Source organism: Rossellomorea sp. H136, assembly GCF_056838065.1.
In genome coordinates, this window is record NZ_CM166371.1 from 2785894 (window position 1) to 3014495 (window position 228602).

260 protein-coding genes, 1 other RNA gene, 6 pseudogenes, 1 riboswitch and 3 other annotated features (2 of these 271 only partly in view) are annotated in these 228602 nt (G+C 39.4%); of the genes and pseudogenes, 66 read left to right on the top strand and 201 right to left on the bottom strand.

Annotation, left to right across the window (positions count from 1 at the left end):
• On the top strand, positions 1–775 hold the 3' portion of the coding sequence (locus ACYH0O_RS14055) for a Ger(x)C family spore germination protein (protein ID WP_482629216.1). Its footprint begins 365 nt before the window's first position; only the last 775 of its 1140 coding nucleotides appear in the window; the start codon falls outside the window, past its left edge; it ends in the stop codon at positions 773–775.
• Between the two features lie 33 nt (positions 776–808).
• On the opposite strand, the gene ACYH0O_RS14060 is transcribed toward ACYH0O_RS14055, so the two are convergent.
• Positions 809–1159: a DUF1033 family protein gene (locus ACYH0O_RS14060; protein ID WP_482629217.1), complete on the bottom strand. Its 351-nt coding sequence runs from the start codon at positions 1157–1159 to the stop codon at positions 809–811.
• Positions 1160–1329: 170 nt separating this feature from the next.
• Between ACYH0O_RS14060 and ACYH0O_RS14065 the strand changes: the two genes are divergently transcribed.
• The gene (locus ACYH0O_RS14065; RefSeq protein ID WP_149156733.1) at positions 1330–1785 is read left to right on the top strand and encodes a cupredoxin domain-containing protein; all 456 of its coding nucleotides are present in this window, start codon (positions 1330–1332) and stop codon (positions 1783–1785) included.
• 71 nt (positions 1786–1856) lie between these two features.
• Here the strand turns inward: ACYH0O_RS14065 and ACYH0O_RS14070 are convergent, their stop codons facing one another.
• Together ACYH0O_RS14070 and ACYH0O_RS14075 are read right to left on the bottom strand one after the other, a co-directional pair.
• On the bottom strand, positions 1857–2216 hold the full coding sequence (locus ACYH0O_RS14070) for a fluoride efflux transporter FluC (RefSeq protein ID WP_482629218.1): 360 nt from the start codon (positions 2214–2216) through the stop codon (positions 1857–1859).
• On the bottom strand, positions 2206–2583 hold the full coding sequence (locus tag ACYH0O_RS14075; protein ID WP_482629219.1) for a fluoride efflux transporter FluC: 378 nt from the start codon (positions 2581–2583) through the stop codon (positions 2206–2208). Before ACYH0O_RS14075 ends, ACYH0O_RS14070 begins: the two co-directional genes overlap by 11 nt.
• A gap of 487 nt (positions 2584–3070) precedes the next feature.
• Between ACYH0O_RS14075 and yidC the strand changes: the two genes are divergently transcribed.
• Positions 3071–3832, top strand: a complete 762-nt coding sequence (gene yidC, locus ACYH0O_RS14080; RefSeq protein WP_482629220.1) for a membrane protein insertase YidC — start codon at positions 3071–3073, stop codon at positions 3830–3832.
• A 46-nt stretch (positions 3833–3878) separates the two neighbouring features.
• Here the strand turns inward: yidC and ACYH0O_RS14085 are convergent.
• Positions 3879–5129, bottom strand: a pseudogene (locus tag ACYH0O_RS14085) (D-alanyl-D-alanine carboxypeptidase family protein).
• Positions 5130–5317: 188 nt separating this feature from the next.
• On the opposite strand from ACYH0O_RS14085, the gene ACYH0O_RS14090 reads away from it, so the two are divergent.
• Both ACYH0O_RS14090 and ACYH0O_RS14095 read left to right on the top strand, forming a co-directional pair.
• The gene (locus ACYH0O_RS14090) at positions 5318–5947 is read left to right on the top strand and encodes a 5-bromo-4-chloroindolyl phosphate hydrolysis family protein (protein WP_482629221.1); all 630 of its coding nucleotides are present in this window, start codon (positions 5318–5320) and stop codon (positions 5945–5947) included.
• Between the two features lie 14 nt (positions 5948–5961).
• Positions 5962–7104 carry a toxic anion resistance protein gene (locus tag ACYH0O_RS14095; protein WP_482629222.1) on the top strand — a complete coding sequence of 381 codons (1143 nt, stop codon included), beginning with the start codon at positions 5962–5964 and terminating at the stop codon, positions 7102–7104.
• Between the two features lie 27 nt (positions 7105–7131).
• Here ACYH0O_RS14095 and ACYH0O_RS14100 read toward each other — a convergent pair whose 3' ends face one another.
• The 5 genes from ACYH0O_RS14100 to ACYH0O_RS14120 all read right to left on the bottom strand — a co-directional run bounded on the left by ACYH0O_RS14100 (position 7132) and on the right by ACYH0O_RS14120 (position 12861).
• The gene (locus tag ACYH0O_RS14100; RefSeq protein WP_482629223.1) at positions 7132–8706 is read right to left on the bottom strand and encodes a cation:proton antiporter; all 1575 of its coding nucleotides are present in this window, start codon (positions 8704–8706) and stop codon (positions 7132–7134) included.
• 200 nt (positions 8707–8906) lie between these two features.
• Positions 8907–9044: a hypothetical protein gene (locus ACYH0O_RS14105; RefSeq protein ID WP_482629224.1), complete on the bottom strand. Its 138-nt coding sequence runs from the start codon at positions 9042–9044 to the stop codon at positions 8907–8909.
• Between the two features lie 162 nt (positions 9045–9206).
• Entirely contained in the window at positions 9207–11126 is a 1920-nt protein-coding gene (locus ACYH0O_RS14110; protein ID WP_482629225.1) for a vWA domain-containing protein, read from the bottom strand.
• Between the two features lie 10 nt (positions 11127–11136).
• Positions 11137–12018, bottom strand: a complete 882-nt coding sequence (locus ACYH0O_RS14115) for an ATP-binding protein (RefSeq protein ID WP_482629226.1) — start codon at positions 12016–12018, stop codon at positions 11137–11139.
• A 639-nt stretch (positions 12019–12657) separates the two neighbouring features.
• Positions 12658–12861 (bottom strand): DUF6501 family protein, encoded by a 204-nt coding sequence (locus tag ACYH0O_RS14120; RefSeq protein ID WP_149156741.1) that lies wholly within the window; start codon positions 12859–12861, stop codon positions 12658–12660.
• Positions 12862–13023: 162 nt separating this feature from the next.
• On the opposite strand from ACYH0O_RS14120, the gene ACYH0O_RS14125 reads away from it, so the two are divergent.
• A complete protein-coding gene (locus ACYH0O_RS14125; RefSeq protein ID WP_482629227.1) occupies positions 13024–13353 on the top strand; it encodes a hypothetical protein in 330 nt (109 codons plus the stop codon).
• A 26-nt stretch (positions 13354–13379) separates the two neighbouring features.
• On the opposite strand, the gene ACYH0O_RS14130 is transcribed toward ACYH0O_RS14125, so the two are convergent.
• The 4 genes from ACYH0O_RS14130 to ACYH0O_RS14145 all read right to left on the bottom strand — a co-directional run bounded on the left by ACYH0O_RS14130 (position 13380) and on the right by ACYH0O_RS14145 (position 17612).
• Positions 13380–14018, bottom strand: coding sequence for a DedA family protein (locus ACYH0O_RS14130; protein ID WP_482629228.1), 639 nt, complete (start codon positions 14016–14018; stop codon positions 13380–13382).
• A gap of 27 nt (positions 14019–14045) precedes the next feature.
• On the bottom strand, positions 14046–14876 hold the full coding sequence (locus ACYH0O_RS14135) for a GNAT family N-acetyltransferase (protein ID WP_482629229.1): 831 nt from the start codon (positions 14874–14876) through the stop codon (positions 14046–14048).
• Positions 14877–14907: 31 nt separating this feature from the next.
• A complete protein-coding gene (locus tag ACYH0O_RS14140) occupies positions 14908–15786 on the bottom strand; it encodes a gamma-glutamylcyclotransferase family protein (protein WP_482629230.1) in 879 nt (292 codons plus the stop codon).
• A 188-nt stretch (positions 15787–15974) separates the two neighbouring features.
• On the bottom strand, positions 15975–17612 hold the full coding sequence (locus ACYH0O_RS14145; protein WP_482632574.1) for an AMP-binding protein: 1638 nt from the start codon (positions 17610–17612) through the stop codon (positions 15975–15977).
• 403 nt (positions 17613–18015) lie between these two features.
• Here ACYH0O_RS14145 and sda point away from each other — a divergent pair, with 403 nt between their 5' ends.
• A complete protein-coding gene (gene sda / locus ACYH0O_RS14150) occupies positions 18016–18150 on the top strand; it encodes a sporulation histidine kinase inhibitor Sda (protein WP_044336757.1) in 135 nt (44 codons plus the stop codon).
• Between the two features lie 199 nt (positions 18151–18349).
• Here the strand turns inward: sda and ACYH0O_RS14155 are convergent, their stop codons facing one another.
• The 3 genes from ACYH0O_RS14155 to ACYH0O_RS14165 all read right to left on the bottom strand — a co-directional run bounded on the left by ACYH0O_RS14155 (position 18350) and on the right by ACYH0O_RS14165 (position 22751).
• On the bottom strand, positions 18350–18481 hold the full coding sequence (locus ACYH0O_RS14155; protein WP_426892062.1) for a hypothetical protein: 132 nt from the start codon (positions 18479–18481) through the stop codon (positions 18350–18352).
• A 168-nt stretch (positions 18482–18649) separates the two neighbouring features.
• Positions 18650–19885, bottom strand: a complete 1236-nt coding sequence (gene odhB / locus ACYH0O_RS14160; protein ID WP_149156746.1) for a 2-oxoglutarate dehydrogenase complex dihydrolipoyllysine-residue succinyltransferase — start codon at positions 19883–19885, stop codon at positions 18650–18652.
• Positions 19886–19904: 19 nt separating this feature from the next.
• The gene (locus ACYH0O_RS14165; RefSeq protein WP_482629231.1) at positions 19905–22751 is read right to left on the bottom strand and encodes a 2-oxoglutarate dehydrogenase E1 component; all 2847 of its coding nucleotides are present in this window, start codon (positions 22749–22751) and stop codon (positions 19905–19907) included.
• Positions 22752–23291: 540 nt separating this feature from the next.
• On the opposite strand from ACYH0O_RS14165, the gene ACYH0O_RS14170 reads away from it, so the two are divergent.
• A complete protein-coding gene (locus ACYH0O_RS14170; RefSeq protein ID WP_482629232.1) occupies positions 23292–23804 on the top strand; it encodes an Hsp20/alpha crystallin family protein in 513 nt (170 codons plus the stop codon).
• Positions 23805–23828: 24 nt separating this feature from the next.
• Here ACYH0O_RS14170 and ACYH0O_RS14175 read toward each other — a convergent pair whose 3' ends face one another.
• Complete coding sequence (locus ACYH0O_RS14175) at positions 23829–25238, bottom strand: HAMP domain-containing sensor histidine kinase (RefSeq protein ID WP_482629233.1); 1410 nt, start codon at positions 25236–25238, stop codon at positions 23829–23831.
• Complete coding sequence (locus ACYH0O_RS14180; RefSeq protein ID WP_482629234.1) at positions 25235–25915, bottom strand: response regulator transcription factor; 681 nt, start codon at positions 25913–25915, stop codon at positions 25235–25237. The genes ACYH0O_RS14175 and ACYH0O_RS14180 overlap by 4 nt, the downstream gene beginning before the upstream one ends.
• Before the next feature lie 357 nt (positions 25916–26272).
• Between ACYH0O_RS14180 and ACYH0O_RS14185 the strand changes: the two genes are divergently transcribed.
• Both ACYH0O_RS14185 and ACYH0O_RS14190 read left to right on the top strand, forming a co-directional pair.
• On the top strand, positions 26273–27493 hold the full coding sequence (locus ACYH0O_RS14185; RefSeq protein WP_482629235.1) for an MFS transporter: 1221 nt from the start codon (positions 26273–26275) through the stop codon (positions 27491–27493).
• Between the two features lie 189 nt (positions 27494–27682).
• Positions 27683–27859, top strand: coding sequence for a hypothetical protein (locus ACYH0O_RS14190; protein ID WP_426892057.1), 177 nt, complete (start codon positions 27683–27685; stop codon positions 27857–27859).
• Positions 27860–27912: 53 nt separating this feature from the next.
• Here ACYH0O_RS14190 and ACYH0O_RS14195 read toward each other — a convergent pair whose 3' ends face one another.
• Positions 27913–28155 carry a hypothetical protein gene (locus ACYH0O_RS14195; protein WP_426892056.1) on the bottom strand — a complete coding sequence of 81 codons (243 nt, stop codon included), beginning with the start codon at positions 28153–28155 and terminating at the stop codon, positions 27913–27915.
• 187 nt (positions 28156–28342) lie between these two features.
• On the opposite strand from ACYH0O_RS14195, the gene ACYH0O_RS14200 reads away from it, so the two are divergent.
• The 3 genes from ACYH0O_RS14200 to ACYH0O_RS14210 all read left to right on the top strand — a co-directional run bounded on the left by ACYH0O_RS14200 (position 28343) and on the right by ACYH0O_RS14210 (position 30083).
• On the top strand, positions 28343–29068 hold the full coding sequence (locus ACYH0O_RS14200; RefSeq protein ID WP_482629236.1) for a LamB/YcsF family protein: 726 nt from the start codon (positions 28343–28345) through the stop codon (positions 29066–29068).
• 83 nt (positions 29069–29151) lie between these two features.
• Positions 29152–29445 (top strand): hypothetical protein, encoded by a 294-nt coding sequence (locus tag ACYH0O_RS14205; RefSeq protein ID WP_482629237.1) that lies wholly within the window; start codon positions 29152–29154, stop codon positions 29443–29445.
• 230 nt (positions 29446–29675) lie between these two features.
• Positions 29676–30083 carry a secondary thiamine-phosphate synthase enzyme YjbQ gene (locus tag ACYH0O_RS14210; protein WP_149156753.1) on the top strand — a complete coding sequence of 136 codons (408 nt, stop codon included), beginning with the start codon at positions 29676–29678 and terminating at the stop codon, positions 30081–30083.
• Positions 30084–30120: 37 nt separating this feature from the next.
• Here ACYH0O_RS14210 and ACYH0O_RS14215 read toward each other — a convergent pair whose 3' ends face one another.
• Both ACYH0O_RS14215 and ACYH0O_RS14220 read right to left on the bottom strand, forming a co-directional pair.
• The gene (locus ACYH0O_RS14215) at positions 30121–30510 is read right to left on the bottom strand and encodes a thiol-disulfide oxidoreductase DCC family protein (protein ID WP_482629238.1); all 390 of its coding nucleotides are present in this window, start codon (positions 30508–30510) and stop codon (positions 30121–30123) included.
• An 85-nt stretch (positions 30511–30595) separates the two neighbouring features.
• Positions 30596–31180 (bottom strand): histidine phosphatase family protein, encoded by a 585-nt coding sequence (locus tag ACYH0O_RS14220; RefSeq protein WP_149156999.1) that lies wholly within the window; start codon positions 31178–31180, stop codon positions 30596–30598.
• 165 nt (positions 31181–31345) lie between these two features.
• Here ACYH0O_RS14220 and ACYH0O_RS14225 point away from each other — a divergent pair, with 165 nt between their 5' ends.
• Positions 31346–32197: an STAS domain-containing protein gene (locus tag ACYH0O_RS14225; RefSeq protein ID WP_482629239.1), complete on the top strand. Its 852-nt coding sequence runs from the start codon at positions 31346–31348 to the stop codon at positions 32195–32197.
• Between the two features lie 59 nt (positions 32198–32256).
• Here ACYH0O_RS14225 and ACYH0O_RS14230 read toward each other — a convergent pair whose 3' ends face one another.
• The gene (locus ACYH0O_RS14230) at positions 32257–32745 is read right to left on the bottom strand and encodes a hypothetical protein (RefSeq protein WP_482629240.1); all 489 of its coding nucleotides are present in this window, start codon (positions 32743–32745) and stop codon (positions 32257–32259) included.
• Positions 32729–33214, bottom strand: coding sequence for a hypothetical protein (locus ACYH0O_RS14235; protein ID WP_482629241.1), 486 nt, complete (start codon positions 33212–33214; stop codon positions 32729–32731). The genes ACYH0O_RS14230 and ACYH0O_RS14235 overlap by 17 nt, the downstream gene beginning before the upstream one ends.
• A 138-nt stretch (positions 33215–33352) precedes the next feature.
• Between ACYH0O_RS14235 and ACYH0O_RS14240 the strand changes: the two genes are divergently transcribed.
• Positions 33353–33547: a hypothetical protein gene (locus ACYH0O_RS14240; protein ID WP_482629242.1), complete on the top strand. Its 195-nt coding sequence runs from the start codon at positions 33353–33355 to the stop codon at positions 33545–33547.
• Positions 33548–34158: 611 nt separating this feature from the next.
• Positions 34159–34350: a hypothetical protein gene (locus ACYH0O_RS14245; protein WP_149156759.1), complete on the top strand. Its 192-nt coding sequence runs from the start codon at positions 34159–34161 to the stop codon at positions 34348–34350.
• A 167-nt stretch (positions 34351–34517) separates the two neighbouring features.
• Here ACYH0O_RS14245 and ACYH0O_RS14250 read toward each other — a convergent pair whose 3' ends face one another.
• From ACYH0O_RS14250 to ACYH0O_RS14265, 4 genes are all read right to left on the bottom strand, one after another.
• Positions 34518–34979: an NUDIX hydrolase gene (locus tag ACYH0O_RS14250; protein WP_149156760.1), complete on the bottom strand. Its 462-nt coding sequence runs from the start codon at positions 34977–34979 to the stop codon at positions 34518–34520.
• 49 nt (positions 34980–35028) lie between these two features.
• Positions 35029–35373: a VOC family protein gene (locus ACYH0O_RS14255; protein WP_482629243.1), complete on the bottom strand. Its 345-nt coding sequence runs from the start codon at positions 35371–35373 to the stop codon at positions 35029–35031.
• A gap of 22 nt (positions 35374–35395) precedes the next feature.
• A complete protein-coding gene (locus ACYH0O_RS14260) occupies positions 35396–35761 on the bottom strand; it encodes an aminoacyl-tRNA hydrolase (RefSeq protein ID WP_482629244.1) in 366 nt (121 codons plus the stop codon).
• Positions 35762–35834: 73 nt separating this feature from the next.
• Positions 35835–36164 carry a hypothetical protein gene (locus ACYH0O_RS14265; RefSeq protein ID WP_482629245.1) on the bottom strand — a complete coding sequence of 110 codons (330 nt, stop codon included), beginning with the start codon at positions 36162–36164 and terminating at the stop codon, positions 35835–35837.
• Positions 36165–36339: 175 nt separating this feature from the next.
• Between ACYH0O_RS14265 and ACYH0O_RS14270 the strand changes: the two genes are divergently transcribed.
• Genes ACYH0O_RS14270 through ACYH0O_RS14280 form a run of 3 tightly spaced genes read left to right on the top strand, consistent with a single transcriptional unit; the run spans position 36340 to position 37599 of the window.
• Entirely contained in the window at positions 36340–36936 is a 597-nt protein-coding gene (locus ACYH0O_RS14270; RefSeq protein WP_482629246.1) for a TetR/AcrR family transcriptional regulator, read from the top strand.
• 4 nt (positions 36937–36940) lie between these two features.
• Positions 36941–37285: a DMT family transporter gene (locus ACYH0O_RS14275; RefSeq protein ID WP_482629247.1), complete on the top strand. Its 345-nt coding sequence runs from the start codon at positions 36941–36943 to the stop codon at positions 37283–37285.
• Positions 37285–37599, top strand: a complete 315-nt coding sequence (locus ACYH0O_RS14280) for a DMT family transporter (RefSeq protein WP_149156766.1) — start codon at positions 37285–37287, stop codon at positions 37597–37599. The genes ACYH0O_RS14275 and ACYH0O_RS14280 overlap by 1 nt, the downstream gene beginning before the upstream one ends.
• Before the next feature lie 101 nt (positions 37600–37700).
• Here ACYH0O_RS14280 and ACYH0O_RS14285 read toward each other — a convergent pair whose 3' ends face one another.
• Positions 37701–38489, bottom strand: coding sequence for a nucleotidyltransferase domain-containing protein (locus ACYH0O_RS14285; protein WP_482629248.1), 789 nt, complete (start codon positions 38487–38489; stop codon positions 37701–37703).
• Positions 38490–38588: 99 nt separating this feature from the next.
• Between ACYH0O_RS14285 and ACYH0O_RS14290 the strand changes: the two genes are divergently transcribed.
• Positions 38589–39680: an AI-2E family transporter gene (locus ACYH0O_RS14290; protein ID WP_482629249.1), complete on the top strand. Its 1092-nt coding sequence runs from the start codon at positions 38589–38591 to the stop codon at positions 39678–39680.
• Between the two features lie 126 nt (positions 39681–39806).
• Here ACYH0O_RS14290 and ACYH0O_RS14295 read toward each other — a convergent pair whose 3' ends face one another.
• From ACYH0O_RS14295 to ACYH0O_RS14310, 4 genes are all read right to left on the bottom strand, one after another.
• Entirely contained in the window at positions 39807–40244 is a 438-nt protein-coding gene (locus ACYH0O_RS14295; protein ID WP_482629250.1) for a GNAT family N-acetyltransferase, read from the bottom strand.
• A 121-nt stretch (positions 40245–40365) separates the two neighbouring features.
• The gene (locus ACYH0O_RS14300) at positions 40366–40635 is read right to left on the bottom strand and encodes a hypothetical protein (protein WP_149156770.1); all 270 of its coding nucleotides are present in this window, start codon (positions 40633–40635) and stop codon (positions 40366–40368) included.
• Between the two features lie 74 nt (positions 40636–40709).
• Positions 40710–41417 (bottom strand): Type 1 glutamine amidotransferase-like domain-containing protein, encoded by a 708-nt coding sequence (locus tag ACYH0O_RS14305; RefSeq protein WP_482629251.1) that lies wholly within the window; start codon positions 41415–41417, stop codon positions 40710–40712.
• 387 nt (positions 41418–41804) lie between these two features.
• The gene (locus tag ACYH0O_RS14310) at positions 41805–43292 is read right to left on the bottom strand and encodes a glycine betaine uptake BCCT transporter (RefSeq protein WP_482632575.1); all 1488 of its coding nucleotides are present in this window, start codon (positions 43290–43292) and stop codon (positions 41805–41807) included.
• A 273-nt stretch (positions 43293–43565) separates the two neighbouring features.
• On the opposite strand from ACYH0O_RS14310, the gene ACYH0O_RS14315 reads away from it, so the two are divergent.
• The gene (locus ACYH0O_RS14315; protein ID WP_426892042.1) at positions 43566–43694 is read left to right on the top strand and encodes a hypothetical protein; all 129 of its coding nucleotides are present in this window, start codon (positions 43566–43568) and stop codon (positions 43692–43694) included.
• A 318-nt stretch (positions 43695–44012) separates the two neighbouring features.
• Here the strand turns inward: ACYH0O_RS14315 and ACYH0O_RS14320 are convergent, their stop codons facing one another.
• The 4 genes from ACYH0O_RS14320 to mscL form a co-directional block, all read right to left on the bottom strand.
• On the bottom strand, positions 44013–44228 hold the full coding sequence (locus tag ACYH0O_RS14320; protein ID WP_482629252.1) for a hypothetical protein: 216 nt from the start codon (positions 44226–44228) through the stop codon (positions 44013–44015).
• A 170-nt stretch (positions 44229–44398) separates the two neighbouring features.
• Complete coding sequence (gene cspD / locus ACYH0O_RS14325) at positions 44399–44596, bottom strand: cold-shock protein CspD (RefSeq protein WP_032088076.1); 198 nt, start codon at positions 44594–44596, stop codon at positions 44399–44401.
• Positions 44597–44782: 186 nt separating this feature from the next.
• Positions 44783–45337, bottom strand: coding sequence for a DinB family protein (locus tag ACYH0O_RS14330; RefSeq protein ID WP_482629253.1), 555 nt, complete (start codon positions 45335–45337; stop codon positions 44783–44785).
• An 83-nt stretch (positions 45338–45420) separates the two neighbouring features.
• Positions 45421–45804: a large conductance mechanosensitive channel protein MscL gene (mscL, locus tag ACYH0O_RS14335; protein ID WP_482629254.1), complete on the bottom strand. Its 384-nt coding sequence runs from the start codon at positions 45802–45804 to the stop codon at positions 45421–45423.
• 245 nt (positions 45805–46049) lie between these two features.
• Between mscL and ACYH0O_RS14340 the strand changes: the two genes are divergently transcribed.
• Positions 46050–46298, top strand: a complete 249-nt coding sequence (locus tag ACYH0O_RS14340) for a DUF2164 domain-containing protein (RefSeq protein WP_482629255.1) — start codon at positions 46050–46052, stop codon at positions 46296–46298.
• A gap of 33 nt (positions 46299–46331) precedes the next feature.
• On the opposite strand, the gene ACYH0O_RS14345 is transcribed toward ACYH0O_RS14340, so the two are convergent.
• From ACYH0O_RS14345 to ACYH0O_RS14355, 3 genes are all read right to left on the bottom strand, one after another.
• Positions 46332–46781: a hypothetical protein gene (locus ACYH0O_RS14345; protein ID WP_482629256.1), complete on the bottom strand. Its 450-nt coding sequence runs from the start codon at positions 46779–46781 to the stop codon at positions 46332–46334.
• Positions 46782–48260: 1479 nt separating this feature from the next.
• Positions 48261–48878, bottom strand: a complete 618-nt coding sequence (locus ACYH0O_RS14350; RefSeq protein WP_482629257.1) for an NUDIX hydrolase — start codon at positions 48876–48878, stop codon at positions 48261–48263.
• A 253-nt stretch (positions 48879–49131) separates the two neighbouring features.
• On the bottom strand, positions 49132–50112 hold the full coding sequence (locus ACYH0O_RS14355; RefSeq protein ID WP_482629258.1) for a cation diffusion facilitator family transporter: 981 nt from the start codon (positions 50110–50112) through the stop codon (positions 49132–49134).
• Positions 50113–50270: 158 nt separating this feature from the next.
• Between ACYH0O_RS14355 and ACYH0O_RS14360 the strand changes: the two genes are divergently transcribed.
• Entirely contained in the window at positions 50271–51332 is a 1062-nt protein-coding gene (locus tag ACYH0O_RS14360; RefSeq protein WP_482629259.1) for a DUF3900 domain-containing protein, read from the top strand.
• Positions 51333–52406: 1074 nt separating this feature from the next.
• On the opposite strand, the gene ACYH0O_RS14365 is transcribed toward ACYH0O_RS14360, so the two are convergent.
• A complete protein-coding gene (locus tag ACYH0O_RS14365; protein ID WP_482629260.1) occupies positions 52407–53687 on the bottom strand; it encodes an IS110 family RNA-guided transposase in 1281 nt (426 codons plus the stop codon).
• A gap of 335 nt (positions 53688–54022) precedes the next feature.
• On the opposite strand from ACYH0O_RS14365, the gene ACYH0O_RS14370 reads away from it, so the two are divergent.
• Positions 54023–54844, top strand: coding sequence for a GNAT family N-acetyltransferase (locus ACYH0O_RS14370; protein ID WP_482629261.1), 822 nt, complete (start codon positions 54023–54025; stop codon positions 54842–54844).
• A gap of 53 nt (positions 54845–54897) precedes the next feature.
• On the opposite strand, the gene ACYH0O_RS14375 is transcribed toward ACYH0O_RS14370, so the two are convergent.
• Both ACYH0O_RS14375 and metG read right to left on the bottom strand, forming a co-directional pair.
• Positions 54898–55386, bottom strand: coding sequence for a metallophosphoesterase family protein (locus ACYH0O_RS14375; RefSeq protein ID WP_482629262.1), 489 nt, complete (start codon positions 55384–55386; stop codon positions 54898–54900).
• An 18-nt stretch (positions 55387–55404) separates the two neighbouring features.
• Positions 55405–57038, bottom strand: a pseudogene (gene metG, locus ACYH0O_RS14380) (methionine--tRNA ligase).
• 60 nt (positions 57039–57098) lie between these two features.
• Positions 57099–57363 (bottom strand) — a binding site (T-box leader).
• A gap of 136 nt (positions 57364–57499) precedes the next feature.
• Between metG and ACYH0O_RS14385 the strand changes: the two are divergent.
• Positions 57500–58096, top strand: a complete 597-nt coding sequence (locus tag ACYH0O_RS14385) for a class I SAM-dependent methyltransferase (protein WP_482629263.1) — start codon at positions 57500–57502, stop codon at positions 58094–58096.
• Positions 58097–58180: 84 nt separating this feature from the next.
• Here ACYH0O_RS14385 and ACYH0O_RS14390 read toward each other — a convergent pair whose 3' ends face one another.
• The 14 genes from ACYH0O_RS14390 to ACYH0O_RS14455 all read right to left on the bottom strand — a co-directional run bounded on the left by ACYH0O_RS14390 (position 58181) and on the right by ACYH0O_RS14455 (position 69828).
• Complete coding sequence (locus ACYH0O_RS14390) at positions 58181–58546, bottom strand: VOC family protein (RefSeq protein WP_482629264.1); 366 nt, start codon at positions 58544–58546, stop codon at positions 58181–58183.
• A gap of 15 nt (positions 58547–58561) precedes the next feature.
• Positions 58562–58723: a peptidase U61 gene (locus ACYH0O_RS14395; RefSeq protein ID WP_482632576.1), complete on the bottom strand. Its 162-nt coding sequence runs from the start codon at positions 58721–58723 to the stop codon at positions 58562–58564.
• Positions 58724–58728: 5 nt separating this feature from the next.
• Positions 58729–59565 carry a S66 family peptidase gene (locus ACYH0O_RS14400; protein WP_482629265.1) on the bottom strand — a complete coding sequence of 279 codons (837 nt, stop codon included), beginning with the start codon at positions 59563–59565 and terminating at the stop codon, positions 58729–58731.
• 133 nt (positions 59566–59698) lie between these two features.
• Complete coding sequence (locus ACYH0O_RS14405) at positions 59699–59860, bottom strand: hypothetical protein (RefSeq protein ID WP_188048576.1); 162 nt, start codon at positions 59858–59860, stop codon at positions 59699–59701.
• 150 nt (positions 59861–60010) lie between these two features.
• Entirely contained in the window at positions 60011–60802 is a 792-nt protein-coding gene (trpA, locus tag ACYH0O_RS14410; protein WP_482629266.1) for a tryptophan synthase subunit alpha, read from the bottom strand.
• Entirely contained in the window at positions 60795–61997 is a 1203-nt protein-coding gene (gene trpB / locus ACYH0O_RS14415; RefSeq protein WP_482629267.1) for a tryptophan synthase subunit beta, read from the bottom strand. Before trpB ends, trpA begins: the two co-directional genes overlap by 8 nt.
• A gap of 33 nt (positions 61998–62030) precedes the next feature.
• The gene (locus ACYH0O_RS14420) at positions 62031–62636 is read right to left on the bottom strand and encodes a phosphoribosylanthranilate isomerase (protein ID WP_482629268.1); all 606 of its coding nucleotides are present in this window, start codon (positions 62634–62636) and stop codon (positions 62031–62033) included.
• A complete protein-coding gene (trpC, locus tag ACYH0O_RS14425) occupies positions 62633–63421 on the bottom strand; it encodes an indole-3-glycerol phosphate synthase TrpC (protein ID WP_482629269.1) in 789 nt (262 codons plus the stop codon). The genes ACYH0O_RS14420 and trpC overlap by 4 nt, the downstream gene beginning before the upstream one ends.
• Positions 63422–64447 carry an anthranilate phosphoribosyltransferase gene (trpD, locus tag ACYH0O_RS14430; protein ID WP_482629270.1) on the bottom strand — a complete coding sequence of 342 codons (1026 nt, stop codon included), beginning with the start codon at positions 64445–64447 and terminating at the stop codon, positions 63422–63424.
• A complete protein-coding gene (locus ACYH0O_RS14435; protein ID WP_482629271.1) occupies positions 64419–65030 on the bottom strand; it encodes an anthranilate synthase component II in 612 nt (203 codons plus the stop codon). The genes trpD and ACYH0O_RS14435 overlap by 29 nt, the downstream gene beginning before the upstream one ends.
• Positions 65027–66424, bottom strand: a complete 1398-nt coding sequence (gene trpE, locus ACYH0O_RS14440) for an anthranilate synthase component I (RefSeq protein WP_482629272.1) — start codon at positions 66422–66424, stop codon at positions 65027–65029. Before trpE ends, ACYH0O_RS14435 begins: the two co-directional genes overlap by 4 nt.
• A gap of 72 nt (positions 66425–66496) precedes the next feature.
• Positions 66497–66746: a binding site (T-box leader), on the bottom strand.
• Positions 66747–66791: 45 nt separating this feature from the next.
• Positions 66792–67037, bottom strand: a binding site (T-box leader).
• A 94-nt stretch (positions 67038–67131) separates the two neighbouring features.
• Positions 67132–67989, bottom strand: a complete 858-nt coding sequence (locus ACYH0O_RS14445) for a GNAT family N-acetyltransferase (RefSeq protein WP_482629273.1) — start codon at positions 67987–67989, stop codon at positions 67132–67134.
• Between the two features lie 128 nt (positions 67990–68117).
• A complete protein-coding gene (panF, locus tag ACYH0O_RS14450) occupies positions 68118–69560 on the bottom strand; it encodes a sodium/pantothenate symporter (RefSeq protein WP_482629274.1) in 1443 nt (480 codons plus the stop codon).
• Positions 69553–69828, bottom strand: coding sequence for a YhdT family protein (locus tag ACYH0O_RS14455; protein WP_482629275.1), 276 nt, complete (start codon positions 69826–69828; stop codon positions 69553–69555). Before ACYH0O_RS14455 ends, panF begins: the two co-directional genes overlap by 8 nt.
• A gap of 338 nt (positions 69829–70166) precedes the next feature.
• On the opposite strand from ACYH0O_RS14455, the gene ACYH0O_RS14460 reads away from it, so the two are divergent.
• On the top strand, positions 70167–71717 hold the full coding sequence (locus ACYH0O_RS14460; RefSeq protein ID WP_482629276.1) for a hypothetical protein: 1551 nt from the start codon (positions 70167–70169) through the stop codon (positions 71715–71717).
• Positions 71718–71767: 50 nt separating this feature from the next.
• Here the strand turns inward: ACYH0O_RS14460 and ACYH0O_RS14465 are convergent, their stop codons facing one another.
• Positions 71768–72436, bottom strand: a complete 669-nt coding sequence (locus tag ACYH0O_RS14465) for a phosphatase PAP2 family protein (RefSeq protein WP_482629277.1) — start codon at positions 72434–72436, stop codon at positions 71768–71770.
• A 33-nt stretch (positions 72437–72469) separates the two neighbouring features.
• Positions 72470–73300, bottom strand: a complete 831-nt coding sequence (ku, locus tag ACYH0O_RS14470; protein ID WP_482629278.1) for a non-homologous end joining protein Ku — start codon at positions 73298–73300, stop codon at positions 72470–72472.
• 137 nt (positions 73301–73437) lie between these two features.
• Between ku and ACYH0O_RS14475 the strand changes: the two genes are divergently transcribed.
• The gene (locus ACYH0O_RS14475) at positions 73438–75294 is read left to right on the top strand and encodes a DNA ligase D (protein WP_482629279.1); all 1857 of its coding nucleotides are present in this window, start codon (positions 73438–73440) and stop codon (positions 75292–75294) included.
• A 52-nt stretch (positions 75295–75346) separates the two neighbouring features.
• Here ACYH0O_RS14475 and dapF read toward each other — a convergent pair whose 3' ends face one another.
• Entirely contained in the window at positions 75347–76342 is a 996-nt protein-coding gene (gene dapF, locus ACYH0O_RS14480) for a diaminopimelate epimerase (protein WP_482629280.1), read from the bottom strand.
• A 183-nt stretch (positions 76343–76525) separates the two neighbouring features.
• Here dapF and ACYH0O_RS14485 point away from each other — a divergent pair, with 183 nt between their 5' ends.
• Positions 76526–76822, top strand: coding sequence for a hypothetical protein (locus ACYH0O_RS14485; RefSeq protein WP_482629281.1), 297 nt, complete (start codon positions 76526–76528; stop codon positions 76820–76822).
• Here ACYH0O_RS14485 and ACYH0O_RS14490 read toward each other — a convergent pair whose 3' ends face one another.
• The 8 genes from ACYH0O_RS14490 to ACYH0O_RS14525 all read right to left on the bottom strand — a co-directional run bounded on the left by ACYH0O_RS14490 (position 76823) and on the right by ACYH0O_RS14525 (position 84901).
• The gene (locus ACYH0O_RS14490) at positions 76823–77167 is read right to left on the bottom strand and encodes a hypothetical protein (RefSeq protein ID WP_482629282.1); all 345 of its coding nucleotides are present in this window, start codon (positions 77165–77167) and stop codon (positions 76823–76825) included.
• 180 nt (positions 77168–77347) lie between these two features.
• On the bottom strand, positions 77348–77671 hold the full coding sequence (locus ACYH0O_RS14495; protein WP_482629283.1) for a hypothetical protein: 324 nt from the start codon (positions 77669–77671) through the stop codon (positions 77348–77350).
• Positions 77672–77960: 289 nt separating this feature from the next.
• Positions 77961–79250: an NCS2 family permease gene (locus tag ACYH0O_RS14500; RefSeq protein WP_482629284.1), complete on the bottom strand. Its 1290-nt coding sequence runs from the start codon at positions 79248–79250 to the stop codon at positions 77961–77963.
• Between the two features lie 288 nt (positions 79251–79538).
• Positions 79539–80009 (bottom strand): 6,7-dimethyl-8-ribityllumazine synthase, encoded by a 471-nt coding sequence (gene ribH / locus ACYH0O_RS14505; protein WP_149156799.1) that lies wholly within the window; start codon positions 80007–80009, stop codon positions 79539–79541.
• Positions 80010–80021: 12 nt separating this feature from the next.
• Positions 80022–81215 (bottom strand): bifunctional 3,4-dihydroxy-2-butanone-4-phosphate synthase/GTP cyclohydrolase II, encoded by a 1194-nt coding sequence (locus ACYH0O_RS14510; protein ID WP_149156800.1) that lies wholly within the window; start codon positions 81213–81215, stop codon positions 80022–80024.
• Positions 81216–81232: 17 nt separating this feature from the next.
• Entirely contained in the window at positions 81233–81889 is a 657-nt protein-coding gene (gene ribE, locus ACYH0O_RS14515) for a riboflavin synthase (protein ID WP_482629285.1), read from the bottom strand.
• A gap of 24 nt (positions 81890–81913) precedes the next feature.
• Positions 81914–82981 (bottom strand): bifunctional diaminohydroxyphosphoribosylaminopyrimidine deaminase/5-amino-6-(5-phosphoribosylamino)uracil reductase RibD, encoded by a 1068-nt coding sequence (gene ribD, locus ACYH0O_RS14520; RefSeq protein WP_482632577.1) that lies wholly within the window; start codon positions 82979–82981, stop codon positions 81914–81916.
• 193 nt (positions 82982–83174) lie between these two features.
• Positions 83175–83318: riboswitch (FMN riboswitch) on the bottom strand.
• A gap of 314 nt (positions 83319–83632) precedes the next feature.
• Positions 83633–84901 carry a hypothetical protein gene (locus ACYH0O_RS14525; RefSeq protein WP_482629286.1) on the bottom strand — a complete coding sequence of 423 codons (1269 nt, stop codon included), beginning with the start codon at positions 84899–84901 and terminating at the stop codon, positions 83633–83635.
• 339 nt (positions 84902–85240) lie between these two features.
• Here ACYH0O_RS14525 and ACYH0O_RS14530 point away from each other — a divergent pair, with 339 nt between their 5' ends.
• Positions 85241–85423, top strand: coding sequence for a hypothetical protein (locus ACYH0O_RS14530; RefSeq protein ID WP_482629287.1), 183 nt, complete (start codon positions 85241–85243; stop codon positions 85421–85423).
• Positions 85420–85632 carry a hypothetical protein gene (locus ACYH0O_RS14535; RefSeq protein WP_482629288.1) on the top strand — a complete coding sequence of 71 codons (213 nt, stop codon included), beginning with the start codon at positions 85420–85422 and terminating at the stop codon, positions 85630–85632. The genes ACYH0O_RS14530 and ACYH0O_RS14535 overlap by 4 nt, the downstream gene beginning before the upstream one ends.
• A 657-nt stretch (positions 85633–86289) precedes the next feature.
• Here ACYH0O_RS14535 and ACYH0O_RS14540 read toward each other — a convergent pair.
• The 43 genes and pseudogenes from ACYH0O_RS14540 to ACYH0O_RS14750 form a co-directional block, all read right to left on the bottom strand.
• A complete protein-coding gene (locus tag ACYH0O_RS14540; RefSeq protein ID WP_482629289.1) occupies positions 86290–87027 on the bottom strand; it encodes a hypothetical protein in 738 nt (245 codons plus the stop codon).
• An 87-nt stretch (positions 87028–87114) separates the two neighbouring features.
• Entirely contained in the window at positions 87115–88281 is a 1167-nt protein-coding gene (locus ACYH0O_RS14545; protein ID WP_482629290.1) for an N-acetylmuramoyl-L-alanine amidase family protein, read from the bottom strand.
• 1 nt (position 88282) lies between these two features.
• Positions 88283–88447 (bottom strand): hypothetical protein, encoded by a 165-nt coding sequence (locus ACYH0O_RS14550; protein ID WP_482629291.1) that lies wholly within the window; start codon positions 88445–88447, stop codon positions 88283–88285.
• Between the two features lie 46 nt (positions 88448–88493).
• Complete coding sequence (locus ACYH0O_RS14555; protein ID WP_482629292.1) at positions 88494–88892, bottom strand: phage holin family protein; 399 nt, start codon at positions 88890–88892, stop codon at positions 88494–88496.
• Positions 88893–88928: 36 nt separating this feature from the next.
• Positions 88929–89234, bottom strand: coding sequence for a hypothetical protein (locus ACYH0O_RS14560; RefSeq protein WP_482629293.1), 306 nt, complete (start codon positions 89232–89234; stop codon positions 88929–88931).
• Complete coding sequence (locus tag ACYH0O_RS14565; protein WP_482629294.1) at positions 89234–92023, bottom strand: phage tail spike protein; 2790 nt, start codon at positions 92021–92023, stop codon at positions 89234–89236. The genes ACYH0O_RS14560 and ACYH0O_RS14565 overlap by 1 nt, the downstream gene beginning before the upstream one ends.
• Positions 92024–92027: 4 nt before the next feature.
• Positions 92028–93509: a distal tail protein Dit gene (locus tag ACYH0O_RS14570; RefSeq protein WP_482629295.1), complete on the bottom strand. Its 1482-nt coding sequence runs from the start codon at positions 93507–93509 to the stop codon at positions 92028–92030.
• Complete coding sequence (locus tag ACYH0O_RS14575) at positions 93506–95785, bottom strand: phage tail tape measure protein (RefSeq protein WP_482629296.1); 2280 nt, start codon at positions 95783–95785, stop codon at positions 93506–93508. Before ACYH0O_RS14575 ends, ACYH0O_RS14570 begins: the two co-directional genes overlap by 4 nt.
• Before the next feature lie 9 nt (positions 95786–95794).
• On the bottom strand, positions 95795–96424 hold the full coding sequence (locus ACYH0O_RS14580) for a Gp15 family bacteriophage protein (RefSeq protein WP_482629297.1): 630 nt from the start codon (positions 96422–96424) through the stop codon (positions 95795–95797).
• A 5-nt stretch (positions 96425–96429) separates the two neighbouring features.
• A complete protein-coding gene (locus tag ACYH0O_RS14585; protein ID WP_482629298.1) occupies positions 96430–96813 on the bottom strand; it encodes a hypothetical protein in 384 nt (127 codons plus the stop codon).
• Positions 96814–96837: 24 nt separating this feature from the next.
• Entirely contained in the window at positions 96838–97170 is a 333-nt protein-coding gene (locus tag ACYH0O_RS14590; protein ID WP_482629299.1) for a fibronectin type III domain-containing protein, read from the bottom strand.
• Positions 97100–97546 carry a phage tail tube protein gene (locus tag ACYH0O_RS14595; protein ID WP_482629300.1) on the bottom strand — a complete coding sequence of 149 codons (447 nt, stop codon included), beginning with the start codon at positions 97544–97546 and terminating at the stop codon, positions 97100–97102. Before ACYH0O_RS14595 ends, ACYH0O_RS14590 begins: the two co-directional genes overlap by 71 nt.
• Positions 97547–97561: 15 nt before the next feature.
• Entirely contained in the window at positions 97562–97960 is a 399-nt protein-coding gene (locus ACYH0O_RS14600) for a phage tail terminator protein (RefSeq protein ID WP_482629301.1), read from the bottom strand.
• A gap of 11 nt (positions 97961–97971) precedes the next feature.
• On the bottom strand, positions 97972–98319 hold the full coding sequence (locus ACYH0O_RS14605; RefSeq protein WP_482629302.1) for a minor capsid protein: 348 nt from the start codon (positions 98317–98319) through the stop codon (positions 97972–97974).
• Positions 98316–98648, bottom strand: coding sequence for a putative minor capsid protein (locus ACYH0O_RS14610; RefSeq protein ID WP_482629303.1), 333 nt, complete (start codon positions 98646–98648; stop codon positions 98316–98318). The genes ACYH0O_RS14605 and ACYH0O_RS14610 overlap by 4 nt, the downstream gene beginning before the upstream one ends.
• Positions 98642–99025, bottom strand: coding sequence for a head-tail connector protein (locus tag ACYH0O_RS14615; protein ID WP_482629304.1), 384 nt, complete (start codon positions 99023–99025; stop codon positions 98642–98644). The genes ACYH0O_RS14610 and ACYH0O_RS14615 overlap by 7 nt, the downstream gene beginning before the upstream one ends.
• Positions 99026–99082: 57 nt before the next feature.
• Positions 99083–99286 carry a hypothetical protein gene (locus ACYH0O_RS14620; RefSeq protein WP_482629305.1) on the bottom strand — a complete coding sequence of 68 codons (204 nt, stop codon included), beginning with the start codon at positions 99284–99286 and terminating at the stop codon, positions 99083–99085.
• 38 nt (positions 99287–99324) lie between these two features.
• On the bottom strand, positions 99325–100206 hold the full coding sequence (locus tag ACYH0O_RS14625) for a hypothetical protein (protein ID WP_482629306.1): 882 nt from the start codon (positions 100204–100206) through the stop codon (positions 99325–99327).
• Positions 100207–100272: 66 nt separating this feature from the next.
• Positions 100273–100842: a phage scaffolding protein gene (locus tag ACYH0O_RS14630; protein ID WP_482629307.1), complete on the bottom strand. Its 570-nt coding sequence runs from the start codon at positions 100840–100842 to the stop codon at positions 100273–100275.
• Positions 100843–100987: 145 nt separating this feature from the next.
• Positions 100988–102103 (bottom strand): phage minor capsid protein, encoded by a 1116-nt coding sequence (locus ACYH0O_RS14635; protein WP_482629308.1) that lies wholly within the window; start codon positions 102101–102103, stop codon positions 100988–100990.
• A gap of 2 nt (positions 102104–102105) precedes the next feature.
• On the bottom strand, positions 102106–103599 hold the full coding sequence (locus ACYH0O_RS14640) for a phage portal protein (RefSeq protein ID WP_482629309.1): 1494 nt from the start codon (positions 103597–103599) through the stop codon (positions 102106–102108).
• A gap of 15 nt (positions 103600–103614) precedes the next feature.
• Positions 103615–104898 carry a PBSX family phage terminase large subunit gene (locus ACYH0O_RS14645; RefSeq protein WP_482629310.1) on the bottom strand — a complete coding sequence of 428 codons (1284 nt, stop codon included), beginning with the start codon at positions 104896–104898 and terminating at the stop codon, positions 103615–103617.
• The gene (terS, locus tag ACYH0O_RS14650; RefSeq protein WP_482629311.1) at positions 104891–105703 is read right to left on the bottom strand and encodes a phage terminase small subunit; all 813 of its coding nucleotides are present in this window, start codon (positions 105701–105703) and stop codon (positions 104891–104893) included. The genes ACYH0O_RS14645 and terS overlap by 8 nt, the downstream gene beginning before the upstream one ends.
• A gap of 69 nt (positions 105704–105772) precedes the next feature.
• Positions 105773–106324, bottom strand: coding sequence for a hypothetical protein (locus ACYH0O_RS14655; protein ID WP_482629312.1), 552 nt, complete (start codon positions 106322–106324; stop codon positions 105773–105775).
• A 96-nt stretch (positions 106325–106420) separates the two neighbouring features.
• A complete protein-coding gene (locus ACYH0O_RS14660) occupies positions 106421–106888 on the bottom strand; it encodes a sigma-70 family RNA polymerase sigma factor (RefSeq protein WP_482629313.1) in 468 nt (155 codons plus the stop codon).
• Positions 106885–107175, bottom strand: a complete 291-nt coding sequence (locus ACYH0O_RS14665; protein ID WP_482629314.1) for a hypothetical protein — start codon at positions 107173–107175, stop codon at positions 106885–106887. The genes ACYH0O_RS14660 and ACYH0O_RS14665 overlap by 4 nt, the downstream gene beginning before the upstream one ends.
• Positions 107176–107189: 14 nt before the next feature.
• On the bottom strand, positions 107190–107375 hold the full coding sequence (locus tag ACYH0O_RS14670) for a hypothetical protein (RefSeq protein ID WP_482629315.1): 186 nt from the start codon (positions 107373–107375) through the stop codon (positions 107190–107192).
• A 96-nt stretch (positions 107376–107471) separates the two neighbouring features.
• Positions 107472–107999, bottom strand: a complete 528-nt coding sequence (locus ACYH0O_RS14675; protein ID WP_482629316.1) for a hypothetical protein — start codon at positions 107997–107999, stop codon at positions 107472–107474.
• 123 nt (positions 108000–108122) lie between these two features.
• Complete coding sequence (locus ACYH0O_RS14680) at positions 108123–108323, bottom strand: XtrA/YqaO family protein (RefSeq protein ID WP_482629317.1); 201 nt, start codon at positions 108321–108323, stop codon at positions 108123–108125.
• 463 nt (positions 108324–108786) lie between these two features.
• Positions 108787–109494 (bottom strand): hypothetical protein, encoded by a 708-nt coding sequence (locus ACYH0O_RS14685; protein ID WP_482629318.1) that lies wholly within the window; start codon positions 109492–109494, stop codon positions 108787–108789.
• The gene (locus tag ACYH0O_RS14690) at positions 109494–109877 is read right to left on the bottom strand and encodes a replication terminator protein (protein WP_482632578.1); all 384 of its coding nucleotides are present in this window, start codon (positions 109875–109877) and stop codon (positions 109494–109496) included. The genes ACYH0O_RS14685 and ACYH0O_RS14690 overlap by 1 nt, the downstream gene beginning before the upstream one ends.
• Before the next feature lie 32 nt (positions 109878–109909).
• Positions 109910–110833, bottom strand: coding sequence for a DnaD domain-containing protein (locus ACYH0O_RS14695; protein WP_482629319.1), 924 nt, complete (start codon positions 110831–110833; stop codon positions 109910–109912).
• A 36-nt stretch (positions 110834–110869) separates the two neighbouring features.
• Positions 110870–111034, bottom strand: a complete 165-nt coding sequence (locus ACYH0O_RS14700) for a hypothetical protein (RefSeq protein ID WP_482629320.1) — start codon at positions 111032–111034, stop codon at positions 110870–110872.
• 9 nt (positions 111035–111043) lie between these two features.
• Positions 111044–111133, bottom strand: a pseudogene (locus ACYH0O_RS14705) (stage V sporulation protein T); the annotation flags it as partial.
• A gap of 20 nt (positions 111134–111153) precedes the next feature.
• Complete coding sequence (locus ACYH0O_RS14710) at positions 111154–111855, bottom strand: MBL fold metallo-hydrolase (RefSeq protein WP_482629321.1); 702 nt, start codon at positions 111853–111855, stop codon at positions 111154–111156.
• A complete protein-coding gene (locus tag ACYH0O_RS14715; protein ID WP_482629322.1) occupies positions 111852–112799 on the bottom strand; it encodes a recombinase RecT in 948 nt (315 codons plus the stop codon). The genes ACYH0O_RS14710 and ACYH0O_RS14715 overlap by 4 nt, the downstream gene beginning before the upstream one ends.
• Positions 112800–114764, bottom strand: coding sequence for an AAA family ATPase (locus ACYH0O_RS14720; protein ID WP_482629323.1), 1965 nt, complete (start codon positions 114762–114764; stop codon positions 112800–112802).
• 63 nt (positions 114765–114827) lie between these two features.
• Positions 114828–115025 carry a hypothetical protein gene (locus tag ACYH0O_RS14725; protein WP_482629324.1) on the bottom strand — a complete coding sequence of 66 codons (198 nt, stop codon included), beginning with the start codon at positions 115023–115025 and terminating at the stop codon, positions 114828–114830.
• A gap of 284 nt (positions 115026–115309) precedes the next feature.
• Entirely contained in the window at positions 115310–115579 is a 270-nt protein-coding gene (locus tag ACYH0O_RS14730) for a hypothetical protein (RefSeq protein WP_482629325.1), read from the bottom strand.
• On the bottom strand, positions 115576–116091 hold the full coding sequence (locus ACYH0O_RS14735; RefSeq protein ID WP_482629326.1) for a helix-turn-helix domain-containing protein: 516 nt from the start codon (positions 116089–116091) through the stop codon (positions 115576–115578). Before ACYH0O_RS14735 ends, ACYH0O_RS14730 begins: the two co-directional genes overlap by 4 nt.
• Positions 116092–116103: 12 nt before the next feature.
• Complete coding sequence (locus tag ACYH0O_RS14740; protein WP_482629327.1) at positions 116104–116253, bottom strand: hypothetical protein; 150 nt, start codon at positions 116251–116253, stop codon at positions 116104–116106.
• Positions 116254–116322: 69 nt separating this feature from the next.
• Positions 116323–117003, bottom strand: coding sequence for a BRO family protein (locus ACYH0O_RS14745; RefSeq protein ID WP_482629328.1), 681 nt, complete (start codon positions 117001–117003; stop codon positions 116323–116325).
• The gene (locus tag ACYH0O_RS14750) at positions 117000–117191 is read right to left on the bottom strand and encodes a helix-turn-helix domain-containing protein (protein WP_482629329.1); all 192 of its coding nucleotides are present in this window, start codon (positions 117189–117191) and stop codon (positions 117000–117002) included. The genes ACYH0O_RS14745 and ACYH0O_RS14750 overlap by 4 nt, the downstream gene beginning before the upstream one ends.
• A gap of 85 nt (positions 117192–117276) precedes the next feature.
• Here ACYH0O_RS14750 and ACYH0O_RS14755 point away from each other — a divergent pair, with 85 nt between their 5' ends.
• Positions 117277–117486, top strand: a complete 210-nt coding sequence (locus ACYH0O_RS14755; RefSeq protein WP_482629330.1) for a KTSC domain-containing protein — start codon at positions 117277–117279, stop codon at positions 117484–117486.
• Here ACYH0O_RS14755 and ACYH0O_RS14760 read toward each other — a convergent pair.
• Together ACYH0O_RS14760 and ACYH0O_RS14765 are read right to left on the bottom strand one after the other, a co-directional pair.
• A complete protein-coding gene (locus ACYH0O_RS14760; RefSeq protein ID WP_482629331.1) occupies positions 117483–117647 on the bottom strand; it encodes a BC1881 family protein in 165 nt (54 codons plus the stop codon). The two genes, ACYH0O_RS14755 and ACYH0O_RS14760, sit on opposite strands and share 4 nt — an antisense overlap.
• A 145-nt stretch (positions 117648–117792) precedes the next feature.
• Complete coding sequence (locus ACYH0O_RS14765) at positions 117793–118017, bottom strand: helix-turn-helix transcriptional regulator (RefSeq protein WP_482629332.1); 225 nt, start codon at positions 118015–118017, stop codon at positions 117793–117795.
• Positions 118018–118173: 156 nt separating this feature from the next.
• On the opposite strand from ACYH0O_RS14765, the gene ACYH0O_RS14770 reads away from it, so the two are divergent.
• The 5 genes from ACYH0O_RS14770 (at position 118174) to ACYH0O_RS14790 (ending at position 121513) form a co-directional block, all read left to right on the top strand.
• Positions 118174–118515, top strand: a complete 342-nt coding sequence (locus ACYH0O_RS14770) for a helix-turn-helix domain-containing protein (RefSeq protein WP_482629333.1) — start codon at positions 118174–118176, stop codon at positions 118513–118515.
• Between the two features lie 89 nt (positions 118516–118604).
• Positions 118605–119255 carry a ribonuclease gene (locus tag ACYH0O_RS14775; RefSeq protein ID WP_482629334.1) on the top strand — a complete coding sequence of 217 codons (651 nt, stop codon included), beginning with the start codon at positions 118605–118607 and terminating at the stop codon, positions 119253–119255.
• 65 nt (positions 119256–119320) lie between these two features.
• Complete coding sequence (locus tag ACYH0O_RS14780) at positions 119321–119917, top strand: ImmA/IrrE family metallo-endopeptidase (RefSeq protein WP_482629335.1); 597 nt, start codon at positions 119321–119323, stop codon at positions 119915–119917.
• Positions 119917–120297, top strand: coding sequence for a hypothetical protein (locus ACYH0O_RS14785; protein ID WP_482629336.1), 381 nt, complete (start codon positions 119917–119919; stop codon positions 120295–120297). Before ACYH0O_RS14780 ends, ACYH0O_RS14785 begins: the two co-directional genes overlap by 1 nt.
• 4 nt (positions 120298–120301) lie before the next feature.
• Complete coding sequence (locus tag ACYH0O_RS14790) at positions 120302–121513, top strand: tyrosine-type recombinase/integrase (RefSeq protein WP_482629337.1); 1212 nt, start codon at positions 120302–120304, stop codon at positions 121511–121513.
• Between the two features lie 290 nt (positions 121514–121803).
• Here ACYH0O_RS14790 and ACYH0O_RS14795 read toward each other — a convergent pair whose 3' ends face one another.
• From ACYH0O_RS14795 to ACYH0O_RS14820, 6 genes are all read right to left on the bottom strand, one after another.
• Positions 121804–122127, bottom strand: coding sequence for a four-helix bundle copper-binding protein (locus ACYH0O_RS14795; RefSeq protein WP_482629338.1), 324 nt, complete (start codon positions 122125–122127; stop codon positions 121804–121806).
• A 53-nt stretch (positions 122128–122180) separates the two neighbouring features.
• On the bottom strand, positions 122181–122876 hold the full coding sequence (locus tag ACYH0O_RS14800; protein ID WP_482629339.1) for a hypothetical protein: 696 nt from the start codon (positions 122874–122876) through the stop codon (positions 122181–122183).
• A 142-nt stretch (positions 122877–123018) separates the two neighbouring features.
• Entirely contained in the window at positions 123019–123894 is an 876-nt protein-coding gene (locus ACYH0O_RS14805) for a patatin-like phospholipase family protein (RefSeq protein WP_482632579.1), read from the bottom strand.
• 156 nt (positions 123895–124050) lie between these two features.
• A complete protein-coding gene (locus tag ACYH0O_RS14810) occupies positions 124051–124929 on the bottom strand; it encodes a GNAT family N-acetyltransferase (protein ID WP_482629340.1) in 879 nt (292 codons plus the stop codon).
• 102 nt (positions 124930–125031) lie between these two features.
• On the bottom strand, positions 125032–126027 hold the full coding sequence (locus tag ACYH0O_RS14815) for a helix-turn-helix transcriptional regulator (protein WP_482629341.1): 996 nt from the start codon (positions 126025–126027) through the stop codon (positions 125032–125034).
• 155 nt (positions 126028–126182) lie between these two features.
• A complete protein-coding gene (locus tag ACYH0O_RS14820; protein ID WP_426892023.1) occupies positions 126183–126506 on the bottom strand; it encodes a DUF4870 domain-containing protein in 324 nt (107 codons plus the stop codon).
• Positions 126507–126746: 240 nt separating this feature from the next.
• On the opposite strand from ACYH0O_RS14820, the gene ACYH0O_RS14825 reads away from it, so the two are divergent.
• From ACYH0O_RS14825 to ACYH0O_RS14840, 4 genes are all read left to right on the top strand, one after another.
• Positions 126747–127526 carry an undecaprenyl-diphosphate phosphatase gene (locus tag ACYH0O_RS14825; RefSeq protein WP_482629342.1) on the top strand — a complete coding sequence of 260 codons (780 nt, stop codon included), beginning with the start codon at positions 126747–126749 and terminating at the stop codon, positions 127524–127526.
• A 10-nt stretch (positions 127527–127536) separates the two neighbouring features.
• The gene (gene uptA, locus ACYH0O_RS14830) at positions 127537–128136 is read left to right on the top strand and encodes an undecaprenyl phosphate transporter UptA (protein WP_482629343.1); all 600 of its coding nucleotides are present in this window, start codon (positions 127537–127539) and stop codon (positions 128134–128136) included.
• A 63-nt stretch (positions 128137–128199) separates the two neighbouring features.
• Entirely contained in the window at positions 128200–129330 is a 1131-nt protein-coding gene (locus tag ACYH0O_RS14835; RefSeq protein WP_482629344.1) for an amidohydrolase, read from the top strand.
• Between the two features lie 285 nt (positions 129331–129615).
• Positions 129616–130173, top strand: coding sequence for a GNAT family N-acetyltransferase (locus ACYH0O_RS14840; protein ID WP_149156809.1), 558 nt, complete (start codon positions 129616–129618; stop codon positions 130171–130173).
• A gap of 183 nt (positions 130174–130356) precedes the next feature.
• On the opposite strand, the gene ACYH0O_RS14845 is transcribed toward ACYH0O_RS14840, so the two are convergent.
• Positions 130357–130506, bottom strand: a complete 150-nt coding sequence (locus tag ACYH0O_RS14845) for a DUF2639 domain-containing protein (RefSeq protein ID WP_149156810.1) — start codon at positions 130504–130506, stop codon at positions 130357–130359.
• 60 nt (positions 130507–130566) lie between these two features.
• Complete coding sequence (locus ACYH0O_RS14850; protein ID WP_482629345.1) at positions 130567–131637, bottom strand: undecaprenyldiphospho-muramoylpentapeptide beta-N-acetylglucosaminyltransferase; 1071 nt, start codon at positions 131635–131637, stop codon at positions 130567–130569.
• 403 nt (positions 131638–132040) lie between these two features.
• Here ACYH0O_RS14850 and ACYH0O_RS14855 point away from each other — a divergent pair.
• A pseudogene (locus ACYH0O_RS14855) lies at positions 132041–133409 on the top strand (MATE family efflux transporter).
• Positions 133410–133468: 59 nt separating this feature from the next.
• Here the strand turns inward: ACYH0O_RS14855 and ACYH0O_RS14860 are convergent.
• From ACYH0O_RS14860 to ACYH0O_RS14875, 4 genes are all read right to left on the bottom strand, one after another.
• Entirely contained in the window at positions 133469–134242 is a 774-nt protein-coding gene (locus ACYH0O_RS14860; RefSeq protein WP_482629346.1) for an SDR family oxidoreductase, read from the bottom strand.
• A 264-nt stretch (positions 134243–134506) separates the two neighbouring features.
• Positions 134507–135319, bottom strand: a complete 813-nt coding sequence (locus ACYH0O_RS14865) for a CAP domain-containing protein (protein WP_482629347.1) — start codon at positions 135317–135319, stop codon at positions 134507–134509.
• Between the two features lie 320 nt (positions 135320–135639).
• Positions 135640–135957, bottom strand: a complete 318-nt coding sequence (locus ACYH0O_RS14870; protein WP_482629348.1) for a hypothetical protein — start codon at positions 135955–135957, stop codon at positions 135640–135642.
• Between the two features lie 70 nt (positions 135958–136027).
• The gene (locus ACYH0O_RS14875; RefSeq protein WP_482629349.1) at positions 136028–136309 is read right to left on the bottom strand and encodes a hypothetical protein; all 282 of its coding nucleotides are present in this window, start codon (positions 136307–136309) and stop codon (positions 136028–136030) included.
• A 69-nt stretch (positions 136310–136378) separates the two neighbouring features.
• On the opposite strand from ACYH0O_RS14875, the gene ACYH0O_RS14880 reads away from it, so the two are divergent.
• Positions 136379–136624, top strand: a complete 246-nt coding sequence (locus ACYH0O_RS14880; protein WP_149156817.1) for a DNA alkylation repair protein — start codon at positions 136379–136381, stop codon at positions 136622–136624.
• An 89-nt stretch (positions 136625–136713) separates the two neighbouring features.
• Here the strand turns inward: ACYH0O_RS14880 and ACYH0O_RS14885 are convergent, their stop codons facing one another.
• The 5 genes from ACYH0O_RS14885 to ACYH0O_RS14905 all read right to left on the bottom strand — a co-directional run bounded on the left by ACYH0O_RS14885 (position 136714) and on the right by ACYH0O_RS14905 (position 140556).
• Positions 136714–138333, bottom strand: a complete 1620-nt coding sequence (locus ACYH0O_RS14885; protein WP_482629350.1) for an MDR family MFS transporter — start codon at positions 138331–138333, stop codon at positions 136714–136716.
• Between the two features lie 114 nt (positions 138334–138447).
• Positions 138448–138870, bottom strand: a complete 423-nt coding sequence (locus ACYH0O_RS14890) for a MarR family winged helix-turn-helix transcriptional regulator (RefSeq protein WP_426890731.1) — start codon at positions 138868–138870, stop codon at positions 138448–138450.
• Between the two features lie 92 nt (positions 138871–138962).
• Positions 138963–139325: a DUF2085 domain-containing protein gene (locus ACYH0O_RS14895; RefSeq protein WP_482629351.1), complete on the bottom strand. Its 363-nt coding sequence runs from the start codon at positions 139323–139325 to the stop codon at positions 138963–138965.
• A gap of 11 nt (positions 139326–139336) precedes the next feature.
• Positions 139337–139612 (bottom strand): hypothetical protein, encoded by a 276-nt coding sequence (locus ACYH0O_RS14900; protein WP_482629352.1) that lies wholly within the window; start codon positions 139610–139612, stop codon positions 139337–139339.
• Between the two features lie 23 nt (positions 139613–139635).
• On the bottom strand, positions 139636–140556 hold the full coding sequence (locus ACYH0O_RS14905; protein ID WP_482629353.1) for a CobW family GTP-binding protein: 921 nt from the start codon (positions 140554–140556) through the stop codon (positions 139636–139638).
• A gap of 985 nt (positions 140557–141541) precedes the next feature.
• On the opposite strand from ACYH0O_RS14905, the gene ACYH0O_RS14910 reads away from it, so the two are divergent.
• Complete coding sequence (locus ACYH0O_RS14910) at positions 141542–142267, top strand: AlbA family DNA-binding domain-containing protein (protein ID WP_149156822.1); 726 nt, start codon at positions 141542–141544, stop codon at positions 142265–142267.
• A 1-nt stretch (position 142268) separates the two neighbouring features.
• Here the strand turns inward: ACYH0O_RS14910 and ACYH0O_RS14915 are convergent, their stop codons facing one another.
• The 5 genes from ACYH0O_RS14915 to deoD form a co-directional block, all read right to left on the bottom strand.
• Positions 142269–143204: an LCP family protein gene (locus ACYH0O_RS14915; RefSeq protein ID WP_482629354.1), complete on the bottom strand. Its 936-nt coding sequence runs from the start codon at positions 143202–143204 to the stop codon at positions 142269–142271.
• A gap of 113 nt (positions 143205–143317) precedes the next feature.
• Entirely contained in the window at positions 143318–144778 is a 1461-nt protein-coding gene (locus ACYH0O_RS14920) for a lmo1851 family serine protease (protein WP_482629355.1), read from the bottom strand.
• Positions 144779–144898: 120 nt separating this feature from the next.
• Complete coding sequence (locus ACYH0O_RS14925) at positions 144899–145486, bottom strand: YitT family protein (RefSeq protein ID WP_482629356.1); 588 nt, start codon at positions 145484–145486, stop codon at positions 144899–144901.
• 172 nt (positions 145487–145658) lie between these two features.
• Positions 145659–146498 (bottom strand): M15 family metallopeptidase, encoded by an 840-nt coding sequence (locus ACYH0O_RS14930; RefSeq protein ID WP_482629357.1) that lies wholly within the window; start codon positions 146496–146498, stop codon positions 145659–145661.
• Between the two features lie 149 nt (positions 146499–146647).
• Positions 146648–147352 carry a purine-nucleoside phosphorylase gene (gene deoD / locus ACYH0O_RS14935; protein ID WP_149156826.1) on the bottom strand — a complete coding sequence of 235 codons (705 nt, stop codon included), beginning with the start codon at positions 147350–147352 and terminating at the stop codon, positions 146648–146650.
• Between the two features lie 130 nt (positions 147353–147482).
• On the opposite strand from deoD, the gene ACYH0O_RS14940 reads away from it, so the two are divergent.
• Both ACYH0O_RS14940 and ACYH0O_RS14945 read left to right on the top strand, forming a co-directional pair.
• Entirely contained in the window at positions 147483–147605 is a 123-nt protein-coding gene (locus ACYH0O_RS14940) for a hypothetical protein (RefSeq protein WP_262371772.1), read from the top strand.
• Positions 147606–147622: 17 nt separating this feature from the next.
• Positions 147623–147766 carry a hypothetical protein gene (locus tag ACYH0O_RS14945; protein ID WP_187443262.1) on the top strand — a complete coding sequence of 48 codons (144 nt, stop codon included), beginning with the start codon at positions 147623–147625 and terminating at the stop codon, positions 147764–147766.
• Between the two features lie 73 nt (positions 147767–147839).
• Here ACYH0O_RS14945 and ACYH0O_RS14950 read toward each other — a convergent pair whose 3' ends face one another.
• The 3 genes from ACYH0O_RS14950 to ACYH0O_RS14960 all read right to left on the bottom strand — a co-directional run bounded on the left by ACYH0O_RS14950 (position 147840) and on the right by ACYH0O_RS14960 (position 149848).
• Positions 147840–148160, bottom strand: a complete 321-nt coding sequence (locus tag ACYH0O_RS14950) for a hypothetical protein (RefSeq protein ID WP_482629358.1) — start codon at positions 148158–148160, stop codon at positions 147840–147842.
• 96 nt (positions 148161–148256) lie between these two features.
• Complete coding sequence (locus tag ACYH0O_RS14955) at positions 148257–149027, bottom strand: sporulation protein (protein ID WP_149156828.1); 771 nt, start codon at positions 149025–149027, stop codon at positions 148257–148259.
• Positions 149028–149044: 17 nt separating this feature from the next.
• Positions 149045–149848 carry a serine/threonine protein kinase gene (locus tag ACYH0O_RS14960; RefSeq protein ID WP_482629359.1) on the bottom strand — a complete coding sequence of 268 codons (804 nt, stop codon included), beginning with the start codon at positions 149846–149848 and terminating at the stop codon, positions 149045–149047.
• A gap of 327 nt (positions 149849–150175) precedes the next feature.
• Here ACYH0O_RS14960 and ACYH0O_RS14965 point away from each other — a divergent pair, with 327 nt between their 5' ends.
• Complete coding sequence (locus ACYH0O_RS14965; protein ID WP_482629360.1) at positions 150176–150481, top strand: hypothetical protein; 306 nt, start codon at positions 150176–150178, stop codon at positions 150479–150481.
• Between the two features lie 127 nt (positions 150482–150608).
• On the opposite strand, the gene ACYH0O_RS14970 is transcribed toward ACYH0O_RS14965, so the two are convergent.
• The gene (locus tag ACYH0O_RS14970; protein ID WP_148969368.1) at positions 150609–150785 is read right to left on the bottom strand and encodes a YozD family protein; all 177 of its coding nucleotides are present in this window, start codon (positions 150783–150785) and stop codon (positions 150609–150611) included.
• A 123-nt stretch (positions 150786–150908) separates the two neighbouring features.
• Here ACYH0O_RS14970 and ACYH0O_RS14975 point away from each other — a divergent pair, with 123 nt between their 5' ends.
• On the top strand, positions 150909–151079 hold the full coding sequence (locus ACYH0O_RS14975; RefSeq protein ID WP_482629361.1) for a hypothetical protein: 171 nt from the start codon (positions 150909–150911) through the stop codon (positions 151077–151079).
• On the opposite strand, the gene ACYH0O_RS14980 is transcribed toward ACYH0O_RS14975, so the two are convergent.
• From ACYH0O_RS14980 to ACYH0O_RS15020, 9 genes are all read right to left on the bottom strand, one after another.
• The gene (locus ACYH0O_RS14980) at positions 151063–151722 is read right to left on the bottom strand and encodes a hypothetical protein (protein WP_482629362.1); all 660 of its coding nucleotides are present in this window, start codon (positions 151720–151722) and stop codon (positions 151063–151065) included. The genes ACYH0O_RS14975 and ACYH0O_RS14980 overlap by 17 nt on opposite strands.
• Positions 151723–151859: 137 nt before the next feature.
• Entirely contained in the window at positions 151860–152084 is a 225-nt protein-coding gene (locus ACYH0O_RS14985; protein WP_148969370.1) for a YozE family protein, read from the bottom strand.
• Between the two features lie 92 nt (positions 152085–152176).
• Positions 152177–152467, bottom strand: coding sequence for a YokU family protein (locus ACYH0O_RS14990; protein ID WP_149156831.1), 291 nt, complete (start codon positions 152465–152467; stop codon positions 152177–152179).
• Positions 152460–153887 carry a lysine 2,3-aminomutase gene (gene kamA / locus ACYH0O_RS14995; RefSeq protein WP_149156832.1) on the bottom strand — a complete coding sequence of 476 codons (1428 nt, stop codon included), beginning with the start codon at positions 153885–153887 and terminating at the stop codon, positions 152460–152462. Before kamA ends, ACYH0O_RS14990 begins: the two co-directional genes overlap by 8 nt.
• 92 nt (positions 153888–153979) lie before the next feature.
• A complete protein-coding gene (gene ablB, locus ACYH0O_RS15000) occupies positions 153980–154813 on the bottom strand; it encodes a putative beta-lysine N-acetyltransferase (protein WP_482629363.1) in 834 nt (277 codons plus the stop codon).
• A 205-nt stretch (positions 154814–155018) separates the two neighbouring features.
• Positions 155019–156284: a peptidase gene (locus ACYH0O_RS15005; RefSeq protein WP_482629364.1), complete on the bottom strand. Its 1266-nt coding sequence runs from the start codon at positions 156282–156284 to the stop codon at positions 155019–155021.
• Positions 156285–156295: 11 nt separating this feature from the next.
• Positions 156296–156958 carry a 3-oxoacid CoA-transferase subunit B gene (locus tag ACYH0O_RS15010; protein WP_482629365.1) on the bottom strand — a complete coding sequence of 221 codons (663 nt, stop codon included), beginning with the start codon at positions 156956–156958 and terminating at the stop codon, positions 156296–156298.
• On the bottom strand, positions 156937–157635 hold the full coding sequence (locus tag ACYH0O_RS15015; RefSeq protein ID WP_482629366.1) for a 3-oxoacid CoA-transferase subunit A: 699 nt from the start codon (positions 157633–157635) through the stop codon (positions 156937–156939). Before ACYH0O_RS15015 ends, ACYH0O_RS15010 begins: the two co-directional genes overlap by 22 nt.
• A gap of 2 nt (positions 157636–157637) precedes the next feature.
• Positions 157638–158945, bottom strand: a complete 1308-nt coding sequence (locus ACYH0O_RS15020) for an aspartate aminotransferase family protein (RefSeq protein ID WP_482629367.1) — start codon at positions 158943–158945, stop codon at positions 157638–157640.
• 340 nt (positions 158946–159285) lie between these two features.
• On the opposite strand from ACYH0O_RS15020, the gene ACYH0O_RS15025 reads away from it, so the two are divergent.
• Positions 159286–161082 (top strand): methyl-accepting chemotaxis protein, encoded by a 1797-nt coding sequence (locus ACYH0O_RS15025; RefSeq protein ID WP_482629368.1) that lies wholly within the window; start codon positions 159286–159288, stop codon positions 161080–161082.
• Between the two features lie 62 nt (positions 161083–161144).
• Here the strand turns inward: ACYH0O_RS15025 and ACYH0O_RS15030 are convergent, their stop codons facing one another.
• Complete coding sequence (locus ACYH0O_RS15030) at positions 161145–161285, bottom strand: YjcZ family sporulation protein (RefSeq protein ID WP_113970745.1); 141 nt, start codon at positions 161283–161285, stop codon at positions 161145–161147.
• Between the two features lie 164 nt (positions 161286–161449).
• Between ACYH0O_RS15030 and ACYH0O_RS15035 the strand changes: the two genes are divergently transcribed.
• The gene (locus ACYH0O_RS15035) at positions 161450–162031 is read left to right on the top strand and encodes a DUF502 domain-containing protein (RefSeq protein ID WP_149156839.1); all 582 of its coding nucleotides are present in this window, start codon (positions 161450–161452) and stop codon (positions 162029–162031) included.
• Between the two features lie 96 nt (positions 162032–162127).
• On the opposite strand, the gene ACYH0O_RS15040 is transcribed toward ACYH0O_RS15035, so the two are convergent.
• The 4 genes from ACYH0O_RS15040 to rsgA all read right to left on the bottom strand — a co-directional run bounded on the left by ACYH0O_RS15040 (position 162128) and on the right by rsgA (position 164883).
• Complete coding sequence (locus tag ACYH0O_RS15040) at positions 162128–162628, bottom strand: PTS sugar transporter subunit IIA (RefSeq protein ID WP_482629369.1); 501 nt, start codon at positions 162626–162628, stop codon at positions 162128–162130.
• 109 nt (positions 162629–162737) lie between these two features.
• Complete coding sequence (gene msrB, locus ACYH0O_RS15045; protein WP_482629370.1) at positions 162738–163160, bottom strand: peptide-methionine (R)-S-oxide reductase MsrB; 423 nt, start codon at positions 163158–163160, stop codon at positions 162738–162740.
• Positions 163157–163699 carry a peptide-methionine (S)-S-oxide reductase MsrA gene (msrA, locus tag ACYH0O_RS15050; protein ID WP_482629371.1) on the bottom strand — a complete coding sequence of 181 codons (543 nt, stop codon included), beginning with the start codon at positions 163697–163699 and terminating at the stop codon, positions 163157–163159. The genes msrB and msrA overlap by 4 nt, the downstream gene beginning before the upstream one ends.
• Before the next feature lie 158 nt (positions 163700–163857).
• On the bottom strand, positions 163858–164883 hold the full coding sequence (gene rsgA / locus ACYH0O_RS15055) for a ribosome small subunit-dependent GTPase A (protein WP_482629372.1): 1026 nt from the start codon (positions 164881–164883) through the stop codon (positions 163858–163860).
• 328 nt (positions 164884–165211) lie between these two features.
• On the opposite strand from rsgA, the gene ACYH0O_RS15060 reads away from it, so the two are divergent.
• Complete coding sequence (locus ACYH0O_RS15060) at positions 165212–165952, top strand: DUF4397 domain-containing protein (protein WP_482629373.1); 741 nt, start codon at positions 165212–165214, stop codon at positions 165950–165952.
• Positions 165953–166031: 79 nt separating this feature from the next.
• Here the strand turns inward: ACYH0O_RS15060 and ACYH0O_RS15065 are convergent, their stop codons facing one another.
• Positions 166032–166619: a YpmS family protein gene (locus ACYH0O_RS15065; protein ID WP_482629374.1), complete on the bottom strand. Its 588-nt coding sequence runs from the start codon at positions 166617–166619 to the stop codon at positions 166032–166034.
• On the bottom strand, positions 166616–167446 hold the full coding sequence (locus tag ACYH0O_RS15070; protein ID WP_482629375.1) for an SGNH/GDSL hydrolase family protein: 831 nt from the start codon (positions 167444–167446) through the stop codon (positions 166616–166618). The genes ACYH0O_RS15065 and ACYH0O_RS15070 overlap by 4 nt, the downstream gene beginning before the upstream one ends.
• Before the next feature lie 569 nt (positions 167447–168015).
• Here ACYH0O_RS15070 and ACYH0O_RS15075 point away from each other — a divergent pair.
• Complete coding sequence (locus ACYH0O_RS15075; RefSeq protein ID WP_482629376.1) at positions 168016–168501, top strand: PCYCGC motif-containing (lipo)protein; 486 nt, start codon at positions 168016–168018, stop codon at positions 168499–168501.
• Positions 168502–169248: 747 nt separating this feature from the next.
• Here the strand turns inward: ACYH0O_RS15075 and ACYH0O_RS15080 are convergent.
• The 3 genes from ACYH0O_RS15080 to ACYH0O_RS15090 all read right to left on the bottom strand — a co-directional run bounded on the left by ACYH0O_RS15080 (position 169249) and on the right by ACYH0O_RS15090 (position 171315).
• The gene (locus ACYH0O_RS15080) at positions 169249–170091 is read right to left on the bottom strand and encodes a DegV family protein (RefSeq protein WP_482629377.1); all 843 of its coding nucleotides are present in this window, start codon (positions 170089–170091) and stop codon (positions 169249–169251) included.
• 211 nt (positions 170092–170302) lie between these two features.
• The gene (locus ACYH0O_RS15085; protein ID WP_482629378.1) at positions 170303–170554 is read right to left on the bottom strand and encodes a DUF2535 family protein; all 252 of its coding nucleotides are present in this window, start codon (positions 170552–170554) and stop codon (positions 170303–170305) included.
• Positions 170555–170661: 107 nt separating this feature from the next.
• A complete protein-coding gene (locus ACYH0O_RS15090) occupies positions 170662–171315 on the bottom strand; it encodes an SOS response-associated peptidase (RefSeq protein WP_482629379.1) in 654 nt (217 codons plus the stop codon).
• Positions 171316–171508: 193 nt separating this feature from the next.
• Between ACYH0O_RS15090 and trhA the strand changes: the two genes are divergently transcribed.
• Complete coding sequence (trhA, locus tag ACYH0O_RS15095) at positions 171509–172147, top strand: PAQR family membrane homeostasis protein TrhA (RefSeq protein WP_149156850.1); 639 nt, start codon at positions 171509–171511, stop codon at positions 172145–172147.
• A 71-nt stretch (positions 172148–172218) separates the two neighbouring features.
• Here the strand turns inward: trhA and ACYH0O_RS15100 are convergent, their stop codons facing one another.
• The 12 genes from ACYH0O_RS15100 to ACYH0O_RS15155 form a co-directional block, all read right to left on the bottom strand.
• Positions 172219–172704, bottom strand: coding sequence for a dihydrofolate reductase (locus tag ACYH0O_RS15100; protein WP_482629380.1), 486 nt, complete (start codon positions 172702–172704; stop codon positions 172219–172221).
• Entirely contained in the window at positions 172701–173495 is a 795-nt protein-coding gene (locus ACYH0O_RS15105) for a thymidylate synthase (protein ID WP_482629381.1), read from the bottom strand. Before ACYH0O_RS15105 ends, ACYH0O_RS15100 begins: the two co-directional genes overlap by 4 nt.
• A gap of 22 nt (positions 173496–173517) precedes the next feature.
• Entirely contained in the window at positions 173518–174207 is a 690-nt protein-coding gene (locus ACYH0O_RS15110) for an anthrax toxin lethal factor-related metalloendopeptidase (RefSeq protein ID WP_482629382.1), read from the bottom strand.
• A gap of 220 nt (positions 174208–174427) precedes the next feature.
• Positions 174428–175018, bottom strand: coding sequence for a YpjP family protein (locus ACYH0O_RS15115; protein WP_482629383.1), 591 nt, complete (start codon positions 175016–175018; stop codon positions 174428–174430).
• Between the two features lie 922 nt (positions 175019–175940).
• The gene (locus tag ACYH0O_RS15120) at positions 175941–176717 is read right to left on the bottom strand and encodes a class I SAM-dependent methyltransferase (RefSeq protein WP_482629384.1); all 777 of its coding nucleotides are present in this window, start codon (positions 176715–176717) and stop codon (positions 175941–175943) included.
• Between the two features lie 111 nt (positions 176718–176828).
• Positions 176829–177263 (bottom strand): BrxA/BrxB family bacilliredoxin, encoded by a 435-nt coding sequence (locus ACYH0O_RS15125; RefSeq protein ID WP_482629385.1) that lies wholly within the window; start codon positions 177261–177263, stop codon positions 176829–176831.
• A 23-nt stretch (positions 177264–177286) separates the two neighbouring features.
• Entirely contained in the window at positions 177287–178414 is a 1128-nt protein-coding gene (locus ACYH0O_RS15130) for a conserved virulence factor C family protein (protein ID WP_482629386.1), read from the bottom strand.
• Positions 178415–178492: 78 nt separating this feature from the next.
• Positions 178493–180373, bottom strand: a complete 1881-nt coding sequence (locus ACYH0O_RS15135; RefSeq protein ID WP_482629387.1) for an ABC-F family ATP-binding cassette domain-containing protein — start codon at positions 180371–180373, stop codon at positions 178493–178495.
• Positions 180370–181014, bottom strand: coding sequence for an HD domain-containing protein (locus ACYH0O_RS15140; RefSeq protein WP_482629388.1), 645 nt, complete (start codon positions 181012–181014; stop codon positions 180370–180372). The genes ACYH0O_RS15135 and ACYH0O_RS15140 overlap by 4 nt, the downstream gene beginning before the upstream one ends.
• 91 nt (positions 181015–181105) lie before the next feature.
• On the bottom strand, positions 181106–181969 hold the full coding sequence (locus ACYH0O_RS15145; protein ID WP_482629389.1) for a DegV family protein: 864 nt from the start codon (positions 181967–181969) through the stop codon (positions 181106–181108).
• A gap of 58 nt (positions 181970–182027) precedes the next feature.
• Entirely contained in the window at positions 182028–182510 is a 483-nt protein-coding gene (locus ACYH0O_RS15150; RefSeq protein ID WP_482629390.1) for a hypothetical protein, read from the bottom strand.
• Between the two features lie 28 nt (positions 182511–182538).
• Positions 182539–184230 carry a formate--tetrahydrofolate ligase gene (locus ACYH0O_RS15155; protein WP_482629391.1) on the bottom strand — a complete coding sequence of 564 codons (1692 nt, stop codon included), beginning with the start codon at positions 184228–184230 and terminating at the stop codon, positions 182539–182541.
• A gap of 187 nt (positions 184231–184417) precedes the next feature.
• On the opposite strand from ACYH0O_RS15155, the gene ACYH0O_RS15160 reads away from it, so the two are divergent.
• A complete protein-coding gene (locus ACYH0O_RS15160; RefSeq protein ID WP_482629392.1) occupies positions 184418–185545 on the top strand; it encodes an MGDG synthase family glycosyltransferase in 1128 nt (375 codons plus the stop codon).
• A 395-nt stretch (positions 185546–185940) separates the two neighbouring features.
• Here the strand turns inward: ACYH0O_RS15160 and ACYH0O_RS15165 are convergent, their stop codons facing one another.
• Positions 185941–186615, bottom strand: a complete 675-nt coding sequence (locus ACYH0O_RS15165) for a class I SAM-dependent methyltransferase (protein WP_149156863.1) — start codon at positions 186613–186615, stop codon at positions 185941–185943.
• Positions 186616–186810: 195 nt separating this feature from the next.
• Here ACYH0O_RS15165 and ACYH0O_RS15170 point away from each other — a divergent pair, with 195 nt between their 5' ends.
• Positions 186811–187029: a DUF3892 domain-containing protein gene (locus ACYH0O_RS15170; protein WP_149156864.1), complete on the top strand. Its 219-nt coding sequence runs from the start codon at positions 186811–186813 to the stop codon at positions 187027–187029.
• Between the two features lie 116 nt (positions 187030–187145).
• Here the strand turns inward: ACYH0O_RS15170 and mntR are convergent, their stop codons facing one another.
• From mntR to ACYH0O_RS15195, 5 genes are all read right to left on the bottom strand, one after another.
• Entirely contained in the window at positions 187146–187562 is a 417-nt protein-coding gene (gene mntR, locus ACYH0O_RS15175) for a transcriptional regulator MntR (protein WP_482629393.1), read from the bottom strand.
• A 79-nt stretch (positions 187563–187641) separates the two neighbouring features.
• Positions 187642–188517 (bottom strand): metal ABC transporter permease, encoded by an 876-nt coding sequence (locus ACYH0O_RS15180; RefSeq protein ID WP_149156866.1) that lies wholly within the window; start codon positions 188515–188517, stop codon positions 187642–187644.
• On the bottom strand, positions 188507–189808 hold the full coding sequence (locus ACYH0O_RS15185; protein ID WP_482629394.1) for a metal ABC transporter permease: 1302 nt from the start codon (positions 189806–189808) through the stop codon (positions 188507–188509). The genes ACYH0O_RS15180 and ACYH0O_RS15185 overlap by 11 nt, the downstream gene beginning before the upstream one ends.
• Before the next feature lie 12 nt (positions 189809–189820).
• Positions 189821–190567 carry a metal ABC transporter ATP-binding protein gene (locus ACYH0O_RS15190; protein WP_149156868.1) on the bottom strand — a complete coding sequence of 249 codons (747 nt, stop codon included), beginning with the start codon at positions 190565–190567 and terminating at the stop codon, positions 189821–189823.
• Positions 190568–190585: 18 nt separating this feature from the next.
• Positions 190586–191521, bottom strand: coding sequence for a metal ABC transporter solute-binding protein, Zn/Mn family (locus tag ACYH0O_RS15195; RefSeq protein ID WP_482629395.1), 936 nt, complete (start codon positions 191519–191521; stop codon positions 190586–190588).
• Positions 191522–191902: 381 nt separating this feature from the next.
• Between ACYH0O_RS15195 and cspD (ACYH0O_RS15200) the strand changes: the two genes are divergently transcribed.
• Positions 191903–192103, top strand: a complete 201-nt coding sequence (cspD, locus tag ACYH0O_RS15200; RefSeq protein ID WP_034758543.1) for a cold-shock protein CspD — start codon at positions 191903–191905, stop codon at positions 192101–192103.
• Positions 192104–192175: 72 nt separating this feature from the next.
• Here the strand turns inward: cspD (ACYH0O_RS15200) and ACYH0O_RS15205 are convergent, their stop codons facing one another.
• The gene (locus ACYH0O_RS15205) at positions 192176–192352 is read right to left on the bottom strand and encodes a zinc-finger domain-containing protein (protein ID WP_482629396.1); all 177 of its coding nucleotides are present in this window, start codon (positions 192350–192352) and stop codon (positions 192176–192178) included.
• 72 nt (positions 192353–192424) lie between these two features.
• Positions 192425–193081 (bottom strand): reverse transcriptase-like protein, encoded by a 657-nt coding sequence (locus ACYH0O_RS15210; RefSeq protein WP_482629397.1) that lies wholly within the window; start codon positions 193079–193081, stop codon positions 192425–192427.
• Positions 193082–193181: 100 nt separating this feature from the next.
• Between ACYH0O_RS15210 and ACYH0O_RS15215 the strand changes: the two genes are divergently transcribed.
• The 3 genes from ACYH0O_RS15215 to ACYH0O_RS15225 all read left to right on the top strand — a co-directional run bounded on the left by ACYH0O_RS15215 (position 193182) and on the right by ACYH0O_RS15225 (position 195308).
• Entirely contained in the window at positions 193182–193862 is a 681-nt protein-coding gene (locus ACYH0O_RS15215; RefSeq protein ID WP_482629398.1) for a queuosine precursor transporter, read from the top strand.
• Positions 193863–193997: 135 nt separating this feature from the next.
• A complete protein-coding gene (locus tag ACYH0O_RS15220) occupies positions 193998–194384 on the top strand; it encodes a reverse transcriptase-like protein (protein ID WP_482629399.1) in 387 nt (128 codons plus the stop codon).
• Positions 194385–194396: 12 nt separating this feature from the next.
• Positions 194397–195308 carry a DMT family transporter gene (locus ACYH0O_RS15225; protein WP_482629400.1) on the top strand — a complete coding sequence of 304 codons (912 nt, stop codon included), beginning with the start codon at positions 194397–194399 and terminating at the stop codon, positions 195306–195308.
• 88 nt (positions 195309–195396) lie between these two features.
• Here ACYH0O_RS15225 and ACYH0O_RS15230 read toward each other — a convergent pair whose 3' ends face one another.
• Positions 195397–195663 (bottom strand): DUF6123 family protein, encoded by a 267-nt coding sequence (locus ACYH0O_RS15230; RefSeq protein WP_482629401.1) that lies wholly within the window; start codon positions 195661–195663, stop codon positions 195397–195399.
• A 34-nt stretch (positions 195664–195697) separates the two neighbouring features.
• Complete coding sequence (locus tag ACYH0O_RS15235) at positions 195698–196186, bottom strand: divergent PAP2 family protein (protein WP_482629402.1); 489 nt, start codon at positions 196184–196186, stop codon at positions 195698–195700.
• Between the two features lie 107 nt (positions 196187–196293).
• Between ACYH0O_RS15235 and sspL the strand changes: the two genes are divergently transcribed.
• A complete protein-coding gene (sspL, locus tag ACYH0O_RS15240; RefSeq protein WP_427596752.1) occupies positions 196294–196431 on the top strand; it encodes a small, acid-soluble spore protein L in 138 nt (45 codons plus the stop codon).
• A 59-nt stretch (positions 196432–196490) separates the two neighbouring features.
• Here sspL and ACYH0O_RS15245 read toward each other — a convergent pair whose 3' ends face one another.
• The 5 genes from ACYH0O_RS15245 to ACYH0O_RS15265 all read right to left on the bottom strand — a co-directional run bounded on the left by ACYH0O_RS15245 (position 196491) and on the right by ACYH0O_RS15265 (position 204235).
• Positions 196491–197390: a 5'-3' exonuclease gene (locus ACYH0O_RS15245; RefSeq protein ID WP_482629403.1), complete on the bottom strand. Its 900-nt coding sequence runs from the start codon at positions 197388–197390 to the stop codon at positions 196491–196493.
• Between the two features lie 114 nt (positions 197391–197504).
• The gene (locus ACYH0O_RS15250) at positions 197505–198335 is read right to left on the bottom strand and encodes a sulfurtransferase (protein ID WP_482629404.1); all 831 of its coding nucleotides are present in this window, start codon (positions 198333–198335) and stop codon (positions 197505–197507) included.
• Positions 198336–198534: 199 nt separating this feature from the next.
• Complete coding sequence (locus ACYH0O_RS15255) at positions 198535–202152, bottom strand: dynamin family protein (protein ID WP_482629405.1); 3618 nt, start codon at positions 202150–202152, stop codon at positions 198535–198537.
• A gap of 446 nt (positions 202153–202598) precedes the next feature.
• Positions 202599–203168, bottom strand: coding sequence for an isoprenylcysteine carboxyl methyltransferase family protein (locus ACYH0O_RS15260; protein WP_482629406.1), 570 nt, complete (start codon positions 203166–203168; stop codon positions 202599–202601).
• Positions 203165–204235 (bottom strand): type III polyketide synthase, encoded by a 1071-nt coding sequence (locus ACYH0O_RS15265; protein ID WP_482629407.1) that lies wholly within the window; start codon positions 204233–204235, stop codon positions 203165–203167. Before ACYH0O_RS15265 ends, ACYH0O_RS15260 begins: the two co-directional genes overlap by 4 nt.
• A gap of 202 nt (positions 204236–204437) precedes the next feature.
• Here ACYH0O_RS15265 and ACYH0O_RS15270 point away from each other — a divergent pair, with 202 nt between their 5' ends.
• Entirely contained in the window at positions 204438–204887 is a 450-nt protein-coding gene (locus ACYH0O_RS15270) for a chemotaxis protein CheX (RefSeq protein ID WP_482629408.1), read from the top strand.
• Positions 204888–204943: 56 nt separating this feature from the next.
• On the opposite strand, the pseudogene ACYH0O_RS15275 reads toward ACYH0O_RS15270, so the two are convergent.
• Together ACYH0O_RS15275 and ACYH0O_RS15280 are read right to left on the bottom strand one after the other, a co-directional pair.
• Positions 204944–205712, bottom strand: a pseudogene (locus ACYH0O_RS15275) (SDR family NAD(P)-dependent oxidoreductase).
• 67 nt (positions 205713–205779) lie between these two features.
• Positions 205780–205914 carry a hypothetical protein gene (locus ACYH0O_RS15280; RefSeq protein ID WP_482629409.1) on the bottom strand — a complete coding sequence of 45 codons (135 nt, stop codon included), beginning with the start codon at positions 205912–205914 and terminating at the stop codon, positions 205780–205782.
• Positions 205915–206294: 380 nt separating this feature from the next.
• Between ACYH0O_RS15280 and ACYH0O_RS15285 the strand changes: the two genes are divergently transcribed.
• Entirely contained in the window at positions 206295–206771 is a 477-nt protein-coding gene (locus ACYH0O_RS15285) for a cupredoxin domain-containing protein (RefSeq protein WP_482629410.1), read from the top strand.
• Position 206772: 1 nt separating this feature from the next.
• On the top strand, positions 206773–208419 hold the full coding sequence (locus tag ACYH0O_RS15290; protein ID WP_482629411.1) for a b(o/a)3-type cytochrome-c oxidase subunit 1: 1647 nt from the start codon (positions 206773–206775) through the stop codon (positions 208417–208419).
• Between the two features lie 210 nt (positions 208420–208629).
• Here ACYH0O_RS15290 and ACYH0O_RS15295 read toward each other — a convergent pair.
• From ACYH0O_RS15295 to ACYH0O_RS15345, 11 genes and pseudogenes are all read right to left on the bottom strand, one after another.
• A pseudogene (locus ACYH0O_RS15295) lies at positions 208630–209097 on the bottom strand (GyrI-like domain-containing protein).
• Between the two features lie 22 nt (positions 209098–209119).
• Positions 209120–210634, bottom strand: coding sequence for a carboxypeptidase M32 (locus tag ACYH0O_RS15300; protein WP_482629412.1), 1515 nt, complete (start codon positions 210632–210634; stop codon positions 209120–209122).
• A 228-nt stretch (positions 210635–210862) separates the two neighbouring features.
• Positions 210863–212788, bottom strand: a complete 1926-nt coding sequence (locus ACYH0O_RS15305; protein ID WP_482629413.1) for an ATP-dependent DNA helicase — start codon at positions 212786–212788, stop codon at positions 210863–210865.
• 829 nt (positions 212789–213617) lie between these two features.
• Positions 213618–213791: a hypothetical protein gene (locus ACYH0O_RS15310; protein WP_187443267.1), complete on the bottom strand. Its 174-nt coding sequence runs from the start codon at positions 213789–213791 to the stop codon at positions 213618–213620.
• Between the two features lie 96 nt (positions 213792–213887).
• Positions 213888–215027, bottom strand: a complete 1140-nt coding sequence (locus ACYH0O_RS15315) for a THUMP domain-containing class I SAM-dependent RNA methyltransferase (RefSeq protein ID WP_482629414.1) — start codon at positions 215025–215027, stop codon at positions 213888–213890.
• 152 nt (positions 215028–215179) lie between these two features.
• An RNA gene (rnpB, locus tag ACYH0O_RS15320) (RNase P RNA component class B) lies at positions 215180–215565 on the bottom strand.
• Between the two features lie 60 nt (positions 215566–215625).
• Positions 215626–215934: a cell division regulator GpsB gene (gene gpsB, locus ACYH0O_RS15325; protein WP_113970666.1), complete on the bottom strand. Its 309-nt coding sequence runs from the start codon at positions 215932–215934 to the stop codon at positions 215626–215628.
• A gap of 116 nt (positions 215935–216050) precedes the next feature.
• Positions 216051–216608, bottom strand: a complete 558-nt coding sequence (locus ACYH0O_RS15330) for an SLOG family protein (RefSeq protein ID WP_482629415.1) — start codon at positions 216606–216608, stop codon at positions 216051–216053.
• Between the two features lie 257 nt (positions 216609–216865).
• Positions 216866–217195 carry a CotD family spore coat protein gene (locus ACYH0O_RS15335; protein WP_482629416.1) on the bottom strand — a complete coding sequence of 110 codons (330 nt, stop codon included), beginning with the start codon at positions 217193–217195 and terminating at the stop codon, positions 216866–216868.
• A gap of 335 nt (positions 217196–217530) precedes the next feature.
• Positions 217531–218814: a ribonuclease H-like domain-containing protein gene (locus ACYH0O_RS15340; protein ID WP_482629417.1), complete on the bottom strand. Its 1284-nt coding sequence runs from the start codon at positions 218812–218814 to the stop codon at positions 217531–217533.
• Between the two features lie 18 nt (positions 218815–218832).
• Entirely contained in the window at positions 218833–221070 is a 2238-nt protein-coding gene (locus ACYH0O_RS15345) for a DEAD/DEAH box helicase (RefSeq protein ID WP_482632580.1), read from the bottom strand.
• 260 nt (positions 221071–221330) lie between these two features.
• Between ACYH0O_RS15345 and ACYH0O_RS15350 the strand changes: the two genes are divergently transcribed.
• A complete protein-coding gene (locus ACYH0O_RS15350; protein WP_482629418.1) occupies positions 221331–221774 on the top strand; it encodes an Hsp20/alpha crystallin family protein in 444 nt (147 codons plus the stop codon).
• Between the two features lie 56 nt (positions 221775–221830).
• On the opposite strand, the gene ACYH0O_RS15355 is transcribed toward ACYH0O_RS15350, so the two are convergent.
• Complete coding sequence (locus ACYH0O_RS15355) at positions 221831–222322, bottom strand: YppG family protein (RefSeq protein ID WP_482629419.1); 492 nt, start codon at positions 222320–222322, stop codon at positions 221831–221833.
• Positions 222323–222523: 201 nt separating this feature from the next.
• Between ACYH0O_RS15355 and yppF the strand changes: the two genes are divergently transcribed.
• Positions 222524–222706, top strand: a complete 183-nt coding sequence (gene yppF, locus ACYH0O_RS15360; protein WP_148969432.1) for a YppF family protein — start codon at positions 222524–222526, stop codon at positions 222704–222706.
• A 28-nt stretch (positions 222707–222734) separates the two neighbouring features.
• Here yppF and ACYH0O_RS15365 read toward each other — a convergent pair whose 3' ends face one another.
• The 3 genes from ACYH0O_RS15365 to ACYH0O_RS15375 form a co-directional block, all read right to left on the bottom strand.
• Positions 222735–223091 (bottom strand): YppE family protein, encoded by a 357-nt coding sequence (locus tag ACYH0O_RS15365; RefSeq protein WP_482629420.1) that lies wholly within the window; start codon positions 223089–223091, stop codon positions 222735–222737.
• A 69-nt stretch (positions 223092–223160) separates the two neighbouring features.
• Positions 223161–223412 (bottom strand): hypothetical protein, encoded by a 252-nt coding sequence (locus ACYH0O_RS15370; protein ID WP_149156896.1) that lies wholly within the window; start codon positions 223410–223412, stop codon positions 223161–223163.
• 738 nt (positions 223413–224150) lie between these two features.
• Positions 224151–225188, bottom strand: coding sequence for a DUF2515 family protein (locus ACYH0O_RS15375; protein WP_482629421.1), 1038 nt, complete (start codon positions 225186–225188; stop codon positions 224151–224153).
• 115 nt (positions 225189–225303) lie between these two features.
• On the opposite strand from ACYH0O_RS15375, the gene recU reads away from it, so the two are divergent.
• Both recU and ACYH0O_RS15385 read left to right on the top strand, forming a co-directional pair.
• Entirely contained in the window at positions 225304–225912 is a 609-nt protein-coding gene (gene recU, locus ACYH0O_RS15380; protein WP_482629422.1) for a Holliday junction resolvase RecU, read from the top strand.
• A 103-nt stretch (positions 225913–226015) separates the two neighbouring features.
• Positions 226016–228602 carry the 5' portion of a transglycosylase domain-containing protein gene (locus tag ACYH0O_RS15385; RefSeq protein ID WP_482629423.1) on the top strand. 113 nt of this gene lie beyond the right edge of the window, so only the first 2587 of its 2700 coding nucleotides appear in the window; it begins with the start codon at positions 226016–226018; its stop codon lies off the right edge, out of view.

Sequence of the window (228602 nt, forward strand, 5' to 3'; positions counted from 1 at the left end):
GGTGTACTTAACAATTGCTGATACGACTGCCGAACAAATCTTGAATTATCAAATGACGGAAAGAACATCGAATATGGGGACTTACTTATATAATTTGGTCAGGCAAAATGTTGAATCAGAGCTGCTTGTTTCTCCAACACTACAAGAATTCATCACCGATTACGGAAGTGTAGGCAAAGACCCTCTCCTGCCGTTGCTAAAGGCATCAGACGGGAAGGTTGGAGTGGCTGGGTTCGCATTGTTTACAAGGGATAAATTCATTAAAGAGATAAAAAAAGACAAGATTTTTTTTATTCGATCTCTTATGGAAGATTACAATGCCGGCAGCGTCGAAGTGGAACTACCATTAGAAAAGTTCAAACCTTACTTATCAAGTCCTCATCTTGGTCAAGAAGACGATAAGGTTTATATAATGATCGATAGTATCAAATCATCTCATAAGATAAAAACAGAGAAAAAAGCAACACCATCCTTTAATGTGAAATTGAAAATCGAATCACGTATACTTGAAATGTCTGAAGAAATGAAGTTGTCAGATCCGAAAGCGTTAAGCTTACTCGAAGATGAAATCAGCGATTATATCGAAGAGAACATTAAAGAAATGATTTTGATGCTTCAAGACGAAGGCACGGATCCGATTGGATTTGGCATGGAATATAAGAGTATAAGGGGAAACGAAGATTTGTCGAGGGAAAAGTGGGATAAACTGTACAAAGATGCTTCTTTTCATGTGAAAGTAGAGAATAAGATCATTCGGACAGGAGTGATTGATTAAACAGGGTCCATCCAGTAAAGATGGACCTATTTTTTATTTTTGTTGAATTCGATCTGTGATTTCATTGATGACGGACTCATCCTTGATTTCCATTGGTCGGTCATTTTCAAAAATGATCAATCCGTAATAGACCTGCAGATCATCGTCACACGCTTCGCAAAAAAACACTTCCCCTGGGTCCCAAAAAGCAATAGAGTGCAACTTCTTACTTTTTGACTTACTATAGCTTTCACTCAGTCGTCTCATTTCCTCAAGAAACCTTCCGAATGCATCATCCCTGTTATTAAACGTCCACTCTTGAACAATATCCTTTTCCCAGCCTTCAAAAAACCACCAAGGCTCTGCATCACTTTTTGTTGTCATGACTCTCCATGTATAATTCAATGCTTCACCCTCCTTTTTTCCATGTCCAAATTGTACATAAAATACGAACGAAAGAAAAATATTTAAATTATACTACTCTAAATTATTGACAAGTTCCCTCCAGTACAAGCATAGGTTTATTAGAAAAGACCTATGTTGTTCAAAGCTAGAATAAAAGGGAGGAAAAACATTTGAATTTTATTGTTTTGAAGAAAGGTTCTATCATCGCCATATTAGTTACCATTATGATCATTACTGTCGGCACGATATGGGCATTATCTTCTAAAAACTCCTATCCTACCGTTTCATTATCAGATAAATCGGGAGAGAAACAAGTCATTCAGCTTGTCACAGGGGAATTCAAATCAGAAACACCTGCAGGAAAAGAAATAGAAGCCTATCGATGGGATCCGGGTACGATTGTAGTTGAAAAAGATAACCCTGTGGAATTGCGCATTTATGGTGTTAACGGTATGGAACATCCGTTCTATATCGAGGGGACCGATATTAAAGGTACAGTGAAAAAAGGGGAAGAAACCGTTGTAAATGTGTCGTTTTCAAAAGAGGGTACGTATAGACTGATTTGCGAAACACATGAAACCATTGATCGTAACGGTCCCATGATTGCGTATATAGTAGTTGATTAATGATTGAATTGTGGGATCTCTAACGGGTAACTAGCCACTTGAGGATCTTTATAAATGGGTATGACATCATATTAAAATGCCATGCCCACTGCATACCCTGCCGCTCCAAATACGATTCCAGCGAAATAACTTCCGAAGAAATAAAATAGACCCATCTTTATATTTTCCTGGAGAAGCCTCAATACCTCCCAGTTTAAGGTTGAAAAGGTAGTAAATGCTCCACACACTCCGATCCCGAAAAAAAACATAACAGTCTCCTCAGCACCAACTCCAATCAGAACCCCCAATAGTAATGAGCCAAAACCATTAACCAACAGGGTCGCTTTCGGAAAACGCGAACTACTGAACCGCTTAACGACGTTCGCAACTAAAAACCGTCCGATTGCACCAACACTCCCCCCTAGTGCAATCAACAATATGCTAACTCCCATGACCGATCACCCTCCCCTTCCTTCCAGAGACAAAGCCCAACCATGCAAAAAGCATCCCCCCAAAAGAAGTTATGGTAATATACAAGAAAAGCATGCCCCATTGTTTCTGCAATAAAAAGGTAACCAACTCGATACTAACTGTCGAAAAAGTTGTAAAAGAGCCCAGGAACCCTGTTGCAATAAGTAAATACGACTTTTCATATTTAGAAGACCATCGACTATAGAAATAGGCTAATAAAAAACTTCCTAGGAGATTTGCCGTTAGTGTCGCGAACGGCAACCCATTTTGAACTGTCCAGAGATAACTGATTCCCCACCTGCAAAAACTACCCAACGCTCCACCGATCCCGACTAATAGATATTTCATCCTGTATAACATCCCTATTTAATAAGATTATATTTTTGTGAAACCATTGGTTCACATATTCGTATGTACAATTACCATAGTTTCTTTTTCCATTTAGCAGTATACTTTAACTGGAATAGAGTTTATGCTTTAACAATTAATTTGATCAGTAAATTGAAGGAGTCTTCTCCATTGACATTTATCATTATACAAGACTTATTAGATTTTTACTTAAGTCCATTACATTTTAGTATAGTATTTCTATTTATAATAGCTTTGATTTTGAATCACTTCCCTGGCACATTTCATCTTTTTGTACGACCCTATGATAAGAGGATTGAAGGAACTAATATCATTGTAAAGTGCGTTGCAGTTAATGAGATTTTACCTATAGGGTTCAGGTTCATTGCATGCATGAAATTTCAATTCTATCATACCGATAATGATGAAGAATCCTCTTCTGTTTGCTTTTAACCAACAAGCATTTATACAGAGGAGGAATTATACATTGAGAAAAATTTCATTCATCATTCTACTGGCACTATTCACTCTATCAGGGTGTCAAAGTGCAACAACTGAAGGAGCGTTCTTTCACGACTATCTTGTTAACCCATTTTCGTTTCTCATCCATGAAATAGGTACCTTTCTAGATGGAAACTTTGGTCTTGCGATCATTGTCATTACTATTCTTATTCGTCTCGTTCTATTTCCTTTTATGCTTAAAACGTATAAGAATCAACAGGATATGAAAGGGAAAATGGCGTTAATAAAGCCGGAGATGACGGAAATGCAAAAAAAGATAAAAGAAGCGAAAGACAAAGATGAACAGAAGAAACTGCAGCAAGAAATGATGATGCTTTACCAAAAACATGGGGTGAATCCTCTTAATATGGGATGTTTACCTTTGTTAATTCAAACACCCATATTGATTGGGTTATACTATGCGATTCGGTCATCATCTGAAATCGCAAGCCACTCCTTTCTATGGTTTAATTTGGGACAGCCCGACTATATAATGGCCATTATCGCTGGATTGGTCTATTTAGCCCAAGCTCGGGTATCTTTGATGAATATTCCTGCAGAACAGCAGGCCCAAATGAAAATATTGAGCTTTCTTTCGCCCATTATGATCTTTATTTTTTCATTTAATGCGCCGGCCGCCTTACCCCTATATTGGACAGTAGGAGGGGCATTTCTCATCTTACAAACGCTGATTGGTAAGACTCTTTATCATCATCAACCATCTTTAGAAAAACAAGAAAGTCATTGAAAAAAGGGAGCCCGCAAGCTCCCTTTTTTACATTTAAATTTTATTTTTAGGATTTTTTTTTGACAGATCCTATTCGAAAAATGGAAATTCCCATAATGAAAAGCAGGATCATGTAAATAAAAAACGGATAAAAAAGGATTTGTTGTCTTAATTCATCTCCGAAAAATAATCCTGTGCTTTCACTCGAAGCAACTGCGTTTTTATGTTTTACGGGAGATTTCATCACAGGACTGAGCTTTGTTGTAGCCATTTCTTCCTGATCTTCGTTATATAGTGTTAATACTCCATTTCGATCCAGGCTCTCGGTGAACTTTCCATTCGTAGGTTGAGTATATTGGAAATCCTGATTAAGCTCAAAAGAAGTATCCTCATATTGAAAGACCGTATCCTTTGGAATGTGGCTTCTAGTGAAACCGTTCAAGCCATAATCCAGTAGTTTTCTGGTATCTGAATAAGTAGCTCTCTTCGACTGAGCCTTCATGGTAACAATGACCAGAGAAAGATTTTTATTTTCAGCGGAAGTCACAAGCGTATGTTTGGATTCATCTATGAACCCATTCTTCCCTCCGGTCACTTCCGGATAAGGAAGTTCTCCTTTCACCATTTTATGATGATTATAAAGAGTAGTCTTCCATCCCTCAGTCGACCAATCAATTGATTTCAAACTAAAAAGCTCTTGAAATTGTTTGTTCTCTAAAGCATAGCTAGTAATCAATGCCATATCATAAGCCGTTGTATAGTGATTCTTACCGAACAGTCCATGAGGGTTTTCAAAATTAGTTTTCTCTACGCCAATTTCGTTTTTTAGAAAGACGTTTAATTTTTCAACGAATTACTGAACGGAACCCTCGGTGTGTTCAGCAATGGCAACTGCTGCATCATTACCGGAGTTGACCATCAGCCCTTGAAGTAACTGCTCCAAAGAAATCCTTTCTCCGGCTTCCAAATAAACGGTGGAGCCTTCTGTATTACTTGCTTTCTCACTAATTACCACCTTTTCATCCAGGTTGGCATGCTCGATCGCATAAATAGCTGTAGCAATTTTTGTAATGCTTGCAGGGTTCATCCGTTTAGTCGAATTTTTTGAATACAATATACTCTTTGTTTTAGAATCTATAATGATAGCCGAATCACTTATAATATTTTTAGGTTTTTTTACATTATTTTCTTGAGCTGATACGATAGTGGCAGTAAAGCAGAATAAGATCAGAACAATGAACCATTTTTTCATATATCCACACACCTGTCTTGTCAATGTACTATCCCATTCTATCAAAAATGTAATTTCTTTAATCATGAATCTGAGAAATGTTAAGAAATTGAAAGAATGGTGTCAAATCCTGACAACGATTTCAGTCTGTATAATAAATGGTGTCTATATTTCCATTTCACCTTCATTTACAATAAAATAAGAGTATGAATATGAAACCTTTTTGCACATTAAATCGTATTTAACGTAAGCATCTTTAATAAGGGGTAGATGAAATGAATACATTTCTTCAATTTTTAGTAAGAACAGTCATCTCATTCAGCATAGGGACCAGTAGTTTTATCGCATACTTACTCCTGTTTGACTTAGGATTTCCTCTTACATTCTTGTCGAGTCTCGGTACGGGTATTCTCCTTTTCTTCGTTGTAAAGGGACTGCAAAAGAGATGGTGGCTGAAAAAAAATGGACTTTCCTCACAGGAATTTCGATATATCAACAAGAATTTAAAAGAAGCGAAAGAAAAAGTAAAACGCCTTCAAAAACAACAATTGAGAGTAAGGTCACTTGGTGCCTTCAAGCAAATCCTTGAATTGAACAGACTAAGCAGAAGGATTTATCAACTTGTAAAGAAAGAGCCTAAAAGATTTTTTTCTGCACAGTCATTTTTCTTCTACCATCTGGATTCAGTTGTTGAAATTACTGAAAAATATACGTTTCTTGCTGCCCAACCCGGTAAAAACAAAGAAGCATTCTTATCACTTCAACAAACCCGTACAACACTTGATGACCTGACAGATTCATTGGAAAAAGATCTGCAAAGAGTATTGGCAAATGATATGGATACACTACAGTTTGAACTGAATTTCGCCAATCAACATTTATCTAATAAAAAAGACTTAAAATAGTTATCGGAGGTTTTATGATGGAGCAACGAAATGAACAATCTGAACTGGACCTGCTGCTTTCCAACCCGTTTGGAGATGAAATGCCTGCTGTAAGTGAACAGACAAAATCTCCTTTGCTACTCGACCGCTTACCAAAAGAACAGCAGGAAAAGGCAAAACAATTGGCCGCGCAGATCGACTATAAGGACTATGAAGCAATTTTAAAATATGGAACTGCCGCTCAGACCCAGCTTTCTACTTTCTCCCACTCCATGCTCGATCATGTACAAAAAAGGGACATCGGTCCAATTGGCGATGTGTTAGGAGATTTAATGAAAAAGCTTGAGCAAATGAATCCGGATGAACTTAACACCAAGCAAAAAGGTGTTTTCAAAAAGCTATTCCGTAAAGTCTCTTCCTCCCTGCAGGAGGTCCTTTCCAAATACCAAAAGATTGGTTCACAGATCGATCGCATTTCAGTCAGACTCGAACATTCAAAAAAGACCCTGCTTGATGATAATCGACTATTGGAAACTTTGTATGAAAAAAATAAAGACTATTTTCAAGCCCTGAATATGTACATTGCAGCAGCTGAAATTAAACGTGAAGAGATTCAACATACACTGCTTCCTTCATTACGAAAGAAGGCGGAAGAAACTGATGACGAGCTAATTTACCAGGAAATCAATGATACGATGCAGTTTCTAGATCGATTGGATAAACGTATTCATGATTTAAAGCTAAGTAGACAAATGACCATTCAGTCTGCCCCTCAAATACGCCTAATTCAAAATACGAACCAGGCACTGGCAGAAAAAATACAGGCATCAGTACTCACAGCCATTCCTCTTTGGAAGAATCAAATTGCCATTGCGCTGACTCTTCTGAATCAGCAAAAGGCTGTAGCCGCTCAGAAACAGGTTTCGCGCACCACCAATGAGCTCCTTCTGAAAAATTCAGAGATGCTTAAAACAAATAGTATTGAAACTGCGAAAGAAAATGAACGTGGAATCATTGATATTGAAACTTTGAAGAAAACTCAAGAAAACCTTATTTCCACCATTGAAGAAACATTGGCCATACAAGCAGAAGGACGCCAGAAACGTCAGCAGGCAGAACAGGAAATGGTCACGATGGAAAACGACTTAAAACAAAAACTCATTGAAATCAGAAAGTAAAGAGGAGCCGATTCGGCCCCTCTTTTGCTATTTTTCTTCATTGTGAACAAGGCTATCTGTTATAGCATCATATTCCTTTTCAGCGATAGAGCTTGTGATGATTTCTTCCTTTTCCAGTTTTGCAACGGCCTCATATTCTGCGTATAATGCGTGTTTTCTCAGTGTCGTAAGCTGGTCTGATTTGATAACTGGATTTCTTTTGAATAAATCATCCAATTGAGCTTTTAACATATCAATTCTTTTTGTATACGTATCGATAAGCTCATTTGATACAGGGTCTGTAATATAGAGCTTTTGTTTTACCCGATGGATTTCACTAATGGCTCTTTCATATCTGTGGAGTTGACTGAGCAATTTTTCAAATTCTGCATGTCCTTCCTCCTTTGGTTTAATCCCTAATAAATTGATCAGTGGTTTGATCGTTAATCCTTGAATGACAAGGCTGAATAATACCACACTAAATCCAAGAATCAGGACGTCTTCTCTACCTGGAAAGTCTCTTGGCAAGCTAAGTACCAAGGCAATGGATAACGACCCTTTCAAACCTCCCCAATTCAAAATATGCTTCCATTTATGAGGAAAGTTCCCAATGAGAGATAAACTTGTATAGACGGCAATACTTCGTGCCAAGAGTACCAAGACAATGGCTGCGAAAATATACGGCCATTTTTCAACTAGGTCAATCCTTGTTATTTCAAGCCCGACCATTAAGAAAACGAGGGAATTGGCCAGTAATGCAGCTACGTCCCAAAAGCTATTAATGTTCAATTTTGTCGTAGGACTCATACCAATTTTCCCGCCATAGTTTCCGAATATAAGAGCCGCAATGACGACTGCGATTACACCTGAAGCATGGACACTCTCGGTTAGAAGGAATGAACCATAGAACAAAATCACGCTAAAAATAATTTCCAACGGATAGTCATCGAAGTACTTCGTTAAAACGGAAAATGCATAACCGAGAGAACTTCCAATAATGACTCCAAGGGATACTACCCGGATGAACTCCCAAATCCCACTACCAAGTCCGGCCCAGCCTGCATCGATATAGGATAGTAAATAGTAAGCGGAAATATTGAACAATACCACGGCTAAACCGTCATTAAATAAGCTTTCCCCTTCAATGACAACAGCCAATCTCTTCTTTACGCCTACACTTTTAAATATGGATAATACACTTACAGGGTCAGTCGCACTCATCAATGCCCCAAAAACAAAGGCTGCTGGAATGGGAAAGTCAAAGAAGTAATACGATGAAAATCCTATTATCAAGAAAGAAATGAATGTTCCACCAAAAGCCAAGGCTATAATCGGCTCCTTGTTAGCACGCAAATGGGTAAAAGGCAGCTTCAAAGCTGCTTCTCCCAAAAGCGCTGGTAAAAATAATGTGATAATGACAAAATTAAATACTTCCCCTTCTGTTATAAAATCCTTGAGGGGCTCAAGGACTGGTATATTGAATAACCCGATAAGGGCACCTACAATGACAAGGGCAATTGGATATGGCTGTTTGAATTTCTTGGCAATCGCCGTTATGCCTGCTGCGATCATCACTAAAATAAGTCCCAGTTCAAAAATATGGTGCATATCTAACTCATGCATAATCACCGTGACCTCCCTTTCTTAATAAATTTTTTCTCATCTTATTATTTATTAACCTTCCCTTCGTCATGGATACGACTCGCATTTATATGATTGATTTTTCATCATACAAAAAGGAATGACCTCCTACGATAAATTGAGAATAGTCATTCCTTTATTATACATTTTTTCCTCTTTTTTGAACTTAACGAATTCTCCACTTACAGATTTTTACCAAACCATGGAGAGAAATATGGTTTCTTAATGGTTCTCTCTTGCCTCCACCCTTTTAGATTCAAGATGTGATTAATTCTGTGATATTCATGAATCGCGGCATTCATATCAGAAATATTGTTCATCCTATCCATCCCCTTAAATTTTATTACTTTCAGTATATTGCAGGTAAAGGGGATCCGAATGAGATGGATGATTGATTTTGTTTCAGCCTAAGGACTGATATGAATTCCTCCCCCTAAAAAAGACGACTACATGTTTCCCATGTAATCGTCTTGGTTCTTCATCTATATACTTTTGTAAAGAAGCTTCCGTAATAAAGGGAACAAAACCTCAGGGAGTTCTTCTACATCTGAAACAAGAATGCTGTAATTCCCATATATATTCTGAATGGTTTTTCTTTGCCCCTCATCTATTTCGCCGTTCGCTAAAAAGACGTTGATGACTTCTATCCCTTGTTTTCTTGCGTCTAATACAGCCTCATGAGTATCAACAATCCCGTTTTGCTCATAATCCATGGCTGCTGGCTCACCATCTGAAAAGACAAGAAGAAATTTCTGTTTTTCGTTCCGTCTAAGAATCCGTTCTGTCATTAACCGAATGGCAAAGCCGTCCCGATTATCTTCTTCAGGCTGGAGCTGCATGATTTCTGAACCACTGTTAGGTTTTAAGGAAGAATAGAAGTCCAGTACAGGATTCATGTAATTTGGTTGACTGGTCTTTGTCGCCCGGTTCGTATCTTCCCAGAAGCCGACAATCTCATGTGGCACCCGAACGGACTTTAACGATTCATGAAATAACGTAATTCCCAGCTTGGTTTGATCCATTTTATCATACATCGAACCTGAACAGTCTACTAATAATGAGAAAACAGCATCTATTTCAGATGAAGGGTTTTGCTTTTTATAGAAAAGTCTTGGGTTATCGTCTGTGATAAAGCGCAATAACTTTTTGTTCAACCTGCCGAAGTGCAAATCACTTCTAGGCTGGATTCGCTTATGCTCCAATGTTTTCTCGATCATTTTCTGAAGTTTCTTTTGATAAGGAGCAATTAACCCTTTGTTAAGGTTATACAAGTGCTTGTCTTCTGAAGTAGGGATGGTTGGCGAAATAAAGTGAGGTACAGCAAAACGATTGTCCTTTCCATACTCGCCTTCCCCTCCACCAAGTTCAGTCCTTTCTTGCTCTTGCGCCCTTACATTTTGGTACTGCTCCTGCTCAGTTTCTTTAGCTGAGCCCTGTACCATAGCCATTGCCTGGTCCCCATCATCTCCTTCACGGACACCTTCGCCCATAAGATCGGATTGAGACCCTTGATCTAAGTCAAACTGAAGGAATGACTCCCCTTTGTCACTCGTTTCCCGGTGCCAAGTACGGAATTCTTCATCTAAGACTTCTTCCTCCCCTGTGCTTTCTTCTTCCAACACATCCTGATTTGCAAGGGGATCTTTTCTCTTTAAATCGTCAAATGTTTCTGTAACCATTTCCTCCGTGTTATACACATCTTCAGGTAAATGGAAGTATTCATTTAACATATCTTTTCTAACAATCTCATCTATTACTTCTACCATTTCCAAGCATATTCTTACCACATCTTTTGTGTTTCGGGTTTCAAAGAAGCGGGTGATTTGCCGATGCAAAAAGGGCATTGCTAAATCAATCTCCTCATTTACCCGAACGGGTTCTTCTAATGGAGATTGTGCATGGAGCAGAAGGAATATTGAATTAAATAATGCATCTGTAAAAACACTTTTCGTTATGTTTACTTTAAGTTGTGCTTCGAAGTGCTGGCGATATAATTTTCTTCTCGTTTCAAATGACTTCTTTGTTCCGGGACGCTTGGATTTACAAATTTCCTCTAAGCGAGCTTCTTCACCAATGACAAATAGCTGCTTGGCAAATCGGGGAACAGACGTTGCTTTCACCTTCTCAATATAATTGAGAACATCATCGTTCTTGGTTTCATGAAGATTACCGATCGTCCTTAAATAAATATCACTTTTTAATCCATGTATTTCTTCTTCTTTTTTTCGGTGATCCCAAAAGTGACTGACATAAACCGTTCCTTCTTTATAATCGAGATAAGAAAACGGTCCGTATTTCAAGTTCATATCGGCATTTTTGGAAAGTGTTTTCGTCAAATCAGCCATTTCCATCACTAAAAAAGAGTCTATGGTTTCATCATTAAATTGGATAAATCGATGCATTACATGTCCCTCATTCAAATAAGGTTTCAGCTATATTTTGAATAGCCGCTTTTTCTCGTTCGTCTTCCAGTTTATCAACGATTCCTCGTTGTATAGCCCTTTTTGCCGGCAAGTACACGGCTAAATCACAGGCATCCAATAGGGCGCGTATGGAAGCCGCTTCCTCTGAAATTTGGCCATTTTTCACTTGAACCAATAAATCCGAAGACAGGGCTACAAATTGAGTAATAAGCTTAGAATCGGACAGCTTGCTTTGACTTTCAATCACACTTTTTAACGTTTCCCCTTCGATATACGGTACATCGATTACAACAAAACGATTTTTTAACGCTTCATTTAACGGAACTGTGCCAACATATCCTTCATTAATTGCCGCTATTACACCGAATGTAGGTGCGGCTTTGACTATTTCACCTGTAAATGGATTAGTTATACTTCTGCGGTAGTCCAACACACCATTTAAGATCGGCAGCGTTTCAGGCTTAGCCATATTGATTTCATCAATATAAAGGAGATGCCCATTTTTCATCGCTTGAATAACAGGTCCCTCAATGAATTCAATGGTGTTTTTACCTTCTCTTTCGCTGATTGTTTTATAACCCAGTAAGGCTTCTGCATCTAAGTCAACCGAGCAATTTATACTGTGCATCGGTTGAGAGAAGATGGATGACAAGGTATCAGATAGTTTCGTTTTCCCTGAACCAGTGGGCCCCTTAAGAAGAAGATTTTTCCCTAATGACAGAGAGATGATACTATCTTCAATAATATAGTCTTCACTTGCGGTATACCCCCCTTCTCCAATTAATGAAGAATGCTCAGGAGAAGAAAATAATTGTTTTCTCTCGTTTATTATATAAGTAACCGATTCTGGTAATAACCGTTCAACATTCATTTAATGACATCCTTTCCATTTCACATACTAGACATTCTACATGTAATAACGCTTTCACTGCAAAGGCTCTGCCTAATTTTGTTTCAAAGCATTTATTTTAGTTCTGGATTAGGAACCAATTAATATACCAAAATGTAAAAAAACACCCTTGATTGGATGTTTTTTTAGCTTCTAAAATTCTAAATCATATCGAGTGAACCCTCGATATACGTACATTCCAGCTGCTTTTTGATAAACAATGGTTGCGTCTGCATAGCTATCACTGTCGACTGAAAGAACTGCTGCAGTCATACCTTCATCTTTCAATTTTGAAAAAGCATGAGAAAGCAAATAATGGGCAAGCCCATTGCGACGCCACTTTTTGCAAATTCCCCTTCATCCCAAAGCCCATATCGGTCAGCTTCAGGAATAGATTCAATCATATCTTGAATATCAGCTTCACTCGTTTGAACCTCTCCATATACTTCCGATCCATAACTCTTAAATAGGTTAAGTAGAGATACTTGGTCCCTCCATAGAAATGATTAGCTTACTAAATGAGTGATGCATTCTCTTCTCCCCATTTGCACCACTTTTTAGTAGCCATCAAAAAAAAGGCGGTTTCTCCCCATTTGGAGAAACCAGCCAGAAAGGGGTGGCTTACACCTCTTCAAAATACTCTTTGTAGAAGCCTCCCATTTTCCCGCTTTCATCTATGACGAAGTAATACTCTTCAGATTCGTTTTTTACTTCGTATTCTTTTCCAATGGTTAAAACATTTTCTACTGTATATTTCTTCGCATCCGTATGTACGCATTTCACCTTTTTTCCGGTATTGTTTTCCGTCCAAGTTTTGTGAATCAATTCAATAACCTCCTATATGACTGTACTATGCTAATAGTATATTCTTACAGAGCTATAAGTTCAACTACTATCTCATTTGTCAGTTTTTTTTGTGAAACTATCACTTTCAATAAGAATATATGGTATATTATAGGAGGAATTTGCAGGAGAGGTTCGATTATCGTGAGAAACGGATTAAAAAGAATAGGTATGTTCACTTTGGTTTTGATAGTTTTTTACATGAGCACCCACAGACCTAATGAAGAACAATTTTATTTATGGCTTTTAGATGAATACAATATTGAATGCCATGAATCTATAACATGTACGAAGAAACTTGAAGGAAATTCTTATTCAACCCTGATTGAAACAGGCTCAAATGTTAAAAACGGCTACTTGTTATTTAACACTATCGGTAAAATATATGAGGATGAAAATGGCTCAAGAACCACAATTAAAGCATTGGGTGTATTCGAGAAGTATTTTACTATTATTAAGGATGAACAGGATTGACTGATTAAAGGAGAAGGCATCTTTGATCAGTCTTTTCTTACTTTTCGATAACGTACCTTTTTCCATTTCGAGGTATTAGGTTTTTTTTTCAAGGTAAAGACAATACTGTACACGATAACCCCGATGAATAAAATGGTGAAAATGATTCCTACCTTCACGCTCACTTCTTCCAGTAATCCCTGAAAACTCTTTGGAAAATACCTCCCAATCTGAAAATACACATATCCCCAAACGAAAGCAGACGGAAGAGCAAATAAGAGAAACTTCATGAAAGAAATCCCTTTTGAAGTACCTGCAATATAAGGCATGAATAATCGGATGCCTGGTATAAAATAGCTAAACGAAATGGCAAATGGACCATACTTGTTTATCCATTTTTCACCATTATCAATGAGTTTCCTTGATTTATTTCCCTTCATAAAACGGGAAATTAATTTTGTCCCGAAATATCGGCCATTTAAAAAGGCGAAGATTCCATAAGAGATTAATCCACTATACATAAAGAAAAAGGAGGTATACGGGTCGAAATTTCTCCATTCAGATAAATATCCCGATAGTGCAGCAGCGAGTTCGTTAGGTACCGGTAATCCTAAAAAAACAATCCAGCTAAAAAGAAACATGGCGATATATCCAAATTGATCGACCAATTGTAGTAAAACATCCATCGCATCACCCCATTTCACACAAAGCGACTATTTTTTCGTGCTTTTCAAACCTGCCTGCGCTTTTCTATTCACTACCCAATATTGATAGGTTGAAAACGCTCGGAAGCCCAACCTCTTGAGAATCGGTGCAGAGTGCCCGACTCTGGCCTGACAGGTTACAAACCGACATTGCGCTCGTTGTGCCATTTCCAATCGATGGGCAACTATTGAAGAATATACTCCTCCATGCCTTGCTTCTTGGAGCACCCCTCCTCCATTGAGGTAAAGGACTTCATGATCACGGCTAAACCGATAATTTCCGTATCCAACGGCATCACCCTCTTTATTGTAAGCTAGTGTGAACCCACCATCCGGTCCCCAATTCCTCATAAACTCTCTTCTTTGATTAAAGATGACCGGCTTATCTTCCTCCCGATATCCCCATAAGCAGGAACTGATTTCTACAAGATCATGGATGTGAAGGTCACTTTCAACTGTAATGACTCTATGAGCAGGTGAAGGGATGAAATGACTCTGGTTTAGATCAAAAAACAGCCCCTCATAACGCTCTTCCAGAATACCATCATGTGATTGGAGGAATTCCTCTCCCTGATCAATAAGTGGCTCCCTGATCCACATACTAAAGGATTCCTTTCCATAGAATCCTTCAACCACCTTCCATTTTTCATGCAGTTCATTCATATTGTTCACAATGAATTTAGGTACCTTATTAGCAAATACGTTTTTCAACTGTTTATTTTTAATTGCAACGATTCCATCACTGTGTAAACTATCCACTTCACTCGGAATCAATCGACCTGGATAGTCCCAGTGATGTGATTCTATTGCAGTAAATAATTGATCATCACTTATCTTCATGACTTCACCTCCCGGATCTCATTTCGTACATCTATTCTTCTTCGTTAAGAAGATCCTGCACCTGATCTTCTGTCATCCCTATTCCAACTAATTGTTGCTGTAGCTTTTCATGATAGGACTTGCTTACATGTGGCCGACTACCACGTAGAATCTCTTTTGCATAATGATCTGGGGGACAAGTTTCCAGACACTTCCCTTTCACAATAAAGGTTAATACGTCCTTGAAAAGCTTGCCGCCAATCTGTATGTCGATGAAAGCTGCTCTATACCATCCAGGGTCTACCCCTTCTCTTGTGAACAAGTATTCTACTGCTTGTTGAGGGAGATCATATACTACTCCTTCCATTGTCCCTCCATCCTCAATGATGTCTCCCCTGCCACCATCATGTACTTTAAAGAGATACTTCATAGAATATCCTTCTAGAACGCCTGCACCAAGACAGTTTTTAAAATGGTGATCTACTTGCGCTAATTTAAAACGCTCATCATCCATGCACGAACCATACGCAAAATAAAGTATTCTATCAGGCTTTTCATGTAGAAACTGATGTACTTTCCAATCTCCTGAAAGAATTTCTTCTTGGAACAATTCTTCGTTTTCAGAATAATACACAAAAGCTTCCTGCGGTCCATTATCTGTGTTGACCAGTTTAAGCTTTCGTATATAAAGGTTGTCTTCACGTTCTTCGATGAAATCCTCCAACTCATCTAACGGTGATAATATACCGGAGTTGATTTTATATAATTCGCCATAAGTGGTCCCATTGCCTTCTTTTAGTGCAGGATATCCTCTTTTTGTATCGTAAAGAACACCTTCCACCCAAGCTTGTTCCCTCATCAATATGGCTTCCTTTAATAAAAAATGATTGCTTTCGTGTTTTCTTAACGTCCCATAAACAAAAACGTACACAGATAATCCCCTTTCTTTTGTTTACATAATTAAATTATAGTTAATAATATAATACGGCTTTCCTTTATTTTAGCAAATAGTCTCTGAAATTTCAGTTATCTAATATTCTATTATACTCTTATATCCGTATGAAAAGGACATTCCCGATGAATTGGGAATGTCCTTTTCAAGGAAGCGTTTTCAATTTGTTAATTACTTTTAGGCAGGGCTGCTTCTTTCGCCTGCTCTCTTAAACGAAACTTTTGAATTTTCCCTGAGGCTGTCATTGGGTAGGAATCAGTAAACTCGATATACCTTGGAATCTTATGACGGGATATCTTCCCTGTGCAATATTCTCTAATCTCTTCTGGTGTTGCGGTTAGACCTTCCTTCAAAATAATCCAGGCCATAACTTCTTCACCATAAACTTCATCAGGAATTCCAATGACTTGAACATCTAATACCTTTGGATGGGAATAAAGAAATTCTTCGATTTCTCTCGGATAAATATTCTCACCGCCTCGAATGATCATGTCTTTTAATCTTCCTGTAATTCTACAATAGCCATGTTCATCCATGACCGCTAAGTCACCAGTATGCAACCAACCTTCATGATCTATGGCTAACCTGGTAGCCTCTTCATTCTTGTAGTACCCTTTCATGACGTGATACCCACGAGTACACAACTCTCCCTGTACCCCATGGGGAACTTCCCGGTTCGATCCAGGCTCCACAATCTTTACCTCTACATTTGGCAAGGATTTTCCAACCGTTTCCACCTTTAATTCAATCGGGTCATGGGTACGTGTCTGCGTAATGACAGGGGAAGATTCTGTCTGACCATAGGCAATGGTTATCTCATCTGCTCCCATTTTGTCCATGACGCCCTTCATTACTTCGATCGGACAGTTACTTCCGGCCATAATTCCAGTACGCAAATGGGAAAGATTGTATTGATCAAAGTCTGGAAGGTTTAACTCGGAAATAAACATGGTTGGCACCCCATGAAGTCCGGTACATTTTTCATCCTGCACCGTTTGGAGTACCTGTTTAGGATCGAATTCCTGTAATGGAACCATAGTAGCCCCAACAGATACACATGCAAGTGTTCCCAATACACATCCGAAGCAATGGAAGAATGGAACAGGAATACATAAACGGTCTTCGTTCGTCAATCTCATGCACCCGGCAATATTATAACCATTGTTTACGATATTCGAGTGGGTAAGCATGACTCCTTTAGGAAATCCTGTCGTTCCTGACGTGTATTGCATATTGATGGCATCATGGGGGGAAAGGCTCGAAAGTCTTTCATCCAGCTCACCTTCCTCAACATCATCCCCTCTATCCATAATATCCTGCCAGCTATATGTACCTGGATATGCCTTCTCCCCTAAGACAATTACATTTTTTAAATAAGGAAGTTTTGAACTCTCCAATTCTCCTGGCTTAGACGTTCTCAATTCAGGACAAATTTCATACAACATGTCTATATAGGAAGCTCCTCTGAACTCTTCCATCAAAATAATCGTTTTACTGTCAGATTGCTTTAATAAATATTCTAATTCAGCAGTACGATAATTAGTATTTACGGTTACCAGTACAGCTCCCATTTTGCCCGTCGAAAACTGACTAACTAACCACTCAGGAGTGTTAGAAGCCCATATGGCGATATGGTCCCCTTTATTGATCCCGAGATTCATAAACCCCTTTGCAGCTTGCCTGCACTGTTGATTAAATTCATGATAAGACCATCTTAAACCTCTGTCTGCGTAAACGACCGCTTCAACCTCAGGCTGTATACGAGCTTTTTCTTCGAGTAATTCACCTACAGTTGCATGTAAAATCTCCGACAAATGAATATCCCCCTTTACCTGTATTTATGTTAAGCCTGGAACCTTTCAGTTTATGTAGTCCAAGAGGTTAAAATTTTAGTTCCTTATGCGTGTAATATTATCACAAAAATTAAAATTTTCAAACTAATTAATAAGAACTTTCTCTTGTCTTTTATTTCTCTAAGGTGAAGAGCTATTGACAGGAGTTAGATGGCAAGTTTCTACATGAACCCGATGATTCTAACTTTTTAATTTAGACAAAAAACGTCTTCTCTAAACCTTTTTCTACATAATAACTAAAAATACTACTTTAGACATAATTTATAAAAAAACCTTTTCAAATGAGTAATTTCTATGTAGAATATATAGAAAATATAGAAAATTCTATATTTTATACATTCCTGGGAGGTTGGTCATGAAAATCTTAAGTAATGAACAGTTGGTGGCAGCTTATCGTGATGCTGAGAAACAAGGGAATGATCAAGACTGGATTTTGCTTCTTAAGAAAGAAATTCGTAACCGAGGATTAAAGCCTTTTAGGAAATCTTGACAATTAAAAAAGAATACTAGCTTTTATCTCACCCCCTGAGATGAAATTTTCACGACAGACTCATTTTCACTTGAGCCTGTCTTTTTTCATTCTAACTCATTTAAACTGTGCGATTGATTTCAGCACCATGCTCTCCAATCAAATGACCGTGAAAAATCGACACCACATGTTGAAAGCCCATTCATTTTAGAACCATGCCTTAACTGTGTTTCTTAATTTTGGATCCATGGTATTCCTCAATTTGTTTGAATTGCTCATTATCCAATATTCCCATTTTATGAAATAGATACGAATACTTAATTACTTTTTTTGAATTGAAATTCTTCATCATTAAACCTTCCCCCTTTATCTGTCCAAGAGTTTCCTTTGGTAAACTTTATTTTAGTTATCCATATTTTATTCTCTTAGTAAAAAAACGTGAAAAAAGGCTGATCCACAATCCACTAATGGATGTATGAATCAGCCAAACATTCATCTATTCTTATTCAATCAGGACTACTTAGCCTTCAAGTAGTAAATCTTCTGGATTCTCAAGTAAATCTTTCACCATTGCCAGGAATCCAACAGCTTCTTTCCCATCAATAATTCTATGATCATACGATAAAGCAATGTACATCATAGGGCGATTTTCCATTGTATCTTTATCAATGGCCACTGGACGAAGCTGAATTTTATGCATTCCTAAAATCCCAACTTGCGGTCCGTTTAAGATTGGAGTTGATAGTAATGAACCGAATACTCCACCATTTGTTATAGTGAATGAACCACCTTGCAGATCCCCAAGAGATAATTTGTTGTTTCTAGCCTTTGTAGCCAGTTCCATAATTTCCCCTTCGATTTCTGCAAAGTTCTTGCGTTCACAATCACGTACAACAGGTACTACCAGTCCATCATCCGTAGATACAGCTACCCCAACGTCATAGAATTTCTTAAGAACGATTTCATCCCCATCGATTTCTGCGTTCACGTACGGGAACTTCTTAAGAGCTGCTACAACTGCTTTTGTAAAGAAACTCATGAAACCAAGTCTTACATCGTGGTCATCAAAGAATTTATCCTTTTTACGTTTACGTAGCTCCATTACTTTACTCATATCAATCTCATTAAACGTTGTAAGCATGGCAGCTGTTTGCTGAACCTCTACTAAGCGTTTCGCAATCGTTTGACGACGGCGTGACATCTTCTCACGAACAACCGGCTTTCCATCATCTTTTTTGGCAGGTGCTTTCTTCTCTTGAACAGAAGGTTTAGATGGAGCTTCAGCCGGCTTATTGCTATAGGCTTCAATGTCCTGCTTACGAACACGGCCTAGAGGATCCGTTGGCACATCGGAAAGATCGATACCTTTTTCGCGTGCCAACTTACGAGCAGCAGGAGAAGCGATTGGACGATTCTTTTTGTCCTCTTTCGCTGGTGCTACTTCAGTTGCCTCTTCTTTCTTCTCTTCCTGTTTAGGGGCAGGTGCTTCTTCTTTTGTTTCAGAAGTTGCTGGAGCTTCTCCACCTGCACCGACTATGGCAATAACTTGACCGACTTCGACCGTATCGCCTTCATCAGCTTTAAGTTCTTGAATCGTACCTGCTTCTTCTGAAATCACTTCAACATTCACTTTATCTGTTTCCAGTTCAACGATGTATTCGCCCTTTTCCACATAATCCCCTGGTTGTTTCAACCATTGGGCGATTGTACCTTCTGTAATTGATTCTGCTAATTCTGGAACTTTAATTTCTGCCACTGTGATGTCCTCCTCTTTCTTATCGAGTTAACGCTTCGTTAATAATTCGTGATTGTTCCTTTTTGTGTACTGTTGGTTCACCTTCTGATGGACTGGAACGTCTGCGACGACCGACATAATGCACTTCAACACCCTCAGGTGCAATGGCACGAAGTCGTGATTCTGCAAATGTCCACGCGCCCATATTCTTAGGTTCTTCTTGAATCCATACAATTTCTTTAAGGTTTGAATATCTTTCCAGTATTCCCGATATATCACCTTTAGGGAATGGATAAATTTCTTCTACCCTAAGAATGTGTAACCAATCTTTATCATCGATATTTTGAAGGTGCTCTTCTAAATCAATCGCAATTTTCCCGCTGCACAATACAACCCGTTCAACAGCAGCCTGGTTCTCACCAAGACCCTTTTGCTCCAGAACTGAATGGAATTCTCCATGAGCTAATTCCTCAGCAGTGACAGCTGCAAATTGATTTCGCAGCAAGCTTTTCGGCGTCATGATTACAAGTGGTCTTACTTCTTCTTTTTGTAAAATGGCAGCCTGACGTCTAAGAATATGGAAGTATTGACCAGCTGTAGAACAGTTGGCAACCGTCCAGTTATATTCTCCACCCAGTTGCAGGAATCGTTCTAAGCGGGCACTTGAGTGTTCCGGCCCTTGACCTTCGTATCCATGCGGTAACAGCATAACCAGACCGGTTTTTTGACCCCATTTTGCACGGCCAGCTGAAATAAATTGATCGAACATTACCTGTGCCATATTGGAGAAATCACCAAATTGAGCTTCCCAAAGAACCAATGTCTCAGGTGCAAATACATTGTACCCATACTCATATCCAACAACAGCTGTTTCAGTAAGAGGACTATTAAGAACAACAAACGAAGCATGACTGTCCTTTAGATTGTGTAAAGGAATGTATTCTTCACCGGTTTTTTCATCATGAAGAACCAGGTGGCGTTGAGCAAATGTACCACGCTCTGAATCCTGTCCTGTTAATCGAATCGGCGTACCATCCTTCAAGATTGAAGCAAACGCCAAAGTCTCAGCATGGGCCCAGTCAATTTTCCCTTTACCTTCAAACACCTGGCTGCGTCGCTTTAAAATGCGATCCAATTTCTTGAACACATTAAAGCCCTCCGGCCATTGAAGCAGTTCATTGTTTAAACCTTCAAGCTTATTAAAATCAACACTCGTATTAATTTCCGGTAAGCCATTTGCTACGTACTCAGGTGGAGCAAGCACGGTATCGGGATCATCGTCTTTAGCCGGTACTTTATCGTAAGCCCCTTTTAATTCTTCTTCGATGTCGGTATCCATTTTCTCTACATCTGATTCTGTGACGATTCCTTCTGAAATTAATTTTTCAGCATATAGTTTCTTAACATTTGGATGGTTTTGAATGACTGAGTACATTAATGGATTCGTCACCATCGGTTCATCCATTTCGTTATGACCAAAACGACGGTAGCCAATCAAATCAATGACAAAGTCTTTTCCAAAGGTTTTACGATATTCATAGGCGAGCACCGCTACAGCAAGACAAGCTTCAGGATCATCTGCATTGACATGGACAATCGGAACTTCAAAGCCTTTGGCAGTATCAGATGCATATTTCGTAGAGCGGGAATCGCGGCTTTCAGTCGTGAAGCCGATCATATTGTTCGCAATCAGGTGAATGGATCCACCAGTGTTATATCCACGTAATTGACTCATATTTAATGTTTCAGCTACAACACCTTGTCCAGGGAAGGCAGCATCTCCGTGAATCATGATGGCATAGGAAGATTCCGGTGATTGCCCTGGATAACCCTTATCTTCCCGAACTTCTTGTGCAGCACGTGTGTAACCAGCCACAATCGGGCTCACAACCTCTAAGTGACTTGGGTTATTCGCCAGAGTGACACGTGCTCTCGCTGTTGACGACTGTAGAGGAGAGATTTCGCGATCAGCACCTAAATGATACTTAACATCACCTGTCCATCCATATGTAATCCCAATTGATCCTTCTGAAGGAATCAGATCCTTGCTTGGGGCATGTTGGAATTCAGCAAAAATCATTTCATACGGTTTACCAATGACATGGGCCAACACGTTTAAGCGCCCTCGGTGTGCCATCCCGATATTGACTGTTTTAGCACCTGATTCAACTGAATAACGAACCATTTCGTCCAGTAAAGGTACCATAGAATCCAGTCCTTCAATGGAAAAACGCTTCTGACCAACAAATGTACGGTGAATATATTTTTCAAATCCATCCACTTCGGCAAGGCGTTTTAATAACGCCAGTTTCTTTTCCTTAGAAAGAGGAGTGAAATAGGATTCTGATTCAATCTTTTCTCTTAACCAATTCTTTTCTTCAAGCTCATGAACATGAGCATATTCAAATGCCAGTTTTTTGGTGTAGACCTGTTTTAAATGATTGATTGCCTGCAAGCCATCCTTTATGTGAGAAGGTGCATTCGGGCATAAGAAATCAACAGGAATCTGCTTTAAATCTTCTTCAGATAAATTAAACTCCGATAGTTCAATTCTTCTTGTGTCTTTATTTCGGTCATTAAGGGGATTAATATCCGCAGCCAAATGACCATAGGTACGAATATTATCTGCTAATTTGACTGCAGCTACCATTTTACTTAACGCAGTCGGTTGTGCTGGCAACGTGAATGATGTATCCCCATGCTGAGCACTTGCGATTACTTGTACGTCTTCAGCTGTAGGAGGGCCCCATTGTTCGAATAATTCTTTCAATTCCGGATCTACGTCTGTTGGATCCTCCAAGAATTGCTCATAAACCTCCATTACATAGCCTAGGTTAGGTCCGTAAAACGATTGCCACGGTTCCCCTTTTGCCGATTGCTTTTTCATTGTGAAAAACCTCCAACTATTTTGCCAGTTAGTATAATTTGGGTATCATGTATTCTTACAATTCCAAAGCCTTATTTCATTATGCAAGAATAGTAATTTTAAACACATTAAAACGCTTACAAGGACATTTTATCACTGTGCTGTAGTAAGATAAAGACTTTATGACAAATTTCTCAAAATTTTGTTTTCCGTATTATGCATATGGATATTACTTATATTCCCATAATAAATTACAAGAAAACCTTTTAGTATATTCGACTATTCTGAAATAATATTTTATTAAGCGCTTTCTCTTTCACCTTCTTGTATCCCTGATATGAGGGTGCTTTTTTCATAAACCATCTTACTACTGTTACTAAAAAAAACCAAATATTTTTTGTTATTTTTCACAAATTTTTATAGATTATAAGATTTTCAGAATGATAAATAAACCTTAGTGTTTAATTTCTTCCCTATTGCAAATGAACTCATCGCCCATGCGTTGCATATAATATAACAATCATGGCGGTTGGCCTATATAGATAAAGTGAGGTGGTTCACATGTTCCCATGGAGTTTATTCCCTTTCAGTAAAGACATGAAAGATCAAATGAATCAGATGAATCCGAATGAAATGGATTCCTATATACAGGGTATGATGAAAAAAATGTTCCCGGGCGGATGGGACGGTATGATGAATCCGAATGACATGATGAGCGGGGCGCAATCCTTTATGAATCCGATGGGCAAACAGGAGCAGAAATCTCAGCGGGGTCAGTCTTCTCCTGCATCTAATTCAATATCTGCAAATGTCTTTGAATCTTTTGAGGATATTTACATCCGGTTTCAGGTTCCTAGTGAAGAGTGGATGAAGCAATTGAAAATTTTCCATACTTCGAATCAGGCAATTATCGAGAACATCCCTGAGCAGGGGGAAAGACAGGTCATCACACTCCCTTGTCTTGTGAAAAAAAAAGGTGCGGTTGCCCAATACAAAGACGGCATATTAGAGCTGAAAATACCTAAAAGTATCGACATGCAATATACAGAAATAGACGTCTCAGATAAATACTGAGACGTCATTTCTCGTAGAATACATTTAATGAGCATACTTAAGAGAGATGCGTAAAATTGTACCTGAGGGTTCGTTTCTTAAGGCTAAGATATCACCGTTGTAGTTTTGGATGAGCTTTGATGCAATGGCTAATCCCAAACCATAACCGCCTTTTTCACGACTTCTGGCCTTATCCACACGGTAGAACCGGTCAAATACCTTTGGAAGATCATCTTCTGGAATTCCGATTCCTTCGTCTTTCACCTCGATCATCACATCTTCTTCACGATTCACTAGCTTTATTTCAATGTTTGAATGCTTATCAGAGTATTTAACGGCATTATCTAACAGGATGATCATAATTTGTTCCAGATGCCTTGGCATAATAATCACCATCGCTTCATAATCCAACTCATCCAAGCACAGAAAAGTGTGTTCTTGATGTAGAAATTTAAAGTCTCTAATAACCTTATCAACCACTTTTCGTGGATTGGCACGAGCGGTTTGAAGATCAAATTTCTCACAATCTGCCCTGGAAAGCTCTAGCAATTCACCTATAAGCCTTTTCACTCTTTCAAGTTCTTCCAATGATACCTGTAAAGATTCTTCCAGTATCGTCGGATCTTTTTTTCCCCACCTGTTCAAAAGAGCCAGGTGTCCTTCTAATACCTGTATGGGCGTTCTCAATTCATGTGATGCATCTTCAACAAATTGTTGCTGTTGCTGAAACGATTTCTCGATTTCGCTCATCATCTTATTGAAAATTTGTGATAGGTCACTGATTTCATCATGGGCCTTCACAATCTCCACTCTTTCGTGGAACCCTTTTCTTTCGATGGATCTCATTGTTTCAGAAAGCTTATTTAATGGACGCACAAAGCTTCTGGCCATGAAATAGCCGATAATTGCACTGATCAAGAGCGCGAGTACCCCGGTGATGGTCATCATCCAGAACAGGTTCTTCATGATCTTTTCATATCGGCTTAAAGGCTGGATAATTTCAAAATATCCGTTGAATTGACTCGATCTTATCGGAGATCTCCCAATAAGCATTTGTTTTCCCTCAGATTCAATGAGTGTAACTGCCTTCTCTCTAACGGGTTGAAAAGGAACGTAAAAAGCTGATTCATTTTCACCTCGTATTTCCAATACTTGATCACCCCGACGATCTAAAATACGTATAGTCTGGTCCTTTTCAGCTATTTGTTTCATCAAATCCCGGCTTTCATAAATGTCCTGGAGCTGTATATTTGGCCCTTTTTGTTTAAAAAACACCGTAATTTCATCCAGAACACGACCAAAGTTATTTTCTTCTTCATCCACCATCCACTTACTGATTGCATGATATTGAAAAAAACTAAATAAGAAAAAGGCAAGGAAAATGGCTGAACCAGCCGCTAATGCCCACTTCACTTTAAGAGAAGAGGGCTTAAAACGATTTATGAATGTATTCATGTCCTCATCACATACCCGGTACCACGTACAGTTTGGATGTAGCTATCTTCGTCAGGCGAATCAATTTTATTTCGCAAATATCTTACATAAACATCCACTACGTTCGTTTCAACCTCGGTATCATAGCCCCACACTTTATTGAGAAGGACTTCACGTGTCAAAACAATATTTTTATTTTCCAATAAGGCGAGTAAAAGGTCATACTCCCTTTTCGTAACCTCGATTTCATTTTCAAGCTTAAACACTTGCCGTGACTCCTTTTGAACGGTGATATCACGGTAATGATAAGTTGTTTGAGTCGAAGCTGTTTCTTCATTTCCGGCTCGTCTAAATACGGCCCTCAATCTCGCTAACAGTTCTTCAATAGCAAAAGGCTTTACGATATAATCATCTGCTCCGCTGTCCAATCCTGATACACGATCCATTACACTATCCCTTGCCGTGATCATGAGGATCGGAATAGCTTTCACTTGCCGGATTCTTCTGCAAACCTCAAGTCCGTTTAAATTCGGCAGCATAAGATCCAATAAGATTATGTCCCAATCCTCGTTTAAACTTTTCTCTAACCCCCCTCTTCCATCATAGGCAAGACCCACTTCATATCCTTCATATTTAAGTTCCAGTTCAATGAACCGGGAGAGATTTTTTTCATCTTCTATGACTAAAATTCTTTTCACATAAATCACCTGCTCTAAATGCTTAATATGTCTTATTTTATTTTACTTTTACTGAAAATAAAATCATTAAGCGCTTGAAAGATTTCAATACCTTGATACGTCATTAATGTAATGGCAGTAAAACTGAAAAATAAAATAGGAATTATTCGAATCCACATGGTTCTTACCTCCCTTTTATTATTACCCTCATTTTCCTCCACTTTCATTAAAATTGAATGAGAGAAGGGTAAGTTTTCACTTAGAGAAGAAAGAAATCTTAAGTTTACATAATGATATTATAATCAAATAATTAAATAGTATGAAATTGCTCCTGTTGAAGAAAATAATAGTTGTATAAATAAGAATGAGGTGCACGAAATGGAAAGTAAGAAAAAATTAGATTTACTTGCGTTATCCTCTATTCCTTTAGTTATGACACTCGGAAATTCGATGTTGATCCCTGTTCTTCCTCAATTAGAAAAGGAGCTTAACATTACGGGATTTCAATCAAGCTTGATCATCACCGTATACTCCATCATAGCCATACTCTGCATTCCGATTGCCGGTTACTTATCCGATCGTTTCGGGAGGAAAAAAATTTTAATACCCAGTTTAGTCATTGCAGGAATCGGAGGCCTCATTTGTGGACTTGCTTCCATATACGGGTCGAACGCCTATATTTTTGTAATTGCAGGAAGGGTTGTTCAAGGAATTGGAGCAGCCGGTGCTTTCCCGGTTGTCATCCCTACCGTCGGTGATCTCTATGAAGATGATGATCAAATCACCATAGGATTGGGCATAATCGAGACATCTAATACTTTCGGCAAAGTTCTAAGTCCGATACTTGGTGCATTATTTGCCGCATGGATTTGGTTTATTCCCTTCTTTTCCATTCCGGTATTTTCCCTTTTATCCATTCTATTGATCGTCGTTTTTGTAAAAGTCCCGGCTAAAAAAGGAGAAGTAGCGAAACAAAGTATTAAGGAATTTGTTCATGAGGTGGGAATCGTCCTTAGGAAGGAAAAGAAATGGATTTTCGGAATCTTTATTATCGGAATTATTTCCATGTTTACTTTATTTGGATTTTTATATTATTTATCAACCCGCTTAGAGCAGTCTTACGGAATTAACGGAGTAATGAAGGGACTATATTTAGCAGTCCCACTTCTTTTTTTATGCCTAACCTCCTATATAACCGGAAAAGTGATCGGAAAGAGCAAAGACAAGATGAAGTGGGTCATCGTATTTGGATCCTTAATGAGCTCGGTGGCTTTCATCCCAATAATCTTTACTGAAGGAAAATGGGTCATCTTGAGCATTTTTTCCATTGCTGGTATCGGAATGGGTGCAGCCCTTCCCTGTTTGGATGCATTGATAACAGAAGGAATTGAGAAAGAACACCGTGGAACCATTACCTCCATTTACAGTTCAATGAGGTTTACAGGTGTCGCTTTAGGTCCTCCTATAGTAGCGTTGATTGAACCTTTGAGTACCTTTATTATTTTCATAGTTCTAAGCCTATTTGCCAGCCTGGTCGGAATGCTTTTCATTAAGGTTCCTGAAACACCCCCGCATGCTGTCTCAACTAAAAAGGCTTAAGGATTCATTCCATGATGCATGATGAAAAAACGGAGCTGAATGCAGGCTCCGTTTTTTTCAATTGCATCCCTACATCTGCTGAGTAGAATAAAGAAAGCTTGTTCTTTACGGTCCCAACATGTTTATTTCAATTCATAATGTGGTAGATATATCCATAAACATGATAGGGATAGTAAGGGAGGAATATATATGAGTTGGATAATCGTGATTGTTTCTCTTTTTGTACTTCTCATTCTGGCTGAAGAAGTCATTAATTATTTTCTACGTACAAAAGTAATTGATCATCACCCCAAGGCGAAAAGAAGCGAAGGAAAGATGAAATCATTGTTTCAAAAAGTAAAGCTGAAACTGACTCATTCACAGTAAGTAGTACTTCATAGTCAAAAGGTGGAGAAGTTGATCTCTGCCTTCCACTTAAATCACTTCTTTGACACAATATGCATTGTTTCAATTGGTTGATGAGATAACATACCTTTAACCTCTTCTTCCCCTTCATTATAACCATAATCTAAAAATACACAAAAAGAAGAAGACAAAAGCTTCAGCAAAACTTTTGTCTCCAAAGGAAAGAAATTAGAATGGGTCTTACATAATAAAGATTTAAACAAAAAGAAAGCTACCCCACTTTCTTTTTGTTTAGGGAGTGATAAATCCTTATTCATAAGCAAGATTCATTGTACCGGGTGAAAAAGTGAACTCTATTAGAACAAGATTAAAATTTGATGAGAAAATCATTTTCCCCTTAATTCTCCACTACTCTATCAGAAAAGCATCCAGTTTAAATTTATGATATGATAAATAAGAATTCAGAATGTTACAATTCATTCTAGTGGATGAAAGGATGGAAAAATGAAAATCGATTTAAACTGTGATTTAGGAGAAAGTTTTGGTACATATACAATTGGACAAGATGAAGAAATGATGAAATTCGTTTCCTCCGTCAATGTCGCTTGCGGATTCCATGCAGGAGATCCTCTCGTAATGAAACAAACAGTCACAAATGCATTAAGTCATAACCTAAAAATAGGTGCTCATCCCGGGTTGCCTGATCTTCAAGGCTTCGGAAGAAGAATGATACAAGTAACCCCTAAAGAAGCGTATGCCCTTGTACAATATCAAATTGGCGCCCTACTCGCCTTCATTAAGGCACAAGGAGGTAAGTTGTCACATGTTAAGCCTCATGGCGCCCTCTATAATATGGCTGCGAAGGATTCCGATTTGGCTGAATCGATTGCTAAAGCGGTATACGACGTTGACCCTGGATTAACATTGTTCGGCCTTTCTCAAAGTGAGCTAACAAAAGCAGGAGAGGAAATCGGATTGCATGTTGCTCATGAAGTATTTGCCGATCGAACTTATCAATCTGATGGTTCACTAACTCCCCGTTCCCTTCCAAATGCCGTACATCATGATGAAAACGAAGTCGAAAAGCAAGTCTTACGAATGGTTGAGAAACAAGAAGTAGTTTCAACAGATGGTGAGGTATTATCAATTAAAGCGGATACCATTTGTCTTCATGGAGATAACACGGCTGCTTTAAACCTTGCTAAAAGATTATATGAAAAGTTAAGCTAATTATATAAGGGCTAAACGTAGCCCTTATTCCATGGAGAATGTAAAGGATTTGTCTATTGTATAGAAGATAGGAGCAGTCTCTAATGAATAAGACTTTACTACTCGAAGGGTTCCGTTGGATGTTCATCTTACTTGTTGCTTGCGTTATTATTCTATATGGCTATCAGCGGTTCCTTTTGCACTCTAGCATTGAAACATCTCTACAAACCGTATCTCCCGACTCAACCATCATTGGAATCATTCAAACTCATACGACTGATAATAAAGAAAAAGTGTATGAAGCTCTATACAAGACAACAGACGGTAAGTGTTACCGAGCTTCATTCGAGCGTAAGGGGCCCACATTCATAGGAAATCAGGAGGCATCCTGTGAATAGGAGGAGTAGACCGAAACAAGCCATTCATATCTTTCCTCAATTTGAATCAGCAGAAATAAATAATAATATCAGAAAAATTCATGATCCATTATAGGATAAAATCCCTCCCCATATTACACTCGTTTTCCCGTTTAATGCAAATATACCTTAGATAAAAAGTATGGCTGGTTTCAAGGAAGCCATATAGTGGAATGTAGAGGAATATGACATACATAGAAAGGGTCATTGCTATGATAAAAACTCTTACAATCGATACTAATAAACGTGATGAGATGATTGATATCACCACTTATGTCCAAGACATCATCATCAATGCAAAAATGAAGGAAGGTGTTGTTGTGGTCCAATCCTTACACACAACAGCCGGAATCACGGTGAATGAAAATGCGGATCCCGATGTAAAAACAGATTTTCTACGTCGATTAGACGAGGTATATCCTTGGGAACATACTCTCGACCTTCATGGAGAAGGAAACACAGCTGCTCATTTAAAGACAAGTACGGTTGGACACTCTCAAACAATCATTGTCACTAATGGAGAGCTTCTATTGGGAACTTGGCAAGGCATCTACCTCTGTGAGTTTGATGGTCCACGTTCCAGAAGAAAGGTTTCGGTTAAAACAATTGACGCTGAATAAGGAATGAAAAGACTCGAGGGCATTTTCTCGAGTCTTTCTATTCTATAAAACGTTCTCTTATGTTTTGCGAAGGCAGCATACAAGACTTTTGTTTTCCAAACCATTTGTATCTATTCTTCGCAATCCATCTGTATACTCTATCTCTTAGGGGCTTAGGGATGATTATGCCTGTAGTGATAAGCTTCCATGGCCATGTCAAATGAGAGCACACCTTTAAAGCAGCGGTTGATTCCACATGCGCTTTATTTTCTTCAATTAAAACAAAGCTATCTGTAGTATGAGGAATGTTGTGCTTCTTCAATAATTGTTGACCAATATCGCTTTGTAAGGAAGCAAACTTGTAGATTCCTTCAGGATCACGTTCGATAATAAATCGCACACTACTATTGCAAAAATTACATAGGCCATCAAATAATATTATTGCCAATGATATCACACCGTTTCATTTATATCCCATATTTACTTCTAACTATAATAGAATTCACAACTTCTTTCCAGGAAATTACTTGCTCTCAACTTTTTGAATGCTCCGATAGGTGACCTACTTCATTATAGGAATGAACTGCCCATCGTTCACTTTTAAAATGGAGATTGGTCAGGCAGCCGTTAAATAGCTTCACATGCTCCAGAACTGCCTTTTCTTGATGAAACTCACGCAATACTGCATTGATGACAGCACCGTGAGCAACCAACAGTACCTTCCGGTCGGGAAACTGAGTATGAATCTCTTCCAGCCCCACCTGGACTCTGTCGACCAACTCTTCGTATGATTCCATATTCGGAAAGATAAAATCAGGATACCGCTTTTCCCTTTCTTCACGGGACAATCCCTCTCCCTCACCAAAATGGCGTTCCTTGAAATGATCCATTTCAACGATTGGCAGTTCAAGTGACTCATTGATAATATCCGCTGTTCTTCTCGCTCTCATTAAAGAAGTGGTTATGAGAACATCCCATTCTGATTTTTTTAAAAATTCTCTGCATTCTTCTGCTTGACGTTTCCCCGTTTCATTTAATGGTATATCTGTTTGACCTTGTAATTTACCCAAAAGATTCCATTCTGTTTGACCATGTCTTACCAAGCATATTTGAGTCATTTCGTTTACTCCTTTTGTTGAAATTGCTATTTCTATTGTCAGTACAATATCCATGCTTTAGGAAAGGTATAATTCTACTAGATTTTATGATATACTATATTACCATTAAAAGAGATTATTTCGAAAGTTTTAAATAAATGAGCAGTATAGGAGTTGGCTGAAACAATGAGAGATGAATTATTATATCTGGGTCAAGAAATCGTTTCACATAAATCTGAAATTGCTAAAGGTGTAATTGACTATCAGGAACAACGATACTCTGAACAACTTAAGTTTTCAGATGTGAGAATGGAGAAAATCACAGAGTGGAGAATTGAATTAATACAAATACTAGGAGAATCTTTATTTGAAAATCAAAAGGATTCTCTCGTTAAAATAAATGAGTGGACTCAGAAAGTTGGGAATATTTCCATTGAAAAAGGTATCTCCCTAAACGAATCTTTAAAAACTCTATCCACATTCCGTACGGCCATTTGGGATTTTTTCGAAGAACAAATTGACAAACAAATTTCAGCCTCCATTGTGCTGCAATCAAACAAAAAGATAAGTCACTTGCTCGATGAAATTGCTTATCTTTTCAATGAGTTATTTATTAAGCAACAGAAAGATCAGTTGGCCCTAGTTCATACCGCTATGGATGAACTATCAGCACCGATTGTGCCGATAGCTGACCAAATTGCAATTCTTCCTCTTATCGGGGAAATTGATACTCATAGAGCCAGTTCTGTTATGGAAACGGCATTAAAGAAAAGCTCTGAATTACAATTAGACTATTTATTTATTGATATATCCGGTGTAGCAATAATGGATACGATGGTTTCTCATAATATCTATCAAATTGTAAATGCTTTAAAAATGATGGGTGTACAATCGGTATTAACTGGTATCCGCCCTGAAGTTGCCCATACCTTAGGGAGTCTGGGTATAACCTTCGACGATTTAAAAACAAGCTCAAGCTTAAAACAGGCTCTCGAAGACATCGGATTCAATCAATATGAGGTGGTCCTTCCCGTATAATGTATAACCAGAAGCCATTTGCAGCATGGCTTCTGGTTTTTTTTGATTATTTCCAAACACTAGTCACTCCTATTTATTTTATGATGAAATAATATTTGAATGCTTTGAACAGCCATATATATGGGAATCGACCAATACATTTCATACCCTTTATCGAAATGGAATATACCAATTCTGACCGTGAACCATTCCATCAATAGAGAAAAAGCTGTCCAAATCAATATATAAGCAAGGTTCATAATCCCTCTTATCTTTAGCTTTTTATATATGTATACGAAGAAATAACTATAAGGGCCATACATGATGTAACTAATAAAGTCAATTGTCTGGTAAGCGGAACTGTCATTGACATCATAAAAATCCCATGGAGGAATACTAATCGTATGATCATAAAACATTCCTATTGATATGCCATAAATATAATAACTTAACCCTTCGAGGAATGAAAATATTTTTGGAGTGATCCAGATTATTAAAAGGAGAGAGATGAGACTAATGATGATAAACCACTCGTTTAAGTCAAATGATCTCTCATAGATTCTGTCCACTATCTCTCTCCTCCTTTTTCTGCAAATAATAAAGCCCTTGTCCTATCCAAATACAAATCAATAAATATGTTCCATTAATGATAATTGTGTTTAACAGGCTCCATTGAGGATACTCAAGCGTTCTAAAGTGTATGTGAAGAATATCCAATACACTGATAAAGAATAACAAGCTTACAAATAATAAGAATCGATGAGTTCTGTTTCCGTAATTCAAGTAACCATTCACCATGACAATCCCGACTAAAGGCAAGATACATTCCCGGTTTATCAGTAAGCTGACAAATTGAGTGACGTCCTCTGACGCCTTCACCCACTCTAGCTTATTGGTCAAAATCGTAATGTAATTCGTTGAAATGATCGACAACACCATGAACTGGATCGAGTTTGATGTGAATGAAAGTTTTTTTTGCATAAAAATGACGATATAAATCAGTATGATCAATATGGAAACGAAGAAAGGAAGAGACATTAATTTCTCCTTAACTTTTTCTTACTATCCTTGCCTTTTTCGACTCAATACATAACCACAATTATGACTAGAGAGTTCGGATGTTTGTATTAATTTTGTAAAGGGAAAAGAGAAATGGAGAATGAAGGAGGTAATTTTATGAAACATGAATCTATCCCCAAATTTGCAAGAGATGAAATAAAAGAAGTCATTGTCGATGGTTTGCAGCGGGACTTATCACCTGAAGAAGAAGGACTTATCACAGGATGGACTCAAACCTTTAACAAAAGCGAACGCGCCACCATCATTAATATGCTAAAAGAACTACTAAACAAGCATAAAAAACATGACTAACCCAAAAGCGGAGGCGGCTTGGCCAGAGGCGACAAGCATAAGACGGGACTACCGGAAAGGCGCTCTTTGCCTTTTTCGTAGTCCTGGCTTATGACCTCGAGCCTCTAGCCGCCGGAGCTGGATGAACCAAAAGCGGAGGCGGCTGTGATCAGCCCCGACAACCATAAGCAATCTGTTATGAATGCGAGCATAAAGAAAAGGCAAGCCTGGATTAAGGCTTGCCTTTTCTCATTTATAGTAATGTCTCTTATATATCACTTGTCAAATCTAGAAGTTTATCAATATCAATGCGATATATTGGGCGATTTATATCCTCTTGTCCAAGTTCTACGGTATCTTCTAGTACATCATCAATGTTCATACTTTAAATACCTCCCAAGTTGTGTATGTACTCTGTATGGCTACAAACCTTCTGCATCTTACTAAAGAATACGAAAGTAGGTTTCCATTCATGGGGGTACTTTTAAAAATATTTTTCAAAGATGAATTGTATGCAATAGTCTGAAATTTGAATCAAATGGTTCACTATGTTAAAGTTTTAAACGACTATTGATTCTACTTAAATAATATTAAATGGGTAGAATAGCTTTCTCCTTAAAGGAGGCCTTTCTATGAAACGATTTTCCATGCTTCACGTTCCTCAGGATTATAGGTATAGAGGGCGTCCAGCTGTTACCGTTCACGTTCTACCTGTTCATAAAGAATATTTCGCGATAGGTAAATCATTAAAAGGGAACGGTCGGGCTGCAAACAACAACGAAAAACTAGCCGCATATTATGCGTATCTAGATACTTTAAAATAAACGATTCTCTCTATAGAATAAATCACTAAAAAAGCTGATCAGAACCTTGTCTGATCAGCTTTTTTGTAATCAAACTCAACTTCATAGTGTACAAACAGGGGCTGAGTTACCTGTTAAATTTCACGAGGGAGACATATCCTTTAATACCGTACCACCCCTCTCGTGTGCTATATTTTTCTTTTTAGAAGTTTATAATCATTCAACATACACTGGTGGCTTCCCACAATAGTATCAGGTAATTCTTCTAGATTACAAAACTTTAGTTGAATGGATTCAGAGTTTTCTGCTTTCATTTCTCCATTGTAATCATTTGTAAAGTAGGCTGTGGTGACTACATAAAACTCATCTCCATTTTCAGCTTTAATGTATTGATCCGCACCAGAATATACGTTTAACAAATTCAACTTACCTAATGTCAGATTCGTCTCTTCCTTCACTTCTCTTCTCGCCGTATCTTCCGTTGATTCTGCCAATTCCATTAATCCCCCAGGCAGTCCCCATGAGCCATTCGGAAATCTCCTTTGCTGCAGAAGCACTTCCTTTCTCTCATTCAAAATAATGACGACCGATCCGACTAAAATAAGTGGACGAGTTCCAACAATTTCTCTTAATTCTTCTATGTAACCCATTAATCAATCTCCTCACTGAATCTGCTAACGAAATGAAACACAGACCGAATTAGTCCGTTATATACTGACAAGCCTCGAAACCATTTCCATCTATATCCCAGAACTCAAAAAATGTAACCTCTCCATCCTCTTTTATCTCTCCAATCTTTACTTCCATCTCCACTAGCTTTAACCTGGTCTCTTCCAGCGCATCAGAAAAGAGAATCGGCTTGACGGATGAGGGACGGACCTTTCCCTCTTGAATCGTTAGAGTAGAGTCTCCTTGACCTATTTGAAACACAACATACTTTCCCGAATCAAAAACTTGCTCAAACTCCATCACCTCTACATACCATTGAGTAGACTTTTTTAAATTTTTTACACACATATGGACTGTATCCACTTTAGAAAACAATGAAATACCTCCTCGTTCATCTCTAGTTTTTTAATAGTGTTAAGTGCCCCACAATCTCTTTTGCTACAAATTTTTCCATTGGCGGAAGTGCCACTACTGTTAAAGATCCCTCTTTAATTTCAGTTAACCCGCTATCATGAATACTGAAATATCCATCACCCTCTAATTTCTCCAGCTCACGGGGTTTTCCCTTTAGAACAATTTTTTTCATTCCTGTTTGCACCCATTCTACAAAGTCTGCTTGTCGATTTTGAAAAGGTGAATCAGATGACATCATCGTCAGCGTGCTAAGAGTAGCAGCATGTGCCACTTGCGCTGCCGTTTTCCCCTTTGACATATTCAGTTCCATATTTACAATAAAATATTGAACGAGATCACGCTTATTCATTCGTCTAATCAGCCCTTTTTATCATTTAATACCTGTTATTTTACCATGCGCAGGGAAAGTACCTCAGTTTTATTTACTTCCTTCTTAGTTTCACATAATTATTTTCAACTGAAACTATTTTGACCTTCTCTCCTATTTTAAAATCTAAATATTGATCACAATCCAACTTATAGGTGTGGCCGTTATCAAATTTCATAAAGCATGGCGGATCGCTGCTGTTTTCATCTATAACCTCACCTGATTTAATTCCTTCCGCACCTTTTTTATCATTCGCCGGAAAATACTTTTCCTCAATCATTACCCAATCTTCATGACTGATAACCACCAGCTTCAGAATAAAGAGCCCCACAAGAAGAACAAGTAACATACAAAGTATCACAAATTTAGCCCGTAAGCCCATCATGTGTATCCCTTTCCTTCCATATAAAATCAACAAATGATTATATGTATGAAATCCAAAATACATTCGTTTATTTTGAATAGTGGATTATTTTTCCCCTCTTGCAAAAAACCTAAAATGGATTTACAATAAAACTAACGACCGTTAGTTAGTTAATTAATTAAGAAGGTGAATAATCATGAAAAATGACAACAAACAACTCATAAAAGAGGTCGCATTGGATTTATTCGGCCAAAAAGGGTACGAGGATACCTCATTAACGGAAATTGCAAACACGGTAGGTATTAAAAAACCATCCATTTACAACCATTTTCGAAGTAAAGAGGATATATTTATAGAAGTAATTGAGGATTTAAGTGTGTCTGAAGTGACAGCCTATAAGAATGCAGAGGAAAAGATGAATCTTAATGAACCACTAAGGAATATACGAATGCTCTTTGACTTATTTTGTCACCGATTAATGACAACAAAAGAAGCTCTGCTATGGAAGAGAGTTACATTCTTTCCTCCAGAAGCTTTTAAAGAGCTTATTCAAAAACAATTCATTCAGTTTGAAATGGTTACAACAGCGATTTTAGTATCAATTTACCAAGAAGGACTTAAACACAATTTGTTTAGTGAAATCGAAGAGGATGAATTTATTGCCTCCTTTTTATGTTTAGTTGATGGTGTCTTTTTAGAACATCACTATTACACAGAAGAAATTTTCAGACAACGAATTGAATCGGCTTGGAAGGTTTATGAATTAGGTATATCAAGTCGTAAAGGAGAGTAGCATCATGGGTTGGATATACGTTATTATTGGTGGAATTTTGGAGATTGGCTGGGCAACTGGGTTATCCCTCTCAGAGGGGTTTACAAAACCTGTCCCAAGTATTGTCACTGTTGTTCTCATCTTAATCAGTTTTTATTTTTTTTCTAATTCCATGAAATTATTGCCAATCGGAACGGCATATGCCGTCTTCACCGGTATTGGAGCAGCCGGCACTGCTGTTGTGGGAATGGTATTTTTAAATGATGGAATTAGCGTGTTGAAAGTTGCTTTTATCACTCTGCTCATTTTCGGGGTAATCGGCCTCAAAATGAGTGATAAAGAAAAGCAAGAAACAGGGAGGTCATACTAATGGCTTGGATATTTCTCATTTTTGCCGGGTTCTCTGAAGTTGTGATGGTAACGTTTATGAAGCTATCTGAAGGATACAAGAAGCTTGCCCCTTCAATCGTGAGCTTCGCGGCAGGAGGTATAAGCTTTTATTTATTATCCCTTTCCCTGCTTGATATCCCAGTAAGTACAGGATATGGAATATGGACCGGGATAGGATCTGCAGGAGCTGTTATCATCGGGATGATCTTTTTCAGGGAAACGAAGGATTTAAAGAGATTATTTTTTATTAGTTGTATTATAGGGAGTATCATTGGTTTAAAGATCGTTTCATAACTGTAATTTTCTAGATATTTTTTATCGGGATCCCAATAGCTCCCCCACCATTACCATTGATTTCTCAAAGGGGGAGCTATTATGCATTTCCAAGGATCCTGCTAACGATTCGTTCTGACTAAATGTACATCCCATACATCTTCTAAAATGTTTAAGAAAGTTTCGTTTATTCCTCCCCATTGAACAGAGTCATTGCTAGGGGGATCCTCCAGATTCCTATCAATTTTGAGTAAATCTTCTCTTATGTACTTTTCCATATACATTAAAAAGGGGAAAGGAATTTCTTTCCCATTAACTCTCGATAGGAGCATAGAGGAGATGGTATCCTTCAATTCTTCATTCATATTAATGTGGTTAACCATTTCGTTCATCCCATTTGGAGGAAACGTTTGATACTCGTTAATCCACTTATAAGAAAGCCACGGTCTGATAATCGTCATCATTTTCTTCAAATCTTTGATATCCTCATTCAAATACATTTCCATATTGCGTTTAGCCATGTGATAATAATGAAACAAACAGCGGGTCGGAGAAAAAGTCTGGTCTCTCAGCTTTCTGACTTTCTCTATGTCCGGGTGCTCAAAATACACATTTTCATTTGTTAACCATTCCATTAGAGAGGGGTTTGATTTACGAAGAAGTTTAAGTGCTTTACTAAGGTCCCATCCGCTGATTTCAATGGAATCGTGTGTAGACATTACAATAACGTCCTTTGTCTCTTGAAGATTTAAATATGCAGTAACCTCCCGAATATATATAAACCGGACATCATAATCGCTCTCATCTGTTTGATACCCCCATGCCCGACTCCCGGCTTCGACGGCATACAGGATCCTTATTCTCTCTTCTCTTTCGATATTTTTCAACTCATCCAGAATGATTTTTCTCACAAAATAATTCTCCTTATCTTATATTTATTAGTAGGGTTTTCCTTTCAGTATTTGATATACTTAATCACACAAACAAGTCGATAAATAGAGGTGAATAGCTTGACCAAGAAAAAGATGTACTCATGGAGCCTGCAGGTTCTCATTATTCTTACCATTATTTATGTTTCAACAAAGATTTCATTTTTATTTGAACCGATTGTCGTATTCGCTTCAACATTATTTTTCCCGATCATCATTTCAGGATTTCTGTATTTTTTATTAAATCCATTAGTTAATCTCCTGGAAAAAGCAAGATTGCCGAGAACCATTGCCATTATCGTGCTTTATGCTGCTATTATTGGTGTGATGGTGTTAATTATAGGAAATATTGCGCCTATTCTCTCGAAGCAGATAACAGGTTTGTTCAATGAACTTCCGGAGTATGCAAGACAAACGAGGAATTTTATCGAATACTTATCTGAGACTCAACAATTCAAATGGATGATGAGTCAAGATTATGTGTCACTTAAAGATGTAGAAAAGCAGTTAATGGACTTTGCCAATACTTTACCAGATAATATAACAACTGCTCTTAAAGGATTATTAAGTGTTCTGACCAGTATTACGATACTGATTGTCACAGTCCCGTTTCTATTATTCTTTATGTTTAAAGACGGCCATAAATTTCCTAAGGCCATTTCAAAATTCCTTCCTCCTGCCTACCGTGAAGAAGGGATCAACACTCTAAAGGATACGAGTGATACACTTGCCGCGTACATACAGGGACAATTGACGGTAGCTTCCTTTGTAGGGACCCTGACTTTTATCGGGTATTTGATCATTGGACTTCCCTACGCATTGGTGATGGCGCTAATAGGGGCGGTGACGAATATCATTCCATTTATCGGTCCTTTTATCGGTGCTGCACCTGCCATCATCGTGGCCCTGTTTGATTCACCGACTAAAGCCATTCTCGTCATCGTGGTTGTCACGATTGCACAGCAAATAGAAGGGAACCTCCTTTCACCCCTAATTCTAGGAAAGCGTCTGGATACTCATCCAGCGACGATTATCATTTTATTACTGGTGGCAGGGAACCTGGCCGGTATCCTGGGAATGATCCTAGCCGTTCCTTTTTATGCGGTAACAAAAACCATTATGTTGAATTTAGTGAAGTTTATAAAGCTGAGAAGATCTGCTATTCAAGAATGATAATGGAGAGACAACCGGGCTTGCCCGGTTGTTTATTTTTTGACGTAACAAAAACGTGGAAGTTGAATCGGAAGAAGGTTAAGGAGCAGATATGTGTCATTATTCAGATTGCCTCCATTCCGACAATCATATCTGTTTATACATAATCACATGTGGCCCGATTGGTTCTATTTCAAATACGTCCCCCAACTGAGTTAAACCCAATTTCTCATAATATGGCCCAGCTGAAATTCTGGCATTGCACCACCACAATTCACACCCTTTTTCTTTCAGGACTTTTTCACTGTAATCGATGAGCTGCTTTCCAATGCCTTTCCCCCTGTAATCCGTAAGGGTGGCCATTCCCCTTAACCGGTAAGGCAGATATCCATTCAAACCCGGTTGTGCTTCCTGATAAAAGGAACCAATACTGATCAGCACCTCTCCTTCAAAAACGCCTATGTGAAAGGAACTGTCGTCTGAATCTCCTACATAATGACACTCCTCTATCGATTGCGTCGGCCTAAGAATTTGTTGTCTAATGGCATATGTATCAGTAGCTGAAATAAAACGAATGTGAGTCATTTTAATCCTCCCTTATGAAACCGGACTTTTGATCCCTATTTTATCATAGCATATTCATAAATTTTGAGGTGAATATCAAAAGAAGCAATCCCTTCATAGGGAATTGCTCCTCTGGTTTACTTCATTTCTTTTTAAATAACTTATTTGATGCACCCTTTACTGCCTTGCTTGCCGTGTCTACTGTTTTACCGACCATTTTGTTTCCGGTATTGCTTACATTTTTTACAAAATCTGCTGATGTATCTGACACTTTCCCTACAAGTCCGCCTTTACCGCTAACACTTTTGATTATTTCATTAGCTGTGTCTGCCGTTTTATTCACTAGTCCGCTGGCTTGCTTCGACGTGTTCTTTACTAAGTCACTTGGATTATTTCGCTTGTCTTCAGCCATGATGTTCTCCTCCCTAGAAAAAGACTCATCACTATCCCTATGTCATCGAATGTGAAAGTATGCTGAATCAGGGACTAACTTTTTACCTTCTTTAAATATTCTGTCGATAAAACCGTTTCGAGCATATCGCCATCTCTCTTCTCGACCCAATAGGCCGAAGCATGGACTCTTGAGCTCAGTACTTTATAAAGACTTTTATCAATGAAATGTAAAGCAGCACCATCATCCACACCATAGCCTGCTTGAAGTTTCCCTTTACGGATAAATGAATGAAAAAGGGGACGACGATCTTCTTCGCCGTCATAATGAGGAGAGTGGCTTCCCTTCAAGAATCCCAAACCTTTAATCGTTTCTAATTCTTTACCATATGAATCAGTAATTCCTTCTTCAAACCAACAGATCGAGCCTGCGCTCAAACCTGCAAGAATCGTCCCTGATTCCCAAGCTTTCTTGAGGATAGAATCTACCTTCCACTCTTTCCATAGGGCAAGCATACTCTTGGTATTGCCCCCACCCACATAGATAATATCCTTTTCAAGAAGGAACCCCTCTAAATCTTTGGTTGGTAATTCGAATAGAGACAAATGTGAAGGCTCACACGAAAGCGAGTGAAAAGCATTGTAAAATCGCTCTATATACCCTTCTGCATCTCCACTGGCGGTAGGTAAAAAACAAATCTTTGGTTTTGACTCTCCAGCCTGATTTATAATATATTGATCTAAAAGCAGGTTATCAGGCTCCATGGAAAATCCTCCCCCACCCATTGCGATAATCTGTTTCATTGAATCCACACTCTCCTTCCATTCAAAAATCTTTCGATAAGTATCTTAATCCTAACAAAACCATTGACGTTGGCGAACTTTTTTTATTCAAAAAAAAGAAAGAGGCTGGGACAAAACTAAAAAACCACGATAAAAAGACGAACAATAGAAGTGTAGGTTCTTAATATCGCTAATGATTTCCGTGCAAGACTACGCTTTCCGCGGGTAGCCTGTGAGCCTCCTCGGCAAGCCTGCGGGGTCTCACATAAGCTAAATCAAATTTCGAAAATAAATAATAAACCCGAACAAATCTGCACACAAAGAAGCAGGTTTGTTCGGGTTTGACGTAGGCTAAAAAACTTTTGTCCCAGCCTCTCACTTATTTCATTTCATCTCCTGAAAAGTAAATCACTTACCAGCACCAGACGTTCTATTCTTTTTCATTTTCATTTCTTTTTGGAATGAAAGAATTAATCCATATGTCATGACAAATAAGATAATACCTAATGGTAAGGCTGTGATGATGGTAGCTGCTTGCAATCCGCTGATGCCGCCAGTCCCCATCAAGATCGCTGCAATGGCAGCTAATACAATCCCCCAGCTGAACTTCACGAAGAATGGAGGATTCAAACTTCCATTAGACGTTTGCATCCCCAGTACAAATGTTGCCGAGTCGGCCGACGTCACAAAGAAAGTGATAATCAGGATTAGGGAAATAATCGAGAGGACCCCGCTTAGAGGCATTTGATCAAATACATAAAATAGTGCTGTCTCCAAACCTTGACCCGCTACATCTACACCTTGAACAAAATCGTAATACAACCCTGTTCCTCCGAATACTCCAAACCATAGAGCGCATACGATTGTAGGCACAATGATGACGGCGATGATAAACTCACGAACAGTCCTTCCTTTTGAAACCCTTGCAATAAAAGTTCCCACAAACGGTGTCCATGAGATCCACCATGCCCAATAAAAAATCGTCCAATCTTTCACCCACTGATTATTCTCCACATTAAATGGTGAAAAACGTAACCCCATACTAGGAAGATTTTGAACATAGTTCCCAAAGGTGGTCAAAAACAATTCCAGGACAAATTGCGTAGGACCTACGATGAGAAAGACAATGAATAACAAGACAGCCAATACCATATTGGCATTGCTCAAATATTTAATTCCTTTTGATAAACCAGTAGCAGCAGAAGTAATAAATAGAACCGTTGCAACCCCCATGATAATAAGCTGAACTTTAAAGTCAATCGGGATTCCCATCAGGTAATTAAGTCCACTGTTAATTTGTTGAGCACCAATTCCAAGTGAAATCGCCACACCGAAAATCGTGGCAAACACAGCGACAATATCAACAATATACCCTATGGGGCCTTTCACTCTATCTCCAATAACAGGATATAACGTGGCACTCATAAGTCCTGGCATGTCCTTCCTGAATTTATAATAGGCAAGGGCCAATGCTACGACCGCATAAATAGCCCAGGCATGAAATCCCCAATGGAGATATGTATAGCGTAATCCGATTTTAGCAGATTCAATGGTCCCACCTTCCCCATATGGTGGAGTGGCATAATGAGAAACAGGTTCCGATACCCCATAGAATAGGAGCCCTATTCCCATTCCTGCACTGAAGAGCATGGCAAACCATGTCAATGTGGAATATTCAGGTCTATCAGCGTCCTTCCCTAATCGAATCTTCCCATATTTACTAAATGCGAAGAAGATGGCAATGATGAAAAAGAATGAAGCTGAAAATTGATAAAACCAGCCAAATTTGTCTAGAAGAACTCCTTGAGTACTGGACATAATATCGATTAATGTTTGAGGAAAAATCCCCCCCCAAGCCACAAAAATGACGCCGATTGTAATAGCAATCCAAAACATTGGTGTGAAATCTCTCAAATGACTTCCCCCTTAATTCTTTGATGTAGCTCTATCATGTAGAAATAGGTATGTAAAGAAAATAAATGCACGAACTTATTTGTTCCCCCCTTCTCCAAGAGCTAAACTAGTAAGTAATTGGAAAGTAAGGGACGGACCTTTAAAGGTCCGTCCCTTACTTTAAATTGGCATATATTAACATCCCGCTTTTAAATTGATTTTTCATGTATCTTTTTTTCATTTCGGGGCAAATTATAGTAGACGGAGGTGATAAACATGACTAACAACAACAACAAACCACAACAACAAAAAAATGAAGCTGAATTTGCTCAAGAGCAAAACGCTGCTGAAAGAGCTAGAAAAGCTGCTAAACAGCAAAATCAACAAAACCAACAAAATAAATAAAAACATAGTGAGAAAATTGAATACTTAACAAGAGACTAGTCAACTGGCTAGTCTCTTTCTATGAAGCCCCGTTTCTCTTAGAAGAGGAATCCAATGTAAATGAACATTCACACCAACTCTTATGGGTTGGATAGATCCTTATAATAATGAACATTTTCCTCATACATCTTTAACATAGAAAAACCTCCCAGGACTTTTCCGGAGAGGTTAGTGTGATTAGCTTATTCTTTATGGTCTGAAGTGTGCACTTATCCAGAAATAAGATAAAATCATTATAGGAAGGGAAGAAGGAACTCACAAAGATCTCCCCCTGCCAGGTTAAGACTGATCTTTCTTTTTTAACGGTTTGTACGCAACAAAAACCGCAAGAACTGCGGCCACTACATTGATTAAGGTCCCAATAATGGGAGACCCTTTATATCCATCACTATGATACAAATTTGTTAAAATCAGACCAGCAATGAAACTTAGGATGATGTTACTTCCAATGAAAACTCCAATAAAAATAAAAAATTTCTTAGCATTGTTCCACAAAATCAGCACTCCAGTAAATAAAATATCGTTAAGAGTACAGTAACAGAATTTTTCAGGAAAAACCAGCATAGAGGCGTACTGAATAGAGTCGGGTATCCTCTGGACGTGGGAAAACACAAAAAAACAGAGTACGTCAGTCGACGTACTCTGTTTGGAGTTTTACGATTGAATTACTTTTGAACGTTAGCTGCTTGTGGTCCACGAGCACCTTCAACAATTTCAAATGTAACGTCTTGACCTTCTTCTAATGATTTGTATCCTTCACCTTGGATAGCAGAGAAGTGAACAAAAACATCGTCTTGACCTTCAACTTCGATGAAACCGAAACCTTTTTCAGCGTTAAACCATTTAACTTTACCTTGTAACATAAAACAAGTACCTCCTAGTGCAGTTGCACATAAAAATATTTATATTCCTGCTCTGATTAAGATTCAAGACGAATGTTCTTCAATCATGCATATTAACCGAACAAAAATAACTATCTTTACTATAACAGAATCTCATGCAAAACTCAAGAATATGAATGGGTCTTTTTGTAAAATGCGAACGAGGATTTAGTCCACGATTGAAATATTGTGTTCTTTTGCATAGAGTTTTTTGATCATACGTATTTGTCCCCTATGGTTGATTTCATCTTCAAATACATGAAACCATTTAAAGAAGTTATTTCCTTTTTCACCATACCACCAGTCCGTTTCTTCATATAGCCAATCCTCATCCAGTTGTTTGAACTGCTCCACCGTTTTGTTCCTGGTCCTCTGTAGATTTTCAAGGTAAAATTCAACTCTATTTCCATTAATCAATTCGGCTGCTTTACTGCCTAAGCTTAAGGCAGGTTCCAAGGTCACTGCGAATTCCTCGATTTCATCATCACTTAAATTTTCGAAGGTCAGGACCTGATAAATTTTTTCAACTGCATCAAAATGGGCAAGAAGCATCCCGATTGAATTTGCTTCATCGTGGCATCGGTAGTCAAGCATTTCCAACGGTATGTTCTCAACTTCACTGATAGAAGTGAACCGTGCATAGTCCATCATTGAAAGGAGTAAAGAAAAGTCTTTCTTCATTCCATTTTTTTCTTTAATTAAATATATTGAGTTGCTCTCCATTGTTTCTCCCCCTCCCTGTTCTTCTCTTACTATATATTGGATAAATATAGGAAAACTCCTTGTTTATTTTGTCGATTATTCAATTATTTAGGACTGTGCTGTGGATCTTTTAATAAATCACGTATTTCTTTAAGCAGTTCTTCCTTCTGATCGACCGTCACTTCCGCTTTGATCTCTTCTTTGCGTTTCATTTTCTTATATAGCCGTATAATAATGAATATTACGAGGGCTATTAGGAAGAAATCCACTACGTTTTGCAGGAACACTCCATATGTAATGACAGCGTCTCCTACCGTAACTTTTAAGTTCGTAAAGCTGATGCCACCAAGCAATATACCTAGAAGGGGCATAATGATATCATCGACCAGGGATTTGACGATTTTACTAAAAGCAGCACCTATAATGACCGCCACTGCAAGATCTATGACATTACCCTTCACGGCAAACTTTTTAAACTCCTGCCACATTTGCATTCTCCTTTTGTTTATATATGACATACAGGAACTTTGCCTGTCAGGATTTAGTTTGCCACAATTATACAAATTTATATGAGGGATTAGATTTCTTTCTGCTAAACTAGTCTTTCACTATTGGCCCTCCTTCCATGTAATGAAGACTTCCCATGACGTCACTCGTAAAAGCTGGCTGGGATTCATACCTGTAATCGGTCCATTATGTTACGATTGAAGAAAGTCGATGGGAGGAATATATCATGTTTACGAAGTTACCAAAAGAACAGAAAGACACAATGATCGAACGAATTCAGACATTTTATTATGAGCAGACCGGTGACGAAATTGGAGATTTAGGTGCTGAAAATTGGTTTGATTTTTTCATGAAAGAAATTGGTCCATATCTCTATAATCAGGGAGTGATGGATTCTAAAGATGTATTGATGGATAAGATGCTTCTTCTCGAAGATGATTTGTATGCCTTAAAAAGGCCGATCAATGCTAGATAATCAGGACAGACAAAGGAGCAGGACATTGCAGTCCTACTCCTTTGTTACGTTATGAAGAACTTGATCATCAATTCGACCGTTATCATTAACAAGTTCAATTGTGACGGCTTCTTTATCTTTGTTCTTTATTTCACTTATCAACTTGTCAATCTCTTCCGGTGTTTTAATGTCTACTGTTTTCTTAACCTCAAACTCTTGTGAGGATTCTCCCTGCTTACGGCTCTTTAATTCCTCATCTGTATAAATCAGATCCGTTCCCAGGGCGTTTTTAATCGTGGTTCCCTGCAGGAAGAAACGGGTTTGAAACGGAGTATTCGGTTCAAGTTCTTTATCTGTGACCACTCCTCTGAATGTAATCGTATTGGCCTTTTCATTTATTGTCACTTCACCACTCACGACCATTTCAGCAGCATTCCGGTTACAGGCACTTAATAGAATGGCCATAAGGATTCCCGCTATGATTACTACTTTTGATCCTTTCACTAAGGTGTCCTCCTTATATGTATGTGCATTATTATTCTACCAAATGTTGAATGATAAGTGCCATAAACAATTGTTCCCTGCACTTTTCGTCCTTAGTTTTTCATGCAAGATAAGTGGGAATTAATGATAGGGGGATTTATGGGAGATTTTGGTCAGGGAACTTAATGAGGTGAAGTGTGGAGCCGGTGGTGAATGTATTTTGTCATCCAATTTTTTCGTATAATACCCCTACGAAAAATTACTTGGTGGCCTGATCAAGTCGCCATGTTCACTCTTGGTTGTAGTGCACTAAGTGGGTACTGATTTCCGATATAGCTTATAGCTTTTTTGATTCTTCATTATTTTAGTTTGATCTTACCACCAATCGATGACATCCAGTAAATCAGCAGGACGATTGTTAATATATCACCAGCTCAATCATTACTAATAGAGAAGCGAAGGAACCTTAGATGAACGGGATAGAAATTTCCGTATTATCTATTGGCTTGATGACTTCAATAACATAAGGGGATTTGAAGTTTTCTAGAGAACATTAAAAGAATTCCACTTATTACTTTTTCAGATGCTTATTACATACGGCTTTAAGGATAAACAATTTTTCCTGTACACTTAACATTCTCCAGCATTTAGCACGAATAATCATAGTTATTCCCCTCTCCTTATTTTCATCATCTTTTACTTACTTCTCTTTACCTCCATCTCAACCATTACAAACACTTCAATTTGCTACATATTTACAAACAAAAATACTTTCTCCGACATGTTGCCCTATCGAAAAAAGTATTAATTGAAAACGAATGTCAATACGTATAGATATTTGTAGAATTTCTTTTTTTAAAAGATTTCGTTTACATTTAAAATCATGTTTAATAATAATTGTCTCGTGGAAGTAATTGCAATTAAAACAGCAAACTTTTAGAAAACATCTTATTGAAATGCTCTTTTCGCATAGTTTGTTGCTATTGTAGAGGAGAAAGTAATAGTTGATTTCCGCTCCAGGATGCTCGCTTTCCGCGGGGCTGGCGGTGAGCCTCCTCGGCTGCGCCTCCGGGGTCTCACCTGTCCAGCTATTCCCGCAGGAGTCGAGCATTCTTCCGCTCCAATCAACTTTCTGAGCATGTATCCTTAATGGATAACAATAAAAACAAGAATTTTAGCAAACAATCTCATTTAAGGTAAGTAGAGATTGATTTTCCTTTTAAAGAAGAATTATTTTTTTCTAGTTACATTGTTTTCTTGCACACCTTGAAGCTCTGTCATGAAAATTCTGTTATAGATGGTGAGGGGAACTGCGCAGACTCCGGCGGATTTTGGGAGTGCCGAGACCTCGTTCGGCAAAGCTAAGAAGGCTCGGCCGAACGCTAGCTGCAAGAGGATCAGTTCCCCTCACCATCCAGCATAAACTGGTTGACAGGGCCCAGGCAGATTCTATGCTAGAAAACAACAATCTTTGCGAAAAGAGCCTATTGAAATGACCATTTACGGAAGGAGTTTCACAAAATGATGAAGAACTCTGGCTGTTAGCCCCCATATGACTTTGTCTTCATAGTAATAAAAATGTTCTTTCATATTTCTCGCTTGCCAATTGTAATTTTCTCCACCTGGGATTTGTTTGAACGGAAAACTCTCTTCTGGCTCCATCTTGAATTTGATAGTATACAAGTCTGGTTCCCTTTCCTGAAGATAGGTTAAAGGTGTTGTAAAGATTTCCTCGACCTCGGCTTGATTCGGTTTTAACTCTTTTAAGGATGCATTTATTTTGCCAACGTATGGATAAATAATGGTCCCAAAAGGAGACACGATATAATCGAGTGGATACACATCTGTAATGGTGTCCGTATGAATTCCCAGCTCTTCTGATGTCTCACGAATAGCTGCTGATTTCTCATCCGAATCACTTCGATCGATCCGCCCCCCGGGAAAACAAATTTCCCCTGGTTGTCTTCTCATATTTAAGGAACGAACTTCAAATAAAACATGTGTTTGGCCGTTAACCTCAATCAAAGGAAGTAGAATAGCATATTCAGAAAATGTTTCACTTCCAAGTACTTTCGGTGTTCTTTCTTTGAATAGCTGCAGTATCTCATTCACATCCATTCTATCCCCCCTTTTCACATAATCTATTCTATGATTTTCTTTATTATAGTATGAACAAGTAGCAAGACCAAACTATACGTTTCCCCACCTTCCCATTCTATCCTATCTATAAATCTATCGCGTACTGTAGTAATCATAGAAGACCATTTTTTCCAATGGGAGCTGTGCTGTCTGGTCTGACATTCCTATATTGCGCTTTTAATCCTAAACGAAAAAAAATCCTGCTGAAACTTTCGGCAGGATGCTTTGTTTCTTATTGTGGTTTTGGTTTACTTCCTTTCCATTCCTGAATTCCATCATCCTCGATAATACCCAACGTTACGTCCGCAATATCCGGGTCACTCATTAATTTATCCTGTATAGCGAATTTAATATCATCCGCTTCAGAAAGTGGTAATCCTCTTTTCAGTTCAAGATACGATTCAACATGATAGTATCGTCCTTCCTGAGTGATTCTTAATTTGAAGATATCGATTACTGCTTCGTGCTCAAAGATCGCACTTGCGATACGGTCCTCGACTTCCTTCGGGGCAGCAACTCCTATCAGACCGACCATGTTGTCATACCCGACCCTGAAGGCCACTCCTACCATCAGGAATCCAATAACAATGGTGACGATTCCATCCAAAAGCTGATAGTCAGAGAAGTAGGACACCAATACAGCAATCAGGGCTAAGATTGCCCCTGAAACAGCGACCAGATCCTCATAAAATACGAGCCTTGTCGGTGGTGACGCACGCTTTACGTTTTTAAACGCTCCTGACAAAATTCCTAAACCTGTGCTTTCATCTCTTGCTTCTTGTCCGATTTCCTTCATTACTTTATAGAGAATGGCCCCATCGATAAGGATATTCAGTAGTAATACAAATACATTCAGCCAAATGCCCTTCACCAAAGCGGGATGTTTTAGTAAATGAATCCCTTCCCGTATGGTTTCATAGGCCATAATGGAAACAACAATAACCGCAACCATACAAAAAAGATTGATGACTCTTCCGAATCCTGTCGGAAATTTCTCTGTTGGTTGCTTCTCAGAAAGAACACTTCCAATAAATACAAAACCTTGATTCACTGCATCAGCTAATGAATGCATAGCTGATGCAAACATTGCTCCACTTCCACTAATGAAATAGGCTATCCCTTTTGCAATCGCCAGAATCCCGTTCCCCACCATAGCGAAAAACGATGACTTGTTTCCTTTCTTCACCAATGAAAAAAAAGATTGATTCCCCACATTCCACACCACCCATACAGATTCTTAACAAGTAGTATCTCACCAGAATGAACTTTCATAAGTCAATTGACGAACCTTTTCAGCTTTTCTATACTGTAACAATGAATGTATAGATGATTACATGTAAAACGAATCTATTTAGGTCAGGAGAACAAAACATGGATTTTACTATTCAGAACCTTTCCTTTTACTTAATACAGGTAGAGGGCAAAGGGGAAGAAGCCGATAAAAGGCATAAGCATTTTCAGACTTTAACTGGAACCGAGTATGAAGAAAGCCCATTAAAAAGCTTTTTAGATGGCGAACTAACCAAAATTGTGAAGCGGAAAGTAGACCGACATTCAAAGTCAGAGTCTGCTCCCACAAAAATTGGACGATTTGTAGTGGAACCGGGTCATGAACTGACTTCCAATCCAAATTATAATTTATTTCACCGCACACGTTATGCCGAAAACAAAGAGGACTTTCGCGAAGCCTGTGATCAAATTGTTCAAATGTACATAGAAGCGAGTGCTATCCGCGGTGGTGCATTCCTCGTTGCGACTGCAAAGCTGACGAAATTTTTTGATGATCCGTTTGTGTTCATTATGAAATGTGATTTCGAACCTAAGGTTGCCACTATAACCGATGAAGCGACTCTGATTCACAATGTCGAAATGGCGATTACGACGAAAAACATGAAATCCATCCAATACCCCTATATGCCTGAGGAAGGAATGATGGACTCTGCCGAAATCAAAATCCATCAAGCATCACACGCAAGATACTTTGAAGATTTCTTGAAATGGGTGGAATATGAAAAGTCAATGCCCGAAATCGTGAAATCCCAAGTATACGGGATGGTCAAGGAACATATTTCAGAAACCTATGCTGAAGAGAGCGATGAACGTGTTGAATTTGAAGAAGCGGTGGAAGAATGGGCAATAAGTCCAAAACGTGAGCTTCAGGAAAGGTTCACAACTGAACAAGTGGTAGAAGCCACCTCCCAAATCGTCGAGCAATCACCTGAAGTCGAACTTAAGGTGAAACTTGATCATGTCTCTGTCAAAGCTCTTCTTTCAGACTTTGGTGACAACATTCATCTGGCGAAAGTAAACGGTCGATATGTACTGATGATCGAAAGCGAGTCCGTCATGTTTGAAAAAGGCTTCTCCCCTCTTGAATTTTTAAAGCCTGATGAGCTGCATGAAGTGATCCAGCGAATACAAGAAAAAGAATGAGATGGAGGCTGGGACAAAACTAAAAAACCACGATAAAAAGACGAACAATAGAAGTGTAGGTTCTTCATACCGCTAATGATTTCCGTGCAAGACTACGCTTTCCGCGGGTAGCCCGTGAGCCTCCTCGGCAAGCCTGCGGGGTCTCACATAAGCTACTTTCCCGCAGGAGTCTTCGTCTTGCACTCCAATCAACCGCTGGAAACAGCTAAAATCAAATGATTCGAAAATAAATAATAAACCCGAACAAATCTGCACACTAAGAAGCAGGTTTGTTCGGGTTTGACTTAGGATAAAAAACTTTTGTCCCAGCCTCTTTTTTAAGGCTCTTTTCGCAAAGATTGTTGTTATCTAATGTAGAATCTGCGAGGGCTCTGTCAACCGTGCTGGATGGTTAGGGGAACTGCTCCGCTTGCAGCTAGCGTTCGGCCGAGCCTCCTTAGCTTAGCCGAACGGGGTCTCGGCACGCCCAAAATCCGCCGGAGTCTGCGCAGTTCCCCTCACCTTCTTTAACCTAATTTTCTTGACAGAGCTTCAAGCAAGAAAACAAAGTAACTAAAAAAATTCTTCTTTCTTAAAAGGTAAATCAATCTCTACTTACCTTAAATGAGATTGTTTGCTAAAATTCTTGTTTTAATTGTTTTCCATTAAGGATTCATGCTCAGAAAGTTGATTGGAGCGGAAGGATGCTCGACTCCCTCGGGAAAAGTTATTATGTCAGGGCTTTGAACCGTATTATTCTCTTTATAAAATTTTTTTTGCGTGACGTTAACCAGTTTTATTCCCTTCATTTTTCATTTGTTCAAAATAAAGGGAAATATACTTACGCGTTGCGTTAAGAGACTGGAAGGATCTCCCTTAAATTCATTATGGGCACTTTTGATCTCTGCTTATTAGGTGGACTCACCCTCCCATATCTCCTGGCATCTTGTGCCTACATTCCTTCGTTGGGTCTTTCCCTAACGCAGAGGCCGGCGTATGCTCCTGCATGGACTGATCAATAGATCGTCGAAAGTCGTGTATGGGCCGGCTTCTCAGTGTCTGGGTTGTAGAAGAACTACGTTTTATATCAGTAGTTTATGCTGCTTTATAAGGAGCGAGAAAAGGCATATCTTGTATCATTCGTTCGGCATCAAATTTCGTTTCATACTGGCTAAGACCGTGACAGATTTGAAGGAGTTTGCGACAAAGAATCACAAGTGCTTCTTTTTTCGTTACCGGCTTCTCTCGGTTTTCACTGTAATACTCATAAAGTGTCTTAAAGGCCGGATTGGCGTGAAGTAATGGCAACATCGCTTTGTATAATAGGGACCGAAGCCTTCTCCTCCCTCGCTTAGAGATTCTTTTTCTGCCTTTTGATTCACCGGATGAGTTGGTTACGAGTGTAAGTCCCGCGAGTTTGAATAGTTGGCGTGGATCTTTATAACGTTTCAATGAACCGGTTTCGGAAAGTAGCTCTAAAACGGTCGATTCGCTGATACCAGGAATGGACAAAAGGTAATCAAAATCAGTCAGCTCACGGGCAAGAGCGATAAGATTTTCAGTTAACGAGTTTATCTGTGATTCATACATGGACATTTGATCAAGTAACATCCTGATTTCCATGCGCGCCATCTCCGGACTGTCTTGAAGTCCAATTGAATACTCCGCTACTTGGAGTAGTCGTTCTACTTTCCTTTTCGACAGATAGCGAATCCCCTTTTCCTGAAGAAAACCAATCAGTTCTTCGGGAGAGAAAATCAAGAGATCTTCCGGTAAAGGCGCATATTTCAAGATAGCCTGAGCCTGTTTACCAAGCCCTTTGATTGCGGAGGTAAACTCAGGGAAGTAAAGATCGAGCCAGCGTCGGATGCGGTTTTGAATGGAGGCCGATTGGTCTTTTAAACGGGCTCGAAAGGCCGTCCCCCGGCGGAGTTCTGAATCGATTTTCGTCATTTCCCTTGGCAAACTATAATACCCTTGAGGCATCATCTTAGCGATGACACGGGCATCCTTTAAATCATTTTTACTCTGCAGGTTATCGTCCAACTCTTTGGATTGTTTTACGTGCAGAGGATTAACAAGGACGAATGGGATGCCTTGATTCGTTAGAAAAGCTGCGAGGTTCATCCAGTAATGACCGGTAGGTTCAAAGCCTATGATGACCTCTTTCTTACCATGTGTCTCCATTAACTTCATGAGAGTCGCGTAAAAGGTTTCAAAGCCGTTAAGCGATTGACGAATGACAAAGCTTTTCCTAAGTTCACGTCCGCGTTCATCTACGGCGCACGCATAGTGGTTGCGCTTGGCGATGTCGATGCCAATAACTAGTGTCGTTTCAGAAATTTGATTAATACGTCGATTTCGATTATCATGCATGTGAAGATCCTCCTTAGTTATGAGCGATTGGTTAGCACCTGCATCATAACGGAGGGTCTTTTTTTATGCAATAGTGACATTCTTATCTCACAGGAATAGCTCCTGCGGGAATAGCTGGACAGGTGAGACCCCGCAGGCGCAGCCGAGGAGGCTCACCGCCAGCCCCGCGGAAAGCGAGCATCCTGTAGCGGAAATCAACTATTACTTTCTCCCTCTACAATAAACAACAAACTTTACGAAAAGAGCCTTTTTCAAAAACCTCTTGTCTATATGAAGGAATTTTCATAAAATTTAGTAAGTATTTTCTTTACATTTTGAATAATTGGAGATGAAATATGCTTACTTCAAAACAGCTTCAAGACATTAAAAACCTGCAGATTGTCTGCGAAAAACACGAAGATATAAATTTAAAACTGAACTGGGATATGCTTAAAAACCGCACAAACATCCTGGATGATTTTCTTCTTTACAAAGATGATCAACTGATTGGATTTTTAGGTTTGTACGGCTTTGGTGAAACATATGAATTATGTGGGATGATTCACCCGGATTACCGTAAACAACAACTATTTCAAGAACTATTCCAGAAAGCCACCCAGTCACTAAGGTCACGATCTGTTCAAAAGCTCTTACTTAATTCTCCCGGCTCTTCAGCTTCCGGAAAGGAGTTTATTGAGAAAATAAAAGCCTCTTATGATTTTACAGAATATGAAATGAAGTGGAATAAAAAAAGGTTGTCCTTAATCGACTCTGATCTTCAATTACGGAATGCCTCTGAAAAGGATATAGAAACGATCATTGACCTTGATGTAAAATGCTTTCATGTTGTAAGGTCTGATGCTGAATCCTATACCAAGAGATTACTTGAATCAGGGGAAGGAAACTTAATGATTGTATATAAAGGAGCCACCGTAGGGAAGATTAGAATTCAAAGAGTGGACAATCGAAGCTTTATTTACGGCTTCGCTATCCATCCCTCCAATCAGGGAAAAGGCCTCGGTAGAAATGCCTTGTCTCAAGTCGTGATGAAGGAATCCGAGTGGACCAGCGATATTTACCTGGATGTAGCTGCTACGAACAGGAATGCACTTAAGCTTTATGAATCAAGTGGATTTCAGATCTTCTATAGTCAGGATTACTACCAGTTTTTTTTATAAGATTTAAGCCATATCAAGGAGTAAAGCACAGAGGTTTAGACCCCTGTGCTTTTTTAACGGTAAAATTTATGTTCTATTTTCCACGTGTCTTCAATGGTCAAAACACCATGCGAGAAGTAAGGAAGTTTACGTTTATCAGTGGGAGATCCGGGATTAAACAACAGTCTCCCTTTCATATAGCGGGAATATGGGATATGTGAGTGACCAAAGACGATCAAGTCTACCTCATCAGATTCGAACGCTTCCAGAACTCTTTTTTCCGTTGTTTTTGCCTTCCCGTCTCCGTGCACCACACCGATTTTCAGTCCTTTTTTCTTGATGATTCTTTTTTTTGGAAGAAACGCCTGAAGATCTGAATTATCCACATTTCCGACAACGGCAATCAATTCTCCGTACTCCATAAACTCTCGATAAACATCAAGGGTTTGAAAGTCCCCGGCGTGAATGATTAAATCACTTTTCCTGAGATCATGCTTCAGAATTTCCGGAAGGCCTCTCCTTTTTTTAGGCATGTGGGTATCGGACACTACTATAATCTTCATCTCATGCTCCTTTAGGTTTCACTGTGCTTTCTCCTTCAATTGTTTCCGTTCTAACTCAATTTGATCAAGGTCTATTCGGTTAAACAATGGTGCTGTCACTTCAATGCTGACCTCCACCGGCAAAGATATCGGCACCCACCCTGATTGCCCGACCATCCCCAGCTGATCAGCCAGATTTGAGGAAGTGAAGGGTAAAAACGGCTGAATGAGATTCCTTAAGTTACATAATACGTAGAGGAATTCTTCTAATATCTTTCTTCCTTCCTCCCTGTCCTCTTTTAATACATTCCACGGTTTCAATTCATCAAAACGCTTATTCGACCATCGAATGAATTCGAAAGCTTTTTCAATTCCCTGTCGAGTGTTCCCTTCTTCAATCGATTTGCCAACCGAATAAAATGTTTCTTCTATTTTGTCCTTAACAACCTTAGGTACAATAGAAAGCGAAACGTTTTGACCAAATTCTTTCCCATAAAATTTTAACGTGCGTTGAACCAGATTCCCCAGAGCTCCCAGCAGTTCACTGTTGTGACTATAAATAAATTCTCTCCAGGAGAAATCTGCATCTCTCTTTTCCGGTGCATTAATGGTGAGAAAATACCGAATGGAATCTGGATGATAGTCGTTGAGAAGATCCTTCACCCAAACAGCCCAATTCCCACTTGTTGAAATTTTCCTTTTTTCAAGCGTCAAGTATTCATTTGAAACAATATAGTCAGGTAGATTCTTTTCGCCAATTCCAATTAGAATGGCCGGCCAAATAATACTATGAAAAGGGATATTATCTTTTCCATGAACATAATAGCACGTGGTTGCCTCCTGCCAAAAGTCTTTCCACTCACGCTGATGCTCTCTCGCCCACTTTTTTGAAGCACTCAAATATCCGCTCACAGCTTCTATCCATACATAAATTTTCTTATCTTGAAAACCTTGAATCGGGACCTTCACACCATTTTCTAAATCCCTTGTTACCGGCCGGTCATGCAAGCCCTCCTTTAGATAGCGATTTGTGAGCTGAAGGGCATTATCTCTCCATCTGGTGCCATTATCCATCAGTAATTGTTGAAGAGGTTCCTGCAATTTAGAAAGGGAGAAATATAAATGCTTTGTCGTTTTAAGCACCGGTTCATGACCACAGAGCTTGCAGGTTTTATCAGTTAAATCAGTTGGATCTAAAACCGTCGAGCATTGATCACACTGATCACCTCTTGCCTTCGAGCCACAAACAGGACAGACTCCTTCCACAAACCGATCCGGCAAAAATTGATGATCATGCTCACAATACGTTTGCTCCACTTCTTTTTCATAAAGCCATCCCCGTTGATAAAGTGTGGTAAAGATGTTTTGAACTTCTTTATGATGATATGAGTGATCAGTTCTTGTATACTCATCATAACTAAAGCCTAAGAGTGGAAACACTCCAGGAACTCGTGGTGATATCGATTCGCGACCTCTTCAATACTTGCCCTTTCCTGTCTGGCCCGAATACCAATGGGGGTTCCATTACAGTCACTTCCTGACACATAGAGCACATCTTCCTCTTTTAAACGGTAATATCGTGCAATAATGTCCCCTGGCAATAGGGCTGCGATGTGCCCTAAATGTAACGAACCATTGGCGTATGGCCAAGCGCCGCCAATAAATATAGTCATGACCTTTTCCTCCTCCTGAACAATATAAAAAAACCCCTCGCGCTTAGATATCAATCGACATCTAAGGACGAGGGGTTGAACTCGTGGTACCACCTTAGTTTATAGCTTGCTCACACAAGTCTATCTCAGCAAGTACGGAGCATAAAAGAGCTCTTATACCGTGACATGGATAACGGATGCCCATTCCCGTCCTACCCTACACCAAAATGGTTCGAATAGAATGCTCCGAGACCATTTTCCATAAAGAGCTACCCTGCTTCTTTTCAGCTTCCGAAGCTCTCTGATAAAGGACTCATCTATGTACTCTTCTCATCAACGCAAATTAGATTTGTTTATATTATGCCACTTTTTCAAAAAATTGCAACATCGCTTTAAAGGTTTTATTTGTGAGTATTAGTGGAAAAGTGAATAGACGATACTATTTTATTAGATCTGATTTCAGGAAAAGAGGTGATGCCCTGTTGTTTTCATTACAAAAGCAATTCAAGCATCCTAATGGATTACTAGGCTGGTTTGTCGGAAAAGTAATGGAATTCGATAATCGAAAAATAAATAATTGGTCCATTAAGCAATTGTCCATTAAAGATGGCGATCATATTCTGGAAGTAGGCCATGGGCCTGGATATTGTATTCATCGCATTTCAAGTCGTTTTCCTAAATCGCTTGTGGATGGGGTTGATATTTCTGAGACAATGAAGAATGCAGCACAGAATAAGAATGAAAAAGCCATTGAGAACGGAAGAGTTCGCTTATTTGTTCATGATATTAGTCAATTTGAATTGAAAAAGGTTGAGTACGATCGGATTTTTTCCGTCAATAACTATCCCCTATGGAAGGACCAGAAAAAATCCCTTTCACATTTATATAATATGCTAAAAAAAGGTGGCATCCTTCTCATCACCGTCCAACCACGCGGGGGTGAAGAAAGGGATAGTCGTGCGAAACACTATTGCGAAAGTATTTCTGAAGCTTTGGGTGAAGCTGGCTTTAAAGATATCACTCTTTCTTATGAGAATGTTAAACCCGCTTTAACGGTAAGTGTGAAGGGTGTGAAGTAATTTTGCAAAAATAGGAAACCTTTTAAAGAAAATCATTTCTTCAAGAGGTTTCCTATTTTACTATTTACATGTTTTTAAACGACTTTATCCGGTACAAATCATTAATAAATTCCCGTTGACATCCCTAAAGTTAAAATATGAAAAATTGGGAAACGTGATGATTTTGGATTCAATTGTGACTTTCTTTTCGTGAAAGTCTTCTCTTACTTTTTCTATTTGAGTGGTTTGGAAATTACAGATTGGAACATTAGAAGCAGGAGGAGTGAATCCTTTTTCCTCTTCTAGAGTTAGTGATGTTTCACCCATCTGGAAAGTGTAAACGGGAAGCTCCTCAATCTCATTATACTGCACGGGATCGATTTCAAAACCCAGTACTTTTCCGTACCAATCCACAGAATCCTTTAAATTAACCACGGGAATAAACACTGTATTCATTTTTCTTTGAATCATGTGAACTCCTCCTTATTATGTAGCCGGCTTTTCCACTAGGTGGAAATCAATTTGATTTTCGTGAACTTCAAGCCGGGCTCGGATTCCGTTTGGAAGGATAAACATAGGGTCAGTATGACCAAAATCCAGGTCCGTAACGACGGGGATTTCATACCCCTCTGTGACACGGGATAAAATGCCGGCTAGTTGATTTTCTTTAAGCCTGACTGATCATGAAAGCGTCCAACGATAAGCCCATTAATTTTAGAATATACACCCATGTGCCTGAGTTGAGTTAAGTATCGATCAATTGACGACGGGGTTTCCTCTGGATCATCTTCAATACATAAGATGGCACCCTCTAAATCTGGAAAGTATTCTGTACCTGCGAGAAGGAGCATAGTTCCCATATTGGCTGCAATGATTTTCCCTTCTGCTCTCCCGTCTTTGACTACATGAGGTCCCTTATTTTCAACTTGTTCTCTTAATCGATTGTCTTCTTCGTCCCACCACAGATGTTCCATTACATAGGAAGGAGAGGCGGAGTAATCTACTCTTTCGCCTTGTACCAGTGATTGGAAGAAGTGTTCTTTTGTGTATGTTTGCAGTCCTCCATATTCTCCAAACTGAGGCAGAACGGCAGGTCCAAGATATGTTGTGAGACCGGTCTTTTGATAAATGGCCAAGTGGAGAGCCGTTATGTCACTGTAGCCGAGGAATATCTTTGGATGCTTTTGGATTAAAGAGAAATCAATAACATCAAGAAGTTGATGAGAACAAGTTCCTCCTATGGTGGTGATGATGGCTTTTACATCATTATCCCCGAAGAGATTATGTAGGTCCTCCACTCTTTCCTCGATGGTACCAGCCATATACTCTTCAATTTTCAACGTGTTTGGCGCTACTTTCACCTTAAAGCCTAAATACTTAAGCTCTTCAATCCCCCTTTTCAATCTCTTAGGGCAATGAGCAGCGACTGGGGAAGACGGGGAGCAAATCCCGATCGTATCTCCTATTTTTAATCGATTTGGAATCGTCATCCGTTTGACCTCTCTATCAATTATGTCTTATATTGTCAGATTAATAGAAATAGTAGTACAATACAACTTTAATCTTCGCATTTCGGATCCAAAAATAAAACAGCCAGCCCACTTAGGACTGACTGTTACCATTTTATTCTTCTGTATTGTTTTCTTCAGTGTTGCTTTCTTCTTCCATGTTTTCTTCCGTTTCAGTACCTGTGTCTTCCTCTGTGTCTCCACTGCATCCGGCTGCAAATGTTACTACTGATAGAGCTGTCATTAACATTAATAACCACTTTTTCATACTTTTCATTTTTATAGCCTCCTGTTATGATGCTTTGTTCAACTACATCTCTATCATACTGATTTCTGAAGGAAAAAGAAGGCTATTTACCTTTATTTAACATACATTTAGAATCTGTTAATCTATGCCTTTATTTATTTACGAAGAATTCAGTAACCTTTACAAATTTAATGCTTTAGCTTTTGAAGCACTGATTAATGCCTTTATTTCATCAAGCGATTCATGCTGAATCAAATCGATTATTTTGCTTCCAACGACTACTCCATCACAGTACTTACTCATGGTACGCACATGTTCAGGAGTAGATATTCCAAACCCGGCAAGTACTGGTACCGGACTGTTTTCTTTCAATTTATTCAGGTGATCTGAAATATTGTTGCCAAACCCTTCTCTTGTTCCAGTAATACCATTAATCGTTACAGCATAAAGGAACCCATCAGTAACGGAAGCCAATTCCTGAATTCTCTCTAACGGACTCGTAAGCGTTGCTAATTGAATAATGGCGATTCCATTTTCTTGAGATGGTGCCCGAACCAATTCATGATGTTCAAGTGGCAGATCAGGAATGATTACACCGTCCACCCCTGCATTCTTACAATCCTGAAAGAAACGCTCTACTCCATATTTGTAAATGGGATTAATATACGTCATAAAGACTAACGGAATGCCAATTTCCTTTCTGCTTTCCTCTAACACTTCAAAAACCTTTTGCAGTGTTGTCCCATTCTCCAGTGCCCGCTTCCCTGCCTCTTGGATGGTCGGGCCATCGGCAACGGGATCCGAGAACGGGATCCCGACTTCTATGGCCGTCGCTCCTCTTTCTTCGAGCATTTTCAAGGTTGATATCAAGGTCTTTATACCCCCATCCCCTGCCATCACGTAAGGAATGAATAGTTTGTTTCCTTTATCCAGTTCAGCTTTAAACGTATTTTCAAGAAATGATTTACCCATGTTGACTACCTCCCAGTAACTCTTTCACTTGTTCCACATCTTTATCCCCTCTGCCGGATAAACAAATCACTACTGACTCTTCTTTCCTCATTTTTTCAGCTAGCTTCACCGCATAGGCGACTGCGTGTGAGCTTTCCAGTGCCGGTATGATTCCTTCTGTCTGGGACAGCTGCTTAAATGCATCTAATGCTTCCAAGTCTGAAATGGACGTATATTCCACTCTATCAATGTCTTTCAAGTAGCTATGCTCCGGCCCGACACCAGGGTAATCAAGGCCTGCTGAAACAGAGTGGGCTTCTTGAATCTGTCCTTCATCATTTTGCAGCAGGTACATCATGCTGCCATGAAGAATCCCGACGGACCCCTTTGTTAATGTGGCTGCATGTTTGTCGGTTTCAACCCCGCTTCCAGCCGCTTCCACACCGTATAAGTCAACTTCCCTATCATCAATGAACGGGTGAAACATTCCGATGGCATTGCTGCCGCCTCCAACACAAGCGACGATGGCCTTTGGCAGGCATTTTTCCTTTTCGAAGAATTGTCGCTTTGTTTCTTTCCCGATCACACTTTGAAAATCCCGTACCATTTTAGGAAATGGGTGTGGCCCTAACACCGAACCGATAATATAGTGTGTGTCTTCTACATTTGTGACCCAGTAACGCAGGGCTTCATTGACTGCATCTTTTAATGTGGCACTTCCCTGGGTGACACTCACCACTTTCGCTCCCAGTAACTCCATCCTGAATACGTTGAGTTTCTGTCGGCGTATATCTTCCTCCCCCATAAAAATGACACAATCCAGGTTTAAAAGGGCACATACGGTTGCCGTTGCAACACCGTGCTGCCCTGCTCCAGTTTCCGCCACGATTTTTCTTTTGCCCATCCGTTCTGCAAGCAGGGCCTGACCGATTGTATTATTGATTTTATGAGCACCCGTATGATTGAGATCCTCACGCTTTAAGTAGATTTTCGCTCCCCCTACCTGTTTGCTTAGATTTCCAGCAAAGTAGAGTGGGTTTTCTCTTCCTACATAATCCTTTAAGTAGTTTTGAAGTTTCTCTTGGAATTCTTCATCCTTAGAGGCTTCATCATAAGCCTTTTCCAATTCTTGAACAGCCTTCATCAATGATTCCGGAACGAACCTTCCCCCGAATTGCCCGAATAACCCTTTTTGATCTGGTTGTGCGTATATCATCTCAATTCCTCCATCCATTGATTTAAAATATCGTTATACCGACTTTGCCTCTCGAATAAATGATTCAATCTTTTTTCTATCCTTCTTCCCATCCGTCTCCACACCACTTGAAACATCCACCATATAGGGACGGACCTTGGTGATCGCCTCCCGAACATTATCCCGATTCAATCCACCGGCAAGAATCAAGTGTTGAGGGATGTTTAGTGCATGGACATAATCCCAATTAAACGTTGTCCCATTCCCTCCACGATGGGGCCCCTTTCCACTGTCCACCAAAATCATCTCTCCGCCAAAGTGTTCGATCCCATCTAAATCTTCTTTTTCCTTTATCGAAATCGACTTGATAAAAGGAAGATTGAGACTATCACAAAATTGGACTGATTCATCTCCATGAAGCTGTACGTAATCTAGATTTACTATTTTGGATATTTCCTCCATCTTCTCTTTAGCCTCATTTACAAACACGCCAATTTTTAATACATGCGAAGGTAGTGAAGCACTTATAAGTGCTGCTGATTCCACGTCAATTTTTCTTTTACTATCAGCGAACACGAATCCTATCGCATCGGCTCCTGCTTCAAGTGCCCACAGAGCCTCTTCTTGCCTTCTTATTCCACACACCTTTACCTTGGTCATTTCACCACGCCTTTTCTCACTTGTAAGGAGGCAAGCTTAGTTGCAGGGTCATCACTTCTCATTAACGTCTCTCCGACAAGTACCCCATCCGCACCTGCGTTTACGACTCGGTGACAGTCATCTTCATTTCTTATTCCACTTTCACTTATGAACATGATATCTGTTCCATTTACCATGGAGCCGAGAGTTTCTGTGATCAGAAGATTTACTTCAAAGGTTTTCAGGTTACGATTATTCACACCAATTATGGTTGCCCCTAATTCCATTGCGACATTCATTTCTTCTTCATTATGCACTTCTACCAGAACTTCCAAGCCAAGCTTCGTTGCATAAGAATATAATTCTTGTAATCTGTTAACATCCAAGGCAGACACTATAAGAAGAATGACATTTGCCCCGGCGTCTTTTGCACGGTCTATCTGGATTTCATCGATTATAAAGTCTTTACACAGAATAGGGAGGGAGACTGCTTTTCGAACATTCGCCAGATCTTCCATACTTCCTTTAAAGAAAGGAGCATCGGTTAATACCGATATGGCACAGGCGCCCGCTTCTTCATACTTCTTTGCTTGAATCACGGGATTCACTTCTGTTCGGATATCTCCTTTTGATGGAGATGCCCGCTTAATTTCAGCAATCACCTGTAGTCTGGATGCTGATTTTAATGCTTTATATAAGGAATTACCGGGAGACCCCTTATAATAATAGGATTCATACCCTGCATTCTTTAACTCTTTAACTTCCTCTTTCTTTTTTTCAAGAATGGTTTGTAAAATGGTAGACACTTAAATCACCTGCTTTCGACGTTGTTGACTATAACGAACCAAGGAGTGGAGCTTTTCTTTTGCACGACCGCTTTCAATACTTTCTCTGGCAAGCTTTACACCTTCTGCAATGGTTGCCGCTTTGCCTTGAGCGAACAGGCCGATTCCTGCATTGAATAAGACCGTATCAGTGTAAGCTCCTTCCTTCCCATTTAACACTTCTTCTAAAATAATGGCATTGTCTCCAGCGTCCCCTCCACGTATTTCTTCCAGGGAATAACAAGGAAGTCCGACATCTTTCCCCGTTAATGTGAGTGAAGTAATTTCCCCTTGATCCAGCAGAACGAGATGATTTTCTCCTGCTAATGAGGCTTCATCCATGTAATCAGCTCCATTAAGCACAATCGCTCGTTTTCTGCCTAATTCACGTAAAACATGGGCCATCGTTTCTAATTTATCTCTTCTATATACCCCTAGGAGTTGAGTTTCCAGATGAACAGGATTCGTTAATGGTCCAATGAGATTAAAGATGGTAGGAACCTTTAATTCTTTCCGGACCTTCATTACCTTTTTTAAACCTGAGTGGATATGGGGTGCAAATAGAAAAGCAATATTGGTTTCATCAAGTAAACTTTCCACCTCATGAGATTGAAAATCGAGTGCTACCCCTAAATGTTCTAACACATCTGCACTACCGGTTTTACTGGAAATACTTCTGTTACCGTGTTTCGCAACCTTCACCCCGGCCCCTGCAAGGACAAATGCACTTGTTGTACTAATATTAAAGCTTTGGGATCCGTCTCCACCTGTTCCGCAGTTATCCAATATTCCTGGTAGCGTGCTTTTAATCGGCATGGCTTTCTCCCTTAAAACTTCAACAAGAGCGGTAATTTCATCTACTGTTTCCCCCTTCATCTTTAATAGGGTCAGAAAACAGGCGATTTGACTATCCGTTGTTTCTTCTATGAACAATTTTTTTACTGCCTTTCTCATCTCTTCTCTCTCTAATGAATGACCGCTAGATAGCTTCTGTAGATAGTGTTTCACGGTTATTCTCCTTTCTCATCTGAACTAAAAAGTTTTGAATGATTTTCTTTCCTGTTTTCGTACCAATGGATTCAGGATGAAATTGAACCCCGAACATTGGATACTTCATATGCTTTATCGCCATGATTTCTCTATCATCCATGGACAATGCGACAGTCTCTAATTGTGTCGGCAGGGTTCCATTCTTAATCACCAGGGAATGATATCTCATCACTTCTAATGGTTGTGGCAGATATTCGAATACTCCGATGCCATCGTGTTTAATGAGTGATGTTTTTCCGTGCATGATTTTCTCAGCCACTTCGATGGTTGCCCCGAATGCTGCACCGATTGCCTGATGCCCTAAACAAACCCCGAAAATCGGCACACTAGCGTGAAGATTCTGTATAATCGAGATGCAAATGCCCGCATCTTCCGGTTTCCCTGGACCAGGTGATAGAATAATTCCTGCAGGATTCAGTTCCTTGATTTCTTCTAATGAAATAGCATCATTCCGTTTCACGATTACCTCTTCACCGAGCTCTTCTATATATTGATACAGGTTATACGTAAAGGAATCATAGTTATCAATAAGAAGGATCATCCTGTCACCTCCAATAATGATTTAGCTTTATTCATGGTTTCTTCATATTCACTGGCTGGGTCTGAATCATAAACAATCCCTGCACCGGCTTGAACATATGCCGTTTGATCTTTAAGAACCATCGTCCGGATGGCCAGGGCAAAATCCAAATTCCCGTTCACCCCGATATACCCGACGGCACCTGAGTACACGCCGCGCTTTGTGGTTTCAAGTTCATTAATGATTTGCATCGACCTGATTTTCGGCGCTCCGCTGACGGTACCTGCCGGTAAGCAGTGTGTTAATGCTTCCAGTGGTGTCACTTCTTCTTTTAATTCACCCTTTACTTCCGAAACGATGTGCATAACATATTTATATCTCTCAATCGTCAAGTACTTTGAAAGGTGAATCGAGCCGATCTCACAGACTCTGCCTAAATCATTTCTTCCTAAGTCAACCAGCATTCGGTGTTCAGCGATTTCTTTTTCATCTGTAAGTAATTCCTTCTCGAGCTCCCTGTCCAGATCATGTGTTTCTCCCCTTCTTCGTGTTCCTGCAATTGGATTCGTCGTGATTTCCCTCCCTTGAACTTTAAGTAAGCTTTCTGGTGATGCCCCCATTACGACATAATCCTCGAAATCAATGAAGAACATGTAAGGGGACGGGTTAGATTTCCTCAAGCTTCTATAGAATGAAAATGGATCTCCAGAAAAGGACGCCTTAAGTCTTTGAGAGAGCACGACTTGAAATATCTCACCTTCTCCTATGGATTGCTTTGCCACCTCCACTTTTTCCATGAATTCATCTTTTGAGGTTTGAGCATGGAAGGAAAGGCGATCTAGTTTCTTTTTATGAGTTTTCAAATACACATTGTTCAGCTCAGCCTCGACTTCCTTCACCTTTTTATCCAGATCTCCTTTTTGATCCTCTGTCCACTCATTCATGACGACAATAAATACTTTGTGCTCCAGATGATCAAACACAATGACTTTTTCATAAAACATGAGATGAATATCCGGCATTTCCAATTCATCTTGAGGAGTTACACCGATATCTTCGTAGAGTCGAATAACGTCATATCCCAGATATCCAATCCCTCCTCCTGTAAAAGGAAAAGGCACACCTTTTAGTTCGTGGGAAGGAATAAGGTTTTGAATGATTTGAATGGGATTCCCCACTATTTCATTAATTTCGTTTACAAATGTTTTTTTAAACTGTATGGTATTTCCGTATGCTTTACATTCTAAAAATGGATCACTCCCTACAAATGAATACCGACCGGATTGTTCATGCTTCAATGAGCTCTCCAATAAAAATTTCTTCTTACCTTTTAACGATTGAAAAAGTGAGATGGGGGTAAATATGTCTCCGTTTAATTCTTTCACTACATAATCCAATGCTTGCTGTTTCATCATTTCATGCCTCCAATTCAATGTTCCGCTTGAAAATCCATAAAAAAAGTCCCCTATGAACAGAAATATCCGTTCATAGAGGACGATGCTGACCGCGGTGCCACCTCTGATTGGGATACTTTGACGTATCCCCTCTTAATTCAAGTACAGGGCATGAATAACCCGATACTCTATCCTTTTAACGGTGGAATTCCGTACGATCCTACTTCCATTCAGATCATCTCTCATAAGTCCATTCCAGACAAGCTATCATGCTAAGGTCTCACCATCCTTAGCTCTCTGTCATGCATCACTTGAATGTACTCCTCTTACTCAACGATTTATCATTATTCAGTTATAAAAAAAGGGCATCCCTATCCATTTACATCATGTAAAGGACGAGATACCCGTGGTGCCACCTTTGTTGACTGCCTGAACAGTCCACTCAATCGTATCGAAGCGGTTTGCTTGAATACGCGTCTTTTGTAACGATAAGACATTCGCCAAAGCCTACTCCCTGAAGTTTCGGTTTGGAGGCTCAGAAGTCCATTCCCAAAGATCGTTCACACTGGTTCTCACCAACCACCAGCTCTCTTAAGTGTCGATCAGAGGTACTCCTCTTCGTCAAAGCCATTCGCTCATTTAATTAATTGTTTATTATACTAATAGCTTTCTCCCTGGATGTCAACTGTAAATATTAAAAATAGTATTTCAGCCCAGAGCCAACTTGTTCATATCACGGTAATCATCATCGAATCGCAAACTGGTTTATAACCGATTTCCATATAAATCTTATTAGATGTCGGATTATCTAAATCCGTATAGAGTGAACAGAATGCATGATCTTTCAAAAGCAACCGGCTGATCTCGGCTACGACAGAAGAAGCATACCCCATTTTCCTGAACTCTTTCGGTGTATACACGAAATTTACGGTTATGCCATGATCCGTTCTTCTCGCTCCTCTCGCCATTGACACGGGCTTTCCATCTACCTCCCACAAATACACATACTTTTCGTTTTCAATCATATCCCTTGAACGCAGGATAGCCTCTTCATCAGTTAGGGGATTTTCTCCTGTATCCTTTACAAATCCTATTAACCAATCGGCAAGAAGGGCCTCGTGTTCTTTGCTAATTGGAACCATTTTTCCATCACTCAGTGGAATATCTATCACCTTTTTCAACTGGTACACCCGCTGGTTCATACGCACATGGAAACTCGATCCCGTTTCGTTACACCATGCGTGGGTTAATTGAAGGGCAATTTCTTTCTCGGCAATGAAGCCAGGAAATGTAATATGGGATTCCTCACAAAACCTTTTGAGTTGTTCGACTATTTGAGGAATGTCTTTTTTCTCCACCTTTAGTGTACTTACCAGATAATGTGGGGGAGTCATGATGAATGATCCAACCACAGACCTCTCTCCATTTTCCACTAATAGAAGCAATGGATCCTTATATTTGTCACTTATTTTCATAGTGTTCAGTAAACCTAATGGTAAGTTATTCGCTGCCTCATCTTCTATTAGAAAAGAATGAACCCTTTCGTTATATTGTGCTGCGTTTCTATACTTTGTCAGCTTATACATATCATCACCCCATTATAAAATTCGATTTACATAATGGGATTACCTTCTTGATTTAGGTGAATTCCCACCCGTAGTGGAATGAAAAACAACAAACTATTCGAAAAGAGAAATAAAAAAAGATGGATGGGCTAAATCCATCCATCTTGCCGATATTGTGCTTGAGTAAACAGGGAAACGAGCACATACATGAAAAAGGAAATGATAATTGGAAAAATGACCGTGTGCATATCCAGATAATTAGGTGCGAAACTGTGAAATAAGATGTACGCTACCAGTCCTGAAATCATAGAAGCAATGGCACCATGGGCATTTCCTTTTTTCCAATACAGACCTAAAACAATCGGCCAAATAAATACAGCTTCAAGGCCTCCAAATGAAAATAAATTAAGCCAAATAATTAACTCAGGAGGACTCAACGCCATAAGAAAAACGAGAATTCCCGTTATACTTGTCACCCAAAAGCTAATCCTTTTGACTTGTTTTTCCTTTGCATCTTTATTGATGAAATTCATATACACATCTTTCACAATAGCCGAGGATACAATCAATAATAATGAGTCCACTGTCGACATGATCGCTGCCATCGGAGCAGCCAGGACAATCCCTGCAAGCCATGGTGGAAGAACTTCTAAAGCGAGAAGGGGCATGACTTTATCAGCCACTTCTATTCCCGGGAGCACGACCCTTGCAAGCACACCAATTAAGTGCATACCGAGCATAATGGAACCGACGACAATGGTTCCGATAATGAGCGCTCTGTGTAAGGACCTGGAATTTTTATAGCTCATGGCTCTAACTGCCACCTGAGGCAATCCGATCACTCCCACTCCTACTAAAATCCAGAAAGATGAAATATAGCGGGCACTTAATTCTCCATCATAACCATGAGGACTTAATAAGTTAGGATTTTCCGCTTTCAATCCCATCATGATGTTCTCCATGCCACCGCCGGCGATGATAGTGGCAATCAATAGAATAATGGTCCCACCAAGCATTACCACCCCTTGAATCGCATCCGTGATGGCAACCGCTCGAAAGCCCCCAATAATAACGTAAACAAGAACCGATACGGCAAACAGGAAAAGAGCACTCTCGTAGGATAAACCGGTTAATGATTCAATGAGCCGTGCTCCCCCTACCCATTGAGCAATCATGGCTGAGAATAAAAAGATGATGATACTAAAGGCCGATAGAATTGTAATTTTATTGCTGCCATATCTGCCTTGTAGATAATCGATCAATGTAACGGCCTTGTATTTCCGCGCCATGATCGCGAACTTTTTCCCGAGTATAAGGAGAACAAAGTAACCTGTTACAACCTGTGACATAGCCAAAAGAACCCACGATAAACCATATGTATATGCTGCGCCCGGTCCTCCGATGAAACTACTTGCACTTCCATAGGTCGCAATCATGGTCATCGCCAAAATAAATCCGCCAAGCTGTCGGCTTCCCAAGAAGTATTCCTGGACGAAGGAATCTGCTCTACTCACATTTCTGGCCGTATAAATTCCCACAATAAAAATCAAGATTAAAAAAGCGAATAAGGGAAGCAATGCCATACTATTCATGATCATCCTCCTCATCGTCAAAAGGAATGTCAGTAAGCATGTACTTTACGACAATAATCACTAACAATACCATAAGAAAAAAGCCAACGATGCAGCTGTAAAAAAACCATTCAGGCATCCCAAGGATCCAATCGTAATCTGAAACCGGTTGACCACCTAACCCGAATGCAAAACCATACCACCATAAGAAATTTATAAGAACAAGCGCTATTCCTATCAGTGCCTCGTGACCAGCAACCCTGAACCATTTATCTTCTTTATGATCCACTTCCTTTTATCCCTCCTTAAAATACACATTCTTTAACAATTTACGACAGGAAGATATGAAATGCAATATAAAAAGACAGACCCGAAGCATCTGCTTCGGGTCTGTCTTTTTATATCTAATAAAGGGGGTTTTTCATGAACCATTCTCTCTATTGAAAGAGGGGGAAACTCTTTTGTTCAAATGAGAATGATTTTCAATATCATTGTAATCTCTCTAATAATAAATGTCAACACAAAACCATTATTTTTCAAAGGAAATATTTGGTGCCTGTAAATGTGAATTATGGTAAAATTCTAAATTGAGCTCATATTTTAGAGAGAGAATCGAGGGGGACATGTTTGAAAGAGAAATTCAAATCGTTTGGAATACCATTTGTGTTAATCGTTCTGTTTATAGGGGCACTATTTCTTCACCAGCTGTTACAAGTCAAACAACAACCACAGCCTGATTGGAGCAGATCCATTCCATTAAACTACACTTCTGAAGAACGCCCTGTTATCTTTAATGGAGAGGAAGGACTCTTCTTGGCCAGTGACGGGAAGATTACAGGATTTACTTTCGAAGGCCCATTGGATTCAACCAAAGAAACAACGCTAGACACCCGCGTTACCCGGGGCCATCCTTTTTGGACAGACGGTACTAAGGTAATTCAGATCAAGGATGACAAGATAATCTCTACAGAGAGTAATGAGGTAACGACGCTTGCTGAGGAAGCAACTGGGATCAGCACAGCATGGAAATCTGTGTACTTCTGGAATAAAGAGAACCTTTTTTCTCTTAACCTTTCTGATTTATCAGTGAAAGAAGTTTTCAGCTTTCCTAATGAAATCCTGGACGTCTATTTTGGAAATAATGGCAGTGCCGTAGTACAGGTTAGACAAGATGATGGTCACTCTCATCTTTACTACATGGATGATACGTTACAAGTAGTGAAAGATCCATTTGCAATTGTAAACACAGCAACGAATCATCAAATTAATGGTTTAACCTTTACCACAGGAAACAATCATTTAACTCTTCTTTATAATGAAGAAATGCGAGCCCAGGGAACATTGTCATATAAAATTTTCAAGTTGCAAACACAGATAGATGAAATAGGATCTTCTATTTTGAAGCCCACAAAAATAGATTTTACGAACGAAATGTCAGGGGGAAAACTTCAAAGTCCAAGAACCGCACAACTTCTATCCATTAATGGAGAAGAATCCATTCTTTTCACATCTGAAGGTCATCGGATTGGGGATGATAATGCGATTAGTCTATATGTAGCACCTTTCAGTGACTCTGATCAATTAACAGCGGCTCCAGTCAGTACAACAAAACATTTTACATATTCTCCACTTCAGCTCACCAATAAGAGCATTGCCTGGTTGGATTATGATGGAGATACATATGAATTATTTGGTGCTTCACAGGATGCAATAGTTATCGCCAAAAGCACTGAGTGGTCGAAACGAAGTATCAAAGAAGCTGTTAACAATTCCGTACTTATGATGTTCAGCAGCTTAATTACGGTTATGGTTTCATTCTATTGGATATTACCTTCCCTATTTCTTTTAATTCTGCTTTATATTTTCAAACCAAATATATTTGAGAAGGAAGAGATCAACTGGGTCGAATATGCCTCCATCATTATGTTTTTAGTAATGCCGCTAACCTTTATCTCAAAAGCGACGGGCGAATACTTCTACTTTGCTGCTCCCGAATACCTGATGTTTTCAGGAAGTGAGTATATAGTCTTGCTCGTTATCAGCGCCCTTACTTCACTATTATGGAAATTCGGGAGAGATCCTGACTGGGGTACTTTTGGTGGAGTATTTTATTTCATGGGTATTTATATTCTTCTCTATGCCACTTCAATGGGACCGTATATTTTTAATTTATTTTAAAGATAATGGAATAAAGCAAGCGCTCAGAAGATTTTCTGGGCGCTTTCCATTTAATTCTCGCTTTCTTTCCAATGTTTTCGTTTATGGAAGTAAGCATAAATGACGATACAAAGCGTCAACCATGCACCTCCCGCAGTGAACCCTCCAAGAATATCACTCGGATAATGCACTCCTAAATACACTCTGCTAAGTCCAATCAGTAGCACCAGGAAGCTGACCACAATGACACTTGTCCACTTATATCGTTTATGATCTAATGCCCGAAACAATATGAAAGCAAGGGTTCCGTAGAATATAAAGGAACTCATGGAATGACCACTGGGAAAACTATAACCGCCTTGCTCGATCAGTGCTTCAATATCTGGTCGTTCCCGTTTGAAAATCCATTTTAGCAGCCAATTAAATCCTGCTCCTGTTGTGATGGTAATTCCTACAAACAGAGCAAGTGGATACTTCTTGAGAAACAAAAGTATGACCACAACACTGATTGCAAATATTGTGATCCCTCTGATGCCACCCAAAAAGGTAACCGACGTCATAAAGGTCGTTAACTTCGGGGAAATGAACCCTCTTACAATCTCAGTAACAACATTGTCAAATTGTGCTATTTCATTTTCTTTCCATTCCTCGACTATCGTGACGAATCCCCATGTAAATGCAATTAGACAAATGATTGAAAGGACAACTAATACTCCTTGTTTTATTTCTTTCTCCTTCAATACTTCTCCCTCTCTTCACAAACAACTTATGTTCTATTGAGCTTTTTTCTTTGAAGTCGTTTTCTTTTTCGTTTGCTTCTTCGGCTTGTTCGGCTTGGATGAATCAATTGAAGCTTGAAGTGCCGCCATTAAGTCTGTCACATTTTCCCTTGGCTCTTTTTCTTTCGCTGTGACGACCTTTTCCCCGGTTTGCTTCGATTCAATCAACTGACTCAAGCGTTCACGATATTGATCTTTATAGTTCTCCGGTTGAAATTCAGTTGTGAGTTGATCTATCAACATCGTTGCTGTTTCCAACTCTTTGTCCGTTATTTCATCTTCTTCGGGAACATTCGGTACATCCCCCGTGCCCCTTACTTCATCTGGATAATGGATCGTTTCCATTACAAGCGTATTCTCATACACTCGAACGATGGAAAGTTGTTCCTTCGAACGCATCGTGATTTTGGCGATTCCTACTTTCCCGGATTCCTGAAGTGCTTTACGTAATAATGAATAAGCCTTTTTCCCACCATCATTCGGCGAAACAAAATAACTTCGATCAAAGAATATCGGATCGATTTCCGCTATTTTGATAAAGTCTACTATCTCTACAGCTTTCTCCCCATTTGCTTCCTTCAATTCCTTCAGTTCCTCTTCTTCAAGAACGACAAATTTCCCCTTGGTCACTTCATAGCCCTTAACAATGTCATTATGGTCGATTTCTTTTTCACATGCGGGACATACTTTTTCATATTTTATCGGTGTATGACACTCTTTATGAAGGGAACGAAGTTTTATATCTCGATCTTCTGTAGCAGAATGAAGTTTAATGGGGATGTTCACCAGTCCAAAACTGATTGAGCCTTTCCAAATCGTATGCATATATCAATACCCTCCTTCTCATAAACTAATCCCTTATCGTTAGCATTAGTTCTCAGGCAATCTTCATTCCCTAAAACATCTGGAAATAAATAAACTCTCATTGGTCACACTAATACTAAAAATCAGGGTGAATAGATATGAAACCGATGCTTCCTACCTTATATGATAAGCTCCCCGAAAATGAGGACTGGCTTTATGAAGTGAAATACGATGGATTTCGAGGAATTCTCTCTGTCCATCCTAATCAGATCAGTCTTCAAAGTCGTAACGGAAAGGAACTGCTTCCACACTTCCCGGAAATTGAAGAACAGATTAAAACTTTACTCGAAGAAAGAAACTTAACTACCCCTTTCATTTTAGATGGGGAAATCGCCTTATTACGCTCTTCCTACAGCAGTGAATTCTTTGAATTGCAGGTAAGAGGCAGAATGCGCAATAAGCAGAAAATCAACCATGCTGCAGTCGGGAGACCCGTTAAATTTCTTGCATTCGATTTACTACAGTATGGAAAAAAATCATTTTCCCCCGAACCTTATCTTACAAGAAAAGAAAAATTGAAAGAGGTTTTTACCTCTCTTCAATTGCCGTTAAAACCGTCCCCTTTTCTCCCATCTTCCATTCAAATGGTCCCCTATTTTAAGGATCCGCAGGAAATATGGGAACTTGTTGAAAAAGAGGAAGGTGAGGGTGTTGTCGCCAAGAGGAAGCATAGTAAGTGGGAAGCTGGAAAACGAAGTACGAGCTGGGTAAAAACCAAGAATTGGAAACACTGTCATTGTTTCATCACTGCGCTGGATGAAACGAACGATTACTTTCACATTGGCGTCTTCGATAACGAAAAGATTATGCCTATTGGCTTGTTTCACTTTGGTCTTTCACCTGAAGAGAAAAGAACATTAAAAGCAATGATTAAAAAGAATAGTATGAAGAATGAACATTCCCTTTATTACATAGACCCGGCTATAACTGTGGAAATTTCATATTTGAATTGGTATGAGGGGCAACTGAGAGAACCACATTTTCATCGATTTCTATTTTCCATCCCTCCAGAATCCTGCACAATGGAGCAATTCAAGTTGGACGAAGCATCCCTTCCGCGTGGGGTTGAAATCACTCATCCAGATAAGGAATTGTTTCAGAGAGTCTCAATGACTAAGCTTGATTACGTTCGGTATCTTCGGAAGATGTCCGTTGCTATTTTGCCTTTTCTGAAGGATAGACCATTGACTTGTATTCGGTTTCCACACGGGCTCTTTGGTGAATCCTTTTATCAAAAAAATACGCCTGATTACGCCCCTTCATTTATTGAAACTTACAAGGAGGACAACATCGACTATACGCTATGCAATAACTTGGAGACATTGATTTGGCTTGGAAATCAGCTTGCATTGGAATTTCACATTCCTTTCCAAAGGACGGATACATCTGTCACTGAAGTGGTCTTTGATTTAGATCCACCAGGCAGGGATCAATTCTCCCTGGCGGTTAAAGCTGCTTCCATTATGAAAGAACTATTCGACCGACTCAACCTGCATAGTTTTGTGAAAACGTCGGGGAATAAGGGACTGCAAGTGTATATTCCCATACCACCGGGATACACATGGAAGGACACCGGCTTGTTTACTGAGTTCATCGCACACTACCTTGTTACCAATTATCCTGAGGATTTTACGATCGAGCGTTTAAAAAAGAACCGAAAAGGCAGGTTATATGTGGACTACATTCAGCATGGAGAAGGAAAAACCATCATTGCGCCTTATTCCTTAAGGGGGAATGAAGATGCTTTAGTCGCGACTCCACTCTGGTGGTATGAAGTAAATGAGGACCTTCATCCAGAACACTTTACAATAGATGTTGTTTTGCAGAGGTTCCAGAAGATGGGTTGTCCCTTTACTAAATTCGAATGGGTAAAAGACCTCCAGCCATTTGATAACGTGATTCAATTTTTGAAACAGCAATCCAACAACAAAAAAAAGAGTGCCCCAAAAGCTTAGCTTTTTAGGACCCTCTCGCCTGATCTTACACAAGCTCAGGTTTTTTATTCGTTCAGGCACTCATAAATACTTTACTATCAACAATTGATTTGGCATGGTTTTGAAGCAGTTCGTACGTCCCTTCTTCAGTGAAATCCTGTCTGGAAATCTCACGATAATCCTCAGGATGTGTGATAGACAATTCAAACTGGGCCTGGTAGAGATATGTTGCATTCCCGATCAACTCCATATTGTATTGCCCTTCATCTAAGTGATTCACCACGACACGTACTTTTCCACCATTATTATATACATCTATTTCCTTGCCAAATTCATTCTGATTGAGTAAGCATGTCACAAGACTGGAAGCAGACATAGCCGTTCCACAAGCATTTGTAAAGCCTACTCCTCTTTCGAAGGTACGAACATAAATCGCGCCTTTTTCTAATGGATGAACAAAACTTATATTGACTCCATCCGGAAAGAGATTATTGGGACCATTTACTGTTTCAGCAATCGTCTTCTGTTCATTCGAAAGAATATGTTCTGTACTTACAACACTAATTAGATGAGGATTTGGGACCGCCAGTGCAGTAAACGATAATCGATCTGAAATTTCTGGAATCATCTCGTTCACTAACGCCTCACGATCCATATTCATCGGCAATTTATCCAATTCAAATAATACAGGAGAAATTTCAACATTATACGTCGGTATATTTTCATAGATAGCCTCTTGAGCTGAAACACGCAGATCTGCTTTCATCGTCTGAATCATAATCTTCGTTTTGTCGAGAAGCTCACACACATAGCGACCTACACAACGAAGTCCATTCCCGCACATGGATGCTTCAGATCCATCTGCATTGAACACCCTCATTTGAGCATCGCAATGTTCACTTGACAACACAAATAGGATTCCATCCGCTCCAATACCCGACTTTCGATCACAAAGTGCAATGGCAAGATTTTGCCTTGCTTCTTCAGTGAATTCGTATCCATTTGTCATTTCATCAATCAGTAAAAAGTCATTTCCTGAGCCATGACATTTAATTAGATTCAAGTTCATCGTGAATCCCTCCACGCTAATTTACTAGTAAACTATTCTTAATAGTCTTAGCTTGCCACAAACAAGCTCTTTTCGCAATCATTCACCCTATATTAATTAAAATAATCCTCCTGGTGTGACTTGTAGAAAACTTATTAGTTGAATTTCTTCGGCCATTTAGAGACAATGAGATGGGTGATGATCATGAAGGATGAGTATACTTTTCGGTTTCAAGTTCAAGAGGTAGCAGAAGCGTGTGACGAATTCCATTCCCGGGATGTGATTGTATTGACCCATATTCTGAATGACAAAAAAGACCTTTTACATGAAGGTCTCTTTCGTGTGCGTTTCAATCAAATCGGCATTTATCCTTTTCCTAAAGATGTATCCCGACAAATATCTTCTAAGCACCTCCAACGATTACTTCTAATTGAATTGAAGAGGTATATAAAGCCCCAAAGAAAATATCTGACTCCAGGGGAATATAAACCTGTTTGGTAACTAACTGATCTCTGCTATTTCATGATGTAAGAGGTCTCTTATCCATTTACATGATGTTTGATAGTATTCCATCACATCTCCTTTGTTTAACTTCAGTTCGGCCATTTTTATTTCGATTGCTGTCCAGTCAGCTTTTTCAAACAAAATAACCAGCTCCAGAATGTCTTTGAACTCGTTTGAGGCACCCGTTAATGCATTACAGATTTCATCATTCAAAGGTAATTCATTCAGAATTACTTCAATTGGCATAGAAAATATCGTTTCCATTAATGAAAACATATCCGTAAGGAAATAGCTCGACTTCATTGAACCGCGATTGTGCTTCTCTGCCGGCAACTTACACATTTTTGCCCTCGTTAAAGATAATGTAATAACTTCGTTTTCTAATTGCTTCCTTTTACCAACCTGTTCCCTGACAGCTAAAACATAAATCCATCGTTTAATTTCCAGAAGACCCAATAGAACAATAATAGAATGAATTTTATGCTTAGGTCGGTAAGATGGTGAATTGATTAATTTTAAAAGTTAATACGACAAAGAAAGATCCTGTTCAATCAATCGACTAATCACAACAATGTTCGGTTCCGTCATTTCCAGGCTTTGAATAATTGAATAATAGGAATGAAAATATGTAGGTACATCATGGGTAGGAATGCTTTTTGGTTTACTAAAGAAATACCCTTGAAAGAAATGGTATCCATTTCCCCTTGCTTCTTCATATTGTTCCTCTGTCTCTACTTTTTCTGCCAGGAGCTTGTACCCAAGCAAATTAGCGAAAACTTCAATAGTTCCCCGGTTAGTGTCCGTTGTATGAAGAAAATCAACCTTTACATAATCCGCAATTTTCATTAATTTTTAGTAGTTAGGATCCGATTCATTATAGACAAAATCGTCTAAAGCGATTTTATAACCAACTCCTTTAACTCTAAGCAAACCTTCAGGATTTCAGGACTTGGAATTACATTTTCCAAAATCTCCACGACAATTCCCTTGGGATTCAAGTAGGTAGGGACTCTATCCCTTAATAGATTTTCTGTGAAATTGATGAAGCATGGCTTACAAAAAAACTCAAGCAGACAGGTCATCATTACGATTTCAATCGTAATGATGAGCAAATCCACTTGAGTTGTTTACCGCATTAATGAATCGAATGAACAAAAAAGTTCATAAGGAACAATGCAGCAATGATATATAGAGGAAAAGATACTTCTCTCGCTTTACCTGTAGCCAATTTTAAAATTGGATAAAGAATAAAACCGATGGCAATTCCATCTGCGATACTGTACGTAAATGGAATCATCGCAATGATAAAAATGGCTGGAAATGCCTCTGTTAAATCACGAAGATCCATATGTCGTATATTTTGAATCATTAAGCCGCCAATGATAATGAGAATTGGGGCGATAGCATGATCTGGAATCCACTTTAAATACGGAATAAACAACACAGATCCCAAGAATAATACTCCAGTAGTCAAACTCGTTAATCCCGTACGACCACCTGCTGTCATGGCTGCAGCACTTTCTACAGTTGAAACCGTCGGACTCGTTCCGAAGAATCCTGATGTAAAGGCAGAAAATGCATTCGCCTGGAACGCTTTAGAGTATTTGTGAGGTTGATCGATCATATCCGTATGTCCATGAACTAGACCGATGTTTTCAAATACCAGCACCATCGTGACAGAAAAAACCGCTATCCAAAACGGAATCTCCAAAATGGCACTAAAGGATATTTGACCGAAAACCTGACTGTATTCACTTAATTGGAAAGAACTGGACTGAATCGATGGTTCGATTCCAAAGATGAATCCCAGCATGGTTCCAAATGCAATACTCCATAAAAATTGACCTTTTACATTTCGAACAAACAAAAATATCGTCACCAGGAAAGTCAGCACAGTGGCCAACACCTTTAATTCCCCAAAATCACCAATCATGATGATGGCGCTCTCTCCTCTTTGGATGAGTCCGCCTTTTTCAAGACCGATAAACATTAAAAACATCCCTAATCCTACAGTGATGGCTTCTTTTAATGTTTTGGGTATGGCTTCAGATAATACTTTTGAAAGCTTTGTAAATGCAATGATCATAAAGAGTATTCCTGAAATCACTACAACAGCTAAAGCTTCCTGCCACGTTAAGCCGGATGATTTTACGAGTGTAAACGTAAACATCGCATTAATTCCCATGCCTGGAACCAGAAGGATTGGTGCATTTGCCCAAAAGGCCATCACCAAACACCCAACGAAGGAGGCAAGAATGGTTGCCATAACCGCTCCTTCAAATGGAATTCCAGCTTCAGAAAGAATTAAAGCATTCACAGCGATGATGTACACAATCGTGAAATAACCGATTGCTCCAGCCATCATCTCCTGCTTCATCGTGGTACCGTGATTCTTTAACTGAAAAATACCTCCACGTGCTTTCATATTATAATCTTCCTATAAAACTGCCCTCTCCCTACCCGCTCCTCCCATAATAAGGGGAGCCACAAAATACTATTCTAGCAAAAGGTCTGACGTTTGCCAACATGTATTTTAGTGGGTACAGGTGGCAGGTTTTTTTTTCTCCATCAGGAAACCGGCCGAAAAGGGAAAAAATCCTTCGTCTTTTGTGAAAAATCCAGCCGTTTTACAAATTCATCCATATATTCCTCAGGTCCGTCCCTCGTAAAAAGCCAAGCCTCCCAAAAAGGAGGCTTGGCTTGTTGAAAATTTTTACTTATCTATCTCACGAATCAAATTGGCCATTTCAATGGCCGATACCGCTGCTTCCCATCCTTTGTTTCCTGCTTTTGTGCCGGCTCTTTCGATGGCCTGCTCGATTGTGTCTGTCGTTAAGACACCAAAGATGACGGGTACCTCTTCCTGTAGGCTTAAATTGGCCACTCCTTTTGCAACCTCTCCGCTTACGTATTCAAAATGAGCGGTTGCTCCGCGGATGACCGTTCCCAGTGTAACAACGGCATCATAGTTCCCTGAACGGGCAAGTTTTTTGGCAATCATAGGAATTTCAAATGCACCTGGAACCCAAGTGACAGAAACATTTCCTTCTTCAACCCCGTGGCGCTTTAATGCATCTTCCGCCCCACCCAGAAGCTTAGATGTGATGAACTCATTGAAACGTGAAACGACAATGGCAACCCTTAATCCTGATCCGACTAAATTACCTTCATAAATTGTTTTCATTGTATTTTCCTCCTAAAATTTAAGTAAATGTCCCAGCTTTGCATGCTTTGTTTTTAAATACTTCTCATTTTCGAATTTCGCCGGCATTTGGATCGGCACTCGATCTGCGATTTCTAATCCGTACCCGTTGATTCCGGCGATTTTTCTAGGATTATTGGTTAGTAGACGCATCTTTGTTATGCCTAAATCTCTCAGTATCTGTGCTCCGATTCCATATTCCCTCAAATCATCACCAAAGCCCAGTTTTTGATTAGCTTCAACGGTGTCATAGCCTTCTTCCTGGAGCTTATAGGCCTTCAATTTGTTGATTAAACCAATCCCACGGCCTTCTTGTCTCATATAAAGCAGTACACCTTTTCCATGCTCTTCAATTTGAGTCAGTGCTGTGGCAAGCTGCGGTCCACAATCACAGCGATTGGACCCGAATACATCTCCCGTTAAACATTCAGAGTGAACACGGACCAGTACATCTTCATCCTCGGACCACTCGCCTTTCACAAGTGCGATATGCTCTTTTCCTGTAAGGTTTTCTGTGTAAGCAACCGCCTTGAAGTTTCCGAATTCGGTTGGAAGTTCAATTTCCACTTCTCTCGTCACAAGCTTTTCTTTTTTGCGTCTGTATCTGATCAAATCTTCAATGGAGATGATCTTAAGATCCCATTTATCAGCCAGTTTCATTAATTCAGGTACTCTTGCCATCGTGCCATCTTCATTCATGATTTCACAAATGACGCCTGATGGTTGTCCCCCTGACAGAACGGCCAAATCGATGGCGGCTTCTGTATGTCCTGCCCGTTTTAGTACTCCGCCTTTTTTGGCGACAAGGGGAAATACGTGACCGGGTCTTTTAAAGTCCTCGGGCATTGAGACCGGGTTCAATAATTCCTGTATGGTGGTCGATCGCTCAAATGCACTAATTCCAGTAGTTGCGGATTTATGATCGACAGAAATCGTAAAGGCCGTGCCATGAGGATCCGTATTTGACATCGTCATGGGCGCAAGCTTTAGTTTTTGTGCAAGCTCCTCTGTTATCGGGGCACAAATCAACCCTCTTCCTTCTTTAGCCATAAAATTAATGACTTCTGGAGTCGCTTTATCTGTAAGGGCAATAAAGTCTCCCTCATTCTCACGGTTTTCGTCATCAACAACGATGACGACTTTACCTGCTTGTAAATCTTCCAGAGCTTCTTCAATCTTATTAAACATGGGGCAACCCCTCCCTATTAGTCAGCGAAACCATTTTGAGATAAAAAATCATAGCTGATGCTGCTTGATTTGCTCTTAGACTGTTCCTTTGCTTCATAGAAGCGATGAAAATATTTCGCCATTACGTCACATTCAATATTGACATGATCCCCTACTTTCTTCTCACCAAGAACCGTGTCTCCTCTCGTTTGTGGAATCAACGAGATCGTAATGGTATTATTTTTCACACCAAACACAGTAAGGGAAGTGCCGTCTATTGCGACAGAGCCCTTCAAAATAAATAAATGGCTCTGATTACCCGGAATGGAAATGTCCATATACCAGGCATTTTCAACTTTCTCTACTCTAACAATCGTCCCTACTCCATCGACATGCCCGTTAACGAAATGGCCACCAAAACGACCATTTGCAGCCATCGCCCTCTCCAGGTTCACTTTAGAACCATGGGACAGGTTTCTGAGCGTTGTGCCTTCAAAGGTTTCAGGCATAACGTCCACTTGAAATTGCCTGGAGCTGAATGAAGTGACGGTTAAACAAACACCATTCACACTGATGCTATCTCCAATATGAACGTCTTCCAGAATGCGGTCCGCTATTATCGTCAGTTCCATGGATGAGGAGGATTTTTTCATGCGTTCAATTGAACCGATTTCTTCAATGATTCCAGTAAACATCCTCTTTCCTCCTTTCAAAAAAGGTTAACTCTCAGGCATAGCAACAATTTTAATGTCCTTTCCTAATCGTTCTAGACTCTTAATCTCCATTTCAAGACCTTCTGCAATGGTCGGGAGACCTTCCCCTCCAAAACTGGTGAAGGCAGAGCTTCCGCCTACAAGCTTGGGAGACATGTACATAACCAATTCCTGAAAGGCTTTTCCCATTAAAAAGGAGGAATGGATAGTAGATCCACCTTCTACATAAAGGGATCCGATATTACGGGCACCCAGTTCTTTTAATACTGTGTGAATGTCTATCCTTTCCTCTGAAAGGGTGATGATTTCACAGCCTGATTCCATATAGGGCTTCTTCTGTTCTTCATTGACAGAACTGCCCGTGAAGATGAGCGTCCTGCTTTCCGAGTCTTCCACTACATGGGAATGGAGAGGTGTTCGTAAAAAAGTATCTAATATAATTCGAATGGGGTTTTTTCCACCTTGGGGCAAACGGGTGGTAAGGTGTGGGTTGTCCTGAATAACGGTATTTACTCCAACTAATATCGCGTCATGCCGGTGACGATCATAGTGGACATCTGTGCGTGAAGCTTCTGACGTAATCCATTTGCTATCTCCTGAAGCTGAAGCTGTTTTCCCGTCTAATGTAACAGCTGTCTTAAGGGTTACATAAGGCGTGCCGTATTGAATGAAATGGAAAAAGTGCTTATTTAGTTCGAGGGCTTCTTCTTCAAGCTCTCCAACCATTACTTCAATGCCTGCATTCCTCAACTGTTGAATTCCTCTCCCCGCGACAAGGGGATTTGGATCTGTGCTGGCAATATGGACCCGCCTCACCCCGCTTGAAATCAACAGTTGTGAACAGGGAGGTGTTTTTCCGTAATGAGAACAGGGTTCCAGTGTGACATATACGTCACTTCCCTTCGCTTTGTCTCCTGCCATCATTATGGCATGAACCTCTGCGTGACCTTCTCCCGCTTTGAGGTGCGCACCCATCCCCACGACTTCTCCATTTTTTACCACAACCGCTCCAACGGCAGGATTTGGTGATGTTTGACCTTGAGTGGTCTTTGCCATAGAGAGGGCAAGCTTCATATATTGTAAATCGTTCAAACGTTTTACCTCCCTTCTTTTTTCACTATTATTCAAAAACATAATAAACCCCAAGTAAGTTTTTACTTGGGGGAAGTTGGCATGACTGAATAAAGTATTCACATGATTTCTTTTTTGGGAAACATAATCCCCATAAAATTGATAGACTTCTCTCGTCTGCATCAAGTAAATACTGCCGTTCCTTCTCCCATCCAGACTATCACTGTCGGCTTTGGAATTTCACCAAATCCACCGTCTAATTTTCATTAGCCGGGTCACGGACTAAAAGCATGCGCTCATCACCGCCGGTAGGGAATTTCACCCTGCCCCGAAGGATTACCTATTCGATTATTTTAGATTATCCTTGTTATAACCCTGTTCTGTCAAGCATTCTGCTGAACACTTTCGGTTATAGTCAGATTAAATATGAACGTTGTTGACCATTTACGTCAACAAATCGTCAACAATCATTACACAGTATTCCCTGCTTACTTTTGAACATTTATATAAGTAGGGATAAATGTAAAAATAAATTATACAAGTTATGAATTTCTTAGTAACTATGGATTAATTATTAGGATCGGATATAAAAATTATCTATAATATTTTTGCGTTTTTCTTATTTTGATCTGGTCAAGTATCATCCATGTAAATTTATACCGTGATTATAATTGTGACTCCTATACTAATTAAAGTAGCAATTAATGTCCAAGTTGCAATTTTAATTATAAAATTCTCTTTTCCTACAGCATACAATATTTTAATATGTTCTAGACACTGTGAATATATAGTATCATATTTAGTCGTATACTCATTTTCGAGAAAATCTATCTTTATTTTGTCACCACCATAAAAAGCTTTCCACTCCAACTCCTTACTTTTATTAAGTATGCCTTGATTTTCATGAAGCTTGTTATCATTGATAGCTCGTATTCTATTTACTAGCCACTTATAATCTTTTGAAGAGATATTACTCTTCATTTCATTAAAATACTTATTCATTTTTATATTTAACTCTTTAAGCTCTATTTTATCGAATAAAAAATAATAAAAGTTCATTCTGTAATTACTTAATAGGTCTATAAATGATATTGGTGAATAGGAGGTCCCTGAAAAATACAGCTCCATATCAATTCCATCTTCTTCAGTTAAGTCAACTATTATATGTTGTTCACCATCTCTGATTTCATAAGTGGTCCCTAAAAAGATATTTCTTAATTCTTCTTTTGAATACATACCTTTAGGATAATTAACTACCATTAATGAAGGTAATTTATATTTCACTCCATAGTTTAATTTTGCTACTTCCATAAGTTTTGACTGGATTGCCCATTTTACAAGTTCATTAAATTGTCTTTGCACATTATCAAAATATATGTTATTTTTATTTCTCTTTAATTCGTACCAGCCAATAAAACTTTTATTTAAAAGGTATCTTTTATTATCTTTAATAAAATCAAGTAGCATTGTATTATCCATAATTTTTTTAAAATGAATTGTATATTGAATTACTGCCTGATTGTTATTAACTTGTGTAAATAATATTGATATTTCTTTTATATATTTATCATTTAGAAATTCAATTTCTGCTAATCTAGATGTTCCTATACCTGTATATTGAAGGTTAAAATAATTTAAATTCTTGAGCTTTTTGGACTTATAATATAGTTTCACTAAGTACTTTTCTTTATTTAAATAACTAAAGTTTTTAACAAGCTTATTCATAAGTCTGTTATCGTAAGTATCAAAGTACAAACATTCCCATGTTCTTCTATTTTCTTCTTTTTTGCTATAACCTTCAACTTCACTTAAATATTTTTGATACTCATTACTATTTTCAATTATATCAATTAGCTCATTGATATAATCTTTTCTTTTTTTAATCCACCTAATTTTGTTTATAACCCCAACAATATTATACATATTCTTGCAAATTCCCCCCTTCAAATTAAATTATATAACCAATTGCCCATTATCGGGATTAAATTAATCACGTGAAAATTTTACCATAAAATTATTATATTTTTTGGAAAGAGATTTATAAAGCCTACAATATTAAATAACGAATATCCAAGGAAGATTCCATTAACATTGGTAATACTAAAAATTACAAGTATCTATATAGTTAAAATCAATTACGAGTCTCTTACTTATTTACCTCCTTTACAAAATTCAATTTGTTTTCTTCCACTTTCATATGTCCTAAGCAGTCTCATCTAAGATCATTAAAATAGAGCAGCATTATATAAGGGAGTGAAAAAGATGGATGACATTACATTATTAACAGTCAAATCACACTTAGGTGATGTAAAAAAGAAAGTGTTAAGCATTGGATTAATGACTGATGATGAAAAATCTACTAAAGATGACTTCTGGAATGCTGTTGTGGGTGTTGTAGATGATATTGAAATACTCGATGAAGTACTTAGGTTGAAGAAAAAATGATTTACACTGTTGAGTTAAGGGTGAGAGTGGAAGGAACAGGAGTAATTCAGTTTAATGAATTTAGAGGTAAACATAAGTTAGAGGAACGCATACAGAAATGGATATATGATGAGCGTAAGCAATATGGATATAGAGATATGGTCATTGAGAAAGTAACGGTGAACAATGAGGATATAACTAAAAAGATAGCCCCTACTCGTAGAGAATAAGGGATTTCCAGTTGAACCATTAGGGTGATGGTGGAATCATATTATGTTTCAACATTGATAATTATATTCACAATAAAAATAATACCCTCTCCATTAAGAAGAGGGCATTAAGGAAAGCCTATGAAGGTTTGTACTAGGTGATATATATCATTCTTTACCGATTTCAGGCAGATTATTCTACACGAACATATTTTTCGCATTAATTATGAGGGAGTTATTTTATCTTCTAATTCCTTGATTTTTTGTTCGTAATTCATTTCCATCACCTCAAATAAAACAAAAGCCCCCTCTAACTAAGTTAGGAGCAGATCGGTGGGGGCTTTTTGTTTGTAGCCAGCTTGTCAATTATGCTGTAAATTTAGTTTAACCCTTAATAAGGAGTATATTCACTAGGCAATACATACATTTGTTGGCACCTCTATTCCTCGAGAATTAAGTATAAATATATCTAGGGTTTATCTACCATTATTTTTCTTTTATGATAATAAGGATGATAAACTACTAATTGTTAATTCAATTTCAAGGAGATAAATATGAACAAACCTTCAAATATAATTGTTTCTACACCAAAAAGTCCCGACATAAGAAATGAACCAGGCACTAGAGGACCGCAGCCTGGCAGTGCACCAAGAATCGAGATAAATACTCCACCTCCACCTAAGAAATAGGTCGATTATCTTTTTCTTTATCGTTACTTAGATATTTAGTTATTTTTGTTGAATCAATAAATTTAATAGTAATTCCAGTCTGGGTGTCATAGTATTCCATATTAACAACATTTAGTAGTTTATCATCGTCTGATTTGCAACTATCATCATAATCAAGAAATGACCTGACCACCGAAGTATTCTCTAATAAAAATTCTCTCCTTGTTAAATGAGGAGGAGAAAAACGCTTAATATAACCTTGAGAAATGACCGTATTATCTTTTACTAGAATTACAATTTGATTGTCTTTTATTGGGGCTTTGGGATTTTCAAAGAGTTCATCCCAAACGCTTGAAAACTCTGTCTCAAATGGCATTTTCTTTTTAGTTCTTGCAAAGTTCGATATTGAAAGAAACAATTGATTTGTTATACTTCTCTTCAATATTGAATAAGGAATACATATCACAATAGAATAAATAAAGTAGATTATAAAAATTTTTATTGTTTGATCATCTAAGAATATACCATTTAATTCATAATCTCTAATCACTCTACTCGCTAATGAGTCATGAAAAAATGAATAGGCGGCTAAACCTATAAAATAAATAAAAGTACTATCGATAAAAAAATTATATTGTTTAATAAAAGCAACATCTGGTTCTTTAGTTTTCGGGAAAAGCCTTTTTTCTATATTTCTAACCATTAATCCTGGAATAATAAACAAAATAGCAAAAATAATATTATCCAATAATATCCTCTCCTATCAATCTTATAATAATCACTATGCTAAAAATAATAAAGCCCTTTTCAATAAGAGAAGGGCTAAAACTTTGCATTAATACGATTTATATTCTCCGAACTCACCTGTGACATATGCAAGATCACCATCATGGATTACTTCCCAGTAACCCGAATCACTATTTTCCCCTCTTACGGATCCAGTTACCTTAATCGTTTTTCCCTTTCTGATCGTTCCTAGATTTTTAGAACGGTTTCGATCCGGTTGGTCCTGGATGATGGCAGCTGAAGATACATTGACGATTTCAATCTCACCAATAGCTTTCAGACCACTTTTCTTTGGTTTCTCCTTGGAATCTACAATTTCCACTTTCACGTACTCTTCTGCAGCAGTTACATAATATTTGTGCCCACGAGAGTTTTTCACTTCGTACATGTACGCACCTTCTACCTTCAATTTTCTAAGGATTGTCGGGAAGCCATATCCGAATTTCAGCGTGCCGGCACGGTAATCATCGTTAAATGTCGGCTTGCTGTAGAAGTCCAGTCCTTCAGAACCTCTGTAGATGCTTTCGACTCTTCTTCCTACTACATCACTTGATACATATTCGCCTTTCACTTCCGTTTTCGGCGGATTGACCGTCTTTTCAGGTTCTTTCACACCCGCATGCACATAAGGTACTCCAAAGTATTCACAGATGCCCTGTGCTTGCTCTCTGGCACATTCACGTTGATAATCTTCGTTAATCATCAAAAGTGCTTCTCTTTCGTTATCCATAAATCCATTTTCGATGAGGATGGCAGCACGATTAAACTCTCTTGTCATGTGAAGGTTTTGCTGCACGATACCGCGGTACTTCTGTATCGTTCCTTGTTTCAAATACTTGGCCACATGCTCAGCAAGTCTCCGACCGTTTTTAGCTCCTGGATAGATGTGAATGGACATTCCTTCAGGATCTTTACCTGGTCCATCAAAGTCCCCATCGAATGCATTGAAATGATTTGATAACAGGGCATCTGCTCCCATGGAATTAGCCAGGTTGGTTCTCATCGTCAATGGAGTGTCGTAATCAGTTGGTGCAGTGAGAAGCGTCCGGAAACCGCAGCGTTCAAGTTCTTCCTTTAGAAAATACGTTACAGCTGCATTGAATTCGTTCTCTCGGATCTGCCTGCCAAGTGATTCAATATATGGTGTACGCTTCCCAGCTGTTCTAATTCCATGTCCATCATCTAATGCGATTAAATAATCTGATGCCTTATTCAATTCAATCTCTCCCTCCTACTTTGATATATGAAAAAGCCTTCCGGATAGAGAGCCTTATTTTTTCATCGATTTTTGTTTTTTCAGAACGTTCTCTTTTAATCGATCCCGCACATTCGTGTTTTTCCACTCGGGCCAACTGAGGAATTTTTTCAAATGCATAAGACATATGAACCTCTCCTTTATAAAAATTAAAAGCCACCCAAAAGGGCAGCTTATTTCCCTTTACCTTGCAAAATGACTACTGCGTTTTTGATTTGTTCTGGTACAGGTATACCTGTCCGTCCCGCATTTTCTAAAATGGATAGAAGTTCATTTCCCAAATAAAAAAAGATGATCGCATTTTGAATCATGCTACCATCCCCAATTGCCTTATCCACTAAGTGACCTACTGCTACTAAACAAAAGATCATTAGCTTTTTAGCTATCCCTTTAAAACCAATTTTGCTGCTTAACTTGCCCTCTACACCGCTTGCAAGTAAACCTGTTACATAATCTATGATGACGAAAGCAAGTAAAATCTGTAGCAATAAACTCCATCCCCCAAACAAATAGCCAACAAGTGCTCCTGAAAATGTTGAAACTAATTTAAAAAATACATCTACTCTTTCCAATAATTACTCTCTCCCTTTTAAACAAAATAAAAAGCCCTATCGACTGGGCTTAAAATCTTCTCGAATTCCCCGTATTAACAACCGTAAATAATACCTTTGTACTTCTTCTTCAACAGGCAAATCTCCCGTTTCAAATGGCTCGTCAGTATCATTAATAGGAATGTTCATGTTGAAGACTTCAATACTTTTGCATTCAGTGTTTTGGCATTCAACAACAAGATTTTCGTACTGTCCAAATTCAGGAAGAAACAGCTGAACTTTTCTATTAACATCAATCTTGTTTTCTTGTCCGCATGTTTCACAAGTGTTAGTTAACTGATTATTTCTCACTTCTTTTATCATTATCCTACCCCCCCGGGATTGTTATAAGTTCCCCTCCAATAACGATAAGATCCTGAAATTCCGTTCCCTTCAACATATAACCAAAATCCCCATAAGGTTATATCCGTAACATTTGGAGAGGTGGTACTTGATGATTCAGTTAATGTGATACTGGACGGAACAACCGGCGCAGTCATATTGAATCCAACGGCCACTCCTGCAACAGATGCCGTTGTCGTTGAAGCTGACGTTCCTCCAACTCCACAGAACCCGGCAGGTCTTTCCGTGGATTTCAATTCCCGAGCATAAAGGGCAGTACGGGCTTCAATATCACTGGCAGAAACAAGAAAACCCGGTTTTGTGCCTATATATAAATTATCTGATATATGATCAAGCGAAATATCAGCAGCCGTGGATCCATCAGAATCTTTGAAATTGATAGAACCGCCACCTCTTGGACCACCGGGGGAAATATACAATTGCGATCCAATTGAAACATCTGTTCCAACATCAATAAAGGAATCTGAAGTTATATTTCCGGCCGTAACCGTTCCTAAGTTTGCGGAAATAGCAGCAAGGCTAGATACTTCTATATGATTGGATTTGATCACATCAGCAGCAATTTGGGTATTGCTATCAACGATATTCGGGCCTTGAGGACCAACGATTTTAGACCAAGTATAATCAGCAGGATTTGTCGATTCTGTTGGTGTCAATTTGTTGTAAGCTACACCCAAATATTCCTTTCCTGAAGGGTTATCGGTTAATCCCGTTCCACTTGCATCATCTGCATACTTGAACCAAGTATAAAAGGTATCGCCATCTTGCCCGTCATTTCCGGCAGGTCCGGTATCCCCAGTTTCCCCTTTTGGGCCTTCAATTTTAGACCATGTGTAATCAGCAGGATTTGTCGATTCAGTGGAAACCGTTTTGTTATAGGCAATACCTAAATATTCTTTTCCTGTTGGTGAATCGCTTATGTTCGTTCCTTGATCATCATCAGCGTACTTTATCCATGTATAAAGCGATTGACCATCTTCACCCGGATCTCCCGGAATCCCCTGATCTCCTTGAATTTTAGCCCAAGTATAATCAGCAGGATCAGAACTTTCAATGCTGCTGGTATTGTTATAGGAGATACCTATAAATTCTTTTCCATCAGGTAGATCCGAAATACCGTTACCTTGCGCATCATCAGCATATTTAATCCATGTATAAAAGGTTTCCCCGTCACTTCCTGAAGGCCCTTGAATACCCTCCGGCCCTTCAGGCCCCTCAATTTTCGCCCATTCGTAATCAATAGGATCGTTTGATTCCGTTTGAACTGAATTGTTATATGAAATCCCTACATAACTTTTTCCATCAGGGGAATCGCTAATTCCGAAACCTGAAGCATCATTTGCGTATTTTATCCATGTATAAAGGCTTTGTCCATCTTCACCGTCAGGGCCGGGAATCCCCTGATTACCTTCGAGTTTAGCCCATTCGTAATCAGCAGGATCGTTTGATTCTGTATCTGTCTGCTTGTTGTAAGCAAATCCGATATATGTTTTATTTGTTGGGGAATCGCTTATTCCATTTCCCGTTTCATCGTCAGCGTATTTAATCCATGTATATAAGCTGCCACCTTCAGCCCAAATCTTTTCATTTTTCAGAAGGGTTGATTGTATACTTTTGATGTTTTCATCAGCGTTTGAGATAGCAGGCAAGAACTGACCAAAAATGACCTTACTTTCACTAGGATCAACAAAAGAAGTGTTCATTTCAAGAACACGGGCTTCTACCATTAATGGAGGATCAAAAGCAAGATCTTGAACTAATACAGTATCACCTAACCGTACTTTTTCATGTTCATACCCTTCAATATTTTCAAGAAGGGCAACTTCGACTTCATAATTTAATAACCCGTTTTTAATCTTTTGCAGATTCTCCCATGTTTTATCAAGTAAAGTTCCGGGTGCTTCGGTATCGTATTCAAACCACCCTGTAAGATGTTTAAGGTTTCCATCACTATCTGCATTCCCCCATCTTTTGAGGGCTTCAGAATCACCGACCCAGTCTTGTCCGGCAGGTTTATCGAAATCATCACCATTCGCAATGGATCTGACTTCATTTATAAAGGTTGTATAGTTCCCTTCTGAATCTCCACTTCCCACACCAATTAAAGCCGTAAATATTGTTGACCTATCACTGATTCTCTTTACACCGACGAGATCCTTTTCAGCTGTGAAAAACTTACCGTTATCTTCTCCACGCTTTTCTAACAATTCCACGTATCTTCTGGTTATTTTACCGTCCGCCATTTCAACCTTGAAGTTTAATTCTCCACCAAAAACATTCTTTATTTCTTGAACAAAAGCGAGGGCAGTTGTATGTTGAGTGAATTCAAAATCGTTCGTACCCAACCATTCAACCGTTCCTACTTCCCAACGGGTGTCAATAAGGGCATCATTCAAAGCGCCTTCAGCCGTTCTTGCTTCATAATTTCCGGGCCTGATTGTCGTTTTATTTAGTTCTTCCCACGAATATTCACCATATATATATTTTTTTAAGCCTGATTCTTCCCTGACTTCCTCAACCCTAGTGATCTGAAATAAAAGAAGATGATCATCCAATCCTTTGCGGATAAAATAACCATCTTCTTCCAAATATTTTGAATCAGGGTGATCAGCCGGAATGAAATAATCATAAGCAAGATAAGCGTCATCAAGACGTTCCTTTAAATTATCCCCATAATAAGGGCAGGCATCAGGAACATCATTGATCAATGTCGCGACAACCTGTTCACTTTTATTAAGTACAAATATCATTCAGTTAAATCCACCTTTCCGTATACTCTGTTTTCACCGTAGTATTTGGCGCATCTGTTGTAGTGGCTGCTATTTGCGTATCACCCGGTACAAGGTTAAAAAAATTAGTACCTGGATCAAGGTGCTGATTAAAATATTCACCATTCAAAAAGCATGCCCCTTTTTCATGGTCGATGACCAATTCATCACCTGCTTCAAACAAAGTGGAAACTTCTTCTTCTAAAATTGTATTGATTCTTTGGATTCTTAAATCCCTGACTGACATATCGGCAGCAGGGTGATCACCGTATGTTGACATATGAATCTGCATACTTGCCACGGGTTCTGTAAAACTCCCATTCAGCGTCAACCTTCTATAAATCTGTGTAGCATACTTATATCTTCCTAAATTGTCAGTCTGGACAATAGCAGCTTCCCACAAATTCCCGGTTCTTCTGATAACTAGCTTACCGTGAAATTGATTCCAATCGTATTTTTTAGGCCCCCATGAACTTATTAATTCATGTTGTTCTTGTATGTTCCCTGCGTAAATATGCCCTGTGTTTAATTCGCTTCCTTGATACCGATCCCAAATAACCATTTTGAAAAGAGAAACGTTTGAAGCGTTGAAAAATATAATTTCAAGCCTTCCTGTTTCAGGATCACTCGATTTCATTTGAACCGATGCTTCAACCCTAAAGTCTTGGATCGTTTCAGGTAATGATCTTCTGATTGCCGGGCCGTGCCATTTGTCAGGATATGTTTCAGAATCCCCATAATCAGAAGGTTGGAATTTAAACCCGTTCGTCTGAACAGGATCACTGACAACGGCCATCGTTCCGGCATTCACTGCGCTTGCATAGTCAAGCTGAATCCCGGTAGTAGTCCACGGTGTTAAATCTCCACATGTATCATTTAAGACCATTTCCAATGGTTTCTTCGTGACCTGCTCAACCCCGGCAGGATTTCCGATAAGGACAAATCCATCAGGGCTGATTACACTGAAATATTGAGCATCTGTATTAAAATTAACCCTGAATATTGGATAAACAGGACTATTTGAAGGGTTTGTAAGGGTTTGAATACTACTTGCAGTAACTTCAGGGATTGAAATGAGATCCCCTTTCCCAACCGGATCAGGAATAAGGAATGTTATATTCCCCTTTGCAATAACTTCTTTTTCGTCTAATTCTGTATTATCCACTGCAACCGTCATATATGTTTTAAAGTTTTCATGTTTAAATACAACGGGGACGAGTTTTTCCTTATTCAATATCTGCGCTAAGATGGTTTTCTTGTTGCCTATGTCTTCAATATCGACTCCTGATATTGATATTTGAGCCGTATAAGTCCTAACATCATTCTTCACATTTAAGAAGTACGCACCCATACGGGCCGGGATATTTATGGTATTAACGATTCTTTGGGGTAGTATATCCCTTCTTATTTTCTCAACCCTTAATCCCGGAATGACATCAGGAAGATAATACCCGTCAAACGTTATCATGTTAAAATCACCCCTTTTGCCCTTGCATTGATCCGTTTTCTGTATTCTAGTTCTCTATCAATCATATCCACCATTTCAAGCAGATCCCTTCTTGTTTGACCTGAACCGCCTTTGTATTCTAGGGTGACAAGGTATTGACTATTATCCGTGTAGTTTGATCCACCTGATCCGAAATTGGATGGGCTTGTCTGACTTCTTATTCCACCTACCGCAATTTTCGCAATATCTTCAGCAGATTTTTCAAGATTCTTCGCTCTTTCGTTCATACCTACTTCAAGTCCTTCTGTTGTATCACTACCGATCTGCATCGTTACCCTAGAGGGTGAATGGGTGTCTAAAGCGCCCCGGATCTTTTCAGAAATGCTATTTGCAATGTCTGAAGCTGCACTAATTAAATCCGTGAACTTCCCCCATAGGCCATCAATAAGGCCCTGAATGATGTCCTTTCCAATGTCGTATAAGTTGATACTGGTGAAAAATTCCTTCACCCTTCCCCAAATTTCTTTGACTGCATCACGCAATGAAACTAATTTATCCCGTACTGCGTTTTTCATTTCTTGGAATTTATCAGAAACAGTTGATTTTATACTTGAAACGGTATTTACTACACTGTTTTTAATGGATGACCAAATATTTTGAATGGTAGATTTCATTGAATTGTAAATTGAAGATGTTTTGTCTTGCACATAATTCCAGGAATTTGTAATTAAGTCTTTCAAAAATTGAACCGTTGAATTAAATACGTTTTTCGTTCCCTCCCAAAAAGAAGAAAGGAATGAACCTATTTCCTGAAATAATTGGATAGTAAAGGCCTTTATCTCATCCCAATATTTATAAATGATCAATGCAAGGAATATCACGATTTGAATAATGATTCCTACCGGGCCTGTAAGGGCTAACATGGCAATGCGGATAAATTTGAATAAGGGTGCTAGTTTAAGTAAGACACCGATAACATTCGTGATCGGTCCTATTATCAATCCAAATACCACTAATAAAGGCCCAATTGCTGCAGCAATCAAGCCTATACCGGTAACAATTAACTTCATAGTAGGTGACAAACCTTCAAAGGCATCGGAAACCGTCTGAATGGCTTCTGTGACGTATGGCATTATCTGAACGGCAAAATCTAAAAGAATCCTCCCTAAAGGTTCAAGGGCAATAATTGCTTCACGAGTGAATTGTTTCCACTTAGCCCCAAGTGATTCTTCAACATTTTTGTTCAGTTCGGACATTGTTCCGTCAACATCTTTGACACCGCCTTCTATGTCACCTAGTGCATACACGGCCTCTGACCCAAGATCTTCAAACTTTGTCCCGTAAAGATCAACCCCAAGCTGATTGGCCTTTGTTTGATCATCCATGCCTTTTAATTCATCCACAACTGCATTGTGAACATCTTTCACTGTTGCTTTTCCTTCAAGGTACGATTTCCATACATCTTGGGTTCCTTCGCTTAGTTCACCGAGTGCATCAGACGTTGTTTTTGACCCGTCTTTCAACCGAACCTGAAACTCTTTAATGGCATCGTTCACAAAATCAAGGTTATAAACCCCGGCATCTGCGCCCTGTTGCAATAGTTGAAAGTATTCTTCAGCAGAAAATCCGGCTTCAGAAAATAAAGGTGCATATTCGGAAATGTTGTCAAACAATTCATCCGAAAAGTTCAATCCGTTCTGCGCACCCTTTGCCAAAAGATCAAATGCTTTTTGAGATGATATACCAAATCCCGATATAAGATTATCCCCGGCCCTTGCGACTTCATTTACATCAGAATCAAAGGTATTCGCTAAATTCAATGCGCTTTTTGTAGCATCTTCAAGTTCTTCACCGTCTATATTCTGAATGTTCTGCTTTACGTCTAAAAGGGCAGTAGTTACTTCATCAAGACTTTCACCGAACCCATTTTTATATATGTTTTTTGCCGTTTCCGTTAGTTCTTCGGCATCTTTTTTCGTCAACCCCAATGAATTTTGTATCTGTGTTTGTGCGCCACTTACATTGGAGGCGGCAGCAATACTTGCAGCACCCAATCCGACAAGGGGAACGGAAACAGATTGAGAAATCGCTTCACCTGTATCCTTTAAACTATCGGAAAGTTCTTTGATCTTACCTTTTAAGTTTGAAAAAGTCTGAGAGAATGAACTTTCTACTTTTTTTGATGCTCTTTCACCACTTTTACCGATAGCGCCCATTTTATCGCTTAGTTTGTCTATCCCTTTACGGACACCACTATCATCTAATTTCGTATCAATGACAATTGCACCATCAGCCATCTATTTCACCTACCTTTTCTTTCTCCTTTGACTATTCCGTTTGGCAGATCTTTTCAACGAATTCGATATTGCTGATAAAGCAGCATCAGCTTCAGCCACTGAAGGAACGTCACCTTCAAGCCTGTAAATACGTTTCAGCTTGATGATTCTGTTCCGTTCTTCTTGGTTATATCTGTTAGGTGCAGGGATAACCTGCGCCCGGATGCTTACAACCTCTTTGAATTTCGTATTGTCAGGAAGGTTTTCAAGAAGTGAAAGGAACTTCTTCCAATGAAGAACCGCTTGCATATCAAAAAGATCCATTCCGTAAGCCTGAAGGAAAGAAGCGTAAATGAAATGCGCATCTTCATCTAAGTCGTGATATTTCTTCCCTGATTCCCCTGTTTTTGACTTACTTTTGTTCATCAGTACTTCATCAAAAAGAAAACCAATGACCCCGTTCATATCCTCAATGGATAGATCGAAATCATTGGCATTTTTAACAAGCATTTCAAACAATATGGGGATTTTTTCGACTTGTGAAAAGAGATCATCCTTCAAAAGTTCCATAACCCTTAATATATTGTCAAATGACATATTCAGTTTTAAAGAAAGGCCTTTATGCTCTGCTTCATCAGTGAATCTATCTGTAAGTTTCAAGGACATCACTTGCCTGTATAATAGGCTTTTTGATCGACCTTCATATCAGTCATCCGGGTTTCAATAACCGTTGAAAGCTGAATAAGAACATGGGCCACAACCATAAGGGAACGGCCGACATCAGCATACACCTTTCTGAAAGAACCTTCTCCCAGGATCAAATCAGTGATTTTTTCCATCAGGTCATAGTTTTCTTTTTCAGCCTTTTCCTGTTCCTTATTCGTCATTTTCTCAAAAGGTTTATCGTTCAACTTCTTTGATTCTTCACGGAATCTATCGAAAGCCTTCATGTATGCCTTTAATTGATCATCATGAAGATCAATCCGGTAAATTTCACCTGAAATATCCACTTCTTCATAAGTCTTTTTAACATCAATTTTAATTGCCATGTTAATAATCCCCCTATTGTTTGATTAAGCTGCTAAAGTCGTTACTGTTTCCGTATCACTTGGCCATGATTCATTTCCCGAAACATCGGCAACTGCTGTTATATAATATTCGTATTCAGTGGAAACCGTAAGGCCTGAATCACTGAACGAATTTGTGGCTGAAGTTCCAATTTCAACATCATCACGGTAAATTTTATATGTGATTCCCTCCGTGAAAGTAACGGCATCCCAAGCAAGATCCACTGATGATGCTGTTATATTGATGCTTATCACGTTTGAGGGATTATCAGGGTGTAGCAGGTGTATAGGTAGGTTCACCATTGAAATGGATCTCAAAAGAGAAGGTACTCTTTTCATTGGCAGCACCTGAAGCTCCAACAATATTTGCAACCGTCACCCATCCATCAAATGATCCCCCGTCAGGTTCAGTCCATCGGAAGTTTGTCTTTCTTCCTTCACCCATTGCCGTTTGAAGTGATGCTATGAAATCCTGTGCAGCATCCCCATATTTTCTATGCCCTTCAAAAGAAATAACAAGCTGCGCCCCTGTCACATCGGAAGAAGCAAAACCGTTACCGTCTAAATATTGCGTTTGGTCAATTTCTTCGTTCCATTGTGGATCAAAGGTATTCAGACCTGCAGCCAATGGAAAAAAAGTGGCCGACATTATATCAGCGCTCTGTGCCGTATCAATTTCAAAACTGTGATCTGATTGCAAAGTGAATCCTGCCATTTTTAAAAAACCTCCTTAATTTTGAACAAAAATTTCAGCATTGAATAAAGCTGAATAAATATATGAACCCCGTGAATCTTGTTCCACTAGAAGTGGGTGCGTATATACATCACACTTTGTAAAAAAAAAGGATCCATCTTGTGAAATTATTTCGTTTTCTTCCAAACCTTCAAGCACCTTCAAGATTTCGTATACGGTATTAATGGCCGTTTTCTGATCCATATGTTTTGAAAGGATCTGAAAGGCAATCACATCATTCCTGCTTTCGTCAAGGTATCTATCATTAGAAGGTGAAGAAGGTGTTCTTCTGATCGTCAGGGTCTGATCTTCTTCCCTCAATACATCAACGGTAAAGGGTGAAAATAAAGCCAGGTTTCCCTCCAAGTAATCAGCTAAACGATCAATTAAATCCATTCAAGCACCTCCTATGCTTCATTTACGGCCTTTTCTGTGATCCTTATCCAATCGCTTAAAAAGATGCTTTTAGCAGCTTCATACCATAACCCTTCTGCATGTGGGTTTGATTCATCTGAAAAATCATACTGTGGATTGTAATATAAGCTCCTTGCATAAGGAGTGTCCCACTTGATAAGGCCTTCACCTATTTTAGAAGACCGGATCCCTGATCTTTCAAGTTCCCCGGTATCTTTAGGAATGAAAAAATTGCTGTCCTTCAAAACCTGCTCATCAAAGACAAATTGGCCTTTCTTCAGTTTCTTTTGCGTCTTTGCAGCAACCCCATCAAGATTAATCTTCACATCGAATTTGATCATATAAGTTCGACCTCATAGTGATGAATCCGTGTAGTGTATAGAGGATTGACCTTCTGAACATGTAGCGTAATTCCGTTAAATGTCACTTTTGACTTTTCCTTAAATTCAAAGTCACCTGAAGCGCTTGAATTGATGGAATCAAAGAACATCAACGCTTTTATGCTTTGGCTTTCAGTGTCATCCTGCCTTTTTACACTACTTTCAAAATTAATCCGTACATTTTCTAATGTCACTGGATCGAGATAGGTTTCCCCGTACCTGACACTATCTGAATGTTCTTCATAGGTTGCTGAATGGATCAGTAGACGTTTTGGAATAGGCTTCAGCATGTATCGACACCTGCATATAATAGGCCCGTTGGAATAAGGTGATCAGCAGCAGAAGAAGAAACATTCCCGTTTTCGCCCCCACCGGAATCCTTTTCCGTATAACTGAAGTTTCCGATGCTTCCTGAAGCAATGCTTTTATCGTGTACGGTTGTTTCACCGCCTTGAAGGTGCAAATACTCTACTTGGGAAGCAACGGCCATTTTGACCTGATTCTGAACCATTTCGGGATAGTTATCTAATGAGGTAGAAAGCAATCTGAATTGTGTCAGTTTGTCAATTTGACTTGATGCTCTCTTTTCAAGTTTATTGAAGGTTGTTTCATCAATCGAAACCCCTTCATATTCGTCTGTGTAATACATGTAATCAATGTAAGGCATTTAATCAGCCCCCTTTATACAAAGAAAGGGAAAGGGCCTGAACCCCTTCCCGTTTTATTAATTTTCTTTTTTAGGATCATTCTCCGGTTCGTTTTCCGGTTCTTTCTTTGTCCCTTTTTTTCCATATTTCTTGATGGCAGCAACGGCTTCCTTTTTCAGATCTTCTTTAGAAACCTTCTTGAAGCCACGGGCCACAAGTTCTTTTGCCTTTAAAGGATTTTCTTCCGTCAAAATAACATTTTCTTTTTTATAAAGTGCCATTCATATTCATCCCTTCAGTGTTTTGACTTAATCAATTATTAGACTTTGGCAGTAGTACCATGAGAAACGATTACACCGTCAGTCTTGTTTTTAAGGACAAAAATGTCATGGTACATACGATTCTGATAAAGATAACCATCACCTGAAGTATGGCTTCCCGGCTCAAATAGGTATACAGAATTCAATTTCGCTTTACCTACGATTGTATTACGGGCAACAATGACCCAGTTCAGGGCAAATGATCCTGTGGCAGCCGCATAGCCTGTTGTGAAATCGAAAGAACTATGGAAACGATCAACATCGAATACTTCAATAAGACGAACACCGTCTAGCACCGTCACACGTGTTTCAACGGACGTACCTTGGTTTCCAATGTCAATTTGGCCTTTACCTTCTTTCCATTGTTCTACGAGATCCATAACATCAGTGGAAATATAAACAATAAGGTTCGCTGCTCCGTATTTACGAGCCTTTCTGATATCAGATTTCAACCGTAGAATAACATCAGTAGAAGTTAAATCTTCAGAAGTTGCATTTGTTTCATCAATGGCCTTTGTTGCGAGTTTAGAAAAACGATAAGCATCAACTTCAGGACCCGCGTGTTCTGTAAGGAACGTTCTTGTCAGGTTCGCAGCTGAAGCAGCTTGGTTTGATTCATCAACATCCATCTTATCAACAAAGAATTCAACGTCACGGTCAAAAGAAAGCGTGTATGGCTCGTGAGTAACGTCAACCGTTCCTCGATTGAATCCACCGTTTCTGCTATGGTTTTGGAATCCACTCACGCCCAATGAAGGAACATGAAACGTTTGCGCCCCCAACCAATTCACATTTGGTGTTTCAAGCGCATTAGTTAAAGTCGCTTGTTTGATCACCTGATCCAATTCCGTTTGATATTTTTCAGCATAGTTAATTGCCATAATCTATTCACTCACTTTCCAATGGTTTTTAGTCAAACAAAAAAAGCCCCGTTAAAAGGCTTTCGGTTATTCTTTGTCCTTACCTAAAAGGACACTAGAAAAGGCATCCAAATTTTCTCCACCTTTATGTTGACCTGTTGAGAATTTCGGCTTGCCCGGTTCTTCCTGCTTATCTTCTTCAAACAGGTAAGGATCACTTTCCTTTAATCCTTTAAGCTGATCATCAAGACCTAAAAGGTTATCTCCATCAAGTTTGATGTTATCTTTTTCAAGAAGGGCCTGAACTGCTTTAGGATTTCGTGCTTTCGCACCTTTCAAAGCGTTTTGCATAGCAAAATCAAACGTCTTCTCTTGAATTTGTGCTTCATAATCAGACTTGATTTTATCGTTGTCTGCTTGTAATTGTTGAATCGTTTTTTGAAGATCATCGTTGCCTTGTGCCTTATCCTTCAAATTGTCAAGCTGCGTATCACGGTCTTTAATCTGCTTTTTAAGATCCTTTAAATCGTCATTTACAGCATTGAATTTATCTTTAGGAATCCAATTCCCATCAGATACGATTGCAATCTTATTTTCACCGGTTTTTTCAATAACTTGACCATAAAGTTCTTCTCCAAGCAATTCTTTTAAATCCATGTATATATTCTCCTTTATTAATGTTTTTTAAGGTGTTACACCTCACCCCAAAAGGTTACGTTTGTTTTTACCCTAAACCTTTAAAACGGGCGCTGAATGCTTTATTTAATGTCCACTACATACAAACGGACAAGGGTATAAGATATTAATAAGTCTTTTCCCGTTCATATCTTCTTCTGCTCCCTGTCTCGTCTATAAATGCTCTTATTTTCTTCTGACGATCCCTGACTTTTTCTTTCGCTGCCTTAATAGAATCCTGATCATCAAGCCCTTCAACCATTGCAAGCCGTCTTTTGGCTTTCCTAATCTGCCGTTCAAGGTATCTTTGTTTTTGATTATTCTCATACGCTTCCCGGTTATCTTTGGCCGGGTATGGTTCAAACCGTTGTGTACTTACACCAGGAATATACGGATAGAATATATGTCTGCAATTGATCCCTATAAGCCCATCAGGTTCACCATATGAAGTGGATGATAAAGCCGGGTATCTTGGATCAGTGCCGGATTTTGAAAAGATTTTCCCTTGATAATCAGCACATTTCGGCCTTGCACCTGAATGAGAACTGACTTCAATCAGATCCGAACCGTATTCATCCATTCTTGCGAGCTGCATTTCATTAGCTACATTATTAGACATTGAACGAGTGACCATAGAAACATATGCTTCAGTGGATAATTTCGCCCCGTCTTTTCGGATCAATGCAGGAACACCTTCTTCAGCCCATTTCCCAGCCGTTTCAGCTAGTGCCTGCTTTGGTGTCTTAACCCCCGTTAAAACCTTTCCTGTCGTTTCATTGAGGATATTTAAATAGACCTGCTGCGACTGATCGAGCATGGTTGTATTAATAAGGTTAAAAACTTCTTCAGCCTGCCCCTGAAAAGCAATAAGGGTTTGTTCAATTGCGCTGCTTTCTTCAAGATCAGGCGGTTTTATCAGTTTTCCTTCCCGAACTGCTTCCTGAAGTGTTCCTTCATGCTCTTTCACGGCTTCATATCCTGACTGTTGCAACATTTCAGAAACGGCATCAATGGAAGACCCTGCATATTTTGCAATGGTTATGATATTCGCTTGTGTCAGTGTTCCAAGCTGTGCCAATTTTTGAGCCTGCCACCTGTCAAAAGATTCACCATCATCCGTTTGATCAAGAAGGCCTTTATCCTGCCGTAATAGCTTGGCAATGTTCAGCAGGATTTCTTCTTCAACGGAAAGGAACACTTCGACAACGGGCTGCGCTAACTGTTGGGATCTGTTAGGATTCAAAGTTATTCACCGCCTGAACCCCGGCCCATTCCGAACATATCCACGGCTTCAGCAGTAGCGGTTTTCCTTTCCTCTCCAATTTCTTTAAGGAGATCTTCGGCTTCAACTTCACTGAATCCATGAATCTTCATAATGGCCTTTTTCTTTGACTGCATTTCACTTCCGACTAATTTAATTTGTCTGTCAATCTCTGCCGTTTTATCATCGGCAACGGAATCATCAAAGGCAACCGTGACTTCATACTTATCAGGACCGTTAAACAGGTTGTACAACTCTGCAACCTGAACAATACATTCAACAAGTTCCTGAAGACCTGATTCAATTACGTTTTCATGGCTCTGCTTCGTTCTGAATGTCTTTGAGTTTTCACTTACTACTTCAGTAGCTGTTTTCACACCCTTTGTTCCTTCAAAAGAAAAAGAACCCGGACTGAAACCTATCTGCATTGCAAGAAGGTTCAGAAGGGCATTGATTGCTGAAATATGTTCATCAACTCTAAGGGTGACGGAAATATCAATGATCTTCCCTTCATCCATTTCACCAGTGTTCATGGCTTGGAATGCTTCATCTTCAGCATCAAAATATCGCCTTGATTCCCCTGATTGGGGATCAATAATGGTTTTAATAGCTGAAGCAGGAACAAGGATTCTTTTCTTTCCAAGCCTGAATTCTCTTTGAAATGAATCGAAAGCAATATCAATTGATCTCAATGTATCAAGCGCATTTGCAAATAATGAAACACCCAAAGGGGATGAAGTATCAATGTTGTTTGCAGTGTTAGGTTTGAAATAAACAAAACTTGAACGTCTGAAGCCGTCAACCCTTACTTCTTCTTCAAGATCAAGGAAGAACTCCTTGATGTTCTTCTTGACCCCTAAATCATCCGTTCCGTCACTTTCATATACTTCATTTTTGATTAAATAGGTTGTACCTTCCCATAAATGCCATTCCAAGTGGGTGTATTTCTTACCCCTCTTTTTGAATTCGTATGGAAACACGGCTTCATGAATCCCATTGTTATCCCATGATATAGGGATGAAAGAATCAGCCGTCACATAAGCAATCTTTATTTCATCGTTATCAATATAAGGCTTTAGGACACCTCCACCCATCGCAAAGATAAATTCAAGGTGTTCCTGAAACTTCTTGATAAAATTGTTTTCTTTCAGTACATCGTGAATATTGTCCGAAAGTCCTTTATCAGAAATATTAATTTCACATCGTTCATTGAAAATCAATGAAGCCATTTCATTTGATACGACTTTAGGCATGTTCAACGTTGCCATTTTTCGTTTTTTACGGCCTGAAATGGTTTCGTACTTAATATCATGCCATTCACTGAAATATCCCTTGTATACATGATTCCATTCCTCAATACGTCTATATAATTCTTCATTGACCTGCACATCTTTATGATCAGCAAGTTTCTGAATACCTTTTAATAAGCCCATTTTATAAAGCCACCCCCTTACCTTTGTAATCACACCATCAAACATCTCTTAACCCCCCTTCTAAAAAACATACCTTCTGTAAAAGTAGTTATTGGAATACCTGAATTCATCGAGTGCGTGATTGTATTCATCAATTGGCTTACCGTGCTGATCCCTTACATACATCCCAATTTCTTTTATGAAGTTATAATGATCATAATCATCATTTTCCACCAAGAAGAATTGGCCGTTTGTAATAGAGTTCTGCGCCCGTTCAATCCCAACTTCAATCCCGGCCCCTTTACCACCTGCGCCCCTTGCATCTTTTGCGTTATTGTCTGCCCTGCTTGTATCTATCCCTATCAAGTGCAATTCTTCCCTTAAAGATTTACAAGCCGGATCAACAAAGACTTCACCATATCTCATCTGATATTTTTTAGTACACCAGTTAATAAAATTCTTTATTTCCTTAGCATAAACAGACATTGCTTTTACCTGGCCGGTTTCTTTCCCGGAATGATAGTAATGTGCTACCCTGTTCAATCGAAATTTCCCGTTATACCTTGTCACGATATTACAGCTGCAAGAAGTCGCATCTGATTGCCCGCCATCTGCACTGAAGAACATTTCGTAAGGTTGTCCAAGTAAGGCAGGTATTTGATGTTTATCCATATCCAACATGTCATAGATTACACCTGCAGGCATTACACGCTTCCCTTCCCAGTCACGTTGCAGTAGGTATGGATTTTTGCTTAGAATTTCATAAATATCACGTTTTCTCTCTTCCGTAATAATTGGATTGTCATGTATCGTCCAGTGCATCCAACGAGTGTTCTGTACATCAAAGACTTCCTTGATAACCGGATGGTTCGGCGCCGGCGGGTTTAAGTCCGCCAGATGATATCTATCTTGTGCAGCAAAGGTCCGTCTGAAGCACTCCTGGATCATATCCATATGCAATAGATTGATCTCACAAAACACGACGCTTCCGAGGGACATACCTGTAATGGCTCCTACGCTATTACTTTTCCCTCCACCTTTGTAATACACCTTTTTAATACCATTTGGCGTGTGTATTTCAAGATGGGACCCGTGTTCATCATGTTTCATATCACATAATCCATTAAAGATGTGTTGAAGACCGGTACCATCACCATCGATAAACAAACGGTAAGCCTGCTCTTGGTTATAGGCAACGATTAAATGATTTGTATCACGAGACATTGTATAATAATCGGCCATACGAAAGTGGCCACCCGTTGTCTTCCCGCTCCTAGGAGTCCCCTCGAGTACATCTAATGTGTAGGTGTAAGGCCTGTATATTGCTTCAAGTTGTTTTTGGCTGAATACAATATTCTTAGCCATTGATCTCACGGTCCTTTATCATCTGTTCGTAACGTTCTCGACCTTCAACTAGAGCATCCAGCATTGAAGTATCTTTCCTATCCCCACGAAGTTTAGCAGCACGCATTTGAGCAAAGTCGGTTTCGGCTTTTGTTTTTCCAATGTTAAGCTGCATCTGTTCCAGTTTGAGTCTTCGCTCATCATTTTCGTGAGTAAGTTCGTTGAATTGCTTTATTAGACTCCTCAGTTCTCCCATAGCCCTGGACTGAGCATTTAATAAAGTTGCGTGACGATCCCAAGCGAATTGGAACTCGTATTCTTCCTCGGTAACATTCTTTTCTAAGGTAGAACCTTCGCCGTCTTCTCTTGGTATGGAATGATATTCATACTTCGCTTTCTTCAATTCTTTAATCATTTCTCCCTTGTCAGTAACGAACATTATTTTCTGAGCCCTGATGATTGCTGCATATTGAATCTGTATCTGATCAAAAATTAAGTCAGCTGCCGATCGCTCTTGCATGCTGTCCATTATCTCTAATGTTTCAGCTGGTAAGAACTTAGCAAAGAACCCATGTGTTGTTGCGTTTTGATTCCCTTTTGGAGCAGAACCGCCGGTGTTGCCTTTAGCGTTAATATTGCCTTTTGGAGCACCTCGTTTTTTTGTGTGCACACTTTTTTCTTTGGGTGCACCCTTTTCTCGATTCCACCCATATCGTTTTTTCCATGACTTAACGGTATTGAGTGACACTCCGTATTTATCAGCGATGTATTTATATTTCATCCCTTTGACATAATCTTTCTCTGCTTGTACATATTTTTCAGCCATGCTACATCACCTGCCACCTCCGTTATTTTGTGTTTGTTTTGGACATAAGAAAAAGCACCCCTCAGGATGCTAATTTATTTTATATTCATCTTCAAATTGTTGTATCTTTTGGTCGATTACTGAAAGGTATTCCCATGCCTTTGTTTCCCATTCATTCAGTTTCCCTTTAGATTTATATGAATAGTAATCTGACACGAGAGTAAATATCTTATTTACCACACTGTACACTTCTGGATCAATTGTAGCTGCTAATTCAGTTGTCCATTCTTCATTATTTTTATAATAATCGTCCATCATCTGAACATCACTGGTAATAGCATTTTCTTTTATGACAGGAATAAATGAAGAAACATAAGATAGGTTTTTCCTAATCTTCCATAGATCGTTAATGATTTTTGGAAGTTTATTTTTCCTATCTCTTTGCAACTCAAATTTAACAGTGTACTTAACGCCAAGGAATGTAATCAATCCTCCAATAATTGAACCAAAAAAAGCTAGTATTCCACTAATGTATTGTTCCCCAACAAATTCCTTAACTAAAGACATAGCTACGATGACAACGAATATAAATGCTGAAAGAATTATTAACCATGATAACAATTCTTCAAGGTGTCGTTTCATGTCTATCTCCCCCCTCAATAATAATAGACTAAGGGAGATTAAGAAACTATGAGGAATTCTTTTCACTTCTCGACGGGTTCATACGTCAACTGTACGTCAAGAAACCTTCTTTTTTATCTTTTCTCTAGCTCGGTCAACGTATTGTTGGGCTGTTCTTTTCTTGATATTTAGTTCATCAGCAATTTCTTGGAGACTCCACCCATGTGCCATATGTAGCATGTAACACTGTCGCTCTCGGTGAGACAAAACATATAAAATATCAATCAACTGCTTTTTTTGTTCTTCGTTCAAATATACCTGCTTCGGTTTTAGTTCAATAGAAGGAAACAAATCCATATCGAGAAGTGCTCTCCGTTGATATGCAGACCGTTTATCTACCCCTCTATAATTCCCTGGCCTTCTACCCTTCCTCATCCAATCAATAGCATATTGCATATCAGAAATCATTTCACCAACGATCCTATCTTCTTCGCTGTTCCACTGGTCCAGCTTCCCTCTATAATTCTCTAATTGTTTTTTTCCTGCTGAGTATTCCTCAATCATATCTTCAACCCATGTTTTCATCGAATCAACTTCCGGACGATATTCCGTGGTTTGTTAACAAACATCTGTCCTGGTCTAGTTGTATTGAACGGAACATACCAGGATGACCTTGTCTTTTGGTTGTGAGCTGCATGTTTCAATAATCTTTGCTTGTACTCATAAATGGCCGTGCCCTTTTTAGACCCTTCGACGATTAAGTTTTTAAATAATTCCACTAACCTGGATTTGATTTTCTCCCACAGCTCTGCCACTCCCTTAACAAATTGCCGAATGACTTCATACTTCTGCTCAAAAGTTAATTCAGACATTAATAGCCCCCCTTTTATTTTTGGCGTAATGCTCCTCCCTTCTTACGTCCGTAGCGAGCTCGATTCATCCCCATGAGACTTCTGATATCTGCATTACTTAAAACTTCACAACAGCGTTTCTGGGGCTTTTCCTGTCTGTGCTTTCTTGCAGCAAGGTGATCCTGTTTCAATTGCTTTAGTTGCTCCTTGAAATCTTTCATGATTCCATCCCCTTCGTAGCAAATAAAAAAGGACACCGACTAAACACAGATATACTGTGCAAAATCAGTGTCCTCCAGTTGGCTGGTAGAATATTATTATTTTAACTTTTTTAATTCCTGAATTTCAGGTTCGGTATAGTTAGTTATTAATTGAAGATTCTTATTTAATCTCTTAAGAGTATCTTCCATTGGATCAATTGTATCTGCTCCTTTATTAATAAACCTATCAGAAAAATATATAATGTCGTCTATACTTTGTTTTAGATTAATAAAATTACTATAAATTGGTTCAGGAATATGATCTTCATTTAACAATTTTAATTCTCTCCTATAGGATTTAACATCCTCAAAAATCAGTTTAAGGTGAAAAAACAAATCGTGGTTTTCCCGATCGTGAAGTGATTCTCTCATAAGCTCTATCATCCCTTCTCCACCTTTAGAAACAGACTCTGAATACAATTCAATTTTTCTATATGCTTTAATATAGTTTGATAGTTCTTGCTTTCTCTCCTTGTTCTTGTCATAATTCAGTTGTTTACTCATAATGGAAACTGCTATCAATCCAGTCAAAAGTGATCCTGCCAAAGCACCCAAAAACCCTGAATCAAGCCAATTAAAACTCATAATTATCCCCCCTAAGAATATAATCCTTATTTCAATTTCTAATCATTCTCTTCAAAATCAATACTCTTTAACATCTTCAAATACCTTCTCTTTTGCCATTCATATATTTCTCTAACTGCTTAGCTAAAATTCTTCTCCTTCATCAAACTTAACCCGTTTTACTTTGCCCTGGTGAGTTACAATCTTCGTCTCACCATGTACTGGTAAAGGAGTTAACTTCGCCTTCCCCTCACACACTACAACAGCAAAACTTCCTTTATGTTCCATTATATCAATCTCTAGTTTCATTGTACTAGGATTAATTTCTAAATCTGATAGTCTCACCAAGAACCCCTCCTGTGTTATAATTCAATTGGGTGAGCTGAGGAGAAGTCCTTGGCTTTTTTTATTTGTCTCCATCATCCATATGCTACTTAGTTCTGTTATAGGGAGCCTTGAACCTTCGCTCAAATTCTTTAAGGGCTTCCGGAAATCCAAGGATGCAATCTCTTAAGAGATCCAGAGGCCTCAACCTTTTATAACTTACTTTCGAATCTTTTTCCCGCACCTAACACACCGATCAGAATAATAACTTAATTTGTGCCTTCCTTCGAGTTTGCAAAAGATTGCTTTGAATAATTTCAAATTCGTCTTCTCACTTTCGGTATCACGTCTCCACCATACTTTTTACATTCGAAGCCGCACCGGGTCTGACAATGTTTGAATAGAGAGCAGCGCATACACGATGCCACCCTATCTTCTCTTTTCATCCAAGGCTTACGATCATCAGCAATGATGACTTGCCCCATTATGCGATAATCACTAGATCTTTAGATTCAAACTCTTCTTCAAGTGCCGCCAATAAGTAATCTTTGATGTTTTTCATCGCCTGCACCTTCCAGGCGCCTCCGTCTGCTTCAAACAATGCGCATCGAGGTCCGTTTTGCATCCGGAAGATGAAATTACTTTCTGGCTGTTCCACCTCTACAAACGTTCTGTACGGCATCAGGGCAACCGGGTTCGGGACTTCAACCTGTCCTACCGTCGCTACCCCTACCTTTGCCGTAACCGACTGGCTCACCCCGTTGTCTCCTACCGTACGGACATCCTCTTCCTTGATGTTTCCAACCACTTTTAGCATGATGTCACGATCCTCATTCTGTACGAAAACTGACTGGAGCTTGATGTTAAATTCTTCTGCATCGTACCAACGTTCAAATGTGTAACCCGGGATCATAGCATCTGCCTGGATCAATGCTTTCCGGTTAAAGTCTCTGTTGAAAGAGCTGAATATTGAAACCCGGGTAGGAGATTCAACATGGATCATCAACTGCTCTTGTCCGTCGAATTCCGATTGAAGATATTCCACAATTCCCGAAAGGTTTCTCACTTCGATTGTTGCCGGTGTAGGCAAGCTAACTTTGTGTAACGGCTGTGTTGAATAAATCTGATCCCCAACACTCTCAACTCGTGTATTTCCTAAACCAACAATGTATTGAATCGCCTCTTTAATCATTACTTAACATCCTCCTTTTGTTGTCTAAAGCTATAAATTTTGGAACCTGTATCTTCTTGAATTTCACCTGTTTCAAGATCTGCTCGGGTTTGACCTTTCACTCCGGATTTAAGCTCTTTTCCTGTCACCTTCCCATGGTCATCCAAGTCCATGATGATTTTCGCTTCAAGTTTCTTCGCCGGTGCTAAATTTGTTTTGGCTTGAACGTTTGCAAGGATGACATCTCTTGCTTCATCTCCGGCAAGAGTGATCACCAGGTTAATCTTTCGTTTGGCTGTTGGATCAGTGTTAAGGTCCGCAAAGTTTTCAAGAACTTTCTGCAACTTCAAGTTAAACCTCTCAGCCACAGCGCCATCTGCGAATGTGTTTAAGTCTACGATCATTTCCACTTTTACCTGCCTCCTAAATCTTTTTGTTAAGATCTTTTATAAGCTTTTAACTCAGCTTCCAACTGCGCTCGTTCTTTTTCAAAATCATAATCTTTATCCTCAGTTTCAACTGGTTGAGGATGTGATTTATTTTCATCGTACCAATGTGGGAGTTTTTCGGATCGGATAACCTTCCCCTTTCGTGAATAACTTTGTTTTTTAGATATCTCCTCTTTGAAACGTTGTTGTTCTGCTAAAGCTTGATTAACGGTCACAATCCCTTTTTGAGACCAGTCTTTTAAAATACTTTCAACGTAACTCCAGAACTTCTTGCCTCGTTCAACAGATAGTTTCATAGCTTCCAAAACGAGTTCCTCGGATAGATCCTGGCACCAAGATGTTATCTTCTGAGGTATGTACCCACCAAGAACTCCAAATCCCTCTTGCTCAAAAAATTGGAATGGATTCACAGTATGATTTTCAGGTTCTGCTTCTACTACTTCTTCTTTACATTCTTTAATTCTTAAGTTCTTTAATTCTTCTTCTTGTTCTGGGTTCGTTCCGACTTCGTTCTGGGTTCGTTCTGTTAAAGGTTCATTATCCGTTCCGTGTTTCGTTTCGTTATAATCCTCCAATCCTTGATACTCTTGGTATTTGGACACTGTGAATAGCGTTCCGTGTTTCGTTTCGCTAACAGTGACCATTCCTTCATCAATAAGTTTCTTAACAGAACGTAAAATTGTGCTTTTTGAGGCCTTTTTATAACCTCGCCCCTCCTTGGATTCAAGATCCTCTGCAAGTTTTGAATAGGAACGGAGGTACTGACCTCTCTTCAATTCAATGCCTTTTATCTTCACCCCGTCCTGATGAACAGCTCTTAATAAAAGCAAAGTGAAAAGCCGAAACGTCGTTACATCGTGCCATAATTCGTTGTCCAGAATCTTTCTATGAAGCTTTATCCATCCTTTCACTCATGTACCCCCTTCCTTTCAAAACTGTGCTTAGAATTAGGCTTGTTTCACGTATGAGATGGCTGCAGCAATTGATTCCCTGTCTGCCTCATTCGTTGCATCTGCAAAGGCGTTATCCAACCAGTTCAATGTATTTTCCTTAGTAACATCTGATTGATATGGTCGAAGGTAGATGCCGTTGTGATCTACGAATATTTCCATTGGATCTCATCTGTCAATACGATGAGTCCTTCTAATTTCTTTCGGCACCACAATACGACCGAGATCATCAATTCTTCTAACAATTCCAGTTGCTTTCATCTTCATAATCCTCCTGTATATTAAGGTATATAAACCGGCTTACCGGTCATTTTAGAGATTTCTCTTTTGAATAATTCGGCATCGCTGTTTGTGTCGCTCAGGTGCAGCATCCAGATCTCTTTTAGCCTGGAAAGGTCATTCGCCTTGAGGAACTCTTTGAAATTCTCCAAGCTAAAGTGAGAGCGCATCAGTCGCTTTTTCATCACCGGCGGCACCCGGCCGGCGGCAATATTTTCATTTAATATGTCCAAGCTGAAATTACACTCGACAAGCAAGTGGGTGAGTCCTTTGAATTTATAGCGAATATAAAAGGTGTCAGTAGCGAATAAGAGCTTCTCGCCTTCCTGGTTGACTAATAGGTACCCATACGGCTCAGATACGTCATGTTGGACGTCAAAAGGCAATATGGTCCACGTACCTATCTGAAACCGTTTCTTCGCTTGTACCGGGTTAATACGGTGATGATTGATGCCAATTGCTCCTGCCGTACCCTTGGACATGTAACAGTCGATACCAACTTTTAAGACGTCTTTTAGTGACTTGATATGATCACCGTGTTCATGGGTGATTAAACAGCCCATGACGTCGCTCATTTTGAAGTTAAGACCTTTCTGAATGTCTTTGTACCTGATACCACATTCAAGCAGCAAGGGGGTTTTGCCGTCCGTTATGTAATAGCAATTCCCTTTACTGCTGGAACCGAAGGCTTTGATGTCAATCAAAACCCGGGTCCGCCTGTAGATACTGGATCTGGTTCGATTTCTTCTTTAGCCTGATCGGTTTGTTCAATGTCTACGTATGCTGCAGGTTCAGAGTCATTGCTCGGTTCTTCAAACTCGACATCGATGATCTCCTTATTGGCATTCTCAGAAACTTCTCTCCTCACTTCCTCTTCACTGTCTTTGCTTTCTACATGAAGATAAGAGGCGTTCACCTTTTTCGGATCAATTTGCAAGTTTTCTGTCACTCTGTGGACCAATGTTTTATACCTCATTTTCTCCGGATGCTTCGACCAAAATTTATCACTCTGTGCTGCTTTCTTTGAGTTCTCAAAATCCTTCTCAGATACCGTGATCAGCTTGTTTTTAGATGGATCCTCATAAACCAGATATCCGAAACCTCCGATGATATTTCCCCTATCAAAAGGGTTTGTTATCTCAAATTCATATGACTCTATTTCATTTCGAAATGATTTCTTCATCGGCTTGAATACGTCAGAACTGTAAACCAATTCAATGACTATATCTTTTGGCTTTTCGACTGCTGCCTCCATCCTGTAATACGCTTTACCTACGTAGCCTACTCGTAAGTCCAAATCATATTTCTTCTCTTTACCGTTGAAGTAAGGTACAGGATGAATATGATTCGGAATAAGGGCATCCAGTCCGAGTTGAACGGTGTGAACGGCATCGAGCGAAAGTTTTCTCATGTTGATGTTGTGCCAGTTATATGGAGTTATTTTATCTTTACCATCCTTTTGTCGTTTGGCTTCTAACTCCTGCAAAACAGAATCAAGCTTCAGGAACATGTGTTGCGCGAGTGCTCGCTCATAATCCGAAAAGGCTATGGGACTTCCCACTTCAGCAGCAAACTGAGATTGAATGTTATTCATAAACCTTTCTGAGCTTGTTTTTACTGCGATATTGTTTTTGATTTGATTACTCAATTAAATCGCCTCCTGTAGATTTGCCGTTTCCACTCTCAATTGCTTGTCCGACTCCGAGACAACTAAGCTGATAACCTGGGAATCTGTTTCTATTAGCTTTGTTACAGCCTCACTGTTATCAACGAAGATCGGCGCCTTAAAGCCATAATGTTCTGATAGGGTGCTGATAATATCCAGCCCCACATTGATGCGTGCTGCGTTGTTCAGCCCACTGCTATAAGGGACATCTAGGTAGGTCGTTTCACACTTATCTTCCAGTGCGCCGTTGACCTGTTGCTCAAATAGCTTGAATCTTGCAAACTTGAATTTCGAATTGATTTTTTCTTCCAGAAGGCTCACTTTTGTTCGAGTGAATTCCTCTGCCAGATAAAGCTCTTCTTCTAATCTTTCGAATTCAAGTGCTAGCTCACTCTCTTCTTGCTTCAGTTGTTCAGTGCGTTTGTTCGCTCTTTCTATAGCACTGAATTGAGCCTTGTCTTGGTTCAACTTATGCAATTCATCGTTAAACCCGGCAATTGCTAGTTTGATGGATTCGGTTTGTTCTTTGGTAGACGATCTTAACTCTTGAATGCTTTCTTGAACCTTTTTAATCTCAGCCATCTTTTCCTGGTAATCACCGGTGTTTTCGACCTTAGAAACATTAGCCTTCTGCTGTTCAAGCTGCATCTTAGAAGAGTCCAATTCACTCTCAATCCGTTGAGTATCTGAAGCTATCTTTTCCAATAAAGATTGGTGATTAGTAATTTGCTGTAGATCCTTCTCTTTATCTTCAGTAAGTGACTTTCCTTGAGATGTTATGTTCTTCAGGCGGTTGCTCTTATCAAGATTGAATTTGTTCCTAGCATCTTCAATCTGCTCTTTCGGAAGGTTCTGTCCACAAGTAGGGCAAGATGTCTGATGTCCCTCAAATGTTTCTTTATCAACCATATTCCACTGATCTCGAAGCGATTGGAGATTTGATTCTTTTTGCTCTACCAAATTTCTAAGCAGAGCTATAGCGTTTTTTTCTTCACCAGATTTCCTGATCGAAGCATCCAGCTCGCTCTGCAACTGATACACTTCTTTCTGCTTTTCATTGAGCATTCCGTAATTTAACTCTTGGTGTTTATTCTTTATAGCCATCAAATCTGACTCGAGGGAACTCAATTGCTTTTGTTTCTCTGTAATTTCAGACCCATTTTGCACTCTCAAAAGTTCCTCTTCCTTATTCGAAATCATGGAAGTTAAGTGCAAGATTTCATCGTTGATTTCCTGTTCGTCCAGACTGCTTACATCCGGCTTAGAACGATTTACTTCGTCGATTCGAGTAGGAATTCGTTCCAGTTCGTCATTGATTTCTTTTCGTCTTCCAGCAATCATTCGTTTATGCTTTTCAATGGATCTTCCATTAAGCACCTTTTCGAGTTTTGCTAAAGATTTTTTTGAATTGATTACATCCTCGTCGGATATATCACCACATACTTCTAAAAGGATTTTCCTCTTCTCCTTCCAATGAAGTTGATCATTGAAATAAGTAGGGGACGTCAGAAGCTTGAAAATGTCCTCATCGACTATTTGAGATACTTGCTCCTCATACTCCTTTTTATTTGAAGGGACCCCATCAATGTAGTAATCGGTAGTGTGACCAGAAAATTCTTTTTTGGGTGAGTTACGTTTTTTCGTCCATTTTTCCTTATAGACCTTTTTCAAAGAAAGAGGCTGCCCGTTGACTTGGAACTTCCCTTCTACCTCATGGTCCAGGCCATGAAGCACCTCACCTTCTTCAATCGTCTTGATTGAAAATTTACTTCGATTGGTGCTGTCCTTATCGAACAGCAACCATATGAAAGCATCGAAGAGGGTTGTTTTGCCGGTTGCATTATCTCCGAATACTCGGATGCTTTCTCCGTTTGCAGCTAAAGAGAAGGACTTAACACCTTTGAAATGGTGTAGGTTCAATTCCTCTAATGTGAGTTCTTGAGTCATTTTGTACCTCCGTTGAATTGATTTATTTTTCAATGTGCCATAAAATAAAGAAAATGATATTTGTTAAGCCGACTCGTGTTGTAGCACGGGTCTCTTTTTTTCGCTTAGATCGAATTCAAGTGATTCATAGATTTCAATCATTTGGTTGTAAGCATATGATCCATCCAATGCTTCCTGGTACCGATGAAGCCAGTTGAAGATTGGAACTGCTTCCGGATTCCTCGGCTCATAAATCAGTCCTTGCTTCGTATCTATCGACATAACCTACTCTCCTTTCATTTTTTTAATGAGGATGATCCTCATCAGGACGAACAGGAAGAAAAAGGGGGATGGGATGTCGAAAACCTTCCTGTCCATCCTGATGAGTACCAATTGGCACTCATCTTTCAAAATGTGATATAATAAATTTGTTGTTATTGCGTTATTGATTCAGGCAGTAAGTTAAGTGGCCGCTTAGCTTGCTGCTTTTTTATTTGACACTTTTCTAAGCAAGAATTTCTTCTCTATATCCGATAACTGGCACCATATCGCTACTCTGATTAACATTAGTGAAACCTCCTTTGAACCACAGTTACTAAAATTCCATCCTCCGATAATTTCTGTGCTGCTTCTAACAACTTTTCATGATTTACTTTTCTTTGCTGCAGGCGACTTAATCTTTCTACTGATTTCTCGATATCATTTAAGGCCAGCTTTGCTGAAACCAAGTCATCATGATATAACGCTGTAGCTACACTTATTAGTAGATCCATTGAGCACTTCTGTTCACATGCTGCTTTTTCTAAGTCTTGATCCATATATTTTCTCTTGATCATTTTTGAATGAACCTCCTGGCTTTTAATGAGACTTTCCATTTCTTGATTTCGTCAGAGAATGATAATCCAAACCACTCACAGTTATCGCCTACCATCGTAATGGCCATCGATGCGACATCGAGCAATTCTCTGTTTGCCCTGGTTATTGATTCAACTTCTTCATGAGTCATGAAGTCCACTGGCTTTGTGGCTTCAACCTGTTCAAGGTTTTTCCTTGCTTCATCAATTTCTCTTAATGCCCTCATCACTAATGCAGCTGGTGTATGATCTATGTAGTCTCCATCAAGGTAGGGAATAGTGACGCCTCCGGTAACCTCTCCCCAAAGTGCTGTGGTTAACTTCACGTTATCCAGTTCTGCCGCTATAAAGGGCATTACATCCCTCTTTAGCTTCCTCTTCCCTATTTCAATTTTCCCGAGTAATTCTTTACTAATAGGTAATTCCAGTGACAATTGCTCCTGTGTTAGCTCCCTTTCGTAACGACACTCGGCAATGGTTCTGCCGATAGACAATCTAATTTCCTCCTATTCTCTAATTCCTAGTCTTTTTCTTAATTCAGCATCTACTGCATAAAACCATGAACGGCCACTTGCTCCTGAACCAGGTAAGTTTTCAATAGCTACTTTATATTCATCTAATAATTCTTCGTTTGACTTTTGGCTGTAATCCCTCAAATCTTTCACCCCCCTTGTACCTGTCATCATCTTCCAAAAGACTCAAGGTAGATTTATGATTTTAATAAATTAAGAGACTTTTCTTGGAATCCAGTTTTCGATGTAGTTAATAGCTGATAATAATTCTCTTTTCTTTACATCCTTATAGCTTGCAACGCCGAATCGGTCCTTAATTTCACGGTGAAGCTCACGGAAGAGTTTTGGTCTAGCTTTTGAATCTTGCTCTAGCTCGTAAACTCTCAAGGCAACCCCTTTTTGTAATCGACGTTGTTCCCCACTGGTTAGCGTGATCTGTTCATCAACCTTTGTATTTAGTTGCTTAATTTGATCCTGCATGTCATCAACCTTTTCAGCCGTTTCGGCGGTTAATTTGAGCGATTCAATTAAAGCTCTTCGCTCATTCAGCACCTTGACATTTGAATATTGACCGGTCTTTCGGATCGAGGGCAAAACTTCTTCAGCAATCCAGTCGCTAAATATCTCAGCTTCCTGTTTTCGAGATTTAAAAATGAGTTTGTATAATCCTGGCTCGTTTACTAACAAAGCTTGAGTTTTATAATTGGAACCGGTCTCGGTTAAACCGATAGTGGTTTTGAACTTTGGATTGATCCTGGCAACTGCATCAGATACATTTCTGATTTCCAAAATGTCACATACATCTTTGGCAACGAACCAATGTTCATCCTGGTGTTCGATTATTCGTACTTCCTGATTTCTGAAATCAAAAACTCTTTGTAATTCGTTCATCATATAGCCTCCTCAGAGTATTGAGATTCTTTTTGTAAAATCCATGAGTCGATGGCTTCCCGGGTAAATAGGATTCTCTTACGGACTCTAAAGTGTGGTATTTCATTTTGTTTTACCATGTTGTAAATGGTGTCCTGGTGAACTCCCAGGTATTGAGCTACCTCCTGAACCTTTAAAGTTCTTCTAAGCACTGTTTCCACTCCTTTCATCTATTTTTTCTGGAAGGTATTTCCTCACTCTGTGTCGAATTATGACTTTGGAAGGAGGTGGAAAAATATGAATATGATCTCTGTATCTTCATCCAATGTTGCAGCCATTGGTTATGATGATTCTATTAATCAACTTTATGTTCGTTTTAATGATGGTGGGCTATATGTCTATAGTGGTGTTCCCCATTCCATTTATCAGGGACTTTTATCCGCAAGTTCTAAAGGAACTTATCTTCACCGCTATGTTAAAGGAACTTATAGTTACAGAAGAGCTTAATCAATGTTAATTAGAATAGTTGCTGGTCCTTCGATTTTTTTAAAAGTTCCTTGAGAAATGATTTTTACTTCTCGGTGGGGTGGAATATAGATTGTTTCCACTCCTTCTCTTTTGGATAGCTGATCAGATATATTTTTAGTAGAGATTTGTTCCAGGTTCATCACGATCACCTCCTTCGATTAATTAACCAGTAGCCTGGTACCGCAGCGTCCGCAGAAGTAAGCTTCCGGAATGTGTATATCATTACCGCATTTTCTACACATGCTGTGTTTGGTTTCATTTTTTAGTGGGGGCATTGGGTCCTCCTTATGCGGTATTTGGCCTTGGTAACGAATCGTTACTTTTTTCATTAAAAAAAATTGTCCAATCAAAACCAAGAGTCTTTCCTATTGATTGAGCTACTGGAACACTTGGTTTTCTATTACCTTTTTCGATCATTGTATAGTATGACCTTTCTATTTTTGCTTCGGTAGCAACGTCTAATTGGGTTAATCCTTTTGCTGTACGGATTTCTCTTAACCAAGTTCTCAAATTATCACCTCGCTTTTGTAACGATTCGTTACATTTATAATAGTATCACTTTGTTACATTGTCAACAGATAAGCCGAAAAAAGTTTCGATTCGTTACACTCTCTTTGATGTAACTAACTGTTACTGTAAAATATATTCTAGAAGAGAGGTGATCCCTTGTTCGCTGATAGACTTACATATGCAAGGAAAAAGAAAAATTACACTCAACAAAGAGTTGCGGATTATTTAGGTATTACAAGACCGGCATACACAGCTTATGAACGGGGTAGCCGACAACCAGACTATGAAACCCTTAGTAAACTTTCCGAGTTTCTTGAAGTATCAATTGATTACTTGTTAACAGGAAAAGAACAAGAAAATACAAGCGCAGAAATGTGGAAAGAGCTATTAAATCCAGAGAAACAAATTTTCTTTAAGGATTTAATGGATGCTCCAGAAGAGAAAATTGAAGAGCTTATTCGTTTTTGGGAATTCATTAAGGAGAGAGATAAAAAATAACACGCTTAGGCGTGTTATAATTTTCGAGTTTTAATGGAGTGTTTACTCCATTATTACATAATTTTATTTTATACCAGGAGGAAAAACGGATGAAAAAATTCTTTAAAATGGGATGTCTTGGGATTTCAGTCTTATTTTTAATAGTCATTATTGCCCTTATTATTGATATCGGAAATGGCGATGAGCAATCTTCAAATCAACCCAAAGAAGAGAGCAAAGAAAATAATATTAAGGATAAAACGAAAGAAGATGCAAAAAAAGCAAAAAATAAAGAAGTTAACACCGATGATGTCTACACTTATGAAATAAGATCAGAAATTAAGGAAATCACTAAAGAGTTTGATAGCATATGGACTGAAAATTGGCAGTCACCCTGGGAGAAGATTTCTAATGCGAATGGTCAACCTGATATTGTTAGTTTAAAAGATGACATGGAAATCGTTAGCGAAAAGTATAGTGAACTATCAAAACGCATAAGTGCAATTGATTCCAATTCCATCAACCCCGAGTATCAAGAACAATTGGAAGAATACAGAATCAATATGTCTTCGGCTGCAAATTACAGAGGAAATGCTGCTAACGCTATCTTACAAGCAATTAATGGAGTAGCAGACCTTGAATCCAGATTGGAAGAGGCTAAGAAATCCGTTGAAATAGCTGATCAAAAGATGTTGACTGCATTAGTATCCATCACAACAATAGAAAGTAAACTAGGTTTACTTGAAGAAAAAGATGAATAATGCCCTCTTTGGGCTTTTCTTTTCACTCATAAACCGAACATACATTCGCGTAAAGGAGATGTAATATGACATTTTTCACATCTTTGGTAGATGACTGGATTCAAGAATTTTATTCTCGTCTCGGTATTTACCATCCTCATCAACTTGATTTTTTGGAGATAGCAGCAAGGTTAGGTCTGTATGTACATTTTCAAAAATTCAGCAGTCGAATCTATGATGGAGAAATTATTATTGATGAAAGACTTTCCCCACAGGAACAATGGGAGGATTTTGCTCATGAACTTTGTCATCTATACCGACAGGATGGCAACCAGTTGGCTATGAACAAGGAGTATTTACTATTTCAAGAAGCAAAAGCAAAAAACTTCTCTCTTTATTTTTGTATACCTACTTTCATGGTTCTAAGATACGAAATCAGTAATTTCTTAGATGTAGAAGCTGGCGTCCCATTCATATCAAATGAATTCGGTGTTACAGAAGCGTTTGCCCGCGAAAGATTAAGGCAATTCAAAAGAAAGCTCCTCCAAGCAAAATCGGATGAAGAACATCGAAAATATATGGAAGCTATGTACCCAAAGGCAGGACCATATTCAGAAGAAACGAATGGGACATTGGACAAGCTTCAACAGATTATCAATAAAAGAAAAGGAGTGCACCAATAATGCCGCAACAGAGAGTTTATAAAGAATACGTGAATGAAAAGCTTGTTCCCTACTGGTATGTTCTTACCTTCCAAGCAGGTGAGATCATGTGGGACGATGACCATTACTTCTTTGAACCAATTTCCCCATTCGAACATGTTGAAAGATGTCAATTTGATGATTCAATCATAAGTACATCAATCTATATGAGGGATTTTATAAGGCGGCAGGATTCCCCACACTTATTAGGTCTAAATTTAATCAGGATGAAAGAACGGATTCAGTTATTGGGCATTGACCCGTTCCTAGTTCGTCAGTTCATTGTCTGTTCTGAGGATTTAAATGAGGTGCTGCAGCTGCTACCGAATGAAAGAACAAAATCTTTTATGTTGATGAGGTGATTACTTGGCAAGCATTCAAAAAAGAGGAGATAACTCATTTTTGTTAGTTGTTGAAAGTGGTTATGATTCAAAAGGTCGTCGTCTTAGAAAGACAAAGACGATACGAATCCAGGACCAGGCTTTACTGAAGACAACCAAAAGGTTGAATGACTATCTTCAGTCTGAATTGATAAAGTTTAAATTGGAAGTAGAATCAGGCGCTTACATCTCTCCTGATAAGATGAAAATGGAACAATTTATCAAAGAATGGGAAACGAAATTTGCTATTAAAAACTTGGGCGAAAAAACTCTATATGAACAAGTATCTTTAGCAAAAAATCATTTAATACCTTCAATTGGTCATTTAAGGTTGGATCAGATAAAGACTATCCATGTAATTAATTACTTGGATAATTTAACATCTGAAAATAGCAGAAAAGACGGTAAAGCTGGCGGTCTTTCGGATTCAACTATTTATCAAATTGATAAAGTATTAAGAAGCATCTTCAATCGAGCAGAAGAATGGCAACTTATAAAAGAAAGTCCAATGAAAAAGATTAAAAGGCCAAGAATAAAGAAAAAGGAAATGAATTATCTTGACGAAAATGAAGCAATCCGTCTGATTGATGCTCTACAAAATATTAGCCAAACCTGGAGATTATATTTTTTAACTGCGATGATTGGTGGTTTGCGTCGCGGCGAGATCATTTCCTTGGAGTGGCCAGATTTGGATTTTGAGAATAACCTTATACATGTTAATAAAAATATACCTATGTTCAAAAACAAACAGCCTGTTATAAAGGATACTAAGTCAGGCTCTACAAGATTTGTTTCCATGCCCTCTTGGTATATGGCTGAACTAAAAGAGTACCACCATGAATGGAAAAAAGACAAGTTAACGATGGGAGAATTGTGGGAAGGCGAAGACAGACAATTCATTTTTCATGGCGGTGTAGGGATCCCCTTCTACCCTCAAACAGCAACTGGAGAATGGCAAAAATTTAAAAAGAAATTTGGGTTTGAAGGGATTAGACTTCATGACCTTCGTCACACCATGATTACTCTACTCATCGAAGAAGGGGTTAACATCAAAGCAATCCAGGAACGAGCTGGTCATTCGAGTTCACGAATTACTACAGACGTCTACGGACACATCACAAAAAAGGTCCGAGATATGACAGCTGAGAAGTTCGAAAAATTCAAACCGTCAACAATTCGTCAACAAGCCGAAAATTAGCATTCCTCCCCTTCCTCGAAAACCCTTTTATATCAACGTTTCATAGGCAATAAATAAAGGGGCAAGGTGTTTTCGTTCCACCCTGCCCCGAAGGAAACCTATTCGATTATTATTATTCTATCATAGTTTCATAAATGAAATCATGTAAGGAGCTCTAAAATTTTATTTTTATAAATTTTTTTGATAGCTCAAACACCTCTCTGATCCCGACTGCGACCATTAAGAAGATGTACAGGCTGAGTGACAAGGATAAAAAAATGCCTCTACTTAATAGAAGCATCCTTCATATACTATGCTAATTGCTTTCTGCATTCTTCCGCACATTCAAAACAGGCTTTTGCGCAGTCCTTACAATGCTGTTGGTCATGAGAATTACATACTTTTCCACAAGCATCACAGATTTCTGCGCAAAGGACCAGAATTTGTTGAACAAATTTACTGCTTCGCTGCATGGCATTAATTGCATAGGAACAAATATCCGCACATTCCCGGTCCAGCTCAATGCACATCATCATTGCTTTTTCTTCCTTAAGGGATGCATGATAGCATACATTACATGCTTCCAGACATCGTTGTAAAGCCGTTAAACATGGTTTGTAACCAGCATTCATCATCTCACCTCCACAAATGTCCCTTATTAGCGTACCCAAATGAAAAAAAAGGATTACTATGCAGTAAGAAAATAATCACTGTCTACATACCAAAGGAAAATAAGAAGCCAATCCAGTTCTTCGCTATATGTTTCATAAAAAGAAACATAACTATGGTGATAGTCAAAGAGCTTTTGAACACTTTGAGGGAGATATCCTTTTTGTAAGGATAAATAATTTTTTTTATTATAATTCAAGATCCATCGTTTGTTTCCTTTATAAAGGATAATCGTGTCACCCTCATCACTTCGCCATTCAATAGCAGTAGAGCTTTGGTATTTCAAGTGAAAAACCATTGCTGCTCCGCCCTTATCGATTTTCATGGTTCTGCTCCATTTTAAGAAAGGTAGCGGGTGCTTATGTTTTCGGTGAAGCATATAGTGTTTTGGGTTATTGATCAAGGACGTCCTTTGAATAAAGTATTCTGACCATCCATTCGTTTTTAAGTAATAGGAACCTTCTTTCGTCTGAACTCCGACTAATGAATGCCGGGATACAGGTATTTCTTCATATAATAATCGGTTCGCTTTCTTTAGCTCCTTCTTCATACTATAACTGAGATATAAATTTGAACACGCAGGTATAAAGATTAACAGGGGAAAATAATATAACTGTTGGGTCACAATCAGCATTCCTACACCTATGAGAAAATACATGATACTGCGATATAGCAACGTATATTGTTCATTTTTGTAGATTTGATAGAGGTTCATGAAATGCTCGTCCTTTCAAGGAATCTCTATCATATGTATGTGAAAGTCCCTTAAATAGACCAGTCAAATAGAAAAAAGCCAACGCTTGCAGAACCCTCAATAAAGAGATGAGAAGACTTTCTGTCATTTGTTGGCTTATATGTTATGAGTGCACTGGAGTGGCTGAGGGAATCCATTCCATTATTTTTTTATCTTTTGCCTCTGCATCATGATAGCCTTGCCAGTACAATTCGTCCAGCTTTTGTGGATTTTTTTCAATACGGCTTACTTTTAATGGATGTTGAGGTTGAATGATCAGGACATCCCCATTCTTTTCTCTCGTTTCTAATTCCTTGATTGTTTGATTGTAACGCAAGTAACGGTTCATCATCGTTTTATGTAATTCAGGATATCGAGGATACTTCCTTTTCACAAAGAAAGAAAATCGTGAAGGCTTTTTAAAATAACCCCTGTTTCTAGTTAGAATGACTACATTTTTCTTAAACCCGTCCTGCTCAGCTTTTTCGATGGGAACAGGGTCACTTATTCCTCCATCTAGAAGATGACGGGATTCAAATTCAACGATCGGAGCGACGAATGGCAAGGAACTTGACGCACGGATAATCGTAAGAAGCTCCCCTCCATAGTCTCTTCTTGAGAAATACGCCGGTTTCCCTGTATGACAATCAGTGGTGCCGACAATAAATTCCGTTGAATTAGAGTGAAAAGCTTCAAAATCAAAAGGGACCAGTTTATTTGGAATTTCATCAAACACGTAATCCATTCCAAATAACTCTCCTGTTATCAAATAGTTTCGCCAAGATAAATATTTCGGATCACGGATAAAGTCTATATTCACCTTTTTATTGCGTCCATTTTTTTGCTTAGATGAATAGGATGCTGCATTACATGCACCCGCAGATACTCCGACAACATAAGGAAACTCAATGCCTCTTTCCAGGAAGTATTCCAATGCTCCCGCCGTGTATATCCCTCTCATTCCTCCACCTTCGAGAACAAGGCCTGTGTTTTCAACCAACATCTTCTTTTCTACCTCCCTAATGATGCAAGAATTTTCGTCACCGGTATCGAATAAACGACTATATTTCCCCAAAAACTAGTAAGAATGTGTACTAATCTGCTCACTGATCAAGCCACTTATTGATTTCATTCTTGACGATTCCGACTCGGTCTCTCATTCATCATTCTCCACAGGAATAAGCTTAGCGCCACACTTTTTTTCATAGAATTCGATGGGTCCAGCTTCTTTTAATACTGCGTACATATACCCTTTCTCTTGCATGCACTGTAATGCATTATATAGGAGTCCTATTCCCACTCCTTTATGACGAGTGGCATGGAGAACCCCCATCGGTCCGTAAATCCCTTTTTTATTTTTATACACATCAAATGCTGCAAATCCAATTAATTCACCTTTTTCTTCCGCTTTGATAATCGGGATGAATTCTTCTGATGATTGAAAGGCCTGTAACAATGTTTTTGACCAAGACTCTCCAAAATGCTCCTCGACCCATAACACTAGTTCTTTTTCATCTTCAGCCTGTACAGGGCTAATTTGGAAGTCAGGGTCCACATCATATCTCCAATCCTTGTTCAATAAATAAACAGTCAGATCCCGGGCTGTAGTAACAGATCGGATAATCCTTTCATGAGGTATTGGATTAAGTTCTTTTTGCAGCTGATGGTATTCTGGTAGATGGGTGTAAAACGCTTTAATAATATGACCTTCGTTTAAAAACGTTTGATTGTATCTTTTCATAACTTCAATCGAGGTGTTCCATATTTTTCTTGCGTGTGTTGATAATGGAATGGAAAAGCGATCAATTCGTTCTGTATCAGAGGGCTCCGAAGGAATGATACTAAATATGTTTTCTATTTGTTTCATATAGGGTTCAATAATGAAATACATCTCCCTTAAAGTACCTTCTTTTACGTGAGCTGCTCCTAAATACAGATCCATGCTTTGTATGCTTGTATGATGATTCCTTTCGGCAATCAAATGAGCATTTTGAATCAATTTGTTTACTTTATGAGTGTATTGAAGTTCTATCATGCTGCCCCCCTCCCTTCTATTACCATTCGACATGAAAAAAGGTAACCCTTTGACTCAGGGTCCGTCCCTCCTAGGTGCTGTAAGTAGTAATGTGCAGCTTCATTACGGCTGATGATATAAGGAATACAGCTTAGTCACTTCCGTTTTAACGGTGTCCATTAGGGAAGGAGGAGATATGACCCTCGCCTGACTGCCAAAATTTAATATCCAGTTCACCAGTCCACTACTGACACGGGCTTTTGTTGTTAGAATAAAATGGTCTTCACCATCTCTTTGAATGTCTACATCCTTTCCGAACTTATCGATGATCACATTGATGAGGTGGTTTTGTAATGAAACTTTAATCCATTCTTCATCACCAGCAAACATATGAAAGGTGGATTGTACATACTTAGATACATCAAAGGGTTCGTATGGGAAGGTTTCAGAAAGGGTTTCTACATTCCTTAATCGATCCACACGGTAGTGGCGGATTTCGTCCGCTTCAAAAAAATAGGCAATGAGATAGTAGAAGTCATTTGCCCATGAAAGGGCATAGGGCTTCACTTTATAAAACTTTCCATCATGGCTTAAGTTAAACTGTTTCTTCACATCGTATCGACCATATTGGAATGTAATCATTCTACGTTCTGCTATTGCTTCGTGAATATCATGGATAGCGAGGCGAATATAGGGACTTTCACTTTTAATGGAGGAATCGATTTGAATTTCATTATGCAGCTTTTTCCCTTGATGAAGACTTGTGAGCTGCTTTATTTTTCCAGTCAGCTGTCTCGTTTCCTTTTTTGATATGAATTTGGCCGAAACAACTGCATCGATGAGCATGCGAAGTTCATATAGCTCGAACAGACGATATTGATGACTATAATATTTAGGCAGCCCTTCTTTTTCCTGGTTTATGGTGACATCGAAATTATTTCTGATAAGATGCTCAAGGTCGTCTTTCAATGAATTCTTGTTCAATTTCACGTCAGGGCCAAACATTTGCTTAAAACGCAGAATAATATCATCCAAACTTAACTCATGATCCTCATCGGTTTCTTCACTCAAAATACCCATCAACCTAAGCACTCTCTCTTTATTATCTACCCTCGTCATTTTGACATGCTCCTTTCGGTGACAGACCTATCCTTCTAAACGGAAAGACATTTTTATAAAATTATCAATATTCCGATATTTTTGTCAACACTTTATTTCTAAAATGCTTATTAACAGAAAAAAAGAACCCATGAATGCTCATGAGTTCCCAGCTGCTATTTAAGTAATCGAAAGATCGTCGGAATTCTATAATGCTCTCCCTCATAGGCTCTGATCGCTCCCAATATCGTAAAGATCAAGGCCAGGACCCCCACGACAGGTGCCAGAACAAATCCAATCAGCACCACCATCAAAATGGTGCTTACCAAACCATAAACGGCATATGAAATAAGAAAGTTGAAGTATTCCTTTCCATGAAAGTCCACAAACTCTGATTCTTCCTTTTTGATAAGCCAGATGATCAATGGTCCAATGAATGCTGTGAAGAAGCTTAATATATAAATAAGAGCTGCCATCATTCTTTCATCTTTTGTCGGCATATTGAAATTCCTCCTTTTCACTGCTCACCCTAAATTAGAGTAAACAGCAGTTTGATTCTATCCTCCTCTATATTTACGTTCATTCAGTCAGAAAGTTTCATCCAATCACGTATTTTTTTACAACCCTTAAAGAGAAATTCATCAAACTTCAGGACAGTTCTCATGAAACGTGAAAGGATGGAATATATGTTAAAAAGAGGAGTTTGTCCTTAGTGGATTTGAAGAAAGGTAGTGGTGGATTTGAATAAATTTGAAGCCTTTATTCTGGGAATCATACAAGGTTTAACAGAGTTCCTTCCAATCTCAAGCACAGGTCACCTTTATCTCGGAAGGCTTAGCTTTGGCTTGGAGGAAGCTGGACTTTTCTTGGATACAATGCTTCATATCGGAACATTGATCGCTGTTCTCGTTGTGTATCAAAAGGAACTTCTCTACATGCTGAGGCACCCCTTTAGTAAATTATCGTGGATTCTCATAATTGGGACTATCCCGGCTGTAATCGTTGGTTTTTTGTTCGAAGATTTCTTCGACTCAATCTCAAAGTCGGGTTCCACCATAGGATGGGAGTTTCTTGCAACGGGATGTATTATGTATTTTGCAGATGGAGTGAAAAATGGTTATAAAAAATTGGATGATCTTTCTTACACAGATGCAGTGGTAATCGGGAGCTTTCAAGCAGCAGCCATATTTCCGGCATTATCAAGATCAGGCTTAACCATTGCGGCAGGTTTATTCAGGAAACTGGACAGGGAAACGGCTGCTTATTTTTCCTTTCTTCTCTCTACCCCTGCCATAATCGGAGGAATCGTGCTACAAGGAAAAGAAATGATAGGAGGAACTGTTGAAGCGGTTTCTTTTTCAAGTTTAGCCATCGGAACAGTAAGTGCCGCAGTGTTTGGATATTTTGCCATCCTTACGATGGTAAATTTCTTGAAAAAACACTCGCTAAAAATTTTCTCTTACTACGTGTGGGCGTTAGGGCTCTTGATTCTCTTTCTTCAATACTCAGGAATCATGTAGGAGGAACACGATGAACCATGAAACGATTTTACACATCCTGACACAATTAACTGATCTGGGTTACTTAGGAATCGCACTTGCTCTCATGATAGAAGTGATTCCAAGCGAGCTTGTATTAAGCTATGCAGGCTTTATGGTGAATGCCGGTAAGATATCTTTCATTGGAGCTTTCCTTAGCGGTGTCATTGGAGGCACACTTGCACAACTATTTCTCTATTGGCTTGGCTACTATGGTGGCCGCCCCTTCTTCGAAAAATATGGAAAGTATCTTCTTATTCAGCAAAAGCATTTAAGTGCTGCTGAAAAATGGTTTGATAAGCATGGTACCATCGTCATTTTCACCGCTCGATTTATTCCGATAGTCCGTCACGCCATCAGTATTCCGGCAGGCATCACCCGCATGCCTCTCTCTACTTTTAGTCTTTATACCTTTGCAGCCATGCTTCCCTGGACATTATTGTTTATGGTCATCGGGATGGAGCTTGGTACTCATTGGGAGCACATAGAAGTAATCGGAGTACGTTATATTAAGCCTTTGGGTGTCATTGCGGTGTTAGGAACATTTCTCTATCTGTTTTTTTCCTATTGGAGAAACAAAAGGAAGGAATAACTTCTTTTTTTTCATAAAATTGTTTAAAATAAGAAGGAAACAAGGCCCACGAAAGGATTACCTATGAATTCCATACTATTAAAGAACGCAACCATATACCCAATCACATCAAAGCCCATACAAAACGGCTCTGTACTCATAAAAGACGGAAAAATTAAACAGATATACTCACATAGCGTAGAATCATCCCGGGAAGTTCCAGTGTATGATTGCCTGGGGAAATTACTTTTCCCAGGTTTCATCGACTCCCATACCCACCTTGGATTATACGACGAAGGCACAGGGTGGGCAGGTAATGATGCCAATGAAACCATCGAGCCCATGACTCCTCATATCCGTGCATTCGATGGCGTTTATCCATTGGATCCCGGTTTTAAAGATGCTCTGAAGTACGGTGTCACAACGGTGAATGTCATGCCGGGGAGCGCAAATGTCATCGGTGGTACGACTTCTGTGATCAAAACCTATGGCTCAACGATTCGTACGATGCTCATAAAAGAAACCTCCGGATTGAAAATTGCCCTGGGGGAGAACCCGAAGCGGATTCATAGCACCGGCAACAATGACTCCATTACAAGAATGGGCATAATGGGAATGCTTAGAGAAGCATTTTTCTCAGCTAAATATTGCGATCAACCTGAAGAGCTCAGGGTTGCACCTTTAGTATCGGCTTTAAAGCGTGAAATCCCGGTTCGGATACATGCTCACCGTGCTGATGATATCCTGTCTGCGGTCCGTTTTGCCGACGAATTCAATTTGGATTTACGTATCGAGCATTGTACAGAAGGCCACCTCATTTCTGAGGAATTTCATGGTAAGAATTTAATGGTTTCAGTAGGGCCAACCTTTACAAGAAGATCAAAAGTAGAGCTTAAAAACAAAAGCTGGATCACATATCAAAAACTAACGGAAGCTGGTGTCGAAGTATCCATCACGACAGATCACCCATACACTCCCATTCAATACTTAAATATGTGTGCGGCTATCGCTGTTCGTGAAGGATTGGCAGAACATAAAGCTCTTGAAGGCATCACCATCCTACCCGCCAGAAACCTTGGTGTATCTGACCGGATCGGTAGTATCGAGATAAACAAGGACGCAGATTTAGTTCTTTGGAGCCACCACCCATTTCATTTTATGGCAAAGCCCATCATTACGATTGTGAATGGAGAAATCGCTTATCAAAACATGTAGAAATTTGTTAAAAATTTTCATCAAAATTTAGCATTTTACCTATTTCCTTTTTGAGATATTTCGTATATGATACAAATGGATAATATATTTCCGATTACATTGTTCTAAAAAAGCGATCTATTATTATATAGAGTGATTGTAATGAAGGGAAGGCAAAAGGTGCGCCACCAGTTTCTTGACTGGTCTTAGTGGGTTCGATTCCCACCCCGAAATTTTTTAGTTACCATTTAAAAATTTCGAGGGTGGGATCGTACGCAAGTAGACTGCCCTCAAGGAGGGTCTACTATGATCAAGAAACGTGAATTACATGAGTGTCATGAGCTCTATGACCTGATGGTGCATCCGGATGTCTTCCCTTTCGTGCGTCAAAAAGCTCATTCCTATGAGGAGCTCCTATTCTTAACGAAACAAACGATTGAAGCTGAGGAACGTGGAGAACTCATTTCACGAACAATTTTGGACGAATGGGGCAGCCCGATCGGAACGATAAACTTATTTGATATTCAAGAAAATGCTGGATTCCTGGGAACTTGGATCGGCAAACCCTATCATGGAAAAGGATACAATCAACCAGCCAAAGATGCATTCTTCGCTGAACTTTTCTTCGAATTAGGAATGGAAACCATATTCATGAGAATCCGCAAAGTGAATACCCGCTCCCAAAAAGCAGCAGAAAAACTTCCTTATGTCCTAAAAGCGAATGAAACAAGAAAATCTCTTTACGAACAATTAAATTCTCATGAAGAAGTTTATGATTTGTATGAAATCCCTAAAGACTTATACACTCTTTATCTATATCAGCATCAACAATCCCAAGAAGAAGAGCAAGCATTGGAAGCATAGGATATAAACCGATTTCCGTATAAGGAAATCGGTTTTTTGCTTCAAAAACAATATATATCATACCCAAAGATGAAGACTTACCCTCTCACAGTTTCAACTGAAAGACCAACGATATTATCCCGGAAAAATTATTATAGCTCACAAAAAATAGGAGCTGCTCATAGTTGACGGCAGCTCCTACTTTTATTTCTTTTTCGCTACTTTCTCGAAATACAAGTTTCTTACGACATAGGTTTTATAGTTTTCCAATTTTCTTTTTTCCAGTGGATGATAATTGATTCCCATCTTTTTAAGCTCTTGAAGGTACCACCCTTTTGAAAATTGATAAGCCATTGTACCTCTCCCCTTCAACCATTTATATACTATATGCTTAAAGGAGGGTACAATGACTTTTTATCGGGACATAGATGAAAGTTCCTCATACATGTCTTGTATGGTATAAGCTTTTTGACCTTTTTCCATGTTGTGGATATAGGTATCTCGATTTTCCTTTAACTCCTTGACTTTCACGAGGAAGCTCGCTTCGGTCAGCTCTTCTTCTTCCAGCTTTAATGCATATCCATGCTTTACGAAGCTATTAGCATTAAGGATCTGATCTCCCCGACTGGCTTCCCTTGATAGTGGAATCAGTAACATTGGTTTTTTCAACGCAAGAAATTCAAAGATCGAATTAGATCCCGCACGCGAAATCACATAATCTGTCATCGCTAAATAGTGAGGAAGCTCACCTTTTATGAATTCATATTGTCGATAGCCTTTTTGGGTATAAGTTTCATCGATATTCCCTTTACCGCATATGTGTATGATTTGAAAATGGGATATCAGGTCATCCAGATTCCCTCTTACCGCTTCGTTAATTTTTCTTGCACCAAGACTCCCACCCATAATCATCAATACAGGCTTATCTTCATAATACCCGGTTAATCGTTTTCCTTCCCGTGCATCTCCTGTAAACAACTCTTCACGTATGATCGCTCCTGCACATAATGATTTATCACTTGGAAGTGATTGAACCGTTTCAGGAAAAGTGGTGAAGATTTTGGTGGCAAATGGAACCGCTAATTTGTTCGCGAGTCCAGGTGTTACATCCGATTCATGAATCGCTACTGGAATCTTTGTAATCTTGGCAGCCATGACGACGGGAACGGAAACAAATCCCCCTTTTGAAAAGATGATGTCTGGTTTCGTCTTTCGAATGACAGCTAATGCATCGAACACTCCCTTCATCACCCGGAATGGATCCGAAAAGTTTTTCCATGAAAAATATCGTCTGAGCTTCCCGCTTGAAATACTTTCGTACGGAATATGAGGAAACTGTTCTGTTATGATTTCCTTTTCGATTCCGTCTTCCGATCCAATATACGTTATCTCCCAGCCTTCTTTTTCAAAGTGTGGGATCAGTGCCGTGTTTACCGTAACGTGACCTGCTGATCCACCACCTGTAAATAAAATACGTTTACTCATATGTATAAACTCCTAACTCGATTTTCTACTTACCTTATCTTTCATCATTATACACTTTACCAAAAATATCTGGGTCATAGAACTACGAAATTTTGACAAAAGGATAGGGTCCGTCAACCGGAACTCTGTCAATCACTGCAACTATCGTGGTTGAACGTTGGTTACAAGCCCGGCGTCGTAGTGGTTCATCTGGAATAAAACTTTCTCAATGATGGACGGGGAGACCCTGACATCTGCATCAAGTCATTTTCTTCCTCCCTGAGAAGTAATCTTTTCTAAACCCATTATCTCGAAGTCATCCATTAATATGCATATTTGACTCTCTATCACTTGAAAATATGATACAGTATGATAGTGAATTTATCATATGTTCAAGGGGACGTTTAGTAAAGGAGTTCATTCTATGAGAGAAACACACACTATTAAAGATAAAATCAAACAATTTTCCCTTATACTCATTCCCATTCTGGTCACCCAGCTTGGAATGTTTGCGATGAATTTCTTTGACACCATCATGTCAGGGAAGTATTCTCCCACCGACCTGGCAGGCGTCGCCATAGGTTCTTCCCCTTTGGGTCCCGGTATTTACAGGGTTAAGTGGCATCCTTCTCGCGGTTACCCCAATCGTTGCTCAATTAATAGGAGGAGGAAATAAGAAAGACGTTCCTCACACTGTGCTTCAAGGCGTATATGCTGCCATTGCTCTATCACTTTTCGTAATGATTGTCGGTGCATTCGTTCTCAACCCAATTCTGAATGGAATGAATATAGAAACACAGGTCCGTACTGTAGCCAAGGATTACCTTATTGGACTTTCATTTGGAATGATTCCATTGTTCATCTATAATGTGCTGAGATCGTTTATTGATGCTTTAGGGATGACAAGGGTCACCATGTTTATTACACTGCTTTCTCTTCCGATCAATGTGGTATTTAATTATATACTGATTTTCGGAAAACTCGGTTTCCCTGCATTAGGGGGAGTAGGTGCGGGTTATGCTTCAGCCATCACATATTGGGTCATTACTCTTATTGCCTTTTGGGTCGTGCATACGAAAAGTCCGTTTAACCATTTCTTTGTTTTTAAAACCCTTCATAAGCCTAACCTTCTTAAGTGGAAAGAGCTCTTTCAAATCGGGGTACCCATCGGTTTATCGATTTTCTTTGAAGTAAGCATTTTTTCTGCCGTTACTTTGTTGATGAGCAACTATGACACCGTTGTTATTGCAGCTCATCAAGCAGCGATCAATTTTGCATCCTTTCTCTATATGATCCCTCTTAGTATTTCCATGGCATTAACCATTGTTGTAGGGTTTGAAATCGGGGCGAAAAGGCTACGGGATGCAAAGATCTACAGCTGGATGGGGGTAAGCTTTGCATTACTATTGGCAGGCATATATGGTGTGATCTTGCTCGTGTTCCGTTCAGAAATCTCGTACCTTTATTCAGATGATGCATATGTATTGGAATTAACGGCTCATTTCTTATTGTATGCCGTATTCTTTCAGCTATCAGATGCCATTCAGGCTCCGGTACAAGGGGCACTTAGGGGATACAAGGATGTTAATATCACCTTTGTGATGGCGCTCATATCCTATTGGGTGATTGGATTACCGCTGGGTTATTTCCTGGCAAACTACACTGACTTTGGTCCATACGGATTTTGGCTAGGTCTGACATCCGGATTAACAGCAGGTGCCATGACATTGTCAGCCAGACTATTATTCATACAAAAAAAGTATCGAAAACAATATAGCATTAAAAGTGAATAAATCCATAAATTAAATGAATAGACACTTCAGATTTTTTTCTGCCGTGTCTATTCTTTCATTCACTGACGAAATACCTTTCCCAGTACATCCTTGCCCCCTGTAACGGGAATGATGGAGCCGGTAATAAAATCAGATTCTTCTTTACAAAGAAAAGAAATGATCCTCGAAAGGTCTTCCCCAGTTCCTGGTCGCCCGACCGGTGTGCCCGGATCTTGATGTTTTTTAGCTTTATGGATCTCCTCTTCTTTCCATTCGCCTACGATATCCCCAGGGCAGATCATATTGGCGGTTATTCCATTACGAGCTTCTTCTATTGATATCGTTTTCGTAAAGGAAGCGAGTCCCGCTTTTGCTGCCGCAAACGCGGAACGATAGATCCAACCTGGTGCTGTTTCAACTCGATCATAACCAAACGTAATGATTCTTCCCCAGTTCTTTTCACGCATTTTAGGAATGATCAGCCTGGATAAATAAAAAACGCTATTTAGATTTCCATTTACTATGTAATTCCATTCTTCCGGGGAATAATCAGCAAATGACTTCCTCTCTTTCACGTAAGGACCTGCATTATGAATTAAGATATCGATACTTTTCACTTCATTCCATATCTCCGTTACCATTCGTTCACATTCTTCCGTTACAGAAATATCACCTTTGATCGCTATTAATTTATTGTTAAATTTCTCCTTCAAGTTGGAAACAAGGTCTTTAACAAATTGATCGTTTTGTTTGTAGTTAATAATAACGGTATAGCCTTGTTTCGAGAATTCCTCTACCGTTCGCCGGCCGATCCCCTTCGAACCTCCCGTTATAAGCACAACTTTTTCTTTCATCAAGCTCACTCCACGTACTCGTTATACTTCAATAGTAAGAATGATTAAGCTGAATTGCAAATGTGAGCTCTTAATTCGTGTGTTCATGAACTTGTACGCACTATTCTTTGTATATCTTTCCTAGTTGAGTGAAAACCTAATCTCAAACTTTCTTTGCTAGGCTTTGTTGCGCCAAATTGTGAACACCACTTAAATTTTCAAGAGGATAAACACACAAAAAAACAACCTCTCCAAAAGAGAGGCTGCTTTCATGATTGTGTTATATTATTTACCAATGAACTGTTGAGTCCAGTAGTTACCGTTTTCTACATGTCCTACACCGATATGAGTGTAGTTTGAGCTTAAGATATTTTTACGGTGACCATCACTGTCCATCCATGCTTGTACTACTTCTTCCGGAGTAGGTTGACCCATAGCGATGTTTTCACCAGCAGAGCTATATTCAATGCCGAACTGCTTCATCATGTCGAATGGTGAACCGTACGTCGGGCTATCATGGGAGAAGTAGTTATTCGCTTGCATATCACGAGACTTTTCACGTGCAACTTTGCTTAGCTCAGTATCTACTTTAAGAGCAGGAAGACCTTGCTTAGCACGCTCTTGATTTGTTAATTCTACTACTTTTTGCTCATATTGGCTTAATTGACCTGTTTCTTCACTAGCCTGCTGTTCTGGTTGTTGTTGCTGTTCGTTTCCTGCAGGTGTTGGTGCTGGTGCTTCTGCTTTAGGAGCTGGAGCTGGTGCCTCTGCTTTTGGTGCTTCTTCTTTAGGAGCTGGTACTGGCGCTTCTGCTTTTGGTGCTTCCTTAGCAGGCGCTGGTGCTGCCTGAGCTTTAGGAGCTTGTCCATTTAACAGCTCTTGTACATTAATATTCTTACCATCGATTTGGTATTTTGCTAGAGTATCTTGTACAAATTTATTTAAATCTTCTTGATTACCACTATATTTAAATGCGTTCACTTGTTGTGTAACCTTATCTGTTGGACATGGTGCTGCAGCGTCAGCTTTACCTGCCGCGAATGGTGCTGCTAATAAAGTGAATGCTGTTGCAGTTGAAATCATCATTTTCTTATTCATAAAAATGAATTCCTCCTTAGTGAATGTGTTTTTCTTTGCTGCACATTCATCATACCACCCTGTTTTTGTTACATTTACGGGAGAACTTGGTAACTAGAAATCAATTGTTCTATTTTGAAAGACAATTATTCTATAGTACTATAGTAATCACTGATTCTAGTAGGGAGAAATGTATTTCTGAAATGATTTACTTACATTTCCAATGATTGTATTATTTAGTCTTGAAGACTAATAATTACCTGTATATCAATATTGACAGCTTTTTATAGGTCCTATCATTGTAACGGATGTTACAGTAACATTTCACATAACATACGATTTTACCCTAAAGATAGGTATTCATTACATTTTTTGTCAGATTCGATTATGATATATCCTTCTACATGAAAGCCAAGACGTTTTAATTGTCTAACCCCTACATTGCATTCAATAGGATTACTCCCCATTACCAAGATAGGACCATCAGGGATGTCGCGGGAATGCCGGCTTATATATCCACATGGGATTGCTATAATGTTATCGCAATCCTCTTTTGAAGAATCCTGATAATCCCGGACATCCACCACTACTTGTCGGGAAGTTACCTCAAGAGAAGACCGTTGTTTCGTTCTAACAGGGAAATATCGATAGTACATCATATAAGAAAGTGCACTAAATAGAAGTAAGCTTATTACTAGCCCTCAATTATGCCTAAACTTCTAAATGTCTTTATGTATCTCCGTTCAATTGTGAGACTATTTCAAGATGTACCTTTATTAATGAAACTTTCTCTTCACTCGTCAGGTCCGATTCAATGATTCTCTTGGTAGCTGAGAGGTGTTTTTCTTCTTTTGATTTACGTACTCTTGGATGACTATTGCCGTCCAATAATTCACGTTTAATTGTTTCCTTCAGGATCTTTTCTGAAGAATTACCCTCACTTATTAATAATCTGTTTTTCCATATCTGTCTGTAGGCCTCTAATAATGCATCGAATGATTCTAATCTCATGTTCAAACAACCCTTACATAAAAAGTTTATTTATAAAGCATACTAGAAAAAAAAAGAAAGGTGATGTACATGACTACACCCTATCGCTGTCCCAACTGTAAAACGAATCGCACTCGGTTTAATATTATACAACAAGTATCTCAGAGTGTGAAACTCGATCCTGCCTCTGGAGAAGTTGTACAAAGTTATGAAGAAGGGCAGATCGAGCCCTTTCATCTAGCATATAATGGACCGGATTTAAAAGTACAATGTGCCGCTTGCGGTTTAGTAGAGGATGAGATGACGTTTAAGAAATTTGGAGAAAGTTCGATGTAATTCATATTAAAAAGGGGTAACTGGTTGGCACTGTGTTTGAGTACAGACCCACCCGGATACCCCCTTTTCTTATTTGGAACTGGAGCCAATCAATGATTGGAAGCTTCTTTAAGCTTTGTTTCTTTCTCTTCTTCAGTTACATCTTTATTCGACATACGTAAAGGGATTTCGTTCATAAAGAACGTTAATACAAAACCAACAAGAAGAATGATAGCACCAATAAAGAAGACATTGGTTAAAGCGAAACTTAACGACTCTCTCACTCCTTCGAGAATGGTTGAGTAAATCCCTTGGAATTCTTTAGGTAATGTTGATTGTAATTCTTTTAATTTCTCTCCATTCATAATATTTTGAGGATCCTGTAGCTGCTTCAGCACTCCTGATGTTTCAGGATTCGTAAGTAGAGGTGAGTCTTTCACTTCAGACATTTTCTCAGTCATCTTTGAAGACATGGAAGTATTCATCACGGTACCCATGATGGCTACACCAATCGTACCGCCTATTTGTCTGAATAATTGGGTCGCAGCGGTAGCCACACCAAGGAACTTATGCTGGACAGCGTTTTGAACCGTTAAAGTGAACACAGGGAAGCTCAGCCCGAGACCTGTTCCTACTATAATAATATTGATTAGAGCCGTTGTATTGGTTGTGTTCGTATCCATAAAGGATAAAAGAATCATTCCTGCACTCATTACGAACAAACCGATTAGCGCTAGAAATTTATATCTGCCTGTCTTAGTGATGATCTGTCCACCAACTGTACTTGCGATCACCATACTTAATGTCATCGGCATCATCACCAAGCCCGACTTAGTGGCAGATGTCCCCATGACCCCTTGAATAAAGAACGGCATATACATAATGGCTCCAAACATCCCGGCACCCAGGATAAATCCAATGATATTGGATAAGGTAAAGATTTTATTCTTGAACAATTGAAGTGGAAGAACGGGATTGCTTGCTTTCTTTTCCGTAATGATAAATAAAACAAGAAATAACACCGTAGCTGATAATAACCCTATTATCGGAAGGGAAACCCATTCATAATCATTTCCACCCCAAGTAAAGGCCAATAGTAATGGAATAATAGTCAGAGTGAGCATAATGGAACCTAAGTAGTCCACTTTCAATCCTCTATTTGGCTTCTGTGAAGGAAACATTTTGTAAATCATTCCAAAGGCGATGAAACCTACTGGAAGGAAGACCCAGAATACCCAGTGCCAGTCTGCATTATCAACGATCCAGCCTCCTAATGTTGGGCCGAACACACTTGCGAGACCAAATACACTACTCATTAAACCTTGCCATTTCCCTCTTTCCCGAGGCGAAAATAAGTCTCCTACAGCCGTAAACGCAGTAGACATGATCATCCCGGCTCCAAAGCCCTGAATCCCCCTGAAGATGATTAATTGCAGGATTGAGGAAGAAAGTCCATTCAAGAATGACCCGATCATAAAAACACCGATACCAAGGAGGATGAATGGCTTTCTTCCATACATATCCGATAATTTCCCTACTAAAATAGCTGTAACCGAACTGGTTAACATAAAGATTGTAAATACCCAGCTATAGTAGTCAATCCCGCCGATTTCAGAAATGATTCGTGGTAAAGCGGTTCCCACTATCGTTTGATTCAATGCTGCGAATAACATGGCTGACATGATGGCTATCATGATCATTACTTTTTTTCGATGTTCTAAGTGCTCCATTTTTAAGTCTCCCTTAATATTTATAATAAGAATAATTCACTTACTTAAGTAATTAAGCATAATAGAAGGGATGACCCGATCCGGTCAACCCTTGCTCTCTCATGCTTACACTTATTACTTACGATTTGATGCTAATAGTTTTTCAAACAGTTCAATCAGGTGGTTTATCTCTTCTTTATCAAATTTCACAAATAGTTCCTGAAAGTATTGAGTCTTTTTTTCTTCACATTGAGAAAGCATTGCTTCGCCCTGGGGTGTCAGAGCTAACTCTACTACTCTACGATCTTCGTTAGACCGCATTCTTGTGATATAGCCTTTTTCTACTAATGTATCTGTAATGGAAGTAATATGACTTGCCGATACTTCCATACGTTTGGATATTTCAGAGGATTTCAATGCCCCATTCTCGCTAATGAGCTGTAGGACCCGAAATTCTCCATTGGAAATGAACTCACCAAAAATGGTTCGAATATCTGATTTCATCATTCTAAAAACGGATCTAAATAATCGCTCTAACTCGAACATTTCTTTTCCCACTAAAAATCGACCTTTCTCACTTCTTCCACTGAATAAATAGTTCACTAAGTTAACTATTATAGTTTAAACAATTTCTTCTGTTCTGTCAATGGTTATGAACCGGTCAAGACCATGACGGTTCTGACCCCCACCCTGGAGAATAGAATGATACTGATCGATAGTCCGATCCCACATAGGAGTCCTGTCAGCAACCGTAACGAATTAGAACTGGTTCTCCATTTCCACTTCTGGGTGTATCCATCTGCCAGTAGAGGGATGATGAGCATCCCCACATAAAGCAAATGAACGAATGTTACCAAAGGGAAATACAACCATACGAACGGGATCCCGATGAGGATTCCCAAGAGAATACCCATACAGCGGAAACATAAGGGAAATTGTTTCCCCCAGACGACGAGTGAACGTTCTCGTATTCTATGACAGGGCATAAAGGATAATGTAAGGAAGCCTTTCACTCTATTCCCTCCTATGGACTGCAGTCCGGTGAATCACAGTCAAATTTCTTTCCACGTGGAAAAGGAAGACAGTCAGGTGAATAAATTGCACAGTCCCAACAATCATTTGACCTTTCCCTATTATGTTTTTTTCGCTGATAATACACGATCGTTGATATAAACATGATGACACTAAGTACGATTAGGCCGGTAAAGATGATGAGCTGCAGTGTTGTCTCATGTATACTTAACCCGTAGAGTCCACCGATAAATATGATTAGTTCTACACTAAACAATAGAAACACCATGAATTGTTTCTCCACCCCTTAGGTTATTCGATTATATCTATCTCCTGCAATGAACGTATTACTTCTGTTTTATGTAAATTTTCTCCAATTATGACGAAATTGGTAGGATATTTCATATCTCCCGGCATAAATAAAGGCATACCATATGAATATTGAAACAAGGTTGGATTTGTTCGACCCTGTAATGGAACATACCCCTTCATTCTATAAATGCTGTCAGGTTGATTTTTAACCCATTCTTCAAACGCTTCTCCATTGACTGATCCATTGAATGTATATACGATTGCTTGTAAGGTTAAGTGCTCGCCGATGGGTGCTTTCTCGTAGGAACCGTTACGGTTATCCGCTTCTAAAGAAAATAGAACTTTCATAGAGACCTTTGAATAGTTCGTTAAGTACACTTTAGCATTTGGGTTGATTTGCTGAAGTTCATACGAGAATGTTCCCTGCTCCATCTCTGTAAGCAAATCCATCTTATTTGCCACAATATATTGAGCATGGCGAATTTGTTCCCTCATCAAATGTAAGACGGCTGGACTGAATCCACCCCTATTTTTCCACTGGAGTCCATCCACAACAGTAACAATCCCCCTAAATTCGAACTGATTTGCAAACAGTGGGGATAAGATGGAATCGACAACCTCAACGGGATGGGCTGCTCCTGTTGTTTCAATTACCAGTACATCGAAATTTTCGTTAAGCAGTAATTCCTGAAGCTGTGACTCCAGCTTTTCTGATATGGTGCAGCATATACATCCATCAAGCAACTCCCGTAAAGCCGTATCTTTTTCAACTTCATCACTATCGATGGATACACTTCCTAATTCATTCATTAATACAGCCGGTTTTTTATCCTGGTCCTTTAAGGCTTGAAGTAAATTTTTTAATAACGTCGTTTTTCCGCTTCCAAGGAATCCGGATAGTATATAAACATCTTTCTTCATTTAATCTTCCTCTCTATAGATCCTATACACATTCTATTAGAAAGAGCTTGTGAACACAATGAAGGTATTTTGTAAGGCTCTATTTACAAAGTTTGTGGCTATCCTAGACATGAAAGCAGTAGTTGATATACGGGGAATTGCGGTGAGTTTTCGTGGTTTCACCCTCAGGATCAGTATAATTCCCAAAGAAGTGAATTTTTCATGAGTTTGTAGTTTGAAAACAAGACCGTTCCTTTCCGCTCCAGGCACAAGATTCCCCGGGGAGGAAGTCAAGCCTCCTCGGGCTTTGCCCTGCGGGGTCTCGACCTTTCCTCTATCTCCCGCAGGAGTCAAGTGCCTTCCGCTACAATCCACTCTGTGCTACTACATTCTTACTGCTAATGAGTATAGATAAACAAAACACAAAAAGCTCCTATTGTATATCCATGTATGGAGCCCCAAGGTATTTGGAACCAAATGATTTCGCTATGATTGCCTATATCCTTTAGATGACTAAAAAAGAACGATTAACAATCTTATCAGTAGAAAGTCTTTTTTCTCCCACGGTAGATAACCTCTTGTAAAAAGACCAGTGATTGTTTTCTATTGATTGTTTTTTCAATTATAAGCTCTGTCAGGTAGTTTTCTTATAGATGGGGGGAACTGCGTAAATTCCTACGGAAGTACGGTCGTGCCGAGACCCCGTTCGGCTAAGCTGAGGAGGCTCGGCCGAACGCTAGCTGCATGCGGAGCGGTTCCCTTCACCATCCAGCAGTTACTAATGGACAGAGTCAAAGCAGACCTTATGTTAAGAAAAATAAACTTTTAGAAAAGAGCAATTGTAACAAGCGTTTTATTATCTTTACACGCATAGAATGAAATAAAAAGGAATTGAGTCAACTAAGATAATTTATGGATGCTGATTTCTTAAATTTATCACAATAAAAGACCGTTCCATTACGGCAGAATTATTAAACATGTGAGTACTAAAAAGGTGGGGTTGTCATTGTACTATGAGAAGATTGTTCCGCTTAAGTTAAGGGACTTTTTGAAGAACCCTTCTCATGAAACATTGAGGGATCTGTTGCTTCATAATACAGGTGAGACGGATTATGTGGACTTCAAATCAGATTGGATTGAATTCACAAAAATGGCGAAGCATATTCTGGCTATCTCTAATTCAGGAGGCGGATGCATCATTATAGGAGTGATGCAATATGATGATGGATCATTAGATTTAAAGGGATTGTCAGATGAGGAATTTTTAGATAAAGCAGATGTTGATAATAAACTACAGCATCTGCTTCCAAAATATTTACGTTATCGCACCGAGGATTTCATTTTCCCCAAAGGGATTCACCCTTTGTTGAGCTTGAAACGGTTCCAGGTTCTCATCATTGACTATGATCCACGATACGTTCCATATACCTCTATTGTGACAAGAGGTGAATTACGGTATGGGGCCATTTATGCCAGACAAGGGACGAAGACAATCGAGGCCAGCCACGAAAAATTGGTGGACGTAATTCTCCGCAAAGTCCAGTCCGGTGGGTCGGATAGTGATGAGCGTACATTAAGAGAACATCTGGAGCACCTTAAAATTCTGCATTTGGAACATGACCAAGCCGAAGACCTGAAGTACAAAAAATATCTGCATGATTTGATTATAAGAAAGATGAAGAAGATAGAAACTTTCCTGGACCTGGATTCATCCGAATTTCATTCTTGGTAAATCACTCAACCGTTTTCAGAAACTCACTGATGGCTTCTAGATTCTTCTGTTCATCCATGTCTAATACCTGCCCTGCATTCACAGTAGAAAGATCCGTAAAGCTCCCTTCTATCGGTACTCGAAGTGTTTCCACCCGCTCTACGGGATGTAGCATTAATGAAATTCCATACTTTATTACTTCACTCAATGGTGTAGAGGTTTCTACGTTATTTAAACCTTCTCTCATAATGGAAACAACGGTTGTAATTCCTTCGCCGGACTGCATTTGCTCCATTAGACTTTTTTCTGCTAAAGCCATTATTTCCTGCTGTCTCTCCACTCGTCCAAAATCGGTTTTAATGTCTCCCCTAAACCTTACATATTGTAAGATTTCTTCTCCTTTTAACACTTGCTTTCCGGGATCCTTTGACCATTTCCAATACTTGATCATCGGTTCTGACACTGTAACCCCGACCCCTTTTGGAAAAACGAAATCCATCACGTTTATGAAATCATTAAAATCTACTTTTACGGTATGGTGAACATCTATGTTGAAATTATTTTTTATCGTTTCAGCCAGGAGCTCTTCTCCCCCCCATGTATACGCATGATTAATTTTGCTCTTTTCAAATCCAGGAATGTTTACAAATGTATCCCTCATGATGGACAGAATCTTGATGGATGTCGATTGTGGAGAATATTGAGCAACCATTAATACATCTGCGCGGGCAGGTTCGTTCTTTCGTTGATCTGAACCGATTAGAAGTACATTTACAGGAGATTTTTTATCCTGAAGGATTAAAGGAAAAATCGATTCCTCCTTTTTATCTAAGGAATGCTTTTGCGATTGAACTTCTTCTTTGGGTGCCCGTTGTTCTCCCTCACCCCAGAATGGCGAACAACTTACAACAATGAATACAGAAAATAATAAAGTCAGCAGTAACGCTGATTTTTTCATTACATCACCTCATATATACTCTCATTGTTGGTACATCTCATATATTATATACGAGTAAGAAGAAACCAATAGCCAAAAAAAGATCTCAGGTGCTTTCACCTGAGATCTTCCACTTAATTATTTTGGTTTAATTCTTCAATCGCTTTTTTCACTTGTGGATCGTTTTCTTTTAGTTTATCTCGGAGGTTGGACATAAGCTTAACCGTCGTCTCAGCATTTAACGTTCCAGTTACCTTTAGTTCATTCTTTTCCTGGAACTGCTTAACCGCTTTTGTCGTATCTTCATCGTAATATCCATCAACGTTTCCTGGATTCAAGTCCAGTGCATTGAGCATTTGCTCTGCTGTTTTCACCTGATCCGATAGGTCTGATTCCTTCAGTTCCTTTTCAGGATTGATGTATGGAAGCTGCGCATATTCCGGCATCTTCACTTCAATATCGGGAGTGATCCCCTTTTCATGAATCCAATTGCCATCTGGCGTTAACCATTTAGCCGTTGTAAACTTCATGTTAGATCCATCTTGGAAGGTTTCGGCTGTTTGTACCGTTCCCTTACCAAAGGTTTTCGTTCCAACAAGGGGAATATCGTTTGACTCACTTACAGCAGCTGCTAAGATTTCGGCAGCACTCGCGCTTCCACCATCAACAAGAACAGCTGTTGGCACATCTATCTTCTGCCCTGATTCGGAAACATACTTTTCCACTTTACCATTGCTGTCTTCTACTTGGAATAAAACTTTACCTTCAGGAACAAACAAGTTAGAGATTTTCACAGCTTGATCCAGTAATCCACCCGGATTTTGTCTTAAATCAAGAACAAGTTTTTTCATACCTTTTTCGTTCATTTCATTTAAAGCTTCCGTTAATTCTTTATACGTATTCTCCGAAAAGCTCGTAATTTGAATTTCAGCTACTCCATTTTCTTTCATTTCTGCATAAACCGTTTCAATTGGAATTTCATCCCTTGTAATGGTTACTTGCATTGGCTTATCCTGACCTGGTCGCTGAATGGTCAATGTAACCTTTGTCCCTTTTTCACCACGAATGAGTAGTACCGCATCGGTGACAGACATTCCTTGAATACTTTTGTCATCCACTTTCGTAATTGTATCGTTCGGCTGTAATCCGGCTTTCTCTGCCGGAGAACCTTTTATGGGAGAAACGATGGATATATATCCTTCTTTCTCTTGTATTTCTGCACCGATTCCTTCGAAAGAAGAAGAGATGCTTTCCTGGAACTTTTCAGCTTCTTCTACATTCATATAATCAGAATAAGGATCACCCACACTATCAAGCATCCCATTTATAGCACCGTTTACTAAGGTGTCCTGATCAAGGTCTTTAAAGTAATTTTCATTTAACTTATCATACGCTTCATAAAGTTTTTGAAACTCTGAACGTTCGGTTACTCCTACATTTACTGCCTTCTCGTCTCCAAACGCCAGTGCAAATGTTGTAATTCCTGCAGTTGCAAATACAAGGAAAAACAAGAGCATAACAAATTTAAACTTCTTCATTTTTATAAAACTTGAATGGGTTTCTTGTTGTGACTGATCTGTCTTATCTTGTTCCAAAGCTTTCCACCACTTTCGTTGCTATGTATCTTGTGTGAATTTAACGACTACACTATCACGAAACAGCTATATGAGCAATCTTCCAGCTCATAGCTTCTTTATTCTATCAGCTTTTCAATATTAACGAAAGGAAAATCCATTGTCATGATTATGATGCGTCAAAATCGTTGTAAAAAAACCTACTGTACTGACAGCAAATAAAGAATATAAGAAAGACTCCGTACCGATGATCGGCCAGCCAACCATCAGCACGATGCTATCAAAAGCAAAAATTAATTTTCCTACATTCATTTGAAAACTTTTTCCAATCAGTTGAGCTAATAAATCAGATCCTCCCGTGGCGGAGTTTCCTTTTAACATAAGGCCGATTCCAATTCCAACAAATGTCCCCCCTAAGAATGCGCTCATAAGCGGGGAAAAAGTTAAAATATTCTTCCACTGATAAAAAAAGTCTATCATTAACGAGGATAACCAGAGACCGTGAATACTATTATAGAAAAGTTTTCTGTCCACAAAAAAAGCCAGCATATATAACGGCACACTCAGTAAGATTATCGTGAGGCCCGGCTTAAAACCAAACCAGTAATGGGCAATAAGGCCAATCCCAATCATACCCCCGTCCAGGAAATGATGCGGCACGAAAAAAAGATTGATGCCGATTCCTACAAACACACTTCCTAAGATAATAATGCTAAAAGTCCTAAACATACGTTTCACCCGCTCACCTCAAACTGGGACAGCCCCTATTATTGTTGTATGTGAACATTTGAAAAAACAGAACAACCCAAGGGCGGAATGATTTAATAAGTGACGCCATTATCAATCACAAGTGACACAGAAAAGGGCCAGAAGCCAAAAGCCCCTAACCCTTAAAAAATCATTATATCTTTTTCACATTATTGAAATATTCCTCTAGAGACCAATTGTTTTCATGAATGACTTTAGCTGCATCCTTACCAACATACCTGAAATGCCAGGGCTCATATTGGTATTGTGTAATTGAAACCTTATCTTCAGGATAACGAAGAATGAACCCAAATTTATAGGCGTTTTCAGCAAGCCATTTTCCTTCCTTCGTATCAGCAAATTCAATGTTTACTTGGAAGTTATTACTTTGACTTGAAATGTCCATGGCTAATCCGGATTGATGCTCACTTTGTCCTGGAGGTGCCACGGCCATTACAGCTTTCTCTTCTCCGAATTGAGCAATTTCTCTTTCCAGCAGCATTTTTTGATATTCATACGAACGATAACCTGAAATAGCCGTTAGTAGAATTCCTTGTGATTTGGCTTCAGCGAACATTTCCTCCAGCTGTACTGCCGCTTCTTTACGAAGATACGCCTTTTCAAGTTCTTGATTACCAAATACGAACGGAACTTTTGGGCGAACCAAATCAGTTGGTTTGTATTCATCTAATGCATATTCCTTATTTACTAGCGCTAAAAGGTTGGAAGGATTTTGAATCACTTGTTTTCCATCCACTACTTTCACATCATTAAAGTATTGAGACTCTAATTGTAGTTCAGGAGGAACTGTTTCTTCCTCTGAAGTGGGAGACTGATCTTCTTCCGGTTGATCTCCTGGAGTTTGCTGCTTAGGCACTTCTTCTTTCGTTTTTTGTTGTTTCTGGCCAAATAAATTCTCTGACCAATCTTGTACTTGCGAACATCCCGATAACATTATCAAGGAAGCAGCCGTTACGAAGATGATCTTTTTCATACTTTCACCTAGTTTCTCTAAAATGTTTCCAACCAATATCTTATCATGTAATAAGATTTCTGTAAGCAGGATATACTTCACAAAAATTAAAAACTGCCTATAAACCCAAAAGTGGGAATGTAAGCAGTTTCTTTTGATCGTAAATGGACCTACTCTTGAATAGCAGCTTCCAATGCAACTTCAATCATTTCATTAAATGTTGTTTGACGCTCATCTGCAGTTGTTTCTTCACCTGTTAAGATATGATCACTGACTGTAAGTACAGATAATGCATTGCGTCCAAATTTTGAAGCTAAAGTGTATAAAGCTGACGTTTCCATTTCAATTGCCAAGATGCCGTATTGAGCCCATTTTTCATGCTCTGCATTGTCATTGTAGAACATGTCGGCAGTAAATACATTTCCGACCTTTAAGTTCAGGCCTTTTTCCACACCGGCATCATAAGCACGTTTAAGTAGATCGAAATTAGCTGTCGGTGCATAGTCAATCCCGTTAAACGTTAATCGGTTCATTTGAGAATCAGTTGATGAGGTCATAGCCAGAATGACGTCACGAACTTTAACATCCTTTTGGATAGCACCACAAGTTCCGACACGTATCAGGTTTTGTACGTTATAGCTTTGCATCAATTCGTTGATATAAATGGAAATGGAAGGTACGCCCATGCCTGTCCCTTGAACCGAAATTCTTTTCCCTTTGTATGTCCCAGTGTATCCAAACATATTACGAACCTCATTGTAACAGGTTGGATTTTCCAGAAATGTTTCAGCAATGTATTTTGCTCTAAGTGGATCTCCTGGTAATAAAACCGTTTCTGCTATTTCATTTTCTTTTGCATTTATATGTATACTCAATTTTCTTTTCCTCCTATCAAGTCTGTTGAAACACCATTGTAATCCTTTTTTATTTCTTATGCAACGCTTGAAAATGGAAGGATAGAAAGCAGTGCATGGGGTCAAACTAACGACAGAAGGAGGGATTCACATGGCTAAAGAAAAAATGAGTAAGAAACTGAAGCAAGCAGTTCAGCATGCAAATGAAACTAACCCTTCTACCCGTACAGGGACACAACCTAACTCTTCAAGAACTGAAAGACTTAAATCATAACGGGGAGGAAGATTTCTATGGGTAAAAAACACCGAAACAGAATTAATGCTCCTAAGAAAAATAACCATATCCCAAAAGAAGCACTGGATGCAGAGCACAATGCACATGCTAAGGAAAATTCAGCTCAGAACCGGAAAAACGGTCCGGGTAATCACATATAAATATTGCTAATAAAATAAAGGAAAGAATCTTACCTAGATGGAAGATTCTTTCCTTTATTTCGTTATTCCATATTTAATGAATCAAGATCCTATTCACTCTTTTCCATCCATTTGGCTGAAGGCGATAATAATAATGACCTCTCCGCCCCTCGTCAATAAAGATAATATCACGTGTAGCAATGTATCTGCCCTGATAATCTTTTGGAACCAAATCTGGTACATTAAATGTTCTGAACGTTTTATACAGGGCTTCTTCATGATTATTTGCTTCAACCGAGATTCGATATACCTTTTCATAGCCTTTATCCTCTCCATACTTTGGAGTTTGGAAAATGGTCATGTCATAGGTAGACCTTAAAAGCTTAGGACGAATGATTTTTTCAAGTAAAGGCATGAGCACCCCTCCGTCATTATGTTGTACTCATACTATTACACATAGACCTTGTCGAATCCTTCATGGAAACATAGGAATCTTTGTCGAATCGATCCCTTAAGCGAATTTATTTATCACATCTTTCAGTTTAGATGAGAGATGTGGGATATCTGTCGTTCTAATTGTCAGTCTGACCATGGATTCGTCCATTTCAAGGGCTTCTGCTAAGAATCCACCTAACCCTCTTGCCCGTCGATCCACTTCCAGAAGGAGATCCACTTGTTCTTCCGATTGATTCAGGAACATCACTTCAAGTTCATCTAATTTTCGTTGATATGGACCATTGACCGGTACGAATTCGAATTCCTGTATGAATGGATAGCGACCTCTGTAGCGGCGTGGTGCCTGCTCACATTCAACCTTACGAATCCTGAAGCCCAGTTCCTGAACAGATGTGAGCACTGCATTCGTCAATTCATTCGGTAAGATTTCAATATAATCTTTGTCTTTAGGATCAACTGCATTTTTAATATCCAAGCCAGTGGCTACCCACACCCTTGTATTTCCATACGTGATCGGGGTTTCAAATGGTAAGGTAAAGGAAAAAGGAAACTGTTTCTTTTCATTTTCGCCGATAGTAAACGGCTCGGATATTTGCACTTTTTGAATGGGAGCATAATCAGTATACTTTTTGTCATCTGATTCACGAATATATGTAGTAAAGAGCGTTAAATAGATAGCATCGATATTCTGATCTGCGCTCCCTCCTGTAATTTCTACAATACCTTTTGCTGTTTCCCCTGCTTGATAGCTTGATTTTTCTAATTTTGTATCTACTGTAGCTGCTCCGATTCCTATTGAAGCAAACACTTTGTTAAAAAAAGACATTTGATTTTCCTCCTCGATTATCTTTCTTGTAATGTTTCAATCACTCGGTATAATTCCACCAGGATTTCCTCAGCGTCCATAAACCCTGAATCAATTTGCAGAAGTCTTCTGATCACCATCTTTGTATCATGATGAATGGCAAGTTCTTCTTCCCAGCTTCTCTCCTTTTTCATAGTTGGTTCATAAGAAGAATACAATAAAAATAGCAGAAAATGCCCGATTGCGTAGAAATCACTCTTCTTCGATTTATCCCTCATATAATCCTTATGTTTCCCTGGGATAGTCTCTGATGTTTCATTCATTTCACAAGCAAGACCAAAGTCTATTATTTGAAGCGTTCCATGATCCAGTAAAATATTAGGGATTCTTAAGTCACGATGGACGTATCCATTTTCATGGATCCATTGTACTAGGTTAACCAATTGTACACCTAACGTTAGTGATTCTCCCTCCGAGTATGTTTTTCCTTCCATAAAAATTAACTCCTCAAATGTTTGACCGTGCATTTTTTCCATAACGAAATAAGGAGTCTTCCTATACTCACCTGTTGTATAAACAGATGGAAACCGGGGATGGGATAAAGTTTGTAGTGCATTTATTTCATTTTGAACATATTGGGCGTGATTAGAAAATAACTTTTTGTAAGGGCGAATTCTTTTTAGTATGGCCTCTTTTCCACTAGAGTGTTCGATGACCGAGTAAGTTGTACCATAGCTTCCTTTTCCAACTAATCGGATAATATGGTAGCCATTGATGTTTTCTCCAGGTTTCCACGTCTGTTCAAAGCCATCGATCAGTCTGCGAAAAAGCGTGTGTACCATAACCTGTTTCCTCTCATTCCATCAACTGCTAAAAAAGCTGGAAAAAAAGCTTTTACTCTTATGCTTCTTATAATGCTGATGTCCAAAATGTTTATGTTTAGGTGATTTATACTTTCTCCACGCATCACTGGAGCTGTACCGATGATGTTTCGAACCTAACAGACTTTTGATTATTTTCCTTAACATAAGCAAACCTCCCAAGAATGTTTCTTATCCACTTGTATTACTATATACGTTTCATTTAGAAATTAGTTTCAAACATAAATATATATCTTAGTGGAGCGTGATAATCTGCTTTCACACGCCTTGTCCAAAAAAGGGCAAAATGTGTTTTTCTCATTTCTTGAGTTGTGTAACGTAGCCATTTTTCACCATTCCCTCAGCGGATCGAGAGCAGATTACTGGACACAAATTCATTCGAAAGAAGATAAAAAAACTCGTCTATATAGTCCCACTTTATGTTCTGTTTGGGATAACATGCCTTCTTTCACACTCTCTATGTCTGACTGGTTTATTGACCAGCCGATCGAAGTGATGGCACCTCATTTGACGATGATGATACCTGATCGTTTTTCTATGACAAAAAAGTGGAAAGCGTTGACCTCATTTCTTGTGAATCTAAAGAGGGATTAACTCAAAATATAGTGCCTCGATGTTTTTCTGCCACCCGAAAAACATGAAAGGCACTTTAGAGTTAATCCCCATTATGTGAATGAACATTCCTTACGATGTGATTTTCAATTCGATGGTTGAAAAGATCCTATACATCTTCTTCCCATTCTTCATCAATGATACATTTGGCAATCAGATACTCGAATGTGATATCCGCTATTTCTTCCAGCTCATCTTCTGACGGTACATATCCTCTTTGAACGAGTTCTTTCATGAAGAACTCGGCAATTTCCTCGGTGTCGATAAAGACTTCTATCTCCCGCATGTGATCGCCCCCTTTGATTCTCAATTTATGACAGAATGCTTCCAGTTATGCTATGAGAAAAAAGTTTTCATAAGACTTAAAAGACAAGCATAGACTTTATCATCAAAGATAAGGAGCGATTCGATGTTAAGCATATTTACTCAAAAAACGAAAACGATGTTAAAAGATTTAGAAAATGGTGAAGGAATGATTGTCTCAGGAATGCAGTGGATTCTTAGGGTTGTATTGCTATCATTTTTAATCATAAGCGTTCCAGTTTTTCTGTATATCATGTGGCTTATTCCTTCTCTTTAACAATAGATTGTGAGCTTGTATGAGATCTCAATTGTTCTAATACATAGTCCATCTTATTCTTATATTTAGTATCTTCAAAGAGAAGATACAGTGCTTTGTAATCATTATAATGATCCAGAAGCTGATCAATCCAACTCGGCTTTGGGTGAGCAGATGAACGAAGCGATTTTATTTTGCCTTCTTTTTTCTGCGGAAATACGAATCCGTATTTCTTTATAAAGGCCTCTGCTTGCTCTTCATCTGCAACTAAGGTGATTTCATCTTCGTCTGCTTCTAACCACTCTCCATCTGTAATTCTCATTAACTCATAAATAACGTCTTCCCAGGCATCGTCCTTATAACGCCATATTTCCGTCCTGAATCCTACCACTTTAAAGAGATCCTCTTCATACCCTTTGACAATAACCAGATCTCCGAATAGAAATTTATATTCAATATCGATCTGTTCCTGTTCAAAAATGTATCCATCATAAGAATCAAGCAATTCTAATGCTTTCTCCTTGAAAAGTCCTTCACTTTCGTTTACCTCATATAAAAACTCACCATCGAGTTTTTTAATATCGGTGATTTTCCCGACAGTACCATAGATTGTTACAACTACCGTTTCTCCAACTCTGAATCTAGGCTCTTTTCGTTTCTTCATTCTCCCCTCACCCTTAATCGCCTTTTTTATATGATATGCAACAACAAGCATATCGGTATACACGAAAAGCCTTTTTAAAAAAGGACCGACATTTGTCTAGAACAAATGTCAGTCCATTGGCTTAAAGGATTATTAGGTTAAACTTTTTCTTCTAATAAATAGGCGTCCCATGCCATATCGAATATGGACATATTTTCAAGATAATGACCATTCATTTCAAGGTAAGAACTAATCTCATGGTATTGTTTTGATTGTTTAGGAAAGCTATGATCATCATAAGCTGAATTTGCGAAATGAGTTAATTCATCCTTGGCAGTAGGCTGCCTATATTTCATTAAATAATGATAAAAGGATTTTCTCATCTGTTCCACCTACCCTTGTGGTTTCTTTTCTAAAAGGATAGCCGAAGAAGATGAATTCGTAAAGTGTTTGCTTTAAGTGAGTATATCCACTGTTAAAATCGAAAGTAATTTTTCTTTAGTAAACGCGGGAGTTCCATTAATTCTGTGTAAGTGATCACTTTATCGATTAAATTGGTGTCGATTAACATAAGCTGGTCTTCTATTTCATTGATGACCGTTTCTTCCTGATACTCCATTCCACAATGACTGCAGCTCATGCTGGGGACATTCGAGATTTGAATCGCTCTTGTACCATCAGGAAGCTCCCAATACACGTTCGATTGATTCTCATGAGCTGTCTCACCTTCACACCATTCGCATACTTTTGCATTATTTTTATCCATTGATGGTTTTTTCCTTATCATCATTTTTATCTTGTTCCATTTTTGATAGCATCGCTTTATGCTTCTTTTCTTTAAGCTGATCTCTTTTTCCTCTAAAGTCCTTAAGGGAATTGTGATCCGGATTTTCCTGATATTCCTTTCGTCGCTCCAAACGCTTAAGTCCACTCGGGGTGAGGGAAGAATGGGTTTGATTCATCAATCCGGCAATTCCAATGGTTGGTTCTTTAATCTCTTCATCATGATACACTTCTTTAAAATAATCATCTGCCCTGCCTGCTACGTATTCTTCCGGTTCCGGATAGGTAGAGATGACTCCTTCAAAATTACGGACGACCACTTTTGAAGCACTTTGAGAAATAAGGTAATTCGGTTGCAGGGAAATTTTCCCTCCACCACCGGGGGCATCTAACACAAAGGTCGGTACGGCATAGCCGGATGTATGTCCCCTTAAGCCTTCGATAATCTCCAGCCCTTTGGATACAGGTGCACGGAAGTGGCCGATTCCTTCTGATAAGTCACATTGATAAATATAGTATGGACGTACTCGAATCTTAACAAGATCGTGCATAAGCTTTTTCATAATAGGCACACTGTCGTTTATACCGGCGAGAATAACCGCTTGATTCCCTACAGGGACCCCTGCATTTACGAGCATCTCACACGCTTTCTTGGACTCTTCCGTAATTTCGATCGATGTATTAAAGTGAGTATTCAACCACACGGGATGATATTTCTTCAAGATATTACACAGGTTCTCGGTAATCCGCTGTGGAAACACTACTGGCGCCCTCGTTCCAATCCGGATGATCTCGACATGTGGAATCTCTCTTAAATTCTTTAAGATGTATTCAAGAATCTGGTCATTAATCAGTAGACCATCCCCACCCGATAGCAGTACGTCTCTTACACTTGGAGTATCCCGGATATATTCAATGGCCGCATCAAGTTGCTTCTTTGGTACGCCCATTCCAATTTGTCCCGAAAACCTTCTTCTCGTACAGTAACGGCAGTACATGGAGCATTGATTGGTTACGAGAAATAGCACTCTGTCAGGATATCTGTGCGTCAATCCAGGAACAGGGGAATCTTCATCTTCATGTAAAGGATCCTCCAGGTCATACTTCGTTTTATGGATTTCCTGACCAATTGGAACAGATTGCATCCGGATAGGGCAGCGCGCGTCATCCTCATTCATTAACCATGCATAATAAGGAGTAATATTAAGCGGGATTGTTTTAGTCGAAATCTTTACACCTTCCTCTTCATCCGGTGTCAGGTTTACCACTTTCTTTAAGTCATCGAGGGTCCTGATGGTGTTTGTCAGCTGCCATAACCAATTATTCCATTGTTCATCCGTTACATCCTTCCAAAGCTCAATATCCTTCCAATGCCTTTTCGGTTTATAGAGATTCATTTTCATCTACTCCACCAACTTTCAAAAAAGTATCTTTCTACCAGGAACAGAACTATACATTAGCCTATGAAATAGGATCCCAATCGGTTTTCATCCTTTTACATTACACTCAAATCTTTTTCCCAAATGTTCATATCTTCCATTTTGTCGAAGATGATGCAATTGTTCGCCAGTCTTCCTCCGTATCGATATCCGAGCTGATGGAATACCGCATTCATACCAAATGAAAGTGCCCTGGCAATCGTATAGGCACAGAAAATGTCGCGGTTAAGCAGTTCCCATTCCAATTTTCGGATCAGGTGCTTCATATACCCGCCTTTACGATAGGAAGAGCGTGTAGCACAATCCGTTATTTCGGCGTTCTTACAGGTTGATGATACATCAGCGGAAGCTGCACTGATGATTCTTCCTTCCTCCTCGATATAAACAAAGATTGTCCCACTTTTCATTGACTCTCTAACATAGTCGGGATTGTGTAATGGTACAGGATATAGCTTAAATACTTCTTGATAAAGGTCGGCCAACTGCCCTGCATGCTCTTCTGTCGCGACGGAAATCGGTTTAAAACCTTCGCTTTCGTGTCTACCGAGCTCCTGTACGGATTGAAGAATGGCATCCTCATCACTCCAGTACGAGCTATTTCTTCTTTCATCGGTTAAAAACTTACTCATAAAAAAAGCTTTATCCCCATTAAAGTACGCGTTTACTCCCCCCTCCAAGATGAAACCTTTTTCGAAAAAAAAGAGAGATTGATCCCTTCTTGCTTTCACAATTACCTTTTCATAAAGTTTGGACTGAGTCTCTTTCTTCACATACTCCCACAATAATATCGGGTTCCCTCTAAACTCATCCACCCGCAGCCTTCTGTTATAGCCATCTTTATAAATGGCAGCTTCTATCTTCGGTTTTTTAATATATTCGTATGTCTGCATTCTTATAAGCCCCTTTTTTACCAACATATGAAGTGATAAGGTAAGTTATGAAACAAACCATTATAAAAAGGAACAACCTATGTCTTTAATCATGAGAGTTGTTCCTTCTGTGGATGATATGAAGTTTTTAAGATTACATTGAAGCTGACCAACGGTTTGTGAAAGGGTTAAATATCATTTATTACTCTATACCCATAAAGAAAAATTATGACTCTTTATTACACCAATCCAAAATAAATAAGGAAAGTATTTCAGCAGTTTGATAAATTTTATTCAATTCGATGAATTCGTTTGCGTCATGAGCCACTTCAGTTATTCCAGGACCGAATACGACGACCGGAATATTCCCTCCCCTAGATAGGATTCCACCATCCGTTCCCCAGGGAGAAGCTTCAATGATGGGGGTGGTTTGCAATACTTCATTGGCATGATAGCAAAGCTTTTCCACTAATTCATGGTCGCAGGAAAGGTCACCAGGCTGCCACCTTCCACCAAACCATTCGATTTCCACAGGATAATGATCAAACCATGAATCAATCTTATCCAACTTCGAGAGGGCATCCTCTACCTCTTTTTCTACTAGTTGTAGGGACTCCCATGGTCCAACCCCCACCCTTCCCTCAATGATAGCAAGATCAGGAACGGAGGATGGCCACTTTCCGCTTTCAATTCTTCCAATATTAATGGGCAATGGAATGGGAATATTTTCATATAAAGGATCGTCCACCCTCTTGTTTCTGGATAATTCCAATTCTTGAAGAGTTTGAATGACAATATAGGCTTTATCAATTGCGTTTACCCCTTCATACCTGGTGCCCCCATGTGCCGATTTTCCTTTTACTTTCAGGCGGAACCACATGGATCCCTGTTGCTTCGGAAAGATCTTCATATTGGTAGGTTCTGGAATAATGGCAGCATCTGCTTTGTACCCTCTCATTAAGGCGGCAAGGGTCCCGGTCCCGCCACTTTCCTCCTCTATCACACTTTGAAAAAGGATATCACCTTTCAGTGGGATGTTTAATTCCTTCACAATTTCCAATGCAAGGAGTAAAGCAACAGATCCCCCCTTCATATCGGTTGACCCTCTTCCGTAAAGCTTTCCATCTTCAATCACACCACCATAAGGATCATATGTCCAATTCTCCCTGTCACCTTCTGGTACGACATCAATGTGGCCATTTAACAGGAGACTCCTGCCTCCACCTGTTCCTTTTAACACACCCACTACATTTGGGTTGCCTTCGAAGTTCTCACGATCACATCGATAAAAAGGATGATCCAACACATCCGATTCTTTCACTTCCCAAATGTCCAACTCCAAACCAAGCTTCCTGCATTTCTCGATGACAATCGCCTGTGCCTTAGATTCATTTCCCCTAACACTATCTTCCTGCACTAACCTTTGCAGGAGCTTGATTGTACTTTTCTTTTTTTCTTCTATTATTTCCTTGATGAGACGGTGAGTTTCCAATTCGGTTCCTCCTAGTCTATATACTTGATAGTGGGGCTCAGGGTATATTGAGCTTCTGTTGTCTCTTTAATATCTTGAAGTGTGTATGGATTAAATAGTTCTTTTAATATCAATCGACCATCCTCAATTGTAAATACGGCCCTGTCTGTTATGACCATTGAAACACATGATCTCGTCGTTAGTGGAAGCGTGCATTCCCGAACAATTTTGCTTCCACCCTTTTTATCTAGATGGGTCATGAGCACTATGACTCTCTTTGCCTTCGAGGCAAGTTCGGTTGCACCTCCCATCCCCGGTACTTTTTTGCCTGGTATGATCCAATTGGCAAGATCGCCTTTTTCACTGACTTGCAGGGAACCCAGAATCGTTAAATCGACTTTGCCCTGGCGAATCATGGCAAATGCGATGGAGCTATCTGTATAACAGCCTCCATTCATTAATGAAACAGGGTATCCTCCCGCATTACACAAATTTTCGTCCTCTTGCCCTTCCCTTGGTGCAGGCCCGATTCCAATAATTCCGTTCTCCGATTGAAAAACAACGGGAAACCCCTGGGAAAGATGATTTGGAACAAGTGACGGTATTCCGATTCCTAAATTTACAATCATATGCTCTTTCACTTCCAAAGCAGCACGCTTTGCTAACTTATCTTTCAATTCGTTTCCCAGGCCCATTTCCAGTCGACTCCTTTAGATAAAACAATATGATCTACAAAAACACCCGACGTGACAATTTCCTCAGGATCCAACTCGCCGACATTCACAATTTCTTCTGCCTCTACAATTGTGATATCTGCTGCCATAGCCACAAGGGGATTCGTATTTCTGGCACTTTTATCATAAATGAGGTTCCCAAATGTGTCGGCTTTTTTGGCATATACTATTCCCACTTCGGCAACCAGGGCTGTTTCATATAAGTAACGGTCCCCATCTATCTCCAGTATCTCTTTTCCTTTATTTAAATAAGGATCATCCACACCTATTTCGGTTACGATACCCTTCAACCCCACTCCACCAGCCCTGATTCTTTCGGCCAATATCCCTTGTGGAGAAAATTCAACTTCAAGCTTCCCTTCACTCATTAATCGACCTGCTACAGGGTTAGACCCGATATGGGAGGCAATCACCTTCTTTACTCTGTATTGTGCAACCAGTTGTCCGATTCCGATATGAGGAAAACCTGTATCATTTCCAATAATCGTGATATCCTTCGTTCCCCAATCCAATAAGTGCTTACATATAGTAGGAGGAGAACCCACCCCTCCAAATCCGCCAAACATCAAAATCATTCCGTCATTAAAAAAATGTTTTATATTTTTATAGCTGCTTCTTTTGTTATAAAGACGCGACATATTTAGATCTCCTTCCAATTCTCTTCTACTAGTTGAAAGGTTCTTCTTATTCTTTTAACCATCTCCTCGAGCTCCCTTTTCGAACTGTTCAATGGAGGAGTAACCATAATGGCCGATCCCTTCCTCCCATCTATCCCCGCCGCTGCGGGATATAATAAAATCCCACATTCAACCCCGGCCTTAACAATATAAGAAGTAAATGGTGCTCCAAGGGAATTCAACTCTATGCCCAACATCAGTCCTTTTCCTCTCACATCTTGCACAAAGGAAAATTCAGTTTTTAATTTTTCTATTAGATTTTTCAAGTATGTTCCTTTATGACCGACACCTTCAATCATCTTTTCTGAATCAATCAGTTTTAGAACGGCAAGAGCTGCTGTTGCAGACATAGGATTTCCACTAAATGTATGACCGCTCATAATGACTCTTGACCCATTCAATATCGGCTCCATAACGTTATCGGAAATGAGCGTGGCAGCAATAGGGGCATATCCAGCACTTAATCCTTTCCCTATCGCTACAATATCGGCCTTTACCTGCCACTGCTCTAAAGCTAAAAAGGTTCCAGTCCGACCACAGCCTGTCATTACTTCATCTGAAATAAACAAAATATCATGTTTCTCACAGATTGATTTTATCCGTTTATAATAACCTTTTGGAGGAGTAATCGCCCCACCTGCCGCACCGATGATCGGTTCTGCCATAAAGGCAGCAATATTATCTGCACCTATTCTGCTGATCATCGTCTCTAATTGAGAAGCACAGGCAAGATCACATGATGGATGCGTTTTTCCGAAAGGACAGTGAGCACAATAAGGCGGCTCGATGGTCGGCCAATCACCTAAAAAGGAGTCGAATCGTTCTCTTCTGGATGGATGTCCAGATGCGGATAATGCACCGAAAGTGATCCCATGGTAACTCAGCCATCGGGATAATACCTTTCTTTTCATTGGTTTTCCTTGTTCCTGCCAATGCTGGATGGCAATTTTGATGGCCGTCTCAACAGCCTCAGAACCACTATTCACGAAGAAACTCCATGGATAGCCTGCCTTATCGTGCAGAAAGGCAGCTAAATCCTCAGCAGGCTGATTACTGAATTGAGACCGATACACAAATGCCACTTTATTTCCTTGATTCACAATCGATTGAAGAATTTCTTCCATGCCATGTCCTACATTTGCCGTAACTGCTCCAGAACAAGCATCTATATATTCCCGGCCATCAGTATCGTACAAATACACACCTTTGCCATAATCAATTGTCGGATAGTGTTCACCAATCAACGGCTTTATTAAATGCGAATGAGGCATAATCCCCCTCCTGAAAGAATCAGATTCGTACTCTCTTTCGATTCGCTCATCTGGTTGCATAAAAGATTTCCCTACCATTATTCATATGTATGAAAAACGGAATCTTTCTTTTCTTTAAGAAAAATGAATAGGACAAATAAATTTTTTATTAAAGCTCAAAGCCTCATCAAAAATGAAAAATATTTTCTTTCAGCAAGAGTTTATTAATTGAAATATACTAAGATTCTTAAAAATTCGACAAAAAATTTGCAAAGTGACTAGATAAATCAGGACGATATGTATAAAATAATGGTAAGATAATCCTATAATACTACTTTTTGCTTATCTTCAGGAGGGGGAAATGGTGAAAAAGACAAGAGAAAAACATCTAAAAAAAGCACCAAAAACGAAGAAAAATAAGAAAGAAAAACAGAAAAAGACTTTGGGAGCCTTCTCTTATTTCCGGACAATACGGGGAAAAGTGGTTCTGTCATTCGGTTTATTGACCATTGTCCTTCTAGTCCTTGCCTCAACTTCTTACTTCAATATGATGAAGCTTGAAAAAGAGATCAACACTCTGATTACATACGATATGCAGGTTGATACAAAGGTGAAGGATTTATCGAAGGTATTAAATGAGATTGAAATTGGAGAACAAGGCTTTGTCATTACGGGGGCAACGGGATTTTTGGCCCCCTATCAAAATGGTAAAGGTCAGGTAGAAAGTCACATCGAAGAATTGAATAATCTATTACAGGACGATCAGGAGCAGCTTGATAAATTGGATAAGATCGAAGCTCAATATGGATTTTGGATTCAATTCGTTGACCGGGTAATCGAGACACGGAAGGATAAAGGGCTTGAGCAAGCAGCAACACTCGTTGAATCTGGTACGGGTAAGAAATATCTGGACGGAATACGCTCATATGTTGATATGATTGTAGTCGACCAACAAAAGGATCTGAATAATCGTATTGATTCTCTAAATCAACAGGTTTTCCTGTCCAAAGTCGTTACCATTGGCTTATCGGCATTTGCGGTTTTATTGGCTATCTTCTTCGGAATCATTTTATCTCATACAATTAAGACGAACACCAGGAAAATCAGCCGTTCTATTTTAGAAATAGCAAACGCTGGCGGAGATTTAACAAAACGCATTCATGTTAAATCCAAGGATGAGCTTGCTGACCTGGCATCTGATACAAATCAGCTTATCGCCGGAATCGCCATCCTGGTAAAGCAGGTTTCGGAAATGGCCGAAAACGTATCAGCCAGTAGTCAGGAACTTCTTGCATCAGCCGAAGAAACATCAAGGACGATTACTTCCATTGCAGAAACATCCACTGAAATTGCAGCTGGAAGCGAACAAACAACAAGTCGGATGTCTACCTCATTAGAAAAAATGAATAGTTTGGAAGAAGCCGCCCGTTTCTTATTCAATCAAGCAGAACAAGTACGAGAAACTGCACGTGATATGAGGGTAGTTGCTGAACGAGGCGGCAAAACCGTTCAAGCCTCTTCTTCTAAAATGATGAACATTGAAGAAACCATGTCCAATACAAGTGAAACCGTCGAAGCGTTAGGACAACGTTCATCACAAATTACGACGATTATCGGTACCATTACTGACATTGCAGAGCAAACCAACCTTCTTGCTTTGAATGCTGCCATTGAAGCGGCACGTGCCGGAGAGCATGGAAGAGGCTTTGCAGTTGTGGCAGATGAAGTCAGGAAACTGGCGGAACAATCCCGACAAGCGGCAAAAGGTGTAACCGAAATCGTACACAGTATACAAGAAGAAGTGAATGTCATTATTAAGCAAAACTCGGATGGAGTAAAAGAGGTTATCGCAGGGGTCGAAATCACAAATGAAACAAACGCCTCCCTTGAAGATATACTAAACCAAACCACAAAAACAACAGTAGTAGTGGATGAGATGGTTGGTCATATTCAGGAAACCCTTAGTCTCAGTCATGATGTAGCAGCTTCATTTGCCCTGGTCAATGAAATTGCTGAAGCTACTGCTTCTAACACAGAAACCACTGCTGCTGCCTCCGAGGAAGGATCAGCTGCAATGGAACAAGTAACGGCAAGCGCTTCAGAGCTTTCACAACAAGCGGAAAAATTGAAAGAACTAATTTCAAGTTTTAAAATTTAAGACTAAAAAAGAGCCGTCGAGGACGGCTCTTTTTCATTTCTCATTAACAACAAAATCTGGAATCACTTCCCGCAGTAGCAAACGGCTCCAATAATAATTAACAGGATGAATAACACAACAATCAACGCAAAATTATTGACACCGGCAACTGGATAAGCATATCCACCTTGATAGCATGGATCACAACCATAACCATAGTTCATACCTATCACTCCTCAAAAAATATTTATTTACATTACACTGTATGTCATTCACCTAGAAATGGTTTGTGTATTTGCCTAATTTATTTAGCTCTACTCCTTTTCTGTACCGTAGCCTTTCTATATAATAGGAATAGATTTTAAGAGAAGACAGGAGAAATGACAGTATGAAATGGTTTATAAAATCGTTTATTAACGGTGTTCTAACAATTGTTCCGATTGGATTGGTCACTTATGTAGTTTATAAAATGTTTCTATTCCTCGATGGTTTATTAGGAAATGTTTTAAAACCCTATCTTGATGAAAACTATATTCCCGGTATTGGGCTACTCGCAACCATCGTTCTATTGACCTTGCTCGGTTGGCTTTCCACAAAGTTTTTTACAGGTACGATCATTCGTATAGTTGATATCCTTTTACAAAAAATCCCCTTTGTGAAAACGATTTACTCGGTCATCAAAGATACCATTCACTCTTTCTTAGGAGAAAAGAAGTCCTTTTCCAAAGTGGCGCTCGTCAAAATGCCTGGTACAACAATGAAATGCCTGGGCTTTATTACGACAGAGAACCTTGCAGATTTGCATAATGACCTGCAAGATCACGTAGCCGTATACGTACCTCAAACGTTTCAAGTAGCAGGAGTCACCTTTTTGATTCCCAAAAGTGATATTGAAATATTGGAAATTAAATCTGAAGAAGCGATGAAGTTTATATTGTCTGGGGGAATGACGACCAAGAAGGAAGAATAGTTGATAAGCTGATTAGACAATATCATTGCGGTGATTTGAGAGGGACCCGATGGACACCTTATAAAAAAGACCGGCAATCAAGCCGGTCCATATCTATTATTTAGTTGAAATTTCCAATACCTCATCTTGTCCTGCTGTAACAGACGTCAACTCTTTTTTCACTAGTTCAGCCATGTCATCCCCGTTCGTTAAGATGATTGGTGTGATGGTACTTTTTGCTTTTTCTTGAACGAGGTCTAAGTCATACGTAATTAATGGATCTCCCACATTCACTTTGGACCCTTCTGAAACATGTGCTTCAAAGCCTTCACCGTTCATTGAGACTGTTTCAAGACCGATATGGATAAGTATTTCAGCACCGTTTTTTGCTTTGATTCCAACAGCGTGCTTTGTTGGGAAAAGCTGCATGATTTCGCCGTCTACAGGTGAAACCACTTTACCTACTGTAGGATCAATAGCAATCCCATCTCCCATCATCTTTTGAGAAAATACTGGATCTGGAACCTCTTCTAGTGATTTTAATGTACCCGTTAAAGGCGCTACTGCATGAACGGTTTTAGGTGCCTCTTCCTTTTTACCGAAAAGCTTTTTTAACATATTCATTCACCTTCCTATATTTATTTTATATACACATTTGTAGCTCAATGTAAACATGAGAAAGTCTATTTTAGCACATATGTGAAGAGTTTCACAACACTTCATTATTTTAGAATAACTTTTTGTATTCCCCGTATCCCTCTTCGTCAAGCTTTTCTGCCGGGATAAATCGAAGAGCGGCAGAATTAATACAGTATCGAAGCTTGGCTGGTCCCGGTCCATCATTAAAGACATGACCCAGGTGAGAATCTGCTTCTTTACTCCTCACTTCCGTTCTGACCATAAAATGACTGCGGTCTTCTTTTTCAGTGACTTCCTCTTCATCTATCGGCTTTGTAAAACTTGGCCAACCACAGCCGGCATCATATTTATCTTTTGAGCTAAAGAGAGGTTTACCTGAGACGACATCTACATAGATTCCCTCTTTAAACGTATTCCAATACTCATTATTAAAAGGAGGTTCAGTACCATTCTTCTGTGTGACATCATATTGTTCAGGAGTTAACGTTTTCTTTAAATCTTCTTTACTCATTTCTCTTCCCCCCAATGATTTTCAATAAATGCTATTCTTCCAGACCCTAGGCTGTATCGATTATAATGACCAGGGTTTTTTTTGTAATAACCCTGATGATACTCCTCTGCAGGATAAAATTCCTTCGCTGGCAGAATTTGAGTAGCAATCGGCTTTTGAAACTTACCTGACTGCCCAAGTATCTTTTTAGATTCTTCCGCCAGCTTTTTTTGCTCTTCATTGTGGTAGAAAATAACCGTTTTATACGAATGTCCACGGTCAAAGAATTGCCCGCCTGGATCGGTTGGGTCAATTTGCTGCCAATATACTTCCAGTAATTTTTCGTAAGGAAACACTGATGGATCGTATTCAATTTGAACGGCCTCATAATGACCAGTCGTTTCCGAGCATACTTCATTATAAGTTGGATTCGGAACGGATCCTCCCGTGTAACCTGAAATCACACTGCCAATCCCTGGCTGTTCATCAAATGGTTTCACCATGCACCAAAAGCAGCCTCCGGCAAATGTAGCTTTTTCATAATGCAAAGCTTCCGACATGCTCATCATCCTTTCTATTTCACTCTACTCACTATTCCCTTTGTAAGAGATTTTAACGCATTCACGTTAAAAGGGAAAATATTAAGCTTGTTGAATTGGTTTACAGGTAACAATGTAAAAATAGACCCTGGAGTCATCCAGGGTCTATCGTACATCTATTATTTAAGCTTTCTCTGCTTACCGATATTCTTCCATTTTTTTCGTTCTAACGACTCCAGTCGCTTATTCCCTTTTCTCTCCATGTAGGCAATTTCCCTTTGCAATTTCAGATAATGCGCGAATCGTTCCTCTGACAGAGTACCCTCTTGTATCGCTGTTCTAACCTTACAACCAGGTTCATCCTCATGACGACAATCGGTGAATCTGCATTGAAGTGACAACTCTTCAATATCGTTATACTGTGTGGAAAGTCCTTCTTGTCCCTGCCATATTTGAATCTCCCTCATACCGGGCGTATCAATGATGGATGCACCACTATCCAATAAGAATAACTCTCTGTGTGTTGTGGTATGGCGCCCTTTATCGTCTGATTCCCTAATTTGTTTGGTCTTTTGAACGTCATCTCCTACAAGAAGATTGACTAGGGTCGATTTACCCACACCAGAAGAACCGACAAGCGCAACCGTTTTGCCCTTTTCCAGATAGGGATGCAATTCCTCAATTCCCTCATGATTTACAGCGCTTATTGCTAACACTTTAACCCCGAGCAATGCCCTTTCAACTTCTCTCTTTTTCTCCTCGATATCCTCACATGTGTCGGATTTTGTAAGAACGATAACGGGATTTGCTCCACTCTCCCAGCAGAGAAGTACATACCGCTCCATCCGTTTACTGTTTAAGTCGTCATTTAAAGAAGATAGAATAAATACAGTGTCTATATTCGTAGCAATGATTTGCTCTTCTGCTTCTTCCCCTGCCTTCTTTCTTGAAAACTTACTCGTTCGGGGCAACACCTTTTCTACGATTGCGCCTTCCTCGCTTAGGAGAATCCAATCCCCCACTGCAGGAAGGTCTTCCCGCTTAACCGTTTGGAACCTGAGCTTCCCTGAGATTTTACTTAATCGATCTTCTGTTTTGGTCATGACCATGAAGGCACCCTTTTGTTCGGTCACAACTCTTCCTAACATGTATCCTTCTTCTTCAAGGTGTTCCACCATTTCAAATACATTTTCTCTGTTATTCAATTTAGTTCCTCCCAAAAATTAAAAAATCCGTTGCGTGATTCTACACGTCAACGGATTTTCAAGTTTGAAAGAAAAAAATCAGTTTATCCCGTTAAAAGTGAGTTGACGTGCAGAACCATTACGAAGCATATTTTTTAGTTTACTTTTATAACAAATCAATAATAAGTTCATATGTCATCACCCACTTTCTCAATTATTAATTTTATTATCCAGTATTTTCTTCTGAATTGCAAGTGATTTTTCTGACTTTTTCAAAAGATGGGTACTTTCACCATTTTTCCTCCTCCGCATAATCTATTGTGTTAATAAACAAAAGGGAGAGATACGGATGAGCCAACACGATTATTTGAATAAAGCGGCGATGTATGACTTATTATCCGGTTATTATAAATACTCAGATCCATCCATGCATATTCATTACTATCAAAAACATTTAAAATACATGAGGCTGGCTTTGCATGCACAGCGCGCTGATATGACTACATCCACCCAGCCTTCTTATGTTCGCGTTTTACATGCTGTACCCGATGCACCAAATGTGGATGTTTACGTGAATGGAAACCGTGTTTTAAGGGATGTGGCCTTTAAGGATGTAAGTGATTATTTAACATTACCGGCTGGGAAATATCATATTGATGTTTATCCTGCTGGTACAAGTGTGACGACTATTATAAGCAAAAAAGTAAAAATCGACCCAGGCAAAATTTATACTCTCGCCGCTGTAGGTACTCTAAATAAACTACAACTCCTTCCGTTCATTGATGACCCGACGGTTCCCAGCGGAGAAACAAAGGTTAAATTCATTCATCTTTCCCCTGACTCCCCTGCTGTGGATATCGCAGTAAAAGGTGGAGACGTCATATTTCCGAATGTATCATTCAAGCAAGCTAGCGATTATCTAGGATTAACTCCAATGACAGTCAACTTGGAGGCAAGAGTGGCAGGGAGTAAAAATACGGTCCTGAGTGTTCCGAATGTTAAATTAAGTCCTAATCAAGCTTACACCATCGTAGCTGTTGGGTTAGCCAACGGAACCCCCGAATTAGAAGCCATTCTATTAAAAGGATAATCACGTCTGTGTTCCGGTTTGTGCCTACTTACGTATGTATACGAAAAAAGGTGGCTCCCATCAGGTGGCCACCTTTTTCCTATTGAGCACGATCTACTGGTACTAACAACCGGAATGAAATATTGTCTTCCTTTAAATTAAATTCGTTCGCTCTTACTTTAATATCACTCTTCAATTTCATGTCCTGGAATGAAACGTAGATTAATTCATCTGTAGGTTGTATCTTCACCCATTCCGGAAAGTTATATGAATCTCTCATTACCTTCAATACGTATGAAACCGGCAGATTTAATTGTCCTACTGATATGGATTTCTGTTTCAGAAGGATGTCTCCATTTTCCAGTGCTTTAGGTTCAAAATCCAACTTAAAGTCTAAGTTTGATGTAAATACCGGAACAGACCCCATTAATTCCACGTCGTCTTTTAGCTGAACCTTATAATCAACAGGTCCCTTCATTCCTTCAGCTTCAATATAATGTTCAATAATCAGATTTAAGTCCTTTTTGTTTGTTTCTACATTAAATCCTACTTCTTGATTGGTGTTTTTGTTGCTTTTAGGCAGTGCATCATCTTTAATCGGCATAAAAATCATTGAAACAATGATGGCTAATCCTATGAATACCACTCCTAAAAGAACAAAAAAACCGACCTTCCATTTGTTCTTCATGACGGCTGCTCCTCTTCCTCAACAGGTTTCGTTCTATCTGTCAATGTAGCTAATGTTTCCCCTTTTGTCAGGTTAATAAACATGCGATCTGCAATCATTTTATAGCCTTCATCATTTGGGTGAAAGTAGTCTTCAAATAATAAAGTATCCCCTGCATCAATAAATAAGTCCTCTATCTTAACGAATAAGGTTTTATCATAATCTGAAAGAATCTCCCTGCTGGCATCATTCCAATCATGAATCACCTGGTTGACTTCTTCAATATCAGAAAACCATGTATTGAATGGATTATATAACCCTACAAGTACAATTCCTGCATTTGGGTTATAGCTCCTGATCGTCTCGATGATTTCTTGTAACCGCAACTGGTATTGTCGTTTCTCTTCCTGAAACACTTCTAACTTCAAGTGTGAAAGATTTTCACGGAAAATTTTCATAACGTCGTTTCCGCCAATCGTGATCATGACTAAATTTGCTTGTTCAATAGATGTTTTCACATCTTCTTTTTTCAATCTTTTTAATAATTGGTCGGTACGGTTCCCTCTTACCCCATAGTTATGAAATTGGGCGTCTTTTACTCCATCCAGTGATTCCAGATGTTTCTCTAAGTAAGGGACATATCCACCCTTTTTCGTACTATCACCTACACCTTGAGTTAGTGAATCGCCCACTGAAACAACTTTTAAGTTCTTCGGTATGAAGGTTTCGTTCGGATTATCTTTATCCCACATGGATACTTCTCTTGTAATGTGCTCAGCAGCATCTTCTAACGAACACCCTGACAGGAAAAAAACAAAAGCGAGCATGATAATCGGTAGTTTTTTCATATGCGTCACCTCGCTTGCACTTTAGTATTATTATATCACGCTTGTTTCGTCATGAAACCTTTGTAAACAAATCATTAATAACATGTAAATTTATGTGACTTTGTCACTTTTGTTCATTAACTATCGGCTGGGACCAGATTTCAACGTCTCAAATACCTCTGTGATAATCTGCCCATAGTTGAACTGCTTTGCGATCTTATGGACCTGCCAATTTTCTTTTTCCTTTGATTGCCTAAAATCTCCTATGCTCTGACCAAAAGACCAGCCTATATTGGTGGAACCCGGATAGGAACTTCTTCAAACACCATTTTATCGCCACCGCAAGAGTCCACATTGCCAATAAGTCATGCAGGGGACTTCCTTTCTTTTGATTTCAATTTAATAAGAAAGAATCATTTTTTTATCTATCGGCGAGATCAGACCAAACTTCTTACCTATTATACTTTTATGATATGATTGCATTGGTTATGAGGACGCAATAAGATTCATAAAATCATCAAGAAAAGGTACAAACCTGCTTTTATAAAAGTGGTACAATACATTTATAATCTCATAGGGAAGGGGAACGTATGAAGAAAAATCTCTTATTATATTTCACTGTTGTTATTGGTATTTTAGGCATTCTTGCGGGTTGCTCAAGCAATCAGGAGAAGGAAGCTCATCATGATCATACAGCCGCCAATGGGGATCTTCGGGAAGAAACTGATTCGGTTGACACACTTCCCTCTTTTCTCGATGATAAGGATGACAATATGAAGCTAATCTATTCTTCAGCTGCTAAAAACCCTGAGCTGTTACAATATATCCCATGTTATTGCGGGTGCGGTGATTCTGCCGGGCACGAGAGCAATCTGAACTGCTTTGTTTACGAAATAAAAGGGGAAAAAGTGGTATGGGATGATCACGGTACCAGGTGTCAGGTGTGTTTGGAAATTGCGGCAGAATCCATTGTGAAGTACAAGAATGGAGAATCCATCAAGCAAATTAGAAACTTTATTGATGAACAATATAATGAAGGATTCGCTAAGCCTACACCGACGCCTATGCCTTCATAATTTTAAAAAACAGCAGATGATTCTGCTGTTTTTTAAAATGGCTCTTTTCGCAAAGATTGTTGTTTTCTAATATAGAATCTGCGAGGGCTCTGTCAACCAGTTTATGCTGGATGGTGAGGGGAACTGCTCCGCTTGCAGCTAGCGTTCGGCCGAGCCTCTTCAGCTTCGCTTCCGGGGTCTCGGCACGCCCAAAATCCGCCGGAGTCTGCGCAGTTCCCCTCACCATCTAAAACAGAATTTTCATGACAGAGCTTCAAGGTGTGCAAGAAAACAATATAATTAGAAAAAAATAACTCTTCTTCCTTAAAAGGAAAATCAATCTCTACTTATCTTAAATGAGATTGTTTGCTAAAATTCTTGTTTTTATTGTTTTCCATTAAGGATACATGCTCAGAAAGTTGGTTCTCGCTGTAGGATGCTCGACTCCTGCGGGAATAGCTGGACAGTACGAAAAGTGGAGGGGCTTTGCCCAGGGGCGACAAGCATAAGACGAGTCTGCTGGAAAGGCGCACTTTGCCTTTTTGGCAGACTTGGCTTATGACCTCGAGCCCCTAAGCCCCGTAGCTGGACAGGTGAGACCCCGGATGCGAAACCGAGGAGGCTCACCGCCAGCCCCGCGGAAAGCGAGCATCCTGTAGCGGAAATCAACTATTACTTTCTCCCTCTACAATAAGCAACAAACTTTTCGAAAAGAGCCTTTAAAATAGAAAAAAGCGAAAGGAAAATTCCCTTTCGCCTTTGGTTAGATCAATCAGTGTAATACATAAATCCTATCGCACCAATTCCTGTGTGGGTACTGATGATTGGTGTTGTCGGAACTATATCGATTTGGTCGTAACCTGTTTTCTCGATAATCTTTGCCTTAAGATTTTGAGCCAACTGCAGACCATCGGCATGAACAAGCCCTACACCACGAATTGTCTTCCCTTTTACATCGTCTAAAAATTGCGTTGTTAAGTATTTTACTACCTGTGAATGGCTTCGAACCTTTGCAACTGGAGTGTATTCGCCCCCTTCTAATGAAGCGATTGGTTTAATATTTAGCAAGGAACCGATCATTGCACGTCCCTTTCCGATTCTTCCGCCTTTTGCAAGGTTCTCAAGTGTATCTACCACAACGAACAGGTTTGTATTCTGACGGATCGTTTCAACTGTTTTCAGAATTTCTTCCAATGGTTTTCCTTCTTTAGCAAGCTTGGCAGCTTCGATTACCTGAAAGGCAAGTCCTTTAGAAATAAAGCGTGAATCAACAACCGCCACATCTGATGAAGACATTTCTGCAGCAGACTCGGCTGAACGCACTGTACCACTCATTCCACCTGTCATATGTATGGATAAAACTTTCGAACCATCTTTTCCTAATTCATCATAAAGTTCTACAAATGTTCCTGCAGATGGCTGCGAACTTTTTGGTAATTCCTTAGAAGCTTTCATTTTTTCCAGAAATCTAAGTGGTGAAAGATCTACTCTATCTAAATATGTCTCTCCGTCGATTGAAATGGATAGAGGAACTACATGAATATCCAGTTCCTTTACGACCTCATCTGATAAATCTACTGTTGAGTCTGTTACAATCTTAATTTTGGTCAATTTTGCCACATCCTATCTCCCATATCATTAGTATTATATCGTTAAATGGCAAGGAATTAAATAGATACGAAGGATTTCCACAACCGGTTGTCTAAATTGATATATATTTTTGAACGTGTAATGTCGATAATTGTTTCATACATGTAAAGATATTGATATAAAAAGGACTGGTCCCACGTAACATTACGCTAAAGACCAGCTCCCAAGAGAATTATGCATTATTCTTTAACTCTTCTGATTGATAAATTTCTTCATACTCTGACCATTTCGTCGTTCTCTTTAAATGTTCTCTAAAACTGTACATGGTCTTAGGCCCATTCTGATTGACAACCTTTGAAATGAATTGATGCAGCCTCAGGTTTACCCTTAGATAGAGCGGGCTATCTTCCTTCATGACAGGGACTTCTAAGATTTTGACCTTCCATCCATCCTTTGATTTGAACTCAATGGTTTTTGTCAGCAAAGTATCAATCCTCTTTTTCACCCGTTTATATTCTTATTATACCCCATTTAATGGCGCATAAAATGTCTAATCGTGCAAAAACACTAATATTTTTTTCTCTAAAACGGTTATGAAACAGGCACAATACATTCGGGGGAATCGTGTTTGGATGAATTGACGATATCGGATACCTGGTACCCTTTCATTTGGTCTTTTTGAAGCGGCGTTAAAACCGAAGAAGCTTCTTCAAAAGAATAATCGTCTATATTTAACCATTTCTCAATCGCTTCCTGACTCGTGAGTATAACAGGCATTCGTTCATGCACTGGTTGTACAATGGCATTTGCCCCTGTTGTAAGGATCGTGGAGGTCGTGATTTCTCCATTGCGATCCCACAATCCGGCAAACACAAATGGCTCTTCTTCTTTTAATTGAAATCTTACAGGTACCTTTTGGTCTTTCTCCTTCTTCCATTCATAAAATCCATCGGCAAAAATCACCATTCTTTTCGAATGGACAAGGGAATTGAAGCTCGGTTTCTCCAATAAGGTTTCACTGCGGGCATTGATCAATCGTTTCCACTTCTTCCGATCGGCCCAATGAGGAACAAGCCCCCACGTTATCTCTCCCGCTCTGCGCTTGCCCTTATGTGAAATAAGGGACAAAACTTTTTGTGTTGGAGCAATATTGTATCTTGGCTGCCACTCTTCTAGGAATTCATCAATTAAGTATTGTCTCACTAATTCTTCTAAAGGGGTCGTTAAGGAAAATCTCCCGCACACCACTGTCACCTCATTTGTTTTCTTTAATTAGGAATATACAGCATTATGAGGAGAATTTCTAATCCAAAAGGCGCACTTTAACCCTTTACTATGTTAATGATTGCACAATGACGATAAGAAGATTATCATAAATATATACAATATTGACTCATTGAGCGTTCAATGAGGGGATAATTGAAAGGATGATACTTCTTTGACTTATGATTTCGATTTTTCCAATTGGAAAGAAGAAGTTGCGAACGCCATTACCCATGGAATCGGATTAATTTTGAGCATACCCGCTTTAGTAATGTTAATCATTTTCGCCGTACACGAAGGCTCTGCCTGGCACGTTGTCAGTTTCTCTATCTTCGGTGCTTCAATGATACTCCTATACTTATTTTCAACCCTGTTACACAGCTTTAAGCCTTCGAAGGTAAAGAATCTATTTGCCATTTTAGATCATTCGGCGATATATATCCTGATCGCGGGAACGTATACACCGTTCATGCTAGTCAGTGTAAGAGGCACACTCGGCTGGACATTGTTTGGAATTGTCTGGGGACTCGCCATTGTAGGGATTGTATTTAAATGTTATTTTGTTCAACGTTTCCAAGTCGTCTCCACTCTCTTTTACCTGGTGATGGGCTGGCTCGTTATCATTGCCATTAAACCATTGTACGCAAGTCTTACCGGTGCCGGATTCGGACTGCTGCTGGCAGGTGGAATCATGTATTCCATAGGAGCCATTTTCTATGTGTGGAACAAACTGCCTTACAATCACGCAATCTGGCATCTTTTCGTCCTGGCAGGAAGCAGCTTTATGTATTTCTGTATTTTGTTTTACGTTTAAGTATGGTTATGTTTTTTCAATAAAAGGGTACTGACGGAATATCCGTCAGTACCCTTTTATTCTCTTCTCATCTATTTCCGTACATAAACCTTAAATTCATAGTCGTAAGGATTTTTCTCATCTTTCAATCCTTTAACAGAGGAGATACAAGTGAAATCCTCCCATGGGATGGAAGGCATAGTCGTGTCGCCTTCAAATTCATGATGAATCTCTGTTACATACAACTTATCTACATAAGGGATGAACTGCTTGTACACTTCTCTTCCACCCATAATAAAAGTTTCTGAGTCTCTTCCTTCCGCCCATTCCAGGACATCCTCCACAGAATGCAGAACAAGACAGCCATCCGGTTGAAAGCTTGTATTTCTTGTAAGAATGACATTCTCCCGTTTTGGTAACGGCTTACCGATGGAATCAAACGTTTTTCTTCCCATGACGATTCCATGTCCATCAGTCGTTTTCTTGAAAAATTTCAGGTCTTCAGGAAGCCTCCATGGCAATCCATTGTCTTTCCCAATCAATCGATTCTGATCCATTGCCCAAATAAAAGAGATCATACACTCACGGCTCCTTTAATATGTGGATGCGGATCATATTCTCCAAGGTTAAAATCTTCAAACTTAAATCCGAAAATATCTTTCACTTCTGGATTGATAGATAATGATGGTAATGATCTGGGTTCTCTGGAAAGCTGTAAGTTCACTTGATCAAGGTGATTCTGATAGATATGGACATCACCAAATGTATGAACAAACTCTCCAACTTCCAGATCACATACCTGGGCTACCATCATCGTTAATAGAGCGTATGAAGCTATATTAAAAGGAACGCCGAGGAATACATCAGCGGAACGTTGGTACAGCTGACAGGATAATTTGCCATCGGCTATATAGAATTGGAATAAGCAGTGGCAAGGAGGCAAAGCCATATGATCCACATCCGCAACATTCCACGCACTTACAATCATTCTTCTGGAATCGGGATTGTTTTTAATCGTATCAATCAGATTTGTAATTTGGTCAATCGTTTCACCATCAGCTCCTGACCATGATCTCCATTGGTGACCGTATACAGGGCCTAACTCTCCATTCTCATCGGCCCATTCATTCCAAATCCGTACACCGTTTTCCTGAAGATACTCAACGTTCGTATCTCCTTTTAGAAACCAAAGGAGTTCATGGATAATGGATTTCACATGCAGTTTTTTAGTTGTAAGTAGAGGGAATCCTTCTTTTAGATCAAAACGCATTTGATAACCAAACGTGCTTATCGTGCCTGTACCTGTTCGATCTTCTTTCTTGGTGCCATGTTCAAGGACATGTTTGCACAAGTCTAGATATTGCTTCAAAATGACCACACCTTTTATAAGTTTATAGTTCTTTAAAGAATTGATATGTTGCTGGTGCCTTTTTCTTTAGAAGATTTCTAGTTTCAGAGTTTAAATAATACATAGCAAATGTTTCAGCAAAATATTCTTCTTTGTATTGAAGAAAATAGGGTTCATTCGGGAATACACGCGGAGCTTCCCTCTTCCAAAGAGGCAAAAATTCCAGCTCGTAATAAAGGTCCGTTAAGACGTAACGATCAATACTGTGAGCGAGTTCATGTAATTCCAGGTTAGTCGAATTATGACCCTTCCCTTTCTCACTATGACCGATTTTCACTAATACAAGCTTCGATCCACCGATTCCAGGAACGTCATCCCACGTAATACCTTTATTAGTGTACCCTCTTGGGGTTACTCCTTTCAAGTGACTTGTGGTAGAAAAATCGGTTAATTTTTTTTCAAACAGCCTTATTTTGATTTCCTGTGAATTCGTAGACTCTAATAGTGAGGTCGGAATATGATCTAATCTTTCAATCATTTCCCTAGCAGCTGTTTTATCATAAGCAGCTTGTGGCAACAGGACCATATTTTCTAACTGTTTACTGGATTGAAGTTGTAATTGTGTTTTAAGAGGAGAATGCTTTAAGAGGGTTCCACTGTAGTTGGCTTTTGAGTTGGTCCACAAAATGACTAAAGTAACCGAAATAGCGAGGATGATGAATATACGCTTCACTTATTTTCCCTCCTTTCTTTCTAAGGAAAGTATCATGATGTTTTTACTATTTTAACATAATGATAGAGTTGTTATTAGGAGAGATTGTTTCCAATAACAAAAGCGGAGGCGGGTTGCTCAGAGGCGACAAGCATAAGGCGAACCTGCCATTCAAATTAAAACAAAAAAGCAAGCACGCAGAATTCACGCACTTGCCTTTATTCTTATATGGAGGTTGAAATCAGGAGACACTCATCCATTGTGGCGGAGTGTTTTTATCCCAATATATACTTCCTAAATCATGGTGTGCTTGAAATTGATCATGAACTGTATGATAGTGAAAATTGAAGTAATAGCCATCTTTTGGCGGATGGTCTTTTCTTACATGGAATCGTATGACATCTTCACCAGAGCGTTGGTCATAAATATGAAAAATCTTTTCTGTTTTTGCATATTGAGGCACTTCTGAAATAGTAAGTGACGTTAAGTCTTCTTCTGGAAATTGAACAGCTGTATCAGCTATCGCCTTTCCGATCTTAGGAAGGATTAAAGACTTGAATTCGTCTTCAATGACAGGCTTGATCTTAGTCCCGAACTTTTTATAAGCGTTTTTCTCTGCTTGTACCATCATGTTCCCTATGAAATCCTCATGGGAAATGGAAGACTCCTCTTCCAGTACTTCCTCTGGAACAGATTCAACTGACGAAGGCTTTGCATTGCCTTTTGCCATAGTGTGATTTTGTTCATTGAGAAAGGCTTGTGAAGGGGAAACAAGTCCAAATGTTAGAATGGATAGCAGGATAAAAAACGACTTTTTGAGCCAGATTGACATAGATAACGTCCTTTCCTATGTATTACGTCTATTATTATACTATTTCTTACGAATAAAAAGTGAAAAAGGTTTCATTTTTTTGTAGGATATAAAAATATTTATGTGGTAGTATAATAAAGAGGATACTTTGTAAGGAGGATAACTAGATGGATACAGGACTTATGATAAATATCGGATACTTACTTCTATTAGGTTATTTCGTTGTACTAGGATTTACTGATTAATACTTAGATGCTTAGACAGGCTTAAGATGCCTGTCTATTTTATTGTTAAAAAAAGGCTATTTTCACAAAAATCACTTTTTAACAAAAGGTCTGCTTCGGCTCTGTCAATCAGTATGTGCTGGATGGTGAGGGGAACTGCTCCGCTTTCCGCGGACGTTCGGCCGAGCCTTCTCAGCTTCGCTTCCGGGGTCTCGGCACGACCGTACTTCCGCAGGAGTCTGCGCAGTTCCCCTCACCATCTTTAAGAGATTTTTTAGTGACAGAGCTAAAAGGTGTTTAAATACAATTTAAATCAAATACAGAATTCTTCTTCAAAAGTTAAGATCTACTGGCTTTGCATAGTCGTAAATGAAATTCTAAATATGTAAAATTTATTAATTACTAATTTACTCTGGGAACTAATACTCGACAACATACCTACAATAGGAGCTAATTTTTGTGTTTTTCTATCCTGCATTAGGCAGTCAAGATTTAGAAGCACAGAGTGGATTGTAGCGGAAGACACTTGACTCCTGCGGGAAATAGAGGAAAGGTCGAGACCCCACAGACGGGACGTCGAGGAGGCTCGACTTCCTCCCCGGGGAATCTTGTGTCTGGAGCGACAAGGAACGGTCCCCGTTTTCACACTACCAATTGTTTAAACTATTTTCTTCTTAGGAGAGACACAATTTTTGCGATTAGAGCTAAATAATAGACTTTTATACTCGAATGATTCCAAAGTGAAATTTGGCGGATGGCCTTTTGATTACGTCAAATCCCAGTTCTTCGAATAATGGGGACTGATAGTGCTCTTTTAATACTACCCGCTTTTTGGCCACCCTTATTGCTTCTGCTATTCCTTCTTTTGTTAAGCCTGTATAGCTTGCCCATTGGCGGATCGGGTTTATTCCATGAGAATCTGTTAAGGCTTCTTCAAACATGGGATCAAGGTAAACGACATCAAATGCATCATCGGGAATACCCTTTAATTCTTCCTGAAAATGTCCATTGACGACACTGATTCGATTCATGGCTCTATTCAGATCATGAAGTGGAGATACCCAGTCCTGAAGTCCGTGATGAAGTATATGTGAGATATACTTATTCGCTTCGATTCCGACTACTTTCCCCTTTTCACCGACTATATGGCTGGCGATAATACTATCTGAAGCAAGACCTAGTGTGCAGTCCAGAAAACTCATGCCTCCTTTAAGGTCAGCAGCTTCTATGAGTGGATCGGTCTCTCCTCGAATGATTCTTTTGATTCGGAAGGATGCGGAGTTAGGGTGGAAAAAGAACGGTTCGCTATTGTCTTCTCTAGTATGAAGTTCTAATCTCTCTTTTCCGATCACTAAACAGTCTTGTTCGTGCAGATTCATATGGTGTAAAATCGATCTCTTTTTTCTGGGGATATAGGGAATATCGAGTACCTCTGCTGTTTTATATGCCTTCTCTATGACTTCCTGGTTTGCTCTCCCGCATGTTGTGACAAACATGTTAAACATTCTCCTTTAATGGTACCATTTTGCTTGTACGTTTTTTCTAATGTTTATCTATCCTACCATAAAAAGAAACGGATGACAGAGTCACCCGTTTCTTTGTTGTCTTTAGCAATTTTCGTTAAAAGCTGTGGATAAATTGGAAATTATAGACGAAATATCATGATCTTCTATTTCTTCCCTTGGGATGAAGTGAACGACTTTATTTCCTTTAAGTAAAGCCATTGATGGGGAGGAAGGTTCGTACCCTTCGAAATACTCTCTCATTTTGGCTGTTGCTTCTTTGTCTTGCCCGGCAAAGACAGTAACGAGGTGATCCGGGGCTTTTTCATTATTCATAACTGATTGCGTTGCAGCGGGTCTTGCAAGTCCCGCTGCACACCCACATACTGAGTTAACAACAACCAGGGTTGTTCCATCTGCATTTCCCATGTATTTCACTACTTCTTCTTCTGTACCCAACTCTTTGAAGCCTGCTTGTGTAAGTTCTTGTCTCATCGGCTTAACTAACTGCCTCATATACTCTTCGTATGCCATTGACATCTATAATCAACCCTTTCCCACTTTTATTGGTGACGTGCTTCGGTCATCTGTTTCCAAACAGATCCTTTTGCTTCTTCGCCGCCCTCTATTCGTTCGATGGCCATTTTCACTTGAAGCTTCACTTCGAATTCAGGGTCATTTTCCGCTTCCCGTAAACCAGGCAATGCAGATTCATCTCCTACTTCATAAAGGAACATGGCAGCACGCCATCTCACAAGTTTACTCTTATCCTTTAAGGCTTGAATCATTTCCGGAGTAGCTTTTGCAAAACCTAAGTCCGAAAGGCAATCTCCAGCCGTTCTCCTTACTGTGACTGATTTATCACGTAAACCCTTATATAGCAAAGGAAGAACGTTTTCATCTTCAATCATTCCCAAATAGACAATAGCCAATCTGCGAATGGATACCTTCTCATCCTCCAGGGCTTTCTCCAACAGAGGCAGGTCATCTAAAGTAGGATCTTCCATCGCATCCAGCTTCTGATACCTTGTTTGCCAGTCCGGGGCTTCAAAGTCCGCGACACTCACCTTTTGCTTTTTCTTGTAAATGAGAGGTCCCTTGGAATCGGTTGTTTCCTGGGCTCCTTTGACAAGTGCTTTCAGCCTTTCAGAAGGATAGGCTGCAACCAGTTCTTCCGTCACATTGTTACCAATCTCATCCAAGTCTCCGTACCGGATACCGTAATCTTTCCACTTTCTGAGAAGGACGACATTATCCCCATCTTTTTGAGCCTGACCGATCGCTTCCAGGAATGGAGCGGGAAGGGAAAATCGCTTCTCTTGTTCCCCGTCTGTCACCTTTACTTGCATCGGAATTTCCTTGAACATCTGCACGCTAACATTCACTTCACCAAAATGTTCTTCCATGGGAGATTCATTTTCCAGGTCCAGAGTATCTTCACCGAATGCTTTTCTAACCTGTGGCAAAAGCTCTTGCCAATCGTATTTCGCATTTCGTTCAACGGCTAAGAAGTCGGCAACATGATAGACCCCTTTAATGCCGTCAATGGCAAGGATTTCTTTAATGACGGGAGGAGCCCCGTCCGCTTCATCTTTTTTATAATTATTGCTCTTCCCGGCTTTCATTTCCTGATCAAGTAGAACTTTCATCGTATTAGGACTTGGAGTAGGTTCAATCGATACTATCCTCAAGCTTGTTACCCCTTTCTATAAACAGTTCTTATACCATCCATTTTAACACAGTATCCATGATCCCTTAAACGAAGAGACTTATTCAGCAAATTCGGAAAGGTATGACCATCTTTCAATGAGCTCTTCCAATTGCTCGTTGAGTTTTTCACTTTCGTTCATTAACTGTTGTGCTTTTTCAAAATCACTGCCGACCTTTTGCAGCTCAGCATCTGCTTCTTCTATTCTCTGCTCGATGTCGGCCATCTTTTCCTCGATTTCGTCCCATTCCCTTTTTTCCATGTAAGAAAGCCTCTTTTTCTCTTTCTCTTCTTTCACGGGAGCAGATTCTTGTTTCTTGACCGGATCCTGCTTCTTACTTTTCACTTCGTTCTTTTCCAGGTACTCAGTATATTCCCCAAAGTAAAAGTCGATTTGTCCATCTCCATTAAAGACCAGTAATTGCTCGGCTGTTTTATCTAAAAAGTAGCGGTCATGGGAAACGGTTATGACGACACCTGAAAATTCATTTATATAATCTTCCAGAACGGTGAGGGTTTCCGTATCTAAATCATTCGTCGGCTCATCAAGCAAAAGGACATTCGGTTTTGACATCAATAGCTTAAGCAAGAATAGTCTTCGTTTTTCTCCACCGGAAAGCTTTCTGATCAATGTACCATGCGTACTCATTGGAAATAGGAATCTTTCCAGCATGGAAGTAACAGAAATTTGCTCACCTTTATCCGTCGTTATATATTCTCCTGCTTCTCTTATATATTCGATCATACGCATATTCTCATCAAGTTCTTCATGACCTTGAGTATAATAAGCGACCTTTACGGTTTGGCCTTTGAGTAATTGACCACCTGTAAGCTCATCGGTTCCGGCAAGGAGGTTAAGAAATGTTGATTTTCCGCTCCCGTTTTTACCTACAATTCCGATTCGGTCTTTAGGTTTAATAAGGAAAGAAAACTCATCTAAAATTCGCTTGTCTTCAAACATTTTTGAAGCATCCTTGAACTCAAATACTTGTTTACCCAGACGGTTTCCTCCGATTGCCATGTCAACCTGACCGCCTGTGGAACCTGAAGACATCGTATTTTCTAAATTTTCAAATCGTTGAATCCGAGCCTTTTGTTTAGTGGTTCTGGCTTTTGCTCCCCTTCTCATCCAGGCAAGCTCTCTTCGATAAAGATTTTGCTGCTTTTCGGATAATTGGCGTTCCACTTCTTCCCTGGAAGCCTTCGCTTCAATAAATGAAGCATAATTTCCTTTATAGGAGTATAGGCTTCCTCCATCCAATTCGAAGATTCTGTTCGTTACCTTGTCGAGGAAGTATCGGTCATGGGTCACGAGCAACACAGATCCGTTATACTTTCCTAAATAATCTTCCAGCCATTTGATGGACTGATAGTCTAAATGGTTGGTCGGTTCGTCCAGGATTAATAAGTCCGGTGTTTCAATCAGGACGCCTGCCAGCGCCACTCTCTTTTTTTGCCCACCTGACAGCTCGCTCATTTTCTTTGAAAAGTCGTGAATTCCCAGTTTTGTCAAAATGGATTTCGCATTTGCACTTGCGTCCCAGGCGTGAAGAATATCCATTTGCTTTTGAGCTTCAAATAAATCTTCCTGTATTCGAGGGTTTTCTGAGTTGTTCTCCATTTCCAAAAGGGCCATTTCATAATTCCGCATTGCCTGAATGATTTTTGCTTCACCACGAAATACTTGTTGTATCACTGTTAAATCCCCATCAAAAGCAGGCTCTTGTTGAAGGTAGGCAATATGATAATCGCCAGGCTTCGAAAGCTCTCCTGTATCATATTCTTCCATCCCGGCAATGAGTTTCAACAGGCTTGATTTACCCGTTCCATTCACCCCGATCAGTCCGACTCTTTCTTTCTCGGTAATTGAAAACGATATATCTTTAAAAAGAGTTTTCTCTCCATACGTCTTAGAAAGATTCTCAGCTGTTAACATTCTCATTCTTGACCAGTCCATTCTTTATTAAATTGCTCTAAAAACCTCAGCATAAAAGCATGACGTTCCTCTGCCAATTTCCTTCCCGTTTCCGTACACATTAAGTCTTTCAGTTTCAATAACTTTTCATGAAAATGATGGATACTGGAACTATCCCCATTTCTGTACTCCTCTAAGGTCATCTCCGACCTGACTTGAAATTCAGGGTTATACAGTGGTCGACCTTTCTTTCCTCCATATGCAAACGTTCTTGCGATTCCTATGGCACCAATGGCGTCAAGGCGATCGGCATCTCGCACGATTTTCGCTTCTAAAGATGTTAATACTGCTTCGTGACCACCTTTATAAGATATGGAATAAATAATCGAGTTCAATAATTTCGTTTCAGTTTCCGTTAGAGAGAGGATGGATAGGATGTGATCAAGCCTTTTCTTCCCCTCTTCTTCTTCAACGAACTTATCATCCGGAACATCATGTAGCAATGCAGCCAGCTCGATGATATATGTATGGGTTACATTTTCTTCCCTGGCAATGATAAGTGCCTGTTTTCGTACACGATCCAAATGATACCAATCATGCCCTGTAGACTCACCAAGGTACTCACGTTTTAAATAGTCGATAATACCGTCCAGCTTTTTCCGCTCCAAGGTCACCTTCTCCTCTATTGTACCAAAAAATATTCTCTTATCAGAATAAAAAGGAGTGGATGCATGATTCTACACATCACTCCTTTTTCTATTAATTCATTTCGTCTTCTGCAAACCAGCTTATCCCTATTGTATTGGCCCCTGCGTGAACACCGATCACGGCACCCAGTGGGTACGCCCCAAATTCGATCTCAGGGTATTTAATTCTCAGTTGTTCAATCCATTCTAAAGCTTCCCCACGGTTTAAACCATGCAGTACGGACACTTTTGTTATACGTTTAGTAGCGAGAGCGTGATTTAATCGATCGGTCATGCTGCTCAAACCTTTTTTGATGCTTCTTACTTTATCCTTCACTTCAAGTTTTCCATCCTCAATGGCAAGCATTGGTTTTACATTAAGGACACTTCCGAGGAAGAATGAAAGTCCACTCATTCGTCCACTTTTATGTAGTTGCTCCAAGCTGCCAACCATTACATAGGTTTCACATGAAGCGATTCTTTTTTCAATGGCTTCTTTTATTTGTTGTGGGTCTTTGCCCTCGTGAAGTAACCTTTGACCGTATAGGATTAATTCGGTCAATGGATTGGAAATGACTTTCGAATCTATACAAATGATATTTGGTAGTGCATCCTTTAACAACGTTGCAGCTTGATAGGCAGATGAATAGGTGCCGCTGAAATGAGAAGAAACATGAATCGAAAAGATATAATCATAGTCCTTTGATAATTCTTCGAACAATTCCTTAAAAGTCCCGATTGAAGGCTGTGAGGTTTTCACTTCTACCTTTACTTCCTTTAATTTCATGAACAATTCTTCCGGAGATAAGTCTACTCCATCTTGATACTCCCGCTCCCCAAAGAGAATATTCATCGGAACAATATAGATGTGATTTTCTTTACTATTTGAATGTGTTGGAACAAATGCTGTGCTATCTGTTACCCAGGCTATTCTCATTGAAAAATCCCCTTTTTCTATATAATTATGAACTCTTTTTTGATAGAAGTCTAATCGATCAAGATATTTGTAAAGTATCCACAGAAAATGAAATCATTTGAAGAACATCATCAACCATTTCTTCTGTTATGACTCTATTAAAAGTGAGAATCCCTTCATAGGTAATAGGTTTACGAGAGGATATTACTTCTTTCCATTCCCAATTTTTATCTTCACCCCATTTTTCTTCAAGTATCTGCCTGCATTCGTTCAATTTCTCATCACCCTTATAGACGATAAGAATATCTGCTCCAGCTGTATTTTTTTCTGTCATCATTTTTCTCTCTGCCAAAAAATGCCCCATGTCCGCTTTTAAATGGAACTCTATCGAAATGGATTTCTTGGATGGTAAAGAATAATGAATTTGATAGCATCTTTCATAATGGGCAAAATCAAATAAATCTTTGCGATCAAGAATTTGGATTTCCCCTGTCAAGTCAAGATCGTATATAGCTCCCTCAAAGACTACCTTTAAGTTATCAAATGCTGTTGGATCAAACACGTTCTCCTCTCCTTTCAAACCCCAAAGGCTAAAATAACCCTACAGCCCTGCCGTCATCATCCACATTCATTCCGAATGCTGCCGGATTTTTGGGCAGGCCTGGCATGGTCATTACTTCTCCCGTTAATGCAACAATAAATCCTGCTCCAATCTTCGGCTTAAGCTCTCTGATTGTGATCGTAAAATCTTCAGGACGCCCGAATTTAGATGGATCATCGGATAAGGAATATTGGGTCTTAGCCATACAAATCGGCAGGACGCCCCACCCTTGATCTTCAAATTGCTGGAGCTGCTTTCGTGCTTTCACCGTGTAATCTACTTCTTTCGCTCCGTAAACCTTTTTCGCAATCGTTTCAATTTTAGATTGGAGTGAATCGGAAGGTTCATATAGGCGAGAAAATTCTTTCGTGTTCCCTTCGATCTCATGCAATACCTTTTCGGCTAAATCTCTTCCACCCACTCCACCTTTAGCCCATACATCGGTTAGTGAAACTTGTACTCCCAGGTTTTCGCACCACTTGATAAGGGTCTGGATTTCGTCTTCACTATCTGTCACAAATCGATTAACGGCAATCACATAAGGTACGTTGAAGTGACCTATTGTTTCCATGTGCTTCTTCAGATTAGATAATCCTTTTTGCAGAGCCTGAAGATTTTCAGTTTGAAGATCACTTTTCCCTTGACCTCCATGCATCTTCAGAGCACGAATGGTGGCAACGAGCACGATGGCATCCGGTGCTATGTCTGCAGCTCGAGATTTGATATTCAGAAACTTCTCGGCCCCTAGATCAGCACCAAACCCAGATTCCGTTACAACATAATCAGCCAGCTTAAGAGCCGATTTGGTCGCCAAGACACTATTACACCCATGGGCAATATTTGCGAATGGTCCGCCATGAATAAGGGCAGGAGAATGTTCGATCGTTTGAACGAGATTAGGTTTTAAGGCATCCTTTAACAATAAGGTCAGCGCACCTTCAACTCCTAAATCTTCGACGGTTACCGGTTGGTTGGAAAAGTTGTATGCAATAACCATTCTTCCAAGCCTTCTTCTTAATTCCTCAAGATTTTGAGATAAACAGAGAACAGCCATAATTTCAGACGCTACAGTAATATCAAATCCGTCTTCACGGGGAACACCTTGTACCGGTCCACCTAAACCAACGATGATTTGTCTAAGGGCACGATCATTCATGTCCAGAGCACGTTTCCATACGACTCTTCTTTGATCAATATCCAATTCATTTCCCTGATGGATATGATTATCTAACAATGCAGCTAAAGCGTTATTCGCAGTCGAAATAGCGTGGATATCACCTGTGAAATGAAGGTTGATATCCTCCATGGGAAGGACTTGTGAATAGCCTCCTCCTGTTGCTCCGCCTTTGATTCCCATCGTTGGACCAAGTGATGGTTCCCTCATGGCAATGATGGTGTTTTTATCTAACTGATTTAACGCATCCCCGAGTCCAACCGTAACCGTTGATTTCCCCTCGCCTGCAGGAGTGGGATTGATCGACGTGACTAATATCAATTTCCCATTGGGCTGCCCCTGCAGTTTATGAATGGCTTCATATGTAATTTTCCCTTTATATTTACCATAAAGCTCAATATCATCTTCTGTTAGGCCGATTTGCCCCGCAATATCCAGTATCGGTTTCAGTGTAGCTTGTTGAGCAATATCAATATCTGACTTCACTATCTTCTTTGTCGTTGTCATCTAAATTCACCTTCTAGTTATGTAATTGAAATTTGGCCTGAGCCATAAATATAAATTTTACAAAAAATCATGTTTACACTTAAACTTCATTTACAATCCATTTGTAATCTTAAATTGAAGTGTTACTTAATTTTACACTATGTTTTATATCTCCACCATTTTTGCCTTTTATAGGGGGAATAAGATTGTGAAAGAAAAGTCGATTCTCATTTTGACCGCACGCTTTGGAGAAGGACATATTCAAACTGCTGAAACTCTGGCTTATACATTTAAGAGACAGGGATATGAACGAGTGAACATCTGTGATCTATATGGAGAAGCCTACCCTGCCATCCACTCCCTGGCCCAAAATTTATTAAAAAAAGGATTTTCCAAATTCGGTACCCCTTTCTATAAAGCATTTTACTATGGAACAGATAAACTTTCCTCAAAAGGATTGAGTTACTTTTATCAGCATTTAGGAAAAAAGCGCCTTATAAAGCTGGTTGAAACTTACTCACCATCATGCATTGTCACGACATTCCCACTTCATGCTGCACCATACTTGCGACTTCGCTCAAGCTTAAATATACCTACATATACTGTCATTACAGACTACTGTGCCCATCCGTTGTGGATTCATCCGATGATCGAGAAATACTATGTGGCAACAGATCACGTAAAGAGGACTCTCATCTCTTACGGAGTAGAGACAGGGAAAATCTTCGTTAGCGGTTTACCTATCCGGCCCAGCTTTCATCATACAGTCGAAAAAAACTATAAAGAATTTGGACTTGCCCCACAACGGAAAACTATCACCATTATGGGGGGTGGTCTAGGTTTGCTTCCGAATATCGAGCCTCTTTTAACTTCCCTATCCAAAGATAAAAATCTTCAAGTAGGCGTTGTGTGCGGGAGAAACCATCAACTATATAATCAACTGGAAAAAAACTCAAAAGAAAACATCCACATTTTCGGATATATATCTAAAGTGGAAAACCTGTTTTCCCTTACCGATTGTCTGGTCACTAAGTCCGGTGCCTTATCTTTAACGGAAGCTGCTTGTTTTAAATTGCCCATCATCATTTTTAAGCCCGCACCTGGCCAGGAGAATGAGAATGCCAATTATTTATTAAAACGGACTGCAGCACTCACCTATTCGACTCAAACAGACTTTCTGGAAAGCATTTATCGATGTCTCTATAATAAAAATACGATAGACTCATTATCAAAAAATGTATCCTCGTTATTTAACAAAAATGCCTGTACCATGATCGTAGAGGATATTCTTCGACACGACCACAGGAAAAACACATTTGTTGAAGGGAGAATGTGAATTGGAAACATCCCCACATATCCTATTTGGTGTCAGAATAGCTTCTTTAGCTTAATTGGATCCTGCTTTATCACTTCCTAAAGTCCAAAGGAATATAGACCCTTCCCAAAACAAGGATATCTCCAACTTCATTACCAGTACAATTTTTGTTTTATCCAAGGGATTGAAAGACAAGAATCTTTGGAAGTAAGATGGATTGTTTACGTTTTCGAAAAGGTAGGAGATTCCCATTTAAAGCGATCTGAGTTTTCTCACATCACAAATCACTGGAGAAAACCTATGTAGGGTGGTTCCATCATCCGAATCAGTATAAACGCATCAAAAAAGAACTTGTCAATGAAGTCAGTAGATAAGAAAAACATGATCGATCCCCGAAATGGGATCGATCATGTTCATTATTTTTGAAACATAAACAATGTCGTAAAAGTTAAAGCTTGTTTTAACTCATTTGAAAGCGAGTCTGTAAAGGACGACTTTACTCCTTTTTTATAGACCCAATCTTCATCAACCTTCCTCCAGCCTTTTTCACCAGCCAGTTTTTCCAGTTCCCAAGGCATCATTGTATTGCAGATGACGTCTTCTCCAAGAAGGCGCGGATAAGCATTTTCCCTGGGGTGAGCTGTCGGTCCTAAAAGACCAATACAAATAAACCCATCAGGAGTCACAATTCGTTCGATTTCATTCAGGGTATGAAGAGGATCTTCCGTCCACTCGACTGAATTAATCGCCATCACGGCTTGAAATTGTTCATCTTGAAAAGGGAGGGATCGCAAGTCTCCTTGAACAAAAGATAAAGAGTCCCTTTCTTGTTTTTTTGCTATTTCGACCATTTTTTCAGAGAAATCCATCCCCGTGACCACATAGCCTTTGTCGAAAAGCAGAAATGAACCATATCCATCGCCGCATCCTAAGTCTGCTACAGCCTTCCCACGTTCAATATGTTTAGTGAAAAAGGGAATGATGGCTTTCCTGCTTCCACTTGTCCACATTTCTACACTTTTGGAATGCCATTGATCGGCATTGTCTTCCCAACGTGCTCTGGCACTGGTATGCCATTCTGAATTCCTCATATGTACACCTCGATTTTTTTCAATAATATCTATATTCTCAACCAGTGAACCATAATCCTTCTTTTCAGGCATAATCTCTGTAAAAAATATAAACACCATAATATTATTATGTAAACTTAAAATCTGTGTTGATTATGATTTTTAGTTTTTATGTCCATACTATTCTTATAATCAGAACAAGAAAGGTGATGTTGTATGGAAGAGATTGCTAAAGTTCAACGGAACTACCATGGAGACATTATCAGTTTCCAAACTTCTTCCGGCCGTATAATCTCCTATCGAAAAGCTGTTTTGGAAGCTTCTGAGGGATTACTTCAAGGAGTGACCTTGAATGAGAATGAATGGGGAGAAACAGAATTATCAAGTATGTCCGTTGATGACGGAAGCTTCAATGACTATCCTGCCATTTTTTGATCGGGAACTTTTCCTGACTTGCGCACTGAGAATAACACAGTACTTAAATACAACAAAAAGGACTTTCATGCTTACTGCATGAAGTCCTTTTTTCTTTGTTCCAGTTGTCATGATTATTATTCACTACGATTTTGAATGGTTCGAAGTTCTTCTACCCGGTTCTTCTCTTCATCGAAGAATTGGACGAGATCTCCAATACGATCAATGGAATCCCAGCTTAGGTGGTGTTCGATTCCTTCCACGTCTTCATAAATATGCTCTTCTTTCACTCCAATTACACGAAGGAATTGTTCTAAAAGTTCATGTCTATATACTAAACGCTTCCCTACTTTGTTTCCTTTTGGAGTCAGAACCAGCCCGCGATATTTCTCGTAAATGAGATAATCGTCCTTATCTAACTTCTGCACCATTTTGGTAACTGAGGAGGGGTGAACAGATAAAGCTTCTGCTATATCTGATACTCTGGCATAACCTTTGTTCTCAATTAACATATAAATCTGTTCTATATAATCTTCCATACTTGGTGTAGGCATTCTGTACCCTCCAAATTTCCATAAATATCATTAAAAGTTTACTATAACTACAGAATGAATACAACCCAAGCACTTTAAATTACTCTTCTGTCAACCGTTGATTCAGGATCCTGGATACCAACCCGTATTTCGGTGATAACATCCATACGATGAAGAAAACAAGTCCGGCGGCCACTGCCATTGCACCGGAAATGGACACATCGAACATCTTTGCCCCGTAATATCCGATGATGCTATCAAAGACTCCAATGACCCCGCTTAAAAGAAGCATCACTTTATATCGGTCAGTAAGTAAATAGGCTGTAGCACCAGGGGCAATGAGCATCGCTACCACGAGAATCGCACCTACGCTATCAAATGCCGATACAGTCGTAACGGATACCAGACCCATTAAAATATAATGAACCGCAAGTACCGGGATACCGATCGCCGCTGCCATACTTGGATCAAAAGAAGTTAATTTAAACTCTTTGAACAGAAGGAAAATGATGAGAACGTCCAATATCAATACAGATCCCAGCATCACAACTGATTTAGGAATGTCCCCAAGTATCGGCAACGACAAGGTATTCCAAGGGACGAATGCAATTTCACCCATTAAGGCATGCTCTACATCCAAATGAACATTCTTAGCAAATAATGAAATGAGGATGACCCCTACAGCAAACAGGGAAGTGAACACTACACCTATTGCAGCATCTTCCTGTATCCCGCTGGAATTCAATAACTGAACCATAAAGGTCGTTAACAATCCAGCCACTGCTGCACCGATCAACATATAAAATCCATTCATACTTTGGCTGACAATGAATGCCATAACCAATCCGAGGAGCACGGTATGACTGATTGCATCTGCTAACATCGACATCTTTCTCAGGATTAAGAAACATCCTACGATGCCACATGATAAACCGACTAAACTACCAGTCAGAAGAATCCATAATTCATAACTCATATCCTTGCCCCCCTCTTCTGCTTGACATTTTTACGTTTAAGAAAGGATATTGCATATAAATATCGGACATTTTCATTTTCAGCTTTGTGAGCTGTTCATTTGATAACGCCTCTTTTTCTTCCTTTTCAATCCACTGAATATCAAGTGACCCCAACTCACTTGGGTACATTTCTTTCAGTTCCATGATTTCATCAACAAAGCTGAATTGCTCGGCTTTCATTAGCCCTGATTTTGTAATCGTCAATATTCCATCCTCTTGATGCAGGTAACCTTTTTTCATTAGATGCTTCAATACCCGGTTAAATTTTAATTTAGTAATATTGCTTTTTTGAAATAAATGATCTACACGTATCGTTTGTTTACCTGATTCATACATCTTTTTCAGTATAAAGCGCATAGCCAGTCGATTATCATTTTTCAATCTTTTCAATATAACCGAGATTAATCCGCGCTTCGGAGAGAACAGCAAGGAAATGATAAATATAACTGTAGCCGTCAATACAATGAAGGGGCCGGTCGATAACCCTTTACCAAGGGTACTGATCAGCGTTCCGACTGCCCCTGATAAGCCTCCCACAATTCCAGAAATAAAGACCATTGTCCGCAATGAATCCGTCCAGTATCTTGCTGATATGGCAGGAGTGATCAGCATAGCCGCCATCAGGATGACACCTACTGCTTGAATACCGATGACAACCGTAATAACTAATAAGGAAACAAAGAGAAAATTCAAAAATCCTACAGGAAGTCCGATTCCCCTCGCAAATTGAGGATCAAAGGTACTCACCTTAAATTCTTTGAATAATAGTGACGTAATAACAATTAAAGCCGCTGCCGTTAAGCCCATGAGTTGAACATCTCTCCCCACCAGGGAAGCTGCTTGCCCAAAGATGAAATCATCCAAGCCGCTTTGGTTACCAGTAGGCATTTGAGCAACTTTTGTTAAAAGGACGATGCCTAATCCAAAGAATACAGACAATACTAAGCAAATAGCCGTGTCTTCCTTGATTCTCGTTGTGTTGGTAATGATTTGTATCGTGTAAGCAGCAAGTAGACCCGTGGCGGCAGCACCAATCAATAGTACAAAGAAATTTTTCTCCCCCATGAACATAAATGCAAAACAGATTCCCGGCAATGCTGCATGGGCGACCGCATCCCCTATTAAGCTTTGTTTCCTTAGTAAAGCAAAGCTGCCTAAAACTCCGCTCGCAATTCCCAGTAATAAGGTACTCAGTAATACCCATTGTGTATTTCCGTCCGTTAAAATCGATTGCCATAAATGATTCATCATATTCACCTCTTTCTATGGATGAATTAACATTTGATCCTTTTCCAGGAAAGATAGTTTCCCTCCATAGGTTAGTTGTAAATTCTCTACGCTAAACACATCTTTCGTTGGACCATAGGCTATCGTTTTTCTATTCAGTAACAGCGTCCAATCAAAATACTCTGTAACAGTTTGCAAATCATGATGAACAACCAAAACGGTCTTGCCTTGTTCCTTTAATTCATTCAATAAGGAAATGATCGCTTTTTCCGTTGCTGCGTCCACACCAACAAATGGTTCATCCATGAAATAGACTTCCGCTTCCTGAGCCAGTGCCCTGGCAAGGAAAACCCTTTGCTGCTGTCCTCCTGATAGCTGACTTATTTGTCTTGATGCAAATTGAGTCATTCCTACTTTATCGAGACACTCCATTGCAAATTGAACATCTTTTTTTGATGGTCTCTTAAACCATCCTAAATGACCATATCTCCCCATTAATACGACATCCAATGCATTTGTGGGGAAATCCCAATCTACAGATCCACGCTGAGGGACGTACCCAACTAATTTGCTTTTAGGGGAATAGGCTTTTTCAAAGATTTTGATATCACCGGACGAGCGGGGAATCAACCCGAGAATGGCTTTAATTAATGTAGATTTTCCTGCACCATTTGGGCCGACAATTCCGATTAACTTACCCTTTGGAACAGAAAACTCTACGTCCATCAAAACCGGTTTTCTATGATACGCAACGGTTAACCCCTTAATATCCACTGAATTCATGGTATCGCCTCCTAAGACTTACTTTAATCCCTCTACAATCGTATCAACGTTATGCTTATACATACCGATGTACGTTCCTTCTTCTGTTCCTTCTTTCCCCATAGCATCTGAAAATAATTCCCCGCCTTTTTCGACTTCATGGCCTTTATCTTGTGCCCCTGCTATAACAGCGTTAATTGATTTTTCAGAGATACTTGATTCAACAAACACAGCTTTGATGTTTCTGTCTACCAATGTATTTACAAGAGACTGCACGTCTGCTAATCCATATTCAGCATCTGTACTCAGACCTTGTAATCCCATAACTTGAAGATCGTATTTTGCTCCGAAGTAATTAAATGCATCATGAGCTGTTACAAGAACTCTTTGTTCTTCTGGAATATTTGACATTTCTTCCGTAGCATATGCTTTCAGTTCATCTAATTCCGCAAAGTACTTTTCAGTATTTCGAATGTAGTCTTCTTTGTTTTCAGGATCTTTCTCGATCAATCCGTCCTTCACTTGCTCCAATGCAATTTTCCATAAATCAATATCGAACCACACATGTGGGTCTGTTGCCGTATTATCTGCCTGATCTTTACGCAACTTATCTTTAGGTATACTATCGGCGATTGCATAAGTCGGTTTTTCCTTGTTCATTTTTTCGAAGATCTCAAGCATTTTCCCTTCTAAATGGAGACCGCTATAGAAAATAATATCTGCTTCCTGGAGTTTACTAATATCCGACTGTTTAGCTTTGTAAAGATGAGGATCCACACCAGGTCCCATTAAACTTTGAACCTCTACATGCTCTCCTCCAATATTTTTAACCGCATCCCCTATTTGCCCTATTGTTGTCGTAACGACTATTTTATCGTTTTCAGTTCCAGTGGTAGTTGCTCCACAGCCTGACAGGATAAGTCCTGCCGCTAAAATAATAATCATCCCTACAAGAGCCATTAATCTTATTTTCATGTTTGATCTCCTCTCCAACCCATATGTTTTTGATATCTACTACATCTACCTTATTCATGAAACTTATATATGTTCACTTTTTTTTACACAAGTAATTTCTTTTTTATAAGACTACAAAAGTTTCCTTAGTGCAATAAAAGTTTCCTTAGTGCAAATTTTATTTCCTTACTCAATAATTGTCAATACATATTAATCAAATTGTTTAAACATTTCCGCAAAAAAGGAGGGAATGTTGACTCGAAAAACGTCATATTGTATAGTAAAGACATCATTGAAGTGTACGATTTTTATGCTTATTTCCAACGTATGAGAGTCAATCATTTCGTGAATAATATTTTTCAGAGGCACAAACGTGCTTGAACGATTTAGGAGGATTCGAAAATGCAAAATGGTAAAGTAAAATGGTTCAACAATGAAAAAGGATTTGGATTCATTGAAGTTGAAGGTGGAGACGATGTATTCGTTCACTTCTCAGCGATTCAAGGTGAAGGATTCAAATCATTAGAAGAAGGTCAAGAAGTTTCTTTCGACGTTGTTGAAGGAAATCGTGGACCTCAAGCTGCAAACGTAGTTAAATTATAATAGTTCGAACAATATAGCATACCAAAGGGCAGCACTTCTTAGGTTCTCCTAAGAAGTGCTGCCCTTTATTTTTCAATTCAATTTTCGTCCGTAATTTCGAATTTGTTCTCCTATGGTGCATTTTTCTATACAAAAGCGGTGAGCATAGGTTTTACCATACTCTTTGCGAAAGTGCGCTTTAAGTAAGCAGGCGTTACAGTAGGTGTCTATGAGCTCATCCACTTTATCCACCACTTCTTTTCGATTCATGTGATCACTCCTAAGCTTGTTCGAGGACTTACGGTGTATTGTTATTTATAGAGTATATAATAGGGAACGAAATTATTCTATTCGTTTGTTACTGTGGACTTTTGTCCCCTGTAAGGCTTGATTGGCCAGCTTATCCGCTTCTTTATTATCTTTTCTATTCAGCACAGCCCAATTGATTTTCAATCGAAGCTTTTTGATGAGGGCTTCAATACGATCGATCCACCGACTCAAGCCCTCTTCATAACAAGGCCATTCCCCTTCCAACTGTTTTATTACCACCTGGGAATCTCCATTAATCGTACAAGGCACATTTTTCACGCCGATTTCATCAAGCAATCCAAGGGCAATATGTAAAGCTGCGTATTCTGCTTCATTATTATTTTCAATTTCCTCGAGAAGTTCATTTTTTCTGATTCTAAATGATTCTCCACCTTTATCGTAATAGATGACAATCCCTGCACCGGCAATGAGCGATTCCTTATCAAACCCTCCGTCGAAATATACAACGATGTTTTCTGGTTCCTTGTCTAATTCCTGATTCAGTTTGATAAATTCCTTTCTTGACCACGAATTCCCCATTTCATCTATGATTTCAAGATCATGGACTCTTCCGGTTTTCATCAGATCATCGATATGAATCATTGTTTCTTTTCTTGGGAAGTAGTTGGATTCAAACCATATACTCGACGCTGTTTTGCTTGCATATTTAAATTTTAGTTTCATTTCCATAATCATTCGCTCCTTTTTCTTCATACGATTGTTCATTTTTACTTTTATTTGTATAATGAGGACTATTGTTTCATTTACATGTTCAATAGGAGGTCTTTGTATGTTTAATATATGGTTTGGATTAGTCTTCGTTCTCATTACATTCTCTTTACTTCTGATTATGTATCGAATGTTTGGACGAACTGGACTGTTTGTATGGATAGGGCTATCCACGATTCTTGCTAACTTGCAGGTCGTTAAAACGATTGAAATTTTCGGGTTGACTGCTACTTTAGGGAATGCCATGTACGGAACAGCTTTTTTAGTAACGGACATCCTTAACGAAAAATATGGAAAAAAAGAAGCCCAGAAAGCGGTGTGGCTTGGGTTCTTCACTTTAATCATTATGACTATTATTATGCAGCTCGTGTTAGTATTTCAACCACATCCTGAAGATTTCGCCCAAGAATCTCTGGCAACAATCTTTGGGATCATTCCAAGAATTGCTCTTGGAAGCTTAGTCGCTTACCTCGTGAGTCAATTAACAGACGTGTATATCTTCACGTATTTAAAGAGGAAATTCCCTTCAGATTCACAGTTTTGGATTCGTAATAACGGAAGTACGATGGTGAGTCAGTTTTTGGATACTCTTGTATTCACAAGCATTGCTTTCCTGGGAGAATATCCGAAGGATGTTTGGTTCGAAATATTCATTACTACCTATCTCCTCAAATGGGTCATATCCATTATTGATACCCCATTTGGTTATGTGGCAAAACGATTCCCTAAAGATGTGGGTTAGTTGGTTGGAGCCTGGGGAACTGGTTTACCCCAGGCTCTTTTATTGGAGGAGTGGATTAAGGATTCGTTCTCCCTACCTTCTATTTTGTCTGCTACTATAATATTATTCTAAAGATGTACTTTGAGGTGAACACATATGATCGAAGTGAATATTGATGGAGCAAGTGCTGGTAACCCCGGGCCAAGTGGTGCCGGTATTTTTATTAAAAACAACGGAAAAGTGGAAAAACACGCCATTCCTTTAGGGATCATGGATAATCATGAAGCTGAATTCATTGCATGCAGGAAAGCTCTGGAGATCTGCTTAGAAAAACAAGCTGATACCGTGTGGTTGAAGAGTGATTCTCAAGCGGTCGTTCATGCGATTGAGAAAGAGTTTGTAAGGAATATTCAATATAAACAGTTGCTCGATGATATATTGGACTTGACCAAGCAAATAGACCTTTTCTTCGTTAAGTGGATACCCAGTAAGGAAAATAAAGCTGCAGATGAGCTGGCCCGAAAAGCTATTCATCTGAACTAAAGGAGGATTCGTTTGGCTAAGATCGCTGATATTGCCTTGGTCGGTGTTGCTTTCATATGGGGAGCTACCTTCGTGGTTGTACAATCGGCCATTGAATTCCTTCCCCCTTTCATGTTTAATGGGATCCGTTTTCTAATGGCCGCTATCCCTTTAGTCATGGTCCTGTTTATCAAAAGCACTCCGATTGTTAAGAGATCCGTTTTGCACGGCATTTTTTTAGGGATATTTTTATTTATCGGGTATGCCTTTCAAACACTCGGCCTGTTATTTACAACTCCGTCAAAAGCAGGGTTTGTTACAGGATTAAGCGTGGTGATGGTCCCTTTATTTTCATTTGTTTTCTTTAAACGCTCTCCTGCTAAAGGAGCCATAATGGGGTCCAGCCTAGCTGCAATAGGACTATACCTCCTTATGTCAGGTCATTCTCAGGCGTTCAATATAGGAGATGCCCTCGTATTCATTTGTGCCTTTGGGTTTGCTCTACATATTATTTACACTGACGTTTTCACAAAAAACACATCCCTGCTCCTATTAACATCGGTGCAGTTATGTACAGTTGGAATCCTTTCAATGGGGTGTTCACTTATTTTTGAAAATCCACATGCTGTGCTGATGGATGGAGGATTGGGTAATAAGGAAGTAATGACCGCATTACTGATCACTTCTCTATTGGCTACCTTATTGGCATTCATCACACAGACCTACGCTCAAAGATACACAACTCCATCAAGGGTGGCGATCATTTTTACGTTGGAACCCGTATTTGCAGCCATCTGTTCCTATTTGTGGATCGGAGAACGATTGGGGTCTATGGCCATTGCAGGAAGCGGATTAATCGTTATTGGGATGCTCTTATCTGAAGTACCTATTCTTGCATGGATTTTGAAAAAAATGAACAGAAATCATTCTGTTGAAGTAAAATAGGAGGCCGATTGGTGGCTCTCCTGTTTTTTTGCGTGAACATAGGAAAGACCACCAAAAAGGAAACAACCCTTTTTGCTGGTCCCGTGTCTTATGCCAAGCCCTGTTTCTCCATCCACCTTAGTGCTTCATTTCTGGATGCGATTTGCTGGGAATGAAGTCTTTCTAATATGGACATGTAAAAACTGCTATCGAATTGTTTTTGAGCTTTTAATGTGATTTCAATGGCGCTATTGACCAGTTCATCCGGGGCACCTGTGTATTTTTTGCCAAAATAGATGAAGCCAATTGCGTCTTCTTGAAATTTGAAACCTTTGTTTTCAAGATCTATGAGAAATTCTTCTGTTGTCTTTTTCACGTTTCTCCTCACCTTATCGCCACTTTGTCTTCTCTTATCTTACAGAAAATTTTTTATTTTGCCTATCCTTTTTCGAAAACAGGAAGGCCATGCAGCCCATAAATGAACCGAGCAATGCTCCTCCGACTACTTCCTGAGGTTGATGTCCCAGCATTTCTTTCAGTCGTTTTGGCTTTTTCTCTTCGAATTCTACCGCTTCTTTATCATGAGCTTTGCGAACGAGCTCATCTAGACTATTCACTTTAAGGGTCAGTTCGCCTGTTTGTCTTCGAATTCCTTGTGCATCGTACATGACGATTAGACCAAAGATAAATGAAAGAGCAAAGTCAATCGTTCTGATCCCCCTCTTTAAAGCAATAAATGTTGTTAACGAAGCAACCCCTGCACTATGAGAACTTGGCATTCCCCCTGTTTGGAAAAACAGCTCAGGTTTCCATTCCTTCTTTTTTAAAAAGTGCAGTGGTATCTTCAGACCCTGTGCGAGAGCTATACTAATAAGTGCCGTTACAATCCCTTTATTCACCCTTACACCTCCCTGTCTTTAGTTTGTCCTAAAATTCAATGCACATAGGATATTTATTATGAACATAGCCAAAATAATAATGATTACAGAAAAGGAGGGGTTTCGGTATGACAAAAGGAAATAACAAAAACAAAGGTAAAAATGCCAAAAGCGTAAATCCACAAGGAATATCCCAAGATGCAGAATTTGCCATGGAGCCGAAGAGCCAATTGGAAAATGCCGCTAAGAAATCGAATACAAAGTAAGCATTTCCACATAAAAAAGTGTCAGGGGCCAAAAGGATCCCTGACACTCCTATAGTCGACTAGCTTGTGGCAACCATCACATTAGAACCTACTAAATATCTTCTAAGCACCTTCAACTCTAATTCATCCACAAAGGAAAGCGTTTCATGAGCTACGTTATTCCAACGAGCTTCCTCTACCGAAACCGATAGTGGCACACCGCAGTGAATCTCGGCTAACTTTCTTGAAACATGAAGCATGTCCAGGTCGGCTTCTATCTTTTTCCGTTGAGATGGGGTTAACTCGTGCAGGTTATCGAGAATGCCTGAGATATCCTTATATTGTTGAATCAGCTTTAATGCCGTTTTCTCTCCGATCCCTTTTACCCCAGGATACCCATCACTTGTATCACCCATTAATGCTTTCACATCAATAAACTGCTGAGGAGTAATTCCTCTCTCTTCCACAAAAATCTCTTTCGTATAGGTTTGATAGTTACCAAAGCCTTTTTTCAGGAGCATAATGTCAATATTATCGTCCAAAAGCTGCAGGAGATCCTGGTCACCGCTCAGAACGGATACTTTGCGATCGGTTTGATGAATTTTCGCAAGAGTCCCAATACAATCATCTGCTTCGTAACCAACTACACCCACATTCGAAAGATTGAAGCCTGATGCCACCTCTTTTGCAAGATCAAATTGAGGAATCAGTTCAACAGGTGGGGCATTTCGATTCGATTTATAGTCATTGAATACTTCATTTCGGAATGTCTGACTCCCCATATCCCAGCATACTATGATATGCGTCGGCTTTACATGATCCGCCGCCATTAGTAAATGCTTCATAAACCCCTGAACTCCATTAGTGGGAAGACCTTTTGAGTTCATCATGAATTGACCCGTTACGGCTGTTGCAAAAAAAGATCGAAATAATAGTGCCATACCATCTATAAGTAATAAATGCTCATTCTTTTTATTCAATTCATACACTCCTCATCGCTCATTCTCGTTTTCGTTCACTTTATAAAGTATAACATATACGAATAAATAGCTAATTGGAAAAGTGATGAACCTTTTCCAATTAGCTATTTACCTTTATTCCTTCTCTACCTTGTGATTTTCATAGGACACCCAATCACTGTAGCTTCCAACATAAAGCTTCACATGATTGAATCCTGCTTCCTTAAGAGCAAGGAAATTAGGAGTCGCTGTTACACCGGAACCGCAATAAACAATCACTGACTCATCTTTATTAAGATGAGCGAAACGATCATTCTGCTGTTCTCCTTGAATAAAATATCCATCATTCACTCCCTCGGTCCATGGAAGATTGGTGGCTCCTGGAATATGACCCGGTATGCGGTCTATCGGTTCTTCTTGTCCTAAGTATCTTTCTCTGCTGCGGGAATCGATTAAAGGAGTGTCTCTATCCCCATCTGCAATACTCCTCACCTCATCCAGAGAAGCCACAATCGACTCATTAAAGCTTGGACGATAGCTTTTTGAAGGGTACACAGGTACGGTCGATTCTGTTTTCCATCCAGCCTTTTTCCAAGCTGCAAATCCACCATTTAATATATATACCTTCTCATGTCCGATGTAATGGAACAACCACCAGCATCGACCAGCGAAGGCACCTTCCTTTTCATCATAAATGACAACCGTTGTATCATTATCAATACCGACATCCTCAACCTTGCGCAAAAAGTTCTTCATGTTCGGAAGAGGATGGCGCCCCCCATGCTTTTTCACATATCCTGATAAATCCTTTTCCAAATCGAAAAATACGGCTCCTGGAATATGGCTCTCTTTGTACCGCTCCCGCCCTTCTGCCGGGTTTCCCAGAGAAAAGCGACAATCAATGATTCTTAGATTCTCATCATGAATATGCCCTCTTAGCCAATCCGTATCGATAATTGTCTTCATGAAATTATCCCCCTCTTCTTCATTAATGTCAGTACTTCCTCCTTAGGTTCCCAGCAAGAAAATTGATAAGTGGTTTTGGTTTCATAGCCCAGTCGGGAACAGAAATAGGAGGTCTTCTGATTAGCCTTGACTCCCCGAATGTGAATACATGTAGCACAGCAATGATAAGGATTCGCCATGACCCTCCTCCTTCTTTTCTTTAAGTTTGAATCTGTACAAGTTGCTCCAAATCATACTTTAGCTTGTTCAGATCCTGAACTGTCTCTAATGCAACTATATTTGAATTGATCTGCTCCATCACCTGAATCAACATTTCTTCTTTAAGCGTTTCAAACTCTCTATTTAAATACGAAGCACCCCAATCTTCCAGCCGTTCATGCTCCTGTTCTAAATAGCTATCTGCAGGCTCTTGAAGTAATGCTTCCAATTTTTCCTGAACAATCTTTTTTCCGCCTTGTTCAAAGAAATGCTTTGGATTCTTAAATGAAGAAAAGGCTTCTTCGAATACTCGCAGCTCTGTTTGTTTAAATGCGTTCTCAAATTCAATGGTGCTTTCGTTTTTGTAGTCCTGAGGAGATAATATCAGTTCTTTCTCCACCTGTTGAATCATTTCTTCAAGCACCAACCACTTCTCACTCAGTAGTTTCTGAATGAACTGCTGAATGCGAAGAGAAGTGGCTCTCATTTCCTGTGCCAGATCAAAACCGACACTTGCAAGAAATTCCTTTAATCCTTCCTTTATTGCTTGGGATTGGTTAGAGTATTGCAGGAATAATCCTGAATGGAAGGCTTCTTTATAAAAATCGGATACCCGGAAAAATACCCTTTGCTTTACGTAATAGACAAGTTCCTTCGATTCTTGCTGCATTTCGACTCTAAGTGGGTGGACGGATTTGGTATCGATAAGCGAGCGAACCTCAACCTTTGCTTCGTTCAGCTCCTGTTTGCGTACTTCCTTATACGCTTTATCACTTGAAGCCGTATGAATAAATTGGTTAAATCGTTGCAGGCCTCTATCCCACTCACCGAGAGCGGACTCAATACTCATGCTTACTAATTCATTCTGTATAAATGTTTTGAATTCCTTCTTAAATAGATCCATTCCTGACTTATCAGAATCTGATTCTCTAAGAGCTTGGAGAGAAGATACCCCAAATATCCTCGGAAAACGGATTCCATATTGAATCAGCTGCGTCTTCACATAGTCGATCACTTCATTTTTTTCTTCCCCGTCGCTTGCAAGATCGATGGCATTGACGACAAAGAACATTTTATCTAATTCAAACGTGTCCTTCACCCGGCCCAATTGAATGAGGAATTCACGGTCTGCCTTGGCAAATGCGTGGTTGTAATAGGTCACAAATAGTATCGCATCGGCATTTTTGATATATTCAAATGCTACGCCCGTATGACGTGCGTTAATTGAATCTGCTCCTGGTGTATCGACGAGTGTGATTCCCTGCCTTGTAATATCACAATCGTAATAGAGATCGATGGACTCAACAAAACAAGCTTGAGCTTCATCCGCTACAAATCCTCTATACGCTTCAAGATTGGCCTTTTTTGTCATTCCAAGACTTTCTTTAAAGGCAGGATAACCCTTATAAAAAGCCTGCAGGAATGAAAGGTGTACATTCTCCTTACCGCTACCTTCACTCGTTAAAGCAGGGACAACTTCCATAGCTTCATCTAGTGTTGAAACACTGCGATTGAAATAGGATAGAGAATGAACAATGTCTTGAAATAGCTGGTCGTACGTCTTGATTTGAACATGAGCGGTCTCATGCTCACCGACTTCTGATACGGGATTGATTCGATTGATGGATGCCGTGGTCGGATTCGGACTCACCGGTAGTATTTTCTTCCCTAATAGTGCATTGGCAAATGATGATTTCCCCGCACTAAAAGCACCGAATAATGCGATGGTAAAGGATTGATTGGACAGTCGCTCTTTCTTTCCATCTAATAAATCTGCCGTCTTTTTGAACCCTTTGTATCTCCTGAATACACTGGTCATCTTTTCTAAACGTTCGATAACCTCTTCAATAGAAGCTTGTTGTTCTTGTCGTGGCTTCGGCAAAATTTCTTCCCTTGTTCGTATTGTTTTCTCTTTCTGTGCGAGCTCCATGTCAGGAGCAATAATATAATCTTCCGCTATTGCTTTCCATTTCACTATCCATTGTTGGATAATAGCATCAGCCTGACTTTGATCAACCTCTACACTCATTAAATTTCCGAGTTGAGTGATCTTCTCTTCATGTAATGTGTTCCATTGATAGATGAATGCTGTTTTCTTTTGGAGTTCATTAAGATCTTCCTCTAAAGCTGATTTCTCTTCTGCAGAGGAGCTTTCCATTTCATTCAAAGTGTCTTCAATCAAATCATTTGTATAGGCCCTGGCTTTCCTCTTTAATTCCTCTGAAAGATCATCACAGTATTGGAGAACATAATCACTCGTTATTCCTGCACCAGGTTTGATCATATCGGTGAGGAATTGTTCATCCACTTCAAGAGATAATTGATCCCACTTCATGCGTTGGTCTGATGAGGGACTGTATTCTTTCACCATGGTTTTTCCCAGTGTCTTCAGATGCCACTCTAATTGTGATTCAATCCCGGTATTTATATCTTCTTTAAACTTCTGGATTCTGTCCGCTTTTTCGTCTTCTGTTTTTTGTTTTGAAAATAAAAATCCTACTTTAAAGTCTGATTGTCTGCTTTCCAGAAAATCTTTCGCTAATTCTCTCGTTTCAAACGGCATTAAATACGCATTTTTAAGGATTTCCCTTCTTTCTTCCTCAAAATGCTCCTTTATCACTTTTACGTCCCCTCTGGCTAAAGTCTCAATCAACCTTCTTTCAGTCTGAAGAAGGGAGTCTTTGTCATTCCATTCTTCAGGTGTCAGGATGTTTCTTCCTTTTTCCTCGATTTTCCCAAGCTCTTCCTCATACCACTTATCATGCTCAGACCGCAATTGGGAGATGGACGATTCTGCTGAAGCTTCTATCAGTTCACTTTTCTTCTTCACCTGTTCTTCAATCAATGACTCTAATTTTTCAAGATCATTATGAGGATGATTTGGAGCTTTTAAACTTGTAAAGAACATTCCATTGGGTACAACACCCCAAGAAGCAAACGAATTCTCTACACTTTCTTTAAAGTCGCTGAATGCCAATTCTTCTTCCTGGTGCTTATCAATCTGATTTACAATGAGATACAGCTTGACTCCATGCCGGATCATTTCCTTTGTGAACTCGAAGTTCACCTGAGATTGAACATGGTTATAATCCATCACATAAAAGACGGCGTCAGCTAGATGGATGGCCGATTCCGTTGACAGTCTGTGGGCATCATCCGTACTGTCTACACCCGGGGTATCTAAAATCGATACACCCTCCGGCATCTCACTTTGGCTACGACCTATTTCTACAGAGTATACTTCCTCTCCGTTTTTGCAGAAGTCCTTAATGGTGGAGAACTCATACGGTGCCTGAAAGTATAGGTTCTGGGAATGATGATAATGAATTTTTGCGAAATCAGTTGGTGCATGGTGCACCTTTACTAAATTTGCACTGGTAGGGATTGGACTCGTCGGGAGGATTTCTTCTCCCATTAAGTGATTGATCATCGTTGACTTTCCTGCAGAGAAATGGCCGCAAAAGGCTAAAATCAATTCATGGTTGTATAATTTTTCAGCTAATCTTTCTACCTTTGCAGCCCGCTCGTCGTCTCCGGATTGAAGGAACCGATTGCAGTAGGCTGTAAGTTGTTGCAATGTATTATGTATTTGTGTACTTTTATGCTTTATCTGACTCATTGTACTAATTCCTTTCTGTTTTCAGAAAAATGGTAACGGTTTTATTTTATCGTATTTATCTCAATTTCTCTATGAAATCCTATCAAGCAAAGGAAATAATGATAACCGTATCAGTATATGCAGGTGGTTCATTAAGTGAATAAACAAAAAAGCCCTCTTCCGGAGAAGAAGGCTATGTATCTATCGAGTTGTTTCGGTTGCTATCAGGTTTGAATGAACAAAAGTTTTAGAGTTTTTCTGGTATGAAGATATTTTCTTTTCTTGAGCTGAATCCTTCATCACATTTGATAAAACATACTTCATCATGAAGCCATATATTATTACAGTAAATACGATCAGAAACCATACCATATTTGTCCACACCCTTTTGTTAAAGTATAAATGAGAATAATTTTCATCTTCAATTAGAATCTTATCAAAAACGATAATCATTTTCAATAAGAAAATTATTTTTCTTTTTTGATTATGGGAATCCAGCCTTTTGTATGAAGATGAATCCTTTCGTAATCGGTTTCAATTCGGAGGGCATTTTCCTCCAATGGGATACGGATAGAGAGAATGAATTGATTCAATAGTGCAAAGATAAAAAGTGTCCAATAAGCATTAAAGAGCAATGGTACAATTAAGAATTCCAGTGTAACGATAAAATAATTAGGATGTTTCAAATATTTATAAGGACCTCTCGCGACTACTGCAGCGTTAGGAAGCACGATGATCTTCGTATTCCAATACTTACCGAGGGAAGAAATCACCCATACTCTTCCAATCTGAGTTAGGATAAAACCAGTCAACAGGAGAGGCCAATAGGCATTAACACCAGTATGAAAGATCCCTCCTTCTATTAATAAGGAAACAAAAAACGCTATATGGATAGCGACCATCATTTTATAATGGGACTGTCCATATTCTTTAGCTCCCTGTTGCTTCATCCACTTTTCATTTGACTTGGCAATGAATAGCTCCACAAATCTTTGAATCATCAGTACGAAAAAAAACAGAATGAAATAGAGCATCATTCCCACCTCATCAAAAGCAGCTCTGAACTAAACCCCGGTCCTAAAGCGGTACCCAAGCCTATATCTCCACGCTCACAGCGTTTATTCATAAATTCCTTCATAACATACAAAATGGTAACAGATGACATATTCCCATATTCCTTCAACACCTTCATAGATTCAGATGTCATACTTTCATCCATCCCTAAAGCTTCCTGGTAGGCTTCAATTACTTTCCTGCCGCCGGGATGAGCTACGAAATGTTTAATGTCTTCAAGCCTAATATCATTATCGTTGATGAATCCCTCCACATTCGGCCGAAGCCAGTTCTTTACAAGTGTTGGGATATCCTTTGAAAACACCACATACAGACCATTATTCTTTACTTCCCACCCCATCACATCAAGAGAATCCCGGAGCAGTGTCGACTGTGTAGCAAATATGGTTGGCAGAGGATGTGAAATGTCTTGGAGCACTGAACTATCGTCACCACATATAACGGCACATGCCACCCCATCCGCAAATAAAGAGGTACCAATCAGATTGCTCTTTGACCGATCTCCATGCTGAAAGGTGAGAGAACAAAGTTCAATGGAAAGGACGAGAACATTCGCTTTAGGAAAAGCTAAACAGTACTCATAGGCACGTGCCAATCCACTCGCTCCACCTGCACACCCCAATCCCCAAATTGGTATTCGTTTTACATGAGATGAGAATGGTAGATGATTTATAATTCTCGCTTCAAGACTAGGTGTCACTATCCCAGAGGTTGATATCGTAATGATCGCATCAATATCTTCTAATGTAAGTTGATGTTGGGATAAGCTCTTCTTAACAACTTTGCTGCCTAATTTAACTGCATGATGAATGAATTCATCATTCTTTTCTTGAAAGGTATGCTCCTCGGAGAACCAATCGATACCTTTTACGAAATAACGGCTGTCTATTTCACCATTTTCGAACACGGAGAGAAGACGACCGATATCTTTAAAATTTTTGGAAAACAACTGTTTCGCAAATTCCGCCGCTTCTTTTTGCGTAATTTTCACAGGGGGAATCTCGGTTTCGACTGAGAGAATTTTGGGCATAAACAAATCACTCCTTACACTTCCATGTAAGGGTAGCTTTTCCATTCATTCACAAATCATGTATTGGATTCTTCTTATCTTACCAACGGAGCGTTTCAACTCCTCCAAAAAGTTCATTATTATGAAAATAATACTAAATAACACATCTTTAGTACCAGGTATTATGGTATGATTACAGTGACAAAATATCGGAGGATACGACATGATTTTAACGAGAAGTGTAATAGATATTTTAAATAGTTCAATTGAAGCCATTAAAGGGGTGATTCCCCTATACATTGACGTTTTACAGCCCTCGTTATTGACTGAGCCCTTTAGTCAGCATAAAATCGGTGTACTCATTGGAATTACCGGAGATGTAGGGGGCCGAATGATTATAGATGGCGAAGAAGAGAGCTTTCAATCCCTGGGGGCTTCAATGTTCGGTATGCCATTAGAAGGAGAAATGCTTGAATCTTTTGCAGGTGAATTAGGAAATATGATTGCAGGCAACCTCGCCACTCTATTAGTCCAAGCCGGCCATACCCTGGACATCATTCCCCCTACCGTCATTGTTGGTCAATCAAAAATGTATGGGGTCGAAAAAGCCCTAAAGCTGCCCATAGTCATTGAGAATGTGGGACATTTCTTAGTGATTCTAATGATTGAATAATTGCCCTGGAATAGATAAAAGGCTAACCCCCATTAAATTGGTTAGCCTTTTAGTGTTTAGAAACCTTGAATCGTCATTCCGCCATCTACAAAAATGGTTTGACCGGTAACATAATTCGAAGCATCCGAGGATAGGAATACAGCCGGGCCCACAAGTTCTTCCAGTTCACCGATTCTTTTTAAAGGTGTTACGGCCAAAAGATCGTTTACATATTCTTGATTTTGCAATAATTCTGCCGTTAATGGTGTTTTAAAATACCAAGGCCCGATACTGTTCACGTTGATATTGTATTTTCCCCATTCCATGGCTAAGACCTTTGTCATTTGAATCATGGCCGCTTTCGTTGAAGCGTACACAACGCCCGTACGCAAGGCAACATGACCAGCAACAGAAGCTATGTTAATGATTTTCCCCTGATTCTTCTCCTTCATGTGTTTACCTGCTTCCTGACTCATCATAAAAGCAGATTTTAAATTTGTGTCCATGATGGTTTGCCACTCTTGATCCGTAACCTCAAGAGCAGTAGAACGGATATTCATTCCTGCGTTATTAATCAAAATATCAATGGAACGTTTTTGACCTTCTATGTAATCAATCGCTTTTCGAATTTCATCCCTTGATGTTACATCTGTCGGGATGATATACGCCCTTCTACCCAGCTTTTCTATTTCACTTGCCGTATCTTCTAAATCACTACGCGTTCTAGATAGCAGGACCATCCGCACCTGCTTCTGCTATGCCAATACTGAGAGCTCGTCCAATTCCACGGCCTGCACCGGTGACGACAGCCAATTTATCGTTTAATGAAAATGAAGGTAAATACATCCTCACACCACCTTACCCATTATTTGAATCTTCTATATATTAACACAGTCCCTTTGCCGATAAAACTTTAACCGTTTTTCTTATTACCTTGTCCATTTTGAACATGAATATTGATTTTCCCCTCGACATCGATGTGACATTGAGGACAAACCGTTTTCTCAGAATAAATCTGGCAGCACTGTTTACAATAAAATTTTTCCATCGGATAGCCTCCCATAAATTGCTCACTCATACACTCTATGCACATTCTTGACACATGTGAACCAGTTGAAAGGCCTATCCCTTCCTGACTTCACATTAATTTCACAATATTTCAAGTAACCTGTGACATTTATCACAGATTCATAGCGGTTTACACCTTTATGATAGTGATAACAGAATCAATCATCCAATGAATGGAAGGAATGAGATATATGCCGGAACCGGAATTTCATCAAAAAACAGAAGTTAAGGTCGAAGAGTCTACTTCATTAAAAGGCACTTTTACTTCGGTCTTGTTTTTAGGCGGATTTTTAGTGCTTACATGGTTAGGTGTATTCATACTATTTTTAAATCGTTTTTAACTTTGAAGGAGTGGTTTACATGCACATGCATCGTTATGAAAAATGGTGGTTAACGCTAGGAACAGGGTCTCTTATTTTATTTTTAATTATTTTAGGCATCAGTGCTTTTCATCAAGGACATCAACCTCCAAGCGCGAAGGCATATGTCAATCCCGAGCAAGTGGATAAAACCACGCCCTTTAACGAGCCGGGATTGAAGAAAGTACAAGGAAAGGCTTGGGATTACGAATTAGTGTTTGTCGCATCTGCATTTCTCTACACGCCCGGGGAAATTGATATACCTAAAGGATCTACACTTAAAATCATCGCCACAACAAAAGATGTTGTTCACGGATTTGAAGTTGCAGGAACAAATATTAATATGATGCTTGAACCAGGGTTTGTTAGTGAATATACAACAACCCTTGATAAGACAGGGGAATTTCTAGTTGTCTGTAATGAATATTGTGGTGTAGGTCATCACACAATGAAATCTATGATTAAGGTGGTGGACTAAAATGAAGCGATTTGTAAGGATTGATAAAAAAGATGCTACATTGGCGATGGCTCATATTTATGTAGGCTTTATTGCCTTGGCACTAGGAGGATTGGCAGGATTATTGCAAGTTTTGGTAAGGTCAGGGAAATTCATATTGCCTGCAGGGATCGGCTATTATCAGGTGTTAACAGTTCACGGTGTATTACTGGGATTGGTATTGACCACTTTCTTCATATTAGGATTCCAGCATGCTGCCATTTCCCGAACATCCGGCACCTATTCAGGGAAATCCCGCTTGTTTGGCTGGTTAGGATTCTGGGTCATGCTTATCGGAACAATCATGGCCGCTGTTATGATTTTATTAAATGAAGCAACTGTACTTTATACTTTCTATGCACCTTTGCAGGCACACTGGATATTCTACTTAGGGTTGACCTTCGTCGTTGTTGGAAGTTGGCTTGGTGGGGCAGGCATGATCATCAAATATGTAAGCTGGAGAAAAGAAAACCCTGGAAAACCAAGCCCTCTGTTAACATTTATGGCCATCATCAATACCGTCTTATGGCTTGTCGCCACCATTGGTGTGGCAGGAACGGTTTTATTCCAGCTCCTCCCTTGGTCTCTTGGTCTCGTTGATCGGGTAGATGTACTCGTAAGCAGAACATTATTCTGGTATTTCGGTCATCCCCTTGTATATTTTTGGCTGCTCCCTGCCTATATGACATGGTATGTCATTATCCCAAAAATCATTGGCGGAAAAATATTTTCCGATTCGTTAGCCAGACTTTCCTTTATATTGTTCCTCCTATTCTCTATCCCGGTTGGTTTTCATCACCAATTAGTGGAACCGGGAATCGACGCGTATTGGAAGTTTTTACAGGTAGTTCTTACCTTTATGGTTGTCATACCATCCTTGATGACTGCATTTTCTCTGTTCGCAACCTTTGAAATGTACGGCAGATCAAAAGGAGCAACCGGATTGTTTGGATGGTTTAAAAAGTTACCATGGGGAGATGCACGCTTTACAGTGCCATTTATAGGCATGGTTGCCTTTATCCCCGCAGGTGCAGGCGGAATAATCAATGCATCGAACCAGATGAACCAGGTTGTTCATAACACCATCTGGGTTACAGGTCACTTTCACTTAACCTTGGCCACTTCTGTTGTGTTAACGTTTTTCGGTATTGCCTATTGGATCGTACCTCATTTAACAGGACGCGTCTTGACGAAAGCAATGAACAAATTGGCGATCGTGCAAGCCTTTGTGTGGTCTATAGGAATGGGCATTATGTCAGGTGCCATGCATGCTGTCGGCTTACTCGGGGCTCCAAGAAGATCCTCCTTTTCAACTTATGGGGATGCACCGCAAGCCCTTGAATGGATTCCGTATCAAGTCGCACAAGCCATCGGTGGAACGATCCTTTTTATCGGGATCATTCTGGTTCTATACATCTTTATCAATCTTGCATTCTACGCACCTAAAGGAGAAGAAGAATTCCCAGTAGGTGAAAATGCAGAAGGAGCTGAGAAAACACCAATGGCTCTTGAAAACTGGAGGATTTGGTTAACCATCTTAGCAGCTCTCATTCTTGTTGCCTATACCGTCCCATTCATAGACATGATTCAAAACGCGCCTCCTGCATCCAAGGGTTATCGTTTGTGGTAAATAAAAAAGCGGAGGCGGCTCGCCCTGGGGCGACCAGCATAAGACGAGTAACCCGGAAAGGCGTTCTTTGCCTTTTTGTGTTACTTGGCTTATGACCTCGAGCCCCAAGCCGCCGGAGCTGGACAATCGAAAAGCGGAGGCGGCTTGCTCAGGAACGAAATAACTAAATGTATATTCATAAAAAAGAGGCTGCCTCGGGCAACCTCTTTTCTATTTTTCTTTAATTGGAACAAACAACTCTAATTTCCGCTTATCTTCCGTTTCATTGATCTCTCTATCCTGAGATAGATACTTCTCGACACTCAGTCTGGAATAGTCTTTTTCATAGCCATTTTCCTTAATCCAATTAAAAATCGAAAAGTAGGCTTGTTCTACTTCCGTTGACAGCCCTTAATAAAGAGCGTGAGCATATACGCCTGCAGGGAGAGACAGTTCCACTAACCCCGGTGGAAGCTTTTCCACACGATCAACCTCTACAGTACAATAATACGTAAAATCAGTCGCACTGTCATGGAAAGGAGCGTATATGCATTCATCTCCATTGATGTGGTGAATGAATGGGATCATCTGTAGAAACTTAGTGAATAGTCTCGGGATCTCAGCCCCTCTTCCATACGGGCCTGTCCAGCCTTTTCCAACAAGCAATTTATCATCTAGTGATACAACGTTAATTTCCATGATTTTGACTCCAATGAATTCGTTAATTCAAGGAATATACCTTTGAATACTTCTCCGTTAAATACTCGGCCAAGTACTTTGCATTAAGCCCTTCTCCAGTCACCTCCCTGATGATTTCAAGCGGTTTTTTCATCTTGCCCCACTGATGGACGTTCATCGTCAGCCATTCTCTGATGGGAGCAAGATTCCCCTCTTCCAACAGCTCTTCATAATGAGGAAGATCTTTTAACATGGCACGCTTAAACTGTGCAGCGTACATATATCCTAATGCATAAGACGGAAAGTAACCGAAACTCCCACCGGCCCAATGAACATCTTGAAGGACACCCTCACCGTTATGGGAAGGGCGGATCCCCAAGTACTCTTCATATTTCTGATTCCAGATTTCAGGTAGATCCTTCACGTCAATCTCATCATTAAATAATCCCTTTTCAATTTCATACCGGATGATAATGTGTAAAGCGTACGTTAATTCATCTGCTTCGATTCGGATCAGCGATGGCTTCGATTCATTGATTGCCCGATAGAAATCGTCCTGTTCAACGGAATCAAACTGTCCTGAAGAGAAATCTTTCAGTAATGAATAATTCTGCTTCCAGAAAGAATAATCTCTGCCTACAAAGTTTTCATAGAACAGAGATTGAGATTCATGAATCCCCATTGACGTCCCCGTACATAGTGGCGTACCTATCAAATCCTTGGAAATGTTCTGCTCATACAGAGCATGTCCACCTTCATGGATTGTCCCGAACACGGCTGTTCTCCAATCCTTCTCGTCATATTTAGTTGTTACCCTTACATCACCAGGGCTTAAACCAATCGCAAATGGATGGACCGTCTCATCCAATCTGCCTGAGTTAAAATCATACCCCATTTGCTCAAGGATCTTTAAGCTGAAATCCTTTTGCTTATCCTTTGGAAAGTGTTCAAAGAGGAAATCTGTATGTGGCTTATGTTCCGATTCGGAAATCTTATGTACAAGCGGGACAATTTGATCTCGAAGATCGCCAAATACCTTATCTAACACTTCAACCGTTACACCTGGCTCATACATATTCAGTAACGTATTATATTTGTTATCTTCGTAGCCCCAATAATCAATAAAGCGTTTCGTAAATGCCACCAGTTTTTCTAAATAGGGCTGAAACATAGCGAAATCCGCTTTTTCTTTGGCTTCTTCCCATACACCTTCAGCTTTCGATTGTAACACCACGTATTCCCTATATTGAGAAGCGGGAATTTTTTTATTCCGATCATACTCTTTTTGACACTCTTCTAATAGTTTTTGTGTCATGTTATCCAATTTGTCCACTTCTGGCGTCAGTTTTGCCAGGTATGCAGCCATTTCATTGGAGATCGACATTTCAAAAAGTTCAGATGAAAGCATTCCAATGACTTCAGATCGTTGTTCAACGCCGTTTTTCGGAGCACCCGTCCGTAAATCCCAGAACATCAAACCAAGCGCTTCGTTGTAGGCAGTCATTTTTTTTACATAATCCTGGAAACGATCTTTTGTTTCGATTACTGATTCTTTCATTCTAAAAAAGCCCCCTTTTTTAACATTCAATCTATTTTATCATATTTTTCTGGCAACTTGGGTTAGATTGATTGGTAGAGAGACGCTTAGAAACCTCATATTAGTCTAAGAGGAGATGCCTCTATATTAAGAGCCACAAAAAAAACGCCCAATTTGGTGTGACCCTCAAAAGTTAGAGTCAAAATCTAACTTTTGAGGGTCACACATTCAGGCGGTTTTTACAACACTTTATGAATTCAACACTTCAATTCCAACTGGTAATACGGATTCTACCAACTGTTTATAAGCTGCTTCATGACCATTCACCAAGACATGAACGCTTCCTTTGTCCTCGCTCGTCCGAATCAATCGGCCAATTCCCTGTCTCAATCGAAGGAGCATGTAGGGAATATCCACTTCTTCCACTGAGTTTTCAGCATGATTTCGTTTCGCATCAAACACAGGATCCTTAGGAGGGAATGGAAGTGAGTAGATAATGACTTGAGAAAGTGACTCTCCAGGCACGTCCAAACCTTCCCATAAATGATAGGAGCAAAGAACTGTAAAGGTTTCCTGCTGGAACTGCTGTACCGTTTCACTAATCTCTCTGTCTCCTTCATAAATCACATTCCAGTTCTGGGATCCCTGTTGCTTTTGAAATTGTCTAAAAACATTCATTTCTTCCTTAGTAGAGAAGAGAATCAACGACTTCCCTTGATTTTTCTTCAACATGTCAAAGGCATATTGATTTTTAGTATCCCTGCCTTCCTCTAATGAAGGTAGAAAAGCTTTCATCATGTCTTGGTATTCATAAGGAGACTCTACGGAGAACCTTTCATATTTCTCAACCCCCAGGGATTGAGAAACATATGAGAAGTCTCCATTATAAGAAAGGGTGGCAGAAGAAAATATAAATGGGATATTTTGAGAGAATACTTGATCTCTCAAAATTTCTTCCACCAATCTTGGCATCACAACAAAAGTGTGCTCTTCTTCTGACGTTTCCAACCAATAGATTCCTTTTTCATCATCTATGAAAAGTTTCAACGAAAACTGAATCTGCTCAAGATATTCCTCCACTACCTTTAGTAAATAATCATCCATGACATACATTTCAGATTCAAAGACGAGCTCATTTAAAAGATTTTCAATCTTCTCCGTTAGCTCTCTACCTTGCTGTAATATGGCTTCGGAACGGGAAATGTATTGTCTCTCAGAACCAGTCTCACCTTTGGATTCTTTCTCCAGGAGCTCGAACCACTTTTCATTATCCAGCATAATATCTTCAATTACATACAAAGTTTCTTCCCTCATATCAGAAGCTGAAAGCTTTTCCAGCAAACCTTCGAGGGTCTCCATTCTCATGCGGTAAGTCATCGCTTTTTGAGAAGCAAATTCCAATAGGTGTCCTTCGTCAAATACAACAGAGCTCGCTTCTGGCAGTAATGGCAGTTGCCCTTCCCGTTTACGGGAGTCTTTCGTCCAAATATGTTCCATATAAAAATCATGGGAACAGATGATTAAGTCTGCTGCCCCCCGGTAATGTTCACGATGAAGTGTAAGACCACAGCGATGGCGATAAGAACAAGACATACAGTCCTGAAGAGAATCCCAGCCAACTTGATTCCATTCTTCATCAGATAGATGAGCATATTCTTTTCTATCCCCATAATGCCTAAAGCTTCTCATTGAAGAATTATCGTGTACAAAACCCGGTAATTCCTCCCATATGTCCTGGTAACCCTCGTTTTGTGGAATATTTTCTTCAAGTTTTTTTATACATAGATATTGTTCTCTGGACTTTGCCAATCGAACATCTATATCAAGATCCAATGCATTCTCAAGCTTCTGTATGTCCCCTTCTTTTTTCACAATCTGCTCAATGAGCGTTTCATCCGCACACGCTATGATTGCCGGTTTGCCAGTATATCTGGCAAATGATAGCGCATATAAAAGGTAGACAAGGGTTTTCCCCGTACCGACACCTGCTTCTGCAAACATAACCTGCTTATTTTTATAGGCTTGATTTAGCTGAAAGGCCATAAATACCTGTTCATCCCGTAAATCAAATCCCTTTTCAGGCAATAGATCATAAAACACGTCACCGACCCAATCGGATAATGCTTCATAAAATGATTGCTCCTTGGTTAATTCAAATGGTAATTTTCTTCTCATGAGGACCTCCTGCGTTACACAATATTTCTAATTTACTAGAATTCTTTCTTATTGAAAAGGGAAAACCTTAATTTATTTAATTGAAGGCTTTAACAAAGGCTCTTTTCGCAATAATTGTTGTTTTCAAGAATAGAATCTGCCAGGGCTCTTTCGACCGGTTTATGCTGGATGGTGAGGGGAACTGCTCCGCTTGCAGCTAGCGTTCGGCCGAGCCTCCTCAGCTTAGCCGAACGGGGTCTCGCCACGCCCAAAATCCGCCGGAGTATGCAGTTCCCCTAACCATCTTTAACAGAATTTTCATGACAGAGCTTCAAGGTGTGCAAGAACACAATTTAACTAGAAAAATAATTCTTCTTCCTTAAAAGGTAAATCAATCTCTACTTATCTTAAATGAGATTGTTTGCTAAAATTCTTGTTTTTATTGTTTTCCATTAAGGATACATGCTCAGAAAGTTGATTCTCGCTATAGGATGCTCGACTCCTGCGGGAATAGCTGGACAGTACGAAAAGTGGAGGGGCTTTGCCCAGGGGCGACAAGCATAAGACGAGTCTGCTGGAAAGGCGCACTTTGCCTTTTTGGCAGACTTGGCTTATGACCTCGAGCCCCTAAGCCCCGTAGCTGGACAGGTGAGACCCCGGAGGCGAAGCCGAGGAGGCTCACCGCCAGCCCCGCGGAAAGCGAGCATCCTGGAGCGGAAATCAACTATTACTTTCTCCTCTACAATTGCAACAAACTATACGAAAAGAGCCTTAACAAAAGAAAAGAGACGCTCCATACAAGGGTAGATCTACCACTTGTATGGATGTCCCTAGTCTCCCGAGAATGCACTCAGTCGTATATTCTCTTTTTCCTTAACAATTCATATTGAAAAGCCTGATCAAGGTTTTTCGTTGCTTCATCCAAGCCTGCTTGGATGGCTGCTCCTTCTTCTCCTGAAATGGAAGAAATAGAGCTTTGTAATGCCTGATAGATTTTGTGGTAATCGATGAAGGAATGGTCCATCCTCTTTCACTCCTCTAAAAATGATAGAACTATTATACGCAGGAAGTGAAAGGGATATTCTGAACTTCTTTTCTTTTTTTCGTGAACTTGAAATGATTACCCTTTTCTAGGCGGACGCGGGCCAAAGTACTGGTAATAATCTGTTCGAATGAATCCGTTAAACAATTTACGTTTTTTCGTAGCTTGTTTACCGTAGCATTGTTCAAAATTTTCATGGGAAGTCATCATGTAAACAGACCAAGTATCCAGCTTCTCGAAAGCTTTCCCCATTTCCTGATACATTCTCTCCACTTCTTTTCTTTCTCCTAAACGTTCTCCATAAGGAGGGTTTCCGACGATGATGCCATATTCCAGTTCTGAAGTGAAGTCTCTTACTTGCATTTGTTTGAATTTAACCAAGTCTCCAAGCCCCGCTTCCATTGCATTCTCTTTGGAAACTTCGATCATTCTGTGATCGATGTCCGTACCCAGTATTTCCAGAGGCTGATCGTAGTTAGCCAAATCCTCTGCTTCCAAGCGTGTTTTCTCCCAGACCTCAGCAGGCATCATTGGCCAGTTCTCTGACAAAAACTCACGATTGAATCCTGGAGCAATATTTTGCCCGATCAAGGCAGCTTCAATCGGAATGGTTCCAGACCCGCAAAATGGATCTACAAAAGGACGGTCAGGGTTCCATGTCGTTAATTGGATCAGGGCCGCTGCCAGTGTTTCCTTTAAAGGGGCCTCACCTTGTCCGATTCGATAACCCCTCTTATGAAGACCTTGTCCGCTGGTATCCAGGGTAATGCTTGCTACATCTTTATGGATCGCCACTTCGATTTTAAACAAGGGACCCGTTTCGTCAAACCACGATGTACGTTTGTATGCTGTACGTAAACGTTCAACGATTGCTTTTTTTACAATCGCCTGGCAATCAGGTACACTGTATAGCTTTGATTTGACGGATTTCCCCTGAACAGGAAATTCTGCGTCTACTGGAAGGAAGTTTTCCCAAGGCAGTTTCTTTGTATTTTCAAATAGTTCATCAAACGAGTACGCTTTAAAGTCTCCAACGAGTATCTTAATCCTATCAGCGGTTCTTAGCCACATATTGGCTCGCGCAATAGCCGTTTCATCTCCTTTGAAGATGACTTTTCCGTTATCCACCTGACATTCGTAGCCCAATTCTTTCACTTCTTTTGCAACAATAGCTTCTAAGCCCATCGCTGCCGTTGCAATTAATGTATATGTACTCATATTTGTCACCCCGTTAATAAGTATCTTTATTTCAATAGTATAGTCTTTTTATCTTAAATATAAAAAGGACTGATACAAAAGAGCAGTGTATTACCTGCATGTATCAGTCACTTGCATTATTTAATCCTTATTGCTCTTATCCCGTAATAGTGTTCTGTAAGCCATGTTTTGTTCCGTTGTACTACAAACGACTCTTCGCCTCGTACTCAGGTGGTAATCATCTATCTACAAAGGAAGCTCCTTTGTCCCTCTCTTCGTTCGTTTCCTCTGAGAGGATTCCCCTACCTAATTTTGGGTTTCTCGCTCGTGGGGTTTACCTCGTTCCACTCCTGCCATTTCTAACAGGACTTCGTCACTGTGGCACTTTCAAGGTAGTCACACCATATCCAAAGGACTTAGGTGTTTTCCCTGCCGTCAACTCAAAACTTGAGCTGCCCTAGCTTATGAATTGGCTAGGCACGATCACTACGTGCATCTCAGCACCGTGCGAGCATGGACTTTCCTCTACAACTTAACGTTGCAGCGATTACCCGAACACCATTAAGGATCAGCAATAACTAATTATACTGTAGTTCTTCCAAGTATTCAACTGGAAATATCAGTCATACAATTTGTTTCCAAATACGTGTTTCTCTAAATTAGACAAGCGCTTAAGAATATCGAAATTCGTTGTGCCTGTCTGTTGAGCCGGAGCAGCTGAGCGTTGTTTGCTCGCTCCCTCCACTTGTTTCTTCAATCGCAGGTTCTCTTGTTGCAGATCTTCTATTTCTTGATGGAAGGTTTCATAATCTTTAATAATCAAATCTAAAAATTTATCTACGTCTTCTGGTTTATATCCCCGCATGCCACTTTTGAATTCTTTTTCCAGGATATCCTTTGCGGTTAATTTCACTTTATCTGAGATCATTATATTCACCTCTATATTTATCACTATCATTTTTTCAAATAACCATCAATTTGTCAATTATAATTGTTTTCGGGACTATACAATTCCCGAAGGGTTAATGAGTGATAAAATATCCTCTACCCATTCTTCCACTGCTCTTCTTCGACGACCCATTGCAGATCATGGAAGGTGATCGCTCTTATTTCAAAGGAAGAATCAGTTTCTTTCTTCTTCTTCGCTTCTTGATAGAAGTACTTGGGTGAGCCTTCTTTTTCTTCATCGTACAGTATCACTAACGCTTGGCTTTTTTGCAAGAATAACTGATTTTTGTTTCGAAATTGCTGTGGACTCTTGTAAGGTTCTTTTGAGATTGACTCGACAAAATCAGCTTGAGAAAGAATGAGTTCATAGTACTCTTTATTCAGGTCGTTCCAATTTTCTTCTTGAGAGAGAAATGGAGTTAATATAGCCAGTTTAAGATCAGGGTAATCTTCCTGAAGCTCAAACACCACTTCTGCTCCCCAAAGCTCAACCCCAAGTTGCCCACTAATGAGTACCCATTCTAAATCTTCATCCAAAAGAGAAACCAATTCTTTCTTTAGAGCCTGCTTTATGTAGTAAATTGCTTTGTCATCCTGCTTGAAAACTCCCAGTTCAAAGGATTTATATCCGGTTATGCACGCAACATTACTCAAATGCAAAACTCCTTCATTAAACTTTCAGGACAGACAAGTTCTCTTTAAAGCTTAGTGTGCCCCAATCCTTTTCACTCTATTGTAACATATTTTACAATTACGAGGTCAATATCCCATTCTATCATATAAAATTCACCATCATAGAGAAGAGATGACTCTAATTGTCATTAGTAACTTTTGCAGAGCGACACAGTGTATCACTCTGCAATTGAAACTAACCTCTTAGAGGCATCCCTCTGAAGTCTTCACTCAGAAAATTAACGTCCCATACCATATGGTCCGAATGGTGGTCTTGGACGCGGTCCTGGTCCGAATCCTGGGCCAAACCCCGGTCCTCCAGGGCCTTGAGGTCCTCCTGGCCCACCTGGTCCACCGCCACAGTTAAAATGTTGGTGTGAAACACTGTCTACCTGTGATTGTGTTTGTGGGAAATAATGTTTATGTTGATACATAACATTATTTACATTTGTCGTGTGAGTAGGGTGAATGTGTGGCACCTCATAGGTGTTGCAAGTCTGATTCACACAACATTTCGTCGGGTGCATGACTGCAGGAAGTACTTGATTAGGTCTTGGTCTTTTATACATAGAAACGCTCTCCTTTCATCTCTTAGTTGTTACACTAATAGCCTATGAAACGAAGAGGGTACATGTACTAATGCAAATACCTATTTTTAGGAAAACATTTTGCAGGCTTACATAAAGCTATATAAACTTTCCGGATAATTGGTAAAAACAAAAGCTGTTAAACCAATGACGACAAAGAACAAAATTAAGATCGCTCGGTTCATTTTCATCATCCCATCTAAATATTAAATATTTTCAACACAATTAACTATTTTACATCTACTTTTGAAAATTCTCAATATAAAAATAAGGAGTTTGAACCACTTTTTTAGTATAATTTATAAAAATTTGTGTATCTAGGATGGATGATCTGTATGCTTATTCAATTTTCTTGTTAAACGGCTCTTTCGATGATGAAGTTTCCCTATAAAGACGTCGTGCTTTTGACTGTTTGCTTCCTCAGTTTCAATCAGCAGTGATTCGAGTTGCTCACATCTTGCTAATGCTAACCTTAAGTCTTTCGTTTTGTGCTCATACAATTTAGCCAGTTCCAACAATACGACTTTTCTAATGGAAACAGGGGCACCTTTCCACATTCGTTCCCATAACTCTATCGCCTTCCAATCTTCTTTGTCTTTCTTGTATTGAAGAGCGAGGAGGTGCATCGCCTCATAATTTGTTCTGTCATCCTCTCTAATAATCTCTTGATAGCGTTCTTTTGCAATCTCTCTGTTACCCGTGTATTCAAGCCATCTTCCGACCTCGAAACGCTCATGGTCAGTTGCTTTCTTATGGACATTCAAAAGTTGAAACGTTAAATGTGTATAGAGGGTGATCAATGACAAAATATCCAGCTCATTATGGGTCATAACCTTGAATATACCTTCAGGATCCTTACGCTCGATATAATCAAAATAAATCATAGGGGCTAAATATCCTGGAACATCGTCTACTCTATTAAATCCAAGAATCTTTCGCTCTACGTTTATTAATTTTACTGACTCTAACTTGTGCTTGAAGAGTCTTCTGGATCCGTGATAAAGGTCAAAATGCCCAAATGCAGGCAATTTGGGCACATGATCTTTAATGAGTGTATGCCTTGTCTTTACTTGAGGCCAATCAAACGCTTTTCCGTTATATGTCACGAGTGTATTATAATCCACATGGCTTAAAAAACTGTGATAGAGAGGTATTTCACTTCCCGGTTGAGGCAAAAAATGCTGGGTCACAATCACCTCTGTTTCTGTCACCCTCCCATGCCCTAATAAAAAGATTGTATTTCCAACCCCTCCACCTAAGCCGGTGGTTTCCGTATCAAAGAAAAACATTTGTTCATGAGTATGCTCTTTAGAAGACAAGGGATGAACACCTGCAAAGTCTTGCCAAGCATCCACCGCGCTAATAAAATCTCTAAACGTGTAGTCCCCATGCCGATGATCGATTGGATATCGCTTCTCCCTCACCAGACAAAAATCACCGTCAATATCGTACACAGTGGCACCATTTTGTTTCCATAGATCAAGAAATGGCAAGTCTGCCGCTTCCTGCTCTAAAATGGGAGGCTGCCTTCTCTTCTCTTCAGCGTCTTCTTCTCTAATGAGATGTTTTTTCATTCTAGATAATTTATTTTTAAGTGACATTTTGATTCCCCCCTTCATTTATTGAAGGAAAAGATGAAGAAGCTTTAATGTATCCACTTTGGCTGTGTCCAGTGAATGATCCGTTCCAATACATGATGGACAACCAGCTTTACACGGACATCGCTCTATCATTGCAGATGTCTCAAGGAGTATTTTCTCCATCTGTTCATACACCTTTTCACTTAATCCGATTCCCCCAGGATATCGATCGTAGATAAAGATCGTAGGCTGTTCATTGTGTGCTGCTTTTATTTGTGGTACCACAAAAATATCACTGGGGTCGCACATCACAAATAAAGGAATAATCGATTTCAAGCTTTGTGCCGCCCCAATTAGGCCTTCTTCCAAACGCTCCTGACTATTAGAAGCAGCGTCTCTTAATGAAATCCAGCTTGAGCTCGTATGCAGTTCTTCTTCAGGAAGATGGATGGGGCCAGATCCAATATTTTCGTGGGTATCAAATTTAATTTTCTTGAAAATTGTTGCCATTGCTTGAACAGTTACGTCTCCATAAGCTACGTCATATCTTTCCCCGGTGCGAATCTTGTCTGTTTCGAGTACTCTTAATTGTACAGCCAGATTGGCATCGGTGAAATAATCCACGTCCACTTCCCTAACATACGCTTTCTTTTCTTCCCAATCCAGTTCCTCTACTTGGTATTGAACTCCTTGATGTAAATAAATTGCTTCATCATGCAATAAGGTCATAGCTGAGAAACGATCCATTTCCCCTATAACTTTCACGGCTGAGATGTCGGTTTGATCAATAATAATGACATTTTCCTGGGAAGCTGAGCGAAGGCTGATGTTATGTGCAGGAAACACATCATTCATCCAATACCATTTTTCACCGTTCTTATGCACCACACGTTCTTCCACTAAAAATTCTAAAATATCATCAATGTCGTGCCTGCCAAATTGTTCCCCTTCCTTAAAGGGGAGCTCATAGGCAGCGCACTTAATATGATCAATAAGAATAATCAGATTGTCAGGGTTGATTCTCGCCGTTTCTGGGGTTTGCTCAAAGAAGTAATCCGGATGCTCAATAATGAACTGATCTAATGGGCTTGAGCTTGCTACCATGATGACAAGAGATTCCCCATGTCTTCTGCCGGCTCTTCCAGCTTGCTGCCAGGCACTTGCGATCGTGCCAGGATAGCCGGTCATGATGCACACTTGTAATTGACCGATATCTACCCCTAATTCAAGAGCGTTCGTACTGACAACTCCGTAGATTTCACCAGATCGCAAGCCTTTTTCAATCTCCCGGCGTTGAGTCGGCAGATATCCTCCCCTGTATCCTCTGATTGATTTCGTTCCTAATTGACTCTTCACTAATTCTTGTAAATAGGTAAGGATAATTTCCACCCTTACCCTGCTTCTGGCGAATATGATCGTTTGCACCTTATTCTTCAATAATTCACCAGCAATTCTCCTGACCTCCAGGGTCGCACTCCTGCGTATGTTCAACGGTTTATTTACAATGGGGGGATTATAGAATACGAAATGCTTTTTGGCACTTGGTGCACCGTTATTATCTATCAAATTCATTTCATTACCTGTTAAATGCTCTGCCAGTTCTTTCGGGTTTGCAATGGTTGCCGATGTACAGATGAAAATGGGAGAAGCTCCATAAAACTCGCAAATTCTTTTCAATCTCCTGACCACATTGCTTACATGGGAACCAAAAACTCCCCTATATATATGAAGTTCATCAATTATTACGTATTTAAGATTCTCAAAAAGAGACACCCACTTTGTATGGTGAGGAAGGATGGCTGAGTGGAGCATATCAGGATTCGTTATGACGATATGCCCAGCTTTCCTTACTTTTTGCCGGATATTGGCGGAAGTATCTCCATCATATGTATAGCTATTAATAGAAGCTTCTGCTTCTGAGATGATTTCGTTCAACTCACTTTTCTGATCTTGTGCGAGAGCTTTAGTTGGAAAAATATATAACGCCCGTGCATCCGGGTTGTCCATGATCGTTTGTAATACGGGAAGATTATAACAAAGAGTCTTTCCCGAGGCTGTAGGAGTTACCGCGGTAAAGCTCTTTCCTTCCATTGCAAGCTTAAAAGCGGAATGTTGATGGGTATAAAGCTTTTCGATGCCTCTTTTTTGCAGCGCATTTTTTATTTTTTCATTTATCTCCAGTGGCAGATCTACCAATTGAGCAGTTTTTTCATCTATGGTATGCCAGTGAACAATCTGTTTATTAAAATCATCGTCTTTTTTAAAATGTTCAATCAACTGTTGAAGATTGTTTTTCTTAAACACAGGTATCACCTCTTCTACTCATTTTACCGAATCTATGTTCGAAACTAAAGAAAAAAAACCAGGATATCTTTTCCTCAATTATCTAATTTGAATGAAAGGAGCCTAAATGGGGAAGGCTGGGATTCTTTGCACTTGTTCATGAACCGGTTTATATGGATGTATAGGACAAATGCACATATTCAGCAAGCATTCATACACTAGTATGAATACTTTTGCGTGAAAGGAGCACACCCATGTCGAACGAGAAAAAAGGTTTTGGTGATCTGATGCATTCCATGAACGAGTTTTTTCATGAAAGACCTATGAAAGGAATGCTTCAAAGCATTGATGAATTTTTCACATCATCATCTAACCCATTTGGTTCTTTCCCGGTTGAATTAACTGAAACAGACAATTATTATCTCGTGACTGCACAACTCCCAGGTATTAAGAAAGAGCAGATTCAACTTGATGTATTCCCTCAGTACATTACGATTTCAGTAACCAATAAAGAAGAGTTCTCCGAGGAAAATGATCAAAATCAAATGATAAGAAGAAAGCAATCCATGAAAAAAAGCAGCAGGACCATTCCATTTCCAAGGGTGGTTAATGAAAAGAATGTGAAAGCTTCTCATAAAGACGGATTGCTGACTGTAAGGGTAGACAAAGTATCCGGTAAACGAATACCTATAGAATAAGTTTCCTATTACCATTTAAAATAGGGGCTGCCGAGTCGCAGCCCCTTTTTGTTACTCTATAGACTAAATATCCCACCCAAGCCTTTTACCAAAGAGGAAACTTGATTAATTGCCCCCATCATTTGTCCTGTAGTATTCATCATTTTATTAAAATCTAAAGACCCATCCTGTGACTTGAATGAATTCATGATCGAACTTACTCCTCCAGACTGAGGTTTAGCCATGAACGAGGCTTTCGGATATGGATTAGCATAAGCCTGTTGCTCCATTGCTTTCATTTGGTATGGATTGTATTCTTTCTGCTGTAGAGGATTTTCAAAATAAGGATTCATTTGCTGCTGGTTCATCTGTTGATATTGGTTCATTTGAAATCCCGGTGAAGGAAATTGGGCTTCTGGTTGAGGATAATAATTAGGTTGGAAATATCCATATTCTGGAGGTCTCATACCCTGTCCTTGATAGTTCATCACTGGTCCCATATACGTTGTTTGCGAATGATAATTTGGATGATAGTTACGCATCTGTCTCGAATGAAGTAAAGAATTCATACTTAGCCCCCTTACTTTATAATGGTTACTATACTTTATGTTTTAACTGGATAATTGGTGAAAGAACCCATAAAGATATTTCGACAACTACAAGAAGAATGTCGGAAGTTACACTATTCTTACAACTTAAAGAAAGGGTATTCTATGATACGATAAATGTAGATGCTACACAATGAAATATAAGTATTGGGAGGAATCAAGATGAACCTGAGTGAACTGCTGAAGAGATACGAAAGTAGTAAACATTATCAAGCAACGGATCAACAAGAACTTCTTACAATGGCCAAAAAACTTTATATTTCTAATGAGATTTCATTGCATCATTATAAAGAGCTGTCGAAGCAAATCAATACAATAGAAGAAAAAGCAATTTCAACTCCATAATGTAAAGAGGCTGCCGATCGGCAGCCTCTTATTTTTCATTCAATTCATCCAACTGGGTTTGCAGTACATATGAGACAGATTGATAATGACTGATAAACCGGTTGTAACTGGACTCTGGAAAGAAACAGTGAACCGATAGCATTTCAATATTATCGAACGTGTTTAAAATTTGAGGGAAGTGAAGGTGTTTTGGCCTTTGTTCCTTGATCCAAATTAAGGACAATTCTTTCCAAACATCATTCTCCGCTTTTACTTTATCGGCAAAAGGTTTCACTTCGGTGTAAAAGTCTCCTTTTTCACCTGACTCACGTCTACCTTTATATTCCTTCAACATTTGCTCAACAAGGACGATGAGTTCCCCTGTTACTTGCATCAACTCTTTCAAAAAAAGCCCTCCGTAAAAATGTAGACAAAAATAAAAAGTAGCAGAACGCTACTTTCTTATAAATTAAGTTTAAGACGTCTTATAGGATAATTCAAGTTTTTGTAAGACAAAGGACTTTTTATTTTTCAAAAGAACGGTTTTAGATTCCGCTTTTCTCTCCACTGAGCTCAATTTACTGTCGATTTTCTGTATCTGGTTCGTTAACGAATTCATTCCTTCTTGCTCTTCAACTGAGATTCGATCATGCAGACTTTGTTCTAATTGATTCAAACTTTCTTCAATTTCAGCTAATTTCAACATAATATCTTGTTTTGGAAGCATTGTGAATCCTCCCACCTTTTTTTTGGATTAATACTGTAATTCTCTCTTTATAACTCGTTCCCTTCCCCCCTGACAAAACTAGAAGCGTTTCGCCAAAGAAAGTGTTAAAAGGACATTCCGTTAATTGTGTTTCGACACTTACTGAATAAAAGGAGTGGAAACTAGAAAATAATATAGGTGGAGGTGTTACCCAATGAAAAATCAGAAAAACAATCAAAACAAACAGCAAACTACAAATTCAGCCCAGACCAAAGCCTCAAAAGGCAACCCTAAACTAGAAGGCGAAAACCGTCCAGCGACATAAGAAAGTGGAGGCGGCTCGTACAGACCCGACAAGCATAAGGCGAACCACCCGGAAAGGCGCTCTTTGCCTTTTTGGGTGGTTTGACTTATGACCTCGAGGGTCTAGCCGCCGGAGCTGGACTAGTAAGAAAGCGGAAGGGCTTTGCCCAGAGGCGACAAGCATAAGGCGAGAACACCGGAAAGGCGCCCTTTGCCTTTTTGGTGTTCTTGACTTATGACCTCGAGCCTCTAAGCCCTGTAGCTGGACTAATAAGAAAGCGGAAGGGCTTTGCCCAGAGGCGACAAGCATAAGGCGAGAACACCGGAAAGGCGCCCTTTGCCTTTTTGGTGTTCTTGACTTATGACCTCGAGCCTCTAAGCCTTGTAGCTGGACTAATAAGAAAGCGGAGGCGGCTCGTTAAGGTCCGACAAGCATGAAGAAGAGACCAACACTATTTAAAGTGTTGGTCTTTTCTTCCTCCTATCCCTCTTCCAGATCTTTTTTATCGCCTCTTTTACATTCGCCATCTTCTCTAGCTGCCTTTGCTTATGAAAAAACCATTCTGTTAATTCGATTCCACGGAAAAGTTCCTGCTCTTTGTACCAATCCTTACTAATTTTCTTTTTATTCGACCAGTCCGTATGAGACCTCCAATGATGTGGAACATCGTCATAAGCTTGATGAAGCATAGGTGTACTCGTATGGGGGACTCCTTTACAGAACTGCTCGTAGTCCATTCTGGATCCTGTATGTTCTACTTGTAAAGCAAAGTTCAAAATGGAGGAATGATAATCAGGTTGAAATAAAATCGAAAATAATCGATTTCCTAAAAGGATTCTGTTTTCAATTTTTCTGAAGCCATGAACACTCGCACCTAAAAGTTCCCCCATTAATGTCGGAAACAGAACGGAACTGAAATGAAGATGATCTTCTATGAAGAATAGAGATGAACCAAACACCCTCTTCTTATATACCTCATGTTCAATGACTGGTTCTTGAATGAGGTGTTGCTCATTTATTATAAGAGAATGGACTAACCTGCGATCATCTCTCTCCACCCAGTAACGATTCCACTCCTCTTCCATGAAGCTTGAAATATGAAATTCTTTAAACAAATGAAACATTTTCTTCTTATACCTCGTCGAATAATGATAGAGAAGGAGTTGAGAAAAGGCATCCTGAAAAATGCTCCAGTTCGCTCTTTCATATGTCATAAATAGATCATCACGAATAGCCGGATGTAATAGGCGCGTGAAGATATCACCTTTAAGGTCGGTCATATTCCAGCCGGCATTTCTTGATACCATCGAAGCCAGGAAAGACCATTTTATTTCAGGATGAAGAAGGAAGAATTTTTGATAAGCCATCGTTCTTGATATATTATCTTGATTATGCAGATTCACTAGATGGTTGATTTGATGAATCCACTCATTTATACGTTTAGGTTCAGGTATATAGGGTAAAAAGCGATAAGTATTGCTCATTTCGTCCATCCTTATTATCCCCCTCCCTCCTTTAGGCATAGATTGAGGAGATTTGTAAACAATTATTCACACAAATTGGAGTGGTATCTGTTATGATATAGATTAGTCTGCGAGGTGAATTACCATGAAATTCCATTATCCCAATGGTAAGAAATATGTGGAAGCGTCATTACCCTCAAAAAAAGAGAAGGGAAAACCGAAACAACTATCCTATAGCAACAGAGGTATGACCCTTGAAGAAGACATTAACGAAACGAACCAATATTATTTAACGTTTCATAAAGCAGTCATTCACAAAAAACCGACTCCCGTTCAAATAGTGGATGTCCATTATCCATCGAGAAGTGCAGCCGTCATTAAGGAAGCATACTTTAAGCAGCCCTCCACGACGGATTATAATGGTGTGTACAACGGAAGATATATCGACTTTGAAGCGAAAGAAACAAAGAATAAAACGTCCTTTCCACTTCAAAATTTTCACGAGCATCAAATTCAGCATATGGAAAACGTCCATAATCAAGACGGCATTACCTTTGTACTAGTAAGGTTTTCTGCTTCCGAAGAAGTGTTCTTACTTCCCTACAAAGCTCTAAGGATTTATTGGGACCGCATGATAAATGGAGGAAGAAAATCAATCAAACGGGTAGAGCTTGAGGAAAAAGGAGTCATCATTCCTTTAGGACTACATCCCAGGGTCGATTATTTAAAAATAGTACATCAGTTATATTTTTAGTTTACGAAAAATGAGTTAATCTATAATTTATCTCAATATCAGTAGTATATTTTAAATCTTAGACAATACTAAAAACACTGAAGATTGAAAGTGAGGAAACAATATGGCTGGTCAATATAAGTCAAGGGAAGAAAAGCGTCTGGCCCAACAAAAGTCAAAATCCACAAAGAGCAAGAAAAAGGGCTCTATGGTTAAACGCGTCATTATATCATTATTTATCATCGGTATTATCGGGATGCTTGCAGGTGCTGGATTATTTGCTTATTATGCTTCCAGTGCACCTAAGCTTGATGAAAAATTACTCAAAGATCCGATTGCATCAGAAATTTATGATATGAACGGGGAATTGATCACGACCGTTGGGAAAGAAAAACGGGAATACGCAAACTTCGATGACATCCCAGAGATAATGCAGGACGCGGTCCTTGCCACAGAAGACAATCGATTCTATAAGCATAACGGAATTGACTTGATTCGATTAGGGGGCGCTGTCATTGCCAATGTGACAGGAGGTTTCGGTTCAGAAGGAGCTTCGACGATTACCCAGCAAGTGATTAAGGGTTCTTTTTTAAGCCCTGAGAAAACATTAAAAAGAAAAGCTCAAGAAGCATGGCTGGCTCTTAAGCTTGAGCAGGAATATACAAAAGAAGAAATTTTTGAAATGTATTTCAATAAAGTGTATATGTCAGCTGGAATAAACGGAATGGCTACTGCTGCAGACTATTATTACGGTAAAGACATTAAAGACATTGAGCTTCATGAAGCAGCCCTGATTGCGGGACTGCCTCAAAGTCCAAACAACTATAACCCTTTTAAATACCCTGAAAAGGCGGAAAAGCGACGAAATATCGTTCTTTCTTTAATGGAACAGCACGGTAAAATCACTGAAGAAGAAAAAAAAGAAGCACAGGCTATCCCGATCACTGAAGGATTGGTTTCTGCTGAAGAAGTCGAAAAGAAAAACGGAAACAAATATCCCGCGTTTGTAGATGCGGTTATTGATGAAGTACAAAAAATGGGTGACTATAACCTGTTTTCAGATGGTTTAAAGGTTTATACAACCGTTGACCCAAATGCTCAAAAACGTTTGGAAGAAATTTTAGCAGGTGAAAATACCAGCTTCAGTTATCCAGAGAATTCTGAAGAGCCAATGCAGGCCGGGGTAACCCTTATGGATACGAAAACGGGAGAAATCAGAGCGATTGGTGGCGGAAGAGAACAGGATCCAAACGTTCAGCGTGGATTTAACTTTGCAATCGATACAAAACGTCAACCTGGATCTACGATTAAGCCATTAATAGACTACGCACCTGCCATTGAGCATTTAAAATGGTCGACGTATCATATATTAAATGACGAGCCTTATAAATATTCTGATGGAACAGAACTCAACAACTATGATGGTCAATTCAAAGGGCCAATTACGATACGTGAGGGTCTCTGGGATTCCCGAAATATTACTGCCCTAAAAACGTTTCAGGAAGTCGGTCCAGAGAAAGCAGAGGAATTTGTAAATGGTCTCGGATTAAAGTTCGATCATTATTATGAATCTGCTTCAATCGGCGGTGTGTCCCCTGGAGTAAACTCCGTACAAATGGCCGGAGCTTATGCCGCATTTGGTAATGAAGGTATTTACAACAAGCCACATACGGTTACAAAAGTGGTATTACGCGATGGTGAAACCGAGATTAAGAATGATAATAAACCAAAGCCTGCAATGAAGGAATATACAGCTTATATGATTTCTGATATGCTGCAGAGCGTCATCGACCATCCAAGAGGAACCGGCCTTTATGCCAAGGTACCAGGATTACCGATGGCCGGGAAATCAGGTACCACGAACTATACACAAGATGAACGCGAGAAATACGGAATTGCTAAAACAGGCGCACCTGATTCATGGTTCGTAGGCTATACCACAAACTACACAGCGGCGGTTTGGACTGGATATAAGACTCGTTCCATACCACTATCCCCTACGGACAGAAGGGTTTCCCAATACATCGTCAGTGACCTGATGAGCTATGTTCACGAAGGTGTTGACACACCTGATTTCAATAAGCCGGACAGCGTGGTTGAATCCAAGGTTGAATTAGGAAGCAATCCGGCTAGACTGCCAAGCGAATATACTCCAGATGACAGAGTGATTACTGAACTATTCGTCCGTGGAACGGAACCTTCCAAGGTTTCAAAAGAATTCGATAAGATTGATGCACCTTCAAATCTGAAGGGTAAATTCAATAAGAAGGATCAAACCATCACTCTTGCATGGGACTATGGTAAAGAGAAGGACGTTCAGTTTGAAGTAGCGGTTTCGATAAATGGTGAAGCAAAACAAGTATTAACGTCAACTGATAAGAAAGGATTAAATGTCGAAAACATTCAATCCCAAGGAACATTCACCTTTGAGGTTGTAGCAATATCAGGAGATCAGCGCAGTAATCCTGCAACGGTCAATGTTGATGTAAAAGCGACTGATGGTGAAGATGAAGAAAACCAAGATGAAAATAACGATGAAAATCAAGATAACAATGGTAATGGGAACAATAATGGAAATAACAATGGTAACGGTCAAGGAAATGGGAATGAAGATGATTCAGGTGATGATGGTGAAGACACAGGTGGCGATGATGGCACTTCTCCTCCACCTGAAGGCGATGGGAATGGTGACGGAGGTACAGATGAGGGCA

Coding starts and splice junctions, on each gene's coding strand:
- ACYH0O_RS15335 (WP_482629416.1), bottom strand. CDS start 217,195: ATGTATAAAAGACCAAGACCTAATCAAGTACTTCCTGCAGTCATGCAC.
- ACYH0O_RS15350 (WP_482629418.1), top strand. CDS start 221,331: ATGTCGAACGAGAAAAAAGGTTTTGGTGATCTGATGCATTCCATGAAC.
- ACYH0O_RS15305 (WP_482629413.1), bottom strand. CDS start 212,788: ATGAGAAGAAAATTACCATTTGAATTAACCAAGGAGCAATCATTTTAT.
- ACYH0O_RS15355 (WP_482629419.1), bottom strand. CDS start 222,322: ATGAATTCTTTACTTCATTCGAGACAGATGCGTAACTATCATCCAAAT.
- ACYH0O_RS14865 (WP_482629347.1), bottom strand. CDS start 135,319: ATGAATAAGAAAATGATGATTTCAACTGCAACAGCATTCACTTTATTA.
- ACYH0O_RS14315 (WP_426892042.1), top strand. CDS start 43,566: ATGACTAACAACAACAACAAACCACAACAACAAAAAAATGAAGCTGAA.
- ACYH0O_RS14525 (WP_482629286.1), bottom strand. CDS start 84,901: ATGTATAATATTGTTGGGGTTATAAACAAAATTAGGTGGATTAAAAAA.
- ACYH0O_RS14500 (WP_482629284.1), bottom strand. CDS start 79,250: ATGAAAGCACGTGGAGGTATTTTTCAGTTAAAGAATCACGGTACCACG.
- cspD (WP_032088076.1), bottom strand. CDS start 44,596: ATGTTACAAGGTAAAGTTAAATGGTTTAACGCTGAAAAAGGTTTCGGT.
- ACYH0O_RS14915 (WP_482629354.1), bottom strand. CDS start 143,204: ATGAAAAAATCAGCGTTACTGCTGACTTTATTATTTTCTGTATTCATT.
- ACYH0O_RS14675 (WP_482629316.1), bottom strand. CDS start 107,999: ATGAGTTTTAATTGGCTTGATTCAGGGTTTTTGGGTGCTTTGGCAGGA.
- ACYH0O_RS14665 (WP_482629314.1), bottom strand. CDS start 107,175: ATGTCTGAATTAACTTTTGAGCAGAAGTATGAAGTCATTCGGCAATTT.
- ACYH0O_RS15135 (WP_482629387.1), bottom strand. CDS start 180,373: ATGAGAATGTTAACAGCTGAGAATCTTTCTAAGACGTATGGAGAGAAA.
- ACYH0O_RS14295 (WP_482629250.1), bottom strand. CDS start 40,244: ATGACTCACATTCGTTTTATTTCAGCTACTGATACATATGCCATTAGA.
- ACYH0O_RS14985 (WP_148969370.1), bottom strand. CDS start 152,084: ATGAGAAAATCCTTTTATCATTATTTAATGAAATATAGGCAGCCTACT.
- ACYH0O_RS14800 (WP_482629339.1), bottom strand. CDS start 122,876: ATGAACCTCTATCAAATCTACAAAAATGAACAATATACGTTGCTATAT.
- ACYH0O_RS14930 (WP_482629357.1), bottom strand. CDS start 146,498: ATGAAAAAGATCATCTTCGTAACGGCTGCTTCCTTGATAATGTTATCG.
- ACYH0O_RS14220 (WP_149156999.1), bottom strand. CDS start 31,180: ATGACTCAAATATGCTTGGTAAGACATGGTCAAACAGAATGGAATCTT.
- ACYH0O_RS14615 (WP_482629304.1), bottom strand. CDS start 99,025: ATGCCTTACATTGATTACATGTATTACACAGACGAATATGAAGGGGTT.
- ACYH0O_RS15040 (WP_482629369.1), bottom strand. CDS start 162,628: ATGTTAAAAAAGCTTTTCGGTAAAAAGGAAGAGGCACCTAAAACCGTT.
- ACYH0O_RS14550 (WP_482629291.1), bottom strand. CDS start 88,447: ATGTCTTATGCATTTGAAAAAATTCCTCAGTTGGCCCGAGTGGAAAAA.
- ACYH0O_RS14940 (WP_262371772.1), top strand. CDS start 147,483: ATGGCTAAAGAAAAAATGAGTAAGAAACTGAAGCAAGCAGTTCAGCAT.
- ACYH0O_RS14165 (WP_482629231.1), bottom strand. CDS start 22,751: ATGAAAAAGCAATCGGCAAAAGGGGAACCGTGGCAATCGTTTTACGGA.
- ACYH0O_RS14130 (WP_482629228.1), bottom strand. CDS start 14,018: ATGGATGTTTTACTACAATTGGTCGATCAATTTGGATATATCGCCATG.
- ACYH0O_RS14970 (WP_148969368.1), bottom strand. CDS start 150,785: ATGCGGGAGATAGAAGTCTTTATCGACACCGAGGAAATTGCCGAGTTC.
- ACYH0O_RS15285 (WP_482629410.1), top strand. CDS start 206,295: ATGCACATGCATCGTTATGAAAAATGGTGGTTAACGCTAGGAACAGGG.
- ACYH0O_RS14510 (WP_149156800.1), bottom strand. CDS start 81,215: ATGTTTAATAAGATTGAAGAAGCTCTGGAAGATTTACAAGCAGGTAAA.
- ACYH0O_RS15070 (WP_482629375.1), bottom strand. CDS start 167,446: ATGAAAAAACTACCGATTATCATGCTCGCTTTTGTTTTTTTCCTGTCA.
- ACYH0O_RS14640 (WP_482629309.1), bottom strand. CDS start 103,599: ATGTTTGATGGTGTGATTACAAAGGTAAGGGGGTGGCTTTATAAAATG.
- ACYH0O_RS14975 (WP_482629361.1), top strand. CDS start 150,909: ATGTTAAGCATATTTACTCAAAAAACGAAAACGATGTTAAAAGATTTA.
- msrA (WP_482629371.1), bottom strand. CDS start 163,699: ATGTCGGAAGCTTTGCATTATGAAAAAGCTACATTTGCCGGAGGCTGC.
- ACYH0O_RS14435 (WP_482629271.1), bottom strand. CDS start 65,030: ATGATCCTTCTTATTGATAACTATGATTCCTTTACGTATAACCTGTAT.
- ACYH0O_RS15280 (WP_482629409.1), bottom strand. CDS start 205,914: ATGGAAAAATTTTATTGTAAACAGTGCTGCCAGATTTATTCTGAGAAA.
- ACYH0O_RS14475 (WP_482629279.1), top strand. CDS start 73,438: ATGAAACCGATGCTTCCTACCTTATATGATAAGCTCCCCGAAAATGAG.
- ACYH0O_RS14600 (WP_482629301.1), bottom strand. CDS start 97,960: ATGGATTTAATTGATCGTTTAGCTGATTACTTGGAGGGAAACCTGGCT.
- ACYH0O_RS14210 (WP_149156753.1), top strand. CDS start 29,676: ATGATAAAAACTCTTACAATCGATACTAATAAACGTGATGAGATGATT.
- ACYH0O_RS14095 (WP_482629222.1), top strand. CDS start 5,962: ATGATGGAGCAACGAAATGAACAATCTGAACTGGACCTGCTGCTTTCC.
- ACYH0O_RS14730 (WP_482629325.1), bottom strand. CDS start 115,579: ATGATCAAGAGAAAATATATGGATCAAGACTTAGAAAAAGCAGCATGT.
- ACYH0O_RS15205 (WP_482629396.1), bottom strand. CDS start 192,352: ATGAATCGAAAAGAAGTGGTGGATAAAGTGGATGAGCTCATAGACACC.
- ACYH0O_RS14090 (WP_482629221.1), top strand. CDS start 5,318: ATGAATACATTTCTTCAATTTTTAGTAAGAACAGTCATCTCATTCAGC.
- ACYH0O_RS14775 (WP_482629334.1), top strand. CDS start 118,605: ATGAAAAAATTCTTTAAAATGGGATGTCTTGGGATTTCAGTCTTATTT.
- sda (WP_044336757.1), top strand. CDS start 18,016: ATGAAAATCTTAAGTAATGAACAGTTGGTGGCAGCTTATCGTGATGCT.
- panF (WP_482629274.1), bottom strand. CDS start 69,560: ATGAATAGTATGGCATTGCTTCCCTTATTCGCTTTTTTAATCTTGATT.
- ACYH0O_RS14990 (WP_149156831.1), bottom strand. CDS start 152,467: ATGGATAAAAATAATGCAAAAGTATGCGAATGGTGTGAAGGTGAGACA.
- trpA (WP_482629266.1), bottom strand. CDS start 60,802: ATGGGTAAATCATTTCTTGAAAATACGTTTAAAGCTGAACTGGATAAA.
- ACYH0O_RS15300 (WP_482629412.1), bottom strand. CDS start 210,634: ATGAAAGAATCAGTAATCGAAACAAAAGATCGTTTCCAGGATTATGTA.
- ACYH0O_RS14375 (WP_482629262.1), bottom strand. CDS start 55,386: ATGAAGATTATAGTAGTGTCCGATACCCACATGCCTAAAAAAAGGAGA.
- ACYH0O_RS14495 (WP_482629283.1), bottom strand. CDS start 77,671: ATGAAAATTGCGGATTATGTAAAGGTTGATTTTCTTCATACAACGGAC.
- ACYH0O_RS15265 (WP_482629407.1), bottom strand. CDS start 204,235: ATGCCCAAAATTCTCTCAGTCGAAACCGAGATTCCCCCTGTGAAAATT.
- ACYH0O_RS14560 (WP_482629293.1), bottom strand. CDS start 89,234: ATGATAAAAGAAGTGAGAAATAATCAGTTAACTAACACTTGTGAAACA.
- ACYH0O_RS15255 (WP_482629405.1), bottom strand. CDS start 202,152: ATGAGTCAGATAAAGCATAAAAGTACACAAATACATAATACATTGCAA.
- ACYH0O_RS14925 (WP_482629356.1), bottom strand. CDS start 145,486: ATGTTTAGGACTTTTAGCATTATTATCTTAGGAAGTGTGTTTGTAGGA.
- ACYH0O_RS14270 (WP_482629246.1), top strand. CDS start 36,340: ATGAAAAATGACAACAAACAACTCATAAAAGAGGTCGCATTGGATTTA.
- ribE (WP_482629285.1), bottom strand. CDS start 81,889: ATGTTTACTGGAATCATTGAAGAAATCGGTTCAATTGAACGCATGAAA.
- ACYH0O_RS14725 (WP_482629324.1), bottom strand. CDS start 115,025: ATGTCGATAGATACGAAGCAAGGACTGATTTATGAGCCGAGGAATCCG.
- ACYH0O_RS14170 (WP_482629232.1), top strand. CDS start 23,292: ATGTTCCCATGGAGTTTATTCCCTTTCAGTAAAGACATGAAAGATCAA.
- ACYH0O_RS14275 (WP_482629247.1), top strand. CDS start 36,941: ATGGGTTGGATATACGTTATTATTGGTGGAATTTTGGAGATTGGCTGG.
- kamA (WP_149156832.1), bottom strand. CDS start 153,887: ATGAAAATGAATCTCTATAAACCGAAAAGGCATTGGAAGGATATTGAG.
- ACYH0O_RS14300 (WP_149156770.1), bottom strand. CDS start 40,635: ATGGCTGAAGACAAGCGAAATAATCCAAGTGACTTAGTAAAGAACACG.
- ACYH0O_RS15180 (WP_149156866.1), bottom strand. CDS start 188,517: ATGAGTTATGAATTATGGATTCTTCTGACTGGTAGTTTAGTCGGTTTA.
- ACYH0O_RS14980 (WP_482629362.1), bottom strand. CDS start 151,722: ATGAAGAAACGAAAAGAGCCTAGATTCAGAGTTGGAGAAACGGTAGTT.
- ACYH0O_RS15155 (WP_482629391.1), bottom strand. CDS start 184,230: ATGACAACGACAAAGAAGATAGTGAAGTCAGATATTGATATTGCTCAA.
- ACYH0O_RS15015 (WP_482629366.1), bottom strand. CDS start 157,635: ATGTCGCGTCTTTATAACAAAAGAAGCAGCTATAAAAATATAAAACAT.
- ACYH0O_RS14875 (WP_482629349.1), bottom strand. CDS start 136,309: ATGAGATTAGAATCATTCGATGCATTATTAGAGGCCTACAGACAGATA.
- ACYH0O_RS15370 (WP_149156896.1), bottom strand. CDS start 223,412: ATGCTTCCAAAACAAGATATTATGTTGAAATTAGCTGAAATTGAAGAA.
- ACYH0O_RS14445 (WP_482629273.1), bottom strand. CDS start 67,989: ATGTATAAGCTGACAAAGTATAGAAACGCAGCACAATATAACGAAAGG.
- ACYH0O_RS15120 (WP_482629384.1), bottom strand. CDS start 176,717: ATGTTTGTCACAACATGCGGGAGAGCAAACCAGGAAGTCATAGAGAAG.
- ku (WP_482629278.1), bottom strand. CDS start 73,300: ATGCATACGATTTGGAAAGGCTCAATCAGTTTTGGACTGGTGAACATC.
- ACYH0O_RS14795 (WP_482629338.1), bottom strand. CDS start 122,127: ATGATGAATGCTGGTTACAAACCATGTTTAACGGCTTTACAACGATGT.
- ACYH0O_RS14610 (WP_482629303.1), bottom strand. CDS start 98,648: ATGCTGAAGCCTATTCCAAAACGTCTACTGATCCATTCAGCAACCTAT.
- ACYH0O_RS14350 (WP_482629257.1), bottom strand. CDS start 48,878: ATGGATGTGAATGAGATACTGCAGCTATTCAAAGAAAGAACACCGAAA.
- ACYH0O_RS15020 (WP_482629367.1), bottom strand. CDS start 158,945: ATGCCTCATTCGCATTTAATAAAGCCGTTGATTGGTGAACACTATCCG.
- ACYH0O_RS14400 (WP_482629265.1), bottom strand. CDS start 59,565: ATGACGATTCCAAATCGATTAAAAATAGGAGATACGATCGGGATTTGC.
- ACYH0O_RS14280 (WP_149156766.1), top strand. CDS start 37,285: ATGGCTTGGATATTTCTCATTTTTGCCGGGTTCTCTGAAGTTGTGATG.
- ACYH0O_RS15315 (WP_482629414.1), bottom strand. CDS start 215,027: ATGAGTACATATACATTAATTGCAACGGCAGCGATGGGCTTAGAAGCT.
- ACYH0O_RS15115 (WP_482629383.1), bottom strand. CDS start 175,018: ATGTCAATCTGGCTCAAAAAGTCGTTTTTTATCCTGCTATCCATTCTA.
- ACYH0O_RS14330 (WP_482629253.1), bottom strand. CDS start 45,337: ATGGAGAGCAACTCAATATATTTAATTAAAGAAAAAAATGGAATGAAG.
- ACYH0O_RS14420 (WP_482629268.1), bottom strand. CDS start 62,636: ATGACCAAGGTAAAGGTGTGTGGAATAAGAAGGCAAGAAGAGGCTCTG.
- ACYH0O_RS14485 (WP_482629281.1), top strand. CDS start 76,526: ATGAAGGATGAGTATACTTTTCGGTTTCAAGTTCAAGAGGTAGCAGAA.
- ACYH0O_RS15035 (WP_149156839.1), top strand. CDS start 161,450: ATGAAATGGTTTATAAAATCGTTTATTAACGGTGTTCTAACAATTGTT.
- ACYH0O_RS14835 (WP_482629344.1), top strand. CDS start 128,200: ATGAATTCCATACTATTAAAGAACGCAACCATATACCCAATCACATCA.
- ACYH0O_RS15100 (WP_482629380.1), bottom strand. CDS start 172,704: ATGATCTCTTTTATTTGGGCAATGGATCAGAATCGATTGATTGGGAAA.
- msrB (WP_482629370.1), bottom strand. CDS start 163,160: ATGAGTAAAGAAGATTTAAAGAAAACGTTAACTCCTGAACAATATGAT.
- ACYH0O_RS15025 (WP_482629368.1), top strand. CDS start 159,286: ATGGTGAAAAAGACAAGAGAAAAACATCTAAAAAAAGCACCAAAAACG.
- ACYH0O_RS14645 (WP_482629310.1), bottom strand. CDS start 104,898: ATGGCTAAGAATATTGTATTCAGCCAAAAACAACTTGAAGCAATATAC.
- ACYH0O_RS14190 (WP_426892057.1), top strand. CDS start 27,683: ATGAGTTGGATAATCGTGATTGTTTCTCTTTTTGTACTTCTCATTCTG.
- ACYH0O_RS15165 (WP_149156863.1), bottom strand. CDS start 186,615: ATGAGGAATTCAGAATGGCATACCAGTGCCAGAGCACGTTGGGAAGAC.
- ACYH0O_RS14305 (WP_482629251.1), bottom strand. CDS start 41,417: ATGAAACAGATTATCGCAATGGGTGGGGGAGGATTTTCCATGGAGCCT.
- ACYH0O_RS14760 (WP_482629331.1), bottom strand. CDS start 117,647: ATGAACCTGGAACAAATCTCTACTAAAAATATATCTGATCAGCTATCC.
- ACYH0O_RS15260 (WP_482629406.1), bottom strand. CDS start 203,168: ATGATGCTCTATTTCATTCTGTTTTTTTTCGTACTGATGATTCAAAGA.
- ACYH0O_RS14860 (WP_482629346.1), bottom strand. CDS start 134,242: ATGAAAGAAAAAGTTGTGCTTATAACGGGAGGTTCGAAGGGGATCGGC.
- ACYH0O_RS14655 (WP_482629312.1), bottom strand. CDS start 106,324: ATGAAACGACACCTTGAAGAATTGTTATCATGGTTAATAATTCTTTCA.
- ACYH0O_RS14205 (WP_482629237.1), top strand. CDS start 29,152: ATGAATAAGACTTTACTACTCGAAGGGTTCCGTTGGATGTTCATCTTA.
- ACYH0O_RS14225 (WP_482629239.1), top strand. CDS start 31,346: ATGAGAGATGAATTATTATATCTGGGTCAAGAAATCGTTTCACATAAA.
- ACYH0O_RS14570 (WP_482629295.1), bottom strand. CDS start 93,509: ATGATAACGTTTGACGGGTATTATCTTCCTGATGTCATTCCGGGATTA.
- ACYH0O_RS14700 (WP_482629320.1), bottom strand. CDS start 111,034: ATGGAAATATTCGTAGATCACAACGGCATCTACCTTCGACCATATCAA.
- ACYH0O_RS14575 (WP_482629296.1), bottom strand. CDS start 95,785: ATGGCTGATGGTGCAATTGTCATTGATACGAAATTAGATGATAGTGGT.
- ACYH0O_RS14670 (WP_482629315.1), bottom strand. CDS start 107,375: ATGAAAGATTTCAAGGAGCAACTAAAGCAATTGAAACAGGATCACCTT.
- ACYH0O_RS14660 (WP_482629313.1), bottom strand. CDS start 106,888: ATGAAAACATGGGTTGAAGATATGATTGAGGAATACTCAGCAGGAAAA.
- ACYH0O_RS14625 (WP_482629306.1), bottom strand. CDS start 100,206: ATGGCAATTAACTATGCTGAAAAATATCAAACGGAATTGGATCAGGTG.
- recU (WP_482629422.1), top strand. CDS start 225,304: ATGAAATTCCATTATCCCAATGGTAAGAAATATGTGGAAGCGTCATTA.
- ACYH0O_RS14950 (WP_482629358.1), bottom strand. CDS start 148,160: ATGCCTTTACTTGAAAAAATCATTCGTCCTAAGCTTTTAAGGTCTACC.
- ACYH0O_RS15210 (WP_482629397.1), bottom strand. CDS start 193,081: ATGGAAATGAAACTAAAATTTAAATATGCAAGCAAAACAGCGTCGAGT.
- ACYH0O_RS15215 (WP_482629398.1), top strand. CDS start 193,182: ATGTTTAATATATGGTTTGGATTAGTCTTCGTTCTCATTACATTCTCT.
- ACYH0O_RS14840 (WP_149156809.1), top strand. CDS start 129,616: ATGATCAAGAAACGTGAATTACATGAGTGTCATGAGCTCTATGACCTG.
- ACYH0O_RS14075 (WP_482629219.1), bottom strand. CDS start 2,583: ATGAAATATCTATTAGTCGGGATCGGTGGAGCGTTGGGTAGTTTTTGC.
- ACYH0O_RS14755 (WP_482629330.1), top strand. CDS start 117,277: ATGAATATGATCTCTGTATCTTCATCCAATGTTGCAGCCATTGGTTAT.
- ACYH0O_RS14620 (WP_482629305.1), bottom strand. CDS start 99,286: ATGGCACTTTATAAAAAAGAAAATGTTATTTTGACGGAAGAAAATCCT.
- ACYH0O_RS14250 (WP_149156760.1), bottom strand. CDS start 34,979: ATGGGTTACATAGAAGAATTAAGAGAAATTGTTGGAACTCGTCCACTT.
- sspL (WP_427596752.1), top strand. CDS start 196,294: ATGACAAAAGGAAATAACAAAAACAAAGGTAAAAATGCCAAAAGCGTA.
- terS (WP_482629311.1), bottom strand. CDS start 105,703: ATGGCTGAAAAATATGTACAAGCAGAGAAAGATTATGTCAAAGGGATG.
- ACYH0O_RS14630 (WP_482629307.1), bottom strand. CDS start 100,842: ATGGATTTAAAAGAATTGCTTGGAGAAGAACTTTATGGTCAAGTTATT.
- ACYH0O_RS14605 (WP_482629302.1), bottom strand. CDS start 98,319: ATGATCAAATTCGATGTGAAGATTAATCTTGATGGGGTTGCTGCAAAG.
- ACYH0O_RS14595 (WP_482629300.1), bottom strand. CDS start 97,546: ATGGCAGGATTCACTTTGCAATCAGATCACAGTTTTGAAATTGATACG.
- ACYH0O_RS15340 (WP_482629417.1), bottom strand. CDS start 218,814: ATGTCACTTAAAAATAAATTATCTAGAATGAAAAAACATCTCATTAGA.
- mntR (WP_482629393.1), bottom strand. CDS start 187,562: ATGCCTACACCAAGTATGGAAGATTATATAGAACAGATTTATATGTTA.
- ACYH0O_RS14135 (WP_482629229.1), bottom strand. CDS start 14,876: ATGAAGATAAGTGATGATCAATTATTTACTGCAATAGAATCACATCAC.
- ACYH0O_RS14265 (WP_482629245.1), bottom strand. CDS start 36,164: ATGATGGGCTTACGGGCTAAATTTGTGATACTTTGTATGTTACTTGTT.
- ACYH0O_RS14070 (WP_482629218.1), bottom strand. CDS start 2,216: ATGGGAGTTAGCATATTGTTGATTGCACTAGGGGGGAGTGTTGGTGCA.
- ACYH0O_RS14900 (WP_482629352.1), bottom strand. CDS start 139,612: ATGGTGTTTCTATTGTTTAGTGTAGAACTAATCATATTTATCGGTGGA.
- ACYH0O_RS14885 (WP_482629350.1), bottom strand. CDS start 138,333: ATGGAGCACTTAGAACATCGAAAAAAAGTAATGATCATGATAGCCATC.
- uptA (WP_482629343.1), top strand. CDS start 127,537: ATGAACCATGAAACGATTTTACACATCCTGACACAATTAACTGATCTG.
- trpE (WP_482629272.1), bottom strand. CDS start 66,424: ATGATGAAACAGCAAGCATTGGATTATGTAGTGAAAGAATTAAACGGA.
- ribH (WP_149156799.1), bottom strand. CDS start 80,009: ATGAAAACAATTTATGAAGGTAATTTAGTCGGATCAGGATTAAGGGTT.
- cspD (WP_034758543.1), top strand. CDS start 191,903: ATGCAAAATGGTAAAGTAAAATGGTTCAACAATGAAAAAGGATTTGGA.
- ACYH0O_RS14365 (WP_482629260.1), bottom strand. CDS start 53,687: ATGCATGATAATCGAAATCGACGTATTAATCAAATTTCTGAAACGACA.
- trpB (WP_482629267.1), bottom strand. CDS start 61,997: ATGATATACGCACAACCAGATCAAAAAGGGTTATTCGGGCAATTCGGG.
- ACYH0O_RS15190 (WP_149156868.1), bottom strand. CDS start 190,567: ATGAATTCAGTGGATATTAAGGGGTTAACCGTTGCGTATCATAGAAAA.
- ACYH0O_RS14745 (WP_482629328.1), bottom strand. CDS start 117,003: ATGATGAACGAATTACAAAGAGTTTTTGATTTCAGAAATCAGGAAGTA.
- ACYH0O_RS14590 (WP_482629299.1), bottom strand. CDS start 97,170: ATGAAAAGAGTACCTTCTCTTTTGAGATCCATTTCAATGGTGAACCTA.
- ACYH0O_RS14945 (WP_187443262.1), top strand. CDS start 147,623: ATGGGTAAAAAACACCGAAACAGAATTAATGCTCCTAAGAAAAATAAC.
- ACYH0O_RS14870 (WP_482629348.1), bottom strand. CDS start 135,957: ATGATGTACTATCGATATTTCCCTGTTAGAACGAAACAACGGTCTTCT.
- ACYH0O_RS14310 (WP_482632575.1), bottom strand. CDS start 43,292: ATGTTTTGGATTGCTATTACAATCGGCGTCATTTTTGTGGCTTGGGGG.
- ACYH0O_RS14530 (WP_482629287.1), top strand. CDS start 85,241: ATGGATGACATTACATTATTAACAGTCAAATCACACTTAGGTGATGTA.
- ACYH0O_RS14100 (WP_482629223.1), bottom strand. CDS start 8,706: ATGCATGAGTTAGATATGCACCATATTTTTGAACTGGGACTTATTTTA.
- ACYH0O_RS15270 (WP_482629408.1), top strand. CDS start 204,438: ATGATTTTAACGAGAAGTGTAATAGATATTTTAAATAGTTCAATTGAA.
- ACYH0O_RS15290 (WP_482629411.1), top strand. CDS start 206,773: ATGAAGCGATTTGTAAGGATTGATAAAAAAGATGCTACATTGGCGATG.
- ACYH0O_RS14905 (WP_482629353.1), bottom strand. CDS start 140,556: ATGAAGAAAGATGTTTATATACTATCCGGATTCCTTGGAAGCGGAAAA.
- ACYH0O_RS14195 (WP_426892056.1), bottom strand. CDS start 28,155: ATGAATAAGGATTTATCACTCCCTAAACAAAAAGAAAGTGGGGTAGCT.
- ACYH0O_RS14685 (WP_482629318.1), bottom strand. CDS start 109,494: ATGATTAAAGAGGCGATTCAATACATTGTTGGTTTAGGAAATACACGA.
- ACYH0O_RS15170 (WP_149156864.1), top strand. CDS start 186,811: ATGGAAGAGATTGCTAAAGTTCAACGGAACTACCATGGAGACATTATC.
- ACYH0O_RS15250 (WP_482629404.1), bottom strand. CDS start 198,335: ATGAAGACAATTATCGATACGGATTGGCTAAGAGGGCATATTCATGAT.
- ACYH0O_RS15145 (WP_482629389.1), bottom strand. CDS start 181,969: ATGAGAATAGCCTGGGTAACAGATAGCACAGCATTTGTTCCAACACAT.
- ACYH0O_RS14850 (WP_482629345.1), bottom strand. CDS start 131,637: ATGAGTAAACGTATTTTATTTACAGGTGGTGGATCAGCAGGTCACGTT.
- ACYH0O_RS14720 (WP_482629323.1), bottom strand. CDS start 114,764: ATGACTCAAGAACTCACATTAGAGGAATTGAACCTACACCATTTCAAA.
- dapF (WP_482629280.1), bottom strand. CDS start 76,342: ATGAACTTGAATCTAATTAAATGTCATGGCTCAGGAAATGACTTTTTA.
- ACYH0O_RS14780 (WP_482629335.1), top strand. CDS start 119,321: ATGACATTTTTCACATCTTTGGTAGATGACTGGATTCAAGAATTTTAT.
- yppF (WP_148969432.1), top strand. CDS start 222,524: ATGAACCTGAGTGAACTGCTGAAGAGATACGAAAGTAGTAAACATTAT.
- ACYH0O_RS15195 (WP_482629395.1), bottom strand. CDS start 191,521: ATGAAAATAAGATTAATGGCTCTTGTAGGGATGATTATTATTTTAGCG.
- ACYH0O_RS14535 (WP_482629288.1), top strand. CDS start 85,420: ATGATTTACACTGTTGAGTTAAGGGTGAGAGTGGAAGGAACAGGAGTA.
- ACYH0O_RS14105 (WP_482629224.1), bottom strand. CDS start 9,044: ATGAACAATATTTCTGATATGAATGCCGCGATTCATGAATATCACAGA.
- ACYH0O_RS14955 (WP_149156828.1), bottom strand. CDS start 149,027: ATGTCTTTTTTTAACAAAGTGTTTGCTTCAATAGGAATCGGAGCAGCT.
- ACYH0O_RS15220 (WP_482629399.1), top strand. CDS start 193,998: ATGATCGAAGTGAATATTGATGGAGCAAGTGCTGGTAACCCCGGGCCA.
- ACYH0O_RS14785 (WP_482629336.1), top strand. CDS start 119,917: ATGCCGCAACAGAGAGTTTATAAAGAATACGTGAATGAAAAGCTTGTT.
- ACYH0O_RS14690 (WP_482632578.1), bottom strand. CDS start 109,877: ATGATCGTAGACTTAAACACATTCGCAGATGGCGCTGTGGCTGAGAGG.
- ACYH0O_RS14585 (WP_482629298.1), bottom strand. CDS start 96,813: ATGGCAATTAAAATTGATGTTAAAAAGACTTATGAAGAAGTGGATATT.
- ACYH0O_RS14200 (WP_482629236.1), top strand. CDS start 28,343: ATGAAAATCGATTTAAACTGTGATTTAGGAGAAAGTTTTGGTACATAT.
- ACYH0O_RS14235 (WP_482629241.1), bottom strand. CDS start 33,214: ATGTCTCTTCCTTTCTTCGTTTCCATATTGATCATACTGATTTATATC.
- ACYH0O_RS14370 (WP_482629261.1), top strand. CDS start 54,023: ATGCTTACTTCAAAACAGCTTCAAGACATTAAAAACCTGCAGATTGTC.
- ACYH0O_RS14115 (WP_482629226.1), bottom strand. CDS start 12,018: ATGAATGTTGAACGGTTATTACCAGAATCGGTTACTTATATAATAAAC.
- ACYH0O_RS14155 (WP_426892062.1), bottom strand. CDS start 18,481: ATGATGAAGAATTTCAATTCAAAAAAAGTAATTAAGTATTCGTATCTA.
- ACYH0O_RS14360 (WP_482629259.1), top strand. CDS start 50,271: ATGGATTTTACTATTCAGAACCTTTCCTTTTACTTAATACAGGTAGAG.
- ACYH0O_RS15310 (WP_187443267.1), bottom strand. CDS start 213,791: ATGGACCATTCCTTCATCGATTACCACAAAATCTATCAGGCATTACAA.
- ACYH0O_RS15125 (WP_482629385.1), bottom strand. CDS start 177,263: ATGTCAATGGCATACGAAGAGTATATGAGGCAGTTAGTTAAGCCGATG.
- ACYH0O_RS14110 (WP_482629225.1), bottom strand. CDS start 11,126: ATGCATCGATTTATCCAATTTAATGATGAAACCATAGACTCTTTTTTA.
- gpsB (WP_113970666.1), bottom strand. CDS start 215,934: ATGATCTCAGATAAAGTGAAATTAACCGCAAAGGATATCCTGGAAAAA.
- ACYH0O_RS15375 (WP_482629421.1), bottom strand. CDS start 225,188: ATGGACGAAATGAGCAATACTTATCGCTTTTTACCCTATATACCTGAA.
- ACYH0O_RS14845 (WP_149156810.1), bottom strand. CDS start 130,506: ATGGCTTATCAATTTTCAAAAGGGTGGTACCTTCAAGAGCTTAAAAAG.
- ACYH0O_RS14340 (WP_482629255.1), top strand. CDS start 46,050: ATGTTTACGAAGTTACCAAAAGAACAGAAAGACACAATGATCGAACGA.
- ACYH0O_RS14175 (WP_482629233.1), bottom strand. CDS start 25,238: ATGAATACATTCATAAATCGTTTTAAGCCCTCTTCTCTTAAAGTGAAG.
- ACYH0O_RS14815 (WP_482629341.1), bottom strand. CDS start 126,027: ATGACGAGGGTAGATAATAAAGAGAGAGTGCTTAGGTTGATGGGTATT.
- ACYH0O_RS14565 (WP_482629294.1), bottom strand. CDS start 92,023: ATGATATTTGTACTTAATAAAAGTGAACAGGTTGTCGCGACATTGATC.
- ACYH0O_RS14185 (WP_482629235.1), top strand. CDS start 26,273: ATGGAAAGTAAGAAAAAATTAGATTTACTTGCGTTATCCTCTATTCCT.
- ACYH0O_RS14240 (WP_482629242.1), top strand. CDS start 33,353: ATGAAACATGAATCTATCCCCAAATTTGCAAGAGATGAAATAAAAGAA.
- ACYH0O_RS15030 (WP_113970745.1), bottom strand. CDS start 161,285: ATGAACTATGGTTATGGTTGTGATCCATGCTATCAAGGTGGATATGCT.
- ribD (WP_482632577.1), bottom strand. CDS start 82,981: ATGAAGCTTGCCCTCTCTATGGCAAAGACCACTCAAGGTCAAACATCA.
- ablB (WP_482629363.1), bottom strand. CDS start 154,813: ATGCAGACATACGAATATATTAAAAAACCGAAGATAGAAGCTGCCATT.
- ACYH0O_RS15185 (WP_482629394.1), bottom strand. CDS start 189,808: ATGATGAATCATTTATGGCAATCGATTTTAACGGACGGAAATACACAA.
- ACYH0O_RS15075 (WP_482629376.1), top strand. CDS start 168,016: ATGAAGAAAAATCTCTTATTATATTTCACTGTTGTTATTGGTATTTTA.
- mscL (WP_482629254.1), bottom strand. CDS start 45,804: ATGTGGCAGGAGTTTAAAAAGTTTGCCGTGAAGGGTAATGTCATAGAT.
- ACYH0O_RS15060 (WP_482629373.1), top strand. CDS start 165,212: ATGAGCCAACACGATTATTTGAATAAAGCGGCGATGTATGACTTATTA.
- ACYH0O_RS14810 (WP_482629340.1), bottom strand. CDS start 124,929: ATGATAGAACTTCAATACACTCATAAAGTAAACAAATTGATTCAAAAT.
- ACYH0O_RS15010 (WP_482629365.1), bottom strand. CDS start 156,958: ATGGGCCTGGGAAACGAATTGAAAGATAAGTTAGCAAAGCGTGCTGCT.
- ACYH0O_RS15065 (WP_482629374.1), bottom strand. CDS start 166,619: ATGAAGAACAAATGGAAGGTCGGTTTTTTTGTTCTTTTAGGAGTGGTA.
- ACYH0O_RS14490 (WP_482629282.1), bottom strand. CDS start 77,167: ATGTGTAAGTTGCCGGCAGAGAAGCACAATCGCGGTTCAATGAAGTCG.
- ACYH0O_RS14260 (WP_482629244.1), bottom strand. CDS start 35,761: ATGAATAAGCGTGATCTCGTTCAATATTTTATTGTAAATATGGAACTG.
- ACYH0O_RS14405 (WP_188048576.1), bottom strand. CDS start 59,860: ATGAAAAGTATGAAAAAGTGGTTATTAATGTTAATGACAGCTCTATCA.
- ACYH0O_RS14390 (WP_482629264.1), bottom strand. CDS start 58,546: ATGATTCAAAGAAAAATGAATACAGTGTTTATTCCCGTGGTTAATTTA.
- ACYH0O_RS14245 (WP_149156759.1), top strand. CDS start 34,159: ATGAAACGATTTTCCATGCTTCACGTTCCTCAGGATTATAGGTATAGA.
- ACYH0O_RS14880 (WP_149156817.1), top strand. CDS start 136,379: ATGACTACACCCTATCGCTGTCCCAACTGTAAAACGAATCGCACTCGG.
- ACYH0O_RS14820 (WP_426892023.1), bottom strand. CDS start 126,506: ATGCCGACAAAAGATGAAAGAATGATGGCAGCTCTTATTTATATATTA.
- ACYH0O_RS14960 (WP_482629359.1), bottom strand. CDS start 149,848: ATGGTACACACGCTTTTTCGCAGACTGATCGATGGCTTTGAACAGACG.